The organism is Sphingobacterium sp. UGAL515B_05 (genome assembly GCF_033097525.1).
In the GTDB taxonomy this organism is placed as follows: Bacteria; Bacteroidota; Bacteroidia; order Sphingobacteriales; family Sphingobacteriaceae; genus Sphingobacterium.
Map to the genome: position 1 here is coordinate 1 of NZ_CP109907.1, position 230,686 is coordinate 230,686.

Annotated in this window: 160 protein-coding genes, 3 tRNA genes and 3 rRNA genes (1 of these 166 cut by a window edge); 55 read left to right on the top strand and 111 right to left on the bottom strand. The window is 40.7% G+C overall.

Translation table 11 applies throughout. The annotated features are described in order from the left end of the window. Nucleotides 1-46 precede the first annotated feature (46 nt). The 6 genes from rrf to OK025_RS00030 all read right to left on the bottom strand — a co-directional run bounded on the left by rrf (nt 47) and on the right by OK025_RS00030 (nt 5,477). Nucleotides 47-158 (bottom strand): 5S ribosomal RNA (rrf, locus tag OK025_RS00005). Nucleotides 159-283: 125 nt separating this feature from the next. After that, nucleotides 284-3,165: ribosomal RNA gene (locus OK025_RS00010) — 23S ribosomal RNA — on the bottom strand. Nucleotides 3,166-3,393: 228 nt separating this feature from the next. Beyond that, nucleotides 3,394-3,467 (bottom strand) — tRNA-Ala (locus tag OK025_RS00015). A gap of 11 nt (nt 3,468-3,478) precedes the next feature. Further along, nucleotides 3,479-3,552, bottom strand: a tRNA-Ile gene (locus OK025_RS00020). Between the two features lie 120 nt (nt 3,553-3,672). Continuing rightward, nucleotides 3,673-5,202 (bottom strand): 16S ribosomal RNA (locus OK025_RS00025). Together the 16S, 23S and 5S rRNA genes with 2 tRNA genes alongside form the textbook arrangement of a ribosomal RNA operon. 113 nt (nt 5,203-5,315) lie before the next feature. Next, nucleotides 5,316-5,477, bottom strand: coding sequence for a hypothetical protein (locus OK025_RS00030; RefSeq protein WP_317667786.1), 162 nt, complete (start codon nt 5,475-5,477; stop codon nt 5,316-5,318). A 686-nt stretch (nt 5,478-6,163) separates the two neighbouring features. Here OK025_RS00030 and OK025_RS00035 point away from each other — a divergent pair. Continuing rightward, nucleotides 6,164-7,186, top strand: a complete 1,023-nt coding sequence (locus tag OK025_RS00035; RefSeq protein WP_317667787.1) for a LacI family DNA-binding transcriptional regulator — start codon at nt 6,164-6,166, stop codon at nt 7,184-7,186. 141 nt (nt 7,187-7,327) lie between these two features. Here OK025_RS00035 and uxuA read toward each other — a convergent pair whose 3' ends face one another. The 9 genes from uxuA to ettA all read right to left on the bottom strand — a co-directional run bounded on the left by uxuA (nt 7,328) and on the right by ettA (nt 18,132). Then, nucleotides 7,328-8,488, bottom strand: a complete 1,161-nt coding sequence (uxuA, locus tag OK025_RS00040; RefSeq protein ID WP_317667788.1) for a mannonate dehydratase — start codon at nt 8,486-8,488, stop codon at nt 7,328-7,330. Between the two features lie 12 nt (nt 8,489-8,500). Next, on the bottom strand, nt 8,501-9,319 hold the full coding sequence (locus OK025_RS00045; RefSeq protein WP_317667789.1) for an SDR family oxidoreductase: 819 nt from the start codon (nt 9,317-9,319) through the stop codon (nt 8,501-8,503). 79 nt (nt 9,320-9,398) lie between these two features. Then, nucleotides 9,399-9,587 carry a cbb3-type cytochrome oxidase assembly protein CcoS gene (gene ccoS / locus OK025_RS00050; RefSeq protein WP_075991720.1) on the bottom strand — a complete coding sequence of 63 codons (189 nt, stop codon included), beginning with the start codon at nt 9,585-9,587 and terminating at the stop codon, nt 9,399-9,401. A gap of 5 nt (nt 9,588-9,592) precedes the next feature. Next, on the bottom strand, nt 9,593-11,986 hold the full coding sequence (locus OK025_RS00055) for a heavy metal translocating P-type ATPase (RefSeq protein ID WP_317667790.1): 2,394 nt from the start codon (nt 11,984-11,986) through the stop codon (nt 9,593-9,595). Between the two features lie 9 nt (nt 11,987-11,995). Beyond that, nucleotides 11,996-13,366, bottom strand: a complete 1,371-nt coding sequence (gene hemN, locus OK025_RS00060; RefSeq protein ID WP_317667791.1) for an oxygen-independent coproporphyrinogen III oxidase — start codon at nt 13,364-13,366, stop codon at nt 11,996-11,998. Between the two features lies 1 nt (nt 13,367). Beyond that, on the bottom strand, nt 13,368-13,784 hold the full coding sequence (locus OK025_RS00065) for a lactate dehydrogenase (protein ID WP_070567181.1): 417 nt from the start codon (nt 13,782-13,784) through the stop codon (nt 13,368-13,370). A 361-nt stretch (nt 13,785-14,145) separates the two neighbouring features. Next, nucleotides 14,146-15,213, bottom strand: coding sequence for a response regulator (locus OK025_RS00070; protein ID WP_317667792.1), 1,068 nt, complete (start codon nt 15,211-15,213; stop codon nt 14,146-14,148). A 42-nt stretch (nt 15,214-15,255) separates the two neighbouring features. Beyond that, complete coding sequence (locus OK025_RS00075; protein ID WP_317667793.1) at nt 15,256-16,440, bottom strand: PAS domain-containing sensor histidine kinase; 1,185 nt, start codon at nt 16,438-16,440, stop codon at nt 15,256-15,258. A gap of 9 nt (nt 16,441-16,449) precedes the next feature. Beyond that, entirely contained in the window at nt 16,450-18,132 is a 1,683-nt protein-coding gene (gene ettA / locus OK025_RS00080; protein WP_046672222.1) for an energy-dependent translational throttle protein EttA, read from the bottom strand. A gap of 185 nt (nt 18,133-18,317) precedes the next feature. On the opposite strand from ettA, the gene OK025_RS00085 reads away from it, so the two are divergent. From OK025_RS00085 to OK025_RS00120, 8 genes are all read left to right on the top strand, one after another. Further along, entirely contained in the window at nt 18,318-20,843 is a 2,526-nt protein-coding gene (locus tag OK025_RS00085; RefSeq protein ID WP_317667794.1) for an ATP-dependent Clp protease ATP-binding subunit, read from the top strand. 139 nt (nt 20,844-20,982) lie between these two features. Next, nucleotides 20,983-21,402 carry a hypothetical protein gene (locus OK025_RS00090; protein ID WP_317667795.1) on the top strand — a complete coding sequence of 140 codons (420 nt, stop codon included), beginning with the start codon at nt 20,983-20,985 and terminating at the stop codon, nt 21,400-21,402. Nucleotides 21,403-21,575: 173 nt separating this feature from the next. Continuing rightward, nucleotides 21,576-21,803, top strand: a complete 228-nt coding sequence (locus OK025_RS00095; protein WP_317667796.1) for a hypothetical protein — start codon at nt 21,576-21,578, stop codon at nt 21,801-21,803. Between the two features lie 293 nt (nt 21,804-22,096). Then, nucleotides 22,097-22,666: a hypothetical protein gene (locus OK025_RS00100; RefSeq protein WP_317667797.1), complete on the top strand. Its 570-nt coding sequence runs from the start codon at nt 22,097-22,099 to the stop codon at nt 22,664-22,666. A gap of 100 nt (nt 22,667-22,766) precedes the next feature. Further along, nucleotides 22,767-23,567: a WxL protein host-binding domain-containing protein gene (locus OK025_RS00105; RefSeq protein ID WP_317667798.1), complete on the top strand. Its 801-nt coding sequence runs from the start codon at nt 22,767-22,769 to the stop codon at nt 23,565-23,567. Beyond that, nucleotides 23,560-26,316 (top strand): hypothetical protein, encoded by a 2,757-nt coding sequence (locus tag OK025_RS00110; RefSeq protein ID WP_317667799.1) that lies wholly within the window; start codon nt 23,560-23,562, stop codon nt 26,314-26,316. Before OK025_RS00105 ends, OK025_RS00110 begins: the two co-directional genes overlap by 8 nt. A 2-nt stretch (nt 26,317-26,318) precedes the next feature. Further along, nucleotides 26,319-26,849, top strand: a complete 531-nt coding sequence (locus tag OK025_RS00115; RefSeq protein ID WP_317667800.1) for a hypothetical protein — start codon at nt 26,319-26,321, stop codon at nt 26,847-26,849. Next, nucleotides 26,849-27,382, top strand: coding sequence for a hypothetical protein (locus OK025_RS00120; RefSeq protein ID WP_317667801.1), 534 nt, complete (start codon nt 26,849-26,851; stop codon nt 27,380-27,382). The genes OK025_RS00115 and OK025_RS00120 overlap by 1 nt, the downstream gene beginning before the upstream one ends. A gap of 3 nt (nt 27,383-27,385) precedes the next feature. Here the strand turns inward: OK025_RS00120 and recN are convergent, their stop codons facing one another. Then, nucleotides 27,386-29,044 (bottom strand): DNA repair protein RecN, encoded by a 1,659-nt coding sequence (gene recN, locus OK025_RS00125; protein ID WP_317667802.1) that lies wholly within the window; start codon nt 29,042-29,044, stop codon nt 27,386-27,388. A gap of 302 nt (nt 29,045-29,346) precedes the next feature. Between recN and OK025_RS00130 the strand changes: the two genes are divergently transcribed. Together OK025_RS00130 and OK025_RS00135 are read left to right on the top strand one after the other, a co-directional pair. Then, complete coding sequence (locus OK025_RS00130) at nt 29,347-29,961, top strand: sprT domain-containing protein (protein ID WP_317667803.1); 615 nt, start codon at nt 29,347-29,349, stop codon at nt 29,959-29,961. Nucleotides 29,962-30,028: 67 nt separating this feature from the next. Beyond that, nucleotides 30,029-30,442 carry a hypothetical protein gene (locus tag OK025_RS00135; RefSeq protein ID WP_112374214.1) on the top strand — a complete coding sequence of 138 codons (414 nt, stop codon included), beginning with the start codon at nt 30,029-30,031 and terminating at the stop codon, nt 30,440-30,442. Between the two features lie 175 nt (nt 30,443-30,617). On the opposite strand, the gene OK025_RS00140 is transcribed toward OK025_RS00135, so the two are convergent. Both OK025_RS00140 and OK025_RS00145 read right to left on the bottom strand, forming a co-directional pair. Continuing rightward, on the bottom strand, nt 30,618-30,878 hold the full coding sequence (locus tag OK025_RS00140) for a hypothetical protein (protein WP_075991712.1): 261 nt from the start codon (nt 30,876-30,878) through the stop codon (nt 30,618-30,620). Between the two features lie 167 nt (nt 30,879-31,045). Then, nucleotides 31,046-32,059, bottom strand: coding sequence for a YhcG family protein (locus tag OK025_RS00145; protein ID WP_317667804.1), 1,014 nt, complete (start codon nt 32,057-32,059; stop codon nt 31,046-31,048). A gap of 264 nt (nt 32,060-32,323) precedes the next feature. Here OK025_RS00145 and OK025_RS00150 point away from each other — a divergent pair, with 264 nt between their 5' ends. Together OK025_RS00150 and OK025_RS00155 are read left to right on the top strand one after the other, a co-directional pair. Then, nucleotides 32,324-32,923 carry an SMI1/KNR4 family protein gene (locus OK025_RS00150; protein WP_317667805.1) on the top strand — a complete coding sequence of 200 codons (600 nt, stop codon included), beginning with the start codon at nt 32,324-32,326 and terminating at the stop codon, nt 32,921-32,923. Nucleotides 32,924-33,016: 93 nt separating this feature from the next. Continuing rightward, on the top strand, nt 33,017-33,484 hold the full coding sequence (locus OK025_RS00155) for an esterase/lipase family protein (RefSeq protein WP_317667806.1): 468 nt from the start codon (nt 33,017-33,019) through the stop codon (nt 33,482-33,484). Between the two features lie 13 nt (nt 33,485-33,497). Here OK025_RS00155 and OK025_RS00160 read toward each other — a convergent pair whose 3' ends face one another. After that, nucleotides 33,498-34,832, bottom strand: a complete 1,335-nt coding sequence (locus OK025_RS00160) for an SWIM zinc finger family protein (RefSeq protein WP_317667807.1) — start codon at nt 34,830-34,832, stop codon at nt 33,498-33,500. A 4-nt stretch (nt 34,833-34,836) separates the two neighbouring features. Next, nucleotides 34,837-37,947, bottom strand: a complete 3,111-nt coding sequence (locus tag OK025_RS00165; RefSeq protein WP_317667808.1) for a DUF6493 family protein — start codon at nt 37,945-37,947, stop codon at nt 34,837-34,839. A 92-nt stretch (nt 37,948-38,039) separates the two neighbouring features. Between OK025_RS00165 and OK025_RS00170 the strand changes: the two genes are divergently transcribed. Then, on the top strand, nt 38,040-38,921 hold the full coding sequence (locus tag OK025_RS00170; RefSeq protein WP_317667809.1) for a hypothetical protein: 882 nt from the start codon (nt 38,040-38,042) through the stop codon (nt 38,919-38,921). Nucleotides 38,922-39,113: 192 nt separating this feature from the next. On the opposite strand, the gene OK025_RS00175 is transcribed toward OK025_RS00170, so the two are convergent. Continuing rightward, nucleotides 39,114-41,327 (bottom strand): TlpA disulfide reductase family protein, encoded by a 2,214-nt coding sequence (locus OK025_RS00175; protein WP_317667810.1) that lies wholly within the window; start codon nt 41,325-41,327, stop codon nt 39,114-39,116. Nucleotides 41,328-41,737: 410 nt separating this feature from the next. Between OK025_RS00175 and OK025_RS00180 the strand changes: the two genes are divergently transcribed. Then, nucleotides 41,738-42,265, top strand: a complete 528-nt coding sequence (locus tag OK025_RS00180) for a hypothetical protein (RefSeq protein WP_317667811.1) — start codon at nt 41,738-41,740, stop codon at nt 42,263-42,265. 68 nt (nt 42,266-42,333) lie between these two features. On the opposite strand, the gene OK025_RS00185 is transcribed toward OK025_RS00180, so the two are convergent. Beyond that, entirely contained in the window at nt 42,334-44,685 is a 2,352-nt protein-coding gene (locus OK025_RS00185) for a BamA/TamA family outer membrane protein (protein ID WP_317667812.1), read from the bottom strand. An 8-nt stretch (nt 44,686-44,693) separates the two neighbouring features. Between OK025_RS00185 and OK025_RS00190 the strand changes: the two genes are divergently transcribed. Continuing rightward, nucleotides 44,694-45,443, top strand: coding sequence for an RNA methyltransferase (locus OK025_RS00190; RefSeq protein ID WP_317667813.1), 750 nt, complete (start codon nt 44,694-44,696; stop codon nt 45,441-45,443). 24 nt (nt 45,444-45,467) lie between these two features. On the opposite strand, the gene OK025_RS00195 is transcribed toward OK025_RS00190, so the two are convergent. Continuing rightward, nucleotides 45,468-45,848 carry a VOC family protein gene (locus OK025_RS00195; protein ID WP_317667814.1) on the bottom strand — a complete coding sequence of 127 codons (381 nt, stop codon included), beginning with the start codon at nt 45,846-45,848 and terminating at the stop codon, nt 45,468-45,470. Between the two features lie 216 nt (nt 45,849-46,064). Here OK025_RS00195 and OK025_RS00200 point away from each other — a divergent pair, with 216 nt between their 5' ends. The 5 genes from OK025_RS00200 to OK025_RS00220 all read left to right on the top strand — a co-directional run bounded on the left by OK025_RS00200 (nt 46,065) and on the right by OK025_RS00220 (nt 52,487). Beyond that, entirely contained in the window at nt 46,065-47,237 is a 1,173-nt protein-coding gene (locus OK025_RS00200; protein WP_317667815.1) for an MFS transporter, read from the top strand. A 198-nt stretch (nt 47,238-47,435) separates the two neighbouring features. Then, the gene (locus OK025_RS00205) at nt 47,436-48,350 is read left to right on the top strand and encodes a hypothetical protein (RefSeq protein WP_317667816.1); all 915 of its coding nucleotides are present in this window, start codon (nt 47,436-47,438) and stop codon (nt 48,348-48,350) included. Then, entirely contained in the window at nt 48,347-49,024 is a 678-nt protein-coding gene (locus OK025_RS00210) for an ATP-binding cassette domain-containing protein (RefSeq protein WP_317667817.1), read from the top strand. Before OK025_RS00205 ends, OK025_RS00210 begins: the two co-directional genes overlap by 4 nt. A gap of 27 nt (nt 49,025-49,051) precedes the next feature. Next, entirely contained in the window at nt 49,052-49,594 is a 543-nt protein-coding gene (locus tag OK025_RS00215) for a GNAT family N-acetyltransferase (RefSeq protein ID WP_317667818.1), read from the top strand. Between the two features lie 148 nt (nt 49,595-49,742). Then, entirely contained in the window at nt 49,743-52,487 is a 2,745-nt protein-coding gene (locus OK025_RS00220) for a DNA gyrase/topoisomerase IV subunit A (protein WP_317667819.1), read from the top strand. A 177-nt stretch (nt 52,488-52,664) separates the two neighbouring features. Here OK025_RS00220 and msrA read toward each other — a convergent pair whose 3' ends face one another. Beyond that, entirely contained in the window at nt 52,665-53,180 is a 516-nt protein-coding gene (gene msrA / locus OK025_RS00225) for a peptide-methionine (S)-S-oxide reductase MsrA (protein ID WP_317667820.1), read from the bottom strand. A gap of 198 nt (nt 53,181-53,378) precedes the next feature. Next, a complete protein-coding gene (locus OK025_RS00230) occupies nt 53,379-54,407 on the bottom strand; it encodes a N(4)-(beta-N-acetylglucosaminyl)-L-asparaginase (RefSeq protein WP_317667821.1) in 1,029 nt (342 codons plus the stop codon). A gap of 419 nt (nt 54,408-54,826) precedes the next feature. On the opposite strand from OK025_RS00230, the gene OK025_RS00235 reads away from it, so the two are divergent. The 4 genes from OK025_RS00235 (at nt 54,827) to OK025_RS00250 (ending at nt 61,937) form a co-directional block, all read left to right on the top strand. Continuing rightward, nucleotides 54,827-56,053 (top strand): NlpC/P60 family protein, encoded by a 1,227-nt coding sequence (locus OK025_RS00235; protein WP_317667822.1) that lies wholly within the window; start codon nt 54,827-54,829, stop codon nt 56,051-56,053. 8 nt (nt 56,054-56,061) lie between these two features. After that, nucleotides 56,062-57,117: a dipeptide epimerase gene (locus OK025_RS00240; RefSeq protein ID WP_201639510.1), complete on the top strand. Its 1,056-nt coding sequence runs from the start codon at nt 56,062-56,064 to the stop codon at nt 57,115-57,117. A gap of 123 nt (nt 57,118-57,240) precedes the next feature. Continuing rightward, nucleotides 57,241-60,432: a TonB-dependent receptor gene (locus tag OK025_RS00245; protein ID WP_317667823.1), complete on the top strand. Its 3,192-nt coding sequence runs from the start codon at nt 57,241-57,243 to the stop codon at nt 60,430-60,432. A 17-nt stretch (nt 60,433-60,449) separates the two neighbouring features. Beyond that, entirely contained in the window at nt 60,450-61,937 is a 1,488-nt protein-coding gene (locus OK025_RS00250) for a RagB/SusD family nutrient uptake outer membrane protein (RefSeq protein WP_317667824.1), read from the top strand. A gap of 60 nt (nt 61,938-61,997) precedes the next feature. Here OK025_RS00250 and OK025_RS00255 read toward each other — a convergent pair whose 3' ends face one another. The 6 genes from OK025_RS00255 to alaS all read right to left on the bottom strand — a co-directional run bounded on the left by OK025_RS00255 (nt 61,998) and on the right by alaS (nt 70,781). Further along, nucleotides 61,998-63,401, bottom strand: coding sequence for a M14 family zinc carboxypeptidase (locus OK025_RS00255; RefSeq protein WP_317667825.1), 1,404 nt, complete (start codon nt 63,399-63,401; stop codon nt 61,998-62,000). Between the two features lies 1 nt (nt 63,402). Continuing rightward, nucleotides 63,403-64,458: an LD-carboxypeptidase gene (locus OK025_RS00260; protein WP_317667826.1), complete on the bottom strand. Its 1,056-nt coding sequence runs from the start codon at nt 64,456-64,458 to the stop codon at nt 63,403-63,405. A 9-nt stretch (nt 64,459-64,467) separates the two neighbouring features. Continuing rightward, nucleotides 64,468-65,805, bottom strand: a complete 1,338-nt coding sequence (locus OK025_RS00265; protein WP_317667827.1) for a dihydroorotase — start codon at nt 65,803-65,805, stop codon at nt 64,468-64,470. Nucleotides 65,806-66,043: 238 nt separating this feature from the next. Further along, complete coding sequence (locus OK025_RS00270) at nt 66,044-66,739, bottom strand: response regulator transcription factor (RefSeq protein ID WP_075991688.1); 696 nt, start codon at nt 66,737-66,739, stop codon at nt 66,044-66,046. Nucleotides 66,740-66,841: 102 nt separating this feature from the next. Then, nucleotides 66,842-67,939 (bottom strand): TlpA disulfide reductase family protein, encoded by a 1,098-nt coding sequence (locus OK025_RS00275; protein ID WP_317667828.1) that lies wholly within the window; start codon nt 67,937-67,939, stop codon nt 66,842-66,844. A 226-nt stretch (nt 67,940-68,165) separates the two neighbouring features. Beyond that, nucleotides 68,166-70,781: an alanine--tRNA ligase gene (gene alaS / locus OK025_RS00280; protein WP_317667829.1), complete on the bottom strand. Its 2,616-nt coding sequence runs from the start codon at nt 70,779-70,781 to the stop codon at nt 68,166-68,168. A gap of 421 nt (nt 70,782-71,202) precedes the next feature. Here alaS and OK025_RS00285 point away from each other — a divergent pair, with 421 nt between their 5' ends. The 5 genes from OK025_RS00285 to OK025_RS00305 all read left to right on the top strand — a co-directional run bounded on the left by OK025_RS00285 (nt 71,203) and on the right by OK025_RS00305 (nt 77,376). Next, the gene (locus OK025_RS00285; RefSeq protein WP_317667830.1) at nt 71,203-72,051 is read left to right on the top strand and encodes a universal stress protein; all 849 of its coding nucleotides are present in this window, start codon (nt 71,203-71,205) and stop codon (nt 72,049-72,051) included. Between the two features lie 10 nt (nt 72,052-72,061). Further along, nucleotides 72,062-72,904 carry a universal stress protein gene (locus OK025_RS00290; protein WP_317667831.1) on the top strand — a complete coding sequence of 281 codons (843 nt, stop codon included), beginning with the start codon at nt 72,062-72,064 and terminating at the stop codon, nt 72,902-72,904. A gap of 90 nt (nt 72,905-72,994) precedes the next feature. Further along, nucleotides 72,995-74,338, top strand: coding sequence for an OmpA family protein (locus OK025_RS00295; RefSeq protein ID WP_317667832.1), 1,344 nt, complete (start codon nt 72,995-72,997; stop codon nt 74,336-74,338). Nucleotides 74,339-74,484: 146 nt separating this feature from the next. Further along, nucleotides 74,485-75,810 carry an OmpA family protein gene (locus OK025_RS00300; RefSeq protein ID WP_317667833.1) on the top strand — a complete coding sequence of 442 codons (1,326 nt, stop codon included), beginning with the start codon at nt 74,485-74,487 and terminating at the stop codon, nt 75,808-75,810. A gap of 207 nt (nt 75,811-76,017) precedes the next feature. Continuing rightward, entirely contained in the window at nt 76,018-77,376 is a 1,359-nt protein-coding gene (locus OK025_RS00305) for a S41 family peptidase (protein ID WP_317667834.1), read from the top strand. Nucleotides 77,377-77,381: 5 nt separating this feature from the next. On the opposite strand, the gene OK025_RS00310 is transcribed toward OK025_RS00305, so the two are convergent. From OK025_RS00310 to OK025_RS00335, 6 genes are all read right to left on the bottom strand, one after another. Next, nucleotides 77,382-77,696 (bottom strand): hypothetical protein, encoded by a 315-nt coding sequence (locus OK025_RS00310; RefSeq protein ID WP_317667835.1) that lies wholly within the window; start codon nt 77,694-77,696, stop codon nt 77,382-77,384. A gap of 78 nt (nt 77,697-77,774) precedes the next feature. Beyond that, nucleotides 77,775-78,578, bottom strand: coding sequence for a hypothetical protein (locus OK025_RS00315; protein ID WP_317667836.1), 804 nt, complete (start codon nt 78,576-78,578; stop codon nt 77,775-77,777). A gap of 56 nt (nt 78,579-78,634) precedes the next feature. Then, nucleotides 78,635-79,990: a hypothetical protein gene (locus OK025_RS00320; protein ID WP_317667837.1), complete on the bottom strand. Its 1,356-nt coding sequence runs from the start codon at nt 79,988-79,990 to the stop codon at nt 78,635-78,637. Between the two features lie 368 nt (nt 79,991-80,358). Then, nucleotides 80,359-83,712 (bottom strand): TonB-dependent receptor, encoded by a 3,354-nt coding sequence (locus tag OK025_RS00325; RefSeq protein ID WP_317667838.1) that lies wholly within the window; start codon nt 83,710-83,712, stop codon nt 80,359-80,361. Between the two features lie 164 nt (nt 83,713-83,876). After that, complete coding sequence (locus tag OK025_RS00330; RefSeq protein WP_317667839.1) at nt 83,877-84,839, bottom strand: FecR family protein; 963 nt, start codon at nt 84,837-84,839, stop codon at nt 83,877-83,879. A 131-nt stretch (nt 84,840-84,970) separates the two neighbouring features. Continuing rightward, nucleotides 84,971-85,585 (bottom strand): RNA polymerase sigma factor, encoded by a 615-nt coding sequence (locus OK025_RS00335; RefSeq protein ID WP_317667840.1) that lies wholly within the window; start codon nt 85,583-85,585, stop codon nt 84,971-84,973. A gap of 263 nt (nt 85,586-85,848) precedes the next feature. Here OK025_RS00335 and OK025_RS00340 point away from each other — a divergent pair, with 263 nt between their 5' ends. Further along, entirely contained in the window at nt 85,849-87,726 is a 1,878-nt protein-coding gene (locus OK025_RS00340) for a DEAD/DEAH box helicase (protein ID WP_075991675.1), read from the top strand. A gap of 178 nt (nt 87,727-87,904) precedes the next feature. Then, nucleotides 87,905-89,671 carry a long-chain fatty acid--CoA ligase gene (locus OK025_RS00345; protein ID WP_317667841.1) on the top strand — a complete coding sequence of 589 codons (1,767 nt, stop codon included), beginning with the start codon at nt 87,905-87,907 and terminating at the stop codon, nt 89,669-89,671. A 60-nt stretch (nt 89,672-89,731) separates the two neighbouring features. Here OK025_RS00345 and rlmB read toward each other — a convergent pair whose 3' ends face one another. Together rlmB and OK025_RS00355 are read right to left on the bottom strand one after the other, a co-directional pair. After that, complete coding sequence (rlmB, locus tag OK025_RS00350; RefSeq protein WP_317667842.1) at nt 89,732-90,520, bottom strand: 23S rRNA (guanosine(2251)-2'-O)-methyltransferase RlmB; 789 nt, start codon at nt 90,518-90,520, stop codon at nt 89,732-89,734. A 77-nt stretch (nt 90,521-90,597) separates the two neighbouring features. Beyond that, on the bottom strand, nt 90,598-92,442 hold the full coding sequence (locus OK025_RS00355; protein WP_317667843.1) for a DNA polymerase III subunit gamma/tau: 1,845 nt from the start codon (nt 92,440-92,442) through the stop codon (nt 90,598-90,600). Nucleotides 92,443-92,617: 175 nt separating this feature from the next. On the opposite strand from OK025_RS00355, the gene OK025_RS00360 reads away from it, so the two are divergent. Beyond that, a complete protein-coding gene (locus OK025_RS00360; protein WP_317667844.1) occupies nt 92,618-93,793 on the top strand; it encodes a hypothetical protein in 1,176 nt (391 codons plus the stop codon). A 105-nt stretch (nt 93,794-93,898) separates the two neighbouring features. On the opposite strand, the gene OK025_RS00365 is transcribed toward OK025_RS00360, so the two are convergent. From OK025_RS00365 to OK025_RS00375, 3 genes are all read right to left on the bottom strand, one after another. Further along, nucleotides 93,899-94,336: a hypothetical protein gene (locus OK025_RS00365; RefSeq protein WP_317667845.1), complete on the bottom strand. Its 438-nt coding sequence runs from the start codon at nt 94,334-94,336 to the stop codon at nt 93,899-93,901. Between the two features lie 102 nt (nt 94,337-94,438). After that, complete coding sequence (locus OK025_RS00370; protein WP_317667846.1) at nt 94,439-95,893, bottom strand: hypothetical protein; 1,455 nt, start codon at nt 95,891-95,893, stop codon at nt 94,439-94,441. Between the two features lie 81 nt (nt 95,894-95,974). Beyond that, nucleotides 95,975-98,776: a TonB-dependent receptor gene (locus OK025_RS00375; protein WP_317667847.1), complete on the bottom strand. Its 2,802-nt coding sequence runs from the start codon at nt 98,774-98,776 to the stop codon at nt 95,975-95,977. Between the two features lie 465 nt (nt 98,777-99,241). Between OK025_RS00375 and OK025_RS00380 the strand changes: the two genes are divergently transcribed. The 3 genes from OK025_RS00380 to OK025_RS00390 all read left to right on the top strand — a co-directional run bounded on the left by OK025_RS00380 (nt 99,242) and on the right by OK025_RS00390 (nt 101,921). Continuing rightward, a complete protein-coding gene (locus OK025_RS00380; protein ID WP_317667848.1) occupies nt 99,242-99,883 on the top strand; it encodes an ABC transporter ATP-binding protein in 642 nt (213 codons plus the stop codon). Nucleotides 99,884-99,930: 47 nt separating this feature from the next. Then, a complete protein-coding gene (locus OK025_RS00385; protein ID WP_317667849.1) occupies nt 99,931-101,325 on the top strand; it encodes an ABC transporter permease in 1,395 nt (464 codons plus the stop codon). A 119-nt stretch (nt 101,326-101,444) separates the two neighbouring features. Next, entirely contained in the window at nt 101,445-101,921 is a 477-nt protein-coding gene (locus tag OK025_RS00390) for a hypothetical protein (RefSeq protein ID WP_317667850.1), read from the top strand. 85 nt (nt 101,922-102,006) lie between these two features. On the opposite strand, the gene OK025_RS00395 is transcribed toward OK025_RS00390, so the two are convergent. From OK025_RS00395 to OK025_RS00435, 9 genes are all read right to left on the bottom strand, one after another. Then, on the bottom strand, nt 102,007-102,720 hold the full coding sequence (locus OK025_RS00395; protein WP_317667851.1) for a 16S rRNA (uracil(1498)-N(3))-methyltransferase: 714 nt from the start codon (nt 102,718-102,720) through the stop codon (nt 102,007-102,009). Between the two features lie 17 nt (nt 102,721-102,737). Further along, entirely contained in the window at nt 102,738-104,051 is a 1,314-nt protein-coding gene (locus OK025_RS00400; protein ID WP_317667852.1) for a hemolysin family protein, read from the bottom strand. A gap of 8 nt (nt 104,052-104,059) precedes the next feature. After that, entirely contained in the window at nt 104,060-104,602 is a 543-nt protein-coding gene (locus OK025_RS00405) for an inorganic diphosphatase (protein ID WP_115047605.1), read from the bottom strand. A gap of 8 nt (nt 104,603-104,610) precedes the next feature. Next, entirely contained in the window at nt 104,611-105,261 is a 651-nt protein-coding gene (locus OK025_RS00410) for a DedA family protein (protein ID WP_075991666.1), read from the bottom strand. Nucleotides 105,262-105,403: 142 nt separating this feature from the next. After that, a complete protein-coding gene (locus OK025_RS00415) occupies nt 105,404-105,820 on the bottom strand; it encodes an HIT family protein (protein ID WP_317667853.1) in 417 nt (138 codons plus the stop codon). A 239-nt stretch (nt 105,821-106,059) separates the two neighbouring features. Continuing rightward, a complete protein-coding gene (greA, locus tag OK025_RS00420; protein WP_046674213.1) occupies nt 106,060-106,533 on the bottom strand; it encodes a transcription elongation factor GreA in 474 nt (157 codons plus the stop codon). Between the two features lie 143 nt (nt 106,534-106,676). Next, on the bottom strand, nt 106,677-107,375 hold the full coding sequence (locus OK025_RS00425) for a response regulator transcription factor (protein ID WP_046674214.1): 699 nt from the start codon (nt 107,373-107,375) through the stop codon (nt 106,677-106,679). A gap of 15 nt (nt 107,376-107,390) precedes the next feature. Beyond that, nucleotides 107,391-109,049, bottom strand: coding sequence for a sensor histidine kinase (locus OK025_RS00430; RefSeq protein WP_088160664.1), 1,659 nt, complete (start codon nt 109,047-109,049; stop codon nt 107,391-107,393). Between the two features lie 12 nt (nt 109,050-109,061). Next, nucleotides 109,062-110,942, bottom strand: a complete 1,881-nt coding sequence (locus tag OK025_RS00435; protein WP_317667854.1) for a S9 family peptidase — start codon at nt 110,940-110,942, stop codon at nt 109,062-109,064. A 177-nt stretch (nt 110,943-111,119) separates the two neighbouring features. On the opposite strand from OK025_RS00435, the gene OK025_RS00440 reads away from it, so the two are divergent. Next, a complete protein-coding gene (locus OK025_RS00440) occupies nt 111,120-111,410 on the top strand; it encodes a DUF4286 family protein (protein ID WP_070567317.1) in 291 nt (96 codons plus the stop codon). A gap of 19 nt (nt 111,411-111,429) precedes the next feature. Here the strand turns inward: OK025_RS00440 and OK025_RS00445 are convergent, their stop codons facing one another. The 6 genes from OK025_RS00445 to OK025_RS00470 all read right to left on the bottom strand — a co-directional run bounded on the left by OK025_RS00445 (nt 111,430) and on the right by OK025_RS00470 (nt 115,574). Next, nucleotides 111,430-111,780 (bottom strand): DUF983 domain-containing protein, encoded by a 351-nt coding sequence (locus OK025_RS00445; protein WP_317667855.1) that lies wholly within the window; start codon nt 111,778-111,780, stop codon nt 111,430-111,432. Nucleotides 111,781-111,889: 109 nt separating this feature from the next. Next, the gene (locus tag OK025_RS00450) at nt 111,890-112,153 is read right to left on the bottom strand and encodes a hypothetical protein (RefSeq protein ID WP_070567322.1); all 264 of its coding nucleotides are present in this window, start codon (nt 112,151-112,153) and stop codon (nt 111,890-111,892) included. Between the two features lie 27 nt (nt 112,154-112,180). Then, a complete protein-coding gene (locus OK025_RS00455) occupies nt 112,181-112,882 on the bottom strand; it encodes an RluA family pseudouridine synthase (RefSeq protein ID WP_317667856.1) in 702 nt (233 codons plus the stop codon). 143 nt (nt 112,883-113,025) lie between these two features. Continuing rightward, nucleotides 113,026-114,030, bottom strand: coding sequence for an MlaD family protein (locus OK025_RS00460; protein WP_070567326.1), 1,005 nt, complete (start codon nt 114,028-114,030; stop codon nt 113,026-113,028). A 5-nt stretch (nt 114,031-114,035) separates the two neighbouring features. Further along, the gene (locus tag OK025_RS00465) at nt 114,036-114,809 is read right to left on the bottom strand and encodes an ABC transporter ATP-binding protein (RefSeq protein WP_120336563.1); all 774 of its coding nucleotides are present in this window, start codon (nt 114,807-114,809) and stop codon (nt 114,036-114,038) included. 6 nt (nt 114,810-114,815) lie between these two features. After that, on the bottom strand, nt 114,816-115,574 hold the full coding sequence (locus OK025_RS00470; protein ID WP_075991659.1) for an MlaE family ABC transporter permease: 759 nt from the start codon (nt 115,572-115,574) through the stop codon (nt 114,816-114,818). 256 nt (nt 115,575-115,830) lie between these two features. On the opposite strand from OK025_RS00470, the gene OK025_RS00475 reads away from it, so the two are divergent. The 3 genes from OK025_RS00475 to OK025_RS00485 all read left to right on the top strand — a co-directional run bounded on the left by OK025_RS00475 (nt 115,831) and on the right by OK025_RS00485 (nt 119,443). Beyond that, the gene (locus OK025_RS00475) at nt 115,831-117,408 is read left to right on the top strand and encodes a DUF6600 domain-containing protein (RefSeq protein WP_317667857.1); all 1,578 of its coding nucleotides are present in this window, start codon (nt 115,831-115,833) and stop codon (nt 117,406-117,408) included. A gap of 159 nt (nt 117,409-117,567) precedes the next feature. Further along, complete coding sequence (pncB, locus tag OK025_RS00480) at nt 117,568-118,749, top strand: nicotinate phosphoribosyltransferase (protein ID WP_317667858.1); 1,182 nt, start codon at nt 117,568-117,570, stop codon at nt 118,747-118,749. Further along, complete coding sequence (locus OK025_RS00485) at nt 118,733-119,443, top strand: class I SAM-dependent methyltransferase (protein WP_317667859.1); 711 nt, start codon at nt 118,733-118,735, stop codon at nt 119,441-119,443. The genes pncB and OK025_RS00485 overlap by 17 nt, the downstream gene beginning before the upstream one ends. Before the next feature lie 46 nt (nt 119,444-119,489). Here the strand turns inward: OK025_RS00485 and OK025_RS00490 are convergent, their stop codons facing one another. The 8 genes from OK025_RS00490 to OK025_RS00525 all read right to left on the bottom strand — a co-directional run bounded on the left by OK025_RS00490 (nt 119,490) and on the right by OK025_RS00525 (nt 129,566). Beyond that, the gene (locus OK025_RS00490; RefSeq protein ID WP_317667860.1) at nt 119,490-120,422 is read right to left on the bottom strand and encodes a DUF4097 family beta strand repeat-containing protein; all 933 of its coding nucleotides are present in this window, start codon (nt 120,420-120,422) and stop codon (nt 119,490-119,492) included. A 97-nt stretch (nt 120,423-120,519) separates the two neighbouring features. After that, nucleotides 120,520-121,341, bottom strand: coding sequence for a hypothetical protein (locus tag OK025_RS00495; protein ID WP_317667861.1), 822 nt, complete (start codon nt 121,339-121,341; stop codon nt 120,520-120,522). Further along, nucleotides 121,331-121,888, bottom strand: a complete 558-nt coding sequence (locus tag OK025_RS00500; RefSeq protein WP_317667862.1) for a sigma-70 family RNA polymerase sigma factor — start codon at nt 121,886-121,888, stop codon at nt 121,331-121,333. Before OK025_RS00500 ends, OK025_RS00495 begins: the two co-directional genes overlap by 11 nt. A gap of 227 nt (nt 121,889-122,115) precedes the next feature. Then, a complete protein-coding gene (locus OK025_RS00505) occupies nt 122,116-122,598 on the bottom strand; it encodes a hypothetical protein (RefSeq protein WP_317667863.1) in 483 nt (160 codons plus the stop codon). A 68-nt stretch (nt 122,599-122,666) separates the two neighbouring features. Further along, nucleotides 122,667-124,262: a SusD/RagB family nutrient-binding outer membrane lipoprotein gene (locus OK025_RS00510; RefSeq protein WP_317667864.1), complete on the bottom strand. Its 1,596-nt coding sequence runs from the start codon at nt 124,260-124,262 to the stop codon at nt 122,667-122,669. A gap of 12 nt (nt 124,263-124,274) precedes the next feature. Beyond that, entirely contained in the window at nt 124,275-127,616 is a 3,342-nt protein-coding gene (locus tag OK025_RS00515; protein ID WP_317667865.1) for a SusC/RagA family TonB-linked outer membrane protein, read from the bottom strand. A gap of 103 nt (nt 127,617-127,719) precedes the next feature. Further along, nucleotides 127,720-128,820 carry a FecR family protein gene (locus tag OK025_RS00520; protein ID WP_317667866.1) on the bottom strand — a complete coding sequence of 367 codons (1,101 nt, stop codon included), beginning with the start codon at nt 128,818-128,820 and terminating at the stop codon, nt 127,720-127,722. Nucleotides 128,821-129,008: 188 nt separating this feature from the next. Beyond that, complete coding sequence (locus OK025_RS00525; RefSeq protein WP_075991650.1) at nt 129,009-129,566, bottom strand: RNA polymerase sigma factor; 558 nt, start codon at nt 129,564-129,566, stop codon at nt 129,009-129,011. Nucleotides 129,567-129,781: 215 nt separating this feature from the next. On the opposite strand from OK025_RS00525, the gene OK025_RS00530 reads away from it, so the two are divergent. From OK025_RS00530 to OK025_RS00540, 3 genes are all read left to right on the top strand, one after another. Then, nucleotides 129,782-130,300: an NAD(P)H-dependent oxidoreductase gene (locus OK025_RS00530; protein WP_317667867.1), complete on the top strand. Its 519-nt coding sequence runs from the start codon at nt 129,782-129,784 to the stop codon at nt 130,298-130,300. 82 nt (nt 130,301-130,382) lie between these two features. Further along, nucleotides 130,383-130,604, top strand: a complete 222-nt coding sequence (locus OK025_RS00535; protein WP_120336572.1) for a VF530 family DNA-binding protein — start codon at nt 130,383-130,385, stop codon at nt 130,602-130,604. Between the two features lie 55 nt (nt 130,605-130,659). Continuing rightward, nucleotides 130,660-131,109 carry a KTSC domain-containing protein gene (locus tag OK025_RS00540; protein WP_088160655.1) on the top strand — a complete coding sequence of 150 codons (450 nt, stop codon included), beginning with the start codon at nt 130,660-130,662 and terminating at the stop codon, nt 131,107-131,109. Between the two features lie 127 nt (nt 131,110-131,236). Here the strand turns inward: OK025_RS00540 and OK025_RS00545 are convergent, their stop codons facing one another. From OK025_RS00545 to OK025_RS00555, 3 genes are read right to left on the bottom strand one after another with little or no spacing between them, the layout of a single operon-like run. Further along, the gene (locus OK025_RS00545; RefSeq protein ID WP_317667868.1) at nt 131,237-133,027 is read right to left on the bottom strand and encodes a hypothetical protein; all 1,791 of its coding nucleotides are present in this window, start codon (nt 133,025-133,027) and stop codon (nt 131,237-131,239) included. Nucleotides 133,028-133,074: 47 nt separating this feature from the next. Continuing rightward, nucleotides 133,075-134,043: a FecR family protein gene (locus tag OK025_RS00550; protein WP_317667869.1), complete on the bottom strand. Its 969-nt coding sequence runs from the start codon at nt 134,041-134,043 to the stop codon at nt 133,075-133,077. After that, a complete protein-coding gene (locus tag OK025_RS00555) occupies nt 134,040-134,573 on the bottom strand; it encodes an RNA polymerase sigma-70 factor (RefSeq protein WP_153845037.1) in 534 nt (177 codons plus the stop codon). Before OK025_RS00555 ends, OK025_RS00550 begins: the two co-directional genes overlap by 4 nt. A gap of 357 nt (nt 134,574-134,930) precedes the next feature. Between OK025_RS00555 and OK025_RS00560 the strand changes: the two genes are divergently transcribed. The 3 genes from OK025_RS00560 (at nt 134,931) to OK025_RS00570 (ending at nt 136,059) form a co-directional block, all read left to right on the top strand. Further along, nucleotides 134,931-135,494 carry a porin family protein gene (locus OK025_RS00560; protein WP_317667870.1) on the top strand — a complete coding sequence of 188 codons (564 nt, stop codon included), beginning with the start codon at nt 134,931-134,933 and terminating at the stop codon, nt 135,492-135,494. Nucleotides 135,495-135,655: 161 nt separating this feature from the next. Beyond that, nucleotides 135,656-135,732 (top strand) — tRNA-Pro (locus OK025_RS00565). A gap of 87 nt (nt 135,733-135,819) precedes the next feature. Continuing rightward, nucleotides 135,820-136,059, top strand: coding sequence for a hypothetical protein (locus OK025_RS00570; RefSeq protein ID WP_317667871.1), 240 nt, complete (start codon nt 135,820-135,822; stop codon nt 136,057-136,059). Nucleotides 136,060-136,143: 84 nt separating this feature from the next. Here OK025_RS00570 and OK025_RS00575 read toward each other — a convergent pair whose 3' ends face one another. From OK025_RS00575 to OK025_RS00615, 9 genes are all read right to left on the bottom strand, one after another. Then, nucleotides 136,144-139,206: a DUF5107 domain-containing protein gene (locus tag OK025_RS00575; RefSeq protein ID WP_317667872.1), complete on the bottom strand. Its 3,063-nt coding sequence runs from the start codon at nt 139,204-139,206 to the stop codon at nt 136,144-136,146. A 195-nt stretch (nt 139,207-139,401) separates the two neighbouring features. Next, complete coding sequence (locus tag OK025_RS00580; RefSeq protein ID WP_317667873.1) at nt 139,402-142,407, bottom strand: glycoside hydrolase domain-containing protein; 3,006 nt, start codon at nt 142,405-142,407, stop codon at nt 139,402-139,404. Between the two features lie 162 nt (nt 142,408-142,569). Beyond that, nucleotides 142,570-144,054, bottom strand: coding sequence for an aryl-sulfate sulfotransferase (locus tag OK025_RS00585; RefSeq protein ID WP_317667874.1), 1,485 nt, complete (start codon nt 144,052-144,054; stop codon nt 142,570-142,572). A 72-nt stretch (nt 144,055-144,126) separates the two neighbouring features. Next, nucleotides 144,127-145,695, bottom strand: coding sequence for a RagB/SusD family nutrient uptake outer membrane protein (locus OK025_RS00590; protein ID WP_317667875.1), 1,569 nt, complete (start codon nt 145,693-145,695; stop codon nt 144,127-144,129). A 26-nt stretch (nt 145,696-145,721) separates the two neighbouring features. Continuing rightward, entirely contained in the window at nt 145,722-148,820 is a 3,099-nt protein-coding gene (locus OK025_RS00595) for a TonB-dependent receptor (protein WP_317667876.1), read from the bottom strand. A gap of 4 nt (nt 148,821-148,824) precedes the next feature. Continuing rightward, nucleotides 148,825-149,862: a FecR family protein gene (locus tag OK025_RS00600; RefSeq protein ID WP_317667877.1), complete on the bottom strand. Its 1,038-nt coding sequence runs from the start codon at nt 149,860-149,862 to the stop codon at nt 148,825-148,827. A gap of 66 nt (nt 149,863-149,928) precedes the next feature. After that, entirely contained in the window at nt 149,929-150,456 is a 528-nt protein-coding gene (locus OK025_RS00605; protein ID WP_075991636.1) for an RNA polymerase sigma factor, read from the bottom strand. A 422-nt stretch (nt 150,457-150,878) separates the two neighbouring features. Then, nucleotides 150,879-152,459 carry a RagB/SusD family nutrient uptake outer membrane protein gene (locus tag OK025_RS00610; protein WP_317667878.1) on the bottom strand — a complete coding sequence of 527 codons (1,581 nt, stop codon included), beginning with the start codon at nt 152,457-152,459 and terminating at the stop codon, nt 150,879-150,881. 175 nt (nt 152,460-152,634) lie between these two features. Continuing rightward, nucleotides 152,635-155,619 (bottom strand): SusC/RagA family TonB-linked outer membrane protein, encoded by a 2,985-nt coding sequence (locus tag OK025_RS00615; RefSeq protein WP_317667879.1) that lies wholly within the window; start codon nt 155,617-155,619, stop codon nt 152,635-152,637. 434 nt (nt 155,620-156,053) lie between these two features. Here OK025_RS00615 and OK025_RS00620 point away from each other — a divergent pair, with 434 nt between their 5' ends. After that, entirely contained in the window at nt 156,054-160,010 is a 3,957-nt protein-coding gene (locus OK025_RS00620; protein ID WP_317667880.1) for a two-component regulator propeller domain-containing protein, read from the top strand. 227 nt (nt 160,011-160,237) lie between these two features. Here the strand turns inward: OK025_RS00620 and OK025_RS00625 are convergent, their stop codons facing one another. The 21 genes from OK025_RS00625 to OK025_RS00725 all read right to left on the bottom strand — a co-directional run bounded on the left by OK025_RS00625 (nt 160,238) and on the right by OK025_RS00725 (nt 192,224). Then, nucleotides 160,238-161,563 carry an MFS transporter gene (locus OK025_RS00625; RefSeq protein ID WP_317667881.1) on the bottom strand — a complete coding sequence of 442 codons (1,326 nt, stop codon included), beginning with the start codon at nt 161,561-161,563 and terminating at the stop codon, nt 160,238-160,240. Between the two features lie 99 nt (nt 161,564-161,662). Beyond that, entirely contained in the window at nt 161,663-163,972 is a 2,310-nt protein-coding gene (locus OK025_RS00630; RefSeq protein WP_317667882.1) for a family 65 glycosyl hydrolase domain-containing protein, read from the bottom strand. A gap of 109 nt (nt 163,973-164,081) precedes the next feature. Continuing rightward, complete coding sequence (gene pgmB / locus OK025_RS00635; protein ID WP_317667883.1) at nt 164,082-164,729, bottom strand: beta-phosphoglucomutase; 648 nt, start codon at nt 164,727-164,729, stop codon at nt 164,082-164,084. A gap of 33 nt (nt 164,730-164,762) precedes the next feature. Then, nucleotides 164,763-166,622, bottom strand: a complete 1,860-nt coding sequence (locus tag OK025_RS00640; protein ID WP_317667884.1) for a glycoside hydrolase family 13 protein — start codon at nt 166,620-166,622, stop codon at nt 164,763-164,765. Nucleotides 166,623-166,628: 6 nt separating this feature from the next. Next, complete coding sequence (locus tag OK025_RS00645) at nt 166,629-167,648, bottom strand: SusE domain-containing protein (RefSeq protein ID WP_317667885.1); 1,020 nt, start codon at nt 167,646-167,648, stop codon at nt 166,629-166,631. An 89-nt stretch (nt 167,649-167,737) separates the two neighbouring features. Next, complete coding sequence (locus tag OK025_RS00650; protein WP_317667886.1) at nt 167,738-169,330, bottom strand: RagB/SusD family nutrient uptake outer membrane protein; 1,593 nt, start codon at nt 169,328-169,330, stop codon at nt 167,738-167,740. A gap of 32 nt (nt 169,331-169,362) precedes the next feature. Then, nucleotides 169,363-172,329: a SusC/RagA family TonB-linked outer membrane protein gene (locus OK025_RS00655; protein ID WP_317667887.1), complete on the bottom strand. Its 2,967-nt coding sequence runs from the start codon at nt 172,327-172,329 to the stop codon at nt 169,363-169,365. An 11-nt stretch (nt 172,330-172,340) separates the two neighbouring features. Then, nucleotides 172,341-174,926 (bottom strand): alpha-amylase family glycosyl hydrolase, encoded by a 2,586-nt coding sequence (locus OK025_RS00660; protein WP_317667888.1) that lies wholly within the window; start codon nt 174,924-174,926, stop codon nt 172,341-172,343. A 195-nt stretch (nt 174,927-175,121) separates the two neighbouring features. Then, the gene (locus OK025_RS00665) at nt 175,122-176,132 is read right to left on the bottom strand and encodes a LacI family DNA-binding transcriptional regulator (RefSeq protein ID WP_293953470.1); all 1,011 of its coding nucleotides are present in this window, start codon (nt 176,130-176,132) and stop codon (nt 175,122-175,124) included. Between the two features lie 86 nt (nt 176,133-176,218). Further along, nucleotides 176,219-176,746 (bottom strand): hypothetical protein, encoded by a 528-nt coding sequence (locus OK025_RS00670; RefSeq protein WP_317667889.1) that lies wholly within the window; start codon nt 176,744-176,746, stop codon nt 176,219-176,221. Further along, complete coding sequence (locus OK025_RS00675) at nt 176,736-177,068, bottom strand: hypothetical protein (protein ID WP_317667890.1); 333 nt, start codon at nt 177,066-177,068, stop codon at nt 176,736-176,738. Before OK025_RS00675 ends, OK025_RS00670 begins: the two co-directional genes overlap by 11 nt. Before the next feature lie 231 nt (nt 177,069-177,299). Then, nucleotides 177,300-177,539 (bottom strand): hypothetical protein, encoded by a 240-nt coding sequence (locus OK025_RS00680; RefSeq protein ID WP_317667891.1) that lies wholly within the window; start codon nt 177,537-177,539, stop codon nt 177,300-177,302. A gap of 308 nt (nt 177,540-177,847) precedes the next feature. Further along, complete coding sequence (locus tag OK025_RS00685; protein ID WP_317667892.1) at nt 177,848-179,131, bottom strand: Gfo/Idh/MocA family oxidoreductase; 1,284 nt, start codon at nt 179,129-179,131, stop codon at nt 177,848-177,850. Between the two features lie 108 nt (nt 179,132-179,239). After that, nucleotides 179,240-181,081, bottom strand: coding sequence for an alpha-L-fucosidase (locus tag OK025_RS00690; protein ID WP_317667893.1), 1,842 nt, complete (start codon nt 181,079-181,081; stop codon nt 179,240-179,242). A gap of 53 nt (nt 181,082-181,134) precedes the next feature. Beyond that, nucleotides 181,135-182,100, bottom strand: a complete 966-nt coding sequence (locus tag OK025_RS00695) for an SGNH/GDSL hydrolase family protein (RefSeq protein ID WP_317667894.1) — start codon at nt 182,098-182,100, stop codon at nt 181,135-181,137. A gap of 29 nt (nt 182,101-182,129) precedes the next feature. After that, on the bottom strand, nt 182,130-183,497 hold the full coding sequence (locus OK025_RS00700; RefSeq protein ID WP_317667895.1) for an alpha-L-fucosidase: 1,368 nt from the start codon (nt 183,495-183,497) through the stop codon (nt 182,130-182,132). Then, nucleotides 183,494-184,771, bottom strand: coding sequence for a glycoside hydrolase family 88 protein (locus tag OK025_RS00705; protein ID WP_317667896.1), 1,278 nt, complete (start codon nt 184,769-184,771; stop codon nt 183,494-183,496). The genes OK025_RS00700 and OK025_RS00705 overlap by 4 nt, the downstream gene beginning before the upstream one ends. Before the next feature lie 27 nt (nt 184,772-184,798). After that, nucleotides 184,799-186,565, bottom strand: a complete 1,767-nt coding sequence (locus tag OK025_RS00710) for a RagB/SusD family nutrient uptake outer membrane protein (protein ID WP_317667897.1) — start codon at nt 186,563-186,565, stop codon at nt 184,799-184,801. 11 nt (nt 186,566-186,576) lie between these two features. Beyond that, complete coding sequence (locus OK025_RS00715) at nt 186,577-190,080, bottom strand: SusC/RagA family TonB-linked outer membrane protein (RefSeq protein WP_317667898.1); 3,504 nt, start codon at nt 190,078-190,080, stop codon at nt 186,577-186,579. 253 nt (nt 190,081-190,333) lie between these two features. Then, nucleotides 190,334-191,560, bottom strand: a complete 1,227-nt coding sequence (locus OK025_RS00720; protein ID WP_317667899.1) for a FecR family protein — start codon at nt 191,558-191,560, stop codon at nt 190,334-190,336. Between the two features lie 64 nt (nt 191,561-191,624). Then, complete coding sequence (locus OK025_RS00725; protein ID WP_294350935.1) at nt 191,625-192,224, bottom strand: RNA polymerase sigma-70 factor; 600 nt, start codon at nt 192,222-192,224, stop codon at nt 191,625-191,627. A 156-nt stretch (nt 192,225-192,380) separates the two neighbouring features. On the opposite strand from OK025_RS00725, the gene OK025_RS00730 reads away from it, so the two are divergent. Beyond that, the gene (locus tag OK025_RS00730) at nt 192,381-193,529 is read left to right on the top strand and encodes an alginate lyase family protein (RefSeq protein WP_317667900.1); all 1,149 of its coding nucleotides are present in this window, start codon (nt 192,381-192,383) and stop codon (nt 193,527-193,529) included. A gap of 59 nt (nt 193,530-193,588) precedes the next feature. On the opposite strand, the gene OK025_RS00735 is transcribed toward OK025_RS00730, so the two are convergent. The 7 genes from OK025_RS00735 to OK025_RS00765 form a co-directional block, all read right to left on the bottom strand. Further along, a complete protein-coding gene (locus OK025_RS00735; protein WP_317667901.1) occupies nt 193,589-195,094 on the bottom strand; it encodes a glycoside hydrolase family 32 protein in 1,506 nt (501 codons plus the stop codon). 66 nt (nt 195,095-195,160) lie between these two features. Beyond that, entirely contained in the window at nt 195,161-196,765 is a 1,605-nt protein-coding gene (locus tag OK025_RS00740; RefSeq protein WP_317667902.1) for a glycoside hydrolase family 32 protein, read from the bottom strand. Between the two features lie 75 nt (nt 196,766-196,840). Further along, nucleotides 196,841-197,953 carry a hypothetical protein gene (locus tag OK025_RS00745; RefSeq protein WP_317667903.1) on the bottom strand — a complete coding sequence of 371 codons (1,113 nt, stop codon included), beginning with the start codon at nt 197,951-197,953 and terminating at the stop codon, nt 196,841-196,843. Nucleotides 197,954-197,996: 43 nt separating this feature from the next. Next, nucleotides 197,997-199,679, bottom strand: coding sequence for a RagB/SusD family nutrient uptake outer membrane protein (locus tag OK025_RS00750; RefSeq protein WP_317667904.1), 1,683 nt, complete (start codon nt 199,677-199,679; stop codon nt 197,997-197,999). A 44-nt stretch (nt 199,680-199,723) separates the two neighbouring features. Then, complete coding sequence (locus OK025_RS00755; RefSeq protein WP_317667905.1) at nt 199,724-202,849, bottom strand: TonB-dependent receptor; 3,126 nt, start codon at nt 202,847-202,849, stop codon at nt 199,724-199,726. A gap of 86 nt (nt 202,850-202,935) precedes the next feature. After that, the gene (locus OK025_RS00760) at nt 202,936-203,886 is read right to left on the bottom strand and encodes a carbohydrate kinase (RefSeq protein WP_317667906.1); all 951 of its coding nucleotides are present in this window, start codon (nt 203,884-203,886) and stop codon (nt 202,936-202,938) included. A 199-nt stretch (nt 203,887-204,085) separates the two neighbouring features. Further along, entirely contained in the window at nt 204,086-205,408 is a 1,323-nt protein-coding gene (locus OK025_RS00765) for a sugar porter family MFS transporter (RefSeq protein WP_159729307.1), read from the bottom strand. 291 nt (nt 205,409-205,699) lie between these two features. On the opposite strand from OK025_RS00765, the gene OK025_RS00770 reads away from it, so the two are divergent. From OK025_RS00770 to OK025_RS00780, 3 genes are all read left to right on the top strand, one after another. Beyond that, nucleotides 205,700-208,453 (top strand): substrate-binding domain-containing protein, encoded by a 2,754-nt coding sequence (locus OK025_RS00770; protein ID WP_317667907.1) that lies wholly within the window; start codon nt 205,700-205,702, stop codon nt 208,451-208,453. Nucleotides 208,454-208,894: 441 nt separating this feature from the next. Beyond that, nucleotides 208,895-210,139 (top strand): glycoside hydrolase family 71/99-like protein, encoded by a 1,245-nt coding sequence (locus tag OK025_RS00775; protein WP_317667908.1) that lies wholly within the window; start codon nt 208,895-208,897, stop codon nt 210,137-210,139. A gap of 3 nt (nt 210,140-210,142) precedes the next feature. Next, entirely contained in the window at nt 210,143-212,629 is a 2,487-nt protein-coding gene (locus OK025_RS00780; RefSeq protein ID WP_317667909.1) for a glycoside hydrolase family 95 protein, read from the top strand. Nucleotides 212,630-212,819: 190 nt separating this feature from the next. Here OK025_RS00780 and OK025_RS00785 read toward each other — a convergent pair whose 3' ends face one another. The 6 genes from OK025_RS00785 to OK025_RS00810 all read right to left on the bottom strand — a co-directional run bounded on the left by OK025_RS00785 (nt 212,820) and on the right by OK025_RS00810 (nt 225,017). Then, nucleotides 212,820-215,075, bottom strand: a complete 2,256-nt coding sequence (locus OK025_RS00785) for a GH92 family glycosyl hydrolase (protein ID WP_317667910.1) — start codon at nt 215,073-215,075, stop codon at nt 212,820-212,822. Nucleotides 215,076-215,172: 97 nt separating this feature from the next. After that, nucleotides 215,173-216,153, bottom strand: coding sequence for a family 43 glycosylhydrolase (locus OK025_RS00790; protein WP_317667911.1), 981 nt, complete (start codon nt 216,151-216,153; stop codon nt 215,173-215,175). 69 nt (nt 216,154-216,222) lie between these two features. Then, complete coding sequence (locus OK025_RS00795; protein ID WP_317667912.1) at nt 216,223-216,954, bottom strand: DUF3823 domain-containing protein; 732 nt, start codon at nt 216,952-216,954, stop codon at nt 216,223-216,225. 10 nt (nt 216,955-216,964) lie between these two features. Then, the gene (locus OK025_RS00800; RefSeq protein ID WP_317667913.1) at nt 216,965-218,938 is read right to left on the bottom strand and encodes a RagB/SusD family nutrient uptake outer membrane protein; all 1,974 of its coding nucleotides are present in this window, start codon (nt 218,936-218,938) and stop codon (nt 216,965-216,967) included. Nucleotides 218,939-218,956: 18 nt separating this feature from the next. Then, nucleotides 218,957-222,154, bottom strand: coding sequence for a TonB-dependent receptor (locus OK025_RS00805; protein WP_317667914.1), 3,198 nt, complete (start codon nt 222,152-222,154; stop codon nt 218,957-218,959). A gap of 259 nt (nt 222,155-222,413) precedes the next feature. After that, nucleotides 222,414-225,017: a galactose oxidase gene (locus OK025_RS00810; RefSeq protein ID WP_317667915.1), complete on the bottom strand. Its 2,604-nt coding sequence runs from the start codon at nt 225,015-225,017 to the stop codon at nt 222,414-222,416. Between the two features lie 287 nt (nt 225,018-225,304). Here OK025_RS00810 and OK025_RS00815 point away from each other — a divergent pair, with 287 nt between their 5' ends. From OK025_RS00815 to OK025_RS00830, 4 genes are all read left to right on the top strand, one after another. Continuing rightward, entirely contained in the window at nt 225,305-227,134 is a 1,830-nt protein-coding gene (locus tag OK025_RS00815; RefSeq protein ID WP_317667916.1) for a hypothetical protein, read from the top strand. 146 nt (nt 227,135-227,280) lie between these two features. Further along, complete coding sequence (locus OK025_RS00820; RefSeq protein ID WP_317667917.1) at nt 227,281-227,874, top strand: RNA polymerase sigma-70 factor; 594 nt, start codon at nt 227,281-227,283, stop codon at nt 227,872-227,874. A gap of 45 nt (nt 227,875-227,919) precedes the next feature. Further along, the gene (locus tag OK025_RS00825) at nt 227,920-229,095 is read left to right on the top strand and encodes a FecR family protein (RefSeq protein ID WP_317667918.1); all 1,176 of its coding nucleotides are present in this window, start codon (nt 227,920-227,922) and stop codon (nt 229,093-229,095) included. 158 nt (nt 229,096-229,253) lie between these two features. After that, nucleotides 229,254-230,686: the 5' end (the start) of a TonB-dependent receptor gene (locus OK025_RS00830; RefSeq protein WP_317667919.1), read on the top strand. 1,858 nt of this gene lie beyond the right edge of the window; the window shows 1,433 of its 3,291 coding nt (coding positions 1-1,433); it begins with the start codon at nt 229,254-229,256; the stop codon falls past the right edge of the window.

A 230,686-nucleotide genomic window follows, 5' to 3' on the forward strand; every position in this document is an offset into this window, starting at 1 on the left:
AACGAAAGAAGCCCTTGACTGTTTCCAGCAAGGGCTTCCGTGTAAAAAAAGGCACCGACCTACTCTCCCACCTGTTACGGCAATACCATCGGCTCTGGCGGGCTTGACTGCTCTGTTCGGAATGGGAAGAGGTAGACACCGCCGATATAGGCACCTAAAAATCTTTATTGGATGATCTATGAATTCATATCATGTGATTCATGCCAACTGACATATGTATTGAAAGAGGTTCGTTTCCTGTATGTTTCAAAAATTAAAGAGGAAGACAACAGTGTCTGTCTGCTTGAGAAAGCTTCGGGCTATTAGTACCACTTGGCTTTGGTCTCTCAACCTTTACACCTATGGCCTATCAACGTAGTCATCTTCTACGACCCTATAAGGAAGTCTCATCTCGTGGCTAGTTTCGCACTTAGATGCTTTCAGCGCTTATCTATTCCAGACGTAGCTACCCTGCCGTACACCTGGCGGCATAACAGGTTCACCAGAGGTCTGTCCAACCCGGTCCTCTCGTACTAAGGTCAGATCCACTCAAACTTCCAACGCCCACAACAGATAGGGACCGAACTGTCTCGCGACGTTCTGAACCCAGCTCGCGTGCCACTTTAATGGGCGAACAGCCCAACCCTTGGGACCTTCTCCAGCCCCAGGATGTGACGAGCCGACATCGAGGTGCCAAACCTCCCCGTCGATATGAGCTCTTGGGGGAGATCAGCCTGTTATCCCCAGCGTACCTTTTATCCTTTGAGCGATGGCCCTTCCATACAGAACCACCGGATCACTATGTCCGTCTTTCGACCCTGTTCGACTTGTCGGTCTCACAGTCAAGCAAGCTTATGCCATTGCACTCCACGTACGGTTACCAAGCGTACTGAGCTTACCTTTGAAAGCCTCCGTTACCTTTTTGGAGGCGACCACCCCAGTCAAACTACCCACCAAACAATGTCCTCCCCATAAGGGAGTTAGAAACCGAATACAGAAAGGGCGGTATTTCAAGGTTGATTCCATGACTCCTGGCGAAGCCACTTCAACATCTCCCGCCTATCCTACACATCCTGTACCCAATCTCAATGTTAAGCTATAGTGAAGGTGCATGGGGTCTTTCCGTCCCGTTGCGGGTAATCGGCGTCTTCACCGATACCACAATTTCACCGAGCTCATGGCTGAGACAGCGCCCAGATCGTTACACCATTCGTGCAGGTCGGAACTTACCCGACAAGGAATTTCGCTACCTTAGGACCGTTATAGTTACGGCCGCCGTTTACTGGGGCTTCGATTCAATGCTTCTCTTGCGATGACATCCCCTCTTAACCTTCCAGCACCGGGCAGGTGTCAGGCCTTATACTTCATCTTGCGATTTTGCAAAGCCATATGTTTTTGTTAAACAGTCGCCTGGGCCTTTTCACTGCGGCTGCTCTTACGAGACAGCGCCCCTTCTCCCGAAGTTACAGGGCCATTTTGCCGAGTTCCTTAGCCATGACTCACTCGAGCACCTTAGGATTCTCTCCTCGACCACCTGTGTCGGTTTGCGGTACGGGTCTTCATAACCTGAAGCTTAGCGGGTTTTCTTGGAAGTCTGTTTACCTGCTCTATCAGCGCCACCGGAGCTTTGCTGTACTATTGGGTTTCAGCAGGGTCGGCGGATTTGCCTACCGTCCCTATACCTACGCCTTTCAACGAACTATTCCGTCAGTTCGCGGCAGTGTCACTACTCCGTCACCACATCGCAGTTATGAAGAGTACTGGAATATTAACCAGTTGTCCATCGGCTTGCCCCCTTCGGGTGCGCCTTAGGTCCCGACTGACCCTGATCCGATTAACGTTGATCAGGAAACCTTGGTCTTTCGGTGGGCGGGTTTCTCACCCGCCTTATCGTTACTTATGCCTACATTTGCTTTTCCATAACCTCCACAGTTCATTGCCAAACTGCTTCTCCGGCGATGGAATGCTCCCCTACCAGATGTACATCTTTCAGTACAAATCCATAGCTTCGGTACCGTTCTTGATGCCCGTTTATTATCCACGCCCGGCCGCTCGACTAGTGAGCTGTTACGCACTCTTTAAATGAATGGCTGCTTCCAAGCCAACATCCTAGCTGTCTGGGCAACCGGACCTCGTTAGTTCAACTTAGAACGAATTTGGGGACCTTAGCTGATGGTCTGGGTTCTTTCCCTCTCGGCCTTGGACCTTAGCACCCAAAGCCTCACTGCCGGCTATATTTGATAGCATTCGGAGTTCGTCTGGATTTGGTAGGATTTGACTCCCCCGCACCCAATCGGTAGCTCTACCTCTATCAAACTCTACGCCGACGCTGTTCCTAAAAACATTTCGGGGAGTACGAGCTATTTCCCAGTTTGATTGGCCTTTCACCCCTACCCTCAGGTCATCCGGAAACTTTTCAACGTTTATCGGTTCGGTCCTCCATTACATGTTACTGCAACTTCAACCTGCCCAAGGGTAGATCACAAGGTTTCGCGTCTACCTCATCTGACTATGCGCCCTATTAAGACTCGCTTTCGCTTCGGCTGCGTCCCTGAAGGACTTAACCTTGCCAGACAAGAGTAACTCGTAGGCTCATTATGCAAAAGGCACGCTGTCACAGGACCTGCCTGCTCCAACCGCTTGTAAGCACACGGTTTCAGGTTCTTTTCACTCCCCTGTTCGGGGTTCTTTTCACCTTTCCCTCACGGTACTGGTTCACTATCGGTCTCTCAGGAGTATTTAGCCTTACCAGATGGTGCTGGTGGATTCCCACAGGATTTCTCCGGTCCCGCGGTACTCAGGATACCACTATGTCAACATTCTTTACCTGTACGGGGCTCTCACCCTTGTCGCGCAGTTTCCCACCTGCTTCCAGTTCATAGCGCTGTACAATGTCGTGGTCCTACAACCCCGGTCATGCCGTAACATGACCGGTTTGGGCTCTTTCCCGTTCGCTCGCCACTACTTGGGAAATCATTGTTATTTTCTTCTCCTACGCCTACTTAGATGTTTCAGTTCAGCGCGTTCGCGTTTTATACGACTATTCTTCAAATAGTCAGGTTGCCCCATTCGGAAATCTCTGGATCAAGTCGCATTTGCCAATCCCCAAAGCTTATCGCAGCTTATCACGTCCTTCTTCGCCTCTGAGAGCCTAGGCATCCCCCGTGTGCCCTTATTTACTTTCTTCACCGGCATAGCCTTTTGCTACTATGCGGCTGCTTTTGATATATATACCCGTATGCTACGTAAAGATTCGTTCGGCATTCACCGAGGGTCTCCTCTCTACATCGAACACATACACGTATTGTCTCTATACTGTTGTCTTCTCTTGTAATTTTTTTTCTCTTTCAATATGTCAAAGAACTCTTTTTCCGGTATAGATGAAGTATATCGCTATATACTTCCCCGGAGATGTGGAGAATAACGGATTCGAACCGTTGACCCCCTGCGTGCAAGGCAGGTGCTCTAGCCAGCTGAGCTAATTCCCCAAACGTTTTCGTAGTCCCGAGCAGATTTGAACTGCTGACCCCTACATTATCAGTGTAGTGCTCTAACCAACTGAGCTACGGGACTAGCTTATCTTGTTCATCTCTTTCTCTCGGTCCTGCTCCCTTAGGGGCGGGCACTTTCTTCTGATGTTTTTTCTTCTGCAATCATATGTAACGCGACGAGCACCGATCTTCGATACTCTAGAAAGGAGGTATTCCAGCCGCACCTTCCGGTACGGCTACCTTGTTACGACTTAGCCCCAATTATCGGTTTTACCCTAACACGCTCCTTGCGGTAACATGCTTTAGGTACCCCCAACTTTCATGGCTTGACGGGCGGTGTGTACAAGGCCCGGGAACGTATTCACCGCGTCATTGCTGATACGCGATTACTAGCGAATCCAACTTCATGGGGTCGAGTTGCAGACCCCAATCCGAACTGTGAATGGCTTTTAGAGATTAGCATCATATTGCTATGTAGCTGCCCGCTGTACCATCCATTGTAGCACGTGTGTAGCCCCGGACGTAAGGGCCATGATGACTTGACGTCGTCCCCACCTTCCTCTCTGTTTGCACAGGCAGTCTGTTTAGAGTCCCCACCACTACATGCTGGCAACTAAACATAGGGGTTGCGCTCGTTGCGGGACTTAACCCAACACCTCACGGCACGAGCTGACGACAGCCATGCAGCACCTAGTTTCGTGTCCCGAAGGACGAGTGCGTCTCTGCACTCTTCACTAACTTTCAAGCCCGGGTAAGGTTCCTCGCGTATCATCGAATTAAACCACATGCTCCTCCGCTTGTGCGGGCCCCCGTCAATTCCTTTGAGTTTCACCCTTGCGGGCGTACTCCCCAGGTGGATAACTTAACGCTTTCGCTTGGACGCTGGCTGTCTATCGCCAACATCGAGTTATCATCGTTTAGGGCGTGGACTACCAGGGTATCTAATCCTGTTCGATCCCCACGCTTTCGTGCATCAGCGTCAATACCAGCTTAGTGAGCTGCCTTCGCAATCGGAGTTCTAAGACATATCTATGCATTTCACCGCTACTTGTCTTATTCCGCCCACTTCAAATGGATTCAAGCCCATCAGTATCAAAGGCACTGCGATGGTTGAGCCACCGTATTTCACCCCTGACTTAATAGGCCGCCTACGCACCCTTTAAACCCAATAAATCCGGATAACGCTCGGATCCTCCGTATTACCGCGGCTGCTGGCACGGAGTTAGCCGATCCTTATTCTTCCAGTACATTCAGCTAGATACACGTATCTAGGTTTATTCCTGGACAAAAGCAGTTTACAACCCATAGGGCAGTCATCCTGCACGCGGCATGGCTGGTTCAGGCTTCCGCCCATTGACCAATATTCCTTACTGCTGCCTCCCGTAGGAGTCTGGTCCGTGTCTCAGTACCAGTGTGGGGGATTCTCCTCTCAGAGCCCCTAGACATCGTCGCCTTGGTAAGCCGTTACCCTACCAACTAGCTAATGTCACGCGAGCCCATCTCTATCCTATAAATATTTAATCAACTGAACATGCGAACTGTTGATGTTATGCGGTGTTAATCTCTCTTTCGAGAGGCTATCCCCCTGATAGAGGTAGGTTGCTCACGCGTTACGCACCCGTGCGCCACTCTCACCATCTTCGAGCAAGCTCTCCGATGGATCCCGTCCGACTTGCATGTATTAGGCCTGCCGCTAGCGTTCATCCTGAGCCAGGATCAAACTCTCCATTGTAAAATGAAGTTTTTGATTCCAACTATTTATAATAATCAGAATTCTTTTTTTATATCTCTGATCTTGGATCGAATTGAACGAATTACTTGAATTTGTTCATGACTTTCGTTTGTCTACTCGTCACGCTTACATGATTGTGTTTTCTTAAAGAACTCTGTCGCTTCAACTTCCGTATCCGCTTTATTCCGATGGGCATTGCGCCACTCTTTATCGTTTTGTTTTTCCCTTCGTTTCCGTTGGGACTGCAAAGGTAGAAATCTTTTCTGAACTTCCAAAAACTTTTTGAAGTTTTTTTTCTTTCCTCTTTTTTCGATTTCCGCGTTTAAAATAAACTGAACGGGATTTTAGATCCTGCCAGACTTCTCTTAAACCCTTCTTTTTTCATGGATTCCCTCTTTCGGGTAACCGTCCCTCCCTTGCGGAGTGGTGCAAAGATAGGGAGTTTAGGAACAAACTTCCAAGCCTTTTGTTCTTATTTATTTCATTTTTCCTTAACTGCCTGTAACGGTGCACGATTCTTTTTGTAAAACAGGTGATCGGAGGGCTGGAATGGCTGATCCGGCCGCCAGATTGGGCCTTCGGAGAACCTCAGGTCATCCTATAGCGTATGGAGGCAGGCTTCGCACTGGATCCATTATCCTTTTCGTTCAATTTTTGTTAATAATTTGCAGGGGTATTACAGGGGGATAACAGGGGGTTAACAGGGGGTTAGCAGGGGTACAACCCCTATTAACCCCCTGTTAAAACGGTGCTATACTGCTGTTAATTATAAATCAGAATATAATCTGAACCTAAGCAACGTAATACCAGGCCTCCCCTTTTGTCAAAACTGCCGCTGAAACAAGCAAAATATCAATATGAAAAGCCTAATAATAGCAGCATTGGTCCACTTATCAAGATAAAAAACCTATTTATCTATTTTTTTATGTAGATTTATCTTCTTAAAATAACCACCAGAGCGATGAGCAGAACTACCCTGAAAGATATAGCGTTGGCACTCAATATTTCTGTTTCGACGGTTTCCAAAGCATTATCAGACAGCTACGAAATAAGTGAAGCGACTAAAAAGATGGTTCAGGAATATGCCAAAAAGCATAATTTCCACCCAAATAAGTTGGCACGGAGCTTAAAAATAGGAAAATCCAATACAATAGGGGTTATTGTATCCAACATTAGCAATACATTCGTTTCACAAATCCTCGATGGAATTCAAATAGCCTCTCAACAGACGGTCTATGACGTTATTTTCATGCAAAGCCGGGAAGACGAACGGATCGAAAAAAATTGTATTGACGTCTTACGCATGCGCGGTATTGATGGCTTAATGATATCTCCGGTTTCCTCCGATTCAAATATTGAAGAGCTAAAAGCATTGATAAAATCGCAGATTCCAGTCGTTATTTTTGACCGTATCAATCACCAGCTCGACACATTCAAGGTTGGTGTCAATAATTTCCAAGGTTCATATAATGCCACAAAGCATCTCATCGAACAAGGCAAAAAGAATATTTTGCATATCACCGGAAAGAACTTAGGTGTGGCAGCCGAACGATTAAATGGCTTCAGATCTGCTTTATCAGATGCGGGGATCCCTTTTGATAATAGACATTATATCGAATGTAGTTTTAATAATACCACCGATATAGACGAAACAATTCGGGAGATTTTGCGCAAAGAATATCTTGAACATAAACGTATAGATGCGATTTTCGGTGCTACGGATGTTATTACAACCCGAACACTGGGTATTTTGGCTGAGCTTCAGATTCAAGTCCCTTCCGAAGTGGCCGTTATTGGTTTTTCAAACACACAGATAGCAGCTTCCTTAAATCCGGCACTATCCACAGTTGTACAACCGGCAACAGAAATTGGGGAACTGGCGACAAATAAATTAATCGCCACCATTAACCAAACAAGACCAATACATGAATTTGAAACGATTGAGCTTCCAACACAGCTCATCATTCGCAAATCTTCCTTATAATTCTTTTGATTATAGTCTCGTCGACATACTTAAAACAAAACAGTCGGGAAATAAGAAATTAGCTCCCCTACTTCCCGACTGTCTGTATGCGAGACCTATATTACAGGTCATAATCTCTAATCTTCGCCCGAATTATGGGTATCATTCACCAACAATACCATACTCTAGGCCCCGCAATTCCGCAAGCCCTCTCAATCTTCCAATGGCAGAATACCCTGGATTTGTTACTTTATTTAGATCATCCAGCATCTGATGGCCGTGATCTGGTCTGAATGGGATCGCTGTAGATCTCAATTGATTTTCAGCAACCAGGATTTTCATGATTTTATACATATTGACATCCCCATCCAAATGGTCTGCCTCATAAAAGCTTCCGATCGCATCTTTCTTCACATTCCGTAAGTGAACAAAGTTTACCCGTCCTTTAATATTTTCTAAGATAGCCGGCAGATCGTTTGTCTGACTGGCCCCCAAAGATCCTGTACAAAAGCAGACACCATTAAATCGTTGTGGAACCGCATTCAAAAAATAATCGAAATCTGCACCATTACTGGCAATGCGGGGCAAACCTAAAATAGGATACGGTGGATCATCGGGATGAATGGTCATACATATACCGTTCTCCTCACAAGTTGCCGCAATTCCCTGAAGGAAATAAACCAAATTGTTGCGTAAACCATCTTTCCCAATATGTTTATAGGTATCAATGCTCGCCTTTAACGCATCCAATTCCACATTTTTCTCTCCGGGGATCCCCATTAAGACAACATTTGCCAATTCTTCTTTTTGCTGTTCGGAAATTTCATCAAATCGTAAAGTCGCACGTTTAACAACATCCTCTGGATATGCTGTCTGTGCCTCATCACGTTTCAAAATAAAAATATCAAAAAGTGCCAGATCAATCCAGTCAAAATACAATGCTTTTGAACCATCCGCCATGGTTAAATCCAATTGTGTACGCGTCCAGTCCAGCACCGGCATAAAATTATAACAAATTGTTTTGATGCCGCATTGTGCAAGATTGGTTAAAGTCTCCTTATATTTCTGGAGGTATTCATCGACTCTAGCACCTTTTGTCTTAATCTCCTCGTGTACTGTCACACTTTCCACAACAGACCAGGTAAGACCGGCATCTTCTATAATGCGTTTTCTTTCTTGAATATCGGCCAATGGCCATACCTCACCGTGTGGAATATGATGTAATGCCGTTACAATACCAGTAGCTCCAGCCTGTTTGATATCTTGTAAAGATACCGGGTCATTGGGACCATACCAACGCCAGGTTTGTTCTAATTTTCTCATCTTAAAGTTTAATTAAACGCCACACCATGCATTAAAACCACCATCGACAAAAACCGTCTCCCCTGTCACAAAGGCCGATGCATCGCTCAATAGGTAGATTAAAGTTCCTTTTAACTCACGGGGGTCGCCCAATCGGTTATAGGGAGTTCCGTTAAGAATACGTTTGGTACGGTCGCTATACGTACCGTCTGGATTGATCAATAAGTTTTTGTTTTGTTTGGTTAAGAATACACCGGGAGCGATTGCATTGACACGAACTTGGTCACCATAACGCTGAGCGAGTTCGGTGGCCATCCATTTTGTATACCCATCGATACCGTGTTTTGCAACGGTATAGCCCAAAACACGTGTAAACGGACGACTGGCTGTAAGGGAAGATATATTGATGATGACACCTTTTCCGCTTTCAGCAATCACACGACCAATAATATGCGTAGGAATCATTGTACCATACAAATTAAGCTCTATTGCTTTAATGGTATCCTGAATATTGCTCGCAAATAAATCTTGATCGGCACCAATTGTTGCACCCGGAATGTTGCCTCCAACGGCATTTACTAAAGCGTCTATCCTACCCCACTTTTGCAAAACTTCATCTTTCGCCCGAGTGACATCCTGTTCGTTCATGATGTCAACTTCAACAAATATCGCTTCGCCACCAAGGGACTCTACCTGCTGGACACGCTCTGCTCCGATTTGTCCATTACGTCCAAGTATCGCGACTTTCGCTTCTGCCTCGGCCAAAGCCTCAACAAATGCTTCGCCTAAAATCCCTGTACCTCCCGTAATTACAACTACCTTATCTTTTAATGAAAATGGATTATTATGCATGTATTTTTATTTCAAATTGGTATTTATCCCCAATTTTATTGATAATAACCTTAATTACAAAAAAAAGTAATTGATTTAATTACGATAACGTTTTAGTTACGTCGCCTTCTTTATCCTCCCCTTCTGTCGTTTCATCATCAAACAGAATCCGTATAGAAGGTGTATAGGTATCGTTATGCTGACCGGTTTTATTTGCCCAGAAAAAAGCACATAGGAAAACCAAAGCCAACAAAACACTACAACCGATCAAAATATACATTATTTCCATAGCAACTAGAGTTTACGGCGTTTGGCATACCATCTCGTCATGAGACTTGTAAAGGAGATGATCGTTACCGTACTTATTGGCATTAGAATCGCGGCAAATAATGGCGACATAATACCTTGCACGGCAAAGCTCAACCCAATTACATTATATAAAAGAGATATACCAAAGCTCATATGTATTACTTTCACCGCATCTTTGCTAAAAGCAAAGAAATCCGGCATTTTCGAAAATGACTCCCCATCCAGTATCGCATCACAGCCGGGAGAGAAGTTATTGATATCATCACTTACGGCGATGCCCAGATCTGCTTTACGCAATGCCCCCGCATCATTAAGGCCATCACCAATCATACAGACATGCTTTCCTGCTACCTGAAAATTTTGAATAGTTGCCAGTTTTTCCATTGGAGATTGATTAAAAAGCAAGCTTGCATTCGAGGGAAAAATTAACTGTAGTGCATCCAGACGTCTATCGTTATCCCCTGAGATTAAATGAAGGTCGTATCCGACTTTAAAATCTTCAATCAAAGCCGAAAGACCATCGCGCCAGGATTGCTCCATGGTAAAATATCCTTTTAGCTCTTCACCTATACGAATAAAAACCACAGACCCGTCTGTTTTAATGTTACCGATATTCAAAAAATTAGCACTACCGATTTTAATTTCCTTGCCACTGACATTAGCCTGCATCCCCTTTCCCGGAAATTCCTTGAAATCCTGTATCGAAATAGCAGAAGAAACATTCAGCCACTTAACAATTTCACGGCTCAATGGATGGCTAGAGTTTCTACATACCGCATTCAGTAGCTTTTTGTCGGCTGTCGAGAGGCTACCTTCAAAATAAATTGAGGTTGCTTTAGGCGATGATATTGTACCGGTTTTATCGAATACGAGGGTATCAATCGTAGCCATTTGCTCAATAGCGGCCGTATTTTTCACATAAAACTTATTTCGATCAAAAATACTTAGCGCTGCAGAAAGGGTAAATGGAGAGCTCAACGCCAACGCACATGGACATGCGATAATCAATACCGCCGTAAAAGCTCCCCAAGCCCTACTTGCACTCCCATCAACAGCCCAAAATAAGGCAGCCAAAAGTGCAACAACCAATAAAACAACAGTAAAATATTTACTTATAAAGTTGACAAAAGTCTGAAAATGTTTGTCATAATCTTTATAGTTCTCATTATTCCATAATTTGGTCAAATAGGACTGTGAAATCGGTTTGACCACTTCAAGTTCTATCGCTTCCCCCGTCTGGCGTCCGCCGGCATAGATAATTTCGCCCAAGGTCTTACTGACCGGACTTGATTCTCCGGTTACAAAACTAAAATCTATCGCAGCATCACCTTTTAAAAGCATGGCATCGGCCGGTATAATTTCATTGTTGCGAACCAAGATACGGTCGCCTATATGAACGTCAGCTAATTGTACAGGTTTATCCCCCGATTCAGTCAATACTGTTACAGCCACCGGAAAATAACTCCGGTAATCCCGTTCAAATGAGATATGATAATAGGTACGTTGTTGTACCCATTTTCCGATCAATATAAAAAACACAAGACTACAGAGTGTATCCGTAAAACCAGCGCCTGTCTGTGTGATCACCTCAAACGCCGAACGCAAAAATAACACGAGGATTCCCAGAGCTAATGGCACATCCAGATTCAACCGCTTTTGTTTCAGACTCCAATAGGCCGATTTGAAATAATCCGACGCACAATACAATAAAACAGGGAGACCAAAGGCAAGGTTTATATAACCAAAGAAATTGGCATATTCCTTTTCAAAACTCCCCATTCCAAAATAATCAGGGAAACTGAATAACATAGAATTTCCAAAACAGAAACCGGCAACAGCAATTTTTGCTACCAAAGGATTTAGATTATTTCTATTCCCTTCCTTTACAACATCCTGCAAGGTGATTTTAGGGTCATAACCGATATTGACCAAAAGATAAACCAGGTCTTTCAATGGCAGCTCATTGTGATTGAATGTAATGCTCGCCTGTTTCTTCATAAAGTCCACGCGCGACTGCAGTACATTGGGATTGAGTTTATATAAATTTTCCAGCAACCAGATACAAGAGCTACAGTGAATAGCCGGAATATAAAAGGTGATGATGGTCATCATATCATCTTTATAATCCACTAATTTACCGGCAATCTGTGGTTCATCCAGATAGGAAAAATCTTCTTGCTTGGATTTATTTGATTTACCCGGGTGCTGATTATAGCGATAATATTGCTGCATACCACTATCGTTCAGTACTTGGTAAACGGTCTGACACCCCAGACAGCAAAAATCATGATGATCAAGCTGATAGCCCGTTTCCTCAATTTTATCGCCGCAATGGAAACATTTTTCTGCAAGTTGTATTTCATCCCTTAGCTCTGCCATACCTTCGTGCTAAATTGCCTGACTAAATAATTGATTTTGTGCTTTTGAACGTAATAATCGCTGATCAAAGGCCATACAGATATTTCTTAAAAAAGAGCGTCCAATAGCAGTACATTGAATTAGGTCGCCGGTTATGGAGACTAAACCATCTGTAACAAGTTCAGACAATTCGTCGATAATCTGCTCATTCAACGGCGCACCTGTCGGCAACTGCACTTTACCTTTACACATCATATCGAGGATATAACGCCTTACAAGAAGATCCTCCTCGTTGAGTATATGTCCTTTTACAACGGGCAATACCCCAGCATCAATGAGTTTATGGTATTCTTCCACGGTCTTCACATTTTGAGCAAAAGCCCCCCAGGCATCGCTGATCGAAGAAACTCCGATACCGATTAACAAGGGACTAAATCGATCGGCATAGCCCATAAAATTGCGATGTAATCTTTCTTGTTGGAAAGCCACAAATAATTCGTCCTCTCTTTTCGCAAAATGATCCATACCGACATCTTCATAGCCATGGGCCAAAATCATTTTTTTCCCAAGGTTATATAAGGCGAGTTTGGCTGCGCCATGAGGTAGATCTGCTTCAGTATAATGCCGTTGACCGGGTTTTATCCAAGGCACGTGGGCATAGCTATAGAAAGAGATCCGGTCTGGACCGAGCAGCATCGCTTTTTGGATCGTATCTTCCACCGTAGCCAATGTCTGCTTAGGTAATCCATAGATCAAATCGAAGTTGATCGATTCAAATCCAATTTTCCGCGCATTCAGCATCACTTCTTTCACTTCCGCCGATGTTTGATGTCGGTTGATCACAAACTGCACAAGTGGATCAAAATCCTGTATTCCCAGGCTCAAGCGCCGAAACCCCAAGTCAAATAAGGTTTCTAAATGTGTGACGGTTGTATTAGCAGGGTGAGCTTCAAAAGAGAATGAACGATCAGGAGCCAGGTCTGCGTGTTTAAGGATCCCCTCAATCAGTACCTTCAAATTATCCGGATGGAAAAAGGTCGGAGTACCACCACCCAAATGTATTTCCGCCAATAAGGGTCTTTCTCCCTTAAATAAAGCGACATACATTTCCCATTCTTTCAAAAGAGCGGCAATATAAGGTTCTTCAACGTGATGGTTTTTTGTAATGCGCGTATTGCAACCACAATACGTACATAGGCTTTCACAAAAAGGAAGGTGTATATATAAGCTGATACCTTTTTCTTTCGACTGCTGGAAAGTTTGGTAGACTTGATTAGTCCAAGCTGCCCGGTAAAATGCTTCATTATCCCAAAAGGGAACAGTAGGATAGCTTGTATAGCGCGGTGCGGCAACATTATATTTTTGCACCAATTCTTCCATTGTAACCTGCGATGTAATCATTTTATTTTATTTTTTTAGCACAGTCGTTTAGACAACAACAAGCTTTACCCACACATTTTTCTAATCCCCATAAGTTGAGATTCCGGACGGTCTGCTCTGCCAGTCCTTTTGGACTCTGATCTTCAAATGGCGCATTGGCAATCTGAATATTCAGATCTCCAGCCTTTACCAGATCGATATGAGCAGTATCCTTACTGCGGGTCATAATCTTATTGATCCCTAACCCTTTTAAATTAAGTAGCATGCTCTCGTCCAACATATCGCTCACGGAAATAACTACCGCATCTTTTCCACGCGCGTAATTCTGTGTCTCCGCATTTAATCCATTTGAAATCAAAGTCAAATCATGTTGTTTGGCATTTGCCAATGCCCAAAACTCTTTTTCAAATGACCTTACATTATATACTACTACTTTCATTCTGATTCTACAATCACCAATTAAGGTTTATCCTAAGAACAAAAGTAAATCATGCATATGGGCAAAAAGATGATGTAGCACCACACCTTAAAATGATATTTATCACAATTCACAAAAAATAGCATGATTTCGCTAACATCAACAGCTGTAAAAGTCAACCGAAAGGTATTATATGGCCAATAATCGCGTACAACACGGTCGCTGAAACCGAACTAGTTCAATAAAACGGCATAGCGAGCTCGCATTGATACTTTAATGAAAAGACACAAATCAGTAAACATAGACTATCATAAAAAAGGCGTGTTCAGAAAAACTGAACACGCCTTTTTTATGTTGATTTTTAAATCTTCGCTACTGATCCCTACTGCTTCACATCCCGCAGGTTCTTGATAGAATTGATGTATATTTTTCCTTTTTCTTTCGAAATCAGTTTTTCTTCTTTAAAGTCGGAGAGCATACGGGAAACAGTTTCATTGGCTGTACCTGCAATTGAAGCCAGGCCGTCTCGTGTCACATCAATTGAGCATGCATCAGCCTCATTGATATTGACTCCACTTTTTTCAGCAACGCTAATCAACGCATTGGCGACACGCTTGCGGACAGAATGATAGGCAAAACCCAGCAATTGCTCTTCTTTTTCCCGTAAATCGACAGAAAGGAGCTTTATAAATTTACTGGCTATTGCAGGCTTTTTCCATAACAGTTCCAAAAAACCATCCTTTGGAATCAACACAATTTCACTTTGTTCAACAGCTTCGGCGTAGTCTTCATAATTATCATTCAGCAAAATCGAGGCATAACCAAAGTAATTTCCTTTAATAAAAATCCCTGTAGACAGCTCACGTCCATCTTTATAGGACTTAAAGCTGCGTACCTGACCAGATTTTACAAAATAGACGTACGTTGGCGAATCATCTTTTTCATAAATGGACTGTTTTTTCTTCACTGTTTTCACACGTGAGTTGGCAATTAGCTCTTTTAGCAACAATACCTGCTCTTCTGCGCTCAAACTCAAATCTTCTTCCTGAGGAATATCTGCAGCCAGCTGTTCATGTCTTTTGAGACGAACATCTATTGCATTCATCAACTCGACATCATCAAAAGGTTTCGTCAAATAATCATCCGCTCCCATTTCCATTGCTTTACGCATGTCTGCGCGTTCCGCTTTGGCAGTCAGAAAAATGAACGGAATTTTGGCTGTACTCTCAATTTTGCTCAACATAAATAAGACCCCGTAACCATCCAATTCAGGCATCATGATATCACAGAGAATCAAATCAGGAATGTGTCTTGTCGCCAGGTCGACGCCAACGCGGCCATTTTCGGCTGTAATGACATCATACCTTCCTGTCAACTCCAATATTTCGGTAGTTCCTTCTCGGATATCGATATTATCTTCAATAATTAGAATTGTCTTTTTATTTCTCATCTGCAATTATTTATTCAGTTATGCGAATCTCCAAGTTCACCTTTATTTAAAGCTTACTCTGAATGAAGTTCCTTTATGTACTTCCGATTCAAATTCCATCTGCCCCGCCATCAATTCAATGTATCGTTTTACAATATTCAAACCCAATCCTGTACCAGGGATATTACCAGTATTATGTGCTCTAAAAAAAGGCTCAAACAAATGTACCTGATCTTCTTCGGGTATACCAATACCATTGTCTTTCACGGATATTAAGCAGCCTTCTTCATCGATACAGGTTGTGAATTCGATCAAGGTATCTTCCCCGGAATATTTGATCGCGTTGGAGATTAAGTTGACCAAAGCATTTTTCAACAAATTTGGATCTAAGGTGAAATGCCCGATTTCTCCGGTGTGTTGGTATACAATATGCTGATTTTTCTTACAGATCAATTGCATTTCTTCGGTGATCTCTTCTGCCAACTCAACGAGATTGATGTATTGCTTATTCATCACAACAATACCCGCTTCCAATTTTTCAAGTGACAGAAAGTCGTTCAGGATACTTGTGAGCAATTGAACTGCACTTTTAATTTTATTGGTGTGTTTAAGGATATTAGCCTTATCATCCGGTCGTTCGGAATACTTTTCAATCAGAGAAGCCGAAAGCTGAACCGAGCTTAAAGGTGTCCGGAACTCATGCGAGGCCATGGACACAAACCGTGATTTCAGCTGGTTAAGTTCAATTTCTTTTTCCAAAGACTTTGAGACTTCTGCTTTAGCTTTTTCAAGTTCAGATACCAGCGAGATCAGGTCGCGTGTACGCTCACTGACTTTATGTTCAAGTTCGGTTGCATGTTGCTTGAGCATATCCTCGGCAGCTTTCTCACGCGATAAATCGTGAATAAAGCCGGTAAAGATATTCTTATCTTTTAACCAAACTTCACTGACTGCCAAGCGGAATGGAAATGTTTCTCCATTTTTCTTTAAGCCCATCACTTCACGGCCGATTCCGATAATTTTCTTATGACCTGTGGTTTGGTAATTATGTAGATAACCATCGTGGTTGCCACGATCAGGTTCAGGCATTAACATGGAGATATTGTGTCCGATCACTTCCTCAGCCTGATAACCGAACAATTCCAAGGCAGCAGGGTTAATGCTTTCCACATTCCCCCTGTTGTCTATAGTAATTATTCCATCAATAGCGTGATCTATTATAGCAGCTAAAAGCCTTCCACCGTCCATGATTATTGCTTATTTTACCAGTTTCTTGTATTTAATACGGTGCGGTGTCACGTCACCAACGCGTTTTTTACGGTTTTCTTCATATTCAGTGTAGTTACCTTCAAAGAAATAAACCTGTGAATCCCCTTCAAAAGCAAGGATATGGGTACAGATACGATCCAGGAACCATCTATCGTGGGAGATCACAACGGCACAACCACCGAAATTCTCCAAGCCTTCTTCCAGTGCCCGCAAGGTATTTACATCAATATCATTGGTCGGTTCATCGAGTAAGAGTACATTTGACCCTTCTTTGAGTGTAATAGCCAAGTGAACACGGTTACGTTCTCCACCAGAAAGTACACCTACTTTCTTTTGTTGATCAGCACCGTTAAAATTAAATTTGGAAACGTAAGCTCTTGAGTTTACCGAGCGGTTACCCAGCATCATATTGTCACTGCCACCCGTAATATTTTCCCAAACCGATTTTTCAGGATCGAGGTCGTGGTGCATTTGGTCTACGTAACCCAATTTTACTGTTTCTCCGACCTTGAACGAACCCGTGTCAGGTGTTTCCTGACCTGTAATCAGACGGAATAAGGTTGTTTTACCCGCACCGTTGGGGCCAATAATCCCTACGATACCCGCAGGCGGCAACATGAAACTCAAATTTTCAAACAAGATACGATCGCCATACGCTTTGGAAATATTCGTTGCCTCAATGACCGAATTACCTAAACGTGGTCCCGGTGGAATAAACAATTCCAATTTTTCTTCGCGTTCTTTCGTTTCCTCAGAAGCTAATTTTTCATAGTTATGCAAACGAGCTTTCGATTTGGCGTGGCGTGCTTTCGGTGCCATACGCACCCATTCCAGCTCACGTTCCAAGGTTTTTTGACGTTTGGTTTCCTGTTTCTCTTCCTGTGCCAAGCGTTTTGCTTTTTGATCTAACCAAGAAGAATAATTTCCCTTCCAAGGAATACCCTCACCGCGGTCCAATTCAAGAATCCATCCGGCTACATTATCCAAGAAATAACGGTCGTGGGTAACGGCAATAACGGTTCCTTTATATTGTTTTAAGTGTTGTTCTAACCAATCGATCGACTCGGCATCCAAGTGGTTGGTCGGTTCATCCAGAAGTAATACATCAGGTTCCTGCAACAATAAGCGACATAATGCTACACGTCTGCGCTCACCACCTGACAAATTGACAATCTTTGCATCTGGCTCGGGGCAACGTAAAGCATCCATTGCTCTTTCCAATTTCGAATCGATTTCCCAAGCGTTAGTGGCATCAATGATATCCTGAAGTTCCCCTTGTCTTGCCAACAATTTGTCCATCTCATCGGCATTTTCATACACCTCCGGCAGGCCAAATTTTTCGTTGATTTCTTCGTATTCCTGTAAGATGGCTGTAATTTCAGCGACACCTTCCTGAACAACTTCAAGAACAGTCTTTTCAAGATCCAATTGAGGTTCTTGCGCTAAATAACCCACAGAGTAACCTGGGGAGAACACGACCTCGCCTTGGTAAGACTTATCCAATCCAGCGATAATTTTTAATAGGGAAGATTTACCTGATCCGTTTAAACCGATCACACCGATCTTCGCGCCATAGAAAAAAGATAAATAGATATTTTTTAAAACTTGTTTTTGAGGCGGATAGATTTTGTTGACACCCGCCATCGAAAAAATGATCTTCTCGTCTGACATAAAATTTAAAAAAATTCGAAAACTCTTATTATATTAACATACAAATGTAATCTTTTATACTGACATTTTGGACGTATAACGGTCATGGCTTAATTGTTGATGACATTATTTAAAATAATTTTAAGGTTTGAAATGCAGAATTTACTACATTTATATATCCTTAATATAAAACAGAAAGGTATTCAATGGAAGCAAAATTTTCACCGCGCGTAAAGGATGTCATATCGTACAGTAGAGAGGAAGCTTTAAGATTGCGTCACGATTATATAGGAACAGAGCATTTATTGCTCGGATTGATTCGTGAAGGCGATGGAATGGCGATAAAGATCCTTAAAAACATAGGCATTGACACGACAGCCCTACGTCAATCTGTGGAGGACGCAGTGAAGGGGGCATCGGTTTCACGCGCTCCTATTGGCAATATGCCATTAACAAAACAGGCTGAAAAAGTTTTGAAGATCACTTATTTGGAAGCTAAAATATTCAAATCGGACATCATCGGAACGGAGCATTTATTATTGGCTATCTTACGAGATGAAGATAATATTGCTTCTCAGATTTTACAACAATACAATGTGACTTACGACATCTTCAAATCTGAAGTTGAGCAAAATAGAACGACCATCAAGGATGAGGCTCCGGGCTCTCCCACAGGCGACGATGATTTTGCGGAAGATGATCAATATATCCAACCTAAAAAAGTTTCGGATATCAAATCCAAAACTCCGGTATTGGACAACTTTGGCCGTGATTTGACCAAAGCTGCCGAAGAGGGTAAATTGGATCCTATTGTGGGTCGCGAAAAAGAAATTGAGCGTGTATCTCAAATTTTATCCCGACGCAAGAAGAACAATCCTTTGTTGATCGGTGAACCGGGAGTTGGTAAATCAGCTATTGCGGAGGGACTTGCTCTTCGTATTGTCCAACGCAAGGTCTCACGTGTACTATTCAATAAGCGTGTAGTCACATTGGATCTGGCTTCATTGGTTGCCGGTACAAAATACCGCGGTCAATTTGAAGAACGTATGAAAGCGGTCATGAATGAACTGGAGAAATCACCGGATGTCATCTTATTTATCGATGAGATTCACACCATCGTTGGTGCAGGTGGCGCTTCAGGATCGTTAGATGCTTCCAATATGTTCAAACCAGCCTTGGCAAGAGGAGAAATCCAATGTATTGGTGCAACCACATTAGACGAATATCGTCAATACATTGAAAAAGATGGTGCTTTGGACCGTCGTTTCCAACGTGTAACGATTGAGCCGGCAACACATGATGAAACGGTTGAGATATTAAATCGTATCAAGGAGAAATATGAGGATCACCACAATGTGACCTACACTCCCGAAGCGATTGAAGCCTGTGTGTCGTTAACAACACGTTATATTACAGACAGATTCTTACCAGATAAGGCTATTGATGCTTTGGATGAAGCAGGCTCTCGCGTGCACTTAAACAATATTCATGTACCGCAGTCCATTATTGACATTGAAAATAAAATTGAAGAGGTCAAATTGGAAAAGAACAAGGTCGTTCGTAGTCAAAAATACGAAGAGGCTGCCAAATTGCGTGATACGGAGAAAAAATTGATCGAAGAGCTCGAGAAAGAAAAAATCGCTTGGGAAGAAGAGACAAAGTCTAAACGCTATACTGTTTCAGAAGAAAATGTTGCTGAAGTAGTGGCCATGATGACAGGTATTCCAGTACAACGTGTTAGTCAAACTGACAGTCAAAAACTGTTGAATATGGCTGAGTTGATGAAGGGAAGAATCATTGGTCAAGATGACGCTGTAGGTAAATTGGTGAAAGCTATTCAACGTACACGTGCGGGCTTGAAGGATCCAAAAAAACCAATCGGGTCATTTATCTTCTTGGGTCCTACTGGGGTCGGTAAAACAGAGCTGGCTAAAGAATTAGCGCGATTCATGTTCGACACTGAAGATGCCTTGATCCAAATTGACATGAGTGAATACATGGAGAAATTTGCGGTATCTCGTTTGGTAGGAGCGCCTCCAGGATATGTTGGTTATGAAGAAGGTGGACAACTAACGGAGAAAGTACGTCGTAAACCTTATGCCGTTGTCTTATTGGATGAGATTGAGAAAGCGCATCCGGATGTATTCAATCTGTTGCTACAGGTATTGGACGAAGGTCAATTGACAGATAGTTTGGGACGTAAAGTAGATTTCCGAAATACCATTATCATTATGACTTCTAATATTGGCGCACGCCAATTGAAAGAATTTGGTCAAGGTGTTGGTTTCACCACAGCAGCAAAATCACAACAATCTGATGCGCATTCACGTGGAGTTATTGAAACCGCTTTGAAAAGAGCTTTTGCTCCAGAATTTTTGAATCGTATTGATGATGTAATCGTCTTCAATTCATTGACAAAAGAAAATATCTTCAAAATCATTGATATTGAATTGAAATCTTTGTTCAAGCGAATCGCAGATTTGGGATATACAATCAACTTGACGGATGAGGCAAAAGATTTCATTGCAGACAAAGGTTACGACAGTAATTTTGGTGCGCGTCCATTAAAACGAGCAATCCAGAAATATTTGGAAGATCCGATTGCAGAAGAAATTCTGAAGGGAAATGTGCAAACTGGTTCAGTTTTGACAGTGAGCATTAATCCTGAAACCAAAGATATTGAGGTTTCTAGCTCAGATCCGAAGTCTTCAAAAGACACAGCTGAGAAGTAAACATGAGCTGTATCCAAAAATAATTTTAATAAAATGCACCTTTATGGTGCATTTTTTGTTGTTAAGAAAGTTGACGTTAAACTTTCGCACTATTTTATCGTCCTATAATAAAAAAAATATCACAAATAACACGCACAATATGAAAAGACTTTTATTAGCAGCATTAATTGGGACCGCAGCCCTGGTTTCATTTTCTTCTTGTAAGAAAGAATATATTACACAAGAAGTAAACGTCTTAGACGGCACAAGTTATGTATTTCCCGTAAAATCAACTGAATGGGTCAAAGAGGGTACAAATACTTATAGAAAAGATATCGCCATCAAAGATTTAGATAAACGTTATTATGAAGACGGTCATGTTAGCGTGGCCATCAACGTGGACGCTACTCCTGATAGATACGAAGCGATTCCTTCAGAACTATATGGATATCAGTTTTCGTACAACTATTCGATTGGCGTGGTACGCATTTACGCTAATGACGTAAGTGGAGGAGCTCCAGCTGCACCCGACAATATGATCGTTAAGGTCGTTTTAACGGATGCGAGTATAGGAAACTAGGAAAACTATTTTCAAAACTATAATGCCTCAAAAGTTAAATGCTTTTGAGGCATTATAGTTTTCAGCTACAAACATTATTACCGACAAACAAAAGCCGTGATTACCGAATGTTGTGGAAGTATCCTTGTGATGCGGCTATATACTCCATAAATTTAGATCTTATTAATATACTTATGTCTAGAGTCGAGCGCATGACAGGTTGGGCATTTCTTTTTGCGGGTATTGTGATACTCCTAATCGGAATCGCTATGTTTTTCGGGCAGGGAATCGTAGGCGGTGAAAGCATTGGTCGACTAGGGGGAACAATGGAAACGAGCTTTGGTCCTTATGGTTGTTTTGGAATAGCGACATTCCTTTTTATCATGGCTATAATTTTTCTTCGCAAACAATCCTCAAAATAGAACGAGTAAGGCGCTTACTTTGGCAGCGAAACTACAAGTTACCTCCCCCCTATAGATTCAAGCCATCAGCTGTACCATGGCCTCCTTTCCAATTTATCAGAACGGCCAAATGCTTTTTTAAATAATTAACCTGAATATTAAATAACATAAACAACAAATACTTAAAAGTAAAAAATACACAAAAAAAAACAAACATCAACTAAGCAAAAGGTGTCAATTTTAAAAATGAAGTAATTTTTATGTTATTTCATATTTTTTTTATAGATTTAGTATATCCATTTATATTATCAATTATGAAGAAATTAAAACTTATCCTTTCGCTAGCAGGAGTGGCAGCGATTGCGGTTCATGCAAATGCACAGGACACCAATACGGATAGCCATACTATCGGTATAACAATTCCTGTAGTAACTCTTGTCGATATTGAACCGGCTGCAAGTAAAAACCTTACGATGCCTTTCACCGCTCCTACGGAAGCCGGCTTACCATTAGCTCTTCCCTCAGCCAATAATACGCTCTGGCTTAATTATTCTTCCATCAAATCCACTACAACACTAATGCGACATGTTACGGTGAATTTGGATGCTGTCGTGCCGGGTGTAGACATCAAAGTTAATGCAGCAACAGCGACAGGAGCTGGGGATGGAACATTAGGAACACCTATTACCGGCCCATTAACATTAACAGCTTCAGCTCAAGCAATTATTGACAACATAGGCAGTGCCTACACAGGTAATGGTGCGAATAATGGTCATCAACTTACTTATACCGTATCTACTGGTACTGGTACTGCATATGGCGACTTGGTTGGCTCCGCTACGCCTGTTAGTGCAAAAGTTACGTATACCATTGCTGATCAATAATCCTAAGCAATTTAAACGATAGAATAAGGGAAAACTTGGGGATCACCTATCTTCCCTTATTTTTTATGCTATCATTCACTATTTATTATTTGCTAAACATATGGCCAAATATTTCCAACTTATTTGCCTATTCTTTGCTTTTATTGGAACCAATAAAGCAAGCATTGTTGTATTAAATGGCCTCACTCACATTTACAAAGTTGACAAGGGTGAAACTTATAAAGGAAAAATAGAAATTCAAAATACAGGAACCACCCCTCAAAGTGTCAAGATTTATCTACAGGACTTAAGTTACAAGGCTGATGGATCAATTTATTATTCACCGCCATTTACAAACAAAAAAACAAACGCGGGCTGGGTCAAATTCAATACGGATTTGCTTACCATCAAAGCAAAAGAAAAAACAGAGGTGTATTATGAGGTTACTATTCCTGATAGTATCGCACAGACCGGAAGCTATTGGAGCGCCATCATTGTTGAACCAGTATCAGAAATTATGCCCAACAGTAATCAAGCTGGGGTACATATTTCGTCTATCGTTCGTTATGCGATTCAGCTGATTACCGATTATCATAGCAGCGAGTTAAAACCCAACCTAAAATTTGAGAGTATCAAATTAGAAAAAGATGGCCAAAAACAATCGCTAAAAGTGGCACTCGCCAACAATGGCGTGATTTACTGTAAATCGATTGTTTCTATTGAGCTTTATGATCAGAAAAGCGAAAAGAAAATTGGTGTTTTTTCAAGCCAAGCCATGAGTCTCTTGCCGAGTACTTCAAAATCTTTTCATATTGACCTAAATAATGTGCCTTCAGGAATATATAATGCAGTAGTGATGGCTACTGACGACGATGAAAATGCATTTGCCCTGCGCACTGAACTCAAAATTAAGAATGATTAAATGTTGGCTTTTATTATATCTCTTGCTACTCCCTGTATTGCTCTTTTCACAAAGCGAAAAGGGAAATTTATCTGATTCCATATACAATTTTAAACCAGGAAGTACCACTTCAGTTTCATTTCGGATCGAGAATAATAGCCCTAGCGAAAAAGTTTATGATCTCACAATAAAGAGTTCCACTCCTTCGATTCGCCCTATCATACCTACAGGACAGGAAAAATATCCCGCCCACAAAAAGACATTATATATCGTACCTCTATTTATTTCGGCAGAGACTCCTCCGGGCTATCATACCATATCGTTAATCATGACAGACAGCATAAATAAGAATCAAGTACTTCAGCATGTAAATGTACTGATCGCTACAACACGCGATCTGATTATAACCCCCTTAAGTTCTGTCAATTTTATCAAAGCAGGCGAACTATTCAGCAATTCTTTTGTTCTCAAAAATTGTGGTAATATTCCTGAGGAAGTTAACCTTGAAAGCAAAAATGGTCATATTGACGTCCCTAAAAATTTCATCTTATCACCCGGTGAAACGAAATTAATTACAGTAAATAGATCAACCAGTCCAGATTTACCGAAGAACACTACCCAATCACTCGACTTGACTGTCCATACCACCAATCCTGAACAACAACAGTTGATTGCATCAGGAGGTGTAAACGTTATAGCGATAAAACCACAGGATGATGATATCTACCTTCGTTTTCCAATCGCTGCCACCATCGCTTATATTGGCATGCGTGAACGAGAAAATTTTCAAGAAGGATTTCAGGGAGAATTATATGGTAAAGGCAGTCTAAATGAAAAAAATGATAGACTATTGGAGTTTCGCGCCCTAACAAAAAATCCGGTCCAATATACTGCTTTTACTCCTTATGAGGAATATTTTATCAATTACAAAACAACCAAGTTTTGGGGCCATTTGGGCGACAAAGTATATTCATCCTCATTTTTAACGGAATATGCACGTTATGGACGTGGGGCTGAACTTCGTTTTGATCTTGGCAAAATGAGTCTGGGAGGGTTTTACAATCGTCCGAGATTTTTCCAGGACATCAAAGATGAGTTTAATATATTTGCGAGATATAAATTTAATGGCAACTCAGAAATTACGACGGGTTATTTGTATAAAACTCCCGGGAAGTATCCGTCGAGTTCCACACGTTTTCATATCGACAACGAATCCCATCTTCCATATTTAATAGGAAGGACCAAACTGTTTGACAAAGTTAACTTATTGGGAGAGCTCTCTTATAGCCGAACAGCAAGATATAATGGGCTTGGCTACATGTTGCAAGCAGAGGGGAATTTTAAACGATTAAGTTCCGCTTTTAGTTACATAAAAACGAGTCCAACATATGCGGGATACTACAACAATGCATCCACCTTGAATGGTAATTTCAACTATAAGCTTACAAAAAATTTAGGGCTGCATGGAAATTACATACAGGATGCTCAAAACCTTCAACGGGACACCCTCCTATCGGCCGCTCCTTATCGCAAATACTACCGCTATGGTATAGATTTCCGCTACCTTGAAACAGGAACTCTTTTTGTCGAAAAAGGTCGCCAACGATACAATGATAGAATTGAACCACAACAATTTAATTATAATGAACAATTTATTAATATTAGAATTGACCAGCGCATCCAAAAATTTCAATTGAATCTAGAAAGCCAATTCGGTAAAACTAATAATTATATCTTAGGGTTTTCCGGAAACTCCAGTTACTATACGGCAAGTATTGGTTTTGAAAAATTCAACAGCTCTTTCACACTTTTTGGCAGCTATGCGCAAACCTCACGTTACCAGCTTAAAAATCAAAAACAAATCTATTACGGAGGGAGAATTATGAGCAGATTTTCGAAAAAAAATACAGTCCAGATTTTTTATCAAAATAATTATCTTCCAGAAGAATATTTTCGAGATAGAAACCTTTTTGAATTACTTTTTAAACGAGAAATTTCTTCATTACACGCCATTGATCTGTCTGGGAGATATACTTTACAAAGAGAAGAAATGGGGAACAAAGATTTTATTATATCTTTACGTTATACAGCCCGTTTGAATATCCCAGTCAAAAAAATAGCCAATTATACTTCGTTAACTGGAAACATAAGCAATTTGGGCATAAATAAAACAGAAGGGATACGCTTGATTTTAGGAAATCACGCTACGATGACAGATAAAAATGGAAACTATACATTCAAAAATATAGTGCCTGGAGATTACTTCTTAGAAATTGACCGAACAACAGTAGATCTTGAAGATATTCCGGACATTGTATTTCCGGCAGCAGTCAACTTAAATTCTGAGAAAAAAATAAATACCTTTAATTTCGGGCTAACAAGTGCCGCAAAGATCAATGGTAATATTCATCTTCAAGGAACAAGTGATAAGGAAAACAATGCAATAATTAGCAGTTCGCAAAAACAAGAATTTAAAGCGAAAAATAATTTGATCGTTGAAATTTCAAATGGTGAACAGGTATTTCGTAAAATATGTCAAATTGAGGCAAATTTTAATTTCACGTATCTCCGTCCTGGCACATGGACTTTAAAAGTATATAAAAACAAATTGGATCAGCGTTATAAGATTGCAGTAGATACATTTCACTTCACGTTGACCCCAAAGGATACAAAAGATATTACGATAGAGGTACTCAAGCGACAATCGGAAATTAAGTATCAACAGGAAACTATCAATGTAGGCTATCAAGAAACAAAAAAAACAAAATGAGCATGATAAAGCGTTTAATATATATATGTACATTATCGTTTCCATTTTCTTCAGCAGCTCAGCTTACTGGATCCAAAAATGTTATCTTAACTCTTCCTACAGTAGCACTACTAGATATAGAACCAGCAGGGCTTATTAATATGAATTTTACAGCACCAACCGAAGCAGGCAGTCCATTGGTAAATCCAACACCAAATACGAGTAAGTGGCTCAATTATACATCCGCTATTGCAGCTGCAGGAAGTAATCGCATCATTACCGCTTCCATCAGTAAGATTGTTCCGGGCATCGATATCAAGCTATCGACAGCAAGTGCTGCTATGGGTGGAGGCGGGGCGTTGGGGACTCCCAGCGGTCAGATTATCCTTACAACAATTGCTCAAACCATAGTCAGCGGTATTGGTGGCGCTTATACTGGTAATGGCGCAAACTTTGGGCATCAACTAACCCTTACAATAAGCCCCAATAATTATGCGACTCTATCTTCTGCAAATAGTACTTCAATTATTATTCGTTATACAATCAGTGATTAATGAAAAGAGACAAATACAGCGGTTTTATTTCCTATCAGCGTATACTTTCAATGCTATTTCTTATTTTAGGTATACACAGCGGACAAGCTCAAATAACAACAAGAACCTTGGCTGTAAACGGAACGGATTGGACGCTCAGCATTCCATCCATTACCGAGGCGGGAAGCAATTATGCAGGCACTTATGAGAGTCTTTCCAATCAAATTTTATTAAATGCGGGAGTACCTTTGTTGCTCGGGAGCGGCAAAGTTTCTGTCCATTATGAACCCAATCCTACTTGGCATAGTTCGCTCGCATTATCCATTAAACGCACCGGAAACGGTACAACAGCATGTGTGGGCTGCACGATAATTAACGGCACTAATTACCAGTCTATCACTACCATAGACACCGAATTATTTCATATCAATGCCATACTGGCGCTTGCATCTTATAGCAATATTCCTATTCAATTAAGTTTAACAGGTGTATCAGTCACAATCCCTGCGGCCACCTACCAAAGCAAAATCGTATTTACGATAGGTCCTCCCTAACCCTTACTCCAATAACAACTCGGCATGTTTAATAGCAGCTTCAGTTGGGTTGGATCCACTGAGCATCTGAGCAATTTCCTTGACTCTCCCCTCTTGATCTAATCGAACAATGTTAGATATTGTCCGATTAGCTTTATCTTCCTTATATACCTTATAATGGGCGGTACCTTTAGCGGCAATTTGCGGTAAATGGGAAATAGCAATGACCTGCATGTTCTCTGCAAGACTTTCCATCACCTCCCCTACACGTAGCGCAACCTCTCCAGAGATTCCTGTATCGATCTCATCAAAAATAATAGTAGGTAATGCAGACGTTTTAGCAACTAAAGATTTAATGGACAACATAACGCGAGAAAGCTCTCCTCCGGAGGCAACCTTATGAATCGATTGTAAAGCCTGCCCTTTATTGGCGGAAAATAAAAACTGAATAGCATCCATTCCTGACTCCCTCATATCACCGTCCCTCAATGGTTCCAGATTAATTTGAAGTTGTGCGTTAGGCATACCTACATTTGACAAGGTCGCTTGCACATCCTTTGCGATCATCTCCAGTACCTTTCTCCTGGCTGCTGATAGTTCCTTTGCGTTTTTCTGGGCAATGGCTAATTTAGCCACAACCTCTTTTTCCAATCGCTCCAATTGCTCATCCGAAGAATTAATCGCCATCAATTTGGACTCAAGCTCATCCCGCAGTTGGATAAGCTCCTCAACGGAGTCCACGTGATGTTTTTTCTGCAATGAATAGAGTAAGCTCAAGCGTTCATTGATTTCCAATAAAGTACCTTCGTCGATTTGTGTATCTTCTTCAAGCACATTCAGTTCCGCTGCAACATCCTTCAGTTCAATCCATGTGCTCTTTAATCGTGCAGCCAAATCTGCAGCCTCAGGCAGAAATGAGGCAATGCCTTCTACCTGGCTCATCGTCTCTTTTAAACGGCTTAAAACTGCTGTATCTTCGTTTTCCAAAAGATGTGATGCCCCAGTTAGTGCACGCTTGATATCTTCTGCATTTTCCAACTGCCGCTGTTGTACTTCGAGTTGTCCCTGTTCATCCGCTACCAATCGGGCGGCGTCAAGTTCATCAAATTGAAACTGAAAATAATCCTGTTCTATTGCAGCCTTTTTTACCAGATCCTTAAATTCTTCGAGTTCCTTTTTTGCTTTCTTATAAGCGAAGAAGCTCTCTCGATAGCTTTGCTTCAGTCCGAAAGAGCCTGCTACACTATCGACCACGAGGAACTGAAAATCTTCCGTATTAATCTGCAATGTTGCATGTTGGGAATGCACATCAATCAACTGCTCGCCTAAAGCTTTAAGGATAGCCAGGGTAACCGGAGAATCATTAATAAATGCCCTGGATTTACCATCGGGAGATATCTCTCTTCGAATAATCGTGTGGTCCGCGTAATCGAGATCATTTTCTTCAAAAAAACTGAGTAATTGGTAGGAACCAATTTTAAACTCCCCTTCAATAACACATTTCTTTGTTGGATCAAAAAAATACTTTCCCTCCACCCTATTCCCCAAAATCAACGAAAGTGCTCCCATGATAATGGATTTACCCGCACCGGTCTCGCCGGTAATCATATTCAAGCCTTTATCAAATTGGATTTCCAATTCATTAATGAGTGCATAATTTTTAATATGTAAGGTATCTAGCATATTCTTGAAGGTCTAATTACAGTTTAGAGGAAATACCGTTCCTCAATCGGATCCTATGTTTCATGAACCTTTCTGTAGGTAATTTACCTAAAACTCAGGCGATTTCAATATATTTTATTAAAAAAAACAGCTGCTTTGTTTTAATAACATGCCCACTTTTTATATTCCCAAGTACTAAATACTAAAAATAATATCATTTTTCCAAATTAAAAACTACTTTTTTTAGCAAATAGATTTTATTTTTGACAAAAGAATGTTCACATGGAGCTCCATCAACATGAATAAATCCCTATTTTTATGGCATGCAAGATTATAGTGCAACGCTTAAAAAATACATGCCCGAAGAAGCAGCTCCGATAATATCCAACTGGATTAATCATACGCGTTGCTTATTTAAGATATCTCGTTCAAGGAGTACCAAGCTGGGCGATTATCGTGCGCCATTTAGAGGGAGTCCGCACCGTATTTCGGTCAACCACGACTTAAATTCCTATTCATTTTTGATTACGACGATCCATGAATTTGCCCATTTACAAACCTGGAATAAACATCAGCATCGTGTCAAGCCACATGGCACCGAGTGGAAAAATAATTTTAAAGAACTAATGGAGCCTTTCCTTAAATTGAATATTTTTCCGATCGACATCAGCAGTGCTATTCATCGTTACATGGAAAACCCCGCGGCCTCAAGCTGCACAGACCTCCACCTGTTTCGGACCTTAAAATCATACGACACGGTCAAAACCAGTGCACTTACCGTGGAATCCCTGGAGGATGGCCACTTCTTTAGATTAAAAAATGGACGTTCATTTCAACGTATCGAAAAGATAAGAAAACGCTATAAATGCATGGAGTTGAGTAGCAAGCGTATGTACCTATTCAATCCAATAGCGGAGGTATTTCTGCTAGAACAATGATTTTTGACAAATACATTCATTATATTTTTATCTTTGCTAACTTAGGAAACAATTAAAGAGAGCTTTTATGTTACACTTACACTCGACTATAGCAATTGTATTATTGCTAGCCCTGGTGATATCGATCGTGATCACCCTATCAAACTATTTAGGCAACAAACCGTACAACCGTAAAATTGCTTTATTGGGTTTTATCGCATCGCATATTCAATTATTGGTGGGATTGATCTTATTCTTTTATTTGAAATATCCATCGATGATCTCTGGCGCCGTAATGAAAGATCCGACATTACGTTTTAAAATCATCGAACACCCTTTGACCATGATCATTGCAATTGTATTGATCACAATTGGTTACTCCAAAGCTAAAAAGATTGAAAATGCAAAAAAAGCAAACCAAACGGTTGTTATTTTCTATATCATCGGTTTGATTTTGATTCTTGCACGTATTCCTTGGTCTACTTGGTCACTTTTCGCGTAATCTGCGATAATCATACAAAAAAAGGCCTCACGATTGTTGAGGCCTTTTTTTTACCTTGTAGATCGTGGAAGCATAACGGGACGGGATCGTCCACGATGAACTGAGTTCGAAAAAAGGATTAAAATAAAAAAGCCCCAGTAAACTGGGGCTTTCAAATATCTTAATTGACTTTTAATTAGTCACGGTTTTTTCCAAATCCCAAAATTCCGAAAACGGTTTTGAATGCGATAAGTGCACCTACGATCATGGAGATGTTAGCTATCGCGGAAAACAAAAATGTTTGTTGACCCATTGCTGCACATACATCCGGTACAAAACGGATAAATGTACCTATTAAACCTAAAGCGATCGCTACTACCAATGTTTTGTAGTAATGAGTTTGATTCGCATTATTATCAGTTGTCTTTGGACCTCTTGGTTGTACAGTTTCTGCCATTTCTATTTCGATTTTATTCGATACAAATGTACAAAATAATCTATGTTAGAAAAATAAAAATGAAAAAAGCGGAAACACAGAGCTTTCATCTCCCAATACTTATAAATTAACTCGGTTTAGCACGTTTAAAATTCTCTTAAATGGCGCCATATCAACACTTGAAAGTTCTACTCAGCGTCACTATTACCTACAAAACTATTCAACTCTTTATTCACCTCATCCAGCAACTGTTGCTCTGTCGGTAGATAAAGGTCGTATTGACTTGCAACAATCTGTTTTTGGTCTTCAGGAAGCGTAAATTTAACGACCGCGTCGTTTTTACTCGCACATAGCAAGATGCCAACCGTCGGATGTTCATGCGGAAGCTTTTCAATACGGTCATAGTAATTGACATACATCTGCAATTGACCAATGTCCTGATGCGTTAATTTATGGGTTTTAATTTCAATGATCACAAAACTTTGCAATAAACGGTTGTAAAAGACCAGATCAACAAAAAACTCATCGCCTTCGATATGAATACGTTTTTGTCTAGCGACAAATGAAAATCCATTCCCTAATTCTAATAAGAACTCTTGAAGATGGGCAATAATGGCGCCCTCAAGATCTTTCTCATAGTAAGCGCTTTCCCGTTTCAAACCCAAAAATTCCAGCACCATCGGATCTTTGATAATCTCCTTCGCATCGGAAGGCATCTTCTCCTTTTTCGCTACAGCCAACACACTTTCTTTATCGTTGCTAAGCAACAGGCGTTCGTATAAATTCGTATTGATCTGCCGCTCAAGCTGCCGGACTGTCCAGTTATTCTTAATGGTCTCGGCGATATAAAACTCACGTTGTTCTTCGCTCCTAAGACTTAAAAGTAGCTTGTATTGGCTCCAGCTCAATTGCGTCCACAGTGTAGACACAATTGGAAATGTGCGATAAAACTGACGGTACCAATTTAACTGTCTAGATGAAAAACCACTTCCAAACTCAGGCTGTAACTCTGCTGAAAGATATTTAATGATGTATTTTCCATAATCAGCTCGATCCTTGCCTTCCTGTTCCTGCTCAAAAATACGTTTGCCTATGTGCCAGTACATTAATGTGCGTTGATGATCGACAGCACGCACAGCATTTTCCTTGGACTGCACAATAATTGCCTTTATATCGGATACTAAAGTTTGATCGGACACCATAATTGTTTATTTTCTTGGTATTGCTTCTGTAAATGAATAATACAAAGATAACTACAAATAATTTAAATACTAAATATTTTAGTAAATAATTCCCTGTCACATCAAATTTAATTACCCTCTTCAAGAATTATTAGCTAAAATGATTCTTTTCTATATTTTTAAATTTCAGTTCCTTTTTAAAATCAACAGAAAAGGAGATACGCGAGAATTTACTTTTATTCTATCATAAAGTTTGGCTAACTTCACTGACAAGAAGAAAAGTAAATGAAAATAGCTGACAATTATTTATCTGGTTTAAAGAAAGCATACTATGACAATGGTAACGAAGAAACCTGGAATCATTTTGAACAGATTAAACATGGTGCAAGCAAAACAGATATTAAGAAACTTCAAGAAGCTTTTCCAGCAATCCCCCAGGGACTGGTCGATTTGCTCGAATATGTCGATGGGACTTATTGGAGGACTTATGCCGATGAAGAAATTGCCTTTTTCTTTTTGGGGTCTGACTTAAATGAGTATCCTTATTATCTGCTATCATCTAAGGAAATGGTAGATAATCAACATATTGCGCACACCTATTATGCTGACTATATTGACCGAAAATACGATCATGTAGAGATCGACAACAAGATTACTGATAAATCAACGGACTTAAAATGGCTTCATTTTTCCGATTGTATGAATAACGGCGGGACTTCTCAATTATTTGTAGATTTCAGCCCCTCCGGAAAAGGTAAAAAAGGACAAATCGTACGCTTTGTGCACGACCCTGATGAGTTTCGTGTCATAGCGGATAGTTTCGATGCGTATCTCCAGCTACTGATCAATACTGGTTGCAATTTTATTGATGAAGAAAGTATCTAAAAGCATCTAAATAGTGGTTTTCCCCTAGTTTATAAATGCGATAAAGCTAATTTGAAAAATCTATTGGATGGATCAAAAACGTATAAAAAAACAATGAATGCCTTTAAATTAAGATATCCTATTATATTGATCCATGGTACCGCAGCTGGAGATAGTAGTTTGTTTTGGGGCAGGATTCCCAAGACTTTCAAAAAAAACAATATTTCATTTTTTTATGGTAAGACCGATGGATGGGGCACCGTTGCTAACAATGCACAGATGCTGAAAAGAAATCTTTCAGATCTTGCAGAAAAAACCGGTGTCACTAAATTTAATCTCATCGCCCATTCTAAAGGTGGGATCGACGCCCGCTATTTTATTTCAACGCTAAAAGGCCATCAAATGGTGGCCTCTTTAAGCACATTATCCACGCCACACTTAGGAACACCAATAGCAGATTATCTAATGGAAAAACATCTATCCGGGGATTCTGTTACAAAAAAACTGATCCAACGTATTTCTTTCTTATTCGGTGGTCAATCTCCCGCCGCAATCGAATTAATCCGAAGAGGAAAAACATGAGGAAATACACATGCTAACCATTCAACATCTTGACGGCAAGTATATGTTTGCATAACCCTCTTTTTCCCAGATGATTGGTAAACCAATTGCAGGTACATTGCTGCTTGTCGCCCTGTATAATGACGGTATGTTGCACACCTGATCCATCCACTCTAGCTTCAACATAATCCCTTGTATTCTTAACAAATTGTACACCTGCTGTCGCAACAAGTTTTTTAGCATTTTTTAGCCTTGGGTTCAATGCCAAGATACGTTCCATCTTAAACGGTAATCGTCTATAATAGTGCTGATGGCTATGCAAATCATAACCAAGCAACCCAATAGAAGACAATGATGCTGATAGCGTGTCCATCGTATCAAAGTCGACATCATGCTCAATTGAAAGCATTGTTGGATCAAATAACTCGTTGGATTTAAGTAATCCGTTGACCGCATGTATCCATTCATCTGGAACGGCCTTAATCATATTTTCCAATACATTACCTTCGCCCGAAAATCCGCGATAACTATCTGGTGACAACGCAAGAGTCAGTCTCATTTTACCAAAGTCGGCAACAAAAGCTGCACTTTCACCTCCTTTTTCCTGATAAACAAGCAACTTATCTGCGTAAGTCAGCAATCCCTCCAATAAACGCAACCGTTGTAAACCACCAATACGCACCGCATCACCTGTACTTATAGGGGAAAACACAAACCGGTTAGCCCTTTTCGTCAGATAAAATTCCCCCTTCACATTCCCTTTCGGAATGCCCTGAAATAATTGGATAAGCTGAATTTTATTTAATTCAAACTGTAACTCCATACCCGCCAAATATAATTGGACCGAAGTCAGTCCTTTGATCCAACGCGGGGGCAAAGTCACTTTCTTTTCGGTCACTTTAGCCTTATCAGTACTAATGGCAACCTCATTGCTTCCTACTCCCAACACCATCTTTTCGGTTTTCTTGACAGCATTTAACGCATTGAGCATCGGCTCATTGAAATCCACATTGGTTGTACCACTCGTAATAAACTCCCCATCAATAGCATCTTCCAATAAATCCAGGCGTGCATAAACACCATTACAGGAAGAAAAGCCCTCAAAACGAATCTGATTGGTACCAGCAGAAACGATAGGATCCCGTAAACTCGGAGGTACGGGACCAAAACTTGACCGCACTACTTTCGACAAGGTCAACAAACATTTGGATGTCAGTAAAGGATCCGTCAAACTCCCCCAAAAGAAACAAGGTACATTGGCGATTTCTGCCAATTCCGACTGATGTGCCAATACCAATTGCTGTATGCCCGATTGTTGGGTCAGTTGTGAATTTCTTGCATAGCTAATCGCTAAATCTTGCTCTGCCATATTGTTATTTTCTTATTTTTTTCAAAATGGGTTGTAAACTCTTATATATTTCCAGCTTCTCAAAAACCTGTTGAAGATCATCCGGAAAATGATATTGTTCCTTGTTCATCAAATCGTAATAATATTCGACGATTTTCTTAAAATTGGTCGGCATTTTTTCAGCAATGATGTAATGCGCAAAAGCCGCATCCAATAGCTGCAACAAAGCATTGTTATGCTTCGAAGATATATCGCGACATTGCTCCAACACTTCAATACAACGGCCAATCGGACCATACCCATTGCTCAGCAACATTCCCAATTGTTCACCTAATACAGTGGTGTCCAATCTATTTTCGTTAACTGCAGCCAAGATGACTTCAACAGCCATCGCACGCACCTCCTTCTCTTTATTGAAGAGCGAAGTTGCCAGGTATAGGTTGGACTGTTGATCAAAACGGAAAAAATCGTACAGCATCTCTTGCAGATAGGCTGCCGAAGACTTTCCACCGATATCGCTTTTGCTATTCAGCCCCATCGTTAAAAACATAGAAAGACTTTCCGTATTCTGTGGCATCAAACTATGCATATAAGGGACATCTGCCCTATATAAATAATAAGACAATAAAACATCGTTCCCACGGTTGAAAATATCTTTGTGATACAAAAAGGTATCCGTTCCTAGCTTGTATGGGGGGAAATGATAGGTGAGCTTATCTCCGTTATATACCTGCTCGGATTTTCTAGTCGTATAGTTATAACCGTTATAATAGGTTGGTTCTATTTTCAAGACCGGACGGAATGGCTGTCCAGCGAAAGGAATATCCGCCAAAGGCTCTTTGTTAAATTCTTCAAAATAGGTATCACGATGATGCGTGCGCGCCACTGTAGCCCATACACCAATCCAATTGAACTGATCGGAATCTTTGGAAGACAATAAATTTTTAAGCCAAGATTGCTGCTGAACCCTCATCGGATTCAAACCTAGGGCATAGCTGATCACATCCTGTACCTGCTGTTCCTTTATTTGTTTTATCAGTACTTCAATTCCTTCCAGATCTTCACGGACAGTACGGCTCAGTGCTATAGACAAATCCAATAAATTGATTCTCACCCCTGCTTCCTGGTAAGCCAAAATACGCTTAACGAGAATCGTCGGCGCGATCCAAAATGGTCGATGTGTCGGCAGACTCAAAAGTGGCAGGCGGATACCATCAATCCGATAACGTTGCAATAGCTCCAATTGGCTGCCCATGAGACTGACCCATTTGGAGTAATTGTGATACCGATCCTTATCTTTATATACTACCGTGGGTTTATAATACATATTAATGAAGGTCCCTGAGAAATGATTGTACCAGGAAGATTCGCGATAAGCTCCTGTTAGCTGTTTTATATAAGGCTCCAGCTGGATCTGATAGTCTGAGGGAAAAACAGCTGCCTGTTGTACCCAGGCATTCATTAGGATCTCCACCTGAATGGGGTCGGAACCTCCGATTACCTCCCCTACCTTGAAAAATAACTCGTTCCAGGTCTGTGGATAGTCATAAGCTTCGTTCAGGTAACGAACTTCTGTTGGCTGATAAATATATTGCGCTGAAGATTGACCATTCAGCTCTGCTAGGATTTCGGCTTCAGAATATCCATCCTCTTGCAAAAGATGCTTCAGGTCAACAGCCACTGAACCCATCATTTGGGCTTTATATAACTGAAGCTTACCGGAAAGTTCTTCTGAAGGCTCTGTCTGATTTTTTAAGATGAATTTACTTGCTCTTTCCTGTAACTGTAGGTCCGAAATCATAAATAGATCCGCAGCCAGGGAAACAAATCGCTCCCGCCATTCCGGTTTTTGTTTCAATAGCTTATCAAATTGAATCAAAAGAGTTTTAAGACTTGTCTTAATATCACTACGCATAAAGATAGGTTCGGCCCAATCTAAAAATTCCTGTAACTGGAAATCACGATGCGCTAAGAATGGTTTTAAATACTCAACCACAAAATTGACCACAGCACTATGCTCAGCATGCAATAAAGGGAAAAACTGTTGCTGATATTCAACAACTGTATTCTCGGAAAGCTTCATCCGCTCAATAAGCTTTCTGAAATAGCTTTTTAGATTATTATTCCAATTTTTGGTTTGAGCTTCGAGCGCTCCAGTGATGATGAGTACCGGATCAATTTTTCCGTTTTCCAACAACGTATCGAACACTCTATCCCATAACAGTTCATTGACGGCGTTCTGATAGTTATAATTCCAATACGTGCTGTGAATGCCCGTTTCATATTCAAATACCAAAGGAATATCCCTTTGGATCGTCAATTCATCTGTTGTTAGCAGCTCAAAAAACTTTTTGGATTCATAATTATTAAACCCAGAAATTGAACTTGCATAAAGCTCCGGTTCAAACTCGATATGCCCCATTTGCTCCAAAAAACGGAGGTTGTCGTAATTAATCTGCTGCCACTCATTTTTACGAACCAACTGTAATAAATATCCGCCCAACCAATTGGGCTTCGCATAGTCAAGGATCTGTATCACCTCCTTACTCCGGGCCTGGTTCAAAAGTTCATAAAAAATATCCCAATTGCCGGCATCGGAGCCGGAAAATGTAGCGAGCGCCAGTAATTTTACTGTACGCTGTTGCTCCTTCGTACCCCGTGTCCCCCAGTTGTACTGCGTCTTATTTTTAAATTCAGGATCTTTGGAGAGATCACTGTAGTCGACCCAATATCGCTTGGCTACACGAATTTCTTTTTTTAAAATTTCCAGGTTGCCACTGGAATATTCTTCCAGAAAAGGGATGATATCTTCCGTCCTTGCCTCTTTAATAAGCAACTTCAGTGCTGCTACCGCTTCTTCTTTTCGCTGACTGGCAGCCGTTGGCTGTCGAACAGCGGATCCTTTTTCCTTGCTATCTGCATCTACAGCACCATCTTCAGAATAGCCCTTTTTGGTCTTTTCTGCAATTAATTTATCTGCATCTTTAAGACAGGCTTCCTCGGAATCAAAGGTTTTACTTTTACTTTGTCCAGCGGTTCCGTTCCGTCCATAGGTGACTGTATGGATTGCTCCCGTTGTTTGTATTTCCCAAAATTTATCCGATGTACCGTCTATGTATTTTAAGTGCTTAAACATTATTTATAACTGTAATATCAATTATTTCGCTTGCTGTTTAAATATAACGAAAGTAGAGAAAAAAACGTATATTGACATTAAATCACAGCCGCATGAAACGTTTATATATCCTATTTAGCTTTGCTTTGTTATTTTCGGCAACAATGATTGCGAAAGCTGGTCTTTCTCATCATAAAAACTATTCAAGACAATTGACTGACACGCTGTCTGACAATGTCAGAAAGTATATTACACAATTAGCTGTTTTGGATGGCTTTGATAAAAGCTCCATTAAAATAAAAATTGATAGCTGGGGTGAGGTAATTGTCACGGATAACTGGGGTAAAAATGCTAAATACAGCAAAAGTCATTGGGACGGATATACAAAAACGGACAACGATGGGCTTAAAACATCGGTAAAACAGGATTTTTTAGGTAATATCGTCGTAAAATATAACGACGGAAATGAAAAAACGGTCAGAAAAAACATAAGTGGCGATTTTGACATCCCTGATCAAGACAGAGCTCCATCCGCCGCTTCCATCAATATTCTCGATAATTTGAAAATCCGCGACGACCACGGTAACCTCACCACTATTTCAAAAAATATCTTCGGCGGTTTAGATATCCGTGATGCAAATGGCAACCAAACTACTGTATCTAAAAATGTTGTTGGCGACTTAGACATTCGTGACAGCCGAGGAAATAGCAGTCGCGTATCAAAGGATATTTTAGGAAATTTGACAATTGAAAGTAACACGGGTAAACGTACAACCATAAGAACCGACATATTGGGCGATAAAACAATTGAAGATAACAAAGGGACTCGTATTACGGTAAGAAAGGATATATTCGGAAATTATGAAGCGAGCGATAACAACGGAAACCGGGCGTCAATTAAAAAGGATATCTTTGGAACGGTAATGATTGACGATCCAAAAGGGATCTTGGAAACTGTAAAACTTCAACTGATCGAAGATTTATTGAGAAAATAAAAACTACCAGCTTGCGCAACATTTAGTGTATTAATCGAGTATTTTACCTATATAGACCGGAAATTTTCACAAAACCAGTAGGTATCACAGTCAAAAATACGTATACAGAAAGACTGAGAAAATTCAATTTTAAATTTTCAACAGATAAAGCGCAAATGGAAACTTATATATCCTCAAACTACGAATATGACATTAGAAGGTGGCAACTTCTTCCAACAAAGGTTGCCAATCAAAACCAAATGGTATACCGATTAGCTTCCCGCTCGGTGTTAGAATGTACTTACTTGGATAACCTTTGACTTGAAAGTTTTTTTCCACTTGGCCATCTGACATCAACACCGGTATTGTATAATTGTTGTTCGCCAAAAAGTTTCTCACTTTATCTGCTGTATCATAACATGCAATACTTATAAAACCAATCTTATCGCTTCTTGATTTGTCAGTCTTCAAGTGCGCGTAAAAACTGTTGAGTTTAGGAAGCTCTGCAACACATGGACCACACCAAGTTCCCCAAAAGTCAAGTAATGTCCATTTGCCTTTCAAATCAGCCTTTGCAATTTTGCTGTTCTCCAGATTTTCCAAAGCAAAATCTGGCACATCAGGTAATTGAGGAACCACCTTCTGCATAAAAAAATCGCTAAAATTCTGTTCCGGATAGTAATGCTGGTAAAAATCACGTAGCCCCCTATAGCCTGTCCCCTGAACGGTCAAGAACTCATCAATATATTTCTGTAAAGCGACATCTTTCTTACCACCGGCGGCCAATTCTGTCAGATAATCTTCTGCATAACTTTTCTTAGATTTCAAAAATATAATATCGTAAGACGAATTATAAGCGGTCTCCCCCTGATTTTTGGGTGAATACAGCGCAGCTTTCTCCAAATAATTCAAGGCTTCTTCCTTATTATGTTTATCCGTGATTTGGTACGCAAAATAGTTTGCTGTAGCAAGATGCGCACGAATTATATTCTTACGAACAGTGTTATCCGCATTATAAAGTGTTGTTAGTTTTGAAATAATATCCACTAGCAATTGCTGAGAATAGTTCTGATCAACAGGAGCCAAACGTTGATAGGTCATTAGCGCATATCTCCCAACGTTTCCATTGATCCAATAATCATCGTTAAGGTTCATCAGCTCATTAAGCAATTTTTTAGCTTGCAAAAGATCTTCTGCCTGTTGCATAATCCGTCGCCCGAGAATCATCGGATAGGTATATTGCCGTTCAATTTCGGAAAAATGATTTATTAATAAATCGGCCTGTTCATCAGAAGACAGCGTTCCAGTTGCAACGGGGTGTCCCAACTGTTGATATAAAGCATTCTGAATCCAATTATATCGCTTTTCGTTGTCTAATAACGGTATTACCGTCATAAACTTATCCCTTGACATAGCCCCATTGTAGAGAAAATTCGAAAGATGATGTGTGCCCGAAAGCAAGTTGACCGGTACATCATTCAAGCTCAAATCATATAATTCATTGCTTTTTATCTGTTGAAATAGATCTAACTTTTTAATTACAAAGGTCTTATCATTTCGAAAAACAGGGGTATACTTATCGATATATTTCATTACTTTCACACTATCAATTAGCTCATTTGTATAAAGTGTCTTGCTAACAAAACTACCGAATAACAACATGTCTGCATAAGATTGATCATAAGTACTGGGTACATTCGTATCCAACAGTTGCATATGAGTAGTTTTGATAAATAAATGATTATCTTGGTTGTACTCATGCCGCCACGAAAGCATGATAGGCTGAAATGTCTTCTTATCGACGACAAACTCCCCTGCCGAACTACCCGACGTATCCCTAAAAGAGAGGTACAAATTTTTCTTATCGTTTTTAGTAATTTTATACAGTTTGCTTTTGATTAACATCGGTCCGGATTGAAGCCCCTTTAAGACATCTTTACCTAGATAACTGTAATTAAATCCGCTACAAAGCAACTTTGCTCCTACCGTAACATTGTTCCTTACCATCTCTGCGATATCGTCTGATAACTGCCAGTACCTAGCCTTTGACAGAATTTCTTTTCTAAGTGACGACGTGTCAACAAAGGTTTCTTGATGTTGGGCATTGAAGCGAATAGACTGTTGTAAGCTCATTAAAATATCAACCAGTATGCTGGAAGATAAAATATTTTGATTACTGTCGGGATGAAAACTTGAAAAGATAAATGGATTACGGGAATCCTTATATACAATATTATTAACCTTTATTTCTGATGGGAATTCTTTTTTTGACGCGGACTTGTTAGCAGACAATGTAAAATAGGTTGATTTGGAGTGTATAAGTTTTCCTTCGGACATGGATTCTTCCGTTATTTTATAATTAACGCTTTTTTGACCGAAACAGACTGAATTCAGCAAAAGAAATAGGAACAGTATTCTCTTCATCATCAAATAGGGTTATAGGGTTATCTTTAAAATTAACAAAAATTTCGATCAAATACAGAATATACGCCAATTTAACAATTATATAAAACAGTAGAGGATTCAATTATCCTACAACTCTTCATGGTCTTTTCCACATTCGAAAAGCTCGCATGACACATTTACGGATCCTGCTTCTGACCGTATAGTGTCCGAGGAAATGCATCAATATCGACTTTTTGACATTGAGGTTTTCCATTAGATTCAGCCTTCAGACGATTTAATACTTTCAAAAGAAAATTAAAATCCCTAAAATTGCAGTCTCATTTCAAGGAAATCGGATTCAGTATATGAATGCTACCGATCTTCCAAACGATTTTGACACTGGGGAAATAAGCCCAAGACGGGTTATAGCGGAGTTGAATAAAAATAAAAGGATGAAAAAGATTATATTTTTTCTGTTACTGATACCTTGTTGGGCCGTTGCTCAAGAGCAAAATATCCAAAATTTCGTGGTGAAGGAAAATCTTTCCAAAAATGGAAAATTGGCTGTAGTTGCATTGGATTCATCGGGAAATACCAATGAGACCATCAATGGCAACTACCTATTTACAATCAATGGCTTCTCCCAGGCACTGCAATTTCGCGATGGGGTTGCGGTACCCAATCAAAAGATTGAGTCATCAACATTTGTTTTCTTTAGCCATAAAAATCAACAAACATCCAAAGGACGCCTATTTTACGTCTATAAGAGCGACAGCGGACTTTCTCCATTTGCCATCAGCGGATTGATGTTTTTGATTATCCCGGCCATTGTATTAGGAATAGCCTACATGTTTAAAAAAGTGATTATGACAGCGATCGCACTGGCTATAGTTTTCTTTTTATTCAACCATTCACAGGGTTTAGACTTGAGTAAAATTTTCGAATCTATATTTTCAAGCCTCAAAAATCTCATCGGTTGACAAGATGACCTATCTGATAGCATATTAATTGATGTGATCAAAGTAAATCATAACAAAACGATTGTACATTAGAACGGCATACCGATTCCAAAATTGTATTGAATAAAATTGTATCTGTCGGGTCTATGGGTTTCATAATATTGTGCCTTAAATTCCTTGGAATCAAAGAAGTGCTTGATAACCCATTGATCAGCACCTGAGAATTGTGGATCTTTTAGTTTAAGCCCGGCATCTAAGCGAATCACAAAATAGTCCGAATCAAAGCGTAGACCAAAACCGGTACCGATGGCGACTTGCCCAAGGAATTTATTGAATTTAAACTCCCCTCCCGGATTTAGTTCTTCATCCTTCTTCAATCGCCACACATTTCCCATATCGACAAATGTAGCTCCGTTCATCTTTGCTCCCAAAAAATTATTGAGCAATCTGAATCGATATTCTGCATTGGCCTCCAATTTAATTTCCCCTAATTGGTCCAGATTTCGCAAATTCAAACGTAGATCCTCACTCAAACTTTGACGGTTGTAAGCACCTGGCCCCAGGGTACGTGCCTGCCAGGCCCGAATGCCATTCATACCACCACTATAAAAACTCTTTTCAAAAATCAGCAGTTTGGAATTATTTCCATAGGGAATTGCTATCCCTGGATTGAATCGAAATACAAACTGTCTATTCCCACCCAAATTGCGATACAGTCTATAGTCCATTTCTGTCTTAGCATATTGAAGAAAGGGCACACCAAATATTTTTTTCTCACCGTCAGCATTCTTGGGCAATTTTGCTAAGGAGCTAATAAGGTCCAGCACGTTTCCACTCACATCCAATGTACCTCTGAAATATTGAAAATCTTCTTTACTCGTCAACTTTTTCCCATTCAGAACAAAAGTATATTGTGTTCCTAAACCAAAATACTGACGGTCATTACTGCGCACATAGAGTTGATACCCTTCCTGCACGAGCTTATTCCGAAAATTCGAATCCAAGCGTCCATCCCGATACTCCAAAACGATAGGCGTAAAACTATGGTACTTATTTTCTGTTTCATACCAAGAGTAATTCAGCGATGTGATAAAGTAGCGGTTTGAATAGGTTTTGTCCTGGTCAAACAACTGCAATGTCATCGAGTAGGTCGTTTTGGGCAAACCAAATTTTCCTCCCGGATTGATATGAAAAGGAACCATTAGGCGAGGAATAACCAAATTTACGCCCGCCTGAAAATCATTATTGAATATCTTGCTTGACAGTCCACCTGCCAGACGGGGATCAAACAAAACGCCATAGCGCAATTTGACCTCCAGCTGCTCCGAGCCCCCAAAGATATTACGTTGCGAAAACGTATTTCCGATATTAAATCCACTCATGCCCGAACTAAAGGTATACTCACCTTCTATCTGGTTTCCCATCCGGGGTCTTGGAACAAAATCATAATGTACATCGAGTTTATTCGAATCTTTTTTCACAAACTGCATTTTCACAGACCGAAAACCGTTCATTTCATATAACCGGTCATACGATTTATTTTCCTCTTGCAATGAGTAATATTGTCCTGACCGCAAATACATATAACGCTCTAACGGTTTCCATCGAAAACTATTTGTTTCATCAATGAATAGAAGGCGCTTTGCAGAATCTTGGATACGACGAGGCTTCTTCTTAGACATCGTACCATAATTCCTTATAGTCATATATACACTGTCAATTTGATACCTTTTGTGTATCGTAGAGTCCGATGGGTTTTCGACACTGATTTTGAGATCAATGAGAGCACCATCTATAGTCGAATCGATACCTGCACGCATATACTGACGTAAATAATCATAGTACCCATTGTTACGCATCGACACATATAGTTTCTCTCTTTCGTCAAGTAATTTTGCCGCATCATATTGTGTGTTCGGTTTGACAGCAGTCTTCGCCAACACCTCACGTTCAAAGATATCTTTTATATCGCCATTTTCAAATTTACGGTCTATACTTCTAATCTGATATGGAGTGCCTTCAGCCACTTTAAAATCTATATGTGCCCTCTTCTTCGAAACGGAAATTACCGGTTCTACTTTGGCTTTAAAATAACCTTTTGAAAACAAAAATCGTCGAATCTGATTGGCCGATAAATCCACCATTGCCGAATCTAACAAATGGGGTGGCTCACCGACATTCCGAATTTTCTTGGTTTTATAGCGTCCGTTTTTCGTATTGAATGTATTATAAATGAATAGATTGACCCGCGAATTAGGTCTTATTTGATTGGAAATATACGTTTCGGATGATTCTTTCAATGCAGGGGTGACACCAGAAATCTGTACTTTTGTAACCAGAGCTTGGTCATCGTCAAGATATTTTGAAGACCGGCATGATGCAAAAAATAACACTAAAAGCGTTATACTTGCAAATCCGATAAAACGAGTATACTTAATCATCAATAAAAATGTTGTCAAAAGCGCAAATCAGTCTAATAACGTCTCTACAAAATAAAAAGTATAGAAAACAACACGGCCTGTTTATCGTTGAGGGTATAAAATCCGTGATGGAATTTATTTCATCAAGTTATGAGGTTGAGTCTATTTTCTACACGGACGACGCCAACACAAAAGTGGGTAAAATCTCGCATAATATAAAATCCCATGAACTAACGGAAACCGAATTCCAAAAGATTAGCGCACTGAAATCGCCACAAGGTATACTCGCTTTGGTCAAACTTCCTTTACAGCAAAAAATTGCACCGAGTGATTTAAAAAATAAGTTTAGCCTCGTACTCGATGATGTGCAGGATCCAGGCAATCTAGGGACAATTATCCGCACGGCGGAGTGGTTTGGAATCGAACATATTATCTGTTCCATTGGCACTGTAGACGCTTACAATCCTAAAGTAGTGCAAGCAACTATGGGCTCATTGGCAAGACTGCAGATCCACTATACTGATTTAACTAATTTTATTCCGGCTACAGGATTGAAAGTGTATGGCGCCCTACTTGATGGTCAATCCATTTATCAGACTGTGTGGGCTGATGAGGGGCTGATTGTTATGGGTAACGAAGGAAATGGCATCAGTGACGAAATAATAGCTTTGATCGATCAAGCAGTCACTATACCACGCATAGGTCAAGCCGAATCATTGAATGTAGCCGTAGCAACAACGATCTTCTGTAGTGAGATTTCCAGACAAAAACTGACATAAAACAGATTCTATTTGATGCTTCGCTTACAGTTTTTGATGTAATCCAATCCTGTTTCCTTCCAAATCTTCAATCTCTGCCACGGCAAAGCCCAAGTCGGTATGAAAAGTGGCTGGATATAACTCTTTTCCCCCCAACGCTAGCGCTTTCCCGATTGTATCGATCACATTCTCCACATGAAAATAAATCAATACTCCAACTTGTGTGGGTTTATAAATTTCCCCCTTTGCTAAAGCTCCCGTAATTCCCGGAAGCATCTCCTGAAAAGGAAAATAAGCCATTTGATTTCCATCAAATTCCTCCCGTTCAAAGGAAAAGTTAAATGTTTGGCTGTAAAACCGAACCGCTCTTTCCATATCCGTTACAGGAATTTCAAAATATACTCCTGGATTTCTATACCCTTCCATATTTAAACACTGATCTTCATCAAAAATATCAATTTTAATAGAGAAAAAGCCCCGTCGCGACATTTTTCTATTCGTTCAAAAGTTTCGATTAATTTTTGTTAAAAGAAAAAGCTTAATCGCTCCAAAAACTGTACATTTGAACAGTTCAATTGAAAGACGGATCGATACCGCTATCCATGTTCTTTTTTGAATATTCACACACGATAAAATTACACCATGCCCGCTGAACAGAAATCCATCTATACGTTACAATTTATATTACTTTGCTTAAGCTCGCTCCTATTTTCTTCTAGCTTCAATATGATCATCCCCGAACTACCCCATTATCTGAGCAGTTTGGGGGGGGCGGAGTACAAAGGGCTAATCATAGCATTGTTTACTTTGACTGCTGGAATTTCGCGGCCTTTTAGTGGTAAATTGACCGATAAGTGGGGACGTGTACCTGTCATGGCCATTGGATCCATCGTCTGTTTCATCTGTGGTTTTCTTTATCCCATTTTAACATCAGTCGCGGGCTTCCTATTCTTACGATTGATACATGGTTTTTCCACAGGTTTTAAACCTACCTCAACTTCTGCGTATGTCGCCGATCTGGTTCCTCAAAAAAGATGGGGTGAAGCTCTTGGCATGCATGGACTCGCTTTTAGCGTCGGTACAGCTGTTGGCCCAGCAATTGGAAGTGCCATTTTCGAGGCCTTTGGTATCAATGTTATGTTTTATTGTTCTTCTTTCATGGCACTTCTCTCCATTCTTATCGTCATTAACATGAAAGAAACACTGGCGAAAAAAGAAAAATTCAATCTTTCCATGCTCAAAATAAACCGCAAGGATATTATTGAATGGCGTGCCCTTCCAGCTGGAATCGTCACGTTTTTATCTTATACCGCTTATGGAGTCATTTTAACTTTAATTCCCGATTGGAGTGAATACCTGGGACTTAAAAATAAAGGGCTATTTTTTCTGGCATTTACAATCGCATCGGTGCTGATACGTTTCGTATCCGGCAAAGTTTCGGACCGTTACGGGAGACCAAAAGTCATTGTTGTCGGAATAGTCATTATTGCTATTGCACTCGTTGCTATCGGTATGGGCAATAGTTTCATTGGAATGATGATCGGCGCAAGCATCTATGGCGTGGGCACTGGTATACTCTCCCCTGCCGTCAATGCCTGGACGATCGACCTAAGCCTACCTGAACATCGGGGCAAGGCAGTAGCAACCATGTATATCTCACTTGAAGCTGGAATAGGTCTTGGGGCCTTGCTTGCTGGATTATATTATAGTGACGTTATCCTCCGGATTCCAGTCATTATGTATGCCAATGCAGTAGTTTTGCTACTGGCATTGACCTATATGCTGAGCTGGCATAGAAAGCACAAAGCCCACTAGCCTTTATTGCTTTTGCAAACTCATGCAGGACAAAACCCCATTTCCTCTTTAAATGTGTTTCTCAATGGATAGCGGAGAAATCAGTAAACTGCGCAGTAATCCGAGTACCGAGAAGAAAAGATAAGATCGAATACTTGCTTTTATATGCCACGCAATTATATTGCATATAAAAGGTAATTTATCTAAGTTTGATTTATCATGTTAAGCAATTATTTAAAGCTTCAGTATACTTTACTGTCTCGGCATATTCGGGCTACAGGACTGCCTGTTTGGCTCGCCTTTCTCCTGTTGTTTGGATTATGTTATTTTGCTTATTATGCTTTGGTTCAATACCCGCTTTTTGGTTGTTATGCACTACTGCTTTGCAATTTTCAAGCACTATTTTTGCTCACAGAAAAAAACAGAAATGATTTTCTCAAAAACACATACAGTAAACGAGATTTTCACAAGCTCAGAATAGTTGAGAATGGGCTATTAACGCTGCCGTCCTTCGTCATTCTTTTCCTCCACAGCCAATGGCACTATGCGTTGTTATTGGATACTTTGGCTGTTGTTTTTGCATTTTTGACATTTGGGGCTTTCGGAAAATCTATTCCGACACCTTTCGTAAAAAAACCTTTTGAATTTATCATCGGGTTCCGACGGAGCTACTTGCTTTTGCTTGTATTGTATCTATTGGCTGGAATCGGTTTTTATGTCGCCAATTCCAATCTTGTTTTATTTTGCGTCGTTTGCATTGCGCTCACCTGCGTTTTCTATTATCAATTGCCGGAGCCTATTTTTTACCTCTGGAATCACCATCATACACCAACAGTCTTTCTGATGCGAAAGTTTAAAAGGGGAATTTTACAGTGTCTGCTCTTGGTACTGCCCCTTCTTTTTCTGTATGTTGTAATCTTTCCATCGGATTTATTTAATGCCTGTATTGTAATGGGCGGAATATTACTTTTACTTCCTTTTGCAATCACATTAAAATATGTCGCTTACCCACGGGAAATCAATTTTCCCGAAGTTTTTGCTTTGGTACTTTGTTTTAGTTTTTACCCTTTGATCCTAGCACTCCTACCTTTCTATTACATCAAAGCAATCAACAATCTAAAAAATCACTTATGATCGAGCTTACGAATCTCAGCAAGTCCTTTGGGCAGCATCAGGTACTTCATGAAATTACGTATACATTTGACAGCAGAAAAGTATATGGTATTGTTGGTGAAAATGGCGCTGGAAAGACAACGCTATTTCGTTGTATTGCTGGACTGGAGACGGCCACTGGAAGTATAAAGTCTACTATTGAACCTCTGAAAAACACGCTAGGTTACTTGACTTCGGATCCATATTTTCTGTCAAAGCTCACGGGCGAAGAGTATATTTATCTGCTGACCGATGCACGCGGTAAACAGATCAAAAACCTCAGTGAAAGAAATATTTTCGAGCTGCCCTTAAAGGAGTATGCGAGCGCCTATTCCACGGGAATGAAAAAAAAACTAGCCCTGACAGCTACGTTGCTTCAGGACAATAATTATTATATCCTTGACGAACCTTTTAATGGCATCGATCTTCAAAGCAGCATTATTCTTACGGAAATTATTCTTCGCTTAAAAGCAATGGGTAAGACGATCTTAATTTCATCGCATATCTTTTCGACGCTAAAAGATACCTGCGATGAAATCTTGGTACTCGAAAATGGCAGAATTAATAAATCTGTAAAAAAAGAGCAGTTCGGCGACTTTGAAAAGGAAATGAAAGAAAAAATACTACAAAAAGATATCGACAAATTATGGCTTTAGCATGCCGTAACACTTGAGATAAACAATATGGAAAAACACTTACCTATACTGGAAACTGAACGTTTAATTATCCGCCCAATACAGATGGAGGACGCAGCCTATTTTTTTGCAATGGATTCACAGCCGGAGGTTCATACCTTTTTGAATAACGAACCTGTTCAATCCATTGAGGAAATGAAAAAAGTCATCGCGCATATTCTGCAACAATATGAAAAATACGGTATAGGTCGTCTAGGGGTCATTGAGAAATCAAGCAATCAATGGATAGGCTGGACGGGATTTAAATATATTGACGAATTGGAGAATGGGCGTATTGGATTTTTAGACCTTGGTTATCGTTTCAGAACGGAATCTTGGGGAAAAGGCTATGCAACAGAAGCCGCACAAGCATGCATGCAATATTACAAAGAACAGCTGACCCATTTTGAAGTACATGCCATCACACATACGGCAAACCTGGGATCAAGAAATGTCTTGGAAAAAGTAGGATTTCAGGTAACTGAGGAATTTCTTTTCGACCTATGGAATATTCCCTGTTATTGGTATGATCTGGCCATGCCTAGCGAATAAACTAATTATATTAGTTTTAAAAACTAATTTTTTTAACTTTTCATAGTTTCACTGGGATAAAACAAAATGGTTTTGTATTTTTACACGTTCGAATAAAATACTATTTCGAACATATCTGTATTGTACAATTTAATCTATTGCTGAGTAAATGAGTGACGAAACGAACTTCCCAACGGAAGATAATCAAGAAGAACTGGGATCAGGAAAAACAGAGAGCGGAAGTCAGACGATACCTTTATCGGGACTATACGAAAACTGGTTTTTGGACTATGCTTCCTATGTTATCTTGGATAGAGCCGTACCACATATAAATGACGGCTTAAAGCCCGTACAGCGTCGTATTCTCCATTCCCTAAAGGAAATGGATGATGGAAGATATAATAAAGCTGCTAACGTCATTGGTAATACAATGAAATATCACCCACATGGTGACGCTTCTATTGGCGATGCCATGGTACAATTGGGACAAAAGGATCTCCTAATTGATTGTCAGGGGAATTGGGGTTTCCCAATTACTGGAGATTCTGCGGCTGCCCCACGTTATATCGAGGGAAGATTATCCAAATTTGCAAATGAAGTTGTCTTCAATCCTGAAACGACAGAGTGGCAATTGAGTTATGATGGACGGAATCGCGAACCTGTTACCTTACCCGTAAAATTTCCTTTATTATTGGCGCAAGGTGCCGAAGGAATTGCTGTAGGACTGGCGACAAAGATTATGCCGCACAATTTCATTGAGCTCATTGACGGTTCAATTCAGGTATTAAACGGCGAGCGTCCCAATTTATTTCCAGACTTCCCTACAGGTGGTATGGCCGACGTTTCAAATTATAATGAGGGCCAGCGTGGCGGTAAAATCCGTGTACGTGCAAAAATTGAAGAACGCGACAAAAAGACGCTCGCAATTACAGAAATCCCATTTGGAACAACGACTGGCGGTCTTATTGAAAGTGTGGTCACAGCCAATGATAAAGGGAAAATTAAGATTAAAAAAATCGAGGACAACACAGCAGGAAATGTGGAGATCATAGTGCATTTGGCGCCGGGGATATCTCCTGATGTAACCATTGATGCCCTATATGCCTTTACAGCCTGTGAAGTCTCCATTTCACCTAATACCTGTGTCATCAAGGATGAGAAACCTCACTTTATGAGCGTAAATGATATTCTCATCGAGAATACCATAAACACTAAAAACTTATTGAAAAGAGAGTTGGAGATCCGTTTGAACGATCTTCAGGAGAAAATCTTCTTCAGTAGTTTATTAAAAATATTTATCCAGGAAGGAATGTACAAACATCCGGATTATGAAAATGCAGGCGACTTCGAAATCGTGGTGCAGGTTCTAAATCGTTTGTTTGAACCTTTCTTCGATCAATTTTATCGCGAGATACGCCCCGAAGATTACAAAAAATTGATCGATAAACCAATGAGCAGTATTACACGTTTCGACGTTAAAAAAGCGGACGAAATGATGAAAACGCTCGAGAATGAGATCAAGGAAGTCAAGCGTCATTTACGTCAATTGACAGAATATGCCATAGCGTGGTTTGAAAAATTACGTGAGAAATATAGTAAAGACCGCGAGCGTAAAACCGAACTGCGCATATTCGATAAAGTAGAAGCGACCCAAGTTGCGCTAGCAAATGCCAAACTATATGTCAATCGCGAGGAAGGATTTATTGGCTCGGGTATGAAGAAAGATGAGTTTGTATGCGACTGTTCGGATATAGACGACATTATTGTATTCCGCGAGGATGGCAAGTATGTTGTCAGTAAAATCCAGGATAAAGTATTTGTCGGAAAAGGAATTATTCACGTTGCTGTTTTCAAAAAAGGTGATGAACGCACAATCTATAATGCAATCTACAAAGAAGGCGAAACTGGCACCAGTTACATCAAACGTTTCTCTGTGGTAGGTGTCACACGGGATAAGGAATATGATGTATCCAAAGGTTCCAAAGGATCTAAAATACTGTATTTCACAGCCAATCCAAACGGTGAAGCAGAAGTAGTCAACATACAGCTTAAACCGCACACAAAGTTGCGTAAGCTAAATTTTGACATGGACTTTGCCGAGATTGCAATCAAGGGCCGTGCTTCACAAGGAAATATTGTATCGAAATACCCCGTCAAAAAAATCAGTTTTAAAAGTTCTGGTGTCTCCACACTGGCAGGACGAAAAATATGGTATGACACCATCATGAAACGTTTAAACGCTGATGAGCGTGGCCAATACCTTGGTGAATTCGACGGTGATGATAAGATATTGGTGGTGCTTTCAGATGGTAGCTACGAATTATCAAACTTTGATCTAAGCAACCACTTTGACGAGAAAATGATTCGGATCGAGAAATACTACCCGGACCATATCTATACAGTTGTGCATCAGGACGGCAAGAGCGGAACGTACTTTGTCAAACGTTTTAAATTTGACGATCAACCTATTGGAAAACGCATTTCCTTTATTAATGAAGATGCGGGATCTAAATTGGTATTGATGAGTAATGCGGCTGAACCGATGGTCAAATTGGAGATTTTAAAAGGTAAATCCCAAACGGAAGAAACTCTTGATCAACCTTTGACTGAAATCATCGATGTAAAAGGAATAAAAGCACAAGGTAATCGCCTATCTTTCCATACCGTAAAGTCAGTTACGCTATTAACAGCTGATGAAGATTTAAGTCAAAAAGATAAAGAAAAAGAAGTGGAAGCTCCTGCAATTACAGCAGAACAAACTACTGACAGCCCTGTAGAAACAACTGCTACCACAACAGCCATCCCGCTTAAAGAAGAAGGTGATTCCGCAGATAAAAATGATGACATCAAGTTGGAAATAACCAATCCAAATGACATCCAAATTGACGATAAAGGACAGATGGAAATGTTCTAATTCATACGTCTATACACGAAAAAGGCTCGAAAATTTATTCGAGCCTTTTTTATGCTTAATCATCCTTCTATCCTTTATACTGTATGTATAGGTGTGACATATATCTGAAGACGTCTTTTACGCCATTTATTTCTACTTAAAGCTATTGTAGATAGGGTACTTTGATATCGCGTTTTATTATCCTTTGAATTCTTTAAGGAATTTTTGAAGTTTTGGTGCAATAACAACCGAACAGAATGGATTTTCAGGATGGTCGTTGAAATAATTATGATGATAGTCCTCAGCGAGCCAAAATGTCGCAGCAGGCTCAACTGTTGTAACGATAGGATCTTCATACACATCTTCATTATCCAATTCGTCGATAAAATTCTTCGCTAAGATCTCCTGTTCTTCATTATGAAAAAATACAACCGATCTATACTGCGTACCTACATCATTTCCCTGGCGGTTTAAAGTCGTTGGATTATGTGTCTTGAAGAATATTTTCAACAGGTCTTCATAGTTCACTAGCTCTTCATCATATTCGAGTTCGACAACCTCAACGTGGTCTGTCGTACCGGTACAAACCTGTTCATAAGTGGGATTATCAATGTTTCCGCCCATATATCCCGGTAATACGGATGTCACCCCTTCCGTGTTTTGGAAAATAACTTCTGTACACCAAAAACATCCTCCTCCAAATGTTGCTTTCATACTTTTTATAATCTTGCGTATTTTAAACTTACTTTTTTCAAACATTATAGCCGACTTAATAGTTACGGCGAAAAATGTTTAGACAAATATAATTATTAATCGGCAATGATATACCCTGCTATCATCACGAAAAATATCAGTTTACGTTCTACTCATCACCTGAGAATGAAGTACTCGCACCCCGCTCACCCTATTTTATTAATAGTAGTGTTTTCCTTTAATCAATAAATCTTGTTGTTTACTGTCACACACTGCATAGGAAAAACCTTGTTGCAGCGCATAAGCACCGTATTCACCTTTTTTATTTATTGCCAGGAATCCCACTTGAATTTCCTTTGCAATAGCAGGTTTCTTCTTCACGATACGCATAACAGCTTCCTTACAGGCATCTTCGGGTGAATACCCCTGACGCATCAATTCGACAACCAAAAAACTACCTACATTGCGTATAACCTCTTCTCCAACTCCGGTAGATGTAGCCCCTCCTACTTCATTATCAACATAAAGTCCGGCTCCAATAATAGGGCTATCTCCTACCCGACCATGCATCTTGAAAGCCATACCACTGGTTGTACAAGCTCCGGAAATATTTCCATTGGCATCCAATGCCAACATACCGATCGTATCGTGGTTATACTGGTTCCCTGGCAGACGTTCCACTGCAAAGGATTGATTTTCAATATTGGCTACAGGTTTGTATTTTTTCTCCTTTAACCATTCTTTCCAAGCCTTTTCACCTTCTGGCGTTAGAAGATTCTCTTCCTTAAAACCATTTTCTAACGCAAATTGCAATGCACCTTCGCCTACCAGCATCACGTGGGGTGTTTTCTCCATGACCATCCGCGCTACTGATATTGGATGTCCAATTTTTTCCATTCCAGCAACAGCACCACAGTTACCATCCGCATCCATGATACAAGCATCAAGTGTGACGTGACCATCGCGATCTGGATAACCACCTTTACCAACTGTCATATTTTTGAGATCAGCCTCGGGTACACGTACGCCTTGTTCAACGGCATCCAATGCCTTACCACCTTTCGACAATATTTCCCAAGCGGCTTTATTTGCTGCAATTCCAAAGTCCCAAGTTGAAATTACAATAGGATATTTTTTAACACTGCCCTTTGCTGCAATCGTCAATCCTTTCGCATCAAATGCTGTCAATGTCCCCATTGCCGTCGCAGCAATCAAACCTTGCCTAATAAAATCACGTCTTGAACTCATTTCCTTATTAATATTATATAAAACTATCGCTATTGATTAATCCGTCAAAAAACAATCAAAAAAATTGCCTTCAGTCTACCGAATACAAAAAATTTCCATCATTGACTGCACAAAGGCATCGCTCTCTTTCTAGTGTATTGCACGACCTTACGTTACATCTGCCCCCAATCTACTTCATCGATATACGCCGGAAAATGCTATTCTACATTTTTACAGCTTCGTGTTAAACTGAAGAAGGATATTGACTTTACAATCAATAAGCAATATTACAAAATGGTTTTAGCAATTAGATAATTTAATTAAAATTAAACCCAAACATTCGTTTTTTAGCAACATAACATTAAAATCACTTAAAAATCGACAATAAAAATTGACTTATATTATGAATTAATCCTATCTTTAGAAACAAACTAATTCGCATGAAAAACACTCTTAAATTCGCTATTTTAGCTTATGCAAGCCTTATAGGTGTTGAAAGCAGTCAGGCGCAGCAGCTAGATTCCACGACTTATTTCAAGATCAAAGAGTTGCAAGAAAACGTAAAACGTGAATTCGCTCCCGATAAAAGAACCAAGATCGTAGCCATCCAAAAAGCGGATATAGCACAGAACCAATATGTACTTGAAACAACTGAAAAAGATGCTAAGTTCGTTTTAGAGCAAAAGGCAAAAGATATATCAGCCAATATTCAAGTACAGCTCTTGCCTGATGCAAGTGTAGGTGAAAAAACTACTGGAGTCATCAGGCTCTCCGTTGCAAATATGCGCACATTTCCAGATAATGCTGCGGAGCTAACCAGCCAAGTTTTATTGGGAACGCAAGTGGATCTTCTGCAAAAAAAGAGCGGCGACTATCGCGTGCGCACCCCCGATGGTTATATCGCATGGGTACCTACTTCGTCCATTGAAGCGATGGACAAAACCATGCTGGCCAATTGGCGACAAGCAGAAAAAGTTATCTATACAGCGGAGTTTGGAAAATCCTATTCTGAACCCAATGAAAAAAGCCAACGAGTGTCTGATCTCGTCTATGGCGACATCCTTCAGTTAAAAGGACAGAAAGGCAATTTTTATGAAATAGCATATCCGGACGGACGTTTAGGTTATATTAAAAAATCAGAAAGTCAAACCTTAAAAAATTGGTTTGAAACGCGCCAGCCTACAGCGGAAAATATTATCGCCAGTGCAAAAACAATGCTGGGCCTACCTTATTTGTGGGGGGGAACATCGGTAAAAGGTGTAGACTGCAGCGGTTTTACCAAAACAAGTTTTTTCATGAACGGCTTCGTAATTCCGAGAGATGCATCGCAACAAGTACTCGCAGGTGAAAAAATCGACATTTTAGATCAAGAAGGACATTTCGACCCTGAGAAAGCACTCAAAAATCTAAAACCGGCAGACTTACTGTTCTTTGCGGCAGGCAAAAACAGCAATCCTAATGCGCGTGTAACACATGTTGCACTCTATATCGGCAATGGAACTTTTATTCACGCTGCCGGATTGGTCCGGATCAACAGTATGCTTAAGGACGCTGCAAACTACGATGATTTCCAAACGCGGACTGTAGTTGCTGCCCGTCGTTACCTTGGCGCACGGGATAGCGCAATACAGAAGGTCGTTGAAAGCAATTATTACAACAATAAATAAACATAGTGATGAGCAATCAATCTGAATGGATTAGTAAAGATTTTGGAACCTTTAAATTGAGGTTTAGACCTTACACGCTAACTTTGCGCCATGTCTTCACTGTAGCTTCATTTAGTCGAAGCACAACACCGGTTGTATTGACCGAACTAGAGTATGACGGCATTGTCGGTTATGGTGAAGCGAGTATGCCACCCTATCTTGGCGAATCGCAGGAAAGTGTCTTATCATTCCTTAATCAGATCGATCTGACAGGCTTCAACTCTCCTTTTCAAACCGAGGAGATTCTCCATTATATCGATCAGCTTGCATTGAAAAATACAGCAGCAAAAGCCGCTATTGATATTGCATTACATGATATATTAGGGAAGATAATGAATCAACCTTATTATAAAATATGGGGATTAAATCCGGATCTTATCCCTCCGACATCCTATACTATTGGGATTGATACGGAAGAAATGATCCGTAAAAAGGTGGCGGAAGCGGATCAATTTAAAATTTTGAAAGTCAAGCTGGGTCTCGATACGGATAAAATGATCATCGATACTATCCGTCAGGTTACCGATCGACCATTATGTGCCGATGTCAATCAAGGTTGGAAAACACGTGAAGAGGCTCTCGAAATGGCACATTGGCTTGCAGAAAGAAATGTTTCTTTCTTGGAACAGCCGATGCCTAAGGAGCAGATAGACGACAATGCATGGCTTACTGAACATAGCCCTATCCCAACTATTGCCGACGAAGGATGTCAACGTCTTGTGGATGTCCCCGCATTAAAGGGTGTGTATTCGGGTATCAACATCAAATTGATGAAATGTACTGGCATGCGGGAAGCCAAACGTATGGCTGAGCTTGCGCGTTCTCTGGAAATGAAAGTTATGATCGGTTGCATGACCGAAACATCCTGTGCAATCAGTGCAGCAGCACAACTCGCTCCCCTAACAGACTGGGCTGATTTAGATGGTGCTTTATTGATCGGAAATGACATTTATGACGGTATGACCGTTGTCAATGGCAATTGCCTTCTTCCCGACCGTCCTGGAATTGGAATTTTAAGGAAATAACCCTATATTCAGTGCAATGTTTTTTTCTTAAAAAAAAGATTGCACTGAATTGCTTTCGCAAGTTTGACCAACATCCGACAGCACCAAAATATTAACAAACTAAATTAATCAATTCACACTTTTATGAAACAACATGTGCTCACAACGTTGTGTCTCATAGCCTGTAGTTCGATGCAGTCTTTATATGCGCAACAGATCCAAATTGCTGGTAAAATAACAGACAGCAACGGAAAACCAATTAGCGGAGTTACAATTAATGTAAAGGGCGCTAACCAAGGAACCTCAACAAACGAAAATGGCCTGTTTACGCTAAACGCAAACACCAACGCGATATTAAGTATCTCTGCAGTAGGTTATAGTCCACAAGAAATTCAGGTCAATGGCCGAAAAACCATTAGTATATCCCTTGTGAACAATCAACAGACTTTGGATGAAGTTATGGTCGTCGCCTATGGCACGACAAAAAAAAGCACGTATACAGGTTCCGCTGCTACCGTAAAAGCTAAAGACATCGACAATGTACCGGTCACTTCATTTGAAGGTGCACTCAGTGGACGTGTTGCCGGACTTACCGTATCCACCCCTTCTGGCCAAGCAGGATCTACACCAAGTATTCGTATTCGGGGTATTGGGTCAATGAATGCCTCCAATGAGCCCCTGTATGTCATTGACGGAGTACCAGCCAATTCCGGGTCGGGTGGACAAATGGGTGATTACATTTACACATCCAATAATGTTATGGGCAACTTAAATCCCGATGATATTGAAACAATTACGGTATTAAAGGACGCTGCGGCATCATCTTTATATGGTTCAAGGGCTGCAAATGGCGTTATCCTCATTACAACAAAAAAAGGAAAAACGGGAAAACCGACGGTAAACTTCAAGACTTCTCTTGGCTTTACCCCGACTTGGGCGACAGACAACTACGAAACTGCGTCGCCACAGGATCAAGTCAATATGTTGTATCAGATCTTTTATGACTACCGTACCTCAAACGGAAAAACTGAAACGGAAGCGAACACCTATGCTTTAACCCAACTGAATAATAAATTTAACAAACACGGTTATCGTTTCGAAACCAACGGTACTGGCCGATACGACAATGTGAACATCCTTGGAATGACCGATGGTATCGAAAATCGAGAAGGTAAATATTACGATTGGGATAAAGCCTTATTCCGTACGGGCATTTATCAAGATAACAATCTTTCGCTTTCGGGAGGAACTGACGCAACAAAGTATTTCTCATCTCTAGGTTATACGACAGATAAAAGCCGAATCAGAGTCAATGATTTCGAACGTATTTCAGGTCGTCTTAACCTAACACAAAAAATAGTGGACAATCTTGAGTTTGGCACCAATATTAACATTGGACACAACAAGAAAAAGGGATTTAATGACACTAGAAATACAGGTTCTAATTACTTCCTTCAATCCAGAAATCTTTTATGGCCTTTGTATTGGCCAACAAACTATAAAACTGGAGAAGAATGGACGGATAGATATGGTAGTTACGCTTATAATGCAGATTATTACGATAAACAATGGGACAACAGTTCCAAAACAAACAAACTGGGAGTTATCAGCAATTTAACCTGGAATATACTACCAAGTTTAACAGCTAAGACTGTATTCTCTTATGATTACACAGACATGAAGGACTACCTATATTATAGCGCCAAGCATTTTAACGGCGTCAGTGATGGCGGGGTCGTTCACCAGTTTAACACGAATATGTTAAAACTGGTTAGCTCCAATACGGTCAATTACAACAAATCCTTCGACAAGCATAACTTAAATTTATTAGCAGGTTTTGAAGTTGAGAAGAATAAGACGGATTTCATGCGCACAACAGGAAGAGGATTGGGATCTGCCGAACTTCCTTATATTTCGTCGGCGGGTAAATTTGAGGCAAATGCTTATAGCTGGGGTTATAATCTGATGTCATTTCTCGGAAAAGCTGAATATAACTACGACAACACCTATTTCCTAGCAGCCTCCTACCGTCGCGATGGTTCGTCTAAATTAGGACCTAAAAACCGATGGGGAGATTTTTGGTCTGTATCAGGCGCATATAGCTTAAAAAATCTACCTGCATTTAAAGAAAATGATGCGATCAGTACCTTACGTCTTAAAGCCTCATACGGTATCAATGGCACATTGCCCAGTGATAATTTTGGATGGAGAAGGCTTGTATCTTTCAACAACTTTAACTACAAAGGCCAGCCTGGTGGAAATCTGGTATCAAACCCTGACCCTGACATCACCTGGGAAACGTCCTATACAACCAATGCAGGGCTGGAATTTGGCTTCCTAAAAAATAGGATTACGGGATCGGTCGAATATTTTAACAGAACATCCAAAAACCTATTACAGGATGTTCCGACATCGCAGACGACAGGATTTAGTACTGTCTTAAGAAATGTAGGTCAGATCAACAACAAAGGATTAGAGATTGAATTGGCTGGCGATATCATAAAAAAAGAAGATTTCAGATGGAGTGCCAACATAAACGCCGCATTTATCACCTCTAAAGTCCAAAAACTTAACGATAATCAAGATATTATTTGGTACGATCCAACAGGATCAGTTGGTAACGACACCAAAGGAAGCGGAGATGCAAGAGCTCAATTTATCTATCGAGAAGGACAATCAACACTAGCTTTTTATGGCTACGAATGGGCTGGTGTAGATCAAAAAAATGGTAAAAATGTTTATTATACCAATAACAATCAGTCCGGTGCAGATATTTTCGATTACAATGGACGTAAAGCAACCTATGATTTTAATAAAGCAGACTATACGATCATTGGCAACGGTGTTCCAAAAGTGAGCGGTGGTCTAAATACAGATTTTGAGTATAAAAACTTCAATTTAGGCTTCAATTTCATTTACAAAATAGGCGGAAAGCTTTATGACGGTGCATTTAAGGATGTTGCGGATGATGGTTATTATTGGGAAAGAATTCGTTCCGAATACGCTTTTGAGCACATGTGGACCGACAACAATACAGGTGGGACACTCCCAAAATTGGATGGTAATGATTTAACAGATCCTCAAAAATATAGTTCAAGACAATTACATGATGCGTCTTTTCTGAGATTAAAAAATATCAACTTTGGCTATAGATTACCTAAGAGCGTATTAAATAAGATTGGATTCAGTAATGCGCGCGTTTATTTTAATGGGACTAACCTATTAACTGCATCCAAATATAAGATTGCGGACCCTGAAGTTGGTCAGTATTCAACTCGCGGATGGGAAACTCCAATTGGGAAAACTTACACATTTGGAATTGAACTAGGTTTTTAACACTTAATTTTTACACAATGAAAATATTTAAAATATCCATTATAGCAGCCACCCTACTGACGTCACTCAGTAGCTGCAAAGATTTTCTGGATGTCGAGCCAGGTAATTCAATCGACGCCAACACGGGATTCAATAATGCAAGCGATGCTAGAAACAGAATCAACGGCCTAAGTCGGCTTATAGCCTCGTCAAACTATTACGGTCGAAACTTCGAACTCTATGGTGAGGTTAAAGGTGGTGATCTAACGGTTTACTCGCAAGGGAGAGGTTTGGATCAATTATATTCTTTCAATCAAGATGCTGAAACCAACAACTTATCTGGATTCTGGTCTCAAATCTATTATTGTATTGCACAGACAAATGATGTTCTAGAAAAAATAGACAAAGTTGAAGCAACCTCCAAAGCTCAATATGCGAATGCACAAGGCCAATTATTGACTTTACGTGCACTGTTTTATTTTGACCTAGTCAGGTTATATGGCAAATCCTATACGCAGGATAAAACTTCCAAAGGTGTACCGATTGTTATCAATTCGGCCTCCTATGATAACAAACCTACCCGTGCTACCGTAGATGAGGTATATACACAAATCTTAAAAGACCTGAAGGCTGGCCAAGAGTTGCTCAGCGCGAGTAAAAAGCCCGATAATGGCTATATCAACTACTATGCGAACCTAGCCATCCAAAGCAGAGTCTATTTAACCATGGCAGACTACGAAAATGCGTATCAGAAAGCAAACGAGATCATTACCGACAATGTATACAAATTGTATGAAAATGAAAAGTGGGCAAGCTCCTGGACAAGTATGTATGGTAGTGAATCTATCTATGAACTTGGTATTAACGAAGGTGAGGCGGACCTTGGAACAGCTAGCTTAGGCTATTACCTTATGCGGAGAACCGGAGGTCAAGGGGGAATGTTCTATGCCAGTGATTATTACCTGAATCGATTAAAGGAGGACAACAGTGATGTCCGCTGGGCAATTTTAGGTCGTGATGAAAGCTCAGCCACTCGTATGGGTGCCGTGTATAAAAACTTAGGTAGTGTTAATACCAATACATCGCTCCCTTTAAATTCCTTGGGTGATAAAGGAAATACAAACAACACCGCTGTAAATATTAAAGTCGTTAGACTGTCGGAAATTTATCTTATCGCGGCCGAAGCGGCCTTAAAGAAACCTGCCGCTGACCCAACGAAGGCCGCCAGCTTTTTAAATGCTATTAGCAAACGCTCTCCTAACCGTGCTGCGTTTACTGCTGTATCCATTAGTGAAGATGCTATTCTTAACGAAAAAAGCAAAGAACTCTTTGGCGAAGGACATCGCTATTGGGACATGATCCGTCTAAATAAAAAGATTACTTTCAATGACGATTTTCAGGGCTTAACAATCAAAACAAGGCCAAAAGAAATTGATCGTACGTTTGAGAAATGTATATTACCGATTCCTCAATCTGAGATAAATGCCAATCCAGCATTAAAAGATCAACAAAATCCGGGTTATTAATTTCCGAAGCAAAGAAGGTCATTCTAGCATGACCTTCTTTGCTTATTGAAGAGCAAAAAGCTAATAAATCCTGTTTTTATAATTTGGGTTACAATCAGAAACACGAAGATCTAGGACGTAACCATTGATGATGGCATACTTGATATTTTCGTCTGTGCCAATAAAAAAATTTGCCATAGAACCGAGTTCAGGTAATCCCTCAGACAGGAAACCTTCACGGGATACAATATTAATCGGAAACTGATGCAATTTCCCGGCAGCTTCGTCATCCTTAATATGAACCGTAGCTATCCCTTTGTGCAATAGGTCCTGAATAAGATTATGATCCAATTGCTCAATAAGAAGTATATTATCATATTTCTTAGCAGGGATAAACTTAAGTCCCGAAACATCCAGATCCTGATATCCATAAAAATCCTGTAAATCGCCGATATCTTCAACAATTCCTTCCATGTAATAGTCAGATCCTATCGTCTTTTCAATTTGCCGAATGGCAATATCAACAACAATTTGGCTTCCATGCTGCTCAATGGTCAAATTTCTCAGCAACACATCATGGAGCTTTTCATCATTGAAGGGAATTGTATCGTAGTCGGTAACCGAATACTGTTTAAAGGATTGGTCAGCAATCTCCTCAAATGCTTTTAACAATGCGACGAAATTACATTTTCGGACCAGCATTTTTTCGGTATCACCAACATAAGCTCCTGATTCAATTAAAATCGTCCTGGCGCCCCATTTTTGAAAATTATCACCGAAACCGCGCGGTGTATGCTCATCGTCATACCTTGCAACCGCCTTTGGAACAAATTCCTGAAGGACTTTATTTATTCCGACAATCACCCGCATCGCATCTCCCCGAGTTTCATTGATACTCCGCGCATAGTCATAGGCAGGTGCCAATAGGGAAATTGTCACTGGCATATTTGTTCCGGGAATATTGTAGTAATTGTTTTGGTTATGCAGGTTAAAGGCAAAATCAGGTTTTAGCAACATGGCTTGCGCCTTCAATAAGGCTCCTTCCACTGTTGCAGTTGCCCTTGCATCTCTGTTCATATCCACATCCATGGCTGTCCTACGCTGAAACCGTTCTGTTCCATCAGGATTTAGCATCGGAATAAAATATAAGGTCACTTTTGATGCTATGTCATCTCTAACCGCATCAAAACCATCATCTTTTCCGTTGAAAAAATTAAATAGATCAAACAGGGCCATTGTTGCTGTAGGTTCATCACCATGCATTTGTGACCATAAAAGTATCTTGATTGGCCCTTGTCCGTATTGTAGTCGAAAGATCGAACGATCTTCAGTGGACTTTCCAATTTCCGATACAGCAAAACGTCCAGTGCTCCTGATATTTTCTAATAATGGTAAAATATCGGCATGTTTAAATCTTCTATGCATCAAAGCCTTTTCTTCATATAAAGAAAAGGCTTTGATGAAATCAACTTTTACTAATTTCATATTAATCTTTTAATGCTGGCTCCATTAAAGCAATCGTTCCTTGCGAAGCATCTACGCGGACTTTTGCTCCTACGGGCAAAATAAACTGTTCGGCAATATGACCAACGACAGCCCCTGTATAAGCGGGTATTTTTAACGGTTTGATATAATCATTGAACAGTTGGTCAAGTGTTACGGATCCATAGCCACCAGATGGTTTACAATTGGTGCACTTGCCAAAAATAAAACCCTTAATCGCACCCAGTACACCAGCATTTTTCAATTGACAGAACATGCGGTCAACACGTTCCATATCTTCGTCGACCTCTTCGAGAAAAAGAATTTTATCTTTAAAATCTGGCAGATAAGGTGAACCACATAAGCCGGTCAACACGGTCATATTTCCACCCAGCAATACCCCATCTACTATACCCGGATGAATAGTGGCAATTCGGTCTTTGGTCTGCACAATGCTATCACCTTTAGACTTGGGGTTTTCAAATATTGCTGGCTGATTGGCTACAAACTGAGCATTGAAAGCCTCTGCAAGTTTCTTAGTCCAGGTACTGATACCCACTGCACCATGAAACGTTATAAGTCCTGTCTTGGCATATAATGCCAAAATTAATGCTGTTATATCTGAATATCCCAATAAAATTTTGGGGTTATTGGCGATCAGTCTGTAATCTAATCGATCTAAAAGACGTGATGTACCCGAACCTCCTCTGATGCAAACAATCGCTTTGACGGTCTTGTCTGCAAACATATCATGAATGTCTGCTATACGCTCCTGATCTGTACCGGCCAAATTACCGTAGCGGCTGCGTATATGTTTACCTTCTTTTACTTTAAAACCCAGTGTCTCAAATATCTCACGTGCAATGCTAATCGACTCTTCATCATCCAATACACCAGCAGGCGTTATTAAACCTATGGTATCCCCTAATTTTAACCTCGTTGCAAGCAAAGCAGCCTGACCGTAAAATTCGTCTCTATCTCCGGTTGGCTGCCCCATTCCAAGTACAGGAATAGACAACAGGCTTAAAGCAATCGATTTTAGAAAGGCTCTTTTTTCCATTGCTAAATACTATCGGTTAAACAACAGACGTTCACCAGCACCTTTCTCAATAAGTTGTCCATTGGAGAAAGCAAGTTTACCTGATACGAGAGTATGTTCAATCGTTGAACTAAACGTGTGTCCCTCAAATGGTGACCAGCCGCATTTCGACAGGATATTCGCTTTCGATACTGTATAAGGTTTATTCAGATCGACCAACACAAGATCCGCCCAATATCCCTCACGAATGTATCCTCTATCTTCGATTTGAAACAATGTAGCCGTATTGTGCGCAGATTTTTGCACTAATTGTTCCAGGGTCATTTTTCCTGCTTTGACCATATCTAACAAGGCTTGCAACGCATGCTGTACAAGAGGTCCTCCGCTTGGTGCTGAAACATAGGGCTGAGATTTCTCCTCAATTGTATGCGGAGCGTGATCTGTCGCTATCACATCGATATGTCCATCCAGAACAGCTTTTAAAATCTGATCGCGATCATTCACCGTTTTTACGGCTGGATTCCACTTGATAAAATTACCTTTTGAGGCATAATCCTGATCAGAAAACCAAAGGTGATGAATACAGGCTTCAGCCGTTATTTTTTTATCCTTTAGTGGAATATCATTAGTAAATAATGCAATTTCTTTGGCGGTTGAGATATGAAGGATATGCAGGCGTGTATGGTGTTTTTTTGCCAGTTCGACAGCTTTTGACGAGGATAAATAGCAAGCTTCTTCAGAACGAATCAAGGGATGCATCTCAATTTTTAATCCATCCTCACCATATTTTTCCTTAAATAGGGCCAGATTCGCCTTTATCGTTGCCTCATCTTCACAATGCGTAGCCACCAAAGTCGGAGCATTTGCAAAGATACCTTCCAACGCTTTTTCATTATCAACCAACATATTGCCAGTAGAGGAGCCCATAAAAACTTTTATACCACAGACATTTCTTGGATTAGTTTTAAGTACCTCCTCAAGATTATCATTTGCTGCCCCCATAAAGAATGAATAATTGGCTAGCGCATTTTTTGCCGCAATATCATATTTATCTTGAAGCAATTGCTGGGTCAACGTATTAGGAACAGTGTTAGGCATTTCCATGAAAGAGGTTGTCCCACCGGCCACTGCGGCGCGACTCTCATGCCATATATCCGCTTTATAGGTTAAACCGGGTTCTCTAAAGTGAACCTGGTCATCAATAAGTCCTGGAAGCAAGTGTAGCCCCTCAGCATTTATTTCCTGATCAGCAGGATGATTAATTTCCTGAGCAATCATTTCGATTCGACCATTGCTGATATATACGTCAGCAACCTCAACTTTACCTTCATTGACAAGTTGCGCAGATTTTATAAGAATAGATGACATGTTGAAATTTTTACTTTGCTTTAGGTCAAAAGTAAAGATTTGTTGTGGTGATATCAAGTTATCTCGATAAAGAGTTGCCTATATGGAGGACAAATTTTTCCTTAAATCCTCTCCTTCCTCCTATGTCAAATTTGAAATATCCTACTCGTAATTTGTCTAGATTTGGCGCAAGACGAATCGCATTGAATCTAAACTCCGGAAAGTTAATCGCAAAAAAGAGAGGCCAGGGCCTCTCTTTTTATTCTTTATCGAATTTGTATCCTACGCCCTTTACGGTGGTTACATAGTCGTCACCTATCTTTTCGCGCAGCTTACGGATATGGACGTCAATTGTACGATTGGTTACCACAACAGAATCTTCCCAAATACTCTTTAAGATCTGTTCGCGTGTAAACACCTTATTTGGTTTTGATGCCAATAAATACAATAACTCAAACTCTTTCTTTGCAAGAACAATCTTTTGTTCCCCTTTGTAAACTAAGAAAGAATCTCGATCAATGACCAAGTCGGCAATTTCAATTTTATCCTGAACAGAGGCATCTGACTCTTCGGAAGCATTTCTTCTTAAGATAGCATTGATGCGGCTCATTAAAGCACGCGGCTTAATTGGCTTTGCAATATAATCGTCTGCACCGACATGAAATCCTGCGATCTCCGAATACTCTTCGCTTCTAGCAGTCAAAAATACCATGAACGTACTTTTGAATTCAGGCATTGCGCGCATGATACGACAAGCTTCAATTCCATCCATCTTTGGCATCATCACATCCAAGATGATAAGATCAGGATTTACTTGTTTAGCAACGTTGATTGCCTCTTCCCCATTTTGCGCTGTAGAGACCTGATAACCTTCACGATTTAAGTTGAATGCAATTAAATCCAAGATATCCTTTTCGTCATCAACAATTAAAATCTTTTGTTTCGAAGAACTCATTTGTCTATTTTTTTTGCTAAATTATAAACAAAATGATAACAATCAGTTAATCTAGTGTTACCAAATTATTAAGTAATATAATATTTAACAATAACACATTGATTACTTAATTGTTTTCTTCAAAAATGCCTCCAGCTCCTCTCCACGCAAGTTCTTTGCTATAATAATTCCGTTCGGATCGAGAACATATGAGGTAGGCAACGCTTTCACACGGAAATCAATGACAACCGGTGAGCTCCAAGCCTTCAAATCTGACACATGTGTCCAAGTTAACTTGTCATCTTCGATAGCACGCATCCAGGAACCAGGATTATCATCAAATGAAACGGAGAGTATGTCAAAGCCTTTACCATGATAGGTATTGTACAACCTAACGAGATTAGGATTTTCCTGGCGACAGGGCATACACCATGAAGCCCAAAAATCCACCAAAGTATATTTCCCTTTAAAACTCGATAATTTAACTTCTTTGTTTGATGGTGTAAACGAAGTCAACTCAGGAGCAGGTTGCCCAATTGCCATTTTTTTCAGTTTTTGGGTCTCCTCTTTAAACTGTGTCACGTATCTGTTCTCCGTAAATTCATTTTTTATTTTATCTGCATAGGTAATGATTTCATTTTCGGCCACTTCAGGATCTAAGGTCGAGATTGCATAAAAACCTGCAAGATCATTGTGCTTATTTGAGAAATCGACTGCTTTTTTTGTATATGTACGCAATTCTTCTGCAAACTTTGCTTTATATTCAGCACGAATCTTTTCGATCTCAGCTGCTGTCGAATTGGCCGTTAGCTTTGAAAACACCGTCTGCAATGAATCCTGTAGATAGTCGCGATAATTTCGCTCTTTGGCAAAAGGCTGTATAGTCTTTGACAATTCAGAACCATCAACCTGGTAATCATTTACATCTTTATGCAAATCTGTCTTAAATGTAATCGTTTCCCCCGGAGAAGCAATTAAATCATACCGATTTTTACCGACACGCAAGGACAACAATCTGGACTGGCTAGCAGGTCGTACGAACTGAAATTTGTTATTATCGCCAAAGAACATAGAATCCAGCTTCGTATCGCCTTCATACAATGAAATAACTTTGATATTGCCAGGATTTTCGACATTTCCAGCGATGGTAAACTGTTCTTTATTTTGGCAACCCATCATCAAACCAACGATCCCTACTGCTAAAAAAACTGCCTTTTTCATCCGTTTATTTTTATTTGTTAAGTACCTATTCCCAATTACGCAAATGGCTTTGCTCTCTTTGATTCACGCTACATGTCACAGCTTAAAGAATCGTAAAAACGATCAGATTTATTCGGATCCTCCAAGGAAGAAGTCGAATAAATCTGATGGCTTCAATATTTAGGAAATAAAATCATCTATTTACATCCTAGTTTAGCTAAGTAGCCTGTTCAACTACCCCTAAAATTTATTTCAAGAAATCTATTGCTCGCTCAATGGCACCTTTTAATCCGGCGGCGTTCTTGCCTCCAGCTGTTGCGAAGAATGGCTGACCACCGCCACCACCTTGGATATCCTTAGCCAAATCACGCACAATATTACTTGCGTTCAACCCTTTTTCTTTGGCCAATTCGTCTGATATGACGACTGTTAAACTTGGCTTACCATCAAATTCAGCGCCGATAACCAGAAACAAGTTATTAACAGCCCCCTTTACCGCATAAGCCAAGGTTTTCACCGCCTCTGCACTCGGTAGATCGACGATTGTGGACAAGAAATTAATTTCGCCAACCTGTTGGATCTTTGCTTCCAGATCCGACTTTAACGCTAAGGATTTTTCCGTAATACTTTTCTCTACTTCTTTTTTCAAAGCGCCATTCTCATCGATGATTTTACCCAGTGCAGAAACAAAATCTTTCGGATTATTCATGAGCTCTTTCAGGTGGTGAACCAATTCGAAATGCTCACGGATAACAGCTGCAGAGCGAGTTCCAGTAATTGCTTCTATACGACGTACACCAGCTGCTACAGCAGATTCCGAAACGATTTTGAAAAACCCTATTTGACCGGTTGCACTGACATGTGTACCACCACACAATTCTTTAGAATATTGATCTTCGAAGGTGATTACACGAACAAAATCACCATACTTCTCACCAAATAGTGCTGTTACGCCCGAATCCAATGCTTGTTGATAAGGGACATTTCGTTCCTCCTTCAATGGAATATTTTCACGAATTTTGGCATTCACAATATCTTCCACCTGTTTGATCTCCTCTTCTGTCATTTTTGCAAAATGAGAGATATCAAAGCGCAAAATATCAGCGTTGACCAACGATCCCTTTTGATTCACGTGACTTCCCAACACCTGCTTAAGGGCAGCATGCAACAAATGGGTTGCGGAGTGATTGTTTTCAGTATCGATTCTTTTGGTTTTATCGACCTGTGCAACAAATGTTCCTTTTAATTCCAGCGGCAATTTGTTTGTAAAATGTACAAATAGACCGTTTTCCTTTTTCGTATCTGTGATATAAATCTTTTCTCCAGTTTCTTCGGAAACCAATTCTCCCGAGTCGCCTACCTGACCACCACCTTCGGCATAAAAAGGACTAACAGAAAGCACCAATTGGAATTGCTCTTTATTTTTCGCAACAACTTTACGGTATTTAATAACCTCAGTAACGGCAGTTAACGTATCATAGCCTACAAATTCAAATCCTTCTTCATCATTTACAACAACCCAATCACCCGTATCTATAGCAGTGGCAGCACGAGAACGGTCTTTCTGAATTTGAAGTGCCTGGTTGAAACCTTCCATATCAACCGTTAAACCTTTTTCGCGCGCTAGCAATTCCGTCAAATCGATCGGGAATCCATACGTATCGTATAACTCGAAAGCAAAATCTCCATTGATTACGGTATGGTCCTCCACGTAATTTTCAAAACGTTGGACGCCCGTAGATAAGGTTCTTAAGAATGAAACTTCCTCCTCTAAAATCACTTTCTGCACAAAATCCTGCTGCTGGATCAATTCGTCAAATACTCCGGCGAACTGAGCTGCCAATACAGGTACAAGTTCATTGATAAAAGGAGCCTTAAAGCCTAAAAATGTATACGCATAGCGTACTGCACGACGTAAAATACGACGGATCACGTAGCCAGCTTTATTGTTGGATGGCAGTTGACCATCGGAAATTGCAAAACTAACCGCACGAATATGATCAGACACTACCCGCATGGCAATATCAGACTTTTCATCTATACCATATTTTATACCTGATTTCTCAGCAATAAAATCAATGGTAGGCGTAAATACATCTGTATCATAATTGGAAGTCTTACCCTGTATACATCGCACCAAACGCTCAAAGCCCATTCCCGTATCCACATGTTTAGCTGGTAGCGACTGAAGTGAACCATCTTTCAATCGATTAAATTGCATGAAGACAAGGTTCCAGATCTCAATTACTTGCGGGTGGTCTGCGTTGACCAAACTCTGCCCTGAAGTCTGTACGCGCTCTTCTGTACTACGCATATCAAAATGGATTTCGGAACAAGGTCCACAAGGTCCTGTCTCGCCCATTTCCCAGAAATTATCTTTTTTGTTACCCAGGAGAATTCTATCTTCACCAATCCATTCTTTCCAGAAATCGAAAGCTTCCATATCACGTTCTAAGCCTTCCTTTGCATCCCCCTCAAAAATAGTGACGTATAAACGATCTTTGTCTAATTTATATACTTCTGTCAACAGCTCCCAAGCCCAAGCAATAGCTTCTTTCTTAAAGTAATCACCAAAGCTCCAATTTCCCAACATCTCAAACAACGTATGGTGGTAGGTATCGATCCCTACTTCTTCCAAATCATTGTGCTTTCCGGAAACACGCAAACAACGTTGCGTATCGGCAACACGCGGAAATTTGATGGGTGCTTCACCAAGAAACAAATCTTTGAATTGATTCATCCCCGCATTGGTAAACATTAATGTTGGGTCATTTTTTACAACTACTGGTGCTGAAGGTACTATCTGATGCCCTTTACTTTGAAAAAAGTCCAGAAAGGCTTGACGAATTTCTCTACTTGTCATTTAATTATCTAAAAATATGTGCAAACTTACTCAAAATTGGTAGGTTATGCAATGTAGAATTCCATATATTGACCTTGAAACGACTGTTTTCTCTAAACGACCAAAAATCAATATTGACTTTTCAAACAAAAAAATCAGGGGATAATATACAGACACACAGAGCCCACCCATTTTACAGGTGACAGAAATCACAAACTAACATTAAATACAACATTTTAAAAGTGTTATTCGTTATTCATATTTGTCTAAAGCTCGTCAAATTCTATACGTAATACAACAAAAACTATTTGACTTAAGGTCATTCACAATTACATTTGTTTTATTACATTTGATAGTAAAATAGGGAATCTAGAACACTTTCACGCACATTCCCTAAATGCAAAATAAATAAGATTAGATTTTGTAGATTAAATTCCTTCTAATGAAAAAAAACATTCTACTACCGGTAGATTTTTCGGCTCATTCTAATAATGCTGTAAATTACGCTGTGGACCTTGCTCTCGAAAAGGGGTATTCACTCCATCTTTACCACAATTATACCTCGGCTTCCGCTGTATTTGAAGACGAAAATGGCCGTAATGAGACTAATTCTCCAACATTCAAAGCTGATATCCTTATTAAAAATCTGGCAGAATCCATAAAATTACAACATCCTGCACTTGAAATAACCACCCAATGTGAGCGTGGTATGATTACAGAAACACTACCGGAACTTGCCACTCCTGATCGATTTGATTTTGTTATCATGGGGACTAAAGGCATCACCAATGACGATAGCCAACTCATTGGTAGCACGACCTATGTCATTAGCAAAAAAGCTAAAATACCTGTCTTAGCCATCCCAACAGAAGCGTCCTTTACACCTATTGACAAAGTTGGCTTACTGTCTAATTTTAAAGAAGAAGAGGTACAGACCGTACAAGATTTTGTCAACATCATCGGCAAAGACTTTGAACTAAAACTTATGCATGTTCACTACGATCATTCATCAGAAAACAGAATCGAAGACAAGCTTGAAGTATGGAAATATAAGATCAAAAAATATATTGGTGTGACCAATATTGCTATTGAAGTGGATTCAATACAAGGTGACATTGAGGACTTAGATACGGTCCCGGAAGTGATTAATGAGATGATCCATGAGGAAAAGATCAACATATTATTGGTGACACGATCGAGGAAATCGTTCTTTGAACGTGTTTTTACGCGTTCCGTTGCAAAAGCATTATTTAGTCACCCCTTAGTTCCAATATTTTTTACTAAAGCATAACCTTATAGCCATGTCTAAACTATTAATACCAGTAGATTATTCCGAAAACGCACGAGTTGCCGCATTTTATGCAGCTCAAATTGCAACGACAACAAATGATGAGATTACACTCTTTCATTCGTTCACTTCGCATATCAACAAATTTGCAAATGCGAAGCATTTAGTAGACCCAACCGAGGGAGAAGCTCGCCTTCAGATGGAAAAACTTGTAGCCGAACTTCTACAGGAATATCCTTCGCTTAAAATTTCTACCTTATTTGCCAACGGTATTTTGGCTGAAACACTGGATAAGCAAGAGATAAAAGAGGTCTATCAAACGGTGATTATGGGTACAAAAGGAGTGACCGGACTTGAATCTGTATTGATTGGAAGCAATACATATGATGTCATTAAAGAGTCAAAGATCCCTGTTCTAGCCATCCCAAAAAACGCGATAAAATTCAAAAATGACAACATCGCACTATTGACAAATTTCAAACCCGGTGAACTTGAAGTGCTTAAACAAGCAATACCATTGTATGGGAAAAATTTCCATTTACAGCTCATACATATCAATAAAAACGAACTAGAAATCAATATATTAGGAGAAAAACTTGAAAACTGGATTGAACAGATTATTGCTGAAACTGGTATCGAGGATATTTCCTATATCATCAAGTCGCCAAGTTATTTTGCAGGTTCTCGAGAGAATATTGCTAACGGTATCCATACCATTATCCGGGATGAAGATATCGATGTTATTTTGATCACAAAAAGCAGAAAGACTTTTTTCCAAAACATTTTTACAGAAAATATTGTTAAGCATCTGGCTTTTGAAATTGAGGTGCCAAACTTTTTTGGGCGAGTAGAGTAACCAAATAATTTTTGGCAAATTTATTGCAAGAGTGTTCAGTGAGTTAATTTAACAACAGTATTATAGTAGATAATTTTACAAACACGCATTATGAAAATTAGCCTTAAAAAATCAGGATTACTTGTTGCGGCAGGAATTTTATCCACCGCATCCTTTGCGCAAAGCACAAAAGAAGCATCTATTGAAGGCACAACACCGTTTGGTTCAGCAACACAATATAGAACCTGGTCTATCGGTGTAGGAGCCGGCGTAACAAGCTTGCAAAATATCGCCAAATTTAACAACGGTGGTTATGATAAACTGGATTGGAATCTAGGGTATAGTGCTTATATCAAGAAACAGATCTCACCATCGTTCGGATTAAAAGCAACTTATTTTGGCGGAAAGACAGCTGGTTATGATAACAGTGACAAGCAAACGGGATTCGAAACCAAAACTCCTTGGTCAGTTGCCTTATCTGGTGAGTTTTTAGCAGCCAACACGAATTGGAGATTTTTCAATAGTTTTATTAAACCTTATGCATCGATTGGTGTTGGGGTAATGAACGCTGAAACTGCTGCAATCGCTGGTGGTAACAAAGGTGAATATGGAGATTCCTATTCCAAAATCTTTGTACCGGCAGATTTTGGTTTAAAATTCGCTGTTGCCAAAGGCATCAACTTTGAATTGGGGTACCAATTGAATTGGGCGAACCAACGATTTGACAATCGTTACAATACAACTCCGCCACAACAATACAAAAATGACTTATTTACTTACGCACATGCCGGCTTAGAATTCGCATTGGGCAGCAGCAGCAAGCCTGCATTGAATAATTCGAATCCTGTCGCAACCCTTGTGAATGACTATACCGTAAAATACGATGATCTGAAAGCTCAAAATGATGCATTGAATGCTAAAAACCAAGCTTTGCAAGGTCAATTAGATGGTCTAAACAATGATCTAAAAGATGACGACGGTGATGGTGTTGCCAACAAATATGATAAATGTCCGGGTACACCTTCAGGTGTTCAGGTGGACGGATCAGGTTGTCCAATTGTTGTGAAAAACGAAACCAAAGTTGTTGAAAAAGTTGTGGTTACTGACGCAGATCGAAAAGTTGTTGCTGAAGCGATCAAAAACTTAGAATTCGATTTAGGTAAAGCAACGATTCGCTCCACTTCGTATGCAACATTGAATAAAGTTGCTGCATTATTGATCGAGAAGAATTTTAGTTTAAAACTCGCAGGTCACACCGACAATACAGGTTCACGCGAATTAAATATGCGTTTATCTAAAGAGCGTGCAGAGTCTGTAAAAGCATATTTAGTATCTCAGGGTGCTAATGCGTCGCGTATTGAAGCAACTGGATATGGTCCAGACCAACCAATTGCATCCAATAAAAATGCAGCGGGCCGCCAACAGAATCGCCGTGTTGAATTTACACTTTACTAATAACTAACAAATTACACTAATAAAAAGGTGTTTTTTAAACAGAAACACCTTTTTATTTACCAAATGTCATATTTCAACTACAAACCTATCGTGAATTTAATTTTTAACTTATTACTTTTGCATCGGTTTATACAAACACAAATTATATGAAACTAAAATTACAATTAGTACTTGCTCTAGCATCAGCGGGCTTATTTGCCAATAATGCAATTGCTCAAAATGCAAAGGTATCATCCATTGAGGGAACAACTCCATTTGGACCAGCTACACAATACAGAACATGGTCTATTGGTGTCGGTGCCGGAGTGACAAACCAAACTAACATTGCTGGTTTTAATCGTGAAGGATACGATGACTTAGCATGGAACTTGGGGTATAGTGCTTATATTAAAAAGCAAATCTCTCCTTCTTTCGGCATTAAAGCGAGTTACTTTGGCGGTAAAACAGGTGGTGCATTTAAAGATGGATCACAATCTTTTGAGGCTAAAACACCATGGTCTGCTGCATTGTCAGGAGAATTCCAAGCGGCTAATACGAACTGGAGATTCTTCAACAGTTTTATCAAGCCTTATGCATCTATCGGTGTTGGGGTGATGAACAGCAAAACTACGTTGACAACAGGATCAACTTCCCAAGAAGCGGATGGTATTTCTAAAATTTACGTACCATTGGACATGGGACTTAAATTTGCTGTTGCCAAAGGGATCAACTTCGAGTTGGGTTATCAGTTAAATTGGGTTAACCAAAACTTTGACGGTATTCAAGGTGGCCAATATAAGAATGACTTGTTTACTTACATCCATGGTGGCTTAGAATTTGCACTGGGTAATGGTAGCAAACCTGCTTTGAACAATTCAAATCCTGTCGCGACCTTAGTAAACGACTACACATTGAAATACGATGATCTTAAAGCACAAAATGATGCTTTAAATGCTAAAAACCAAGCACTACAAAATCAATTGGACGGGCTAAACAGTGACCTGAAAGATGATGATGGTGATGGTGTAGCTAACAAATATGACAAATGCCCAGGCACACCTTCAGGTGTTCAGGTAGACGGTGCAGGATGTCCAATTGTTGTTAAAAACGAAACAAGAGTGGTTGAAAAGGTTGTTGTAACAGAGGCTGACCGAAAAGTTGTTGCTGACGCAATCAAAAACTTGGAGTTCGATTTAGGAAAAGCAACCATACGTCCTACGTCATACGCGACATTGAATAAAGTAGCTGAACTGTTAATCGAGAAAAACTTCAGTTTAAAATTAGCAGGTCATACGGACAATACAGGTTCTCGTGAATTGAACATGCGTTTATCAAAAGAACGTGCTGAATCGGTGAAAGCCTATTTGGTATCTCAGGGTGCTAATGCATCGCGTATTGAAGCGACAGGTTATGGTCCTGACCAACCGATCGCATCAAACAAAACCGCTGATGGTCGTCAACAAAACCGTCGCGTAGAGTTCACGCTTTATTAATCGATATTTTTTGATCTATACAAGCCAAAGGCATCACTTCACGGTGATGCCTTTTTTATTACTCCTTTTCTTATCGAAATCTTATTCGTTGGTAAGGTAAACGTAAAAAGCTCTCCCTATTTAAAGTAAATAAACATTTGAGCAACAAAAAGATAACTTCCGAACAAACAACATAATACGTATTTTTAATAAAGCAAAATTAAAAAAATGCGTAGACCCCATGCTCTTGTGTTGACTTTCTTTTCGTTAATCTTTTCCTCTTGTGAAAAGGATCCACCACTGAAGGAACCAGGATCAAATGAAGCGATCAATGAATGGACAATGGCACAAATGCGGCACTATTATTACTGGAACGATCAAATCACACAAACAAATGATTACCAACAATCTCCAGACCTATTTTTCAAAAGCATCTTATTTCCAGATGACCATTATTCAAGCATATTACAGACACTTAACAGCGACACCTATGGCAATACCCTGACGAACACTTTTGGGTTCGATATGGTACAACTCCAAACAACCGGTAAAACCATCCAACTGATCACCCAGGTTGTTCCCTTCAGCGAAGGGGATTTAATGGGACTCAAACGGGGAGACAGCATAAGCCACATCAACAACGAGCCTTTCGACCACAGCAACCTGAAATCGCTACTAAGCAAATCTTTGCTTTTGCCGGCAGTGCATTTGACGCGAAACGATGGCAAAATATTTCATCTGCCTGCTTCTTATATTTCGCAGCCCGTCCTCTATACCGCTAAACTCATCTCCTCCTCCCCCACGGTAGGCTATATGTTTTTAAGTCAATTTGACTTTAGTGGGGCATATTCATTATTGGAAGCGGTCCAAAATTTCAAGTCCCAACAGATACAAGAACTTATTGTCGATTTACGTTATAACCCCGGTGGACAGGTTGCTTTCACCTCATTTTGCGCACTCTTATTGGCAGACATCAAGGAAAACGACATTTTTGCCAAATACCAAGGCAACAAAAATATCAAAAATAGAGAAGACAGCTTCGCAGCAGCACTGCAAGGTCAGCCCGATGGCTATTCATTTTCAGCAAAAGATGTTCTAAAACAAGGTTTACATTTAAAAAGAATTTATATCCTCACAGGGCCAAACACGGCCTCTGCGTCTGAAATGTTAATCAATGGATTGAAGCCTTATATAGATATCATTCAAGTCGGCGATAAAACCTATGGAAAAGATATGGCATCGACCACGCTATCTACACCTGAGGAAATTCATGGCACTGAACGTGCTTGGCATTTGATTCCCATGATCTATAAAATATACAATAAAATGGGACAAGGAGGTTATAGCAACGGAATTACTCCTTCTATCAAGATCGACGAGTTTGCCTTTTTACCGTTGCCCCCAATAGGTGACACCAGAGATCCATTGATCCGGGAAGTGTTACGAACAATTAGCGATAAAAACACCAGAGTCAAGGGCACTGTCAATACAACAGAAAAGACGAACATTTTATCCCCAAAATATAGAGGAAGTACGTATCAGGTAATACCCATCGAAGTAAGTACAGCGGATAAGACCGGAAAATAATTTTATCAGTGTGCACAAGAATTTAATGAGGTGATGATCATACGTAGATCGGCTCCAATCTGTCCATTTTTGGCTAATTTGCGAAGAGAAGGAGACAAAATTTTCGAACGAATGGTTCGTTCCTTCGATTCATAGTCCTGCACGATGTCTTCCAGCTGCTGCAACAGTTCCAAATATTGCCGATAAAGTTCATTCAGCTCCGCCATTTCATTCCGTAAGGCTAACAGCGCAGCCGCATCAACGGAACGATCTACATCTCCCTGAATTTTCAGGGAGATAGCAAATAAATTGCGATGTTTTATAGCATTGATGCCTTTCATAGTGACTATTTTTTTGAATTAATGGCTTACCATTGATATAAGTGTTGACGGGTATCTGTGCTTGTTTTGTAATGCGTTTTATTTCTGTAGCCAGATATTATCCAAACCATAGCCTATCCCTCCAATTTCTGAGAATGCATCAACATCAAAATATGCATCGGATTCTTTTTGAGGGAGATATACAATACCGATATCTACCGAAAAATTAAAAAACAAAAAGACTTTTTGTCCATCTTTAAGAATCGGTTTTAAATCCTTATCTAATACCTGCGCCTTTGGCACAAAAGTAGCGTCAATCGGTATTTTGATAAATTCTTCGGGAATTTTATCTGATATCAAGTCGGTAATCAGGATTGGATTTTCGTCATACTTGACCATATCCATTCCCCAACTTTCATCATAGACAGGCTTACCTTGATAAACCGCCAATCGAATTGGCTCACCATTAGGTGAAATTGTTTTATTATAATTTAAGATCTTTACTTGCCTCACACCCGGAATCGATTCGACATCATCTCCTAAGGGATTTGGCCCGACAACGAGTGACGGATCAATGGGACTTTTACTATGTACACCAAAGGTGTTTAATCCTGATTTGAGCGGAAGCCGTTGCTCCAGGACGACCTGATCATTACTATTATATGCAACGACCGATGAAGAATCGGCATCTTTATTTCGTAGAAAAATAAAATTAGCATCGCTTGGATTAGCAACTTTTCCATCTATCGTTACTCTTTTTACATCCACCGACGCAGTGCTATAGGATCTAAAAGCAATCCGGGCTAGTTCTTCAGTTTCTACAATAGGTTCACCTTTTTGACACGAAGACAATAGCGATCCAACCCAAAGGGCTATAAAACAGAGAAATAATTTTTTAATCATCTATAAAGGATAAAGAAGTGAGCCATTGCATGGCTCACTCAATTAAATAATCAATGTTAATAAGTTTTTGGAGCAAATTGAGTCCAGTTTGCAGTCCAAGGAGCAGTTGTCGGATGAAATGCACCTTTATAAGTTGTACTTCCATCACCATATGCAGGTGAAGTTGACAATGGTCTTAAAAAAGCAGGATTAAATGTAGATGTTGTTGGATAAAAAATATTTCCAGCTCCTGCTAAATTCAAATATGTCGTTGCATCTGTTGACACATTTGTTTGGTTTCCTGTTGGTGTTGCACCACTGAATGCCGCAGTATAAGCATGTACAACATTACCTGTAAAAGTACCTGTTGCACCATCCTGAAATGCTGCACCTGTTGCATAACCAGCGATAATCGAATTTTGAATATCATACTGTGAAGCTCTTCTCCAACGGTTACCAAATTTCAGTTTTGTACCAGCAACAGTAGCATCCTTAATTCCCAGGAATGTAAAATTTTTCAATACTGGGCGAGTCTTAGGTGTCGCTGCATATGGCGCTGTACCTTCGTTATCCGATTCCAAACCGTTTGAATCCGAGCTACCACTTGATGTGCTATTTGTTGAATTAGGATCCTTTAGTGATAAGGCATACTGAATTGTTCCGGTGTATCCATGATCGAAATCAAAGTCATCATCGTCATTCGATAAGGCTACCAGGTATTTCGCATTTACAGTACCGCCAAAGAACTCAAAACCATCATCTTTACCCCAAGATACCTGAATATTTTCCAAGGTGGTACCAGTACCAACACCACCTAAAGTTAGTCCGTTGATCTCATTGTCAGCAGTTAAGTTGTAACCTGCAAATTCAATACGTACATATTTCAATGAGCCTGAATTATCTGCAGCGTTTGTACCTCCATAAGTAACATCTACACCCACAGGTTGAGGAATCCCTTCGATTCTCCGTGTGGCAGCTTGATTAGTAGTTGCACTACCCAACAATACGACACCTCCGAAATCACCAGGGTTACGAGATCCTGCCGCATTTGGAGAAGTGAATACGATTGGTGCTGAAGCAGTACCGTTAGCGATTAATTTCGCTGTTTTAGGTACAACCAAAACGCCTTTGATATTTTGAGTTATTCCGGTGATTTGGTCATTGTATGCTTTAGTTACACCAGAAGTAATGTAAGTACCCGCTTGAATCGTCAATGTCGCACCCGGTTTTACGAAAGCAACTCCATCAATTTTCCATACGGTATCTGCAGAAAGCGTAGTTTTAGTAATAATACCGGCAGCATCTGTTGGGATCGTTGCCTGAGGTTTGTTTGGCAAACCAGCATTCAAATCTGAATTAGGTCCTACGTTGTCTTTGTTACAAGAAGCTAATGCGATTGCGCATACGCTTGCTACTGTTAAGATTTTTTTCATTTTGTGTTAAATAATTACTAGTTTTGCCATCACAAGATCATTTTTTAGACTATGCATCCCTATGGGATAGCATTTCATAAGGTTGCATAGTTGTTTTCAATCACCCGTTTTCTGTATTTTTCTATTTTCCTTCCCTGTTGTGCGACTTGGACAAGCCCGGAACTCTTTTACATTATTTAGGAGTGATATGAAACTGCCTCGCGCAGGTATTTTTTTTACTTTTAAATTCTTTTAATAAGTTTTTGGTGCGAATTGAGTCCAACCAACAGTCCACGGAGGTTGAAGGATGAAATGCACCTTTGTATGTAGTACTACCGTCACCGTACGCAGGTGAAGTTCATTTCTTTAATTGATTTAGAACTTATTTTTTAAAAATTATAGGTAACTGAAAGATTAAATCTTCTTCCATCTTTTTTACGATAGGTTATTATATCCCCATCCGTTTTATTATATTTATTATCTCCTTTTACTTTTGTGGTAACATAGTCACCTGTCTGCGGATCATTGGCAGTCGTAAATCCTTCAGTATTTTCATAATAGCGGGTCCAATCATCAAGCAGATTAGCCAAATTAAGTTTTACTTCCATTTTTTTATTTAAAAAACGCGCATAAAATTGTGCATCCAACTGCTTTGGTGCCAATTCATATTCAACTGCTGAAAGGTTAAAATTTCCGATATTTGTCCGGTACCCCCTATGGTTATAACTTGTCGTAATTCCGAAATAATTGCCCCAATAACCAAATCCTAGGTTTAACAACCATGGCGATTGTCCCATCAAAGGTCTATCTTGCCCCGGATAACGCGACTGGCGACGTTTAGGTCCATCGGGTGTGGCGCCATCAATAGTTTCCCAATGGGATAACACATTGACTTTAGATTTCAAAAGCGTGCCATTAGCTGATACAAATAGATCTTTTAGCCATTCCTGATCACCTATAAATGCAAAGTTTTTTCGAATTTCCAATTCTAGCCCTAAATTCTTTGCAGATTCCATATTTGCAAAAGTATAATTCCGCTTATCGTCTCCCCGATGTACTAGCTCTATTGGCTTGTCTAAATACTTATAATAGCCCGTTAGGGATATTATTTCACCTGAAGACGGGTACCATTCAAAACGCATATCCAAATTATCAATCAAAGTACTCTGCACTTGTTCGCCCGATACATAACCGTCTAATTCAAAATCATACATCGCAAACATACCTACCTCTCTAAAATCCGGACGAATTACTGTACGCGCATAACTTCCTCGAATATTGAATGTATTAGTTAAGTTAAACGTGGCATTAATAGATGGTAAAAACCGCCAGTTATTTTCTTTTACACCAAGTTCATAGGCTTCAGCACCATTTGTATCCCCCTTTTGATACTTTCTTTTATACAGCTCCTCCTGTCTACTATTAAGATTAAAATATTCAGCCCTTACACCGTACACCAACCGCAATTTTTGCCATAGCTTTTGATCAGCCATTAAGAAAAGTGCATGGGAACTCATTTTTCCATTATAATACCTGCCGCCAAGACCTTCGGCATAATAGTATGCTTGCCCATCTCCATTTCCAATATTTTCGTTTGAAAATAGTCTATCATAACTCGACTCAATTGGAGGAGCAGGTACGCTAACATTGCCAACCAAGGTCGATCGTGTCATAGGTAAAAATTTAAACAAATCCAATGTTCTTTTTTTGACCCAAGCCTGATAACCTAATTTGACAAGAGTTGATACTCCTGTCCCGCGTTGAAATTTCCGAGAAAATGCAGCGCTCCAATTATAATCGGTCTCATCTATACTAGTCCACATTCGCCAATCAGTTACCGCCCCTTTATTAGAAAATCCAGCAGTTGTCAATAAATTAGGTGTTTGAAAATAGGGTTGATCATCTATCGTGGTCGTTATTCTATAGGAGAGCTTTCGTTCATCTAAAATTTGCTGTTTAATCTTATTGATGGTAAACATTCCCTCCGCTTTTACCTGCCAGGGCATCTGATACTCTCCGATCAACTGATGTTGCTGCAACGACATCGCTTCAGGTAATTGATACGTAAGCCTATTTGCTTTTTTATCAGGGTCAGTGTATACTTTTCGAATACTTTCATTGTAATTATTTGCATACGTACGTGCATACATATTTCGTAAAGAAACTTTAAATCCATCCGCTTGATACCCCATATTTGCAACCAATCCAGCGTTACTGTTAAAGCGATAAGAGGTGCCGGCACCGTTGTCTCCGATACCGGTACTATCTATATAGTGCGTTCCAATTAATGCAGACCCCCTCGTATTATTAAACGCTACAATATTCTGCTCGTTTCTAAAGTTTACCGAAGCAGCAAAGCCGAATCGATTTCCGTTATTTAACTGATACAAGCGACCAAGCGAAAAACGCATATTCTGATTAGGGAGAGCTTTATATTTATATTGCTTCATTGCGTCACTGTTAAAGCGTTTGGATTGTGCGATAGCGTCCAAATCGTTGTACTTCACGGCATCGCCAAATTCAGTTGGATTTAAAGGGGTATTATTTAATTCCTCGTCTGTCAAAATATAACCCGGAGGCGCATCTAATAGTAAAGACCTGCTATTCCATTGCCAGGTTTTTATTCCATCGGGCATTTTTGACGATTTGTCAAAGAAACCGAAATATTCACTTGTATGTCGTTTTCCAAGTCGGTAAAAATTTTTTCCCAAAGTTTGACTATTACTTCCTGATCCAATTTGTATTGTTGTAAAATTCTCTTCTGGAATATCTATCGTATTCACCGAAACCTGTCCGCCCGAAAATTCAGCGGATACATCCGGTGTTGCCGTTTTATTGACCACCACCGAGCTCACCATTTCTGTCGGTATAATATCAAAGGAAAAATCCCGTCTATTCTGCGAAGTACTCGGAATCACCACACCGTCCAACATGGCCTGATTGTAGCGGTCGGACATCCCCCGCACAATAACGTTCCGGTTATTAACAGTGGTCAATCCGGTAACACGTTTTAAAACCTGCCCCATATCATTGTCCGGTGTACGGGCGATCTGTTCGGCGGATATTCCGTCCGTCACCGACGCTGCGTTTTTTTGCGCCGCATAAAGACCGGCTACGGAAGCTTTTTTAAACGATACATTGACAACTGCCGTCTCTAGCGCATTTACCTGCGCCTTCATGGCAATGTTTAACCCTGTCCGTTGTCCGGCCTCTATTTTGACCCCTTCAACACGTTGGGTCTTGTAAGAGAGGTAACTGACTTCCAATATGTAGGTTCCCGGTTCAGCATTCAAAAGATAGCTCCCATCGATACCGCTCTGTGTTGATTTATTGGTACCGATCAGTTTGATGCTGGCATTAGCCAAAGGTTGACCGCGATCATCAATAACTTTACCTGAAATATACCCATTCTGCTGTACCGGTTTTTCGACTAATGTAATATAGACACTGTTGTCATGAGCCATCAGGTCAGTCTCCCTGAGCAGATAACGCATGACATCGCGGACACTATTACTTTTAAAAATTTTGGCATTTACCTTTTTCTCTGCCAGATTATATTTCGCTGCATCGAAAGCGATATGTATATTTTGGGATTCCAAACGTTCGAAAGCCGCCGGAATATTAGATTCACTAAAAGAAACTGTAATCTTTTTATCGAGTAACTGCCCGTATGCGCCCGAAGCTAAGAGCATTTCGGCCGACACGATCGAAAGAAATAGACCTACCAACGATGTCCTTATCATAAACTTAATATCGTTTTGCGTAACGTATTGCTTAAATTTCATAAATTTGTATGTGTATATAATATCTCTTAAGTTGTTGTATATGTTATTTATACCATCTCCAAATGGTACATGACGCAGAGTTGACGATGGCCGTCGTCAGCTCTCTTTTTTTTATCCCCGAATTAGTAAATATGCACTATCCTGCCCTCCTTCCTTGATTTGTTGTGATGAATTGCTTTGATACTTTCCAGGGTTGCCGTCCAGGACAGCTGCTTTGATATCGGCATACTATACCGTTGTTGAGCAATCCGCTGATCGTCAGTTTTAATATCCACATCATAGATACTTTTGACCGCCAGTGCCAATTCTGCAAAACTGCTTTGCTTAAGATAAACTCTTCCCTCAATCCAGCTATTCCGTGTCGTCAGATCAAAAGTCTCCTGATGACTATTGTGGTTATTTTTGGTATAACGGATCTGTTCACCGCGGGTCAGTACACCCAGCGGATTGTTATTGGCAGTAACCTGCACTTTACCTGTAAATACGGACACCGATATATCATCCAATTCCGCATAGTTTTTCACGGTAAAGGAGGTCCCCAGCACCCTTGTCTGTATTTGTCGGGCATTCACCACAAAAGCTTTTGAGGAATCTTTCTTAATCTCAAAATAGGCCTCTCCAGCCATAAGCTCCACAACTCGATCACGCCTATTGTAAGAGACGGTATCCAATTTAATTTTGGAATATGCGTTCATTACAACGGTTGATCCGTCGGCCAAAAATATCCGCTTACGTTGTGAGGCCCCTGTTTCAAAAATCCGGTAACCAGGTTTTAAATTCGCTTCTCTTTGGGAGAAATTCAGATCATGCTGTTTTGTCCAAAATAAAACGCCAACACATAACAGTAGACTTGCCGCAACCGCTCCGCTCCAGTAGATTATGCTCCGACCCACTGATTTTTTAGACGCAGTACTTCCAATACGTTGCTGTATATTATTCCATAATCGAACCTCATCTACCTCCCCTTCAGAAAGTTCTTCCCGATCAAGCGTATCATACCAGCGATCAATCAGGGTCCTCTCAGCCTTGTTCGCATTATTATGCTGGTATCTATAGATTAAGGATTCAAAAATTTTTCTTTTCACTTTTTATGCCTGCTGTTTATATACAAGTCCGCAAAAAAGCCCCAAAGTACTTCAAGAAATAGTTAATGTTGTATGAAAGAATTGTTAAAGGATCAAAGTTCAGAAAATAGGAATGTGGCAAGGTGGGTAAGCTACTTAGTGAGCTCGTCTATCATAAAGACCAAAAGAAGGCTAAAACTACCGTTTTGAACATGTTGATAGCCCAAAATAGCTTTCCGTAGTCGTTTGGATGCTTCCGTAAGATTATTTTTGACCGTTTGCTCAGACAGCCCCATACGCATGGCTATCTCTCGAATGGATAAATGTTCCCATTTTAATAAAAGCGCTTGCCGCATATTCTGTGGCATAATTTCCAGCTCTTCCTCCAACAACTTCTCAAGGGCTAAATACGTGTTGAGATCCTCTGGGTGTTGCTGCACATAGTCGAATATATGCTTACTCCAGTGCTCCAACAATCTGTCTTTGGCTTTATTGGAATTAAAAAAGTCTATAATTTTATATTTGAGCATTCCTTTCAAATAGGCCTGGAGGTTCATTTGGATGTCGATTGTATGCCGCCTTTCCCAAAACTGCACAAACAGCTCCTGTAGAATATCCTCCACATCCTGTCGGTCTAGGATCCGACGGGCAGCGTGCTGATAAAGATCTTTCCAGCAATAGCGATACAATTCCTCATAAGCAGAAGTATCGTTAAACTCTTTAATAGCTTGTAGCCAACGCTGATGTACAACTGGTCCTTGATTCATGCTAATACCAAAATTAAGGTTGAAATATTAAGTTTCTATTAATAAATGAATAAAGAAACTGTAGGTATATAAAATAGTTTCACATTCGAAATAATACTTTTCAAAGTGAGCTAAATCTATATAACAGCGCTCAATTTATTATCACCTGGTATAAAAGAATCAGATTCCCTTAAAAATCAATTATTTAAATTATTTGTTTATTCCAATATTATTCTTATCTTTGCATCGCCTTAGGCAATAGTGCCTATTGTATAAAATATTTCATGAACCCATTTTTAGAACTGGGAATCCGTGAGGAAGTTGTTAATGCCATCTCAGAATTAGGTTTCGAAAAACCTTCTGAAATTCAGGAAAAAGCCATTCCTGTTTTATTGACTGGTAACGACGATTTTGTCGGATTAGCCCAAACTGGCACAGGAAAGACCGCGGCATTTGGTCTTCCATTATTAGAGCAATTAGACTTTTCTCAAAAACACCCACAGGCATTAATCCTTTGCCCTACTCGGGAATTATGTTTACAAATCTCAAAAGATTTAGAAAAATTTGCTAAATACGTTGACAACGTACATGTTGTTGCTGTATATGGAGGTGCAAATATCTCAGACCAGCTACGTCAAATTAGACGTGGAGTGCAAATTGTAGTAGCGACCCCAGGTCGTATGTTGGATATCATCGGCAGAAATGCGATTGATTTTTCAAATGTAAAATATGTTGTATTGGATGAAGCGGATGAGATGCTCAATATGGGCTTCAAAGAAGACATCAACAACATTTTGTCAGAAACTCCTGACGAGAAAAAAACTTGGTTATTTTCGGCGACAATGCCTTCTGAAGTACGTCGTATCGCAAAGAATTATATGACCGATCCAGTTGAGCTTACTGTAGGAACAAAAAACACCGGTAACGCCAACATTGAACACCACTATTATTTGATCAAAGCAAAAGATAAATATGCTGCGTTCAAACGTATTGTGGATTCAAACCCTGATATCTTTGGTATCGTATTTTGTCGTACAAAAATCGAAACACAGGATATCGCTGAAGCGTTGATCAAAGATGGTTACAATGCGGATTCACTGCATGGTGATTTGTCCCAACAACAACGTGATAAAGTAATGAAACGTTACCGTGACCGTAGTTTACAATTGTTGATCGCAACAGACGTAGCCGCTCGTGGTATTGATGTAAGTGATGTAACTCACGTTATCAACTTCTCTTTACCTGATGAAACAGAAAACTATACACACCGTTCAGGCCGTACAGCCCGTGCAGGTAAAACTGGTATTTCGCTTTCTTTGGTAAACGTAAAAGAGCTAAGCAAAATCCGTCATCTTGAAAAGATCATCGGTAAACCTTTTGAGAAAAAACAAGTACCTCAAGGTGCTGAAGTTTGCGAAAAACAATTATTTTCTATCGTTAAAAAGATTGAAAACGTTGAAGTAAACGATGAACAAATCAGCCCATTCTTGCCTGCAATTATGGAAAATTTGGAGTCACTTTCAAAAGAAGATATCATCAAAAGATTCGCTTCTCTTGAGTTCAACCGTTTCTTGGATTATTACAAAAATGCACCTGATTTAAATATCGAAGCGCGTGATGGTGGTCGTGAAGACCGCGGTGATAGACGTGATGGTCGTTCACGTGAAGGTTCAAAAGGCTACACGCGTTTATTTATGAACTTAGGTTCTGTCGATGAATTCTCTCGTGGAGACATGTTAGGCTTTATCTGTAACAATGCGAATATTTCAGGAAAATCAATCGGTAAAATTGATTTGAAAGGTGTGTTCACATTCTTCGAAGTTCAAGATGCAGAAGTAGAAAAAGTATTCCAAGGATTCCAAGGTGTAGATTACAATGGTCGTCAAGTACGTATCGAAGTATCTGGTGAAGCTAGAGGAGAAGGTCGTAGCGACCGTGGCGGAAGAAGCCGTGGTGGTGATCGTGGCGGAAGACGTGAAGGTGGATACCGTGGTGGTGATCGCGGTGGAAGACGTGAAGGTGGATATGGTGGCGGCGAACGCAGCGGAAGACGTGAAGGCGGATTCAGTGGTGAGCGTCGTGATCGTGGTGAGCGTAGCAGCAATGGCGGTGGCTTCCGTGATTTCTCCGGAAAACGTAAAGAATCAAAAAGCAAATACTAGTCATTAGTATTTAAAATAAGAGTTTAAAGACTCTGGTATAAAAGCACGTAGCTTGATTTACCAGAGTCTTTTCTTTTATATCCCCTTCTAACAGTACAGGCACTAATATCTCCTGCCAATATAATAGTCTCTATAAAAAAGCTTAAATTAGCTGTATTATACGAACTGGACTTCTAACATGCCAATAGTAGCAACAAGATTATTTGATTTAGCATACCTGCAATATAATATTGCTCCGGATTTCCCGATGTTTTCTTTCAAAAAAGGTAACGAATGGGTAAAAGTAAGCAATACTTATTTTATTGAACAGGTCAACGAGACATCTAAAGGTTTGATCGCATTAGGCGTTCAGCCGGGAGAGAAAGTAGCATTAATTAGTGAGAACCGCATCGAGTGGAATATCCTTGATTTTGCTATTCAACAAATTGGAGCTGTAGTAGTCGCCATTTACCCTAATATTTCGACCTTAGATTACACATATATCTTCAATCATGCCGAAATCAGGAAGTGTATTGTCAGTTCAAAGACACTATACACAAAGATATTAACGATACAAGATGATTGTCCGCAACTAAATGCTATTTACAGTCTAGACAAAGAGGATGGTTTAAACCATTGGCATGACTTCGTCTCCAAGGGTGAGATCATTACAGATGAAACGCTAAACCAACTACGTGATGGTATAAAAACCGATACATTGGCATCCATCATTTACACCTCTGGCACAACAGGAAATCCCAAAGGTGTTATGTTGTCTCATAAAAATTTATTGGCAGATACGTTGAGTAGTGAATATTCCTTTCCTGTCGAACGAGGTGATCGTGCCCTCTCCTTTCTTCCGGTTTGTCATGCCTATGAACGCGTATTCCAATATGTATATATGTACAAAGGTTTGACAATCTTCTTTGCTCAATCGATGGATACGATAGGTGAAGATTTTAAATCCGTTAAACCACATATTTTTTCCGCTGTACCTCGTGTATTGGAGAAAGTTTATGAAAAGATTATGGCTACAGGAGAACAGTTAACAGGAGTCAAGCGGAAACTATTCTTCTGGTCCCTGAACGTCGGCGAACAATACAAACTGGAGGGACGTACCTGGTGGTATGACTTTCAACTGAACATTGCCCGTAAATTAGTTTTTTCAAAATGGCGCGAAGCATTAGGTGGCGACATCAAAGGGATTGCCTCCGGAAGTGCTGCTTTACAGGAAAGATTAATCCGTCTGTATATGGCAGCAGGAATTCCAATATATGAAGGTTATGGCCTCACTGAGGCAGGACCATGTATCGCTGTAAACTGCTATAAACGAGGTATGAAAATTGGTACTGTAGGCTTACCGCTAATTCATATCGAAATAAAGCTTGCTGACGATGGAGAAATATTGACTAAAGGCGAGAATAATATGATTGGCTATTATAAAAATCCAGAGGCAACAGCAGAAGCGATCAAAGATGGCTGGTTGTACACAGGAGATATTGGTGAATGGGTAGACGGTAAATTTCTCAAAATTATAGACCGAAAGAAAGAGATGTTCAAGACTTCTGGAGGAAAATATATCGTCCCGCAGCAGATCGAATCTAAACTGGTCGAATCTTCATTTATCGAACAGGCTATGGTACTTGGAGAAGGCCGTAAGTTTCCTGCGGCGTTGATTGTTCCCAACTATAATAATCTTCTAGAATGGTCCAGAAGTGCTTTTCCCACCCTTGCCAATCTTTCTAGACTAGATTTTCTAAATAGCCCAGAACTGAAACAGAAAATAGAATCGGAACTCAACCGTATTAATCAAAATTTTGGCAATTGGGAACAGATCAAGAAGTTCATTCTAGTCCCCGACGAAATGACAGTTGAAACCGGTGAATTGACACCGACGTTAAAAATGAAAAGAAAAGTTATCTTACAGAGATACGAACGAGAGATTGAAGAGATTTATCAAAACTAGTCTACAAAAAAGCCTTTGTTTTTGACAAAGGCTTTTTTGTAATCAACTAAATTATATTCTTTATTTTTTAACAATCCGTTGGCGAATCGCTTCATAGATCACTACTGCGGCCGATACAGATACATTTAACGAACTTATTTCACCGTACATTGGTATCTTGGCCAGGTGGTCGGCAATGCGGATTAGGTCATTGGAAACACCAACGTCCTCCGCACCCATAATCACACAGGTTGGAGCTGTATAATCCACATCGTAAATGCTCGAGGTTGTTTTTTCTGTACTGGCAACTAACTGCACACCTGAATCAATTAAAAATTTACCAACTTTGGACAAGCTATCATGGCGACAGACAGGGATTTTATAGAGTGCTCCAGCAGATGTTTTAATCGCATCAGGGTTGACCTCAGCCGACCCCTTTTTAGGGACAATGATGGCATGTACTCCAGAACATTCCGCTGTACGTGCAATAGCACCCAAATTGCGCACATCTGTCACTCCATCCAACATCAGAAGTAAAGGAGTTTCACCTTTTTCATAAATCTGAGGGAGAAGTTCTTCTATATCATTATAGGTAATTGGAGAAATAACCGCAATTACACCTTGATGATTTTTACGTGTTATGCGGTTTAATTTTTCAATTGGCACCTGTTGAGAAGCGATATTATGTTCCTTTAACAAGGCTTTCAATTCTAGAATCAAACTGCCGCTCAAACCGCGTTGTATAAATAATGACTCGATCTCTTTACCACTATCGATTGCTTCGATGACAGCACGAATACCAAATACCATCTGATTCACTTCACGTCTTTCCCCGTGGTCGCGATCACGTCTCTGAAAATTTCCTTGCATAATAAATACTAAATATTTCCCTCTTCATGGAAGAGTTTGCAAATGTACAAAAATAAAAAACAACTAGCGTGCTTGAATTAGCTTAGTCCCAAGTTAAACTCCTTCCGCAAAGTATCTAAAAGCGGGTTTTTGTTGACCATCGCTTGATACTTCTCCTGGGAAGTATAGGGTTTGCGTGAAATCGTATGTTCCATCATTACCCCCTGCAGATCCAGCGAAAAATTCTGGAGTTTCACACGTAAGTAGTTCAGCACATCAACCTTTGCGCTTTGCAATACATCCATCTGAACACCATTTTCGACATCAATTTCAATCAATACCCCATTTAACCGCGGTTGCATAGCCGTCATCATGGTATACAAGTTAATCTTGTTTTCTGCTTTCAGCTGTTCAGCATAACTATTCCAAACAGCAATAAATTGACCGAATGAAACATCACGTTGTTCGCTCCCACGTATCAATTCTGGTTCATCCCCTTCTTTCGCGACCGCGTTGTTATCGTATATGGTATTTAAATCCGGTAAAGATGGAATAATTGCCGAAGCGGAAGCCCCCCACCCTCCTTTTTTCACTTTGGGAGGGACATTAGAAACATTATCTTTTTTTACTTCTTCCTTTGTCTCGGAAGCCTGATAATTTACGGGGTTAGCTTGCGAACGCGGTGTCACATGGTTTTCAACGACAGGAGCATTCGCTGGAGAAGTCGCTTGCGGAGTAGTGACTACCGGGATTTGCTGCGCTTGTCCAACTACTGGCTCAGGAAGTTTTTTTTTTAGGCCCTCGGTTGCCGAAGGAATCTGCACGGATCCAAGCTGGCTCAATTTAATCGCACTCGCAATATGGCAGGTTTTGAGGAGTGAAAGTTCAACCTGTAAGCGCTGGTTTTTACTCGCCTTATAGTTGATTTCACACTGATTGGAAATATTCAATGCGGATAACAAAAATCCTGCAGAGGCTTTCTGAGACTGCTGTAGATACTTTTGACGAATACTATTGCTAACTTCCAATAATTTAAGCGTAGCTGGCTCTCTAGCAACCAGCAAATTTCTAAAATGAGCTGACAGACCGGCTATGAAATGACTTCCATCAAACCCGTGATTTAAAATCTCATTGAAAATCAATAAAGTTTGTGCTGCATCCTCAGTTAAAATAGCATCTGTTAGCTTAAAATAATAATCGTAATCCAAGATATTCAAATTATCGATTACAGCTTGATAGGTGACATTTTTATTGGAAAAACTGACGATCTGATCGAACATCGACAAGGCATCCCGAAGGCCACCATCGGCCTTTTGGGCAATGATATGCAATCCGTCCTGATCATAAGCAATACCTTCCCTGTCAGCGATACGGGCCAAATGACTAGCCATATCCTCCACTTTGATCCGGTTAAAATCAAAAATCTGACAGCGTGAAAGAATAGTAGGTAAAATCTTATGTTTTTCGGTAGTTGCTAAAATAAAAATTGCATAAGAAGGAGGTTCTTCCAATGTCTTCAAAAAGGCATTAAAAGCTGCTTGAGAAAGCATATGCACCTCATCTATGATATAGATTTTATATTTTCCAGCCTGAGGTGGTATACGTACTTGATCAATCAGGTTACGTATATCGTCTACGGAATTATTGGATGCCGCATCCAGCTCATGAATACTGAAAGAATTTCCATTTTGGAAAGACTTACAGCTATCACATGTGCCACAAGGTTCGGTGCCTGCTAAGATATTTTCACAATTTATTGTTTTAGCTAAAATACGTGCACAGGTAGTTTTCCCCACACCGCGGGGACCACAAAACAAAAATGCCTGCGCCAACTGATTGTTGTGTATCGCATTCTTTAAGGTACCAGTAATGTGTTGCTGACCTACAACCGAATCAAAGGTAATCGGGCGGTATTTACGTGCAGAAACAATAAAATTATCCATTGCACGAAGATACGGATTTTAAAAATGAAAAAGGAGAATCTAAAACCTAAAAATAGATTGTAATTTTTTAATAATAATTCCTTCAATGCACAAAAAAAGCAAATTTTATCGTTAATTTTATATTACTACAATGTTATCAAATTGTTAAGAATTGAAATTAAGGGAAATATATCGAATGTTTTTAACCATACTCATTTGGTTAACCTGTGCTTCACAGCAACTCTGGGCGCAACATCATGATTTCGATTTTTATGATGGTAAGGTGTCTATTGATGTCCCCGTCTCCTTTAATATTCCATTCAAAGACAGCTTAACGATAGCTCATGTACAAAAATTCTATCAAATAGCTGATCAAACCGATTACATACAACTTGTAAACAGTTTGCTCGAATACAAAGATGAACATCATTTGAATGATTGGGTCTATTATCAGCTGATTCGCCGCACCGCACAACAGATTGCCCCGAAAGCTGAAAATTATACACGCTATACTTTATATAAATGGTTTTTAATGTGTAAATCTGGTTATGATGCCCGCTTGGCCGTAGGTAATAATCAGATTGTATTTTTCATTCAGAACAAAGAAGATATCTCTGATATTCCCTTTTTTGAAATTGACGGAAAGAAATACACCTGTTTAAACTTCCATGACTATGGAAAGCTCTTTCAACGCGCAGACACCTATATTCCCGTTAAGATCAAAGTACCAGAAGCGATTGAAGATTTTAGTTATAAAATCACAAAATTACCTGATTTTGTACCAGCAAATTATAAAGAAAAGCAAATTGAGTTCAACTATGGACATAAAGCCTACCATTTTAATGTCAAGTTGAATGACGATATCAGTGATCTCTTTAAAAACTATCCTGGCGTAGATTTTGAAACTTATTTCAATATTCCACTTAGCAAAGAGACTTATCAATCACTGATTCCTGCGCTCAGAGAAAATTTAAAAGGAAAAAATCAGCAGGAAGGTGTCGATTATTTAATGCGATTTACACGATATGCATTCTTATACGAAAATGACGAAGAGAATTTCGGATCCGAAAAGCGCCTTTCTGCAGAACAAACGCTATTGAATAAATACAGTGACTGTGATGACCGTGTTGCCTTGTTTTTTTATCTGGTAAAGGAAATCTATAATCTACCCATGATTACCTTGCTCTATCCCACTCATGTAACGATGGCCGTCCAATTTGAACATCCTATAGGCGATGCTATTTTGTACAATGGAAAATATTATTCTGTCTGTGAACCTACACCACAAGCACAGAGTTTGGATATTGGTCAACTGTCAGAGCAACTTAAAAATCAATCTTATCAGATTGTTTATCACTATGAGCCGAGATAATACCACATCTTATCCCGAGATTTCATATTAGCTTCATATCGCAGAGTTTAGCTGAAAATTGTCATTCCGCAGAGTAATAAACAATCCTCTAAAAAGTATTTTTTTCTAAAGTTTGCTTATAAAATCAAGTACATCAGCATATTTACCATCGTTTCGGTGGGCTGCAAGTGTTACTGTGTTTTCTTTCTCTTTAGATATTACTTTAATTACGTAATCTGTTCCGTCCGTACAACGTGCGCACTCCTCGATTTTTGCATTCATTAGGTTATAGGCTTCGACATATGACGATAACTTTCTAAACGTTTCTGCGCTCGTTTTATAGCTTTTATCTTTTACAGTCTGAGGACTACCAGTAGTTCCTACAGCATACTTTACTTCTGTCTTATCCTGATCGACACTGATATTTACAAATTCACCCCCGCCAGAAATTCCCTTTATTTCTACCTTAAGTCCAGCAGCAGAACGATCCGTAGAATCATCCGATTTTTTACATCCAAAAAGGAGGAAAACACTCATTAAAACTAAATAGATTTCTTTTTTCATATTTTAGAATTTATTTTATTTGACTATATAACGAATTATTTAATAAATATGCCACAAAAAATCCCGCCAAGGCGGGATTTCCCTTTATTTACTAAACTATAATTATTTTACTTGATTTGGAGTTGTATAAGGCAAAGACTGTGGATCAAAATGAGCCCAACCAGCTGTCCAATCCTCTGTTCCAAATGCACCTCGATAAGCTACTTTATCAAAGAAGCTACCTGAAACTTTAGCATTTGTAAAATTTGCTCCTGTTGCGGCGGCAGATCCAGTTAATAATGTAAAGTTCGGATTTGCAGGCGTACTGGAGAAGTCTTTTCCAAAATTGTAAGGAGCTGTAAACAAGTTATTCGCATACATTTTGCTCTCAAAGGTATTATTAGCTTTAATTAATGCCTCAACTTGACTTGCTATACTCGTTGTTGAAGTAGTCTTTATGCCCACTGGATTTCCGTAAAATAAATTATTGGCAAATACAGCTTTTCCATCCACAACATTCTTAGAAGTTGATTCAGCTGTAGTAACTTTAGTATCATCAACATAAATTCCAATAGGGAATCCTGAAATCACTGAATTAACAACGCTAATTGAAGAATTACGACGAAGTTGGATACCATGTTGAAAATTAGCATTCGGTGAAAATCCATCTTTGGAAATCGGACCTATGATAGATACATTTGAAAAAACAGCTGATGTCTTTGGTGTTTGATCAGTTCCACTACCGTTATTATCCGATTCAAAACCATTGGATTGAGAAACGTCTGCCGCTGCATTAGCACGTTGAGCAACTGCAAATTGAACGTTCCCTGAGTAACCAAAATCGGTATCAAAATCATCATCCCAAGTACCGATTGCCAACAAATGTTTTGCATTAACAGTACCGCCGAACCACTCAAAAGCATCATCTCCAGAACGATATACCTGAATATAATCCAATGTAGTTCCATTACCAACACCACCTAAAGTCAATCCGTTGATCTCATTATCTGGTGAGAAAGGAATTCCGCCAAATTCTATACGCACATATTTTAAAGTTCCAGAATTGTCAGCTGCATCAGTACCTCCATAGTAGATATAGTTCTTATCATCTTTGCCACTTGGAGCTGTCAAACCACCTTCAATTTTAACATCAGTTCCTTGGTTAACCGGCGCTTTACCAAGTATAATAACACCACCCCAGTCTCCGTGAGAGCGAGCTCCTGCTGCCAAACCTGATGTAAATACAATTGGCTTCTCAACTGTTCCAACAGCATTTATTTTAGCTCCACGTGTAATTGTCAATGTTCCTTTCGTTGCTTTGTCACCTTTGATGATAGTACCAGGCTGAATCGTCAACGTAGCGCCATTAGATACATACACAAATCCCTTTAACACATAAATCTTATCGGAAGTCCAAGTGGTATTACTTGTTATTTCTCCCGAAATTTCTACCACATTTTCACTTCCTGGATTAGTCGGAGTTTCTGTTCCACCACCATTATCTGTAATTGTAGTTTCTTTACATGCTCCTGCAAGTAACAATGCAGATAAGGATAAGAATAAAAATCTTTTTTTCATTTTTTAAGTTTTATATACTGTACAAATAAATTCAATTACTTTAACCTTGAAATTAAATTCCTGTTAATTTTATATTATAATCTAAAACGTATAATTCAGTGACAATGAATAGTTTGAACCCGGTTTATATTTAAAACTAGTTTCATTAGGTATATTTAACTGCTTATTATCATAGTAAACATTGATTGCATTATTTAGAATATCTCCTGCATTGAGTTTAACCTCTCCTTTGCCCTTCAAGACCTTATAACCAACTTGAAAATCCAATACATTCCGAGGTGCTTCCCAAGTACTTGCAAAACGAATACCACTGGCTTGAGTAATGCGCTTACCTATTCTATTATAAAGAATGTTGACGCTTAACTTATTATCGAGTGCTGAATGTTGTAATCCCGCATTTATCACATAAGGAGATTGTCCTACCATCGGTCTCGATTTATCAATATAATCCAAATCAGTAGGATTTTTCACTTTAGAATGTACCAAAGAAACATTCAAATAAGCGATTGTATTTTTAAAGAATTCCTGTTCGTTAATAAAGCTTAAATTTTTACGCGCTTCCACCTCAATGCCATATAGGTCTGCCTTAGGTGTATTGAAATAACTAATATCTGGTGTTGAATTCACATCGTAACGAAACGGTTCAATCGCATCAGTAAAACCTTTATAAAAAGCAGATACGGATAGAATTTCACCAGCAGAAGGATAATATTCGAAACGTAAATCTGCATTATTAATGGAGCTTCGCTTTAATTTCTCATTCCCAATAATCATTCCCATATTCTCAAAATCATAGAACGAAAATGGAGCCAACTCCCTAAATTCAGGTCGAGCCAACGTACGATAATATGACGCTCTGATATTGGTTTTAGGAGTCAAACTATAAGTCATATTAACTGACGGCAAGAAATCCAGCTTAGTGTCATCAACGCTTTCCTCAATTTTTCCTGACAATATCCGCAAAGCATCTACCTTTACATTGTAATTTTCAACTCTTAAACCGTATACAATCCTAAACTTGTCCGCAAATTTTTGGTCCATCATTAAATAACCGAAGCTCGATAACGATTTCGCATTATAGATATCACCGTCCCCTTTCACCTCACCAAATTTATAAACGTTCTGATCAATCAGCGTTGGTGAAAAAATCTGATCGGGAGTCAATTGAAGGATACGTGTTTGTTCATCACCAGATATAGCTAAAGTATTTAACTCAAACCCTACAAACCTTGCGTCAAAATTACGTTTCCTAAATTGCGATCCTAGGCCGGCTTTTAAAGTACTTGGTGCACTCAAGAAATTTAAAGGTGTAGAATAACTAGCTTCACCTGAAAAAATATTCTCATTCAGATCCGCAAATAGTCTTGAATTTGCTTTACCAACAGTAGTTAAATTTGCAAGATATGGAACAGAAGGATCATTCGCATAATCTTCATGTTTTTGATAATTTATTTTGGTTTGATTCGGTTGATTATTCCCTATATTACTCCAAGACGCCGTCCATTTAATCTTATCATTTTTATCACTCAATACATGCTCACCATCTAGAGTAGATTTAAACAGAGATTTTTGCATCAAGTCAAATGCATAAAACTTATTAATAGAAGATGAACTTCCATCTGTTCCAAATCGTTCAGTATACGTGTTATCATAAGTTCGATTGTACAAGTTTTTCCAAGTTATTTTATTCTTTCCAAATGTATAACCAAAATTCGCTAAAGCACCTAAATTAGTAGAGAACTTATATTGTTGGTCCCGATAATCATAGGTAAACCAATTACGTTCAATATTCGGAAGAATGTTCTGCGAATTCCGATAGTTCACAGAGAATAAGGCACCAAAACGACTATTATCTTCATATTGCTTTACGCGTCCCAAAGAAAACTGGTATGTTTGAGAAGGCAAAGCACTTTTTGTTTGAATACCAAAATCATTTGGAAGAGATTTTAGAGCTAGCCTTTGCCATTTTTGAGATAACTGTCCATCAACATCCGCTCGAGATGGAAAATTTTTAGCCAATTGACTTGATCCATCATCAAAACCTAAGTAATTCTGAACGTTCTTTTTAGTTTGCAAAAAATCTTTAAATGTCGACGCAGAATTATAACCATAGCCCAAGCCGAAAGAGACAAAATTTCGATCTGGAATATCTTTTGTAGAAATTTGAACTGCGCCCCCAGCAAAGTCTGCAGGAAGATCAGGTGTTGCAGTCTTCGAAATTGTAATTTTATCAATTAGGGCAGCTGGGATAATATCAAATGAAAAAGCGCGACGATTGGCTTCTGTACTTGGTAGTACCGAGCCGTCCATCATAGCAACATTATAGCGGTCACTTAAACCGCGAACGATGACAAACTTATTATCTTGAATTGTCGTACCACTGACACGACGTAGTGCTTCGGATGTATTTTTATCTGGCGATCTTCTAATCTGCTCACTTGAAATACCATCAGAAATCAATGCACTATTTTTTTGTTGCGAATATAATGCACCAATAGATTCTTTCTTAAAAGATCCCGTAACCACAACTTGATCTAACACCTGTCCTTCTGAATTATCAAGAACGATATCTAAATTGGTCAAATCATTCGCTTTAATCTCAACCTCGGTAACTTGCTTTGTCGAGTAACCAATATAAATATATTCTACAGTATATTTACCTGCCGGTAAAGCTGGAATACTGTACTTTCCGGATACATCAGAGCTTCCACCTCTTGATGTTCCTAAAATACGAACAGTTACTCCGGTGATTGTTTCACCAGTTTTACTGTTGGTAATAGTCCCCATTAACTTCCCACTACTCTGCGCATAAACTGTTGTAGATGCAGCTACTACAAGCGTCATGGCAGCAGCGATTCCTTTAAGTTGTAATTGTGGTTTCAATTTATTTGTTTTTTGTTTCTGCAAAGCTATTAGCAGAATATTAGATTAACATTAACAACAAATTACCATTACATCAATCAGTTGTTAATTTAATGTTACCCACCGCCTGTTTTTTGCGATTTTCAGTAAAAAAGAACATTTATCACCAGTTAGCGCAGTTTTTGAGCGACCTCATTAGTGACTATATTAATGAAGTGTAAGAAAATTATTAAGCATGTAATTTATTAACACAATTAGGCTACATTTATACTATATACCTCAATATGTGTCTTTACGTCGTACATATTGAGATGGTATATACATATTGAGGTAGAACAGTAGGAAATACAAGAGACGAAAGGCCTTTCATTGATAATTCCTAACTCTCCCCAGTAAATTGCTTTTTATATGCAATATAATTGCAATTATATTGCATATAAAAAGCAATTTATCTAAGTTTGAATATATTTTCAATTTCTGATCCTCATGAGCACTCCAATCGTATCGGCTACACAGTTATCATTTCAGTATCCTAATTCAACGCCAATTGAATTTCCAGATATTCACATCGAGAAAGGTCAGCATACGCTGTTATTAGGGGATTCGGGTTCTGGAAAAACAACATTACTTAATATATTAGGAGGTTTGTCCCGACCGGAGACAGGTCTGGTCAAAATAAATAACCAAGACCTATCCTTATTATCAAACAGCAAATTGGATCAGTTTCGTGCGCAATATATCGGATTTATATTCCAAGAAGCTCACCTCCTAAGAAATTTAACACTTTTGGAAAACATCAAGTTGGCACAGTCTTTAGCAGGAAAAAGAATAGACCTTAATGCAATACATTTCATATTGACGCAACTACAATTAGATCAAAAAAGTGCTGCGTACCCAAACGAATTGAGTCGCGGCCAATTACAACGTGCTGCTATTGCACGCAGCGTAATCAATAAACCAGCCCTACTTATTGCTGACGAACCAACTGCCGCTCTAGACGATAACAATACCTACAGGGTATTAGAACTGCTATTATCGATAGCTGACACTGCAGGGTCGACTTTATTGATAACAACACACGACAAGAGAATAAAAGATCAGTTCTCCAAAATGTACCTTTTAAAATAATTGTTTTACTTTAATTTACGCGTCACCCTTAGTTTTTAGAATTTGTTATGAACACGATACAATTGGTTTGGAAAAATTTAAGTAGGCAGTTTGGCTCGGTCTTTCTAAGCATTCTGTTAACGGCGTTTGGAATTTCCATCCTTGCCGTGCTTTCAATTACCGGAGAAACTTTTGAAAAGCAGCTTGACAATAACAGTAAAAATATTGATTTGGTTGTTGGCGCCAAGGGAAGCCCCCTTCAATTGATCTTATCAAGTATTTATCATATTGACAATCCAACCGGCAATATCCCACTGGACGAACTGGAACCATTACGCCAAAATCCCCTTGTTCAGCTTGCAGTGCCCCTATCTTTAGGTGACAATTTCAAAAGCCATCGCATTGTTGGAACAGATTCATCTTTCTTAGCTATTTATGAAACAGCAATAACTGAAGGCCGTATCTGGCAAAATAATTTTGAAGTAGTCATTGGTGATCAAGTTGCAAAAAAACAACAGCTCAAAATTGGCGATCAGATCCATAGTTCACATGGCTTGAGCAAAGATGGACATCATCATGACGAGCATCCGTTTACCATTGTTGGTATTCTAAAACATAACAATAACGTTACCGATAATTTAATACTGACCAATTTAGAAAGTGTTTGGGATGTACATGGCATTGCACATAAACATGAGCATCAAGAAACTGCAGTAGAGAAAGAATTACGCGAACGCCAAGAAGACCGGGAGGAAACCCTCAAAGCACATCTGCACCATCATGGTGAAGATATTGCAGAAAATTCATCTGCTCCAGCCGAAACGAACGAAAAAGGACATCAGGAGCAGGAAGACCATCATGAGCACGCAGAGGAAGGCATGTTTGTGAAGTCAATAGGTGCCGACATGGTAAAGCAGAATGGACTGGAAATAACCGCCATTCTACTAAAATATCAATCCCCTGCAGCAATCGGAATTTTGCCAAAATTGATTGATCAGCAAACAGACATGCAGGCCGCATCTCCCGCCATGGAAAGCACTCGTCTATTTTCGCTTTTAGGCGTAGGGATAGATTCTTTATCGATACTCGCTTATGTAATTATGTTTATTGCAGGTTTAAGCGTTTTTATCAATTTATATAACGCATTAAAGCAACGTAAATACGACCTTGCCATCATGCGTACGCTTGGAGCCTCCAAAGGAAAACTCTTTGCCATTGTGCTTCTTGAAGGACTAACCATTACGATTCTTGGTGGGTTAATCGGCCTTATAATGGCACATCTAGCGCTTTACTATATCAGTAATCAGACAAGTCAAAGCGCCGATTTTATAGAGGCCTTTACACTTCACCCGAAAGAACTCGTTTTCTTGTTTGTTGCTTGTTTAATAGGTATCTTAGCAGCACTTATTCCGGCGATCAAGGCCTACAGGACGAGTATTTCTGGAACACTATCAAATAAATAAATTTAACTAAGATCAGACAACGACAAAAAGATCGCAATAAGAAGAGTCGCTTATCCATTAGGCAGGAAAATGGAAAATTCAGACGAACAGCTTCTCGATACATAACAATAGCATAACACATGAAAAAAACACTGACAGTATTCTTATTTATAGTATTTTGTACCATACAATCCCAAGCCCAAATAGGTGGTAATCCGGATGTTCCCGATCATACACCTATGATGAACAAAACTTGGGAAGCAATTGATAAGATGGCTTATAAAGTAACTTATAATGGGGCAAAGAAAGTATATACTCCTTTCTATCCCAAAGAACTCAAAGCGCTTGAAAATAAAATTGTTGAATTACCTGGTTATATGGTTCCTCTTCATAGTGGTCGTAATCATAAAAACTTTATGATGTCTGTATTACCCGTGATGCAATGCCAATTCTGTGGATCCAACGGAATACCACCAATGGTTGAAGTAACATTAAAGGGCAATGCAATAAAATTCTCTGAGGATCCGATTAAACTAAAAGGAAAAATGATCTTTACCAAAGATCCGCTTAAGGGAAATGCTGAAATTCAGATTGTAGACGCAGAACCAATAAAATAAACTAGCGTCTATATTAAACCATTAAACGGGCTTTGCAGATCTCTCACAGCCCATTTACTGGGCCAGAGTCGTCTTTTATTCCCTATTATCTATTCATTAGGGAAACTTCCATACAAGCTGCTAAAGCAGCTGTTTCCGTCCTTAAGCGCGCTTCTCCCAACGAAATCGGATGAAATCCCATCTGTAGTGCCAAATCAATTTCCTCTTCAGAGAAATCTCCTTCCGGACCAATGAGGATAATATAATGCTGGGCAGGCTCCAAAACCTGGTTTAAATACTTCTTTTCAGCGTCAACACAGTGTGCAATTGCTTTTTGAACACCTTCTTTTGGGATTTCTCTCAAAAACTGTTTAAACGATACGGCTGGATTTAGCTTGGGAAGATAGGCTTTCAACGATTGTTTCATCGCTGCAACAACCACCTTATTTAGACGATCTAATTTCACCTCTTTTCGCTCAGAATGCTCACAGATAACTGGCGTTATTTCTTGAATGCCAACCTCAGTCGCCTTCTCCAAAAACCATTCGATGCGATCTATATTCTTCGTTGGACCAACAGCAATATGCAAATGATATTTTGGTCGCTGAAACTCCTCCTCAACAGTTAAGATCGTGAGAACAGTACGTTTGGGATGAGGGTCAATAATTTGAGCTTCGTACAAACCACCGCGACCGTCTATGAGATGTAGGCGATCACCAGTATCCATACGAAGCACACGAATAGCATGTTTACTTTCTTCTTCACTAAGGATAAAATTTTCTAATGAAGGGTTTAAATCCGGTGTAAAAAATAACTGCATGTGCTTTCGTTATTGTTTTATTCTTCTGTATCATCATCGGCCGATTCGACCAATTCCAATTTGACAAACTCTATGTTCTGCTGAGCCTTACGGATAATAGTGAATACGTAACCATATTCTTCTTTACGCTCACCGACTTCAGGAATCTTATCAAAGATTTCGCTCACCAGACCCGACATCGTATCGTAATCCTGACTCTCGGGTAATTCTATCGGGAGAAATTCATTCACATCATGAATACTAGCGCCTGCATCGACCATATATTCCGTTTCCGAGATACGTTCGACAACTGGAGTTTCCTCATCGTATTCATCCTGGATCTCACCAACAAGTTCCTCAACAATATCTTCAAGAGTAACCATACCCGCAGTCCCACCAAATTCATCCAGTACAATCGCTAACTGTAGACGCTTTTGCTGGAATTCAGCCATTAGATCATTGATCTTCTTCGTTTCAGGAATGAAATAAGGCTTGCGCATAATATTTCTCATGACAACCTCTTTTCCCTTAGCTAACAGGGGTAAAATATCTTTCGTATGGACAATACCAACGATTTGATCAATATTATCCTCATAAATTGGCAGACGAGAGTACCCTTCTTCAGTCATGGTTTCTATCAGCTCAGAGGCGTCAGCCGTAACCTCCACAGCCACAATTTTGGTACGAGGTACCATAATATTCTTAACGATACGTTCGTTAAAATCAAATACATTTTTGATCAACTCGTGCTCAGAAATATCCAAAGCACCAGACTCTTTACCTTTATCCAAAAGATATTGCAACTCTTCAGAAGAGTGCGCAGATTCCCCTTTGGTAACTTCAAATCCCAAAATCTTCAACAGAAAATTAGCGAAACCATTTAAAATCCAAATAAATGGTCTAAAGATAAAGTAGAAAAATTGCAGTGGAACCGCAATTTTCATTGTTGTTGCAACAGGTTTTTGAATCGCAATTGATTTAGGAGCGAGCTCTCCAAATACAATGTGTAACACGGTAATAATCGTAAAAGCCAATACATGACCAGCATTCGTCGCGATTGTACCCGTTAATTCTACACCGAAAAACCCTAGTGCCCCCTGCACAATTTGGGTCATTACAGCCTCTCCTACCCAACCTAAGGCCAATGAAGAAAGTGTAATACCCAATTGTGTAGCGGCCAAATAACCATCCAAATGCTCCGTTATACTTTTGGCTATTGTAGCAACTTTGCTACCTGTTTTTGCCTGAACTTCAATTTGGGAGACTCGGACCTTGACAATAGCAAATTCTGCCGCGACAAAAAAGCCGTTGGCCAATACTAAAAACAATGTCCAAAATATATCGAGCGCCATGCTTGGGGTTATTTGTTAACAAATTCTTTTTTGTACAACTCAATAGCCTCGATCAAGATTCTTTGTGCTTCTTCACGTCCCTTTACACCTTCAACAATGACATGCTTCTTTTCAAGTGCTTTATAACTCTCAAAAAATTGTACAATCTCCTTCATGGTATGCGGAGGTAACTGATCAATATCTTTGATGTAATTAAAAACAGGATCGTTTTTAGCTACCGCAATAATTTTATCATCTTGTTCTCCACCATCAACCATATTCATCACACCAATAACCTGTGCTTCAACCAACGTTAATGGTAAAATATCCACTGAACAAATGACCAAAATATCCAAAGGATCTTTGTCGTCACAATAAGTCTGTGGGATAAAACCATAATTGGCAGGATATACGACAGATGAACTCATCACTCTGTCCAAAAGCAACAAACCAGTTTCTTTGTCTAATTCATACTTTCCTTTGGATCCGTTTGTAATCTCAATGATAGCATTTACGGCATTTGGAACATTCTCACCTGGAGAAACCATGTGCCAAGGGTTTTGTTTACTCATTTTTTAATTTACTGTATATTTTGTTTGTTTCTTTTATCCTTAATACGTTTTTTCAACAACGTTATTGCAATTGGTAAAAATGCGATCACAATCATACCAACGACAACATATTCTACGTAATGTATAATCCAAGGGAACTCAATACCAAGGAAATATCCAGACAGGGTCAACACTAGTACCCAAATGGCAGCCCCTGCGACATTATACAGAACGAACTTCTTAAAATCTAATTTTACTACGCCTGCAAAGATAGGTGCAAAAGTACGAACAATTGGAACAAATCTTCCTATAATTAAAGCTGTTCCACCATATTTATGGTAAAATTCCTCGGCCATGACCACATATTTCCGCTTAAAGATAAAACTATCTTTTCGCTTAAATAGCATCGGTCCTGCTCGATACCCAAACCAATACCCTGTAAAATTCCCTAATACTCCCGCTATAAACAAGCCCAAACAGAGCGTGTATATATTAACGTCAATTTTATTTAATGCGCAAAATAATCCTGCAAGAAATAATAAATAATCACCAGGTAGAAAAAATCCAAAAAATAGGCCCGTCTCAGCAAATACAATTAAGATAACCAGATAAAACCCGCCTGAACTTAATAGCTCTTCCGGGTTTAATAATTGTTGAAATGACAACAAAAGTTCATGCATAACCTTTAGTAAAAATCAATGTTGCGTTCCTTTTTTAGAACAACTCCCACGCTTATCTCTGTACGAATTTGAAACAACAAAGTACAAATATAGCATTCTTCTAAAAAACGATCGTAAATCAAGTGTAATATAATCTTTCTAATTATTGATTTTGAGCAGTTATACTGACGATAGATTCGCGAATGGTTGTCGAAATCTGATGAAGTTCGTCCTCTGCCAAGCTCAATTTAGGTCCAGCAAAGTTTAAATCACTAATTTTATTAATCGGCACCAAATGTATATGTGCGTGCGCCACCTCCAAACCAACTACCGCTACACCGACTTTTACACAGGGAATTACCTTTTTAATGCCTTGAGCAACAATCTTAGCAAACACCCAAAGTGCCATATATTCATCATCTTCTATATCAAAAATGTAATCGGTCTCTTTCTTAGGAATCACAAGAACGTGCCCCTTAGCCAATGGACTGATATCCAAAAAAGCTAGAAAATCATTACTTTCTGCAACTTTGTAAGCTGGGATCTCGCCAGCAACGATTTTTGAAAAAATTGTCGACATATTATTCTAATCTTGGAATAAATCTTTTAAACAATAATCAGCAAACAACAGACTTTAAATTGCAAAGCCTCTGGTATGTCAGCAATTAAAGATTTAATTACCGATTTTTTCATACCCTGTTTTTGTACTGTCCAACAAATATAAACAAAAAAGGTCGCGATTGCTATATCACGACCTTCTTAATATAAAGTTAATTTGTGGATGTGCGGTTATGGCATACCGCACATAACCGACATATATTATCTTGAAATCTCTACGATCTCGAATTCAATTTTACCGGCAGGCACTTCAATAACAGCTGTATCACCTTTCGATTTTCCCAACAAACCCTGGGCAATAGGAGATTTAACTGAAATCTTGCCCGACTTCAAATCTGCTTCTGACTCCGCCACCAATTGATACGTCATTTCAGCACCATTCTTTTTGTTCTTGATCTTAACAATCGATAAGGCCAAAACTTTAGATGTATCCAATTTAGACTCATCAATTAAACGTGCTGTCGCCAATGTATTCTCCAAATTGGCAATTTTAGCTTCGTGAAGCCCCTGAGCTTCTTTAGCAGCATCATACTCTGCATTTTCTGACAAATCTCCTTTGTCTCTAGCCTCTGCAATAGCATTGGCAATTTTAGACCTTCCTTCCGTCTTCAGATAAGCCAATTCTTCTTTAAGCTTACGCAATCCTTCTTCCGTAAAATAAGTTACTTCTGCCATAATTTTATCTTTTTTCTTATTTTCTACTTTTTAAAAAAGAAACAAGACCATATTTCCCTCGTCAGGAAACATGGTCTTGCTTTGAATCTATACGAAGATAATAATTGTTTTCAACAAAACAAATTCTTACCCGTTAAATAAAATTAAATCTCTTCCTCATCAACAAATTTATATCCCAGCCCCCGAACTGTTTGTAAATAATGTGGCTTATCTGGATTTGTTTCGATCTTTTTCCTCAAACGAACCACATGCATATCCAACGTACGTGTGTTGACATTTGAGCTATAACCCCAAACAACCTCCATTAACTCCTCGCGTGTAATCTCCCGGCCTAGGTTTTGTAAAAAATGAAGCAAAATTCGGTTTTCCAAAATGGTCAACTCAACTTTCCTTCCATCACGTATTAAGGAATGAATATTCGGATGATGTTCCGTTTGGCCAAATTTATATACTTCGGGACTGTTCTTCGGTAAGAAAAATTTCACCTTATTATCGATCATAGCAATAAGCACATCCATGTTAAATGGCTTACTAATGTAATCAGTCACACCAAAGCTATAGGCTTCAATTTTGTCCACATCTTGAGATTTCGCTGTCATCATGATAATGATGTTCTCAAACCCGGCTTTACGGACATCTTCACAGATTTCGTTGCCTTCTTTTCCTGGAAGCATCCAATCCAACAAAACCACATCGGGTCTCTTTTCCAAGATCAAACTTTCCGCTTCATTCCCATTTCCACTTTGAATGACCTGATAGCCTTCGGATTCCAATCGATGTTTTACCAAGAACCGTAAGTTCTCATCATCTTCAATAACAGCAACAGTGATGTCTTTATTCATATTTAAATTTATTTTTTAAACCGGAAATACCAAGGTGAAGGTGGTCCCCTGTCCCAATTGACTTTTTACTGTAATATCACCGCCTATAAATTCGGTAATCTCTTTACAGAAAGCCAAGCCCAAACCGATACTTCCTTGCTGATTATATTGACTTTTTATTCTATAAAACTTTTTGAAGATGTTGTTAAACTCTGCCTTCTCAATACCTATTCCTTCATCCTTAAAAGTGATAACAAAATTCTTCTTGTTTTGTTGTATCGCAATATCTAAGATTTTATGCCCCGCTTTCGAATATTTATAGGCATTATCGATCATATTTTGAAACACACTACTTAACAGTACCGGATCCGCAAGCATTGATGTCCTTACATCAATTTTTGTGCTAATCTTGAAATCCGCATACTTTATTCTTGACGAAGCGACTAGATTTTCGGTAAATTCCTCCAAATCAACTTCTTCTTTATTTAATTTTATGGTTTTATTTTCGATCTGACTAAAAGACAACAGCTTATTCATCAAGTTATTTAATCGGTCCGCCTCCTGATCTAATATATTTCCATACATTTTCCGTTCTTCATCAGAGAGTACCTGTGCACTCTTAATATTATTGCCAGCAATTTTAATAACACTCACAGGCGTCTTAAACTCGTGGGTAAGATTATTGATGAAATCGTACTGCAATTTAAAAAGTCTTCCGTTAATTTCTAAATTTCTATAAATTAAATATAATATTGCAATCAAAATAATATAAATCAGGGATACTCCTCCCAATACCGGCCAAAAACTGCGATTTATCTCTTTTGACAGAAAACTTTTACTCGACCTAAAAAGAAGTTTGTAGTCTGCTAAGGCTCCAGGTAACGGCATCTCCGTTGAAATCTCGTCATTTTCCGGCGTGATCGGAGCACCAACCAGTGGGACTATTTCTACTTTCTCATAAAGATTTGAATAACTATTTTTTACTTCCAGATACATTGGATCAATCTGAAAATTGAACATATCCTGTTCATATCCGACAGTATGATCCAAATTACCTTCCATAATGGACTTATAAACTATTAAGTCATTGACCCTTGGAATATTCAGATAGGTAATCTGCCCCGGTCTTATGGTATAAAAAACCTTCAGAATATCCTTATCAGAAAGCTTGGCATTCGGTTGCAATTTATCGATATAAGTTGCCAGCTTCACACCAATATTATTAATCTCTTCGGAATGCAAGCCCATCTGTCCACGATCCCGAATCGTATTTTTATTCAGGCCAGACCTGGAAACGGTAAAAAAAGTGATGGTTTTCGGTTGAATTCTAAGGTTATTAACAATAAAACCATAATTCAAGTTATGATCATTATTAAATTGTAAATCAAAAAAACCAATTTCTCTAACGAACGGGTAGGAACTTAATATACTATATGCATATTTCCCAGCCTGAACTGAATCCAAAAAACCTTGATAAAAAGATACTTCAGGAATTCTATTCTGAAAAAAATCATTGAAAGGAACTAAGGTTTGATCAAATATCTCCGATTTCCGATTGGTAAATTCGTTCTTAATATGCGATTCTGTATAATTACGCGAAAGAAAAAGGGCAAATATATACAGACCACTAATCACGATGAAAAACATCAACAATAATCCGTAGTTTTTTCGATAGCTATATTTCTCTGCTTTCATAATCTCCCGTCCTTAGTCTATAAGATATTTAGCCAAAAATCGCTCCAACTCATTATAGTAACCAAAGACATTCTCGTCCCGTTTAAAAGTTCTATCCTCGTCCTCTTTTAGGATGTATTGTACGGGAATATTATTATTCTTTAATTTCTGTACAAATTGATTTGCATCTGTTACCGAACTAAACCGATCCTTTCCTCCCTGTACCAATAGCACCGGTATCTTTACTTTATCCGAATGAAATACAGGGGAAATATTTTTAAATAGCTCAGCCTCCCGAATCGGATTCCCAACTACTTGATACATTTTTTGCACATACGATTTAAAATATGGCGGTATATCTCTAAAGTAAGTGAACAGATTGGTATAACCGGAATAAGACACGGCACATTTATAAAGATCAGAATTAAAACAAGCAGCGTGTAGCGCCGAATAGCCTCCGAAACCTTTCCCTACAATAGCGACACGTTCCCGATCAGCAACTCCTTCTTTAATCAACCATTTCACCCCATCAGTAATATCATCCTGAATCTTCCCACCCCACTCCTTAAATCCCGCAGTCCAAAACTTCTTACCGAAACCGGTCGATCCTCTATAGTTCATCTGAAAAACCAAATAGCCCCTGTTCGCCAGAAACTGTGCTTCGTTATCGAATCCCCAAACCTCCCGTCCGTTAGGTCCATCGTGAGGCAATACAACCATAGGCAGATTTTTGCGATTGGAATGAATGGGATAAGTTAAATAACCCGAAATCTGAATACCATCTCTCGCGGTATAAGTGATATACTCATTTGGAGAAAGTTCTTTATCTTTTAGATCGGAATTATTATCTGTTAACTTCGTTAATTTTTGAGTCGAAAAATCATAAAAATAAATCCCGCCCGGATTTACGTCCGTATAGGTTTTGATAATGACCTTGTTCCCCGAAACATCAGTATTCAATACCTGAAACTCAAAGCCATCAATCTGCTTCGACAATTGGTCATATTTCTTTTTGGTAGTCTCATCAAAAAAATGTCTGTTCTGTCTTGATGTGCTATAATTGACAAATAACAGCTTATTCTGTTCAGTGAAATACCCCCCAGGGCTCACGTCAACATCTTTATGACTATATAGCTCGCCCAGCTCTCTTTGATTTACTAAATCATAACTTACCAAGGCCAGTTTATCCCGGTCTATATTGGATAAAGCATAAATGATGGCATTTGAACTATCCTTATAACCCAGTGGAGTAAAACTACTTTCAACATCACATCTTATAATCTCTTTAAATGGTTCTTTTTCTGAGCTTCTATAGAGCACAGATTGCTGTACAGAATCGTTGGCCACAGCCAATCGTACCTGCCCATCATTAGATACAACCCAGGAGCTCATATTTCCCGGATTCTGTAAAACCAATTCCCGAGGCCTCCCATCTAAATAGATACGATAAATGTCAAAAAAAGAAGAGTCTCTATCGTTGATCCCCGCTATAAAACTATCACCTCCGGTAGCCATAGCATGAATCCATCGAAACCGACCTCGTACCGGTTTAATCAATGGCCAAATCTTTTCTGTGTTGATGTCCACAGCATATAAACGTAAACTGTCCTGCGAAGATTGTTCCGTCAAAAAGGAAATTTTTGAATCATTGTTCCAAGCGAAGGATTTTACATTAATATCATTTTGATAAGTAAGCTGTTTGGAACTATCCTTATTGATCAAATCTATTAAATAGATATTTTTGCAATGATTATCCAAGCCAATGTAAGCGATAAATCGACCATTTGGAGAAATCTTAAAATTTGATTTTTCAGGTGTAGAAAAAAATTGATTTATTGGAATAAGATCAACACTATGTCGTTGACACCCCAACATGATCATGGCAGAAAAAAACAAACCTATCCAAAATTTCATCCTCATAATCCCAAATACATCCTTATCATTTATTCCAAATATTGCAATTAAATACGGAATTGCATGAAATGCAACCTTATTTTTACAAGATATAGTAATTAAATGTAATATTCAAACTTATCTCGGTTCTGTCCTTTAGAATCTTTTTTATCGCAGAAAAATAGCGTATTTTTGCATATGTTTTTATACAATGTCTCCGTTATAGCAGAAGAAACAATCCATCAAGAGGTCGTTTCATGGATTCAGGATAATATCGTGCAATCCCAAAAATTTCAGGTGCATTTTCTGGAAATGCTCCAGTCTCCACACGAAGGTATGACCTACTGCATTCAGGTTATACTCCCTACAGAAGACCATATAGCAGATTTTCAGCAAGTACATCTAATTCCATTACAACAACTCATTTCGGAAGTATATAAAGACAAGGTTTTCCTTTTCGACAGTACCATGAAGTATCTAAAAAAATAAAAGAGCTCTTGGAGCTCTTTTATTTTTTTATTTCATTAATACCGTTACCATCTTCTTCAAGATTCTTATTATTCTTTTCACCTATCTCTGCCGCCAATTCATAGCGCGGATCATAACTGATTTTTGGCGTTAAAAAATGAAGTAAAATCAAACGGGCATATCTAAAATTAAAAGGTGCGAAGACCAAAATGGTTACAGCTAGACCAATCAGATAAGACCAAGGAGACTCGCTTCCTGTCAAAATTGCGATAGCAACAGATACAGTAACAATCTCAGCGACAGACAAAGCATAACTCACATACATGGCAGCATAGAAATACCCCGGCTCAACCTCGTACTTGACACCACAATAAGGGCAAGTATCATTCATATGCTGCTTGTGTAAACTGTATACCTTTCCTACAAATACATTACCAATATGACACTTCGGACATTTGGAATGTATCATTGCATGGAATTTCGATGTGGGCATTAAGAATCTATTTTATTTCGTTTAAAAATTTCTTTGTTACGGGATTCTTCTTACGGTATTTTTTATACCACAAATAACCAAGGCCCGCCGCGGCTAGATAAGGTATTACCAATAGAAACAAAATACCGTCATTCAGACCTCTTCCTTGCATATTTCCTTCCTTCGTAGAATTCTCAGCGTTCAATGTACACATCGCACACTGTCCGTACGAAACAGACACAGCCGAGCAGCTTAAGGTAAATATTAAGAGTAAATATTTAAACCATTTCATAACACAAAGGTACTGAAATTTTAACGATTAACGTGCCAAAGATTCAAATTTATCCCAGAAGCCATCTTTCGGCAAAGAAGCGATCAATTCCATCTTATCCTTTTTTATTGGATGCGTAAATGCCAATGAACGAGAATGTAAACAAATACTGCCCAAAGAACTGCCTCTTGGATATCCATACTTATTATCACCAACAATAGGACAACCCATCGCTGCAAGTTGCGCGCGAATCTGATGTGTACGACCTGTTAAAGGTTCTACGCGCAGCAAATAGAATCCATTCAACTCACCCACCAATTTATAATCCAACTCGGCATAACTTCCGCCTTTCACTTCGCGTGGAAAGGCTTTTGTTACCCTTGTTTGTCTATTCCGAACCAACCAATTGATAAGTTTCCCCTCAGTTTTTCGCGGACGCTGTCTGACTATTGCCAAATAGGTCTTTTTCACATGTCTATCCTGAAAAAATTTATTCATTCGCTCTAGCGCCTTACTTGTTTTGGCGAACAAAATCATACCACTAACAGGTCTATCCAATCGATGAATAACACCAACAAATGCTTCATTTGGCTTATCATATTTCTTTTTCAAATATACCTTCACCATATCTTCCAAAGATAGGTCTCCTGTTTCATCCACCTGCACAATATCCCCCGCTTTCTTATTTATAGCTATAAGATGATTGTCTTCGTAAATGACGTCTTTATCGGTTATTTCGCTGTGATTCATTTCTTTCAAATCTAAAAGGAGTATCCAAATGCTATACAATACTTAAAGTTTGTTGACCCGGCTCCCCACAATTATGGTATTATTTATTAAAAAAGGCCCTACGCAAGCGTACAGCCTTTCCTTATCTTCTTTTTTAACACAACTTATTTTGCAGTGTCCGCTTTAAGCAACTCAGCTTTTTTCGCATCCTCCTTCATCTTCTTTTTAAAGAAACCACGCAACAAGAAATTATGCTGTAGCGCTTCCATATTCTCGTCCAGTTTGGATGTGCTCGAATTTAAATTATTGATTGCCGATTTAATTTGATTTGCCGATGCGGGGTCATTCAATAACACACCCACCGCATTATCTTTATCATTCAATCGACTTGAAGCATTATTCAAATTGTTGATCAATGCATTGGCAGTCTGAGAGACTCCTTGCAACTGCGCTGCAGACTGACGCAGGTTAGAGAATATAGCGGTATCAGTCGTTAAATCATGAATCAAGCCCTTATTGCTGTTTAAAGAGTTTGTCAAGGTAACCAAATTAGCAGATGCCTTGTTCGCATTATTCATTGCAGCACTGATTGACAATAACGTAGCACGCAATGTGTTAACCATAGAAGTATCGGTCAACATCGCTCCCACCATTCCTTTTCCATCCGCCAATCCACGTGATATTTCTACAAAGTCAGTAGTAATCTTTGCTAAGTTTTCATTATTTACCTGCAATGTTTCCATCATGGCTTCCATGTCCGCAGTCTTCGCCGAACGCAAGAAATCACCTGTCTCCACTGTTGGCGCATTTTGCGACCCTCCAGAAATCACTACGATCTTATTACCAATCAAACCGTCCGAGCCCAATTTTGTTACGGCATCTTTACGAATATATTCGGCAGATTTCTCCTCGATTGTCAATACCACCTCAACATCCTGCACACTTTTAAAATGTATATTCTTAATGATCCCTACCTTAACCCCAGAAAACCACACATTACTTCCCACTTTCAATCCAGCGACATCGGGAAATGAAGTCGTAATTTCGATATTTCTAGTAAATTTCTTTTGCTGGCTACCCAAAATAAAAATACCCGCTAAAAGAATCAATACGCCTAAAAAAACAAAAATACCGACAATGATTGCTCTTTTATTTTCTGCCTTACTCATGTATATTATAGAATAAAATTATAATTATAAAACGCTCTTACACGTGCGTCATCTGTATCAAAAATCTCTTCAAAAGACCCCTGTCTTTCAAACTTGCCATCCAACAACATTACAATACGGTCGCCCACCTCTTTCGCACAAGCCAAATCGTGGGTAATAATAATTGAAGCTGTTTTATACCTCTCCTGAACCTCATTAATCAATCCATTAATCTCCAAACAAGTGATCGGATCCAGTCCCGCTGTTGGCTCGTCGTACATCATGATTTCAGGTCTAAGAATCAGTGTACGCGCGATACCAATTCGCTTACGCTGTCCACCTGACAACTCCGATGGCATCTGATTGATCGCCTGCGAAAGCCCTACTCCATCCAAAACCTCTTCGACAGCGTGGTTGATCTCCGAACGTGTTAAGTTACGTTTATTTCGAACCAATGGAAATTCTAAATTTTCGCGCACAGTCATACTGTCATAAAGTGCACTATTCTGAAAAGAAAACCCTATTTTCAAACGTAATTCACGCAGTTCACGATCATTTAATTCAAGAACTGACTCACCCAAAACATTGATCGTTCCTTCATCCGGTCTTAATAAGCCCGAAATCAATTTGATCAACACTGATTTCCCCGTTCCAGAACGCCCAAGCACAACGAGGTTTTCTTCTTTATATAAATCCAGGTTGACACCACGTAGGACGTGATTATCACCGAAAGATTTGCTAACATCCCTAATTTCAATGACCGGCTTCGAATGGTCGATGGTTGATTTAATCTTTTCCATAGCTCGCTATCCAAAGAACGATAAAACTTGAACAATAATTATTTCCTCAATAAATACAAGGAACATCGAAGCGACAACGGCCGCATTGGCTGCCTTACCCACACCTTCAGTCCCCTTTGAAGAAAAATAACCGCAATAACAACTTACTGCTCCAATGGTAAAACCAAATATAACCGCACGCAAAACCATAGCGCCCAAATCCTTAAACGCTATCGTCTCAAATACCTGCGTAAAAAAACTCAAAAAGCTTAAGTCGTCTTTACTCATCATACTTAGGTAACCGCCTAAAAGACCTATCCCTGCTACATAAAAACACAGTACAGGAATTCCAATAGTTGTAGCTAATATTCTACTTACAATAAGATACTTATATGGATTGGTTCCCGAAACTTCCATCGCATCGATTTGCTCCGTGACATTCATCGAACTTAGTTCCGCACCAATTTGCGAGCCCACTTTACCCGAAGCTATTAAAGCTGTCACCAGGGGTGCAAGAGCACGAACAATAGCAATCGAAATAAGCGAAGGCAACATCGAAGTCGCCCCAAATTCTTCCAAAGAAGGACGCGATTGTTTTGTAAAAACAAATCCAACAATAAACCCCGTTAAACTAATCAAAGGCAAAGATTTGTAGCCTATTTCATAGCACTGGCGGACAATTTCTTTAAATTCATATGGTGGAGTTACCAATTCGCGCCAAAACCGTAGCAAAAAACGGTGAATGTTTGCGAATTCTAGAAAAAAAGTCTGAAGTTTTTTAGCCATTTAAATGATGTCTATTTCAAATTAATGTGTCTTAAAACACGTCTTATGCTGAACAAACACGTAGCAATTCGAGCGGTAAAGGTAAATAAAAAATATGTATCTAAAATTGTCGTTTATGTAAAAAGATCATCAATTTGACTTTTATATAAAAAAAATCAGATTTCCAGTGTACCGATTAAACCATTTTATACGTTATGCTGTCATAATAACAAAGACAACACAATAGAGTTTTGTCATACTTTTAAATATTACGGAAATGAAAAATTTAGGCAACATAAAATATTGGGTACTTGGTTTTATCGGTATCGCTTCTTTTTCAAGTTGCGCTACTTCAATGGCCCAACGGGGCGGATATACTGGTTATAACAATTATAACAATGCTGGAGTTTCATTCCAGATGTTCTACGATCAACTCTCCCCTTATGGACAATGGGTCAATGACCCCAATTATGGCTATGTCTGGATTCCGGACGTCGGCCCGAACTTCCAGCCTTATGCTACCAATGGTTATTGGACAATGACCGACTATGGTAATACCTGGGTATCCAACTATGACTGGGGTTGGGCTCCATTTCACTACGGTCGCTGGAACTATAATGACCGCTATGGATGGGGATGGGTTCCTGACTATGAATGGGGACCTGCATGGGTAAATTGGCGTCAAAGTAACGACTATTACGGTTGGGCACCAATGGGCCCGGGCATGAGTATCAATGTATCCGTTAATATTCCAATGAACTTCTGGACATTTGTAGCGGTCAATCACTTTATGAGTAGGGATATGGATAGGTATTATGTTAATCGAAGAAATTACAATAATATCTATAACAGAACCACTATTATCAACAATACTACGATAATTAACAACAACTATTATGTTGGTGGCCCTCGAAGATCTGACATCGAACGTTCGACAGGAAGAAGTGTGACAGTTAATAGAATCGCAAATGCCGATCGACCTGGATCTGCCCGTAGTAGCAGCAATCGGAGTAATGAAATCAGTATGTACCGTCCAAATGTAGACCGTAATACACGATCTTCTGCACGTCCTACAAATGTAGTGGATGCTTCTACCCGAACACGTAATAACAATAGTGAGATTTCAGATCGTACCAATCGTGTTATCAGCAATCGGGACAACATCGATTCAAGATCAGGAAGTCGTGAGTTATATATCGATAACAGCGGAAATGCTTCTGTAAGGTCTCGTAATGATGTCAACAACAACGGCGGTTCAAGCCGTAGTTCAAATAATAATACCAGGACGAGCGAAAATGGAACTGTAAATCGAAATACGAACGGTACACAACCTAATTCGAATAACTATGATTTTAGAACGCGGTCAGGTCGGCAATCGGATGCTTCAAACAATAACAACCCTACATCTACCAGTAGAGATAGACAAAATGGCTCCGTTGATAATAATGGTGTTATAAACGGCAGAAGTACAGACTACAATAGAAACACAGATTATAATTCACGTTCGCGGTCAAATGCGAGCAGCTCTGACCAGACTGTGCCTCCACGAGTGGTTCAACCGACAACAACGCCGCAACGCAATGGAAATTATGATGGCAGCAGAACACGTTCAAGCCAACCTGTGTCACAGCCTGTCCAAAATAGAAATAACGATGCTGGCAGCAGGAGCCGTTCGAGCCAACCGGTATCGCAACCTGTAGCACAACCAACTCAAAATCGGAGCTACGAAAACACAAGAAGTAGATCAAATACAGACAATTCATCTTCCGTATCGCGATCAAGGTCTTCAGAAAGCTCCGGTGAACGTAGCTCTGGACGTTCTTCACAAGGATCAGAAAGATCTAGAACAAGATAATGACAGCCGAATAAAATAATAATTCATATCTGGCGGGTAAAATGAAAAATTTTACCCGCCTTTTATATGCATGTCTTTTTATATTTATCATGAACAATCCCTGCATTTTCACGTTAATTATTAAATTTACCGCTTCAAACAAAAAACAGATCGATAAAGATGGCTTCAATTACCTCTATATTAGATAATGACTTTTACAAATTCACCATGCAGCATGCTGTGGTCAAGTTGTTTCCAAAGGCCAAGGCACGTTATCATTTTATTAACCGGGGACATCATAAATTTCCCGATGGTTTTGACGTGCTCCTGAAGGAAGCCGTCAATGAGATGGCTAATTTGAAGTTAACAAAAGCAGAAAAGGCATTTTTTGCCAGAACATGTCCTTATATAGACCCAACCTATTTTGACTTTCTTCAAGGGTATCGCTACGATCCCGAAGAGATAAAAATATTCCAGGATGGCCCCGACCTCGAAGTCATTATCGAAGGGTACTGGTACCGTACTATTCTTTGGGAAGTTCCGTTGATGTCGCTCATCTGTGAACTTTTTTATGAATCTCAAGGTTTACAACGTGCCTCGGATGCAGAAGTAATAGCCACGGCCAAAGATAAAATCGAAAAATATAAAAAACTCAATATCACGATTGCTGATTTTGGCACCCGCAGACGTCATTCTTATGAAGTCCATGATATGGTCGTTCGCACACTGAAGCAATATGGCGAAAAAACATTTATAGGTACCAGCAATGTTCATTTGGCAATGAAATATGAGACGAAACCAATTGGCACACACGCCCATGAATGGTTTATGTTTCACGCCGCCAAATACGGTTATAAAATGGCCAATCTACTTGGCCTTGAACATTGGTCTGATGTCTACCGGGGTGACCTCGGAATAGCACTGTCGGACACCTATACTACAGAAGTTTTCTTTCAGCAATTTGATAAAAAGTTAACCAAATTATTTGATGGAGTCCGTCACGATAGCGGCGACCCGCTTGAATTTACAGACAAGGTTATTGCACACTATAAGAAAAATGGAATCAATCCCCTCTCAAAGACAATCATATTCTCGGATGGCCTGGACTATGAGAAGGTCGAAAGAATCGCAAGCTACTGTGAGCGAAAAATCTTGCATTCCTTTGGCGTTGGCACCAATTTCACCAATGATGTGGGACTCAAACCCATGAATATCGTCATTAAGATGACTGACGCTTTACCAGAAGATGATCAATGGACTCCAGTTATCAAACTATCTGACGAACCGATGAAACATACAGGAGATGAGGACTCCATATATATTGCAAAAAAAGTATTAATGATTGATGATGACAATGCATAGAGATGTATACGGTGAGGCCTTAGATGATTACTTTGTACATCAAGAAGAAAAGTTCCCTTTAATACTCCATACAAGTTATGGCGACCAAGATGAAATGCCCGTCGAGATCTTCTTTCGGGAACCCGATGATTTTCCTGAACTGGAATTTATTGGACTATCCTTATGTGATGGACGTGTACTGGATGTTGGAGCCGGAGTTGGCAGCCATAGTCTGTATCTACAAGAAAAAGGTTTTGAAGTAGATGCACTGGAACTCTCGCAAACCGCCTGCCATATCATGCAGCAACGCGGGGTACAACATATTATCTGCGAAGATTTCTATAAATTCGAAGGCCAAAAATATGATACGCTATTGCTTTTAATGAACGGAATAGGTCTTGCCGGTGACGTAGATGGTTTCCGAAAACTATTACAGCATAGTAAAGAGTTACTGACCGAAAATGGCCAACTGATTTTTGACTCTTCAGACATCAGTTATTTGTACAACGATTACAACATCAAAAAACCAGCGCATTATTTTGGGGAAATTCAATACCAGTATGAGTACAAAGGGACTCGGGGAAATCTTTTCAAATGGCTCTATTTAGACCAGGATTTATTGATCAAAATTTCGCACGAACTGGGTTGGGTTGTCCAAATTTTATATGAAGATGAGAATGATCAATACCTCGTCCGCATGGAACTAAAAAAATAGCCTGTTGTTTATAACAGGCTATTTTTTTATTATATCATTATATATATTACTTCTGTGTTCTTATATAGATATCTCCTAAGGATGTTTTTAAAATAACATCCTGTCCACCACCGTTCATTTTGCCTTTCACTGCATTTCCCATGGGGTTTGATTTGGTTTCCTCTTCAGGTTTTTCGAATTGAAATTCGTCCGCAGCATAGATATTTCCCATAGCAGATTTTACATCCACGTTAGCGCCAAAATTCTTTGGAAAAGCAACATCTACGGCGCCCATGGCAGCGACCAAAGAAATCGGCCCTTTGACAGGTTGAACAAATTTGGCTGTAACATCTCCCTGTGAAACCTTTACATTAATTGGCCCGGTAACATTCAATAAATTCACGTTCCCCATCGTACTAGCAACTTCAACCTCAGCCCGGATATCTTTTAATTCGATAACTCCAGCATTAAACATGGCCCCACGCCCTCCTTTGATCGTCACAGGTAAATCCATTGGTATCTTGATACGAATAGAATCCTCTAAGGGCATTCCAACCATGCTTATTTCCGTCACTCCACCTTCTGTCTTGATATTCATACCAAGTCCTGAATTATCCGATAATCCCGAGCCATTGATCACACGTAGGCCTTTTGCGCGGTCATTTTCTTCAGTCTCCTCCACCTTGGCTGTAATCAGCACATCTTTTCCTTTATAACCTTCAATATAAACATTATCCAGTTTTAGTAAAAGCTTGTTTCCCAAGTTGGGCACTTTAATTTCTTTCCAGTTTTTCGGCCCACTACTACGACCGAATCCAGCGGAACTAAAAGTGAAATTATTACTATTATTTACTATAACGCCTGAAACTGCTCTGGCCTTTTTAGGAGGATTAGGAGGTTTTGGCGCAGCCACACTTTCTACAGTTTCATTTACCTGGGCCTGCAATGCGCTAGCAAAGATCAGTGCGACCCCAATCATCATTATCCTTATCTTTTTCATTTCGTTTTAGTTTGTCTTCATTATTTGTCAAATAATGCATTTTAAGCTTTTTCATAGATTAACCTACACAATCTGACTTCTACCTTAATATATCCTATTATTGATTTAATAATACCGCATATGCCTGTTCTTTCACAAATTTTAGGGTAAACGGATCTTCCACAATTTCATTTAACTTTTCTTTTGTCGTTGCTTTCATCGTCGGATCCTCCTGTTGGGCCATCATCTGCATCAGTTCCATTTGTAAAGTGGGATCATTTTGCTCCACAAAAAAGTCCTGAACCTTTTGAGTACGTTCTTCCGGGCTTAGTCCACTTAATATGGTTTCTATTGCAGCCATGCGTACATTACTACTCTGATCTGATACAGCAGTCTTTTCCAAAGCTCCCATACTATTCCGATCTAACTTTCCCCCATCTTTCATCGCCAAGACAGCACTTAAACGTGTGCTCGCGGAACTCGAATCTTGAAGCATCTGCACATAATCCATCCCTTTTTCCATTTCATGTTGATCAGTTTCCAATACACTCTCCCTGAAAGATTGTTTTTCTTTACTTTTTATCCCCGCTATTGCCTTAACGGGAGCTGAAGCCTCTTGGCTACCAGTATGAATTCCCATCACCTCAGCATCAACTGCTTTTGCGTTGTCTTCTTTTTCCGGAACAGTAATAGGATGTACCGCAGCCACAGGCTTTTCTACTTCTATTTCTCGTTGTTGGTTAAAAGCAATAAAAGTTGCTGTCCCAACTAACAATGCTGCTGCCGCAATACTAGCCCACTTCCATAAAGGTTTAATCTTTCTTTCCTGAACAGGAGGAACTACTTGTGGTCTTATTTTATTCCATAAGTCAGCCGAAGGTTCCCTCTGATCAAATGCCTCCCGATTAGCGTTTACAAAATCTTTTAAATTATCCCGCATAATTATACCTTTCCTTCAATTGTTCGTATATTTTCTTTTTAGCACGATGATACTGGCTGCGTACCGCCACCGCCGTCATCCCTAATGTTTCCGCAACTTCATCATGGCTCATATTTTCAAACAGATAAAGGTTTACCACCATCTTAGGTACACCGGTCAGCTGATCGATTACAGCTTCTAAATCTGTCAAACGACATTCACGCCATTCTTTTTCCAGCAATTCGTCTTCGCCATCATCCTTAATTTCCAAATCATCCACCGGCGTAAAATATTGCTTATTCTTCCGTAACAGTGAGATTGCCTTATTCACCCCCATCCTTCTCAACCAGGCTTCCACACTGAGAACTAAATGCCATTTATCTGATCTTGAAAAAAAGTCAACAAAGGTTTCCTGTAAAATATCTTCACTTTCTTCCTGATTGGACAAAATTCGATAAATAGAATTAAAGATCTTTTTTGCATACCGATGATAGAGCTGTGCAAATCCAGACTCATTGCCCGTTTGGCACATCGCTAATAAATCTTTATCGCTAAGCTGATTTTGCACGTTCTAAAATTAATACAGTTAATTCTTATGTTTCTACTATGTAGTCGGGGCTCTGCTGAAAATGTTGCAATATAATTTTATTTTTTTTCTAAAATAATTCTAAAAATGCACAAAAGCCCATTAAAGGGCCTCCGTTAAACAAAAAACACTCAAGAATAAACTTGAGTGTCTGCATTAATAAAATAAACTTAAGAAGGATTTTAAAACTCCAGGTATAAGATTATCGATTATTTAACTTTTAGATAGGTCTCCACAATGGTATGTTTAACTCCCAATTCAGGTAAGTTTTCCTCACCGGTCTGAACCAATGTATCTCCTTTTAAAGTAAGTTGAAAATCAAACTTATTACTTTCCCAATCGCGCATTGAACAATATTGTAATCTTTCTTGATAGTTGACACCATCAAAAGAATAGGTGCCCCCGCCTGCGACAAACAGCGGTTCTTTACCTTTACCTTTTTCCTTATCGTGGTTAAAAAAAGAAAAATGGTCATCATTGAACATTTTAAACATTTCGGTTTTGCTCGTGTCCGTAAAAGCAGTTACCGTATCTTTCCCTTTGATTGTTTTGCTTTCAATAAGCTTATAGGTACCGGTCAAGGATTTGGCTTTTACTGCATCCGCATCTTTCTTTTCGGTATTATTTTTACATGAAAAGGCAAGACAGGAAATCGCAATCGCAAATAGCAGTTGATTTTTTAGGTTTATCATATTTTATAAAAGGTTTAAAGAGGCCAAACTACGAAAGTTCAGCCTCAATCAAAAACAAACCATTGTAATTATTTATCCCACCAAACTCGACCGGACAACTTATCTCCGCCAGGTACTGCAGCTGAAGCTGCTCTGTAGTTTTCGCCATTGATAGCCGCTTCAGTAGAAGGATAAGGGAATCTTCTTGGAATAGTCCCCGAAGTAGCATTTCCTGGATAATTCACAGGAGTTAACGCCGGATATCCGCTTCTGCGCCAGTTGCTCCAGGTTTCATAAAAATCGAGCATGGTTATCGTATGCGCCCAATATTGGGTATTGATCTGCTTCAAAGCGTTTGCTGCATCGAATGGATGAGCCGCTAGATACGTTTCTGCATCTGCGTCACTGATCGCTAATGAGCCATCATACTGATTCAGATAGGTAATACTTGCCTTCACACCTTTTTTATAATGATCGCTTGCACTACCACCTATTCCCCAACGTTGGGCTGCCTCAGCCAACAGCAACTCGGATTCGCCATAGGTCAAAATAAATGTCGCACCGGTCCGCTTGATCATATTAGGATTGGGCGAAGAATATTCTGCAAATGTCGTATAACTTGGGTCGCTACTAATGTTATACTGCGCGTTTGATCCCAAATCTTTTCCATTCGGCATCCCCTTTTGCTTGGTTGGATCTGTGATAAAACTCCCGTTCTGTGTTTTGTCCTTTTCTGATAAATATAGTTTTGTAACAGCAACCTTTTGTAACCTCGGATCACTATTGCTTTTTAGGTAGTCAATAAACGTTTTAGACCATTTCACATAATAATTCTCTTGGCCACCATCGCCCAATAAAACCTGGCTATTTCTATTCTGAGTAACCCTAGATCCTGATTCATCATGTAAAATAAATGCATTGTCGGCATTACTGTCCATTGTCTTACCCACAGCCTTCTGTACATATTCCTTCGCTTTAGATTCGTCTACTTTAACCAAACGCATTGCTGTTCGTAAGAGCAGAGAATTGCCAAATTTACGCCATTTGGCAATATCACCTTTATAAATAACATCACCAGTGACTTTATCACCATCATCCTTTAATGCTGCAGTAGCCGTTTCAAGTTCCTTTAACAAATCGTTATAGATGTCCTGCTGCTTATCATATTTCGGTTTATAAACTTTGGTATAAAAACCCAGTCCCGCCTCCGAATAGGGAACATCACCATACAAATCAGTCAAGCGAGCAAAAATTAAAGCTTTCCAAATACGTGCGACATTGTACAGATTTGCATATTTTGGTTTGTCTTTTGTAAACTCAACCACATCCACAATATTACGAACCTGCTCAATATAGGCCCCAACTGTACCCGTACCCCAATACGCCGCGGTATAGCTTTCATTCAGCATATATTTATCGCCGGCCCAATAACTCACTACAGTCGATAAACCCTGCATCATTGTCGACGAGTAAATTAGATTTCCACGCCATGTATCGTATGCAAAATCAAAACTTCCTGTATAAAATAATTGTGCAGAGCTCAATGTATAATTTGGATCCCAATTTTCTTTACCATAAGCAACGGGGTCTGTATTTATCTTATCAAAATCTTTTGTACAGCTACTTTCCATAAATAATGTCGCTGCCATTAAACTAATAACTACCGGTTTAATATATCTTTTCATGATTGTTTGCAATTAGAATTTAACACTTAAATTAACACCGTAAGTACGTACTGCAGGTACACCTCCAAGCTCCAGGCCCGGGAAAGTTGCATTATAGCTCGACTCTGGATCTATGTTATTTGTTTTCTTCATGATCGTCCAGAGATTGCGCGCTACAGCACTTACTGTAATCGACTTAACTTTGTTATTAAATAGATTGGATGGGAAAGTATAGCCCATAACGACCTGTCTCAATTTCACAAAATCAGCGCTGTTTACAAATATCTTAGATACATTATTTGCCGTATTGGTATAATAGGTAGAAGCTGTTCTGCCCAAGCTTTCACGATCAGCCACAGTTTCCTGATGTAATCCAAAAATATAACCGTAGTAATCTGTTCCCGAGAAAAGCTTTCCACCCCATTTTCCATCAACCAAGAAAGAAAAATTGAACCTTTTGTAGCTAAACTCATTATTCCAGCCAGCAAACCATTTATTCATTGCCGAACCATAGGACTTTAACTCACCCCGGTCAGGAGAACCATCGGCCAATTTTACGATCTCGCCATTACTATCGTATTTATAATCGAAAGCCATGATCTGGAAAGCAGGCATACCAACTTTATTCATTAAGTAACCTACACCCGAACGCGAAGTCGCTACCGTCTGTTCGTCCATTCCCTCAGCCAATGAAATCACTTTATTGTCGTTGTAAGAACCATTCAATGAGGATACCCATTTAAAATCTTCCGTTTTGACAACTGTGGCTGAAATCAATGCTTCAAATCCCTTATTTTGCATTTTACCGGCATTGAGTACAGCACCGGCATATCCGCTTGCGGAAGGCGTTGTGATAAAGGAAATTTCATCTTTCGACTTTTTGTTATACCATGTTAGATCCAAATTTACACGATCATTAAAAAGACGCAACTCCGTTCCAATTTCCAACTCTGTTGCCGTAGAAGCTTTTAAGGAAGAGTTCGGAATATTCACATTGTTAATAACCCCTAAAGGTTGTCCGTTGAGTACCTCACTTCTAAAATTATAGGTTAACAAGGTTTGATAAGGATCTGTTGCCTGTCCTACCTGAGCAAAACCTGCTCTCAACTTTCCAAAACTCAACCATGATGGTTTTAGATATTCTGAAAAGATAAATGAACCCGAGATTGCGGGGTAAACAGAGTTCAATTTATTATCTACTCCAGGTGTAGCTAAAGTAGAAAACCAGTCAGAGCGTAAACTACCAGTCAAATAAGCTATATCTTTATAAGCAAATTCTAAGGTACCATAAGTAGACTGTGTCTCCGATTCACTTTCAAGATACGCTACCGACTTATTTTTTGCGTTCAAAATATTATACACACCAAATATCGCGAAGTCAGTACCTAAATTGGTCGTCTGTCTGATTTTAGTATTTCGGTAACTCGCACCTAGATTAGGTGTAAGGGTATAATCTCCGAAAGTGAATGACTTACCGACCAAAACATCGGCATTAATATCTGCAAATTTAGTTTCCTGCTCTGCAATTTTACCATTCTCATAATAGCCGGTGCCAGAAGGAACAACATTCTTATAATGATCGGTATAACCATCTCTTCCTGCCCTTCCCTGAACAAACAAACCATTACCCATGGTATACTTTGCTGTTACGGAAGCGATCGAACGATCCCGGTTCGTATTATTTATAAACTCATTTGCTGCAAACCAAGGGTTGGTTGCATACACATTCCCTGAATTATAGAGGATTTCTTTTCCATTGTCATCTTTCCATGGCTTCAAATCGTTTACATTGATGCTCGTTGGCAAAAACATGACGTTGTAATTGGCATTTCCAGCACCGTCAGAAACCATTGGACGATTTTTGACTTGCTCCAAAATCATATTATAGCGTGCATCAATCGTCAAACCTTTGAGTGGCTCAAAAAGTCCAACCAAATTAAAGGATTGTCTTTTCAATCCTGAATTCGGAACAACAGATCTGTTATTGACATCTGTTCCTGACAGACGAATAGAGCCACCATCAAATGATTTATTTAATGCCAGCGTATTTGTCCATGTGGAACCAGTACGATAAAAGCGATCTAAATTCCCCTTTTGTAATGAATAAGGTCTTGATGCGCCATCGAATTGTACAACGGGTGTTCCATCTAATTTAGCTCCCCAGCTTGAACCTCCCACTTGGGCTGCGCCTGCTTGGGTCGTTGGCTTCTCACCGTTTGCCCCCTGACCATAGACTGTTTGCCAATTCGTGTTGTCTATAATTTGCTCGGCAACAAGGTTACTATTAAAATCGATCGAATTGCCTTTTCCTGATTTTGTTGTAATAAGGATAACCCCTGCCTTGGCTCTTGAACCATATAATGCAGACGCTGCAGCACCTTTCAGTACCGAAATACTTTCTATGTCGTCTGGGTTGATATTGCCGATTGCATCGCCAAGATCGGGTGCATTATCCCATTGGCTTCCGGAATTTCCTTTAGAGTTAGCATTTCCGATACCCACCGGCTTACTTTCCATAGGAATACCATTAATTACGTATAATGGTTGATTTGTCTGGTTCAAACTCGATACTCCGCGGATGGTCACATTGGACGCAGCTCCGGCACCGCCAGAGGTAGAACTAATATCCAACCCGGCCACCTTTCCGACGAGTGAATTCATCACATTATTTTCACGGGCTGTGGTTAGCGATTCACCAGCAACCTGCGTAACAGAATACCCCAATGAGCGCTTCTCTTTCTTCATACCCAATGCCGTCACAACGACCTCATTGAGCATCCGATTATCTTCCAATAAAACAATTTTCAGATCCCCCGCTTTGGTTACGGCCACTTCTTGCGAAGTGTAACCTGCAAAAGAAATAATTAAGGTATTTCCTGTTGCTGCATCAATCGTAAAACGTCCATTGATATCTGTCGCTCGTCCTACCGCGGTTCCCTTAACACGTACCGTAGCACCAGCTAAGGGATTGCCTTTATCGTCCGTGACGACACCTGCGACAGCCACCTGCTGCTGTTGACTGACAACCACAAGACCTTCCTTAGAAACGGAATAAACCAATCCACTTTTATTGAAAAGCTTAGCCAATACATCCAATACCTTGGTATTATTCGCATTGACTGACACTTCTTTATTTAAATTTTCATTCGTCGAATTATAGACAAAGTAATAATCACTTTGCTCTTCGATCATTTTAAGTACCTTGCTCAATTTTGTTTTTTGGACATCCAAGGAGACTTTTTGTTGGGAAAATACATTTGCCGAAACATTCATAACAGCACACGTAGTCATAATTAAGGCTAGTTTCATCCGGATAATGAATCTAAAATGCACAATATATCCATTGCGCATTTGCAATAAGCAATTTTTAATCATATTTTAGTGTTGGTTAAAATTAATATGAAGCAGCACGCCCCAATGTTGCTGCTTTTGGTTAATCATTTTTTCAATGAAGGATGGTGTTGGTCCACCATCCTTTTTACTTCTCTGATATAGTTATTTTTCTCCCATATACATTAAATTTAAAAGGTTCAACTTTTTGTAAAGCACTCAATACCTGAGCAATATCTTCTTTACTGAAGGTTGCTGTAAAACGGTATTGTTTTAATCGGTCGTTTTGAATGTCTATATCCACATCATACCAACGTTCCAACGTCCGGCGAAGCGATTCAAAATCTTGGTCCACGATTTCTAATCTATTTTCACGCCATGCAATGTCTGGTATTTCAGCTGTATTGGATTCTATTGTAGGGATGTTCTCTATGGCAATCTCCTTAACCGGTAATTTGCTCGCGATTGGTTTATTGTTTTTACGAGCAATTGCTATTTCAGCTTGATTCTTAAAGATCGTGATTTTTTGATTCGGTTTGATAACAACAGAATTTTCACGCTGTCCTTTGCTCGTCATTTCAATCGATCCTTCGACAAGCAGTGCTTCTGCTGTGGGTTCATCGGCATAACTCTTCACATTAAATGTTGTTCCCAGGACCTTGATATCAAAATCAGATGCTTGTACCACAAAAGGTTTCTCCTTATTCTTGGCCACCTGAAAATAACCTTCACCCGCAAGCCGCACCACACGCAATTCCTGATTGAAATCTGCCGATAACTCCAGTTTGCTTGCAGAGTTTAACGTAACAGTACTTCCGTCACTTAATTCGAAGGTCTTTTTTTCACCATTTTTTGTTTGATAGACCTGGCCAATTGCGCTTATTGGTAATGTCGTATCAACTTTGCCCGGTTGAGCATAATACCAGATACCGCCCGATATCAAAGCGACAAATACAGCGGCAATGGCTGCCCATTTAGGCCAGTTAAGCCGATAGGACACGCGATGTTCTACTGGAGCATTTTGCAGATCTGTCTTCAATTTTTCCAATTGCTCATTCACAGGTCTGCGGTTACCAACCAAGAGTTGAAATAGGCGTTTGGCTTTCAGAATCGTCTCCGCTTGTTCTGGATGATTCAGGCTATATTGTTGCCAGTATAGAATACAGTTTTTATCTTCTCCCGAACAATACTTTTGAAAAGTATCATCAATCAAAAAATCTTCTAACTGTTTATAATCTTTTTGGCTCATTCTTTTGGGTATTTACTCTATAGTGCCCTAAAGCCTGGCTTTTTCCTAAAGAAAATTTAAATTATTTTTCAAATAACTGAAAATCAATCAATTATTTTACACAATAAATACCAACACACCTACTTTTGCAAACATCGTACGCGCATGTTATTATTGAAAGCCTTAAAATAAAAAGCCAGACACAGAACTTAGATATCTTTCAATTCCTCCCTCAGAATCTTTAAAGCATCATAAAGCGTATTGTAGGCAGTTTTCACCGACATCTGCGTAGTTTCAGCTATTTTTTCATAGGAATAGCCCTCAAAAAACTTCAGATTCACCAGCTGTTTCTGACGAAAAGACAACTTCTCCAACGCCTCCTTCAAACGGATCTGTATAATTTCATTCGTCTGTACTTTGATGACAAACTCCTCATAGGGCATCTCCACCCAGTCATCTTCAGCTTTCACATTTTGAAGGGCTGTATTGATTTTATGTTGTTTCTCCAGTAGACGCAGAATACGTCTTTTTAAAAAAGTAATGAGATAGGACTGTACATTTTCTACCCGATCTAGCTGTTCTCTTTTCTCCCAAATTTTAACAAAGACCTGATCGGTTGCTTCACTTGCCAAGTCACTGTCGCCACAAGTGCGTATTCCAAAATTGACAAGCTCTTGATAGAGCGCCGCATATAGATCAAAGAAGGCCGTTTCGTCTCCAGTACGAATACGTTCCCACAATAAGCGGTACCCCATTTTATTTCTCATAATAAAGCATATAATCCGAAAAAAGCCAATAATAAGTCCTCAGTTCCAAAAGTATAAACTTAATCGGTAAAAGGAGAAAGAAACGAAAAATTACATTGAAGCGAAGAAGAAAGTCAATCGTTTGAATTGAATATTGTAATTTAGTTCCTGCATTAAGAATATACAAAGTAAAAACACAGCAGCAGTATACAGCTGTTGACTAGATTTAAACTCACATGAAAACTATTTTTGCCATTATAGGTAGTGCCAATACACATTCATCCAATCATCATATTGTAAGCCACCTCCAACAGGAGATTAACGCCGACATCAATTTCACCGTATTTGACCGTCTGAAAGAACTGCCTCATTTTGATCCTGAAGAGAGCCAGTCTCATCCACCTATTGAAATTATTGCACTTCGTCAGGTAATAAACGATGCCGATTTGGTATTGATCAGTAGCCCTGAATATATTTTCAGTGTGCCCAGTGGATTAAAAAATCTACTTGAGTGGTGTGCTGCAACCACGGTTTTCACCAATAAACCCGTTAGTATCATTACTGCTGCTGCGCAAGGCGAAACAGCGCATATCGAACTACAACGTATCCTGCAGGGACTGGGCGCTCAAATTGACGAAAAACGAAATCTGCTCATACAAGGAGTCAAAGGGAAACTGGATGCCACTGGGGCAATTTGGGACGAACAGCTCAATTTAGAACTAGAAAAGCTAGCCACACAACTTAAAGAATATTAATAATTTCTAGGTTCAGCTCCATTTTCATCCAAACCATAAAAATTAGCGCAATCCATTATTTGAAGATTATTATCTTTACGGCATGCAAGAACAAATTAATAATCCATTACACGGAAAAAGGCTCGACACCATCATTGAATATTTAGTGGAGTACTATGGTTGGGAAGAATTGGGACAACGCATATCCATTCGATGCTTCAATGACAACCCGAGCGTCAAATCTTCCCTAACTTTCTTAAGGAAAACACCTTGGGCTAGAGAGAAGGTCGAACAGCTCTATGTAAAAACCTTGTTGAAGAAATAAGTTTTTTTCATATTTCATAACGAATAATCTGATTATTAAGCATATCTTTGCCGCCATGAAAAAAATTGCCGACTACCGGAAGTTACTTAACGTAGAGAAATCTGTGGATCTTAAAACCCTGAAATCTACCTACCGGACAATCATGAAAGAATGTCATCCCGATAAATTTGTCAATGATGAAGAAGGTCGTTTGGCTGCAGAGCAAAAAAGTGTGGAAATGATTGAAGCCTACCATTTCCTGGTAAGCATCTGTCCTGAAACATTAGAGCAACAGTTGCCGATCTACACGGAAACAATTACCAATTCTGGTATTCAGGATATTGACTGGAAAGCACAAATATTGACAGTCACTTTTCACGACGGCAGTCAATATGAATATTTCGGTGTTCAGCGGAATGACTATATTAAATTTGTCAACGCAGATTCTTTAGGTCGATTTGCCCGTAGACACATCTTCCATTCTTATCCTTACCGCAATGTATTAAAGACTGCGACAGTTGCTTAAACACTGTCCTTTCTCAGCTATACAAAGATAAACGCCCGCTATCAGATTGATAGCGGGCGTTTACGTAAAATGTTAAATGTTTAAAAGCTATCTATAGAACAATGCTATTACCAAATAGTTTTTAGTTTTATAATTTTAGCATAAGACCTGCCATTCCACCACCATAAAACGTATTTCGGGTACGGTCTCTCCGCCAAGCTTTCCACAATGTACTACCACCATAAATTGAATTCTCGTCTCTTTCCGCATAGTTCAGGCTGGGAGCCACAAATATAGACATGCGCTCACTTAGTTTAAACGCTGGAATTACCCGCAGCGACGACTGATGATTATCCAGGCTTTTAAATTTCTCTGTCAGATAATTACCTGTAGCTATTTCCGTACGCAGACTAAACTTGGTCCTATTGATCAATATTGCCCCTAATCCTGCTTCAAAGGCATATTTATCCGGTCTATTGCCATCGAGTGCCCTATTGATCGATAATATACTGTAGAGTACACGACCACCTGAACGAAATTGTAGTCCGAGATAGCTATCCTCATTGACCGCTACTGAAAGACTCTGCTCACCATTTTTAATAAAATTAAGCAGACCAATGGGATAATCACTACTATCAGCAATATTAACGATACCTGCCAGCTGAACTCCCCTTACTTTTTTAGCTTTATTAGCGATGCCTGCTACTTGACTTCCAACAGTCGATTCGCTATTGTTAAATATGCTAGCAAGCTGTGTCGTTCCCGAAGCTTCTTTCGCCAAATTTAAAACACCTGCTATTTGAATACCACTAACGGTATCCGCTTTGTTAAAAACCCCCGCTATTTGCAGACCTTTCACTTCCCCGGAAACATGGTTTCCTACACCGGCGATCTGTACCCCACTTACATTTCCTCCGACACCATTGAAGACGCCTGCCATTTGCAAACCTTTCATTTCTCCGAACACACGGTTTCCTACACCGGCAAGTTGTACGCCATGCACACTTCCCCCAACGGCATTGAAAACACCGCCCATTTGCAAGCCTTGCATATCATATTGATTAATATTAAATACGCCACCAAGCTCAATGCCTTTTACCCCCGCAGTAGATCCACCAATAATGTTTATGGAAAATTTATTCACAATTTGCGATTGTATAAAACCATGTGTACTTAATCCCGGTGTCATCGAAATTTGGTATGGGCTATACAAAAACATCCCGCCTAAATTCATACTTTGGATCTTTTGGGCAGGAGACAGAAATACCCGTCCCCAAAAAGATCGATAAAGACCATGATCTTCTTCATACCCTTCAAAATAGCCGTATTCACGCTTCTTCTTATCGCCAATTTGCGCTTCTATCGGAAAAATCACCATAACACTGGTGTCCCGAAAAGCCTCCTTACTAACGTTCACAGCAATGAGGTTACTTTTTTTCTTTACGTCCAACTCAAAGTAACCATTTTGGTCTGTCAACGTAGACAATAAAGCACTTCGATCAAAGATACTGGCATTCGAAATCGGATTATTAGTCCGAATATTTTTGATATACCCCGCTATGACAACTTTGTTTTTATGAGGTGTCTTCACTTCAAACTCCACCGACATCCGCTGAGGTGTATATTGAATAATAATATGCCTTCCAAGTTCTTTAAAACTATATTCCTTGCCCAAAATCCGATCCAGATAATCATACAAATTTCCTTTGAAGGCCTTAGTATGAATCACACTGTCTGTCTGTAGGATGTTTCCATTAAAGGAGAACAATACATCCTGTTGCTCCTTCAACAAGCGAAAAACTTCACCTACTGTAGTCTCTGGATAGGCTGGTATTTGAATCGCTGCAGCGAGCTTTTGCTGTGCCCTTCCCAAATGGAACGAACACAGCATTAAAATGAAGAGATAAAGCTCTACCCTCTTTATAAAAAATAGTATCATGTTGTTTTCTATACAATTTTGTTCTGAAAATATATCTATCTGTTGGCTCACCTCGTCAGATGAATCTCTCTGCCTTTCACATTTACTTTTAATCCAAATGTGCTAGAAATGACTTTCAAAATTTCAGTTAAACTATTTTGTTCGAATTTTGCTGTCAATAATAATTTCTGATCAGCAGGATGGTCAATAATAATCTTATATGCATAAGCTTGATTTAGCAACTCAACAACACGCTGTAATGGGGTATTCTCAAAATCAAACAGACGATCCACATAATATTTATAAAATTGATCCTTGACAGGTTCCTTTCCTACTTTTATTGTATCACTATCCCGGATTGTAATCATTTGTTGTGGTCGCAAAAAGACTTCCTTATTTGCATAACCGACTTTAACCAATCCTGTAGCAACAATAACTTCCGTCGCATCTGATGTTCGGCGTACATTAAAACTGGTGCCCAATACCGTAATTTTGGTTTTACCTGTCTCAATGACAAAGGGATGTTTTTTATCCTTGTGAACCTGGAAAAACACTTCCCCTCTCTTCAATGCCACATTTCTATTTTTATTGGTCCATCTGCTTGAATAAGCCAGCTCCGTATTTTTATTTAAGGTAACTACCGAACCATCAGGTAAGGAATCTTGTCGTACTTGCTCCATACTCGAAAGAAACATTTCCTCACGATGAGATTGATCAAACACATAGAATCCTACAGCACAAAAGACCAAGATACTTGCTGCTAACCACCAGCTCCATTGAAGTACAGAAGTCTTTTTTGGGGGGATTACCGCAGCTTCTGCCGCTCTTTTATCTCGCACAACTTTGAAGTCAGCCCAAGCCTTATCCACGTTCACATCAGGAAAATCCAGGGGTTTGGGCAAACTATCCCACATTTTTTTCATTTTTATGTACTCCTCCTTATTGTTAGCGTCTTCTTCTAACCAATCGTGTATCATGATATTCTCTATTTCACTGGTCTCACCAATGATATATCTTTCTAACAGTTCCTTATTCATAGCGTATAGATAAGAAAGCAAATAATCAATGTTAAATAATCCATAAGTTCGATACGCAAATGCTTCAGTGCCTTGCTCATATGTCCCTCAACAGTTTTTATCGACAGATCCAAGGTTACTGCGATATCCTTATATTTCATTTCCTGAAAACGGCTTAACTCAAAGACCGTCCGACTTTTTTCAGGTAATTCCGCCAATGCGACCTGTAGCTTTTCGTTCAAATCCCGCGTACTTTCATCAACCGCAGGTACAAAATCCTGTCTATGCTGTTCGTGAGATTGATATTTTAGCTTACGTTGCTCTTTTTTCAGCACATTCATACTTTCATTATAAATAGCCCGATATAAATACGCTTTTAATGAAGTATGTATCTGCTCCTCCCAGTCGCGTTCCCAAAGACGCAAAAACACCTGTTGCACAACCTCTTCCGCTACATCACTATCGCCTAGATACCGGTAGGCATAACGATGTAACTCTTTGTAGTGCGCCCGAAAAAGCTGCTCAAAATTCTTTTCTTTATTTTCCGACATTGATCAAATCTGTCTTATTGTTTAAATAATCCACTTTATTAGTAAGACACCCCAATAGACTATTACCCTTACAAATTTTTCACTTTTTTTTAATATCAACTTCGATACCGCCATATAATTTCAAATCCCTTATTTATCCCTATTCGTAATTCTTTTCGTATAGATGCTCAGGCGAGTATGTGGCATCCTCACATCGGTCAAATGATATTTACCCAAAAAACTTTATAAAAAGGCTTTTGTGACGACTAAAGGTAAGTCATCTATTTTATAAAATATTTTTTTTGTAAGGGTATATGGATTTTCCATTGTCATAAAGGAAAGAACAACATACAATTGATCACAAAAAATAATTTAACAATGAAAACAACATTCAAAGTAGCCCTGTTGGGATTGACATTATTAGGAATTGCAGGTACTACACAAGCGCAAGATATCACTTATGGTTTACAGGTCGGAAGCAACTATCATATGAGTTCCTTTGGTAACAAGTCTGTCAAAGATAATAATGGCAAAGTCGGCGTATCTGTAGCAGGATTTGCCCGTATAGGAGATCGCGTTTTCTTCCAGCCCGGAATCGGTGCCAGTCTGTTACGTAAAGAATATACCTTCGAAAATGTGCAGAAAACACCTAAATTCTATCAAATAAATCTACCACTACAGGTCGGTTATAAATTTTTGGAAAACGGCGACTTCAACCTCCGTGGGCTATTGGGACCGCAGTTAAACTATGATGTAAAAACAGTGAAGTCCAGCGCAACTACCGATTATAAGAAATTTTCATTTGATGGTAGAGTCGGGATCGGTGTAGATATCAGCCGCCTTACATTAGATGCTTATTACAGCCATGGTTTTACGAATATCGACAAGACCTTAGATGCAAAAAATAAAACAATCGGCATTATGGTCGGTTACAAGTTCTAATCAGCATCTATTAGTGAAGAAAAACGCCATTCTAAATAGAATGGCGTTTTTTCGTATTTACATTTTATTTTTTGTCAATAATTACTATTTTAGCCCTACAAAAAAATTATTCCGGCTAATCGTCCTATTTAAAATAAGACTTCTGATCAAATTGGAATAAACGGGATGTAGCGTAGCCCGGTATCGCGCCAGCATGGGGTGCTGGAGGTCGTCGGTTCAAATCCGGCCATCCCGACCAGAGAAGCTCTAACGACTGTTAGGGCTTTTTTTATCTAAGCCAGAACAGAACCTACTCCCGGCCCCGGGAGAGTTTGGTCTTTCGTTTATGCAGCTTGCGAATAAGTTGGACGAGCTGCCCAAAAGGAAAGAGGTGTATGCAACGGGTAAAGCAGGTACAGTTTATCTTTGCCATCCGTTTCTAGTCCATTCAGCTCAACCACACAGTGGAACTCTTCCTAAATTTATGGCACAACCGCCCTTGCTGTTGAGGGGAGAATTAGCGATAACGGATTCCACAGACGGATATACTCCAGTTGAACAAGCCATTCGTATAGGCTTAGATTAATCTGAAAATATCACATTAAAAAGTGGTCGCAAAAGCGACTACTTTTTAATGTGATTAACATATCCTTGCAACGTTAACACCGCATCAGAATAACCGTTGATCCTGTTCAAAATAGATATTTCGGATCAATACAGGCCAATAACTTGCAAGGGTTCCTTCTTTAATCCGCTTGAAAAGATCATGATCCGAAGGAATCATTCCTTTTAAATCATCCTTCTTCGCGGCAGATCCCTCCCCTTTCGACAGCTTTAATTGTTCTTCTGCAAGTTCACGAAGCATCAGTTCATACCTGTTTTTTGAAGGTTTACTCTGGGCAATTTTTTTCAAAAGATCTGGATTTCCCTGATTATTCCCTTGCTGCAAATGCAGTTCAAGCCAGTCGGCCAATATTTCATTTTTTTCATCGGCATAAGGCTCCCCAACACCCAAATTCATGGGCCATAATCTCGATTCCGCAATTTTCAACTTTGCCTCATTATATTTCTTTTCAAGGATAAATTGGTAGGCCAACATTAATTTGGTCTGTACATAATACCGATGGCCTTCAGTTGCACCTTCAAATGGAAGTATGGTCACCTCTTCCAATTCTTTCTCAGCCCGCATGTATTCTTTCCCCAATAACAATGTACGTACCTGTGCTAAGGTTAGTATATAATTCTTCGGAAATTTGCGATGATATGCTGTACTCACCTTAAGGGCTTCTTTATAAGACTGACTATTGTTTAGGAGCTCCACCAAATGTAGCCCATATCGCCATTCTTGTGGTTCCATCAAGGTTGCCTGCTGCATCATCTGTACCGCCAGATCTTTGCGGCTCGTATCTTGCAAACTTGATTTCAGCGCATAATAGGCCGCAAAATCTGTTGGCTCCTGCGTTACTGCCGACAAAATTTCTCTTGCTTTTTGGGGTTGATTTCTGAAACGATACAATAGTGCAGTCAGATAATCGATAGTCCAACTTTTACTGTTCTCTTTTTTTGCCCATTGGAATACTTGGTTACTTTCTTCTCGAAATGGGAAGACAAAAGCCGGCTTACTTTGCGTTGCCCGATTTAACCATTCCTGACTGATCGACTTATTCGATCGCGTCAGCCAAGCGAGCCAAATTAAAGCTTCCGTATTCTTCTGTCCCGAACGGAGTAGATCGGTGGCCGATTCAAACTCTCCAAGATCAGCATACCATATCGCCAGTTCCATCAGCTTTTCAGCGGCAAACTCTTGCCTGGATGAAAATGTCTTCTTTTCCTCAAATTGGAGAAAGGCATTAAACGGATCATATTGGAGAATTGTCTGATGGGAAAGACGATCTGTTACAGCTCCTCTTTTGCGCTGAACCAACACGTCCATCTGCAAGGCATCTATATTTAGCGGATTGGCCACCACAGCTTTTGTGATATAATCTCCTGCACGTTCATATTGTTTAATCCGATAGTAATATTTGGCCATTTGCACATAGGAAGCACTTCGCCAAGTTGGATTTAATGACGCGACTTCAAAACCATCTAAAGCATCGTTATCTTTTTTTAGCTTAATCGCTGCCAAACCATAGTAATAATTTGCCTGTGCATCATAAGTATCCATAGACAATGCTTGCCGGGCATAGGCATAACATTGCTGATATTCCATTTTAAACCAGGCCAGTTTGGCCATTTCAAGGTAGGTCTGCGAAGTAGCGCCATGCTGGATCAGCTCCTTTAATTTTACTTCCGCAAGCGTATATTGCCTGAAGCGAATGAGATCACGTATCTCCAATAATTTGGTCTGCCCCGTATCTGAGCTTACTTCCGCTGAAATTACAGTAGGTCTATTCAGTTTTGACCAAGATGTATCCGTTCTGAGATTAAAATAATCCTGCCCCAATTTCAGATAGCTAGGTCTTGAGTCGGTTGCTACCATCAAGGATAATCTGGTAGGTTCGCCCAATTGGGCTTCAATAAAACTTCGATTTAATACAGTACCTATGCTATCAAGCACATATATACTATCTTTTAAAGGTCGCTTTGGATCAAGATCCAAGAATAGCTTATTGTTCTCACGTTTTATCTGAATTGCTGCTGACAGTTGTATCTCCTTCGGTTTTCCTATCCCTGAAAATGGCATCCAGTATTCCGTCCAGCTGTCACTTTGATAAGGCGCAAATCCAAGTTGTTTAAAGGGGGTCTGGCTGCTGGAAGGAACATTTTGATTGAACAGACGTCCACTTTGGATTTCCACATATTGCCCACTCTGATCAGTCAATAAATTTTCCCAAATCTTGCCATCTCCAGCCTGCGACCAAAGAAATATCTTTTTCCCTAACTTATCTTCACGGAGGGCATAACGGGCCATTCCATAATTATGATCTGTATAGTAAACCCCAAAAGCATTACTATGCGCGCCCAATACATGATATGATTTAGAACTACCAAAAGCATTCTCGCTATAGTTAGAAAGATCACGTCCCTGGCTATCGATAGGCCAGGCATGCGCATCGCCATCATGACCGATATATTGATTTCCGGGATACAAAAACTTCAGATCTTGTCCCGCAGCAACACCCAGATTCATCCAGGTATAATAAGGTTGTTCAACCGCATTGGCATTATACCAAAAGGAGCGTGTAGAAAAATAACCTTTGTCTTTTTCTAATCGGATCTCCAAGGTCCAGTTACTACGGCTCAGCATATCATAAGCGTGGATAAAGCAACTTACGCTTCCATCCGCATTTTCCTGCGTAAGGTAATCGACCGGGGTAGAAGTATTGGGCGTGTGTCCAATAATACCATAATTCGCTTCGATACCACCACTCGTCCATGGTCCCCGCATGGCAATATCCCTAAATTTCACAACGCCATTATTGTAAATATAGTCCCGCTTATTGACCTTATCATAGGCCGACCAAATTTTCCCACCGATCTCTGGCATCACCTGTACCCGAATATAATCGTTTTCCAGGATAACGGTTTTCCAGTCCTTTTCAATAGCCGTATTTGTAAAACCGTCAAAGCGGAAATAAGGATACAACTTTTGAGCTGAAGCTATGGGATCCGGATCCGTAAAGGGATAGGTTACATAACGTTTCTTAAGCTCAGAAACCTTTGCCGGATGCTGTGCAAAAACTCCTGGCACACAGCTGCCCATTGCCCATAACATAATCCACTTTTTCATTGGCGTTTTAATTTAAAAATTTCACAATTTTAATGGCATTCCCCAAAGCGTTGATTTGTCCGATGTGATTAAATCCGTCATGTGAGCCATTTCTTCACCGAATTTCAACATAAATGAATCTATCATAGGCTATTTGTTTCCTTGGCATTGACAAAAAACCTATGATAGAATTTTCACTATAGGCATACATTGCTGCTATTCAATAATCAACAAAAGTCCTTTATTCTTTTCTACCGGAATCGCATCGCCCAATTTATACTCCGCCCCCTTTTGAAAATTAGGGATGAGTGGTGCGGATAATTTTGCCTTTCCAGCATCAATCCCCAATTTTCCCCAGTCAATGGCCAATTTTACATCCACATCACCATCCGCCCAGCTAGCGATAGCTACCATCGCCTTGCCCGGACGGCTATAAACAGTTGTAAGAACCTTATCATGATCGGTTTTAACAGGAATATTTGGCGACCAATAACCTATCATTTTACTCCCTTTGATACCAAATTGATCCCACGCTCTCCATAGATCAGCAGGTGTCAATTTTTGGTAAGGCATCCTATTGGTCATGCCATAGAGCATACCCCGCCAAGGATTTCCACCATCCTGTAGCATTTCACCCATTAAACCAAACGGAATGCCGCTCACCTCGGTAAGGAAAAAATCAGGTTGGTTATTCTCGTAGTCAAAGTATTCACCAAACCATAATCTATTGATGTACGGAAAATGCTCCAGATACAGATTCGCACTATTATTGAATCCATCACTTTTATTATATTGATTTGCCGAATGCAAATCGATTAGACCAGGTTTGCCATTTTTTGTCAGTACACGTTTTATTCTTTTCATGGTTACCCGATCGAAGGCAACATCATCCAAATAAATCCCATCGATACCGATATGATCTACCAGCCAATTCATACCTTCGACGTAATAATTGTGCCATCTATTCATTCCGCTATTGATAATAGCCGCGTCTTTAAATTGAGGAACATACCATGCAGCGATATAATTTTTACCCACATGCTCCTGCAACCAGGAATATCCGCCTCCTTTTCCAGGTGAAAACACCTCAGTGCCCAGGCTACGCAATGGATAGAGCTCATAAACCCGATTTGAAACCTCACGAACGGTATTGTAGATCTTGACCTTTAAGCCCTTATCATGCGCCTGATCGATATATTGCTTCATTTCTTTTGTCGCAATAAACGGATAATTGATATATGGATTTATTTCATTTCCATGATGGATATTGATGACATTAGATCCACTTGCAACAACAGAATCAACGGGTTTATAGGCATGGTAATACCGTTCATTCCATTGTGCTTCCGTATTGATCGGGTGAAAAGGGGTAATTAGCAGGTTAAAATTGTAATAAAGCACATCGCCTTTTTTGAGTTCACGGGCTCCGCTGTAACTATTTACCAAAACCGATTTTCCTTTCAGGCCAATATCAATTCCCCCTTTATTTTCATTACCCCAGGACTGTGGCAGCACAAGCGGCTTTTGAAGATAAAAATTCGTATTGAGCGGCCGAGAATAATGCTCGTCACGGAGTGAAAACTGGAGTCCGGCATCTACAGCACCTATCCAACCACCATCCTGATTTTTATGGGCTACATCCCATTTCCAGGTAAGCTGTTCGGGCCTCTTTCCTCCCTTTTGCCCGAGTCCCATAAAATAATCCGTCTTATCGGGCATCATCGGGATATGCATCGTGGCATCTTTTAATGACAGGTCCTTTAGCGCCGTGAGCTTGACCACATAATGCATATAGCCATCAAATTCCAATTTACCCTCTACTTCCATTGTCAGATCGGAAGACTCATTTTTGGCTGTCCAACTATATTCACCGTCACTTTTGGTTTCAAATCGGATCCCGCTTGGTTTAAGTTGAATTTCCTTTCCGTCTGAAGCACTATAAAAATGAAAATGAAGCGGTTCGAATAAGAGGTTATTCGCCTTGGACGATATTTCAGTCAATTCAGGCGTAAAAAACGTGCTGATCTGTTTTGGAAAACCACTCGCATGGAGTTTCACCTCGCGGCCTAAAATATGTAAGGTAGAGTCCGCTTTTAATTCAATAGCTGTATAAGGCGCAACCACTGTGTTTTTTTGGGCCAATGTCGAATTGAGCCATGGTAGTCGCGTCATTTTCCATGGTTGATCAACACCGGATATATCACCTGGAGCATCTGAAACCCTTATTTCCACATTGACCTGTTTCGCTGCTGTATTTTTAGGTTTCACCGTGACTACGCCATGGTAGGTTCCACTTGCAGTAACCTCCGGAATCTGTATACCGCACCACAGGGCTTGAACTTTATCTTTTGGTATATCAACCTGGAGTGCCATTGCTTTGCCGGTATAATCCGTACCTTGGGTATTGATACAATTCAGGCTATTCGCGGGAATAATAGCCCCATCACTTGCTTTAAAATCCGAGAAAGAAATTTGGATTTCATGGAGGTCCTGCTTTGGAGACCATACCCCGAGTTGAAATGCATAAAATTCACCTTTCTGCCCTGTGCCCTGCAACTTAGTCATGGCTTTACCTTTCATAAGCCAGCGTTGCGGAAGATTGCTTTCCATCTTAATCGGAAACTCCCGCAGTTCAGGAAAAAGATAATATGCGGCATTCGCATTCCTGCTCACAAAGCCTCGCACTTCTTCGGTACTCGCGATCAGTTCCATCGGATCATTACTATTGTATTTATCTACAGCATCAAAGCGTGCAACAGTAACTCCTTTTGAGTTCCCTGCTCCATGTTGTGCTACTTTCGCTGGTGCTGAAACGGCATTTTTAAGATAAATTGCATCCGGATAATTGCGGCTGCGGCCACCCATCTGATACGGTAAATAATAGACATAGTAAACGCCCTTCCCGGAAATTGGCTTAAACCGTAGTCCACCAGATTCCGTATTCATCCAAAGATAAGAGCTGGGTGCGATCTGCTTATTGCTGGCGCTGTCGACGATAATAATTTGCTGATTTGCCTCAACCCAGCGATTTCGCCACGGAATAGTAACCTGCACCTCCTTCTGATCCGTGTTTACCTGCAGCACTGCTCGATGATTACCCAGCTGGTCCGCTTCCCATTTTTGTGTTTCCGGAGGATAGGTCAATTGCGCCCGGGCCGAGTTTGCGCATAAGGATACGGCAAGGATAATTGCCAGCTTATAAGAGGCTGTTCTTTTTTTCATGCGAATAGTATTTATTCAAAATATTTTTGTCTTTACCAAGCTTTTGCATAAGCCTGATACGATTTACAAGCTGCACTGCTTCCCTAACATGAGTCTATAGTGCAGCTACTTTTATTGGTCAATAAGAGGACTAAAATTAAGTTTTATTCCTAACATCTTAACTTAGTTTTGTCTGTATTTATGCCAGGTTTCCTCAGGCACATAAATAGCGCGATACGGAATAAAATAAGCGTTTAATTCCCAAAGCACTTTTCCTGTTTTATCCGTCACCAATACACTACCTGTTTTTGAGCTAGTCTGCAGTAAATTACCATTATCCAGTTCATAGGCACTGCCCATTCTTGCTGTAAACTGCTTTTTAGGAATTGGGGCCGCATAAGCTACTGTTGCCGTTTTATTCTTTTGATCAAGCCTAAAAGCGATCGCCCGTGATTGCTTATTGGCTGTTGTACTGTCACGCGGAGAAAAATCACCATTGTCAAAGAGCAACAGCTCACCAGTTTTTGTGATATGCGGTGCATGCTGGAAATAAAACAGTTCCTGGTCCTTTAATTTATAATCGCCACCCTTTCCCAATTTCCAGAGAATATCACCAGTTTTGGCATCAATTTTCCAGACCTGATTTTCAATTGGTGAAGAAGTCAAATAATTGTTGTCACGATCGAAGGAAATGGTATTAAAATGAAATCGGTCATGCTTCAGGCTGTCTAATTTTTTATCCTGCTGAATATCCCATTTTTCCCAGGGAGACCATTTCTTCAAGATATTACCTTTCATATCCATCGTCAAAATCGCATCACCCCAAAGGGTATCTTTTGGATGGTTGGGCCGATCGTCGATCCTAAAATCCCGCACGATACCGACGATATTATTGTTGTGATCCATCTGCACGTCATGGTGCATGATGATCCCTTTTTTATCCAAATCGATACGTGCTATTTCTTTACCCGTAAGATCAATTTCAACAAGTACCGTCCCACCGACAAATCCGATACGGCCGCTTCTTAAATAATAACTTGCATTGGTCGATTTCTTGCTTGGCTGATTGGGTTTGTTGAATTCATCTTTACTCGCTGGAGCCAATAAGGCAAGGATAGTACCCCTTGGGGTCAAAGAAGCAAGACGCACGCCCAGCTTTTCGTCCTGCCAATACCAACGAATCGTCCCCTTACCATCCACCATGGCCATGTAGCCCGGAAATCCGCGATAACATAATAATACCATGCCATTACCTAGGGCCTTTTCATCATGAGGGTGGTCGGCCTTGATCCAGTCGTGCACCATCCATGGCGATTGCGCTCTTGTTTTAAAAGATTGTTCGCTCGATTTTATGGGAATAATCCGGTCTATGACAACCCTAAATTTATAACTTGTATTTGGTTCAAGCGTCATTAACGGAATGTTATGCTGAACAGCAGCATTTGAAACAGTTGTTTTATAAGACTGTTTATCCCCCTCTTTCCAATACTCCACATACACGGCTTCTGCCTGATTTAGTTTCACCTGAATAGCAGCGTTGAGCGGCAAATTATTGGGTGAGCTCACCTCAATATTTTCAATGTCAACCTGATGTGCATAATAATAGTAAGCAGCAAATACTGCTATAGCCACCACAATCAGTGCAATAATTGCTTTAATTGGTTTCATCTTTAAATAATTTCAATTCCACTGGTCTATCAAACAAAGCGCATTACGGTATATAATGCGCTTTAATTCGGGTTATTTAGGCAATCGCGATGGATTGGCTGTCGTCATTTCTTGATGCAAACGTGCTTCTTCCAATGGATAAGGGAAATAGCGCATGGCTTCAGTGACATTTTCTTTCAGTCCGCGGCCTTTCAGATAAGCATTGCTCACTTTTTCATAGCGGCCCAGGCGGATCAGATCCTGACGTCTTTTGTATTCAAAGACAAGCTCAAAACCACGTTCGTCAACAAGCGCATCGATCATAGCCTCCTTACTTGCAGGACTGGGGAAATCAGGATGCTTACCATATTCAGGTGCTCCAGCTCTCTTCCGGACTTCATTGATATAAGGCAATGCTGCAGCGGGTCCGTTCAGTGCATTTTCAATCTCAGCCTTGCACAAAATGACATCCGCCAAACGGAGAACCTGAATCGTCCGCCCATCCAGATAGGAGTTATTGACCATATCATAAGAATACTTTTTCGTCGCAACATTTTGCAGGAATTTTACGGTATCACTTGGTGGAGTAGTCTGTCCTTTAGCAGGCAACATGTAAAAAAATCCATATTTTGTATTCTTGTCCCGCGCAGCCTTTCCGGTGTAGTTATAATAGAAAAACTTTTTACGCGGATCGAGATCACTATATTTTCGCCAAAAATCAAGGGAAACACCATAGTACTGCCATCTATCCGGTACTTCAGGATTGTCGGTCGGACCAAAGTGATTGGTAATCTCGCCTCCATTTAATGTAGGCTCATGCAAGATGCCAAATATCAGCCCCATATCCATTTTATTATTGTCGGACCATTCCTTCTTAAAATCCGGATTCAGCGTGTATACACCTTTATCACGTAACGCTAAAACCTGATCGATATACGTTTTTGCTTTTTCATAATTGTGCGAACGCATATACATCTTTCCCATTAAGGTCAACGCGGCACCTTTTGTAGCACGGCCAATGCCCAGTTCGTCCGACCATTTCTCTGGCAAGTTATCGATTGCATACTGACAATCTTCAGCAATCTGTACATCAATTTTCTCTACAGCAACCAAGGGTTCATTGTAGCTTTCCGTCGGATTCTTGACTGTCGTTATCAGTGGTACCGGTCCCCAGGCATCTGTAAGATCCATATAAGATAATGACCGCAAGAACCTGGCCTGGGCGATAATTTTCTTCTTGCGATCGTCGGGAATAGTTACACTCTCAATACGATCAATCAACATATTGGCATTGCTGATCACCTGGTACATATTCTGATAATTAAATTTAAAATACCTATTATTATCATCATAGGTAAAGTTACTCATGCGTGTAGGATCACCTGCCGCTGTAGAAAAGCCCATATCCGTCGCGTAATCGGTGATCATCACCAGATAACCCGCATAGTATAAATAAGCATCCCCCGGATAAGGCGATAAACTCGTATAGACACCCGTCAGGGCAGCATTGATATCGCTCTCGGTTGAATAGGCATTTTTTGTCGTCAGATCACTGTATAATTTAGGGTCAAGCTTGGTACAGCTATTCAAGCTGAGGCCCAAAACAGCGGCCAAACCCGCCATACCCAAGATATATTTTATATTATTTTTAAACGTCTTCATGTCATTTCTGATTTAGATATTAGCTATTAAAATGTTGCACTTACACCAAAAGTAAACGAGCGCATCGAAGGATATGAATTAAAATCCAGACCTACCCCAGCATTGGCACTCTGATTATTTCCAGCTCTATTTTTAACCAGCGCATCATTTTCATATCCCTTGGTATCCACCTCAGGATCCCATCCAGAATAATTGCTAATCGTAAATAAGTTTTCCGCCATACCATATACGCGTATCGATTGAACCGCTTTTGTTTTCAATGGAATGGTATAACCCAGTGTCAGATTACGCAACCGCAAAAAAGAAGCATTCTCAATAAAATGGTCATTGATATAGCCACCATAGTTCATGTAGTAGAATCCATTTCTTGGAATATCCGTATTAGTGTTTGTCGGAGTCCATCGATTTAAAGCTTCTGTGGTACGTTTCCACTCCAGATTCATGCGTGTCATATTGAGCAGATCGTTTCCGACATTTCCATAAATGAAGGCCGTCAGATCAAAGTTTTTATACGCGAATGTATTGGTCATACCAAAATTGAACTTCGGATAACCACGACCGATGATCGTCCGGTCCGCTGAATTGATTGTACCATCACCGTTCACATCCGCGAACTTCGGATCGCCGGGTTTCGAATTTGGCTGTGGCGCATAGTTTTCTCCTTGTTGAATAACCCCCAGGTATCTATAGCCAAATAAAGAGCCTAATGATTCCCCAACACGAATAACCGAATAAGCTTCTTCAGAAACATTACCCATTGGTTTTGACGAAGTCAACAATTGCTCAGGCTCTCCACCCAAGCTTGATACCTTATTGCGGTTCATCGCTAAATTCAATTTTGTCTCCCAGGTAAACGCTCCGGTCATATTCTTACTGGTTACCGAAAACTCCAACCCTTTGTTATTCATCGTACCTAGATTGCGCTGTCCAGAGGTATATCCTGTGTAATAAGGCAATATACTCTTAATCAAAAGATCATTGGTTTTCTTATAATAGGCATCTACGGTAAAGGCTAATCGATTCTTAAAAAATGAAAAATCAAGTCCGACGTTATATTGCGTCGTGGATTCCCATTTTAATTTATCGTTTTCAGGATAAGTTGGGTTTTGTTTAACGCCACCCGAATTGGTCACACCATCAAACGTATAGTGCCCATTATCCATCAATCCATAAGAAGCATAATCCGCGACGCGATCATTACCCGTCTGTCCGTAACCCAACCTAAATTTTAGATCCGAAAATAGCTGCTGCTCTTTCATGAAATCCTCATTGTTGACCTTCCATGCAAAAGCTGCTGAAGGAAAGGTTCCCCAACGATGGTTGGGACTAAAGCGCGATGATCCATCACGACGTAAGGTTGCAGTCAACAGGTACTTATCAGCATAGGCGTAATTTACCCGCCCGAAAAAAGAGATGACCAAATTCTCCGCCTTAGCAGAATTTACTCCCGTAATACTAGAGGCCATTCCTAAATTATTGTATTCCAGCAGATCCGTTGAAAAACCTTTTACATTGATCCCCTTATTGTTGCGCACATATTTCTCATACGAATAGCCCCCCATCACACTCAAATTGTGTTTCTCATTAAACACCTTTGCATAGGTGGCATAAAAATCAATCAGGTTATGGGTCTCATTATAATCGGCCTGACTTGCCACACCATCATCTATCCCACCCTGATAAGAGTCTCGAGTCAGATAACTGCCCAATTGATCATGTGTTATTTCTGTTCCTGCATCCATGCGCAAGGTCAGTTCCTTGATCGGATTTACCTCAAGAAAAATATTTCCATTCAACTTGTCCCTTTGCACATCATTGATCCGTGACATCAGGTTGGCCAAGGGATTGTCACCCTGCCCCCCTGGAGGTCTTCCAAAACTTCCATCTGCATTGTAAACAGGTACCGTCGGATCATAGGTCAATATGCTATACAAAACATTTGAATTAAGGATATTTCCGTCATACACCTGCATATTTGATTTTTCCCGTTGCGCGGATAGGCTCGCCCCAGTGCGGATATAATCGTTTACCTTTTGATCCACGTTGATACGTCCCGAAATTCGATTAAAGTCTGTCGTCTTCAAAACACCCTTTTGATCAAAATAACCTATGCTCGTCAACACTTTGGTTTTCTCACCACCTCCGGAAAACTGTAAATTATGGTTTTGCAAAATGCCGTTCCGCATGGTCTCCTTTACCCAATCCGTGTTGACATCAGACTCGAGCTGTGATTTGGTATAGACTGCATATTCCTGATTTTCTTGCCCCTGAATCTCCTTATAAAGTGCATTGGCAAGATTCATATATTGCTTACCGTCGAGAAAGGTGAACGGTATAATCGGTTTCTGTGTTCCCACATAGCCACTATAGGTAATGTTGTTTTTATCCGTAAGACCACGTTTTGTGGTAATGATAATAACACCATTGGCACCTCTGGAACCGTAGATAGCCGTTGCCGAAGCATCCTTTAAGATATCCATGGAAGCAATATCATCAGGATTGATGTTGATACCATTATTTGTTGGAAATCCATCGATCACATAGAGTGGATCATTACTTCCACTGATGGAATTGGTTCCGCGAATCCGAATAGACGTGCTACCACCCGGCGCCTTTGAATTCTGGGTTACAACGACACCGGAAGCTTTACCCTGTAGGGCCTGCCCTACATTGCTCACCGCTCCGCCTTTCGTTAGTTCGTTGCTGGAAAGCGATGCAATGGCACCTGTCAGATCGCTTTTCTTTTGTTTACCGTATCCGATCACGACAACATCTTCTAGCTGATTCACCTGATCCTCCAAAATAATGGAAAGAGTGGTGGCTCCATCAGCGGAAACCTGCACATTTCGTTCTACATAGCTTTGATACCCGATGTATGAAAAAGTCAGTTCATACCCCTTTCCATTCGGTACATCTGCAAAACGAAAACTCCCATCACTCGCACTGGAAGCTGCTGTTGAAAAACTGCTGCCGGGATTTTTCAAAAGTATACTTACCCCTGCCAGCCGTTGCCCCGACGAGTTTTTGATTACACCATTTATTGTTCCCGCTAGACATCGAAAAGATAACAATGTCAAGACAAGAAAAACAAAAAATGGTTTCTTGGTTAAGTTGAAATTTACCATGATTCTATTTTTTAGGTTTGAGTATATATGTATTATGTTGTTTTTCAAGAATAAACGGATTCACCTCAACAATCAACTGCAGAATAGACGCCGCAAGATCCGTTTTGTCTTTCAGGTCCATTGTTGGATTCTTGCTAAACCGCCCCTTTATCCGATAGTTTTTAACGATTAATGAATCATAAGATATAGGTACATCAAGCTCATGATTGATATATTGAATAATATCAGATACAGCGGTTTCTTCCAATTGGAGCCAATTGGCGCTCTGGTGAATTGTTGCCGGATTGCGGTACGGTTTTTCCGTTGCGGAAAGCATAAGCTGGGCCGGTAGACTTTCCCTCGCACTCATTTTTGGCGTACCTTTGAAATTTGAAACAAGCATCTTGTTCGCCCCGCCAAAATAAATCTGTTGGCCTGGTTTCAAAATGTTTGTCTCTACTACGGACGGTTCTATCGATTCAACGCGAACCTTCCCCTCAAATAATCGGATCAGAACATGTTCAACTGCCGCATTATAATCCACGATGAATTCTGTTCCCAGCGCTGTGGTCATCAACGTGCCGCTTTCGACGATGAAAGGTTTTGAAGGATCCTTTGCTACTTTAAAATTGACTCTTCCACTGAATAGTTTAACCCGCCGAAAGTCAAGATCCGGTTTTATAACGAGCTGAATCAGTGCACCGGGTTCCAAGGTTAAAATTGAATTGTCTGCTGCAATAATTTCTTTAGGCTGAGCAGAAGGGTTGTAGTAAATTTCCTGAATGAAGCTTGCTGTTTGTAGAGGTTTATCGGTTGATATGCCCAAAAGATTGGATAAAACAAACAGGAAACCAAACAGGACGAATACAGTAATAATTCTCAACAGGCTATCGCCACCACGTTTTGACTTATTTTCCTGATTGATATAGGAAACCCAATCATCTTCCGAAATGAGATCGTCCAATAATGTCGGATCGTCATTCAGCCAGGTGAACACAAGTTTCGCTTCCTCAGCAGAACATTCATTCGCCAGGAATTTATTTAATAAGGATTTACGATTCATAACAGTTTCTATCCTTTTAGCAGGATAGGTATATAACTGTTATACGAATAGTGATGGGCTTGTCCCCTAAGACAACTTAAAAAATTTTTTAATAAATTTCAGGCCAATGCTAACGTGATTTTCTACAGTCTTCGGGGAGATAGACAATTTGACGGCAATTTCTTTATAACTCAATTCTTCAATTTTATGAAGATAAAAGACCTGTTGCCGCATAAAAGGCATTTGTGTAATCAGCTCTTTTACGTATTCTAACTCTCCTTTATAGGCAATTTGTCGTTCAAGATCTTCATATTGGGTCAGTACAAATGGTTTCTCAAACGCTACATATTTTCTATTCAATGCACGCCGGCGCAATTCATCAATCAATTTTGTGCGCGCAATCTGGAAGAGCTGGGTACTGAATTGGATTTGCTGATTCGCATTATTTTTGCGTTCCCAAACAATTAAAAAAGTCTGTTGGACGACATCTTCAGCAAGATTCGAACATTGGGTCTTCTGATACAGAAAATAGTATAATTTCCTGTACCAATAACGATAAGCTAGAAAAAACTCTTTTTCGTTAGTAGGTGCCCGCTGTAGGATTTTATTAATCATAATCTACATTTAGATAATCTTGTTTCAATGCTGTTATCCTTTTCACAAAGAACATCGAAATTGGTATCTGACAGAATTCCAATTTGATCCATCAAAATGACCTATGCTTTTTGGCTAGTTATCCAGCTCTAAAGTGATTATTTTTTATCAAAAAAACAAGACAATATTTTCAATAGAGCAATTGCTTCTATCTCTATTTTAAGCACCTTCTTTCCTAAAAGCTTTTTGGTCTCACAAGAACCAACCGTCGTGAAAGTAAACTACGGGTTCTTTCTGGTCAAAAGAAACGAATTGTAAGAAACGAATTGTTTCAAAAAAAGAAGGTATTTAGCTGATAAGAGTAAGTTCCTATCCGCTAAATACCTTTCAAAACAAAACGAACTTCTTGAAGTTGCTTGTTTTACTGATGCATATATAGCAAATTAATAACCTGTATTTTGCTTCAAATTTGGATTGACAGCAATCTGTTGACTCGGGATTGGATAAACCAATGTTTTGGGATCGGCATCCGCAGCCTTTTCTTGCCAGGCCAATAAAAATTTACCAAAACGAATCAAATCCTGTCTTCTCCAGCCTTCCCAATATAACTCGCGAGCACGCTCATCCAATAAATTATCGAGCGTCAATGCCGTCAAGTTAGTAACACCACGGTTCGTCCGAATAGTATTGACCAAACCGAGTGCCTCTGTTGCTGTTCCTGTTCCACCTCTCAGAATAGCCTCTGCTTGCATCAGCAATACGTCGGCGTAACGAAATACAACCCAGTCGTTGTTTCGTTGACCAGTGACGGCATAATCAAACGCATACTTCATTGGACGGATACCAGCTGTTTCCAGGGTTGCACCCGAGGTACGGATGGTGACTTCACGCGTGAAGACCAAAGGTGCATTCGCTGGGTTCCGCGCCATTAAGGGTTTGTTTGTACTCCAATTGTATTGCTGTCCAGCAAAAAAACCAACATTTTGACGTTTGAATTCTTTTGTTCTGTTAGAAGTCGTATCAGCTGGATAATTATAATAAATTCCCCTTCTTTCATCGGTATCCGAAAATTTATCGTAATAGTCTGATAAGGTACACCAGCCATTCCACCCCCCCGGATTCATATTATAGTGAGCAACGGTATTCCAGGTACGGTCCACATTTCCACCTCTATCTCCATTTTTATTGTATAAAGTGAAAATATTTTCGGTAGACTTCTCGTCGTTATCCGGCGCAAAATTATCAAAGTATTTGCCCTTCGCAGAAATAGTATAGAATCCCGAAGCGGTAATTTCTTTGGCTAAAGTCACTACCTTGTTCATATCGTCGGCAGCAAAAGAAGGAGCTTGTCTATTTAAAAATGTTCCCTTATTCAAATAAATCTTCATCAATAATGCTTTCGCCGCATTTTTATTAGCAACATATGCCGCTTTCGGCCCGTTTGCAGGCAAACTCGCTATAATTTCGTTGAGATCCTTCACCATATAGTCAATAGCCGCCTGTGGCTGTAACACCTCTGGTGCGATTCTAAAATCTTCAAAAGATGCTCCTTCCCGGACGGGTACTACGCCATAAAGATCCAACATATCAAACATGACCAACGCACGAATAAACTTCGCTTCAGCCCCTTGCTGCGCACTCGGATTATACCGCAATACATTGCCCGCATTATAGATGGCTGTACCCAAACTGACAAAAGTATTATTCATGTAGCCATTATCTGCATTCCAGGTATGTAAATGAATCGCACGATGCATACCATTATCATCCCAGTCGCCACCCCGTGTAGGGGCCATGGCTGCGTCCGTTGATATTTCCTGCATCACCCAGCGCTGTTCCTGCTGGTAAGGGGTGTTCAATGAATTATAAGCTGTGATCAACAAGCTTCCAGGATCCACATTGGATGTCCCCTCCTCCAATTCTCCTTTAAATTCCTCCTTTAGTTTAGTACAAGAAAATGTACTAGTTACAAGGGAGCCAATTATTCCGATATATAATAAAGTTCTTAATTTCATCTTTTTCATCCGTCTAAATTTGATTATTTATTCATCCATTTTGACTGTTAGGCATTCATACTGCCTTTGGTGTTTCATTCTTCATGAGGCGATCAGATTTATTCATTTTTATTCATTCACTAATACGTTTAAATCCATCTTGATGCTCTCCTCTTTTTATTATCTAATGATCTACAGTATACGCTTAAAGTGAGAAGTTAATCCCCAATAGGATATTTCTTGCCGGTGGATAGGGTAAATATTCGATACCCAACGAAGGAATACCATTTGTTGCACCATCTGTATTCACCTCAGGATCAAATCCTGTATACTTCGTGATGATGAAAAGATTCTGTCCAGTAAGGGATACATTTAAATTCTTAAGTGTTCTACCTACATTTCCAACACGATAGCTTAACGTAAGATTGGCCATTTTTAGATAATCACCTTTTTCAAGGAATCGCGTCGAAGGCGCAGCCGAATTGGAAGTAGACTCTTTTACAGCTGTATTAAAGAATGCTGAACCGATATTACGTGATGATAGATTACTCAATCCCAAAGTTGTCGCTGCCGTATTATTGAATAGATAATGTCCAAAAGCACCATTCATATTGGCGGCCAAAGAAAACTGTTTGTAATTTACGTTGGTAGAAATACCCAATAAAGTCGTCGGATTTGGACTGTGCATATAGAATTTATTAATTGCAGGGTCGTTGGCCGTACTGATACTACCATCCTGTCCGCGATACATGCTCATGCCTGTCTGCGGATCAATACCTTGATAATCGGCCAGGTACCAAACATTCAATGGTTGCCCATTTACCATACGTTGTCCCAATACACCTGAAAAACCTTGTCCACGCAATGCCCCTGTTTCGTAATAGCCCACTAGACCACTTACACTGTTTTTCAGGAAAGTTGCATTACCTGTCAAATCCCAAATCCAATTGTCATTTTTAATAATTGTACCTGTCAACGCGACCTCTACCCCTTTATTGACAATCTCACCATCCAAATTCACCCAGATACGCCCTGCTGGAGCTGGCTGTGCAAGAGTTTGCTCAAAAAGCGCATCTGTGGTCTTCTTATTAAAATAATCAATGGATCCATACAGACGATTGCCCCAAATTCCAAAATCAATACCCGCATTAATCGTGGTCGAAGTCTCCCATTTCAAATCAGGATTACCATAGTTTGCCTGGCTTACACTTTGATTACCAAAAACCAGTCTATTTAACGATGCCCCAGATGGAAATTCTTGGTTACCTGTTTTTCCCCAACCTAACCTTACTTTCAACTGATCAAAAATACCGGTAGATTTCAAAAACTCTTCCTGATTCACATTCCATGCTACTGCCAATGAAGGGAACATGGCGTATTTGTTGTTTGAACCAAATTTCGTTGAGCCATCCCTTCTTACTGTTGCAGTCAATAAGTAGCGATCCAAGTAATTGAATCCGCCACGCAAGAAAAGTGATTGCAATTGGTTGGTTGGGCTTCTATACGACGATATTTCCCGCGTGGAAACAGGCGTATATTGTAGATAGTCAAAATAATCTAGTCCCATGTAACGAAATCCACCGCCAAAGGAAATGTTGTTGTTGTAGTTATAATCCAAATACTCGTAACCTGCTACCGCATTGACACTCCAATCTGAATTGATTTGTTTATTGTAAGAGAGCATATGCGTCATTTGCAAGTTGGTTTCTCCGTTATTGGAAATAAAGGCCTGCTCATTGTTCACAGCTGAAGGATCAATAAGTCCTGCGCGGTACATACCTTCACGGTTTCCAGTTTGTCGCATTGCACTATAGATAAAGCGATATTCCAAATCGTCTGTAATTTTATAGTATGGCGCCAAGTTGATTACCATGGTATTTGTTGTCGCCAAATCTTTAAAGGCGTCAATACTTGTCAATGGGTTTCGCGTAGTCGAACTGACAAAGGTTAAATTGCCTTGATCGTCCCGTAATGGTCGTGTCGGATTCCATTGTAAGGCTTGGGAGATCACATTTCCTTCCGAACCGACCATCGCATTGATCGGTGCGTATTTATTATCCATTTGCGTCAAAAAGACTGCAAAATCCAATCCCAATCGTTTGTTTTCCAGAAAACGGAAATTTCCGTTAAAATTGGCTGTGTATTTCTTCAGCTGTGATCCACGAATAATACCGTTTTGGTTTAAATATCCACCTGAAAGGCGATACTTACCATACTCGGTTCCGCCAGCTACATCAGCATAGTAATTTTGCGTGATCGCTTTTCTTGTGATCGCTTTAAAGGCATCCTCATTGCCACCAAAATCAGCATTTGCGACTTCAGATGGTGTATAATATTTCAACGCTTCTCTAAATCGAGCAGCATCTAATACATCCGGATATTCCCGCATGGTAGAAACACCTGCAGAGGCTCCTACAGAAACCTCGGGCTGCCCAACTTTACCTCTTTTCGTCGAAATAATGACAACGCCATTTGCCCCACGTGAACCATAAATTGCTGTAGCCGATGCATCTTTAAGAATGTCCATACTAGCAATGTCACCCGGATTCAAGTAAGTCAAAGGATTTCCTCTATCGGAAGAAAAGCCTCCTCTTCCTTCGGGCAGAGGTGAATTGCCCGACATAGGCACACCATCCAGCACAAATAACGGGTTGTTACTGGCCCGGATCGATGAGTTTCCACGGATACGTACTGTGGTTGATCCGCCAGGTTGCCCCGTATTGTTAATCACCATAACCCCTGGTGTCTTTCCTTGTATTAATTGATCGGGACTCGTCATGATCCCCTTATTGAAGTTTTTCGCTCCAATAGTGACCATAGACCCCGTTAGATCTTTTTTACGGGCGGTACCATAACCGATCACAACGACCTCATCTAGGCCCTGACCGGCACTAGGTTCCAGCGCTACGGTGATATCGTTTCCCACAATGGGTACTTCTTTTAAAGTATATCCAATAAAGGATACTTCCAGCGTTTTCGCTTCACTGGGAACAGTAAATGTAAAGGAACCTTCCGTGTCTGTTGTTGTAGCAGCGGTTCCCCCTTTTACCTTAATTGTAGCTCCCGCCAATGGACCTTGAGTCTCATCTACAACCTTTCCCTTCAAGACTTTCGTCTGGGCAACTACAATAAAAGATACAAGCAAAAATGTAAGCGTCATTACGCATTGTGCAAGTAGTTTATTTTTCATACGCTTTTTGATTGGTGGTTTAATTGATTTTTATATCGTGCATCTAGGATACACAAATGATACTAAGTGATTTTTAATGATATTTTTTAGGCGCCAAAGCCCTTTTGAAATGCGTATAGTCTTCCCCAATAATGGCAAAGACGTAGCGCTGGGTATCAAGGCCTTTAAAGCCAAAATTCAAAACCAAAGCATCGTGAACATCATGTCTCACAGGTAAAAACAAAAACCTAACAAACTGAAAAACAAGGACACAGGACTTACCTGTCATAATTCTAGGGCGAAACATACGTTTATATTTGGTTATTATTGTTTTATAAAAATGCGGAAATCCTTGTAGCTAGTCCAATCAGAGCGTCTCAATTTTATATCAAAGCGTATCAGTAAAACTATTTTTTATCTTTTAATTGACTATTTTTAGTTCAACGTAATCAGTTTTGAAAAGAATAACCACCATACTCCTTTTATCTATCTTGCTAGCATGTATTAACGTGCAGGCACAATCGATCTATTTTAAAAATTATCAAACCCACGACGGTCTCTCTAATAGCACAGTCAAATGTATTACACAGGATGTTCAGGGTTTTCTATGGTTAGGGACAAGGAATGGCCTCAATCGCTTTGATGGCAATCAATTTAAGATATTTAGACACAATGCTTCAGACTCTACAAGTATCGGAAGTTCGTCCATTTTAAGTATACTCACAGACAGTAAAGGAGTGCTATGGGTGGGAACCACACGCGGTACCTATTGTTACGATCCTATTAAAGAAAATTTTACACCATTCAGGGGTGTACCAATCGGTGAAGTAAATGCCATACACGAATACGCCGGTTTTATCTGGTTACTTTCGAACGGAAAACTTTATCGCTATAATTCTTATACAACAGAAATAATTCCATTTGATCAGAACAAAAATACCATTGTAGCGATTACCAGCAGCAAAAAAGGCGGGTTGTGGACAACGGACAATAACAGTACCATACAACGGTATCAGGTTAATACGAGCAAATTTGTCGAAGTTGACCTTAAAAAGATCGATCGAAAAGCATTGGCAAATACTAAAACCGTTTACGCCATCAATGATTCCCTGTTGATGGTCGGTACAATCAATTCGGCCTATTTGTTTGATTTCAAAAATGGCCGGTTGAAAAATCTATTTGCAAGTCATTACCCCAATAAAGTTATCCAGGCAAACTGTATTATTCAACAAACGGAGTCGATATACTGGATTGGAACAGAAACTGGAATATATACCTATGATATCCACACAGGTCAGAGCCAGCACATCAAAAAAGATCTGCTCAATCCATTTGCCATATCTGACAATGCTGTCCTGAATTTCTATCGGGACCGTGAAGACAACATCTGGTTTGGAACATTTTTCGGCGGCTTTAACCAATACAGCAACCAATTCGACAATTTCAAAAAGTATCTATCTGGATTCGGAAAATCGGCCCTATCAGGCAATATTGTACACGATATCAAAAAAGATCGCTATGGAAATTTCTGGATAGGAACAGAAGATGGCGGCCTGAACAAAATTGATGCGCAAACACAACAAATTCAGCATTTCCTTGCCAATGGAAAAAAAGGAAGTATAGCGCATAACAATGTTCATGGCCTGGCAACAATCGGCGACGATCTTTGGGTAGGCTCCACAACACATGGACTAGACATTCTCGACGTAAAAACCGGAAAACTAAAAAAACACTATGACCGTATCGGCAAAGGCCCCCTACAAAGCAGCTTTGCTGTATGCCTCTATAAGTCCAGAGACAACAGCATGTTTGTCGGGACAGACCGCGCACTATACCGCTACAACAAAAATAGCGACAGTTTTGACCTCCTTCCTATTACCGCATGGATACAGGGCATTTATGAAGATGAATATGGTATACTTTGGATCAACACCTACGGTAGCGGGGTCTACCAATATAACCGCAGTTCGGGAGAAATTCAGCACCTGTTATCCGAACAAGGTAAACAAAATACACTCGTCAATAATTACGTCAACGGTCTATTTGAAGACAGCAAAAATAACTTGTGGTTTTGCACCGAAAGCGGCCTCTCAAAATACCGTCGTGATGGGCGCTTCACCAATTATCTGACCGAATCCGGTTTACCTTCCAATCAGGTATTCAAGGTCCTAGAAGACGACAACAGGAGCATCTGGATATCTACAGGTGGTGGATTGGTTAGACTGGACGAAGGAGTTCCGCGTAGGGTCATCTATACATCGAGAGATGGGCTTCCCGCAGATCAGTTTAATTATAATTCGGCTTACAAAGATAGCGACGGGACTTTATATTTCGGGACGATTAAAGGAATGGTTAGCTTCAACCCGACAAAATCCATTAAGAACAGCTTTATTCCACCTATATTCATCAGCGGCATTCAGATTAACAATGTGAGCGTACCGGTTCGTGAAAATGGCATACTAAAAGAATCCATCTCCCTATCAGAAGAGATCCAACTGACCTACGACAATTCCAATATTAGCTTCAATATCGCCGCCTTGAGCTTTGTTTCCCCAAAGAGCAATCCTTATCGTTATATCATGGAAGGTTACGATAAAGACTGGACCGATATTACAGGCCATCAAAAAATCTATTACAATAAACTTCCTCCGGGCACTTATACGTTTAAGTTCAGGGGTGCAAATAACAACAGCGTCTGGAATCCGAATGAAAAAAAACTGCTCATCATCGTTTCGCCACCCTGGTGGCAGTCAAGTTGGGCATACTTGCTTTATTTTTTGAGCTTCGGCACCATTGCACTGCTCGTATTGCGGTATTACTTTCTCCTTATCAAGGCCAACAACGCCCAAAAGATGGATAGTTATGAACGAAAAAAAGAACAGGAAATATATAACCTCAAGCTGGAATTCTTCACCAACCTGGCCCACGAAATTCGTACGCCACTCACGCTGATCAAGATGCCCCTTGAGAAAATAATCAATAACCATAAATTTACCGATCGCGACACAGCCAAAGACCTTGCGTTGATTGAAAAAAACACAGCGCGATTAATTCGCCTCACCAACCAATTACTTGATTTTAGAAAAGCAGAAACCAACAATATGAGCCTTATTTTTACTAAAACGGATATTAATGCACTCCTATCCGAAGTATTTCACGATTTAAATTATTTTGCAAAAGATAAACAGCTGCACTATGACCTCAGTCTCCCGCGTATCAGTCTCACGGCTTACGTGGATGAAGAAGCCCTTCGAAAAATCTTTACCAACCTGATTCATAACGCCATCAAATATGCGGATCAAGAAGTCAACGTCAAACTCCTCCCTTTTAATAGCGATGATATTATGTTCAATATCGAGTTTAAGAATGATGGTGAGCTCATTCCTTTTGAGAAAAGAGAGAAAATATTTGAACCATTTTATCGCTTAAATGAATCCGATAAAGATACGGGGACGGGCATTGGTCTTCCTTTATCCCGCTCCTTGGTTGAATTGCACCAAGGAAACTTATCCCTTGTACATCTGGAAGAGAACCGCAATATATTTCTGCTATCGATCCCAATCTTTCAGGAACAATCGCTCGACATCAAATCTTTTCAGGAAGATAATGACGATCATGTATTGCATGATAGATCCGATGAACAGGAGGAAGAAAAGCCGGTGATTCTGCTCGTCGAGGATAATAAAGAAATATTGGCCTACCTCAATAAAGAATTGAAAACCAGCTACACTATTCTACGGGCAGGGAACGGTGCCGAGGCCCTCGAAATATTAGATCAAGAGAATGTACAACTTGTATTAACAGATATTATGATGCCCATTATGGATGGTCTGGCGCTATGCAAACGCATCAAAACAGATATTCTGTATAGCCATATTCCCGTTATTTTTCTAACGGCAAAAAATGCACTGGATTCAAAAATTCAGGGATTAAAAAATGGTGCTGATGCCTATATCGAAAAACCCTTTTCGCTTGAATTCCTTATGGTACAGATACGCAACATCCTCAAAAACCGTAAAATCATCAAGAATTACCTAACCAATTCTTCCAGCTCCAACTTAATGGATATTAACGTTTCAGCACCCGACAAAGATTTTATCAGTCAGCTGAATACGGTTATTTATGAGAATATTTCAACGATAGATCTCAATGTGGATGAACTGGCCAAATTGATGCATATGAGCCGTCCAACCCTTTACCGTAAAATCAAAGGACTATCCGACCTCACACCCAATGAATTGATCAATATTTCACGATTGAAAAAGGCGGCAGAACTACTCACCCAAAAAGAATATAACATCACCCAGGTATCAACGATGGTCGGTTATACCGTACAATCCAATTTTTCAAGGGACTTTCATAAGCACTATGGCATGTCGCCAAGCAGCTATATTCTTGAAAACCGCAAGTGATGAACACCAGTTCCAGTACCAGGAAGAAGATTATTCCAATGGCGTAAAAACTGTTCCCGAGATGCCAAAAGAATATCGGCACTTGATAAAGAAAGAAATCGCCCCTAGATAAAGAAAGAATCGGGGACAAATACAAGGAGCTCGAAAATCTTATTGAAAGACGCTAGCGAAGTAAAAAGCCGTAGACGTAGAGATACCCCCTCTACGTCTACTATAATGGCATACACTTAATTCTTACGCTTTGGAACAAAGAATGCCGCCAGCAACATAAATATGCCGGCCAACAACAAGCCGTAAATGGATTGGCTATGAAAAAAATATTTGATGATCATTCCGCCAAAAAATCCACAGACAATCTGAGGTAGGGTAATGAAAAAATTAAATAGCCCCATATAAACGCCCATTTTACCCGTAGGCAAATGATCGCTTAAAATTGCATAAGGCATTGCCAAAATGCTTCCCCAAGCGATACCAATACCGATCATAGGAAGAATCAGTAGATTGGCATCTTTGATCAAAAATAATGAAATTAATGAAAGTCCACCAATGGAAAGTCCAAGGGCATGTGTTTTTCCACGCCCAAAGTGTTTAGCTATTCGCGGAATAAACAAGGCATACAAGGCCGATACTCCGTTGTAAATACCAAAAAGCACACCTACCCAATTGGCAGCCTCCATGTAGAGATCCTGCCGATTTCCTTCCCGCAGGTAAAAAACCGAATCAGCAATAGCAGGAGTGGTATACACCCACATCATAAAAAGGGCAAACCAGGAAAAAAACTGAACCCAACCCAACTTGCGCATGATAACCGGCATCTTACCGATATCATTAAAGATAGAACGCAAGCCAAACTTTGGTGCCGCATCCTGTTCAATAGCAACCGCATCCGAAAAAGTCTGAAGTTCTGTGGGCGAGTACTCTTTTGTTTTGAACACAGACCATAACACCGTTAGAAGCAGGACAAAACCACCCAAATAAAAGGAGTAGATAACATTGCTCGGTACCTGCCCGGCTTCAGAAGTTCCTGCTACATGAAAATACTTCGTCAACATAAAGGGAAGTAGCGAGCCAAGGACAGCGCCAATCCCGATTAAAAAGGTCTGTACCGAGAAGCCCAGACTCCGCTGACTGCTTGGCAGATTATCACCGATCAACGCCCGAAAGGGCTCCATCGTCACATTGATGGAAGCATCCATAAACATCAACAAGCCGGCTCCGATCCAAAGTGGCGCCAATAATGTGGTCAATAATGCCGCATTGGGCATTAAAAATAAAGTCAGGGTAGTCAACAGTGCACCCACCAAAATATAGGGTCGCCGCCGCCCCAGTCTATTCCAGGTTCGATCGCTATAATGACCTATAATTGGCTGTACAATCATCCCCGTAATCGGAGCAGCAAGCCAAAAAAGTGAAAGATGCTCCACATCAGCACCAAATGTCTGGAGAATACGGGAGGCGTTGCCATTTTGCAGCGCAAAACCCATTTGTATCCCCAGAAATCCAAAACTCATATTGATGACCTGGCTAATGCTTAATTCAGGTTTATTTCCCATAATAGGCTATCAAAATTTAACACAAAATACAATTTAATTACCATTTAACCGTTATTTCAGCAGCATAAGATAGGTTCTTTCACTGCTGAAAACTGGGTTTTATCTCCGCTGAAATACCTGATTTTTGCTTTGCCCCGGGAGCACGAAACCTTCAGTTACCGTCTGGATATGAACTGCAGTATCACTTATATTTTCGATCGTATAGCCATCGGCATCTACTGTAATCAATAAAGTCGCTCCACGAAATAACACCCGGAATTTATAGCCTTCCCATTCTTTGGGCAACATCGGATCTAAATACAATTGTCCGTCCTTAATCCGCATTCCGGCAAAGCCCTCCACGATTGTCATCCAGGTACCCGCCATCGATGTAATATGTAAACCGTCTTCGGTATCGTTATTGTAATCGTCCAGATCCAAACGCGAGGTGCGCAGATAGAATTCATACGCTTTTTCCGGCTTGTTCAATTTAGCGGCCAATATCGCATGTACGCAGGGAGAAAGCGAACTTTCATGCACCGTAAAAGGCTCATAGAATTCATAATGTCGAGCTAGGGTGTCCAGGTCAAATTGATCCTCAAGGAAGTAAAAACCTTGCAATACATCGGCCTGTTTGATATAACAGGAACGCAGAATCCTATCCCAACTCCAATGCTGGTTAATAGGGCGTTGAGATGGATCAAGTTCTGCCACAGGAATCAGCTCTTTGTCCAAAAAGCCATCTTGCTGCAAATACACATTCCGTTGCGCATCAAACGGATAATACATGTTATCGACAATGTGCTGCCATTTTTGTTGTTCTTCTGATGTTACAGCCAGCTTCGCTTTCAGCACGTCAGCATGCCCGTTGGTCAGCTGCGCCAGCTTTTTTAAACAGTCAAGTGTATATTGAAGGCACCACGAAGCAATACGATTGGTATACCAATTATTGTTTACGTTGTTTTCATACTCGTTTGGTCCCGTCACGCCCAACATAACATATTGCTGGCGATCGCCACTCCAATTGACACGCTGTGCCCAGAAACGGCTTATCGCAACCAAAACTTCCAATCCATGTGACCAGATATAATCCTGATCTCCGGTATAACGGACATAGTTATAGATCGCAAATGCAATAGCTCCATTGCGATGAATTTCCTCAAATGTAATCTCCCATTCATTATGGCATTCCTCACCATTGATCGTCACCATGGGATAAAGTGCAGCTCCATTGATAAAGCCGAGTTTAGCCGCATTTTCGATTGCCTTTTCCAATTGCTGATGACGATAAATCAACAAATTACGGGCAATCTTTGGTGACTGTGTTGCGAGGTAAAATGGAATACAATATGCTTCGGTATCCCAATACGTGACACCACCATATTTTTCACCTGTGAAACCTTTAGGACCAATATTGAGGCGCTCATCTTCGCCGGTATAAGTCTGGTTAAGCTGGAAAATATTGTAGCGTATTGCCTGCTGTGCTGCGACATCACCACTAATTTCAATATCGCTTTCTGCCCAGATCGCTTGCCAGGCTACTGCCTGTTGAGCCTTTAACTGCTCATAACTCAGCACATTCAACTGGCGTAGATTAGCCGAAGCAGCCTCTTTTAACTGAGCTGGCGGGTGATTCTGCGAGGTGACAATAGCAACACGCTTCTCAACACGACAAATTTGCGATTCGGCAAGATCCGTCTGATAGATCTCCGTCATAGAACCCGGACTTGCGACGGTATCGTGCACTTCCACGACCGCTGTTGGACCTGCTACACTCGTTTTAAGCATGGCATAGACCTCAAAACCCGTTTTCTTGGTGCGCGCTACCACAAAGGTATTTTCACCATCCCTACCCTGCGCTGTACTTTCCCAAAATTGCTCGTCATAGTTACTATCACGGTTAACGACTTCAGCATTTAACCGTGACCTAATCTCCAAAGCAATTGGACCAGAAAGCGCCTGGATGTTGTACTGCAATGAAGCTGTTTCGGAAGCAAACAGATGATACATCCGGCTTGCTTCCACCTTAAGCTGTGCTCCATCTGGCATTTCCACGACAAAACTGCGGTATAAAACGCCATGCTGCATATCCAGTCGGCGTTCAAAAGATTTAACCGTAACTTTATTCAGATCGAGCACCTGCCCATTGACCAGAATATGCAGGCCTATCCAATCGATGGAATTGATGACCTTGGCGAAATATTCCGGATACCCATTTTTCCACCAGCCTACGCGTGTTTTGTCCGGATAATAAATACCGGCCAAATACGACCCTTGCAAGGATTTCCCGCTGAATTCTTCTTCAAAATTAGCCCTCTGCCCCATCCGACCATTACCAATAGCGAAGATACTTTCCGAAAATTCATTGTGTTCGGGGCGAAATGTATCTTCGATAATTTGCCAAGGGTTATGTTTGATATATGTTTTCATCTTTTTATTGTTTTTCACTACATGATGGGAACCGAGGGCAAATAAATGATTGCCCTATTTACCGATACCATCTACATCATGCTTCCCGCTATTGAATTTCTCCTAAATTTTAAAATTTATCGACTAAGGTCCCTAAATCCGCGACGACCAAATCCGCTCCCTGAAGATGTTCCTCCAGGCCTACACCTATTACCTGCATACCGGCTGCCCTTGCTGCATCTATTCCAGCCTGAGCATCTTCCAGCACTAGGCAGTGGGCCGGCGCAATCTCCAGCACCGCAGCGCCCTTAAGGAAAACTTCCGGATTGGGTTTAGAAAGCTGCACAACATTGCCATCGATCAGCGCGTCGAAATAGGTTATAATTCCAGTTTTTACAAGGATACCCATTGCATTCTTGCTGGCCGAGCCAAGTCCAATCTTAATTCCCTTTTCCTGTAGCTTTTTTAAAAGTTCCAAACTACCGGAAAGCAGGTCGTCAGGGCTCAGCTGTTCGATCAACTCCAGGTACCATTGGTTTTTAAGCACCAGTAAGTCCGCTTTTTCAGCTTCGGACTTTTCCAGCCCGGCCCATTTTAAAATAAGCTCCAGCGATTCAATCCGGCTGACACCTTTCAGCTGTTCGTTGTCAACAATGGAAAACGAATAGCCCAAGTTTTCGGCCAATCTATGCCAAGCTTGAAAATGGTAGATTGCCGTATCCACCAACACACCGTCCAAATCAAATATTACGGCTCTTACAGTAGTATAATTAATCATTGAGAAATGAATTCTATAGAATTTTAAATTATATTAAAACTTAAGTTCCAGCACTTTAGTCTCATAAGCTTCCAATTTCAAGGTATTGTCAGCTGGAGTGGTTTCCTTTTTTTGGATAATATCTACATAGGATTTCACCTTGCTGTTTCTCTCCTTAAAACGATCCAGTTTGATCTCTTTCGCCGAGTCGTTGCAATTCATTACGACCATAACCGTCTCCTGTTCATTGTAGCGGAAATACACATACACGCCATCTTCGGGCACATATTGCATCGTTTTACCAGTTTGTAATACAGCATGTTGTTTACGATAATTGGCTAGCGTTTGAACAAAAGTCCACATATCCTGCTCTGCCTTAGTCCTTCCGTCTGCGGTAAACTTATTCAGTTTGTCACCCGCGAAACCACCTTGAAAGTCTTCCCGTAGCAAGCCATCTGGATTGGAGAAATTCTTCATCAGAATTTCCGCTCCATAGTATAATTGTGGGATGCCCCTTGTTGTCATAAGCCAAGCCATTGCCGATTTATATTTCTGCACATTTTCACCGACAACGGAGAAAAAACGATCTTTATCGTGGTTATCCAAAAAAAGCACATTTTGCTCGGGATGTGGGTACAGAAAGTCTGAGGCTAGGGTTGAATACAATTTGTTCGCTCCGGCGGTCCACTCAGTCTTTTGGTTGAGTGCATCACCTATAGCATAATTAAGCTGAAAATCCGTGACGCCCATCAGCTTGGAATCCACCTCCTGACCAACTCGTTTTCCGCCCAGAAAATAGGCCTGGTTCCCCACACCATGTACCCATGTTTCACCAAAAAAGGTAAATTTTGGATACTCCTGCAGAATGCGATCTGTCCATTTGGCCATAAAATCCAGATCATTGTACGGATAGGTATCAATTCGGAATCCATCTATTGCTGCGGTCTCGATCCACCAGATATGGCTTTGGGTCAAATAATTTTGAACGTATGGGTTTTGTTCGTTCATATCGGGCATTGTGGGAACAAACCAGCCTTTGACCATTTTCTTTTTGTCGTCTGCAGAGGCATAAGGATCAAAAACTGTCTGGTCTTTGTAAGATGTCTGTGTATAGGTAGGCCATTCATTGAGCCAGTCGGCCATCGGCTTGTCTTTTACCGTCCAATGATAACTTCCGATATGATTGGGCACCACATCAAAAATCAATTTCATCTGACGTTTATGCAGCTGTTCACCCAATTGGACATAGGTATCGTTGCTACCAAAACGGGGATCAATATGATAGGTTTCGGTGTTGGCATAACCATGATATGAAGCCTGCGGCATGTCATTGGTCAACACAGGAGTCAACCACAATGATGTCACCCCAAGATCTTGTAGATAATCCAGCTTTCCGATAATACCTTCCAGATCACCGCCATGACGCAGATACATCGAGTCTCGGTTTAAACTCATATCCAACATGCCTTTCACCTGGTCATTTCCTTTGTTTCCATTGGCAAAACGATCGGGCATAATCAGGTAGATCAAATCAGCACTGTTCACACCCTGTGCTTTTATTTTTTGATCTCTCTGCTTCAACTCATAACGATAGGTTAATTTTTTCTTTCCCTGACTAAAGGTAAAAGTTGACCATCCTGGTTTGGCCGAAGCAGCCACCTTGACATCCAAAAACAGGTAGTTGGGATTTTCCACGCGATTGACCTTGATAAGTTCTATCCCTTTATCCTCCACCTTTACCTCGCTTTTCCCTATCTGAGGTCCATAGACAACAAGCTGCAAGGTCGGGTTTTCCATCCCTACCCACCAGTTTAAAGGTTCTACGCGTTGGATGGATTGCCCCATTAAGGGGCTCCATCCAAGCACCGTTAGTGCCACGAATACTGTGGTAATCTTTTTATTTCGCTTAAACATCGTTTTTTATTTCTTCGTCAACGTATAGGTATTTGCATTGAAATCCACGACGATATCATACGTACCGGCATTGGCAACGGCGATATTGGCCCCGCCGGCAATCAGACTGCCGTTAGCTCCGCCGAAATTTGTTCCCCAATCGTGGTTTTTACGGAATTTGATTTCGCCTGCAGTCAAGCTCACTGTGAGCTTCCATACCTGATTGGCATTGTCGAATTTCATATCCGTATCGGCGTCCCAGCCTTTCGGTGTGGCACTACCAATAATGCCCCAATTGTGATCTTTAAATGAAATGGTATTTGCGGTCGTATTGACTTCTATTTCCAGATTTCCTGCACGTGGCGCTTTTATATTTCCACCGCCATTAAAAGCGAGTTTACCATCTGCAGTTTGTCCATAGGAATTCGCCCAATTGCGCTCTGTCGTAATCTTAAATTCCGAATTCGCTTCCGGAAAGGAAATAATGCCCGTGTAGATGCCATTGCTTGTTGGTGAGACTATTGATTCAGCCGTGGCCGGATCCCATCCCTGATAAGCCCCAGGAACATACAAATAGCTGGTCGAAGCGTATGGAGTTGCCTTAAGACTTGCCAGAGCCGAAAATACAGCTGCTATTTTAGTGTTGATACTCGACTTAAGTCTAACATCGAAATCAGACGCCGTCCCTGTCGGTACACCAAGAGAAAGCAGGTAACCATTCAGTTCGTTGCCTGTAAATCCCAAGCTTGTCCGGCCGCTTGGGATCACTACTTCTTTTATTGTTTTAAAATTGTCTCCTTTAAGGCCAAACTGGAGTACATTGGTTACCGCAGCTTGAAAACCAAAGTCAGGCAGCAGCATATTGAGATGCAATACCGTATCCTTTGCGTTATCTTTTGACAAGGTTACATTCGTTTTATCGAGGCTTAAAGTCGCTGGCTTTATACCCTCCCCGCTAGCCAATATAGCGCGTGTCTCATCCTTTTTACAACTTTGGAACGCCACTATAAATAGCAGCATGATTCCGATATAGTGTCTAATTTTCATCTGTTTAATTTATATTTCAGAGTCTGTTGGCCTATCAATTGCACCCCATGTAATTCCATCAAGCCAAACAACTCCAATAGGATACTCAATTAATTATAACCTGGGTTTTGAACAAGATTTGGGTTAGCAATCAAATCTGCTGCGGGAATAGGAAATAACACTCGATAGCTTTCCACTGCCTGTCCAGCCAATACACCACCTTTAAAAGGCCATAAGTAATTATCACCTGTAAATTTGCCGTACCGGATTAAATCGGACCTTCTAAATCCTTCCCAGTACAATTCTTTCACACGCTCATTGAGAATATCATCCAAAGAAAGATTCGTTAAGTTCCCACTATTGTTGCCATAGGCACGGACACGTAATTTATTTACGTAATCAAGTGCCTTGGCCATCGTCCCCCCTGCTCCTCCACGTAGTGTCGCTTCGGCATAAATCAAATTCATCTCTGCCAGACGGATTAATGGAAAGTCTACCGAAGCTACAAAGCCTTCTGCGGCTGTTGGAGCCGACCCATCCTTATTGACATTGCGGAATTTGGTCACGGCCAATCCCTGTTTATAAACAGCAATATCTTCAATCTTTACACTAGTATTCAGATGAAACATAGCTCGCTTATCCGTTGTACCGGAGTAATCACCAAAGATCGTCGCAATATTATCGCGTACGCGGTTACCTGCCCATCCACCACCGGGTACACCAAAAGAAGTCGGATTCATTGTTGCATCGATAGCAGCATTGATCAGGTAAGTCGTTCCACCTTTACTTTGTGTTTTGGTACCATCATAAGGTAGGTAAAAAATAAACTCAGGATTGTTGACATCATTATCTGCATAAAATAATTGACGGTAGCTTGTACCCAAACTATAACTCGAGTTCAGCGCCTTTTCCGCATAAGTAATGGCTTCGGCATATTTCTTATTGCCTGCTCCCAGATACACCTCAGCATTAAGATACAATCTTGCCAATAATCCCCATGCTGCGACCTGGTCGATACGTCCATAAACATTCTGCTTGGCACCTTTCAGTTGATTAACGACCTCCAAAAGTTCCTTTTCTACATATGCAAAAAGTTCAGCTCTCTTTATTTGTGGAGGTGGAACTTTCCCAACGGCAGTTTCTTCCGTCACAAAAGGTGGGTTTCCAAATAAATCAAGCAGTACCCAATAATTATAGGCACGCAAAAACCTCGCTTCAGCACGATAGTAAGCAATTTCGGTTTTATCCGCATCCGAGATCCCCCGGCTGCTCAGTTTTGCATCGGTGCTTTCCCTCAAAAATTCATTGACAAGTGTTGCACTATAGATACAGCGCGTGTATAAACCACGAAGCATGGGGTTGCTATCATCAAATTTCAGGTAATCCAAACCACTCACCCCGCCATCATTGAGCCAAGCACAAGCAGCCTCGTCTGTTGTCAGCTCCTGTGCATTCCAAAACAGACGTAAGAAATCTGACGTACCTGCATCCAGACCTCCGAGATCAGTATTGTTTGGTCCCGAAGTACTGGTTAGAGCCAAAGAGCCGTACAATCGTGCAAAAGCCATCGTATAGCCATTGAAATCTTTATAGGCCACGTCCGCGGTAACATCATTGGTCGGTTTAAGATCTAAATCTTTATGACAACTCGAAAGCGATAGCGCCATTAAACAGACCGTTATATATTTATTTAGTTTTTTCATGTTGTTTATGCTTTAAATCAAATTCTTTCAGTTTAAAAATTGACATTCACTCCGAGTACATAGGTACGTGGCCTAGGGTAAAAACGATCATCAATACCATTCGATATTTCAGGATCCACACCTTTGTACTTTGAGATTGTAAATACATTTTGAACAGTCGCTGAAATGGAAAGCATTGCTTTGCTGTTACGGATAAAATGACCAACCTGGTAAGCAACATTAACGTTGTCCATCTTTAAAAAAGATGCATTTTTGATGTAATAATCACTCAATAACTGCTTTTCTTTGAAATTGGTATTCAAAAAGTCTACAGGGGCATTGTTGATCACCAAAGATGCCTGGTCAATCACATTGTAACTGCTTCCAAAGTTGGACGAAACGTTATCGTAGACATAGTTATCCAAATTGGCTCTTAAGGTCGTACTTGCAGACCACTTCTTGTACGAATAGGCTGCCGAAAAACCGATCAGATATTTAGGCAAAGGAGATTTATACATATAGCGATCGCTATCACTAATGACACCATCACCATTACGATCCACATATAGCCCCTCTACTGGTTTTCCTGCGTCATCGTAAACCTGTTGATAAACCCGAAAACTATAAGGTGTATACCCAACCATATGAGCCTGAATATTATTGCCTGTACCACCACGGATACCACCTGTTTCGATCATAAAGTTAGGATCGTCCGATAGCGTCAAATTGGTTACTTTACTTCTGTTGTAGGTGAGGTTAATACCAAGGTCCAAGGTTGAATTTTCTGTTTTAATAGGCAACACATGGAGATTAAATTCAAGACCTTGATTTTCCATGTTACCGACGTTAGTCAGTAGAAAATTACTAAAGTTGGATCCCACCGCAATTGGAATAGTGCTCAAAAGATCCTTGGTTTTTTTCGAATAATAATCCACACTACCATAAATACGATTATTATTAAAACCAAAATCGATTCCTGCATTATAGGTTGTCGTACTTTCCCAACGGATATCACCATCGTACACCACTGGTGAATACAAATAAAAATATTCATTGCCGAAACGGTACATGGACTGATCCCCACTAATCGTATAATTAGGCATATAGGAATAATTGGCTATTCCATCCTGTTGTCCAGTTTTTCCATAGCTCAATCGAAGTTTCAGATCTGAAATTACGCTGTGATCCTTCAAAAATCCCTCGTTTTTCGCACGCCAGGTAAAACCTACCGATGGAAAATATCCCCAACGATTATCGGGGCTAAATCGGGAGGAACCATCGGCCCTTAACGTTCCAGATAGTACATAACGATTATCGTAGGTGTAGATCATCCGCCCATAATAGGAAATCAGCAGATTTTCAGGCCTATCAAAAGGGAGGTTCACCGAGGTTAAAATATCACCGGCTTCATTGGTGCGAGCAAAATTGTAGGACTTCGTACTATTCTTATAATAGCCATAGCCCAAAGTCGCATCGATATTACTTTTTATGGTAGGCAATTCCTTATCGTATTTCAGATAGAATTCCAACACTTTATTGTTAATATCTGTTTTATACTGTGTACGCTCACCACCTTCATTAAAATTACGCGCTGCAATAGCAGGTGTCAGGGTATTTCCCTTAGCGCGCGCTAAGTCATAACTTACATTCAGATTAGCATGGAGCTCGGGTAAGAAATGCATGCTGTAGTCTAACTTTGCATTTCCCGTACTCCGAAAGACATCGCCTATATCTTTGCGCAATTCCAGCAAAGCCAGTGGATTTCTGGGTGAATTTGGATTCGGTTTCCCCCCCTGTATCCATTCGTAATATCCTCCGAAGCTATTTTTATCATCAACATAAACCGGTTGAGTCGGATCAAACTGAATAGCAGAACCAATTGCATCCTGTGTTGCAAATTTGGATTTCGACCAGGTTGCGCGCGCATTTACCTCTACCTTCAAATGTTTGTCAAAAAAATTGGGTGTCAAAGCCAGCGACGTTGCTGTCCTTCTCATGTTGTCATTTTTCAATACCCCATCCTGATTCATATATCCAACCGATACACGATAAGGCATCTCGGCAACTTTTGATGCAATATTGATATTATCATCTGTTGTAAATGCATTGCCATAAATCACATCCTGCCAATCGGTATTCGCTGTTCCCAATAGCTTCTTCATTGCGTCGGTTCCATTTGCATTGACATAATCACGAATCTGATCTGCAGACAATAGATCGACTTTTTTGGCGACTGTCGCCAATGAATTCTGTGTACTAAAATTCACCTGCGTACCGGAGCGGCTACCTTTTTTGGTCGTAATCATAATCACCCCGTTCGACGCTCGCGAACCATAGATAGCTGTTGCATTGGCATCTTTTAAAATTGTAAACGTCTCGATGTCATTCGGATTGATCATACTTAATGGGTTGGCTACGCCCGGCATACCACCACCAGCCAATGGAATTCCATCGACGACAATTAACGGATCATTGCTGGCGTTCAATGAAGCTCCGGTACGGATGCGGATTGTGCTTCCTGCGCCCGGCTGCCCCCCACTTGTTGTAATCTGTACGCCCGGAACTTTCCCCATAATGAGTTGCTCCGGCGAAGAGATCTGTCCTTTTTGAAAATCTTTTGCAGATACTGTGCTGATTGAACCCGTCAGTTCACTTTTCTTTTGTGTACCATAACCAATCACAACAACCTCTTCCAGTGTACTGCTATTGGATTTAAGGTAAAGGTTTAACGGATGCTGTCCATCGTTGACCTGGATCAAGGTATCCAAGGTCGCGTATCCGACCATACTTACTTTCAGACGTAATTTTCCTGTTTGTAGTCTATCCAAGCTAAAATCCCCATTCGCATTGGTAGACAGTGATTTTTGAATATCCTCGAAGCGCAGTGTAGCACCGACCAAGGAACTCCCCTTCTGGTCCATTACTCGCCCTTTTAGCGTTGCCTGTTGCGCAAATGCCGAAGCACTTACACCGAGTAGCATGCTCAGAGCCCAAAATGGACGTGATAGCTGTTTGTTCATAAAATAACTGTTTATTTATTTAGTTTTGTTTTGCTTATCAATTGGTACTGCCCAGGGAGGAGACTCAATTTTGACTGGCCAGACCAATTGAGCTCTTTTCCTGTAAAATTATCGACCCACTGCCCCTGCAACGCTGCTGGCAAGGCCAAGTCCACACTTTCTACCCCAAAATTGCCAAGTACCCCTACTTGTTGTCCCTCCTTTTCGAGAACAAAATATTTAACGGCATCTTTCATAGCCGAGGTTATAATTGTCCCGTTTTGGAAAATGCTATTTTTGGTTTTGAAACGCGTGAGTTTGGCGTAAGTCTCAAAGAGTTTTTTGCGATCATCTTGTTGTAGATAACTCCACAACAATGGTTTTTCGCCTGTGCGCCCATTTTCATCGATAGATACATCATAGCCGTATTCACCAAACTGCCAGATCATCTTAGGTCCGGGCGAAGCCAATAAAAACACGGCGGCCTGTTCCATACGCTTTAATGCCGTACTGAGGTTCCTGATGTTATAACTACCTGATGAATTGCCATAATTCAGGCATTTGAACAGCAACCGCTGTTCGTCATGGCTTTCCATATAAGACACAAAAGAAGGTTGGGACATGCCGTGGCCCGAAGGGAATAATCTGCCTAAATCCGAGCCGTTGTTGGCATTCCAGCCCATCGCCGCCTCATTGAAGACCGCATTCATGTTGTTCCATAGCAACATCCCGGATTGTGCAAGTTCGGCCTCTTCCTGATCTCCACCAAGATGTTCGAGAATAATATAACAGGAAGGATCGATGCTGCGAATATGCTGCTGGTAGTGCTTCAAGATCGCCACACGTGACGCATCGTAAGCATTCCATGCACTTAAATCACTTTCTGAAGTACCCGAATTTTTCTGTGTAAACCCTTTAGACAAGTCAAATCGGAACCCATCAATCTTATACTCCTGCATCCAATAGGTCAATACATCCTTAACAAAGGTCTGTGTGTAATTACTTTCGTGGTTAAAGTCAAAGCCAACATTGAACGGATGCTTGGCTACCGTATTGAACCAAGGACTATTGCTCGCAACGTTGCCCTGCTCAAAATAAAGCTGTACAAGCGGGGACTGACCAAAAGCATGATTAAAAACAACATCCAAAATCACGGCAATACCATTTTCGTGACAAGCGTCTACGTAGGCTTTCAAGTCGTTTTTCAAGCCATAGTATTTATCCAACGCGCGGTGGAAAGAAGGATTATAACCCCAGGTCGAATTCCCCTCCGATTCCTGAACAGGCATTAGCTCGACCGCATTTACACCCAGCCTTTTTAAATAAGGCAAAGAATCTTTCAATGTGGTATATTGATGTTGTTTGACAAAATCACGGACCAAGAGTTCGTAAATAACTAAATCACCTTGAGCTGGCTTATTAAATAGCGTGGTTTTCCATGAATAAGACTTCGCAGGGAGATCCAACACCCCAACTATTCCGTGCGCCGCCGCGGGATAAGCGGGTACAGCCGCCGCGGTCAGTCCGAGTACGGCATCGTTTTGCGGATCAAGAATCAGCTCAGCATAGGGATCAGCGATATTCAGTTGACCGTCCACCAAAAACTGATAAGTATGTTTTTTAGAGAAATCCAGATTTGATACGGTAACCCACCAGGTTTTTCCATCCGGTGTTTGGCTCATCGCATAGGCTGGTAATGCTTTATAGTTGTTAAAATCGCCCAAGAGATACACACTCGTTTTTAATGGCGCCGTGAGCGCAAAACTGACCTCCCCTTTTTCCCTGTTTATCGTTGTTCCATTTGGATTGATGCCGATCGGGAGTGCAGCGATGGCAGGTTTTGACTCCACAAATAACTGGGCTTTACTGGAATATATTTTACCCCCAGCTTCAAGACGTGCTTCAAGCTCGTGTAGGCCATTACTTTGTAGACTGAGCGATTTTTCTAATGACAGTACCGCAGAAGATTCAGCAAGCAATAAGCCATTATCCCAGATACTGATTTTTCCGGACTGCGTTGCCTGTACTTTTAACTTCAGATTATCTCCAACAGTGTACATCTGCTCCAGGGTAATGGGATCTGTGGGTTGCAGCGTAGGTGAAACAAAACGAATGGCTTGCGTATTGCTCGTTACAAGAGGAAGAAATAGATCTGAATTATTTTTGTTTCGTTGGACCAGTGACCCATTACTATTGCGCACTAAAAGTGCCATCTGACCAAATTCTCCACCATTTGTCAGGTTAAAAAATTTGGAGGGGGTAAATGTGAATGAATATAAACCAGCAGAAACAAATTTAAGTTTATAGGCATTGTCATTCTTAGACCAATCTGTCGCGACATGTTGCCAGCTACCCCCACTCACAGGAATCAATCCTGCGTGTAGGTACAGATCGGTAGTGCTACCTTTTAAAGCCGCGTTTCCTTTCGAAAGATCAAATTGCAAGGTGATTTCCTGATCCCAATAGATAAATGGGGCGGAAAGATTGAGCAAACCAGATCCCTGCTGTTCAACAACGGGAGCTTGCTCGACATCCACGATATCTTTCTTATTTGCACATGATGATAATAGGACAATCACCCAGAGACACCCTATTAAACGAGAGATATGCTTCCCCATCGATAATTAGCTTTACTTGGAATCTGAAATTGGGAACGTTCCCGAAATCAAGGTAAAAAGAAATCGCTTGTGGCGATTTGCTGGATTTCCCTATCCAATATTTTATACAAATTGATTATTTAAATACTTTCGGGAATGTTCCCGAAAGTATTCAAAGCTAAATAATGGGATTACAAAAAACAAATATTTTTTTTCTTATTTCAGGCTAGATTTTTGAAAAATAAGCTGGGAATCAAGGTAAACCGAATTAGCAAACTTACTATTTTCAGGGTCTTCCATCTTATCCAATAGGTATTTTGTTACTAATTGGCCCATTTCATAGGCTGGTTGTTTCACTACGCTCAGTGCCGGGTCAATCAGATCGGCGATATCCAAACAAGAAAAACAAATGATTTTAAGATCTTCAGGAATCCGAATTGCAAGCTGCTTGGCAACCCGTATACTCGAAATAGCAAGACGCTCTACCGAAGCAAATATGGCATCGGGTTTCTCCTGCTCGATCAAGTCGGCAATATCTTTCATATTCTGATCAGCATCATTCACCGTATCCAAAATAAGCGCTGGTCTGATCGGAATCCCCACTTCCTGCAGCGCCTTTTCGTAGCCATCTTTACGCACCTTACCGATGGAGACATTCGGATTGATTGCAAGATAAGCGATCCGTTTACAGGCATTATCGATCAGGTGTTTGGTTGCCAGGTAAGCCGAATCAAAGTCATTACCCGTAATGTACCCCCCCTTCCAATCGTCATAAGCACGGTCAAAAAACATGACCGGTATTCCCCGTTCCGCCAAAAGTTGCAAATGCGAATGGTCTTTCCCCTCACCCGAAGCCGAAATAATAACGCCATCCACCCGCCCATTGGCCAGTGAACGTACGATTGAGGCTTCATTTTGCACCTGATGATCCGTCACATAAATCAAGGTATGATAACCCTTGGAGCGCGCCACAGCCTCTATTCCTTTGATGGCCTGCGAGAAAAATTTATTGCCAAATTCGGGAATAATAATCGCAATGGTCAGACTTTTATTTGCCTTTAGACTACTTGCATAAACATTCGGCGAAAAACCGATTTCTTCGGCCATAGCCAAAATCCGAGCTTTTGTCGCTGGATTAATGTCCACGTTATCCCGAAATGCACGGGAAACGGTCGATTTTGATAAGCCGAGTTTTTTGGCCAGATCTATTATTGTTAATTGCGACATATCAAGATTCCCTTTGCTGTTCGAATGTAATAATTGCTGGATACAAATAAAGCAATTATCTGTCCAGAATAGCAAATTTTCTTTTTTTAAGAAAATGCCGGAAACTTTATTTTCTTTTCAAGTTCTTCTCGCCACTCATCTTGATGTGCCATTGTTTCGTTGATCTTGTCACGATAATAGATCTGATACCAACTCTGTTTATGAAAACCTTTAATCGCCTTAAAAACACGTTCGGAATGAATCATCAACTTCTTAAAAAACTCCTCTTTCGGTTCGCGATGTTTGTTTAATATCTGACTTAACGACACAGGTGAAATATCCAAATCTTGTGCAAACTGTTGTTGTTTTTCGTATATGGTATTAATATAGATATTTAAAAATGACGTAAACTGATGTTCTATATCACTTTCACCGGAGTTCAAGTACTCATCAATCTGCAATTTTAGCTGCATTAATTTTGCGCGCATTATATCCTGCTCGGATGTTCTAGCTATCCTATCCCTTCTCGCCTGCATTAACAGTTGAGCATCCTTTTGTTTTTCCTCCTGCGAATTATACCTCGCGTCTACGCCATATTCGACCGTATCCAAGAGCTTTGTTTTTTTAGTTATCATGGTCATAAAATTCAATTAACTCAAAAATCTCCGGAATCTCCAAACTAAGTGTCATTCCGGTAATATTCATTTTATATTTGTCGATATAATGCTGTGCGATCTGGGTTTTGGGTCGTAATGAAATACATGCCCATTCGCCAAAATCGCGTACGGCAAGTTTGGCTACGTATGTCAACAAATTCCCAATAATCCTATCGTATATTTTAGCTGCCCCTACATTTTCTATTGATGCGGTTAATAACCTCACATGGATCCGCATCTCCTTTGGAATTCTTTCAAATGAAATCAAGCCCAATATATCGTCTTTCCCTTTAATTGTCAATTTGAATATTTCAACGGCAGCTTCTTCATCTCAATTGAAGAAATACCTACCTGCTGGTAAGTTTTTGAAATCACTTGTCACAATGGGAGCAACTTCGATTAAATAGGATTGATTCGTAGCGACTTCAATAATATTCATAACACGAATATAGCCAAAAAAGTTTACATTATTTGTAAACTTTTATTCTAATATTGGATAAAAATAAATGGAGGCTAACTTAACAACTCACCTCTAAATGCTTTCTGCAATAACTGAAAAAGTTCCTCGGACTTTTCGGCCTTGGCCTGTTTGATCCGGTTGATAAGCTCTATTTTTTAGCGAAGGCTTCTGGGAGCGATAATAGAGGAAAAATAAATAGGAACCTTTAAATTCACTCATAGCTGGAAGCAAGTGACATTCTTGATAATTTTGGTTGATATAACAACTTCGAATGCCAATTTTGACCTCTTCAAAATTGGCATTATTTAACATTTCTTTCGGACTTTGTTCGGTGCTTCTTCGGTGCTTGTTCGGTACTTCTTCGGTGCTTCTTCGGTTGTGAGCGAATAAATACCGACTAAACTCCGAGTAACGTCCGTTTATAAAACGAGTAAATAGCGAAGGTGACTAAAAGAAAATAGGAGTTCAGACTTGTCAAGTAGGCAATTCGATTTCCACACCCTTTTACTGCCCAAAACAGGGTCATTCGGGATTAAATTGTTGTAGATAGATTGATCAATAAACATACAGACCTGACAAAAAAATCTTGTCAGGTCTGTATCGAAAACTTGTCTTAAAGGCTAGAACTTTCTAAAATCCCATTCCCCGCGATAAGGGCGACTGCGCATGAGATTAGCATAGTCATTGTCGAACTGTTCTTTTTGTGGATTCCATTTTAAATCCTTTTGAAGTTCATACGCAATATTGATGGCATTGCACACCGAGCTCGTCCGGTGACCTATTTCAACATCACAGATAGGCTTACTTCTTTTTTTGATCGCATCAACCCAGTCCTGATAGTGATTATCACTATAATACAAACGACGATCAGAAGATGTCAGCTTAAGATTTGCCAAATTTTCCGGGTTCGAACGGATAAATTCGCGGCTTACTTCAATCTTACCTTTTTCACCAATAAATTGGATCGCATTATGTACTCCCCACTGCACATGGTTTACACGAACGCCATTGGCATAGCTAAACGAGAGCCCGCTATTGCTGTTGGCCTCCTTGGGTGGATTAAACTGAACAGGGCCCGATTCATCCATGCCCAAGGCCCATTGTACGATGTCAAACATATGTGCTCCCCAATCGGTGATGTAACCGCCACCAAAATCACGGTAACCGCGCCACCAGGCCCATTTATCGTCTTCCAAAGGTGGGCTTAATATCGGATTATAACCCCGATATGATGAAGGTCCTACCCACATATCCCAATCGAGATAATCGGGGGCTGGCATGGAGGGAAGGTCACATTGTTTGACCGGTTCGCCCACAGAAACATTGATTTCCTTTATTTTGCCGATATAGCCATTGAGAACCAGTTCTGCTGCCTGTCTAAAATTATAGGAAGAACGCTGCATGCTGCCCGTCTGAAATACACGTTTATATTTTCGGGTTGCATCGACCATGGCACGACCTTCGGCAATGGTCAATGCAAGGGGTTTCTCACAATAAATATCTTTGCCAGCTTTAGCCGCATCAACTGCAATCTGCGCATGCCAATGATCGGGTGTAGCAATGACAACAGCATCAATATCTTTCCGATCCAATAGTTCCCGATAATGATGATAGGCCTTGATCTCGGTCTGTGCTTTTGACAATTCCGTCTGTTTTTTCGTTGTCGCTGCAATAAATGCAGCTAATTTTTTTCGGTCTACATCGCAGGCAGCCAGACTTGCGATTTCCTTGCAGCGATTGAGGCCATTCATCAAGGTATAGGATTGTTTTCCGACACCAATAAACCCAAGATTGATTCGATCACTTGGCGCAAGAAATCCATTGCCTCCCAACACAACGCGCGGGACAATTGTAAAAGCCAAAGAGGATACAATTCCCTTGGCTATAAATTCTCTTCTTTTCATTCTTTATGGATAGTTTATTCTTCTGCACGTCCCTATAGTACTTCTTCAGTCCTTGACGGCAAAATGGTTTATGTTTGGATGATTTGTTCAGGTTTTCTTAAAGATAGTTTATTCTTGTATAGGAACCAAAGTAATCGAAGCAATCTCTGGCAAAGTATCGCCTTCGATGGCTGTAGCCTGCAAAATCACCTTCGTACTGGGCTCACCAATTACTTGCTGGGATACCTCAATGGTTCCCATGACCACTTCCTTAAATTTAGCTTCTTTTTCAGTGACAAACGTCCATGGGAGCTGCTGTCCGAGCATCGAGAGCACAATTTTACCGTGCTGATTGCTATTCGCCAGATAATTGACGAGCACACGATACTTCCCTGGTTTTTGAATTTTGATATCCCAAAAAACTTTATCCGCAAGGTCTTTCCATTGACCAATGGCGTTCGGGCGGTTTGGATCATGGGTATGTGCACCAATAATTTTTAATCCCTTTCCTTCCTGTAATTTTGCATTATTTGCGTTCATCACGATACGTCCATCTGCCTGTGTCTGGGTCAGGCTTTCCTCAACAATTGGTTTTCCCTGGATTTCGACAACAATAACCTTCGGTCCTTTCTTACTATCGAAGATATCGACAGGAATTGCTGGTTTTCCGTTTTCTAAAGTAGATTTTAACTTCATGTTAGGTGAAGCTAGGGCGTAGACAGCCGTCACTTTATTTTTGATGGGCAGATTTATTTTTCCATCGGCCGGGCGATCAAAAACATGCAGATATAGCTTTCCATTTTTTTGGGTACAATACCCCCAATCCAAGGCTTGGAAAGGACTCGCGGTGGTACCGTAAATAGATTCGCCATTGACCTTCATCCATTCCCCGATTTGCTCCATAATCCGCACCGCAGGTTCAGGAATGGCACCGTCACCATCAGGTCCGACATTTAACAGGAAATTCCCTCCTTTACTCACCGTTTCCACAAATAATTGCATGATCTTGGGAAAACTTTTCCAATTTTGATCATGGGCGCTATAACCATAACTTTCATTCATGGTATGGCTCACCTCCCAGTACATACCCGGCAAACCTGTTGGTGGAATATATTTTTCGGGAGTTCCGATATCACCATTCTTATTTTCGAGACCGTTCCAAAATCGATTATTGATAATAATATTGGGCTGCCATTTGATCAGGTCTGTCAAAATATGCTTTGTCCCCCAGGCTTCGCCCTCATGCTGTTTGCTGCTGAAATCGGGCCACAGCATGTCCAGCCGCCCATAGTTTTGTGCAAGTTCCTTGATCTGCCCATAGAGATAGGCTTTGTAACGTTCATGATCTGGCTGATGCTTATTCACATTCGGGTTCAGCTGAAAAGCTTCATAAGAATCGGGATGCTGCCAATCCAGGAGCGAATAATAAGCTCCTACTTTTATTCCCTCCTGACGGAAAGCATCCATAATTTCGCGGTAAAGATCTCTTCCTTTCGGCGATAAATTTGCCGTACCCGTAACATCATTTTTCAAGGCATAAGGTTGCTGGCTATTGAACAGGCTAAAGCCTTCGTGGTGTCGGGAGGTCAGTACCATATACTTCATTCCCGTTTTTTTCGCAAGGCGTGCCCAGGACTTTGGGTCAAAAGAACCTAAAGTAAATTTTGGTTTCAGTACTTCGGCATACTGCTTACTGGGAATTTTCCCCCAGGTTTGTATCCATTCGGCATAATGTTGTGGATATTGTTTCCCTTCAAATGAACCACCTGCAGCACTGTACAATCCCCAATGGATAAATAACCCAAAACGGGCCTCTTTAAACCATTCCATACGTTTATCTTGCGTCTCCTGCCAACCTGCAACACCTTCATACGGTGGCGATTTGGTCTGTGAAATAGCAACATCGGTCATACACAGCAACATTCCCACAGCTGCTGCACACTTCCATTTAAAAAAATTGATTTTCATCATGATATAGATTTATACATAAAAGTTCATTTATTCGGATTGCAAGCTATCGCCGATCAGAAACCCAACGCTTTAATTTCATCCTGAATAACAGCATATGCTTTGCTAGCATCTTCTATTGGAATTCCCTTGGATAGCCCTGGTCGTTTATGACCTGTATAGGTCAGCCATGCGTCTTTCATCATCGTCTGCCTTTTCAAAACAAGCGTATATAACTGGCGAAGTTTTGGTTGATTGTGCAAATTGTCATCCCATGTGCTTTCAATCGGGAAATCAGGCATCAGGTGCTGTACTATTTCCTTAGCCATTAGCCAATGCCCCAACTCTCCGGGGTGCACCCCATCGGCGGCCAATTTAAACTGAGCGTCTTTCTCGATATTAGCTTCCAAGTAACGACGCATGGGAAAATGGAGGTCTATGATTTCCCAGGAATGCATTTTGGCATAGCCCATAAGCCATTCGGCATAGCGATCCAATACTTTATTGTAGCCATTGAGCCGAAGCTGCGGATCATCATGTACCGGGGGTGTCATCCATAGGATGCGCTTGACGCCCCGATCGACCAAACGTTTGTGCAAACGGATAATTCCATTTTTATAGGCTTCAAAACGGATAGCATCAAAAGGGAGATAAATGCCGTCATTCATACCGTAACAAACAAAAACAACCTCAGGTTTTATTTTATCGAGCACATTGTCCAGTCGATCAAATAGACAGGGGCGTGGAAATTTTCCATCGGCATGATTCGGTTCACTGAGTCCAGAAACGGTCTCACTTGGTAAGCCCGAATTAATAAACTGAGGTTTCCCTTTCGGGTGACTGCTCAGGAATAGGCTTTCTGTCATAGCGACATATTGCCCCGCGTAAGTAATACTATTGCCTAAAAAAAGTACTTTCTGTGCATCCCCCCAGCCAAAACTATTCGTTTTTTTCTGCCCAATAGCTTGTCCATACCATATACTAAAGCAGAGGAAAATTGGCAAAAAGCGTGTTTTTTTTGTTTTTAATAATAGATTCAACATCGTTATAATTGATAAAGCTAATAGCTGGATTAGCCTAGTTTTATTTTTAGCGCATAGCCCAAGCTGCTGTTTTGTATCTTCTTGGGTAATTTCAATTGCAATCCATGGTTATCCTGCTGGAAATCGATTTGACCAAACCCTAGAATTTCCACTGATTTCACTTTAGCCTTATTCTGGTTCAAGGACTGTACCTTGACGATTCCATCTTTGGGTACTACAAGAGCCATCGCATATACAAAATCATTCTTCTGAGTAAACCAAAAATCCAAGGCTGTCAATGATACTTTAAATCCTTCCCTTTCCCGTTGCTCGGTATCTGTTATCCGTACTGTTGTTGGTCCCTCATGCGCGATGGTCCAGGGCGATGTCCCATAAACCGCTTCGGCATTGAGCCGCAACCATTTCCCTAAGATAGCAAGATTTTTCTTTACCGGTGTGGCTACATTTCCTTGTGCATCTGGACCAATATTAAGCATATAATTTCCTCCTTTACTGACAATTTCAAGGAGCCAATACCTTAATTCATCCACATTTTTCCAATCGTGGTCATAAGATTTATAGCCCCAGGAATGGTTGAATGTTCCAATGGCTTCCCAAGGTCTGGTAAAACGCTCAGAAGAGTCAGGAATCCGATTATCTCCAGGAATGGCATAATCGCCCATACCATTGCCAATTCGCTCGGAGACAATAACACGTGGATTACAATCATACACAGTTTTATAGAATCGAAAGCTCTGTTCTGCAGTCATCAATCCCGGCATATCAAACCAGATATATTTCAACTGTTTAAACCGCGTCAAAATTTCCTTTACCTGAGGAATTGCTTTTTCGTTGAGATACGAAGCGAAAGAATTTTCGCTGGGATCCCAGAGATTGGCACCAAAAGCATCGGTTTTGGTATGAACAAGATCACGCTGTGCCTTTGTTACCGCATATTGCGCGTCGCTACCATCCCGCCAGTCGATATTCTGTGAATAATAGATACCAAAATCGAGTTTGTGCCGAAGACAAGCATCATAAAGTTCCTGAATGATATCGCGTTTAAAGGGCGTAGCCTGCTTGCTATTGAATGAACTAACCGCTGAACCATAGAGGGCAAATCCGTCGTGATGTTTGCTCGTCACAACAAGATACTTCATCCCTGCGTCCTTGGCCATTTTAACAATTTTATCGGCATCAAAAGATTGCGGGGAGAATTGATCCGCCAATTTTGCATAAGTAGACCGAGGAATTTTTGCAACCAGTTGAATCCATTCAGCAACACTCGGGCTACCCAAATCTTCCATTTTTTGCCCATTCCATATCCCTGCCGGAATAGCATACAGCCCCCAATGGATAAATAGACCAAATTTCTGCTGCTGAAAATCTTTTAATGCCTTTGCCTTCTGTCTATTCATCTCCCCCATTCGTTCATCAATTGTGTAAGCTGATGGTTTCGCTTGTTCCAGCGCATCAATGCTTCTAGATAATAATAATCTGCATACACTAGCGGGACGTCAATCTCCCCTTGATGCGGAATACTGCCTACACTATGTTTCAGCACAAACAAACCGTTTGCTCCAACCGCACTGGAGTACTGCGGTGAACCCAATGAGCGCAAGATCGCTTCGGCGACATCCAAATATTCCTGTTGCTGTCCAGTTCCCATGTAGTCAACCAGTTCCAGCAATGCCGAAGCAGTAACCGCTGCTGCCGACGCGTCCCGTGGAATAGTCTCAAAATCTGCTTTGCGATAATTCCAGTTTGGGACAAATCCAGCTTGATTTACATCGAAGTCCCATTGTGGCACCTTATCTTGAGGCAGGCGCGGATGCTTTATATAAAACTCAGCCATTTTTAGCGCAGCCTGTAAAAACTTAGGGTCCTTCGTTTCACGGTACATCACAACAAACCCATACAATCCCCAGGCCTGCCCTCTAGCCCAAGCGGAATTGTCCGAAAAACCCTGTGCCGTTTCCCGGCTCAATACAGCACCGGTATTGGGGTCATAGGTAACCACATGATAAGAACTGTAATCTGCGCGATATTGATTTTTCAGCGTCGTTTCGGCGTGTCGAATAGCGGCATTACGATAAACAGAATCCCCGGATAATTTGGAAGCTAAAAAAAGAAGTTCCAAATTCATCATGTTGTCGATAATGACAGGGAATTCATACGTATGTTTACCATCCCAAGAGGAAAAGGTATCCCAAGACTTAATTGCACCAACCTTCGGATTGAAACGTGTCAATAGCGATTTGGCGCTCTGGATTAAAATTGATTTGAATATAGTATCACCAGTTAACCGATAGGCATTTCCATAACTGCAGTTCATCACGAAACCAATATCATGGTGCTGCGTATTATATTGATTTTGGCGTAATGAATTCGTCCATTTTAGTGCAGCGTCCCGCCATTGATCCTTGCCGGTATACTCAAAGACATACCAAAGGCAGCCTGGCCAAAAACCACCCGTCCAGTCCCGGATATCTGTAAAAGTTGTTTTTCCCTTCGGATCTGCCGATCGTGGATACTTACGCAGATCGCTATGATCGTCATACAACAAAGCGTACTGCCGCTGGGCCAAATCAAATCCCTTTTTTACCATATCGCTTGTATCCGCACGTAGAAAAAAAGGATAAAAAAAACTCAAAAAATAAATAAAGTATAGGCTATATCTAAAAAAAATCATGTTTAGGTTTATTTTATATCCATAAAACTAATCGATCCACCCCGGGTTCTGCACCAGGTTCACGTTCATCTGTATTTCTGAGGTCGGAATAGGCCATACGTTCAGGAAGTCACCCTTATAGCTATAATTCCCAACATTTGTCCCCCAAACCTGCTTACGTCCATTGCCCGCTTGAAATACTTTCTCTTTCCAGGTTCCCCAACGCAGTTCGTCAAAGTAATTGATCCCTTCATTCGGGAACTCAACCCGACGTTCATTACGAATACGTAGGCGTAAGTCCTCCTTCCCGCCAACGGCAGTTGCAGCATTGGAATTTAAAAGTGCTACTCCCGCACGCTGACGAACTTCGTTAACTTTTGTTATAGCTTCATTTAATTTACCTTCTTCATTCAAGGCCTCGGCCCACATCAATAAAATATCAGCATAGCGGAAAATCGGAAAATCGATAGGACCATAATTGCGATCCACAATCTCATTGACTCCTTCAGCGACAAATTTTCGATAGAAATAGAAGAAATTGATCTGTGTATCACTCTGAATATCGCCGTCTACCTGTGCCTGCCCGCGAAATGGCCAGCGCATAAATTGAAGACTTTCAACATTCGTAAAATTATAGGCACCCCTAAAAGTCGAATAAGGCGTCACGACATTGGCCTGCAAACGGGGATCACGATTTTCATAGGCCTTTTTTATACGCTCCTCATTGCCTTGCGGTAGATAAAGACTCATCTTTGCACCTCTCAACGCTGCTGCAGTTTTCTCGGCCTCCGTGAGATTGTTGCGCAGAAAAAACACCTCCCTTTCATTTTCGGTTAGACTGCTGTATCCGGGAATAATTTTATCCCATTCAAACTTAGAACCATCGTTATTTTCATAGAGATCGACCAAATGTGGCGAAGGCATGTAATAATTCCAGCCACGCGAATAAACCGAGGGCCAACCACAAAACAATTGCATATTATTTCCATAGCCTGACTCACTCCGATGCTGAATAGAAAAAATCATCTCAGGACACTGTTCATTAGCTTCTTTAAACAAAGCTTTATAATCTCCAAAAAGTGTGTGGCCAGCATCTTTTACTTTTTGAAAATCTGCCGAAGCCTTTGCCCAATCTTTTCGATAGAGATAAACTTTACCCCGTAAGGCATAAGCTGCCGCCTTTGTTGCATGTCCATAATTCGCATTCCCTGCAGGATAACGATCCGGAAAATTAGTTTCTGCGATACAATCGTTCAAGTCTGCCAGGATTTGATTCCAGACATCATCTTCCGAACTACGTCCTTTGATGGCCTCGGCTGCAGTAAACGGCTCAAGGTAGATGGGAACCCCTTTGTAGAGCTGATTGAGCCGAAAATAAAAGTAAGCACGTAGAAATTTAGCTTCCGCAATATATTTCGCTTTTTTTTCCGCTGTAGAAGGCGATTTTAGGGGAATATTCTTTAAGGCATCGTTTGCACGTTGGATACCTTCATATTGAATCTTCCAAACATTCACAAATAAGGGATCACCGGCGGTGATGGTACCGGTCAATAAGGGTTCATCAAAACGTGCCTGCCCAGTATAGGAGAAACGGTCAAACTGATAAAGTTCATAAGGTGAGATCAGTCCGCTATGCCCCATTAAGAGTCGAAAGGAACTATAGATCCCCGCAATCCCTAAATCAGTTAAATTGTCGGTTGTCCACATCGTTGCGGTGGAGACCGATGAATAGGGGGAAGTATCCAAAAGATCTTTTTTGCAACCCAATATACTTGTTAGCAATACAATTGCTATTATTTTTTTCATCATTTTCATTGTCATTCGGATTAAAAAGTAAGATTCAAACCCAGTGAATATTGCCGCATGGAAGGGTAATTTGTTGTTGAACCTATCTCAGGATCTAAACCAGGATATTTCGTAAATGTCAGCAAGTTTTCACCCGCTAAATAGATCCGTAATTTTGCAATTGATAGACGGTTTGCCAAGCTTTCTGGAAGCGAATAACCCAATTGTAGGTTACGTAGCTTCACAAAAGAAGCGTTATACAAATAATAATCGCTGGTACGTCCATTCTGTGCATCTGTCACTCCTTTTAAGCGTGGATAATAACCAGTTAGCCGGTTGTTGGGATCGGAAGGATTTGCGGCATTATAATAGTAATGATCGTTGGCAACCAATGCTGGCACCGATTTTCCCTGCGCAACGATGGAAGAATTGAGATAGAGTTCATTCCAGTAATACGCCATACCTGAAGAAGCAGACCAAATCATGGATGCATCAAATCCTTTATAGGCCATGTTGATACTGAGGCCGTAATTGAATGCAGGAGTTTCTCTTTTGCCCATAAACTTTTGGTCATAGACGTTCCCGTAGATACCATCATCGTTCATATCCGAATAGATCAAGTCACCATACCATATCTTGGTAGGGTCTATGCCATCGGCAGGCTGAAATGAGTAACCTGCAGCGACCATAGCCTTCAACCATTCCATATCCTGTTCCGTCCGGATCATACCGTCGCGCGGCCCTCCATTTTTATCGACAGAACCATCTGCTAAAAAATGGCTTCCCGAACCTCGGTATACATTGTACAAGTAAAATTCATTGATTTCGTGTCCTTCTAAAATACGCTGGTTGACACCGGTAGAAACCATACCGATGTTGGACTGGTAAACACGATTACCGGCCGCATCCGTTACATAGCCCTCCGACAATGCCCCTTTATATTTTTCTACCCGATTGGTATTATAGGCGAAGTTGGCCGATATTCCATAGTTAAAACCGTTGATTTTATCTTGGTATCCCAGCGTCAATTCAATCCCCCGCTTGCTAACTTCGGCAATATTCATCGTTGCCGCTGTAGCGGTTCCAGTTGTGGCTGGAATGGTCGGAACATATAGGATTCCATCGGTATAAGCACGGTAGGCATCAAAATCGACTGTTAATTTATTTTTCAATGCCGTGGCTGTAAAACCTACATTTGTTGTTGTGGTCGTTTCCCAGTGTAAAAGATCGTTTCCTAGTTTAGTCTGTGCCAATCCTCGAACAGCCTGATTATTGAAAGAATAGTTGACCGTACCATACGAGGGAAGATGATCGTAATTACCCGGAGAGGCATTATTTCCGGTTCTCCCCCAAGAGGCCCTTACTCGCAAATCATTCACAAAAGATTTGAGTGGGCTCATAAAAGATTCTTCCGAAATACGCCATCCCGCAGAGAAGGCGGGAAAGAACCCCCAACGTTTGGCATTTCCAAATCGAGATGATCCATCGTAGCGTACCACCGCTTCCGCAAGGTATTTATTAGCGTAAGCATAATTTGCGCGACCAAAAAAGGACCGCAACCCGTAGTCAAGCTCATCCCCCGTAATGGAACTCATTGTCGTCGCCGAATTAAATGTTGTCAGGTCTGGATGCACAAGTCCAAGTTTGGCCGCTCCGATATTATACTGGTTAAAGTACTGTTCATTATATCCCAAGATACCGCCCACATCGTGTTTGCCAAAAGATCCTGAATAACGCAATACATTATCAAGAATCACATTGTAGCTCTTGGTTAACCCATACTGGGTAGTTATTTGTCCTGGAGACAGCGCTGCCGTACTTAATTTGTTGGTTGCAAAATTCCATTTTTCATAAGGCACCTGATGAGAATTCGTTTCGGTATAGGCATGATTATAATTTACCCTTGATTCAAACTCCAAGCCTTTCATGAGATTTAACTTCGCAAATATTGTGGTATTGAATCGATTGACCTGGTTCTTTCCCCCCATCCCATTTAGAAAAGCCAAGGCATTGTTTGCAGTAGCCGATTCTTCGGCAGCAGCCGGGAAACCATAGACCCCGTTGTAAAAAGGATAAACTCCAGGTACAGTTTGGGTCAGATAAGAATATGCTGTGACCACATCGGCGACGCTCAAATTCTGCATATCGCCAAAGGTCTGGGTACCCACAGTTAAAAACTTGGCAACTTTAGACTGCAAGTTAATACGCAGACGTATCTTGTCTGCTCCTGTTTCGGGCATCGTCCCCGGATTGTTGAAATAGCCCACTGAAAAGAGGTATTGCGTCTGTTCGCTGCCGCCATTTAGAGAAAGATTATGATTTTGTAAAAGTTTGCGTTGTCCAAAAAGCACATCACCCCAATTGGTATTTGGATATGCGACTTCATTTGGAATACCAAATTCAGTTAACCCTGTTGGATTTTTCTTCGCTTCTTCCCAGAGGTTGATTGTTGCTTCAGTATAAACAGCCGCTTGCCCTAAATTTTTGAAGCCTTCATTAACAAGGCGCATATGTTGTGCGTAATCGGTAATAAATTCAGGTACATTATTGGGGCGCAACATCGAAACCATGCCTGTATAAGACACATTATTTTTTCCCTTGGCTCCCTTTTTTGTCGTAATTAAAATAACGCCATTCGACCCCAAAGATCCATAGATCGCTGCTGTTGCCGCATCTTTTAAAATCGAAATTGACTCCACATCGTTGGGATTAACGGCATCCATAGATCCGACAATACCATCGATCACAACCAAGGGGGACGTATTGTTTAAAGTTCCCTTTCCACGAATCAGTATACTAGCACCGTCTGCACCTGGTTTTCCCGTTGTGGCCTGTACGTTAACACCCGCCGCGAGTCCAGCCAGTGAAGAACTAAGTGTGGATGTTGACCTATTCTCTACCGAACTTCCGTTCACGGTTGACACGGCACCAATTACATTTGCGCGTTTCTGGCTTCCATACCCTACGACGACCACCTCATCCAGACCACTTACCTCTTCCTGAAGTACAATGGTTAATTCATCATTTCCAGTGACACTTTTTTCCAAACGTTGATAGCCTACGTTTGAAAATACCAAAGTGCCATTTGCCGTTGGTAACTGAATCGTAAACCTTCCATCCTGGTCCGTGACCGTGGAAATATTAGCTCCCTTCACTGTAATGGTTGTTCCTACCAGGGCTTGTCCTTTGCCATTAACAACTTTACCAGCAATGCTCCGCTGCAGGACTTCTTTGCGTTCGGTATTTGGCGGATTTCTTTTGGGTTTTATCACGATCACCTCATCTTTTTTGATCCACTCCAGATCCAAAGGTGCTACGATAGCATTTAATGCATCTTCCAATTTGGCATGCTGTATATTGACTGACAAACGTGCCTGAGCCAATGACTTGCCAGTTAAGAAAAAATTAACACCACTCTGTTTTTGGATATCGCGCATCACCTCATTTAAGGTGACGTGCTTAGCGGTTAAGTTTATGGTCTGCGCATTTCCCTCTGCAAACAGCTGCATCGCGGTCAGTAAAGAAATGAGTACGATCAATTTCATAATCAGTATACTTCGTAAAGTTAAACTCCACGGGTGTAGCCTAACAAATGGATAAAAAATCATATGTTTGTACGGTTTGTATGTTATTTATAAATGGTTATCAAAAATTTGCCTTTGGGCAACACTTGTAAGTATATGCATCCAATTCAAGGCAGTGCCCCCCAGCACTGCCCTTTTTGTTTTGCTTATACCCTTTTCCGGATTAAGTGGAATCCATGATCATTTCTTTTTTCATCTTTATTTAGGGTTTTAATTACAACGGTCTAACATATAGGATATTCTTTTCATCGCTTTTGCTCAGCTCAAAACGCAATCCACCTTCTTCCAATACGTCAAGTACCTCGCGAAGTGGCTTGCTTCGTTTTATACGACCATAGAAATGTGTTTGCGGTACCTCGCCCTTATACTTCACTTCGACATTATACCAGCGACCGATCTGCTGCAGTGCATCCGAAAGCGGTGTTTCGTCAAAATAAAACAAACCTTCTTTCCAGGCTGTAAAGGGTGCTGTATCCACATTTGCGAGCTGTATTTTTCCGTTATTGGTATTGGTCGATTGCTGGCCTGGTAGCAGGTATATTGCTTCTGAATATCGATTATTGTTCGATAATTTAACCTTTCCCTTGACTAAAGTCGTCTTAATCGCTGTATTATCGGGATAAGCATTGACGTTAAAGGCAGTCCCCAGCACCTCAATTTCCTGTCCTTTACTCAGCACTTTGAAAGGTCGTGCGCTATCTTTCGTCACTTCAAAAAAGGCCTCGCCTTCCAAACGAACTCTTCGTTCATTTTTAGCAAAGCTCATCGGATATTTTAGCGAAGAGCCCGCATTGAGCCATACTTTTGTCCCGTCGGGTAAAGTAATCTGGTATATGCCTCCTAATGGAGTGGCTAACTCCAATATAAGCTTACTTGGATCTGCCGCCATCGCCTGTTTATCTAATGCCGCAGCAGCGATAGACTTTCCATTTTCGTAGGTAATACTTTCTCCCATCACAATTCCCGATGCCTGTTTATCGAGTTCTAAAAGTGTGCCGTTCGCTAAACGCAGGGTAGCACTGTTTCCGCCAGGATTTACAACATCACCCGTTGTATCTTGCATCCTCACGAGGTTAATGTCTGCCTGAACAGGACTCGTCTGTTGCTGCCAGAATAGCATTGTAAAAATAAAGAGCAGTAGGCAAGCCGCCGCAGCCCAATAGGGCCATCCGATTGAAAACTTAGGTTTATCGCGCTCCTGTGTGCCTTGCTGAATTTGCTTTTTGATATTTCCGAGCACTATTTTTTGCCTGGATTCACTCATTTTTCCTGCAGCAGAAGGCTGGAGTAAACTAGTGACTATAGCCTGATCGATGGCATCCTGATCCCCGATGTCGGTAGCAGAAAGCGCATGTTGTAGCCATTCGATCTCTTCAAGCGAACAGTTCCCTTCTTTATATTTTTGAAGTAATTGGTCTATTTTAGATTTATTGGTCTCCACTGAGCTGTATTTTTACTAGTAAATACACACTTCGTAGCATAAAGGTCTGCTCTAGAAAAAAAAATTAATTTGCAGCATGTAGAAGCAGAATCATTAGGAGGGCCGAGAAGCCATTGTCCTGCAATGCACCATGTCGGATAAATTTATTGGCTTTAACAATATGGTCACGAACAGTAGCAATCGAAATATCCATTTCTTCGGCAATCTCCTTATAGCTTTTGCCTTCAAGCTTAGATAACCTAAATATTTTTTGGCGTTGTTTCGGCAATCTGCTCAACAAGTTTTCTACCAAGACCATGGCCTCCTTGGAATCGAGCACTTTATCAATGGTATTTTCAGATTCCAATGCGCCATAGGCGAGCTGGACTTCAGATTCCATCTCCAATTTCAAGCGTCGCTTGAAATTAAATGTGATGTTACGCGAACAGGTAAATAGAAATGCTGCAAAAGATTGTTCAGGATCTATTTTTGACCTATTTTCCCAGATGCGTAGAAAAACATCCTGCAGTAAATCTTCGGCACTAGTTTCATTTTTCAGAAACTTAAGGATATTGGCATAGATAATCTGGCTATAACGATGGTACAAGATATCAAAAGCCTGTATATCTCCATGATGGAGTTGGCACAAGAGTTCCTTCTCAGGCAGATTTTGATTGATGTCCATAATTGATTATTCTAGGCATGAAGTTAATTACTTCGCTGCAATAATTCAAATGAAATTTCTGAACACCAGTAAACTTATGTTATTTTTTTCTTAATTTGCAGTAGCTAATCCCCCCATAGCGACGAAACCAATCGATAAACGTATCCATTTAGAACCATGCAAAATTTCATATATTTATTTTTTGGCCTACAGGCCCAAACCACTCAATTTTTAAAAATAGGATTGACCTTGTTGATAGTCTGTCTATTTATTTGGCCTTCACATGGTCATGGGCAATCCTTAATGCACCCCATTACCCAGATCAATTATGTTAAATCACAAATCAACAAAAAATCCGAACCTGTATATGCGGCATACAAGCAGTTGATTACGCTGGCCGATTCTCTTTTATTAACTGACCATCATGCAGTTGAAGATTTTAGTGTACCCGGCTTTTATAGCGATAAAGAAGGCCAACGTGCTATGGCAAAAAAGCTCCATGCGGATGCTTTCGCTGCCTATTGTACGGCCTTGGCGTATACCTTAAACGGAGAGCAAAAGTATGCATCCAAGGCCTTATATTTCATTAACTCCTGGGCCACAATCAATAAAAAATACAGTCAGTTTGACGGACCAGTTGTGCTTTCTTATGCGGGAGCCGGATTAATGATTGCTGCCGAATTACTTAAAAACGATCCCCTTTGGGCGAAGAAAGATCGCGATCATTTTAAGGTCTGGGCCATCGATGTCTATCAAAAAGCGACACATTTCTTACGCGAAAGATCCAATAATATTGCGGATTGGGCGAGGTTTGCGAATCTACTTTCGGCAAACTTTCTTGATGACCAAAAAGAGCTTTCTTTTACAATAGACTTGATCAAGGCTGATCTTTTCGAAAAGATCGCAGCTGATGGTCATCTTATTGAGGAAGTAAAACGGGGTGAGAAAGGTTTATGGTACACCTACTTTTCTTTAGCACCATTGACAGCCTCCATGTGGTGTATACACAATGCCACGGGAGAAAACCTATTTACCGCCACAAAGGATGGAAAATCGGTTAGGCAGGCCCTTGACTATTTATATTATTACAATCAACATCCAACTGAATGGCCTTGGTTTAAAAATCCGGACGTTGACATGCTAGACAGGACAGCAGGAGTTTGGCCCTCCAATCTCTTTGAGGCCATGAAGGATATTTATAATACATCGAAATTTGATCCGTATCTTTCCATGTACCGTCCAATAGTTTACAAAAAAAATCATTTTGCGTGGACTTTCCCCACACTAATGCCAGCACACTTGCATCTCGAAAATAAGACCAAGTAGCGAAGTATAAAGCGATCCTTGTCTTATCAAGGATCGCTTTAATGGCAAAAATCCAGCTCTTATCTCTTAAATGCAGAAATACCGATTTCCTGAAACTCCAGCTTTTTATCGCCTACGATACGCAGCTTGGTTATCGGCGTTTTTGGAAAAAATAAACTGGTCATTACCGTTAGCCCCTCGTCTGCAAAAAGTTCCACAGAGCTCACATCAACATACAAACTGAAAGAAAGTGCTCCCTTATTTAGCAGCCGTTGTGCCAAAGCTGTCTTTGAGAAATCTCCATTAAAAGACACTTCACCGGACTTAGAACGATCGATATAATAGGTATTTTGGTCTTCACGATAACCAATAACCAATTCGTCGCCAGATTCATTTGATAAGATGACTTTAAAAGCCTGCTGCTTCAAATTTTTGAGGTCCAAACGGTACGCTTGTGGGAGATGTTGGCCGAACGAAACTTCCTTCGTTCCACCGCCATGGTATTTTTTTAGTGGACGAAATGCGGTTTCAATTTCTTTGGGAACAGTACTCGAAACGTAGAACGACTGTCCAACTTTTCCTAAAGATAAAACACGGGGTATGGTTGAGGAAGAACGCCATTTTGTGGTAGGAACCACATTGGCATATTGCCAGTTGCTCATCCAGCCAATCATCAGGTGCCTATCCCCTAGGTTACTCCAGGTTACGCCGGCATAGTTATCGGGTCCCCAATCCAACCACTTTATTTTAGTATCCGCTGTTCGGAACTGATGCCCATCAAAGTCACCCACAAAATATTGTGTCACCGAGCCACCGTTGGGTCCACCTGGATTGATGCTCACCAGCAAAACCCATTTTGTAGCTCCTTTGTAATCCATGGGGATAAGATCAGGGCATTCCCAGACACCGCCATGGGCCCCCACCTCTTTGCCAAACTCACTTTCCTTCTGCCATGTTTTCAAATCTTTGGAAGAATAGAAAGTAATACAATCTTTTGTAGCCAAGGTCATAATCCAACGCTGACTATGCGCATGCCACATCACCTTTGGATCTCTGAAATCCCATATGCCCGGGTTTGGCAATACCGGATTGCCTGTATACTTCGTCCAGGTAAGCCCCTTGTCCAAACTATAAGCCAAACTTTGATTTTGATGCAATCCTGTTTTTCGGTCCTCTTCCTGATGATTGTGATGGGTAAAAATAGCGACCATAGCACCTTTTCCAAAACCTGCCGTGTTATCTTTATCGATTACAGCACTACCGGAGAAAATAGTCCCCAAACTATCGGGATACAATGCGATCTTCTGCTCGTCCCAATGGATTAAATCTTTACTGATCGCATGGCCCCAGTGCATAGGCCCCCAAACGGGGTTTTCAGGATTATGCTGAAAAAAAAGATGATAATTACCGTCCAGATAAACCAGTCCATTGGGGTCGTTCATCCAGCCCTGCTGTGGGGTAAAATGGTAAAGTGGGCGATACTTCTCTTCGGGATCCCCTTGTTTATGCTGTCCTTTCTGTGCCAGACTCGTACCAAAAACACTTAGCAGAAGCATTAAAACACTGTATTTCTTTAATCTTATCATTTTTCTTTTGTTTACATTTCTAATTAGGTTATTGTTCGCTTCAATAGGCAAATATTGCCTCAATTGTCAGGAAGATTTTTCGATTTTCAACCCATTCACTTTTACTGTTCCTTGATCCGCGAAAATAGTCCAAGGGTTTTGATCCATTTTATAGATCCGGTTGGTAAAAGCAACACGATCATTCACATATACGATACCAATCGATTTTTCGATAATAATTTTCACGTTAAAAAGCCGGTTGGTCGGTACTGTAAGTGGCGTAAAATTAAGTTCTGTTTTGCTTCCGCTGCCATTGCGTGCCTCTTTGTTCATAAACAGTGCGGGCATATTCCAGCGATTGGATGAAGTCAGATCAAAAGCAATGCTATATACTTCGGTCGGATCATCACATGCGCCAAATGAAAAACCAAATTTGCTGGATTGGGAAGCATCAATCGTCATTGTCACTTTCACGGATGAAATGTTCCGGTTAAATTGTGCATAACTTCTTCCGCCAGATTGCGCTGTCAAACTATAGGTTTTATTCGATTCGGAAACTTGACCAACATTGCTCAGTTTTTCAAAGGCGACTTCCTTATTGAATTTACTGTTTAGGGCTTCCGGAATTTTAGGATATAAACGTCCTGAAGCTCCCTGAACCAACTGATGTGAAATTAAATTTCCAGCCCAGGGCAGTTCGTTGTTATTATTTACTGTTTGCCCGGTCGAACACCAGCCCGAAAGATAACGTGTTGTACCGTCGCTAGCCGTCTTCCCCGCATAGAGATAAAGTCCATCAAAGGTTTCATGATGTCCTTCGCTATCCCGACAGATCGTCCAGGGGCCATCCGGAGAATCCGCAACACGATAAAATGTCTTGCGGTGTTCATCCCGGTTGATCCGCGAAAACAAGAGATACCATTTATTGCCCATTTTAAATAAATCCGGGCATTCCAATAGTTCTGCATCTGTTTCGATTCCATATTTCTCTACTGTACCTGTGGTCGCAACGAGCGGTTCAATCATAGACCAACTGCTTAAATCTGTCGACTGATAACGTGCCAGCGTTCCTTTTCCGTCTTTTCGTGTCGTGACCAGCATGACGTAGGCATTGCGGCCTTCATCCCAATAAACCTGTGGATCACGAAAATTATTTCGATCATAGCCCGGGGCAGCCTGCAGCGCCATCGCTGGTTGCTTGGTCCAATTCATTAAATCAGTTGACGTAGCCAACATAATCTTTTCCGCAGGCGTAAAAATATTGTTATGCCCCGTATAGAAACAGTAATACAATGTTCCTTTTTTAATAAAACTTCCTGTTCCGATCCATTCATCCTGACTCCCTACAGCACCCGACGACAATACTTCGGTATACCCCTCAAATGTTCCGTAATCACATGTCCGTGTGCTATAGATGGGATGCCTGTTGGCATTTTCATAGAGATAAAACAAGTAGAACTTGTTATCGTTGGCATTGTAGTACGGCATTGGATCGCCCACAAACCCCTGCTGGGGTCTGTAGAACCTTTGATAGGGTCCCACCTCCTGTCCCGAAATACAAGCCGTAGAGCTGTCCACAGGCAGTATTTCCATGGGCCTATCCAGCCCTGTCGAACTCTCGTCCCCATTCTTGCAACTTGTCAACAAGCTTAGCAAGAATACTGTCGGAAACAAATACATCTTTGGTCTCATGATTTAAATCTTTCTATTAATCCCTGATTAGCTATCATTTTTGTTTTTATAATAACTTGTTTTGTTTGTACTCGATTACTCTTTGGGTAATGCCTTCAATTCGTCCCAGAACATCCGTTGGGTAGGAAATGCCACGGGCTGCCCATTAGGATGCTCATGTGGCATTACCAGTATATTGTTAATGATAGCTTTTCTTCCGGTAGGAATCTGAAAAACCAATTCTTGCCACTCACCGATATGATCTTTCGAATAATTGGCACGCAACCAATCTTTATTCTGTTCGCCATCCGATTGAATTTCCAATTGCACATCACCAGCTACATCTTTCAATACCATCATCGAGAAACGCCCGTATTCTGCCGGATTTATCGTCACTTTATTTGCATTCCAGAGCGCTCCACCGTGCCAGCCTTCACCAGTTTTATTGTCCCGTATAAAAGACGCACAGAAAGGTGTTGCATTAATTCCAGTGGTTTTCGGATTGGGATAAGGTGAATCCACCGTACTCACCCCTAACCCGTCGAAATGTGGAACGCTGGTTTCGCCATTATAAATCATAAAGATTTGTTTGGGTTCTGTACCCAATAGGGCAGTTACCGTGTATTGGAAAGTCTGCCCCATATACGCAAGGCTGTATTTTATGGGGGAACTTAAATCCACGGGCCCACTCTGATTGGGCGTTATGCTTGCTCCGGCTGTAAATTCTATCGCAGGTGATAGGTTCTTTAGGTCTGTCCCCAGGGGTAAGTAAATTTTAATGCTTTTATTTTTCTGATCAATGATCCCTGCTTTTTCTCCGATGCGGAATGCCGTTATTTCTGCTTTGATTTCTTTGACGGTTACCTGGTAGGTATTGAAAAGATTACCATTAAACACGCGGTAAGTAATCGGTGTTGTGCCAGAAAATGAAAAATTCTGGGCGATGCCTGAAGCTGGAGAAACCTTTGCATTGCTGGGCAATTCAATTGTCGGAGCTACCGCCGAAAGATCTGTACCTTCAGGAACCATGACAAGAATGGTACCTTTTGCCTGATCTACTTTCCCAATGGTATTGCCGACCTTGAAAGAAAGTACATCTACATCTGCACTCAAATTGAGTGTACTATCGGCATCACGCTTGCAGGCAGCGAGAAGCCCGATAAGTAGGATAGTAATCCCTACTTTTATATAATTGTTTAATGTGTTCATTGGAATAATTGGTTATGCTAATCGTTCAACAATAAATGCCTGTTTAATAGCCTGGATTTTGTTTGTACAGATACTTACTTAATCTGATCTGTGCTTCGGGAATGGGCAGATATTCATTCCTATCTGCTGTAAAATGTGCCGAGGAATAATAAGATCGACGTGACTTTTCTACATCATAATAGGCATTCATGGCCTGGTCTGCAATTCCCCAACGTACCAGATCAAAGAATCTTCCATTTTCCATTGCAAGCTCCAAGCGTCTTTCCCAACGTAACGCCTTCCGGGCATTTTCTTCGGTCCATACAATATTATCTCCATTTTTGTACGTTTCGATCAGCGTTTTATCATTTGCATATCCTGTAAGTGAGGTGCTATTTTTTGCCCGCGTACGCACTTGATTGATCAATGGCAGTGCTTCAGCCGAACGATGCAGCTCGATAAGCGCCTCTGCCCGCATCAACAGCACATCGGCAAAGCGCAATACAATTCGATTCTTTGTATTCGCATAGAAGGGAACCATCGGAACGAAACAATCACAGTCGGGATCAACATTTTCTTTTAACGATGCATAAACAGCATACTCTGCCGGATTACGATTCCAGCTTTCTTCGTATGTTCTTTTGCTACTATACTTGTACGGTAAGCCCGGAATTGCAACTGTATGGAATAACCTCGGGTCATACTTCTCGGAGGTATTAAAGCTATTCAACGCATTATAATTATCCAGTGGTAGACCTTTACCCGTTGTGCGAAACGCATTGACAAGGCTTTGACTCGGTTTATTGAAATCACAACAGCCCACCCCCATAGGTACAGATAGTACATCAGAAAAGTTAACACGCCCAAATTTTGTCCCGTCATCTTTTGAAAACTGAACTGAAAACAGCGCCTCTGTTCCATTTTCATATTTGCCCGGCAAGAAGTTAAATGCAAAGTCGGTTTCCAACGTATGGTTCGATGAAAGCACAATATCCGTATTTTGTACAACCTTTTCCAAATCTCCCGCATCGATACCCGTCACCATATTACGTTCGGCATTGTCCTGACGGTATCCCTTATACAGGTAAGCTTTGGCGAGATAAGCGGCGGCGGCGATACGATTGGCCCGACCGACCTCCGTTTGCACAGCAGGAAGATGATCTACCGCATACTGAAAATCCGCTACAATCTTTTGCCATAGTGCATCGTTGCTTAGGGCTCTATTCGATACGGTTTCATAGCTGTCTACCGGTACATTTTCATCGATATAAGGCACATATTTGAAAAGGATCTTGAGCATAAAGTAAAAATGCCCCCGCAGAAAACGTGCTTCACCCAGTTTTTCTTCCTTCCCATCGAAATTGTCCATTTCCTGTATGGTCTTGATTGTCGTATTGGCACGCGAAATCGCAACGTACAACTGAAACCATAATTTATCCAACTCCGCAAAATTGGTTGTAATGTTATTTGAGACCTCAAGAAAATGAAAGGTCTGGATATCCTGTGGTCCCGATCCGCCTTTATAAGCATCGTCCGAGCGAACCGTACCATAGGGCCATAAGCTAAAAGGGACATCATAATGATCGTTGCCCAAAGCAGCATAGGTCGCTGTCAATAATCGTTCTGGCTCTTTAACCTGATCGGAGCTCAGTACACCATTGGGTGTTTGATCCAAAAATTTGGTACATCCCGGAAGTAGTCCAGCAAGAACCATAAGTATCGCTATTTTGGTGGTTATTTTTTTCATCCGTATAAATTATTTATAAGTGTATAGCCTTATTTCTCCCCTTTTTAAAATCCAATATTTACTCCAGCTGTCCAGGTCGTTGGAATTGGATACCCCCAACCTACATTTTCAGGATCTACACCTGTAAAATTCTTTGACTTAACGGTAAATAGGTTCTGACCGGTCACATAGATCCTTAGCCGGCTCATACGCAGGCGTGAGGCTGTTGCTGTTGGCAAGGTATAGCCCAGAGACAGATTCCGGAGTTTCATATAAGATCCATTCTCAATAAAGTAATTTGACAGGCGGCCCTCGTCATTGTTGTTTGTCGTTTGTAAGGCCGGAATCGTCGACGTTGGATTTTGTGGTGTCCATGCATTCAGCAACCGAAGGCCTTTATTGGAATTGACGTCATCCACGCTCCAGAAGTCTGTTTGCTTTTTCAGCCAGTTTTCGACATCTATCCCCTGTACCCCCTGAAAGTATGCCGATAGGTCAAACCCTTTATATTTCAGCACAATATTGAGACTATAGGAAAAATCAGGATGTGGACTACCGATCCAGGTACGGTCCATATCCGTAATCTGCTTGTCCGCATCATAGACGTTGACGTAACGTAAACGCCCTATCCCCTTACCGGTCTGATTGACGTGCGCATCCACTTCGTCCTGATTCTGAAAAATACCGTCGGTGACATAGCCATAGAATGATCCCAGCGGCCGGCCGATAATATTATCGCCCTGACGACCTCCGTAGGAGTTTTCTACCGCTTCGGGCAAATGTGTCACCTTGTTTTTATAGGTAGAGAACACAGCCATCACATCATAATCCAGTCCAAACGATGTTTTATTGCGATATCCAGCCGATACGTCCAAACCTTTATTTTCCATGGAGGCACCATTCGCCCAACGGTAACCGCCCTCTCCGACCACACCGATATAGGCTGGATTGATCAACATATCTTTAGTTGCTTTGACATACCAATCAATCGAACCATAGAGACTTTGCTTAAACAATGAAAAGTCCAAACCGATATTCGTCTGCGTTGTGGTTTCCCATTTCAGGTCATTGTTTTCTGTTTGAATTTTGCGATATCCCGACGGTAATTTTCCCGTTCCTGCGCCCGAGAGGTCGTATGCTGTGCCATCCACGATGTTCCATGTGGGATCAGCAACACCATATTCGGGGACGAACAGCGCATAGGTAGCCAGATTACCTATCCCTTGGTTACCTGTCTGCCCCCATCCAACACGCAGCTTGAGGTCCGAAATAAAGTTTTTTGTACTTGCCATAAAACGCTCGGACGAAATCCGCCACCCCGCTGTTACCGCCGGGAAAGTGGCAAAGCGGTTATTTTTACCGAAGCGGGAAGAGCCATCGTGCCGCACGGTGAAGGAAGCCAGATAGCGGTCATCATAGGAATAATTGGCCTTTCCAAAATAGGATAACAGCGAGAATCCCGTAGAGCCACCACCTACTGCCGCTGTGCCCGTACTCACACCTGGCCACATATACTCAGGTGTCTCTATGGCAAAGGCGCCATCTCCGGCAGTATAGGCATTAAAATTGATATCATTCTGACGGTTCATTTCCATACCGGCAAGCACATCTAAGGTATGTTTATCAATCTCTTTCCGATAAGTTGCCGTATTGGACCAAGTCCACTTCATCCCATGGGACTGTTCCATATTAACCCCACTCCGGCTGCTGTTCATGAATCCCGAACGATAGGATACTTCCAAATTACGTTTGTAAAAATTACTATAATCCAAACCGTAACTGGTGCGGACATGCAAACCTTTTATGACCTGTAGATCGGCATAGGCATTTCCAAACAACCGCCAATAATTATATTTATTGTTCCGGTTGTCATAAAGTACACGCATGGGATTATGGCGGTCGTTCATCCCCAATGATGGCCCACCCCATCCTATTCCATCTACTGTATGGACAGGAATAATGGGCAATGCTTTTAACGAAAGGTCAAGCACATCGCCCGGTACCTGCACTTCACCGGTATTGTTTACCGTAAAATTCTCGCCCACCACCAAGCGTCCATCGAATAATTTATAATCGGCATTCATCCGGGCTGATATCCGCTGGAAATCCGTGTAACGGAGTGTCCCATTGTTGTGCAAATAACCTAAGGAGAAAAAGGAACTGGACTTTTCTGTACCGGAGCTTAATGTCGCATTGTAAGATTGTTGCAATCCCGGTTTTGAAACTTCCTTAAACCAATCGGTATCAGAAGCGTACATGGTATGTTCACGGTCGATATACTTGGAAACAAAAACAGTATTGAGCTGAGGTACGCCATTTGCGTCGTTATTCCATTCAAACTGATAACCAATATTATTTCCGTTAGGGTTTCCACCATTATTGATGGTGGCCTGCCACAATGCACGACCATATTGTTGGGCATCCAGCACTTTCATGCGATTATTAAAATGCGTACTGGTAGCATAGGCGTCTACCGTAAGTTTAGGGGCACCTATCTTTCCTTTTTTTGTTGTGATGACAATAACACCATTCGCTGCGCGCGAGCCATAGATACTCGCCGAAGAAGCGTCCTTTAAAACCTGAATACTTTCGATATCATTCGAATTGAGCTCGTGCATTCCTCCCTGTGTGGGGGTTCCATCAATGACATACAAGGGATCCTGACTACTATTGATGGAACTGATTCCGCGCATACGCACTGTTGCCGCTCCACTCGGACTACCATCCGAAGTTACGGTCATACCAGCGACCCGTCCTTGCAGCGCTTTCATCGGGTTATTTTCCGGAGCCTTCATCATCTCAGCAACATTAACAACACTCACTGCACCCGTCAAATCCTTCTTCCGTTCTGTTTGATATCCCGTAACGACCACTTCATCGAGCCCTTTTTCGGTAGGTGCAAGCTGAATATCGAGGAACTTTCTTCCTGCTACAGCAATCGCCTGGGAGGCATAGCCGACATAGCTTATTTCCAATGTACCCTGATTGCCCGAAGTCTGAAGGACAAATTCTCCCTTTTCATTTGTCTTGGTGGCTATTGTGGTTCCCTTCACCACTAAAGATGCCCCTACTATAGGTGCTGCTGTCCCGCTATCCGTAATTCTTCCCCGGATTTCAGTCTGTTGCGCAAATGCGACAACAGAAAAAAGTGCCAAAGACGGGAGCAGCATTGCTTTCTGTCTTGTAAACATAATTGGTTATAAGTAAATGGTTAATGATTTAGATTGATTATTTGATTATGATAACGGGTAAACTGCTTCGTAAAGAAGCAGTTCACCTACTGTTGCTTCTGAGCTCCATTGAAGATCGGATGCAACCATTGGAATCGATTGATGACCGCATCGTTATATTCAGGACAAGCCCCCCGGCTCTGTGTCACAAATCCACTTAATGTGGCCGCAAATTCCAGTACTTCCTCCAGCTGAACACCTTCCTGCATCTGAAACCTTTTGGTCAGGAAAGCCGCCAAAAAAGAATCACCACTTCCGATGGTATCTTCTACCTGAACTTTCAAGGCTGGAAAATGATAACTGATATTGTCTTTTTTAAAATGATATACCGCTCCATCTGCACCATAGGTTACAATTGCCTCCTGAATTGCAAAACGCTCCATGATCAGGTCTACACGCTGCTGATCGGTATAGGCATCCGTCGCGCCATTCCAGTCTGAAATAACATGCAGTTCCTCGGCATTCATTTTCACAAAATCAGCGTATCCCAACAGTGTATGTATTTTTTCCGGACCAAAATAAGGTGTACGCAGGTTGACATCCATCACCCGGAAGCGGGCTTTTTCCAGCAATAATAGCAAGCTTTGAAAACTTACTTCATCCCGACAGGCCAGACTGCCATACACCAAAAAATCCACCGCTGCAACTGCCTCAAGAACAACATTGTCCACCGCTATTCTATCCCAAGCTACAGGATAAACGATATCGTAATGCACGTCGCGTTTTGCATCGATCGAAACCTCTACTGTTGAAGTTGGTAACACGTCATCGTACTGGAAGAAATCGGTCGGGATACCCAGATCTTCACATACATTACGCAGTTCGTAACCATTATCGTCACGCCCTGTACGCGTTAGCATACGCGTTGTAACCCCCAATTTATTGAGGTGATAAGCCACATTCAAAGGCGCACCGCCTAATTTTTTACCTGTAGGAAGATTGTCCCAAAGAACTTCGCCAAAACAAATACCCTGTATTGATTTATCTCCGTTTTTCATATTTTCTCCTTTTTATACAAAGCTTCGGCCGAGCGCCAAAAACCAAGTAACAAATTGATTATTATATTTCCCTTTAAATTCAATGTTGACAATAGATACACGCAACATGCTATCACATTGTCTTTGATTAAATAACTTTCGATAGGCGCCGGTCGCTTCATGGCTACTCCGACGTCTATTAGCGTAGTCCAGCTAAAGACTAATGTAGATTGATGGTATGCCCAAGATCTTCCAATGATTTCCCTTTTGTCTCCGGCATAAACTTAAGCACATAAACAAGCTGCAGCACCATAAATAGAGCAAAGATCAAGAAGGTACCGCCGCCGCCGAGCATTTCCGTCAAGGCTGGAAAGCAAAAAGTGATAATCGCCGCCATCACCCAATGTGTCAAGCTACCAAATGTCTGCCCTTTGGCACGTACGTCGTTCGGAAAAATTTCCGAAATAAACACCCAAATCACCGCACCTTGCGAGAATGCGAAAAAGGCAATGAAACTCATCAGATAGATTGTGATCGCAAAACCCGTCGTTTGGTTGGTATAAAAAGCATGGGAAACGAGTGCCAATGAAACAATCAGCCCGATCGAGCCCACCAACATTAATTTTCTTCTGCCCACCTTATCGATGAAATTGATCGCCAACAACGTAAAAATAAAATTGACAACCCCTATACCTACTGTCGAAAGCAATGAACTCTGTGAGCCCAAACCAGCCATTTCAAATACGCGGGGCGCATAATATATAATCGCGTTGATACCCGAAACTTGATTGAACAGCGCAAAACAAAAGGCCAATAAAATAGGTTTGGCATTTTCGCGAACGAAGAGTTTGCCTTCTCCTGTGGAATTGTTTTTGGACTCCTGAATTTTTGAAATCTCCAGCTCGTAACCATCTGAATTAATTTTTTTCATAATCCGTGTTGCCTCGGCCAAATTCCCCCTGTGCAGCAGCAACCATCTCGGACTTTCCGGGATGAGGAAGATCAAACAGAAGAATAACAACGACGGGAAGCACTGCACCCCCAGCATCCAGCGCCAGGACTCTTCGCCAACCTGACCGATAAAATAGTTGGACAAATAGGCAATCAAAATACCTAATACAACGTTGAATTGAAAAAGCCCTACCAACTTACCCCGCGATGCTGCCGGGGAGATTTCTGATATATAGATTGGTGCCGTTACCGAAGAGACGCCAACTCCTATGCCACCCAAAAAGCGGAATAAAATAAATATCGTCCAGTCATTCGCCAGTGCACTACCAATCGCTGAAATAAAGTAAAGGGCTGCAACAGCAAATAAGGTATTTTTACGGCCTAGTTTATCCGAAGGCAGTGCACCTAATGCTGCGCCGACAACTGTCCCTATCAAGGCGATGGCCATTGTCAGTCCATGCTGAAACTCACTCAAATGCCAGTGCTCCTGAACGGCCTTTTCTGCTCCCGAAATAACCGCTGTATCAAATCCAAATAAAAATCCGCCTAAAGCCACTACAAAGGACCAAGCTAATACCGTGTTTTTGTTCATGTGATGATCTATAATTGATTAATCCAAATTTAACACGTGCTTCATCTTAACTTAAATTTGGACTTCGCAAAAACATTTATTTATGTAACATTTTTTTAAAAACGTTAAAACACTAAAAATCTGACAGTTAAACTAAGTCTGTTTTTTAAAACTTTCACTTTTTAAACAGAAAATTTAGAAAATGATACATTTTTGAAGGCTCCTATTTTAGTGTAAAATATACACTAACACTATCCCTGTTATCCTAAAAAATCTAAATAATGTATATTCGGATATTTAAGGGGAAAAATCATGGGAAAATATTTCATTTTTAGTGGCATATTGACCTTGCTTCTTTTTTGTGGATGTCAACCAATGGTCCGAAAGAAAAAGCAGGTGATCGCTTTTTCGCAGTGTATCGGAAACGATGCCTGGCGACAAACGATGCTCGAGGAAATGAAAAGGGAACTTTCCTTCAATCCTGATATTGACTTTCTTTATCGCGACGCACATGGCGACAATAATGTACAGATCAATCAAATTCGCGAATTAGTCAAACAGGATATCGATCTTCTGATTGTATCCCCAAATGAGGCCGAGCCACTCACGCCAATTGTGGATTCTGTATTCCAACGCAATATACCTGTCATCGTAACAGACCGTAAGACGTCATCCGGCCAATATAATGCTTATGTGGGCGCCGACAATCTCGCCATCGGGAAACTGGCCGGTCAATATAGCCGCACGATTTTGCAAGGAAAGGGTTCGGTCGGATTAGTCACAGGGCTATCGGGCACTTCGGCTTCAATAGAGCGTGAAAAAGGCTTTATGCAGCAAATTGGAGATGCCACAGCGGTTCGGGTGAGCGGCGTCATTCACGGCGGCTGGGAGAAAAATAAAGCCTATCTGGAAATGCGTAAGCATATAAACGTCATGAGCCAGAGTGATATCATCTTTACATTCAATGATCAGATGGCCATGGGGGTAAAAAAAGCATTGGACGAAGCCCAGATCAAAAAGGATATTAAGATAATTGGTGTTGATGCTCTTCCTGGTCCCGGAAATGGCCTTGAACAGATCATACAGGGCAAAATGTTTGCTTCCATACTCTATCCCACTGGCGGGGCCGAAGCCATTCGAACGGCCTTGGCTATCATCAACCACCAAAACTACCGCCGCGAGAATATCCTCGCAACCTCAGTCATCGATAAAACCAACGCGGAGTTGCTTGCCCTGCAGTCGGATAAAATAAAACAACAGCAGCTCGATATTGACAAAAGACAGGAGTTCATTACAGAACAGAATAAGATTTACCAAAGCCAAAAGTCCGTTCTTAATGTATTGGTCGTTAGCTTGGTGCTAGCTGTTGTCTTTGGGGGAATTTCTATTATCGTGATCAGGAGCAACTGGGAAAAGAACAAACATCTGGAAATCCAGAATAGCGAGATTCTTGCGCAACAAAAACAGATCGTCGAAATGAACAGTCAAATTCAGCAAGCGGCAGAAATCAAAAATAATTTCTTCACCAATATCTCGCATGAATTTAAAACCCCGCTAACCCTTATCATCGCGCCTATCGAGGACCTTGAATTACGAAAAGATCTTACCGAAGAGGTCAGAGAACAGCTGTCACGCATCAAACGGAATGCAAAAAAACTACAACGTTTGGTCAGCGACCTCATTGATATCCATCGCATCAGTAAATCGAAGATTAAGCTACATGCGGCCATCGTTTACATTGACCCATTTATTCAGCAGGTAATAGGTAGTTTCAAGCCCTTATTTAAGAAAAACAGGATCTCCGTCAGTTATGTCAACAAAACAAGCTTGAAAGAGGTTTGGATGGACGAATACCTGATGGAACAGGTCTTATCCAATTTATTGTCCAACGCGATCAAACATACGGCGGCAAGTGGCAGAATTGAAATTATATTGGAAGAAAACAATTTCAAAGACTATTTCTATCTACGGGTTTTGGATAATGGCCTGGGGATTGCCCCAAGTGATATTGAGCACATTTTTGATCCATTTTATCAGGGCGCCAGTAGCCGTAATGGCTCCGGAATCGGCCTCGCCTACACCAAACAGATCATCGAACTGCATCATGGCCAAATCACTGTGAGTAGCAAACCCGGCCATGGGTCGATATTCACCCTACGTATGCCAATTGGAAATAGTCACTACGAGCCTGCTGAACTGGCCGATTTCGACAAGGGAGAAAAACCGCTGTTTCAACAAGACGACATAGTGGACGCCACACGAAAGATGGTAGACAACAATCTTTCTTTTCGATCCAACAGATCAAAAAGTATTATGGTCGTTGAAGATAATGATGAGATCAGAGATTATCTCCGCTCCCTCTTAGAAAGGGATTACAATCTTTTCCTGGCAAAAGATGTGCAACAAGCCAATGGAATGTTGAAGACACATTTTCCAGATCTAGTCATTACGGATATTATGCTTCCCGATGGTAGCGGTCTGGATATTCTAAAGGACATCAAAGCATTTTATCAGACCGCACATATTCCCGTCATCTTACTGAGTGCGCTCGCCAACGAAGATACGATGCTCGAAGGAAGTAAATTGATGGCTGATGACTACATTACTAAGCCATTCAACGCCGAATTACTGCGGACACGGATTTCAAACATCCTACAGTCACGCCATCAGCTTAAAGAAAAATACAGCAGCAATGTGGAACAGTTTGATAGCGCTCAAGCGGAGCAGGTCAATGATAACGATAGACGTTTTCTGAACAATTTCTCAGCGATTGTCGAATCCAAATTATCAGACCCGCGATTGAGTGTCGATGGCATTGCCAACGAGCTTCATCTCTCCCGCGTGCAGCTCTACCGTAAAGTCAAACAGTTACTTGACTGCAGCGTCAATGATTACATTATCGAGCGAAGATTAAAGAAAGCCAAAAGCCTCATGGCTGAAGGACTAAACATCAACGAAATATTTAGCAGTGTCGGTTTTTCCTCAGCATCCTATTTCGCTTCCGCCTTTAAAAAGAAATATGGCCAGTCCCCAAGTACTTATAAAAAAGAACTTGACAAAAAATAGCCCATTAGGTGTGCCTACAAATTAGAACTGTCCTTTCCGCTTGAATAAGCAAAAACTGATCAATAGAAATATGACGAGCATCAGTAAGTTCCTGTAGTCTAGCCGTGCAAGGGAATCATTCTCAGATAAGATATTCATTACCGCATTATATGCCCCAGTATAAGGGATAAAATTCGAAAAACTTTTCTGTGCGACAAGCACGGAAAAGACCAACATAAACATGCCTATTCCAATTGGGTAGATCATTTAAGATGATCAATTTTTCCTACTCCACAAAAAATTACACAAAAAAAATAGAAATATAACATGACAATAAAAAGGCGGTAAATCTTTATATTCAACTGCGGTAAAATTAGCTATTCACAGCGTATTAATACTTTATTAATGGACTATTAATTGAGTTAATCGATATTTAGCAGAATAACTTAATTATAAATCGATATGATAGCTAAAACGCTCAAATTCCATCTTCTTGGCATCTACCTGCTTTTTTCGGTAGGCTTACTATTCGCACAAAAACAATACGATTCCTATCGCGGCCTCGTTATGGCCGGCTACCAAGGCTGGTTCAATAGTCCTACTGATGGTGCAGACCGCGGATGGTACCATTACCGTGGTAAAAACGGATTCCAACCCGGTTCTACAAATATCGATTTTTGGCCAGACGTCAGCACCTATCAAATAACCTATGACAGTCCTTTTATGACAAAAGATGGAAAGCCCGCTAAACTCTATAGCGCACATGACTATTCTTCGGTAAACCTTCATTTTAAATGGATGCAACAATACGGAATCGATGGTGTATTTATGCAACGATTCGTGGGTGAGATTGCTAACCCCAGTGGTCGCAACCACTTCAACACAGTGTTGACTTCGGCTATTCGTTCAGCCAATGAATTTGATCGCGCCATCTGCGTCATGTACGACCTTAGCGGAATTAAAGATGGTGACGACAAAATCCTAATGGACGATGTAGCCGCCCTTGAAAAAGAATGGAACCTCAAAAAGCGTGATCGCGCCAAAACCTATCTTTTTCATCATGGCAAACCACTGATTGCCGTTTGGGGTATCGGATTTAACGACGGTCGCAAATATAATCTCAAAACAGCCGAACGGATTGTCAATTACCTCAAACAAAACGGCTATAGCGTGCTTCTTGGCGTACCGACTTATTGGCGTGAATTGCGTCAGGATACCGAATCCGATCCATTTTTGCATGAACTCATCAAAAAATCAGATATCATTATGCCTTGGTTTGTTGGTCGATATAATCAGGCCGGATTCGATCAGTTCAAATCCCTGATCAAAGATGATATGGACTGGTGCAAACAACATCAAATCGATTATGCTCCACTTTGCTTCCCGGGATTCTCCTGGACGAACATGACCGGTAGCTCCCGTGCTTTTGTCCCACGTGATTCCGGAAATTTCCTGTGGAAACAATTACAGTATAACCTTTCTATTGGTGCTCAAATGCTCTACATCGCCATGTTTGATGAAGTCGATGAAGGTACCGCCATATTCAAGACACTGCATCAAAAAGATGTCCCACTTAATGGAACAGGCTCATTTGTCGGTATTGAAGATAATCTTCCAAATGATCATTATCTTTGGTTAACCGGACAGGCAAGCAAATACCTAAAAACCAAAACCGCAGCCCCCGTAAAACAACCAAAAAGAAACTAAAAGATGAAAATAAAAACGTTCCTATACTGCGCACTGCTACTGATGGGCAACACTACAATTAAGGCACAGCAGTCCACTAAAATAATAGATGCCCCAGCTAGTCAGCGGCAACATAAGATCACGCAATTCTGGACAGACCGCACACAGATTCAATCGGCTGCAAGTCTCTCCGCAGGCCCTTTAACGTTATCCTATGCACGTCCCGCAGGAGTTTGGGAGGAAGCTCTACCGCTCGGTAACGGTCAGCTCGGTGCCATGGTTTTTGGTGGTGTCGCCGATGAACGCGTCCAACTGAACGAAAGTACACTTTGGGCCGGTCATCCGCAGGATCCCAATAATCCCAAGGGGAAAATGTATCTGCCCCGGATACAACAACTTCTTTTTGAAGGTAAAAATAAAGAAGCAATCGACCTTGCAGACACAACGTTGATGGGCTTACCCAAAAACATCAAACCCTATCAGTCGCTTGGCGAACTATGGTTTGATATGCCCCATCTTAAAGCTGAACAGTATATGCGCTCGCTTGATCTTGAGCGTGCATTGCAACAAACAAGCTACGTGTATAATGGTGTCAAGTTCTTTCGCGAGTCATTCATTTCAGCTCCTGCCAACGCGATGGTCATGCATTATACAGCAAACAAGAAACAGGCACTCGATTTAAACTTCACCTGGAAAAGAACCCAGGATTTCAGTTGCACCGCTGATCCGACAGATCCTACGCAATTGCTACTTCAGGGGCAGATTGGCCAATCTGCTCATGCCCATGAGCGCGGAACAAAGTTTGCCGCAATTGCAAAAGTAATCCTTAAAGGCGGTAAACTTATCAATGCAGACGGCCGCATAGCGATTACCGGAGCAGATGAGATTACCATCATCGTCACCGCTGCTACTGATTATCCCGGATTGAAGCATATCGCCTATCCACAAACCCCGGTGGATATTGATCCACTTGCAAGCTGCCGCAAGGTAATCAGTAGCCTGAACAAACAGCATTATCAACAGTTAAAACAAGCTCATATAGAAGATTATCAACAGTATTTTAATCGGGTCAAGTTGAATCTTCCAGATCCAGAACAAGATAAACTCGCAAAACTACCCACTGATTCACTCATTCGGCTGACAAAAGAATTGCAAAAGGTACCTAATACTTTAGTCAACAAATTCTTTCAGTTTGGTCGTTACCTTTTAATCAGCAGTTCACGTCCAGGACATATGCCGGCAAATTTGCAGGGCTTATGGGCTTGGCAGATGGATCCACCTTGGAATGCTGATTTTCATACCAATATTAATTTGCAAATGAACTATTGGCCCGCTGAGGTAACCAATCTTTCTGAATTGCATAAGCCCCTATTTGACCTCACAAAGGCATTAATCCCTTTTGGTGAGCGTACCGCAAGCAAGCTTTATGGAGCCAAAGGCTGGGTGGTACATCATCTCACCGATGCCTGGGGCTACACAGCTCCAGCCGATGGGGTACAGGGCATTTGGCCAATGGGATCGGCCTGGATGGCGCAGCACCCCTGGGAACATTATAACTATACTGGCGACCGAGAATTTTTAAAAGTCCAGGCTTATCCTATTATGAAAGGAGCGGCTGAATTTATTTTGGATTTTATGGTCAAAATCCCCCAAGGTAAATCATTTGCCGGTTATTGGACCACCAACCCTTCGCATTCCCCTGAGAATAGTTTTATCCTACCATCGGGTGAAGTTTCCAGTTTTACCTACGGTGCCACCATGGATACACAGATTATCCGCGACCTCCTGCAAAATTGTGTTGAAGCTACAAAGCTCTTAGATTGCGATCCTGATTTCAGACAACGCTGTCAAGCTGCCTTAACCAAACTTATTCCAACACAAATCAGCAAAGAAACAGGTCGCATTATGGAATGGATCGAAGATTATAAAGAGACTGAGGTAAATCACAGGCATACGTCACATTTATTTGGTTTGCATCCGAGCAACCAGATTTCAATCGTTAATACGCCCGAACTAGCCGAAGCTGCAAAAAAGACGCTATTAAGTCGGGGCGATCATGGCACAGGTTGGAGTCTGGCCTGGAAAATCAATATGTGGAATAGATTGCATGACGGAGAACATGCCTACCGCTTATTGTATAACCTGATCAGTGATAAGACACTGCCCAATCTGTTCGATAATCACCCACCCTTCCAGATTGACGGGAACTTTGGCGCAACCGCAGCGATTGCCGAAATGCTGCTGCAAAGTCAGGTCAGGGACAAAAACAACAATTACCTCATCGAGCTGCTACCCGCTTTAAGCCACAACATGGATCAGGGAAGCGTAACCGGACTTAAAGCAAGAGGAAATCGTACGGTGAATATACAGTGGGAAAACGGTAAGCTTAAGAAAGCTGAAATCCTCCCCAGCAGTAATGGTCCGGTCTGTATCAGCTATGCAGGTAAACAGATCGAACGGAATGGAACAAAAGGTACAGCAGTCTTGATTACCCCCGATATGTTTCAATAAGGGAGTGTTCATCCAAATTTGAGCTGCTTACCATAATTTTGGTTGTTCAGTTTAAAGCAAGGTGAACATCTTATCGCAAATAGCTAATGGAAAACAGCTATCTATAAACTAAAGCGCTGTTGATCGACGATCAACAGCGCTTTTTAATTTTTTTACTTTCTGGCATACACATGCTGGTAAGCAGGCTTTGTTAGTTCCCCCAATTTCGATTTGCGCTATCCCCCATCACAAATTCCAATGTACCACCTTTCAGCACATCGGCATGGGTCAACTGTGGAACGTTCAGCGGCTGCCCATTTAATTTCGCCGATTGAATGTATTTGTTTTTTGCAGATGCATTCTTGCCGATAATGACAAAAGACTTGCCATTAGGAAGCTGTATGCTCACTTTCTGAAAAAATGGAGATCCGATGCTGTAGGAAGTCAGCCCTGGTGTTACGGGATAGAAGCCCATTTGGGAAAAGACCACAAAAGCAGACATCCCGCCACCGTCTTCATCGCCAGGTACCCCCATTAGATCGTTTCGAAACCACTCACCGATCAGTTTATGGATCCGTTTCTGTGTCATCCAAGGTTGTCCGGCATAATTATAGAGATAAGGAATATGCAAAGCCGGCTCATTCGCCATGGAAAATTGTCCAACATTACCTGTATGATCGGGAAGCTGCGCATAAAAATCAAATTTCGACCGCCCCAAAGGCTGCTGAAACATCTCATCGAGGTACTTGACAAACAATTCATTTCCCCCCATCAATTTGATCAGATCCGGAATATTGTGCTGTACATCCCAGCGATAGATCCAGGCATTGTTTTCACCATAATACTCGCGTGCTCCCTGTCCGCCAGAAAACACATAATCAAAAGGCATGATAAAATTTCCCTTGTCATCTTTGGGATGGAAAAATTTGGTCTGTTCGTTGAAAAGATTTCTATAATTGAAAGATTGCTTCATAAAGAGATCATAATCAGCCTGAATACCCAATTCTTGAGCAAGCTGTGCCAAACACCATAAGTCATAAGAAGTGCCCAAGGTTACAGCGACAGGTTGTCTCCGTTCAAAACCGTTTACTTCTGGTATCGTTTCTTTTTCACCTGGGTACAATGCTGGAATATAGCCTTTCTCCTTAAAAAATTCGTCTAATTTCCCCGCGGCTTTACCCGACCAAGGAGCCAGCGTCTTTTCTGTAATCGCACCTTTTGCTGCCAGATAGGCTTTCTTGATATCAAAATTACGCACGCCTTTGCGGTATGCATCCAACAAAGTTGCTACACCATGGTTGGAATTCATCCTTCGACTATCACCGGTAATCTCAGGGAAAGTAGGCAGCCAAGGCTGCTCCATTTGTTCAGACATCCGGACAAAAGAATTGAGGATCAAGGATTCTGTGCCAGGCTCCAACAATACCCGTAATGGATGATGTGCACGGTAGGAGTCCCAGATCCAGTCATCGGTAAAAAAAGGTTTGCCCTCGTCCTGATGTACCTTACCATCGAACGCACTATAATAACGGCCATCCTCAGAAATATTGACTGGGCGTTCATAGGTGCGGTATAAGGAGGTATAAAACACATGTTTATTAGACTCATTGTCGCCTTCCACAGCTATTTTACCTAAAGCGTCGTTCCATATTTTACGCCCTTTTTCAGCGAGCTTCTTTTGATCAAAGTCGCTGATTTCACGCTTTAAATTGGCTTTTGCCTGTGCGACATCGATAAATGAAACGCCATATTTCATGCGCAGGCTAGTCCCTGCCTGATTAAACTCCAATACCATACAGGAATTCTTACCAACAGCTTCTGTTGCATTTTCCAGTTGTTGCCCCTGCAGTCGCTTTACCGCAACAGGCTTGGATTCGGGAATAGCATAAATATACACGTGCGTACCATTACCAATATCCTGTGTACCCGAAAGTCCCTGTCCGTCCCATTGAAGTTTCCCTTCCTGTGAGTTGAACTGAAGGTATTTTGTCGAAGTTGTCGGAAACGTAAAGGTATACATCCCCGACTGATGCGACAGCGCATAGTCTACCTGAATATTCTCTTGATCCAATAGCACCGAATAGGCATACGGATGTATTTCCTCCTGATCGTAACTATACAGTTGTACCGGTTTCAAACTGCCTGGCAATTTCACCATGGGACTAAGATTGAAAGCCGATTTTCCACGATGACTGGTAACGATAAGCGGCAGACCAAACAGACGGTCTGACGTATAGTCTCCCCGCTCAGGATAAACGCGCAAAAGGCTGTTTGGCAAGTGAACCGTTGGATAGGTTGGTACCAATAAATGGCTGATGTTTCCCATATAAGGATTGACATAATCAACATAATCTTTCGTCATTTTAGCTTGGGAAAAACCTTTTAGCATACTGACCGAAAGAAGAGAACAGCAACATAGTGTGCGTAACAATGTATTGGTTTTACGTTTGATATTCTTCGTTAGCATTTTAAACAATTAAGTGTTCGATGGTTTAAGGGCGAAACAGTTGTTCCGCCCTTAAAGTTAATTTTTTTTGGCAACATATCGTCTTCGTGCCCATCGATTATTTGGGACCTGTCAATAAGCCCGTCTGCTTTACCTTCTTGATACTGCCGTCCTTATTGTACTCCAAGCGGTCTACGCAGATGGAACGAAGCCAATCGTTGAATTCGCCATTTTTTTGTGACAATTCACTGTTATGGTAAAAAGCGTACCATTTACCTTTAAACTTGACAATGGAGCCATGGTTTGTATAGCTATTCGTCGGATCCATATAGATGCCCATTGATTTCCATGGTCCCATTGGGTTATCACTTACCGCATAGCGCATGCGGTTATCTCCTTTTACTCCATCTTTCCAGTTCTCATCGTGGTTGTCAGAATAGGACAGATAATATTTTCCATTATACTTGTGTACCCATGAAGCTTCGTGGAAATCTTCCAAACCTTCCATCTTTTGCAATTCACCATCAATCTCCATCATATTGTCTTTGAGCTTACCTGCTTTACAGACGCCACCGCCCCCCTGATAAAAATAGGCCTGTCCATTATCATCGATAAAGATATGCGGATCAATAAGTGCTTCGGCACCTTTTACATAACCCTGTACCACAAAATCTTTTGCTGGTGATTTACTCGTAGCTACACCAATTTTCCAGGTCTTATTCCACTCCGTACCACTTGGGTGTGGAAAATAAAAATAATAAGTACCATTTTTATAGACACAATCCGGAGCCCACATAAATCCACCTTCTTTTCTGCCCCAAGGGACTTGTGAGGCGCGCAATATTTCGCCATGATCGGTCCATGTTTTCATATCCGCCGTCGAAAACACATGATATTGATCCATCAGATCGCAACCTTGAGGCGGAGCAATATCATGTGAAGCGTACACATACAGGCGGCCATCGGCCCATACCCGTGCCGAAGGGTCTGCGGTATACATATGTTTGATAAATGGGTTATCTTGCGCCTGCAAGTGTGTCGCAAAAAATAATGTCATGCCCAATAGGCATCTGGAACCTGCTTTAATAAATTGTTTCATCCGAATAATTATTTAGTATTGAGTAGTAGTAGCGGGCACCAAGTCCCGCTTATTGTTTAGATTCTTTCCTTAAGGTACTTTAATAACCTCCACTTCCGAATAATTGAATTTTTCGTAGGTGTCGCGCACCTTTGCGCCCATACGTACATAATAGGTATACCCTGATTTCAATGGAATATCCTTGATCGTGTAGGTTTCCTTCCCTTCTCCGGTCTGCATATTGCCGATATTTTCCCAGTTTTGATTGATCAATGCGCGATATTCATCCTTATAATACGCATCAATACGGTTACCAGCCCCACAGTATGGTGTCAGACTCAGGAATGGGCGAACCTCAATCACTTGCGGCAATCCACCCGTAATAGGTGCGGCAAGCGTACAGGAAATTTCCAGTTTATTTTCCGCTTTTAAGGTCCACTTCACATTTTTGATCTGTAGGTAGGGCGTCACCTCAAAGTTTTGCTCTGCATTAGCCCCCAGTTGGTAACCTTCGATTTTCTGCGCTGGCCAAAATGCACCACCATAGGGCTGGAGGGTATAGGTCGCCTGAAAGAGTTTTGTATGATTATACGATCCGTCCTGCTTGACGGCAATATCCTGCGGTGCGGGATTGTCGCTCCAACTGGTTTCTAGCAGACGGATGCTAAATTCGCCCTGTCCGGTCAGGAAGGGTTTATTCGTTACCTTGTCTATGACCTGCCCTTTCATAGTCGCATTCGGACCATCGTAATTATCTGTTTTCGAACAGGCATTTAAAAATAACAAGCCTGTCAATGCTGTAAATAAATATATCGTTCTCATTTCCGCTCAATTAGTAAATAGGGTTCTGTGGATATAGATTAGGGTTTTTGTTCAGTTCTCCACCCGGAATAGGTTCATAATACCATTTCTTTTCAAAGTTGAACGTCTTATTCCAAGGCTCTTTTTCGCGAATAAAAATAAAGGAGTTGATCCGTTCACCGCCCGGAGTATATTTCAGTTCATCCAATACAAGGTAAGGCATCAGCGAATTGGGCACAAAGTTATTGAGCTCCACATCTGCAATGCGCCATCTCCGCATATCCCACCAATGGTGATTTTCAAAGCAAAGTTCACGTTCGCGCTCCTCGCGTATAAACTGCAGATTTCCATCCAGGGGATAACCATATTTACCGGAGAGGTTTGCCGAAGCAGCTGTATAGAGATAAGGCTTGGCACCAGCACGATTACGGATCTGCGCGATGTATTGGAATGCTTCCTGTTTAAGCGTTTCATCATTTTTGATCAGGCCGAGTTCATAAGCAGCTTCAGCCTTATTCAAAAGTATCTCCGCGAGCCTAAAGACCTTCCAGGGTTGTGTACTGTTATACAACTTCACATCCTTGGTAGACATTTTATAGTTAATGTATTTACGGATGTAAAATCCAGTTCGGGTGTTGTTGGCATGTCCATCTTTCCACATGCCATGCTCCCCTGTTATATTGATCTTCGTACCATTGTAGTCAAACAGGCTATTTTTGGGGCCAGCCAGGATTCGATTTGACTCGCTATTTATCGCCGCAGTACCCGCGCCCATCTGTGCATCAGCAGCCTTACCGGGAAAGGTTTTATAGAGTCCACGCTGAATATCGAAACTCCGTCTTTCGGCGCCTTCACGTAATTCCATCCCTGAGAAGTAAAATGTGGCCCGCTGACGAGGTTCCAAATCGGCATACAGCTGTTTACGGTCCGTGTAACGTACTGGTTTCCCTCCGGCATCAGTGATTGGAAGTTCACCGAATAACTCCACGACATTCAATACGGGATATGCCGCAGACTCATTGTCACTCGAAAAGGTCGGATTGGGTAAGTGGGTAGCGTCATAGCTGTGTTTGAGACGGTTGTTGTGCGGTGCGGTCAGACTATACTCCTTGATCAGAATATCCTCAGGACTGTCTAAGTCCAAAAACAAATTTACGTAGTTGAGTTCCTTATCCTGTGCATTTTTATTATACAGACTGTACGGTCCTGCCAGCACGGTTGTTGCAGCATCATAAGCCTGTTTGAAGAACCATTCTGCTTCTTCCTTTTTGATACCGACCAACTGCATGTCTGTTGCATCACCAGAGAGATTGCTGTACGAACTATATTTAGCAATACTACCGGCATACAACATGGCGCGGGAAAGTAGAGCTGCTGCCACATATTTGTTGGCGCGGCCGCGTTCGCTGCTTCCAGACATCATTGAAATAGCCACCTGCAAGTCTTCATTGATAAAATGATAAACCTCAGATTCTTTATTTCTGCTGACTAAGAGCTGTTCTTTATCAGCTGTTGGATCCTGCACGTCCTTTATAATAGGTACCCCACCGTAGCGTTTAACCAAAGCAAAATAATAGAAAGCACGCAGGAAATGGGCTTCCCCAAAGATCTGGTTGTACCCCTGCTCGGTGTAATTGGCTTTGTATTTAGGCAGGCCTGCAATCAGGGTATTGACATTCCGGATGCGATCATATGGCCAGTAACCAAAACCCTGTGCTCCAGCTACCCCCCAAAATTGTCCGGTCATCTCGCCGCTCATGGCCGCAAGTGTTTCCGAATTTTGCCAATAATTGTCCCATCTAAATCCTCTTTCAGGATGATATACAAAGTCTTCTATGGGCAGATAGCTGTACATTCCAGCGACATATTTACGTGCTCCAGCCTCATTTCCAAAAAGCGCATCTTCACCCAATACCCCTAGTGGATCCAGATCCATTTTTTTACAGGATTGCATGCCCGAGCACAGAAAAAGGCCAATGATTGCTATAGCGATTGATTTTTTCATGTTTTGTTCGTTTTGAGATTAAAATTTAATGGATGCTCCAATGTTGTAGGTTTTATTGATGGGATATTTGTACACATCAATATCACCCGATGAAGAACCTCCGGCAGATCCTGGGTGCTCGGGATCGGTATATTTGAGACCTGTCCATGTCAACAGGTTATAAGCACTCGCATAGATCCTGAGATTCTTTATTTTTAGTGTCTTCAACCATTGTTGCGGGAGAGAATACCCCAGTTCTAAGGTTTTCAGACGCAGATAGGAGGCATTTTGAACTGCCCGGGTTCCTTCGGCCATGGCAGAGCCCGTAGAAGGATAATATCCAGCAAGCCATTGGGTACTTGGGTTAAATAGATCGGCACCGGCATCAACTGGTCTCCAGCGATCCAAAAACTGCGTCAAAGCACCGCCGTCAAACTGCAATGGCCCTGCCAGTACCTCACTATACTGTACATACACTTTTGCTGCACCCTGAAAATTCATCGTCAGATCCAGACCGCGCCACGATCCTCCTAAGGTAAAACCATAGTTGATCAAAGGCATATTATACGTTGCAATAGGATGATTGTCGGCATCGTTGATCACTCCATCGCCATTCCAGTCCTGATAGTAATAATCACCAGGCAATGTACCGCTACTTACCAATGTTGGGTGGTTATAAATCTGCTCATACGATCCAAACTGTCCGGCATATTCCTTGCCCCACCAGATATCCTTATTACGATTAGAGTAGCGGTTACGCCAGTTGTCGTACGAATTACCTGCTTTTGATTCTACGCGGTTTACAAATTGACTTTTCGTAGAAGAGACCTGCGCATTAATATAATAATTGAAATCATTGATCTTATTGCGATGTGTCAAAGAGAGCTCATAACCGAAGGTGCGATCGCTTTCCAGATTTTCCTGCGGTAGGTTGGCACCAACAGTACCGGGGATCAAGTCAAGGCTTGTCGCTAGAAGGCCTGAGCGATTACGGTTAAAATAATCAAAAGTCAAGCCCAGCTTGCCGTTCCATAGATCCATATCCAAACCCACGTCAGCAGTTTTGGACGTATACCAGGTGAGATTAGGGTTGGGAATTGCTGTCGGCAGGGCCCCATTCACGAGGTTTCCACCAAAGATCCATCCCGTTTCATTGGGTTCCAGTGCATAACCAACGATGGTTGAAGGGTAATTACCTGCCGAACGGTCATCCCCAAGCTTACCATAGGATGCCCTTATTTTTAAGTTATTGATAAAACTGTAGTTGTTTTTAATAAACCCTTCTTCGCTGATACGCCAGCCCACCGAGGCCGCCGGGAAAAATCCCCAGCGTGATTCTTTTGGAAATTTAGAGGAGCCATCATAACGAAAACTAAATTCGGCGATGTATTTACCCAAATAATCGTAATTGAACTTACCGACCAAACCTCGCGCTGTACGTTCGCCAATACCTTCCATATTTGCCAATTGGTTCTTGTCCTCACCAGCAAATAGATATTCCGAATTGACCATGATCTCCCGTTGTGCATAGAAGCTATCCCATTTGTTATATTCTTCGACGAAAAGCAACAAACCGGAGACCTGGTGTTTTTCGGCAAAACGACGGTTATAATTCAACGAGAACTGCATCAGGGAATGCGTATCCGGATAGGAACTCCGCCTCACGGTCGTAGGGGCATTTTTCTCATGTGCATTATACTTTTCAGGGGTTATAATCTGGCCGTTACCATCATAGACAGGTGGTGTATAGCTATATAAAAAATAGGACTTTTTGAAATCCGTATTGTCACTGTACTTGAAGTCATAATTATAGGTTGCCTTCGCATTTAATCCTTCCACAAAGGGCACTTTATAGTCTAAAGCGATAATACCGTTGAATTGCTTACGCAAAAATTTACGATAGCCCGTCTGTTTGGAATCCGTTACCACGACCGGATTTTCGTTATCGATCATCTCGAAATTCGGATAAAGGGGATTGTCGTTGACATAGATCGGAACAATAGGTCTTTGTCTCCAGGCCTGTTTGTAGACGGCCCAGATATCCGTACGTGGTTGGTTGGTCTCATCGGCATACCCGCCCACATCCAAAGACGCTTTCAGACGATCTGTGATCTGCGCATCGATGTTGGAGCGAAAATTCCAGCGATTATAGTTGAGGCTCTTGCTTTTGTAAGCGCCCATCTGATCCATATGGCCCAGGTTGAAGAAATAATTAACTTTCTTGCCGCCACCGTTGATGGAAAGATTGTGCTGGTATTGCGGCGATACTTTGTCGAATGCTGCATCCACATAATTGGATGTCTTTTTTGTGCCGTTCTGATACGCTTCAAAATCTGCCGGCCCAAAAATATGAGGCATCTTCGCCGGATAATTGCTATTAAAATGGCGACCTATCTGTTCGTTTTTAAGCTGCATATAGGCAAGGGCATCCACCGTATTGGGAACATAAAGAAACTTTTGCCAGGCACGATTATAGGAATAGTTTATTTCAAAGTTTCCATCTTCGTTACTTCCCCGGCGTGTGGTCACCAAAAGAACACCATTCGCCGAGCGCACACCGTAAACAGCTGCTGAAGCATCCTTTAATACGGATACACTTTCGATTTCATTGGCATCCATGCGTGACAGATAATCTTTATCACGGGGGATCCCGTCGACCACAATCAGGGGCTCACCCATTCCGCGGATGTCGATATTTGATTCAAACGATCCCGGTTGGCTCGACTGTTGGCTGATACGCACACCGGGCATCTTACCGGCTAACATATTGACCACATTTTCATTTTTTGTTACCGTGATTTCTTTATTGTTCACCGATGATATCGCCCCTGTTAACGAAGCCTTTTTCTGCGTGCCATACCCCACAACCACGACCTCTTCCAAGCTTGTATTATCTTCGTTGAGCAACACATCCATGAGGCGTTGTTGCCCAACGATCATTTCAGTCTTGCGGTAACCGACGTAAGTGATCACGAGTTTGTCTCCCGGCGATGCGTTAATTTTGAAGCGTCCCTGACCATCAGACGATGTTGTCTGCCCGGTGCGGAGGTCTGTAATGGAAGCCCCAGCGATCGGCTTATCATTTAAAGTCTGCACCTTACCTTCGATCTGCTGTTGCTGCGCGATGGTTGCCATTGGAGACAATAGCAGCAGCGAGGACAATGCCCACTGCCAAGGGTAACTACGGAGCTTGTTCCACGGCAGTGGCCTTTCATTAAAAATGAAGTTTGTTTTCATGTATTGTTTTAAATTGGTTATTGAATTATGTATTAGGTTTATGTATTTAGGGAGGACCTGTTTGCTACAAACAGTCCATTACCGCTATTCCCTAGGGAAGAGCTGAAGATAATTTTTCGCTTTCATTTGATTGGTTATTAAGTATGAAAACGAATATATTGGCGAGGGGTATAATAGAACATTAACAGAAGATTAACAGGTATTCAAAAACACTATTAACAACTGTATATCAACACATTAAAATTTTAAATATTTTTTCTTAATCTAGACAGTCTTTAAAACTTTTGGGGTAAGCTTCACCATATAAACGAGCGTAGATCTGACAGAAATTCTCATAGCACTGTAAGGCCAGGCTGTGATAGCCCAGCTGTAACAAGGAACGACATTTATGAACCATTGCCTCCTCATTGATTTCATCAAAATAGAATATCTTATTGCAGATCTCAATAATCAGTTCAGCATTATCCTGCACATTCAGATTTTCAATAAAATTGCCCAACGTTGTGAGCACCAGAATAGACATTTCACTTTTAAAATTATCGAGCCACTCATAGTCCACTTCGAAAAGGAAGCCGCCTTTGTCAATTATATCGAGTAATTCCCTAATTTCAGTTTCTGTAAAATATTTTTTATTGGATACCATCCTGCTGAAGCGGAGGTAATCGATATACACGGTATCCATTGGTTCTATGCACCAGTAACCACTTTTTTTGGTCACCCTAAAATCACCCAATTGCTCGAGTAAACTATTGAGCTTGGCGATGTTCACTGACCGATTATTACGCGCACTGGACTGGCTCTTATCGGACCAAAATAGCTCAGTCAGCTTCTCTGAGCTAATTCCCCGCTCCCATCGTACAGTATAGAGAATAAAAATCAGCAGCATTTCCTTAAGCAGTGGCGAAAACTTCTTTGTGATTTCTTTGCCAGCAAGATCCACAATCTGAAGGTCGCCACCGAAAAGGTAGATTCCGGCGCCATGTCGGGTTTCAAATCCCTTGGCCACTTTCTTGGGTTGCGAAAGATCAACCAATTGCCCACTTTTATCTTGTTCCCTCTCCTTCAAAGGTGCTGCCTGTAGGTGCGGCTCTTCTATTTTATCGGTTTTTATGACCGGAATAGCCTGTTTTTTTTGCTTGCTTCTTTTTCGATACCACCAGATCAAGAGCGATAATCCCATTACAGCGAGGACATAAAGGCTGTATTTAAGCAGCATAGGCTTAGCCAAAGGCATTATACCCTGTTCAGACGGTAAGGGAGGAGCCAGTAAAGTATAAATCGTTGCCTTAGTCAGATCGGTCTTGTCATCATAAAACAAGGTGACTGCAACAAAGGACTTAGATTTCGGCGCATAATAGAGATCGGCAAAAGAACGGATGTCATGAAAATCGAAGGGTATACTGCTCCCCAAAAACTGGTATTGTGTTCCTTTGAGGCTACTTGCCACCAGTTGTAAATGTGTTTTGAATTTATTGTTCGGGAAAATCAATCCATAAAACAGTCCACTACTATCTTCAACGACCAGACTATTGGCCCATACCATATCGGCGAATGCAGATGAAAATTCGTGAACTTTTAACGACTTGCGGTTTTTGAAATCAAGCTTAAGAAAATCATTTGAAATGCGGGGATTCAACATTTGATCTCCTGTGGAACTACCATAACCTCCGGCCAGATATACCCCATCTCTTCCCTGCCCCATTCCCGCAAGATAATGCGGAAAAATTTCATCACCTGTAAAAGGAATGCTATCCCAAGATTGTGTAGGCAGATGATAACGCAATACGCCCGCTTTGTATTTAAAATGGCCATAGCCCCCGATCATATAGATACTCGTGTCGGACGAATTAAAATATTTGTTGAACAGCCAATAGTTTGTGCCTACCGCAGGAAAATCAAATTGTTTATTCCATGTTCGACTGGTGGAATCATAAGCAGCAACAATTTTTTGGTCGATGGAGATATTCAGGACGTTCTTTTTGATCGGATCAAAAAGCGATTGACTGCCATTGACGAGCAAAAGCTTGCCATCGGCATATTCCTGCGAACGTACGTCACTACCACCAATTTTATTGATCATCAAACGCTTATTTCCAACAAAAAACAGTGTTTCTTGATTTTTGTCAAAGGCCACGCTAGCTTGTCCTTCCAGTGTAAAAGAAGCCTGTGTTTTCCATTCACTACGTTGCCGCTTGATCCAGATCGGATTACCGATTTCCGCTGTGCTCTTTTTTTGCGCATCTAAACTCTTGGTCCCGGAAGACTCATCCAATGGCCAATAGTATTTAAGTTTGCTATTATCCGCAATTCGAATATCCTTTAAGCGCATGGGAGGAACATCCATTGTCTGGAAGTTTTTCATCATATTTGCACCAAAAACAAGCTTAAACTGAGGCGCAAACTGTTTGTTGAGCCGATAGGAATACCGGGCCTTTCCGACCTCAAAGTAAAGCTCCTTTTTATCCATATCGAGCTCGAGGCACATTGGCGTCCAGTTATAATACAACTGTAAGGCTGTGATATTGAAAGATACCGGGGTAAAGTCCTCCCCAACTACCAATTTAAAATGTTTGTCCTGATCAAGCCGCCGATCGTATATCAGATCGATATTGACACCATCATCCGTAATCAGTCGAAAGATATAACCAAAATAATCCTGTTGGAGTGGCAAAAAGGAAAGATCGAATGAAACAGACAGTTTATGCTGAAAAGAAATTGATTCGTTGGTACCGATCTGCAGGCTAGTCCGCTTATCCGCCTCCATGTTGTGGCTGGCAAATTCTAACCCATATTGCGCCGATCCAATCTGACAGATCAGTACAAACCAGAAAACCAGAAAAAGATGTCTTGATTTTTTCTTCACAATTTAGATTAAGCCTGATCTCAAAAATATAAAATTTTAAATAGAAATCTAAAATTTCTGCAACTATTACCTTAGTAGGTGTAGCGATATTTTGCCTAGCAGCAAATTTCTTCTTCATCGTGTATGTTGCTTCCATTTATGAGTAAAACCATGTTTTTCACATGCGTAAAAAAAACGCTACGCTTCACGACTTCATTTGGATGTTGAGCGATTATCCCTATATTCGACGAGCCAAATCCCATAGGGAAATTGTGCGAAATAAACCAATTTATCAATAGCAGGACATCATGAACATCCTAAAACCTTATTTGCTTATCTTTCTCCTACCATTCGTGTATTTTGACAGCCTTGCGCAGTCCGCAACGAAGAGTATCGATCTTTCCACCTATGGGGTTATTCCCAACACGGGCAACAATAGTACGGCATTGGTCAATAAAGCTATTCAATCCATCCTCAGCAAGAGTGGCAAGAAAGAAGCTATTATTTTAAAATTCAAAAAGGGACGTTATGACTTTCATCCAGAAGGGGCGCTAAGCCGCAAATACTACATCTCCAATCACGATCAGGACAACCCCAAGACCGTAGGTATGGCATTTGAAAATTGCGACAACATCACAATTGATGGACAAGGATCAGACTTTATCTATCATGGCCGCATGTTACCTATCGCATTGATCGAGAATAAAAACCTCACGTTGAAAAATATCCACATCGATTTTGAGCGCCCCCAGATCTGCCAGGTCAAGATTTTACAAAACGATACAACCAACGGTACAATTACCTATCAAACTGCACCTTGGGTAACCTATACAATCAAAGACAGCATATTTTACAATACCGGTGAAGGCTGGCAACTGAGACCGACATCGGGGATTGCCTTTGAAGAAAAGACCAAACGGATAGTCTATAATACAAGCGATATCCGCGTGGGCACAACCAAAGTGAAAGAGCTCTCTCCGGGTATTATTCAAGCGCAGCAATGGAAGAACAGCAAGCTTATACCGGGCACCATCGTTGCCATGCGCGCTGGATTTCGTCCCAACCCGGGTGTATTTGTCCATAAAGGAAAAAATATTCGACTTGAAAATATTGCCGTCCATTACGCCGAAGGCATGGGCTTGTTAGCTCAATTAACGGACAACATCACATTGGAAGGTTTCCGAATTGCACTTCGCGGCGATCAGGATCCGCGTTATTTTACGGCTCAGGCTGACGCGACACATTTTTCGGGTTGTAAGGGTATCATTGTATCGAAGAATGGACTGTATGAAAATATGATGGATGATGCCATCAATATCCATGGTACCTACCTGAAGATCACCAAACGACTAGATGACAAAACATTGATCGGTCGTTATATGCACGATCAATCCTACGGATTTGACTGGGGCTACCAGGGGGATACGGTCCAATTTATCCGATCCAGTACAATGGAACTCTGGGACCAGAAAAATAAGGTCCAATCCATTACCGTTTTACGCGAGAAAGCCTCAGACCCAATCCGTGAATTCAAGATTACTTTAAGTAATGCTTTGGACCCGGCTATTGACCCAACAAAAATGGATATTGGCATCGAAAACCTCACATGGACGCCAAGTGTGCTATTTAGCGGGAATACCATACGCCACAATCGAGCACGAGGTGCTCTATTCAGTACGCCAAAAAAGACCCTGGTAGAAAACAACTGCTTTGATCATACTTCAGGTACAGCTATTCTCCTGTGTGGCGATGCCAATGGTTGGTACGAAACGGGTAGCTGCCACGATATTCGCATCCGGAACAATACTTTCATCAATGCCTTGACCAATATGTTTCAATTTACCAATGCGATTATATCGATCTATCCAGAAATTCCGGATTTAAAAAATCAGCAGAAATACTTCCATAGCCATATCGTCATCGAAGACAACCGCTTTGAAACCTTCGATAAGCCTATTCTTTACGCCAAATCAGTCAATGGATTGGTCTTTCGCAACAACCAAATCAAGACCAATCAGGAATATCCTGCATTTCATTGGAATAAAAAGCCCTTATTTTTTGAACGTGTCGCAAATAGCAGTATTTCAAACAATACGGTAAATGGCAAACAAAGTGATTTACAAACGTTGGATCAATAGAGATTTTACTATCTTAGTATATTCTTCACGAAGTTGGTAACAGCCGAATTTCGTGAAGAATAGCTTACGTTCAATAAAGCAAACATCTAACCGGGTGTAATAGTCGGATGATCTAGGCACGCTATACACAACATTTATAACAGCATTTGAAAGACAACATTGCCATATTGTACAAATTATCCCAGGGTAATCAAATTGCCCTGAAGATACTTTATGATAAATATGCGCAAATGGTTTACCAATTTGCGCATCATATTTTAAAGGATGAGCAGATTGCGGAAGAAATTGTACAGGATACTTTTCTCCAGCTATGGGACTCAAGAGAAAAAATAGATATAGACAGCAATATTCGAACATTTATCTATGTAATCAGTCGAAATAAATGCTTCAATAGGCTCAAACAGCTTAAAAGATACCATAACCTCTTCGAACCCCTATGCTCCGAAGGATCTCATGATTGCATTTTTGAACAAGACCCTTTGGCGGAAAAAGAAGTGAACGAAGCACTGGAACAATTGGTTCAAAAGCTACCCACAAAACAACAGCTCGTATTTCGTATGAGTCGATTCGAGGGACTGTCACATCAGGAAATAGCGCAACAGTTATCCATTTCGACAAATACCGTAAAAAATCATTTGGTGTCTTCTTTAAAATTTATCAAAGAAGAACTCAAGCGTACCCCAGGAGATTCTTCGATCATCTATCCCTTATTATTTTTTACTTTTTTTTTCATCGACTAGTCCTTAGCCCAACTCAATATTGTTCTTATAATAAAGACCAATATCATGATGACCAATTCTGAGTTTGAAAACTTAGTCAAAGACTATCTCGAAAATAAACTTAGTCCAGAACAGGAACGACAATTAATAGTTCTATTGACCACTGATCCCAGTGCCGATCTTTTGGCTAAATTTGACAAATTTTACCTCAAATATTCCAAGGAAGTCGCGCTGGAAAAAAATAAAAAAGACAAGATTTGGTCCAATATCCATGCGCATTTAGTTCAAGATACCCCGTATCAAACTGGTGCCATAAAAAATAGCCGTTGGAAAACCTTCCTTCCTTATGCAGCCATTTTCATTGGTATAATTTCTCTTGCGACACTTTTATTTACGCTTACCTACAAAGATAAGGATGAGACCCATCAACACAACACGACAGTAAATCAAATCTTTCTGAAAAAACATAGCGGTCTCATTTATGCCAGCAATAACACTAACGGCAACAACATCCCATTGAAGCAATCCGAGTTCAAAACCTATGGGATTGTCAAGGATTCAGCGGGCACTCTTGTTTTTCGACAAGGCGACAAACATGTTTTAGCCAACAACACGAAATTGACTATTCAAACCCAAAAAGGGCAAACACAAGCACTTGTTCTACCTGACGGTTCAAAAGTATGGATCAATAGCAATTCACAGATTACGTTTCCGAGAAGCTTTAACGAAAAGGAACGTCAGGTACAATTAGTCGGCGAAGGGTATTTTGAGGTCACTCATCTCGATCGACAGCCCTTCTCTGTCCAAGGATTACATTATACTACCGAGGTGCTGGGAACACATTTTAATATCCAAAGTTACCCTAACAGTATAGAAAGGATTTCATTACTGGAAGGGAAAGTAAAGGTTCGTAGTCCAAAGACTGTGATCCACCTTTCTCCTGGGCAGCAAGCATACGGAGAAACTGCAACGCCTAAAAAAATCGGAATAGATACAACGGATATCTTGGCATGGCAGCAAGGTTATTTTAAATTCGAGAATGTGGATATTTATCAATTAACCGAACAAATTAGAGACTGGTATGATGTTAAATTTATTAAGATCAACTCACAAAGCGAGGATAGATTTTCAGGAACCTATCGACGCACCAATGATCTAAGTGATCTACTCAACAATCTAGAGGAAGTTTCCAACCTGAGATTCAACATAAAAGAAGGAGGCATTTATGTAACCAATAAATAAACTTTAAATAAAAAAACGGAAGTGCTCCAACACTCCCGCAGTTAGATAACGACCAACAAAACGAAAATTATTAATCAATTTATCCAGTTCAAATGTATAAAACTTCTTATTCATTTCGATATCCTACGACCAGGATTATCGTAAAAACTATGATTTTTATGAAACTGATTATCCTGTTTCTAGTAATAGCCACGTTCCATGTCACTGCAAATAGTTATGGACAAAACATTTCGCTACATGTGAAAGGTGAAAGCTTCAAATCTATTTTAACAAAGATTAGAAAACAGAGTGGCAAAGACTTTCTTTACAATTCTCAACAAATTGATGAAGACAAAAAAATGAATCTCAGCATTACCAACAAGCCTTTAGCCGAAGCACTACGCATATTACTAGCCGATCAGCAATTGACCTATAGCGTGCGTAATAATGCAATTTTGATCCATCCCAATGCTTCTGCTTCAACCACAGCTGGAAAAGACAATACATTTCAACAGGATCTTCGGGGCAAATTAAAAGACAATACTGGAAAGCCTATTGCCGGAGCCACTATTCTGCTCGTCGGTACCGGACAATCTGTGGCGACAGACGAACATGGTGATTTTCAATTTGCCAAGACTCCGCCCAGTGGTGAGCTTCGCATTAATTTTATTGGATTTAAAGAGAAAACAATATCTTTTCAACGGTCCCAACAGCTCGTCATTACTTTAGAGCCTCAAATCAATGAAATGGAGGAAGTCGTTGTTGTGGGCTATGGTGTTCAAAAAAAATCAGACCTCACAGGTTCAATTTCTGCCGTTCAAGCTAAGGATTTCACACAAGGATCCAATATCAACGCCCTTCAGTTGATCAATGGTAAGGCACCAGGTGTAACCATCAGCCAAACCAATTCGGCGCCTGGGGCAGGAACCAAAATACAGGTCAGAGGTGCTGGTTCCATTAACAGTAGTAATGATGCCCTGATTGTCGTAGATGGGCTACCTGGTATCGACCCTAGTAGTTTAAGTCCGGATGACATCGAATCCATAGACATTTTAAAAGATGCCTCAGCAGCTGCTATTTATGGTACTCGTGCTGCAAGCGGTGTAGTGCTTATTACAACAAAAAAAGGAAAATCTGGCACAGCTATAGCGAAATATGATAGTTATATCGGGTTTCAAAATGTATCAAAAAAATTGGATGTCCTTAACGGAAAGCAGTACATGCAAGTTCTGAATGCTATCCGAAAAGATGCAAACAAAGACGCCATTTTTACGGAAGACCAGATCAACAACATGGGAGAAGGAACCAATTGGCAGAATGAAATATTTAGAAAAAATGCGGTCGTACAGAATCATCAACTAAGCTTTTCCGGCGGTGGGGACAAGAGTAATTTCTATACCGCTCTAAATTATTTCAACCAAGATGGTCTAGTAAAAAACTCGGGCTACGCTAAAATTAATTTCAGAACAAATCTGGAATTTCGACCAAAGGATTATATAAAATTCAATATAAATGGAAATTATACCCGTGGTAACCAGCAAGCAATCTATACATCCAATGGCGTGAATGAAGCCGCGGGCCCGCTCAATAGCGCACTGCAATTTGACCCCAC

Bases quoted from the DNA above. Each gene is read 5' to 3' on its own strand.
- OK025_RS00805 (WP_317667914.1), bottom strand. From the start codon at position 222,154: ATGAAAACAAACTTCATTTTTAATGAAAGGCCACTGCCGTGGAACAAG.
- OK025_RS00175 (WP_317667810.1), bottom strand. From the start codon at position 41,327: ATGATGAAGAGAATACTGTTCCTATTTCTTTTGCTGAATTCAGTCTGT.
- OK025_RS00630 (WP_317667882.1), bottom strand. From the start codon at position 163,972: ATGAAAACATATATCAAACATAACCCTTGGCAAATTATCGAAGATACA.
- OK025_RS00645 (WP_317667885.1), bottom strand. From the start codon at position 167,648: ATGAAAATTAGACACTATATCGGAATCATGCTGCTATTTATAGTGGCG.
- OK025_RS00570 (WP_317667871.1), top strand. From the start codon at position 135,820: ATGCAGCTTGCGAATAAGTTGGACGAGCTGCCCAAAAGGAAAGAGGTG.
- OK025_RS00540 (WP_088160655.1), top strand. From the start codon at position 130,660: ATGAAAAAAATTGCCGACTACCGGAAGTTACTTAACGTAGAGAAATCT.
- OK025_RS00755 (WP_317667905.1), bottom strand. From the start codon at position 202,849: ATGTTTACAAGACAGAAAGCAATGCTGCTCCCGTCTTTGGCACTTTTT.
- OK025_RS00485 (WP_317667859.1), top strand. From the start codon at position 118,733: ATGATGACAATGCATAGAGATGTATACGGTGAGGCCTTAGATGATTAC.
- OK025_RS00435 (WP_317667854.1), bottom strand. From the start codon at position 110,942: ATGAAATTTTGGATAGGTTTGTTTTTTTCTGCCATGATCATGTTGGGG.
- OK025_RS00590 (WP_317667875.1), bottom strand. From the start codon at position 145,695: ATGAAGACGTTTAAAAATAATATAAAATATATCTTGGGTATGGCGGGT.
- OK025_RS00185 (WP_317667812.1), bottom strand. From the start codon at position 44,685: ATGATTAAGTATACTCGTTTTATCGGATTTGCAAGTATAACGCTTTTA.
- OK025_RS00340 (WP_075991675.1), top strand. From the start codon at position 85,849: ATGAACCCATTTTTAGAACTGGGAATCCGTGAGGAAGTTGTTAATGCC.
- OK025_RS00410 (WP_075991666.1), bottom strand. From the start codon at position 105,261: ATGCATGAACTTTTGTTGTCATTTCAACAATTATTAAACCCGGAAGAG.
- OK025_RS00315 (WP_317667836.1), bottom strand. From the start codon at position 78,578: ATGATTAAAAAATTATTTCTCTGTTTTATAGCCCTTTGGGTTGGATCG.
- OK025_RS00390 (WP_317667850.1), top strand. From the start codon at position 101,445: ATGAAAAAAACACTGACAGTATTCTTATTTATAGTATTTTGTACCATA.
- OK025_RS00085 (WP_317667794.1), top strand. From the start codon at position 18,318: ATGGAAGCAAAATTTTCACCGCGCGTAAAGGATGTCATATCGTACAGT.
- OK025_RS00530 (WP_317667867.1), top strand. From the start codon at position 129,782: ATGAAAACTATTTTTGCCATTATAGGTAGTGCCAATACACATTCATCC.
- OK025_RS00515 (WP_317667865.1), bottom strand. From the start codon at position 127,616: ATGATTAAAAATTGCTTATTGCAAATGCGCAATGGATATATTGTGCAT.
- OK025_RS00135 (WP_112374214.1), top strand. From the start codon at position 30,029: ATGTTACACTTACACTCGACTATAGCAATTGTATTATTGCTAGCCCTG.
- OK025_RS00260 (WP_317667826.1), bottom strand. From the start codon at position 64,458: ATGGAAAAAAGAGCCTTTCTAAAATCGATTGCTTTAAGCCTGTTGTCT.
- OK025_RS00765 (WP_159729307.1), bottom strand. From the start codon at position 205,408: ATGAACAAAAACACGGTATTAGCTTGGTCCTTTGTAGTGGCTTTAGGC.
- OK025_RS00110 (WP_317667799.1), top strand. From the start codon at position 23,560: ATGATTAAATGTTGGCTTTTATTATATCTCTTGCTACTCCCTGTATTG.
- OK025_RS00520 (WP_317667866.1), bottom strand. From the start codon at position 128,820: ATGAGCCAAAAAGATTATAAACAGTTAGAAGATTTTTTGATTGATGAT.
- OK025_RS00165 (WP_317667808.1), bottom strand. From the start codon at position 37,947: ATGTTTAAGCACTTAAAATACATAGACGGTACATCGGATAAATTTTGG.
- OK025_RS00290 (WP_317667831.1), top strand. From the start codon at position 72,062: ATGTCTAAACTATTAATACCAGTAGATTATTCCGAAAACGCACGAGTT.
- OK025_RS00200 (WP_317667815.1), top strand. From the start codon at position 46,065: ATGCCCGCTGAACAGAAATCCATCTATACGTTACAATTTATATTACTT.
- rlmB (WP_317667842.1), bottom strand. From the start codon at position 90,520: ATGCAAGGAAATTTTCAGAGACGTGATCGCGACCACGGGGAAAGACGT.
- OK025_RS00325 (WP_317667838.1), bottom strand. From the start codon at position 83,712: ATGATAAGGACATCGTTGGTAGGTCTATTTCTTTCGATCGTGTCGGCC.
- OK025_RS00070 (WP_317667792.1), bottom strand. From the start codon at position 15,213: ATGAGAAATAAAAAGACAATTCTAATTATTGAAGATAATATCGATATC.
- OK025_RS00460 (WP_070567326.1), bottom strand. From the start codon at position 114,030: ATGAGTAAGGCAGAAAATAAAAGAGCAATCATTGTCGGTATTTTTGTT.
- OK025_RS00355 (WP_317667843.1), bottom strand. From the start codon at position 92,442: ATGGATAATTTTATTGTTTCTGCACGTAAATACCGCCCGATTACCTTT.
- greA (WP_046674213.1), bottom strand. From the start codon at position 106,533: ATGGCAGAAGTAACTTATTTTACGGAAGAAGGATTGCGTAAGCTTAAA.
- OK025_RS00490 (WP_317667860.1), bottom strand. From the start codon at position 120,422: ATGAAAAAGATAAGGATAATGATGATTGGGGTCGCACTGATCTTTGCT.
- OK025_RS00270 (WP_075991688.1), bottom strand. From the start codon at position 66,739: ATGAGTTCTTCGAAACAAAAGATTTTAATTGTTGATGACGAAAAGGAT.
- OK025_RS00750 (WP_317667904.1), bottom strand. From the start codon at position 199,679: ATGAAAAAAATAACCACCAAAATAGCGATACTTATGGTTCTTGCTGGA.
- OK025_RS00455 (WP_317667856.1), bottom strand. From the start codon at position 112,882: ATGAATCACAGCGAAATAACCGATAAAGACGTCATTTACGAAGACAAT.
- OK025_RS00045 (WP_317667789.1), bottom strand. From the start codon at position 9,319: ATGCATAATAATCCATTTTCATTAAAAGATAAGGTAGTTGTAATTACG.
- OK025_RS00320 (WP_317667837.1), bottom strand. From the start codon at position 79,990: ATGAAAAAAATCTTAACAGTAGCAAGCGTATGCGCAATCGCATTAGCT.
- OK025_RS00780 (WP_317667909.1), top strand. From the start codon at position 210,143: ATGAAAATAAAAACGTTCCTATACTGCGCACTGCTACTGATGGGCAAC.
- OK025_RS00140 (WP_075991712.1), bottom strand. From the start codon at position 30,878: ATGGCAGAAACTGTACAACCAAGAGGTCCAAAGACAACTGATAATAAT.
- OK025_RS00690 (WP_317667893.1), bottom strand. From the start codon at position 181,081: ATGATGAAAATCAATTTTTTTAAATGGAAGTGTGCAGCAGCTGTGGGA.
- OK025_RS00600 (WP_317667877.1), bottom strand. From the start codon at position 149,862: ATGAATCGTAAATCCTTATTAAATAAATTCCTGGCGAATGAATGTTCT.
- OK025_RS00790 (WP_317667911.1), bottom strand. From the start codon at position 216,153: ATGAAACAATTTATTAAAGCAGGTTCCAGATGCCTATTGGGCATGACA.
- OK025_RS00560 (WP_317667870.1), top strand. From the start codon at position 134,931: ATGAAAACAACATTCAAAGTAGCCCTGTTGGGATTGACATTATTAGGA.
- pgmB (WP_317667883.1), bottom strand. From the start codon at position 164,729: ATGATTAATTATACTACTGTAAGAGCCGTAATATTTGATTTGGACGGT.
- OK025_RS00655 (WP_317667887.1), bottom strand. From the start codon at position 172,329: ATGAACAAACAGCTATCACGTCCATTTTGGGCTCTGAGCATGCTACTC.
- ettA (WP_046672222.1), bottom strand. From the start codon at position 18,132: ATGTCAGACGAGAAGATCATTTTTTCGATGGCGGGTGTCAACAAAATC.
- OK025_RS00055 (WP_317667790.1), bottom strand. From the start codon at position 11,986: ATGGCAGAGCTAAGGGATGAAATACAACTTGCAGAAAAATGTTTCCAT.
- OK025_RS00235 (WP_317667822.1), top strand. From the start codon at position 54,827: ATGAAAAACACTCTTAAATTCGCTATTTTAGCTTATGCAAGCCTTATA.
- OK025_RS00100 (WP_317667797.1), top strand. From the start codon at position 22,097: ATGAAGAAATTAAAACTTATCCTTTCGCTAGCAGGAGTGGCAGCGATT.
- OK025_RS00815 (WP_317667916.1), top strand. From the start codon at position 225,305: ATGAACATCCTAAAACCTTATTTGCTTATCTTTCTCCTACCATTCGTG.
- OK025_RS00740 (WP_317667902.1), bottom strand. From the start codon at position 196,765: ATGAGACCAAAGATGTATTTGTTTCCGACAGTATTCTTGCTAAGCTTG.
- OK025_RS00640 (WP_317667884.1), bottom strand. From the start codon at position 166,622: ATGTTTAAGCGAAATAAAAAGATTACCACAGTATTCGTGGCACTAACG.
- OK025_RS00115 (WP_317667800.1), top strand. From the start codon at position 26,319: ATGATAAAGCGTTTAATATATATATGTACATTATCGTTTCCATTTTCT.
- OK025_RS00785 (WP_317667910.1), bottom strand. From the start codon at position 215,075: ATGCTAACGAAGAATATCAAACGTAAAACCAATACATTGTTACGCACA.
- OK025_RS00105 (WP_317667798.1), top strand. From the start codon at position 22,767: ATGGCCAAATATTTCCAACTTATTTGCCTATTCTTTGCTTTTATTGGA.
- OK025_RS00730 (WP_317667900.1), top strand. From the start codon at position 192,381: ATGCAAAATTTCATATATTTATTTTTTGGCCTACAGGCCCAAACCACT.
- OK025_RS00595 (WP_317667876.1), bottom strand. From the start codon at position 148,820: ATGGTAAATTTCAACTTAACCAAGAAACCATTTTTTGTTTTTCTTGTC.
- OK025_RS00550 (WP_317667869.1), bottom strand. From the start codon at position 134,043: ATGAATAAGGAACTGTTAGAAAGATATATCATTGGTGAGACCAGTGAA.
- OK025_RS00725 (WP_294350935.1), bottom strand. From the start codon at position 192,224: ATGGACATCAATCAAAATCTGCCTGAGAAGGAACTCTTGTGCCAACTC.
- OK025_RS00230 (WP_317667821.1), bottom strand. From the start codon at position 54,407: ATGAGTTCAAGACGTGATTTTATTAGGCAAGGTTTGATTGCTGCGACG.
- OK025_RS00305 (WP_317667834.1), top strand. From the start codon at position 76,018: ATGCGTAGACCCCATGCTCTTGTGTTGACTTTCTTTTCGTTAATCTTT.
- OK025_RS00705 (WP_317667896.1), bottom strand. From the start codon at position 184,771: ATGATTTTTTTTAGATATAGCCTATACTTTATTTATTTTTTGAGTTTT.
- OK025_RS00220 (WP_317667819.1), top strand. From the start codon at position 49,743: ATGAGTGACGAAACGAACTTCCCAACGGAAGATAATCAAGAAGAACTG.
- OK025_RS00710 (WP_317667897.1), bottom strand. From the start codon at position 186,565: ATGAAAATGATGAAAAAAATAATAGCAATTGTATTGCTAACAAGTATA.
- OK025_RS00795 (WP_317667912.1), bottom strand. From the start codon at position 216,954: ATGAGAACGATATATTTATTTACAGCATTGACAGGCTTGTTATTTTTA.
- OK025_RS00145 (WP_317667804.1), bottom strand. From the start codon at position 32,059: ATGGTGTCCGATCAAACTTTAGTATCCGATATAAAGGCAATTATTGTG.
- OK025_RS00065 (WP_070567181.1), bottom strand. From the start codon at position 13,784: ATGAAAGTAGTAGTATATAATGTAAGGTCATTTGAAAAAGAGTTTTGG.
- OK025_RS00665 (WP_293953470.1), bottom strand. From the start codon at position 176,132: ATGTCGCAATTAACAATAATAGATCTGGCCAAAAAACTCGGCTTATCA.
- OK025_RS00365 (WP_317667845.1), bottom strand. From the start codon at position 94,336: ATGAAAAAAGAAATCTATTTAGTTTTAATGAGTGTTTTCCTCCTTTTT.
- OK025_RS00215 (WP_317667818.1), top strand. From the start codon at position 49,052: ATGGAAAAACACTTACCTATACTGGAAACTGAACGTTTAATTATCCGC.
- OK025_RS00610 (WP_317667878.1), bottom strand. From the start codon at position 152,459: ATGAAAAAGATGAAATTAAGAACTTTATTATATATCGGAATAATTGGC.
- OK025_RS00430 (WP_088160664.1), bottom strand. From the start codon at position 109,049: ATGAAAGCAGAGAAATATAGCTATCGAAAAAACTACGGATTATTGTTG.
- OK025_RS00170 (WP_317667809.1), top strand. From the start codon at position 38,040: ATGAAACGTTTATATATCCTATTTAGCTTTGCTTTGTTATTTTCGGCA.
- msrA (WP_317667820.1), bottom strand. From the start codon at position 53,180: ATGAAAGCAACATTTGGAGGAGGATGTTTTTGGTGTACAGAAGTTATT.
- OK025_RS00525 (WP_075991650.1), bottom strand. From the start codon at position 129,566: ATGAGAAATAAAATGGGGTACCGCTTATTGTGGGAACGTATTCGTACT.
- OK025_RS00580 (WP_317667873.1), bottom strand. From the start codon at position 142,407: ATGAAAAAAAGAACAGCCTCTTATAAGCTGGCAATTATCCTTGCCGTA.
- OK025_RS00470 (WP_075991659.1), bottom strand. From the start codon at position 115,574: ATGGCTAAAAAACTTCAGACTTTTTTTCTAGAATTCGCAAACATTCAC.
- OK025_RS00735 (WP_317667901.1), bottom strand. From the start codon at position 195,094: ATGATAAGATTAAAGAAATACAGTGTTTTAATGCTTCTGCTAAGTGTT.
- OK025_RS00295 (WP_317667832.1), top strand. From the start codon at position 72,995: ATGAAAATTAGCCTTAAAAAATCAGGATTACTTGTTGCGGCAGGAATT.
- OK025_RS00090 (WP_317667795.1), top strand. From the start codon at position 20,983: ATGAAAAGACTTTTATTAGCAGCATTAATTGGGACCGCAGCCCTGGTT.
- OK025_RS00370 (WP_317667846.1), bottom strand. From the start codon at position 95,893: ATGAAAAAAAGATTTTTATTCTTATCCTTATCTGCATTGTTACTTGCA.
- OK025_RS00155 (WP_317667806.1), top strand. From the start codon at position 33,017: ATGAATGCCTTTAAATTAAGATATCCTATTATATTGATCCATGGTACC.
- OK025_RS00615 (WP_317667879.1), bottom strand. From the start codon at position 155,619: ATGAAAAATAAACTACTTGCACAATGCGTAATGACGCTTACATTTTTG.
- OK025_RS00075 (WP_317667793.1), bottom strand. From the start codon at position 16,440: ATGGACGGTGGAAGGCTTTTAGCTGCTATAATAGATCACGCTATTGAT.
- OK025_RS00625 (WP_317667881.1), bottom strand. From the start codon at position 161,563: ATGGGAAATAAACCTGAATTAAGCATTAGCCAGGTCATCAATATGAGT.
- OK025_RS00700 (WP_317667895.1), bottom strand. From the start codon at position 183,497: ATGAATAGACAGAAGGCAAAGGCATTAAAAGATTTTCAGCAGCAGAAA.
- pncB (WP_317667858.1), top strand. From the start codon at position 117,568: ATGGCTTCAATTACCTCTATATTAGATAATGACTTTTACAAATTCACC.
- OK025_RS00095 (WP_317667796.1), top strand. From the start codon at position 21,576: ATGTCTAGAGTCGAGCGCATGACAGGTTGGGCATTTCTTTTTGCGGGT.
- OK025_RS00535 (WP_120336572.1), top strand. From the start codon at position 130,383: ATGCAAGAACAAATTAATAATCCATTACACGGAAAAAGGCTCGACACC.
- OK025_RS00120 (WP_317667801.1), top strand. From the start codon at position 26,849: ATGAAAAGAGACAAATACAGCGGTTTTATTTCCTATCAGCGTATACTT.
- OK025_RS00240 (WP_201639510.1), top strand. From the start codon at position 56,062: ATGAGCAATCAATCTGAATGGATTAGTAAAGATTTTGGAACCTTTAAA.
- OK025_RS00345 (WP_317667841.1), top strand. From the start codon at position 87,905: ATGCCAATAGTAGCAACAAGATTATTTGATTTAGCATACCTGCAATAT.
- OK025_RS00405 (WP_115047605.1), bottom strand. From the start codon at position 104,602: ATGAGTAAACAAAACCCTTGGCACATGGTTTCTCCAGGTGAGAATGTT.
- OK025_RS00650 (WP_317667886.1), bottom strand. From the start codon at position 169,330: ATGAAAAAACTAAATAAATATATAACGGTCTGTTTAATGGCGCTATCG.
- OK025_RS00180 (WP_317667811.1), top strand. From the start codon at position 41,738: ATGAAAAAGATTATATTTTTTCTGTTACTGATACCTTGTTGGGCCGTT.
- OK025_RS00510 (WP_317667864.1), bottom strand. From the start codon at position 124,262: ATGAAAAGATATATTAAACCGGTAGTTATTAGTTTAATGGCAGCGACA.
- OK025_RS00160 (WP_317667807.1), bottom strand. From the start codon at position 34,832: ATGGCAGAGCAAGATTTAGCGATTAGCTATGCAAGAAATTCACAACTG.
- OK025_RS00150 (WP_317667805.1), top strand. From the start codon at position 32,324: ATGAAAATAGCTGACAATTATTTATCTGGTTTAAAGAAAGCATACTAT.
- OK025_RS00775 (WP_317667908.1), top strand. From the start codon at position 208,895: ATGATAGCTAAAACGCTCAAATTCCATCTTCTTGGCATCTACCTGCTT.
- OK025_RS00760 (WP_317667906.1), bottom strand. From the start codon at position 203,886: ATGAAAAACGGAGATAAATCAATACAGGGTATTTGTTTTGGCGAAGTT.
- hemN (WP_317667791.1), bottom strand. From the start codon at position 13,366: ATGATTACATCGCAGGTTACAATGGAAGAATTGGTGCAAAAATATAAT.
- OK025_RS00205 (WP_317667816.1), top strand. From the start codon at position 47,436: ATGTTAAGCAATTATTTAAAGCTTCAGTATACTTTACTGTCTCGGCAT.
- OK025_RS00685 (WP_317667892.1), bottom strand. From the start codon at position 179,131: ATGAAAAGAAGAGAATTTATAGCCAAGGGAATTGTATCCTCTTTGGCT.
- OK025_RS00395 (WP_317667851.1), bottom strand. From the start codon at position 102,720: ATGCAGTTATTTTTTACACCGGATTTAAACCCTTCATTAGAAAATTTT.
- OK025_RS00680 (WP_317667891.1), bottom strand. From the start codon at position 177,539: ATGTTAAATAATGCCAATTTTGAAGAGGTCAAAATTGGCATTCGAAGT.
- OK025_RS00425 (WP_046674214.1), bottom strand. From the start codon at position 107,375: ATGAATAAAGACATCACTGTTGCTGTTATTGAAGATGATGAGAACTTA.
- OK025_RS00380 (WP_317667848.1), top strand. From the start codon at position 99,242: ATGAGCACTCCAATCGTATCGGCTACACAGTTATCATTTCAGTATCCT.
- OK025_RS00400 (WP_317667852.1), bottom strand. From the start codon at position 104,051: ATGGCGCTCGATATATTTTGGACATTGTTTTTAGTATTGGCCAACGGC.
- OK025_RS00825 (WP_317667918.1), top strand. From the start codon at position 227,920: ATGATGACCAATTCTGAGTTTGAAAACTTAGTCAAAGACTATCTCGAA.
- OK025_RS00415 (WP_317667853.1), bottom strand. From the start codon at position 105,820: ATGTCGACAATTTTTTCAAAAATCGTTGCTGGCGAGATCCCAGCTTAC.
- OK025_RS00575 (WP_317667872.1), bottom strand. From the start codon at position 139,206: ATGAAAAAGTGGATTATGTTATGGGCAATGGGCAGCTGTGTGCCAGGA.
- OK025_RS00660 (WP_317667888.1), bottom strand. From the start codon at position 174,926: ATGGGGAAGCATATCTCTCGTTTAATAGGGTGTCTCTGGGTGATTGTC.
- OK025_RS00035 (WP_317667787.1), top strand. From the start codon at position 6,164: ATGAGCAGAACTACCCTGAAAGATATAGCGTTGGCACTCAATATTTCT.
- OK025_RS00300 (WP_317667833.1), top strand. From the start codon at position 74,485: ATGAAACTAAAATTACAATTAGTACTTGCTCTAGCATCAGCGGGCTTA.
- OK025_RS00440 (WP_070567317.1), top strand. From the start codon at position 111,120: ATGTTTTTATACAATGTCTCCGTTATAGCAGAAGAAACAATCCATCAA.
- OK025_RS00275 (WP_317667828.1), bottom strand. From the start codon at position 67,939: ATGAAAAAGGCAGTTTTTTTAGCAGTAGGGATCGTTGGTTTGATGATG.
- OK025_RS00770 (WP_317667907.1), top strand. From the start codon at position 205,700: ATGGGAAAATATTTCATTTTTAGTGGCATATTGACCTTGCTTCTTTTT.
- OK025_RS00285 (WP_317667830.1), top strand. From the start codon at position 71,203: ATGAAAAAAAACATTCTACTACCGGTAGATTTTTCGGCTCATTCTAAT.
- OK025_RS00465 (WP_120336563.1), bottom strand. From the start codon at position 114,809: ATGGAAAAGATTAAATCAACCATCGACCATTCGAAGCCGGTCATTGAA.
- OK025_RS00265 (WP_317667827.1), bottom strand. From the start codon at position 65,805: ATGTCATCTATTCTTATAAAATCTGCGCAACTTGTCAATGAAGGTAAA.
- recN (WP_317667802.1), bottom strand. From the start codon at position 29,044: ATGCTAGATACCTTACATATTAAAAATTATGCACTCATTAATGAATTG.
- OK025_RS00310 (WP_317667835.1), bottom strand. From the start codon at position 77,696: ATGAAAGGCATCAATGCTATAAAACATCGCAATTTATTTGCTATCTCC.
- OK025_RS00245 (WP_317667823.1), top strand. From the start codon at position 57,241: ATGAAACAACATGTGCTCACAACGTTGTGTCTCATAGCCTGTAGTTCG.
- OK025_RS00130 (WP_317667803.1), top strand. From the start codon at position 29,347: ATGCAAGATTATAGTGCAACGCTTAAAAAATACATGCCCGAAGAAGCA.
- alaS (WP_317667829.1), bottom strand. From the start codon at position 70,781: ATGACAAGTAGAGAAATTCGTCAAGCCTTTCTGGACTTTTTTCAAAGT.
- OK025_RS00190 (WP_317667813.1), top strand. From the start codon at position 44,694: ATGTTGTCAAAAGCGCAAATCAGTCTAATAACGTCTCTACAAAATAAA.
- OK025_RS00445 (WP_317667855.1), bottom strand. From the start codon at position 111,780: ATGAATGATACTTGCCCTTATTGTGGTGTCAAGTACGAGGTTGAGCCG.
- OK025_RS00605 (WP_075991636.1), bottom strand. From the start codon at position 150,456: ATGATTAATAAAATCCTACAGCGGGCACCTACTAACGAAAAAGAGTTT.
- OK025_RS00670 (WP_317667889.1), bottom strand. From the start codon at position 176,746: ATGATAACTAAAAAAACAAAGCTCTTGGATACGGTCGAATATGGCGTA.
- OK025_RS00385 (WP_317667849.1), top strand. From the start codon at position 99,931: ATGAACACGATACAATTGGTTTGGAAAAATTTAAGTAGGCAGTTTGGC.
- OK025_RS00585 (WP_317667874.1), bottom strand. From the start codon at position 144,054: ATGAAACCAATTAAAGCAATTATTGCACTGATTGTGGTGGCTATAGCA.
- OK025_RS00555 (WP_153845037.1), bottom strand. From the start codon at position 134,573: ATGTCGGAAAATAAAGAAAAGAATTTTGAGCAGCTTTTTCGGGCGCAC.
- OK025_RS00505 (WP_317667863.1), bottom strand. From the start codon at position 122,598: ATGATAAACCTAAAAAATCAACTGCTATTTGCGATTGCGATTTCCTGT.
- OK025_RS00335 (WP_317667840.1), bottom strand. From the start codon at position 85,585: ATGAATCAAGGACCAGTTGTACATCAGCGTTGGCTACAAGCTATTAAA.
- OK025_RS00450 (WP_070567322.1), bottom strand. From the start codon at position 112,153: ATGAAATGGTTTAAATATTTACTCTTAATATTTACCTTAAGCTGCTCG.
- OK025_RS00495 (WP_317667861.1), bottom strand. From the start codon at position 121,341: ATGCGGGATAATTTAAAAGATTTTGTAAACGCTAATCGGGAGGCATTT.
- OK025_RS00715 (WP_317667898.1), bottom strand. From the start codon at position 190,080: ATGAAATTGATCGTACTCATTTCTTTACTGACCGCGATGCAGCTGTTT.
- OK025_RS00195 (WP_317667814.1), bottom strand. From the start codon at position 45,848: ATGGAAGGGTATAGAAATCCAGGAGTATATTTTGAAATTCCTGTAACG.
- OK025_RS00695 (WP_317667894.1), bottom strand. From the start codon at position 182,100: ATGTTGAATCTATTATTAAAAACAAAAAAAACACGCTTTTTGCCAATT.
- uxuA (WP_317667788.1), bottom strand. From the start codon at position 8,488: ATGAGAAAATTAGAACAAACCTGGCGTTGGTATGGTCCCAATGACCCG.
- OK025_RS00255 (WP_317667825.1), bottom strand. From the start codon at position 63,401: ATGAAATTAGTAAAAGTTGATTTCATCAAAGCCTTTTCTTTATATGAA.
- OK025_RS00210 (WP_317667817.1), top strand. From the start codon at position 48,347: ATGATCGAGCTTACGAATCTCAGCAAGTCCTTTGGGCAGCATCAGGTA.
- OK025_RS00360 (WP_317667844.1), top strand. From the start codon at position 92,618: ATGTTTTTAACCATACTCATTTGGTTAACCTGTGCTTCACAGCAACTC.
- OK025_RS00545 (WP_317667868.1), bottom strand. From the start codon at position 133,027: ATGATACTATTTTTTATAAAGAGGGTAGAGCTTTATCTCTTCATTTTA.
- OK025_RS00250 (WP_317667824.1), top strand. From the start codon at position 60,450: ATGAAAATATTTAAAATATCCATTATAGCAGCCACCCTACTGACGTCA.
- OK025_RS00800 (WP_317667913.1), bottom strand. From the start codon at position 218,938: ATGAAAAAATCAATCGCTATAGCAATCATTGGCCTTTTTCTGTGCTCG.
- ccoS (WP_075991720.1), bottom strand. From the start codon at position 9,587: ATGGAAATAATGTATATTTTGATCGGTTGTAGTGTTTTGTTGGCTTTG.
- OK025_RS00475 (WP_317667857.1), top strand. From the start codon at position 115,831: ATGAAAAATTTAGGCAACATAAAATATTGGGTACTTGGTTTTATCGGT.
- OK025_RS00745 (WP_317667903.1), bottom strand. From the start codon at position 197,953: ATGAACACATTAAACAATTATATAAAAGTAGGGATTACTATCCTACTT.